Source organism: Nocardioides sp. NPDC054178, from assembly GCF_055585005.1.
Genome location: NZ_JBVJKY010000002.1, coordinates 779085 through 1005688, shown reverse-complemented (window position 1 = coordinate 1005688; position 226604 = coordinate 779085). Strand labels below are relative to the sequence as shown.

203 protein-coding genes and 1 tRNA gene (1 of these 204 only partly in view) are annotated in these 226604 nt (G+C 70.7%); 133 read left to right on the top strand and 71 right to left on the bottom strand.

What is annotated here, in order from left to right; translation table 11 throughout:
• Positions 1 to 18 precede the first annotated feature (18 nt).
• Entirely contained in the window at positions 19 to 2271 is a 2253-nt protein-coding gene (locus tag ACZ6WN_RS11485) for a hypothetical protein (RefSeq protein WP_465864763.1), read from the top strand.
• Between the two features lie 12 nt (positions 2272 to 2283).
• Here the strand turns inward: ACZ6WN_RS11485 and ACZ6WN_RS11480 are convergent, their stop codons facing one another.
• The 4 genes from ACZ6WN_RS11480 to pseB form a co-directional block, all read right to left on the bottom strand.
• Positions 2284 to 3432 carry a hypothetical protein gene (locus ACZ6WN_RS11480; protein ID WP_465864762.1) on the bottom strand — a complete coding sequence of 383 codons (1149 nt, stop codon included), beginning with the start codon at positions 3430 to 3432 and terminating at the stop codon, positions 2284 to 2286.
• Between the two features lie 77 nt (positions 3433 to 3509).
• Entirely contained in the window at positions 3510 to 4232 is a 723-nt protein-coding gene (locus tag ACZ6WN_RS11475) for a cytidylyltransferase domain-containing protein (protein WP_465864761.1), read from the bottom strand.
• Complete coding sequence (gene pseC, locus ACZ6WN_RS11470; RefSeq protein WP_465864760.1) at positions 4229 to 5350, bottom strand: UDP-4-amino-4,6-dideoxy-N-acetyl-beta-L-altrosamine transaminase; 1122 nt, start codon at positions 5348 to 5350, stop codon at positions 4229 to 4231. The genes ACZ6WN_RS11475 and pseC overlap by 4 nt, the downstream gene beginning before the upstream one ends.
• A gap of 2 nt (positions 5351 to 5352) precedes the next feature.
• On the bottom strand, positions 5353 to 6387 hold the full coding sequence (gene pseB, locus ACZ6WN_RS11465) for a UDP-N-acetylglucosamine 4,6-dehydratase (inverting) (protein ID WP_465864759.1): 1035 nt from the start codon (positions 6385 to 6387) through the stop codon (positions 5353 to 5355).
• Between the two features lie 111 nt (positions 6388 to 6498).
• Between pseB and ACZ6WN_RS11460 the strand changes: the two genes are divergently transcribed.
• The gene (locus ACZ6WN_RS11460) at positions 6499 to 7566 is read left to right on the top strand and encodes a PseG/SpsG family protein (protein WP_465864758.1); all 1068 of its coding nucleotides are present in this window, start codon (positions 6499 to 6501) and stop codon (positions 7564 to 7566) included.
• 12 nt (positions 7567 to 7578) lie between these two features.
• On the opposite strand, the gene pseI is transcribed toward ACZ6WN_RS11460, so the two are convergent.
• Together pseI and ACZ6WN_RS11450 are read right to left on the bottom strand one after the other, a co-directional pair.
• Positions 7579 to 8634 (bottom strand): pseudaminic acid synthase, encoded by a 1056-nt coding sequence (gene pseI, locus ACZ6WN_RS11455; RefSeq protein ID WP_465864757.1) that lies wholly within the window; start codon positions 8632 to 8634, stop codon positions 7579 to 7581.
• On the bottom strand, positions 8634 to 9170 hold the full coding sequence (locus tag ACZ6WN_RS11450; protein WP_465864756.1) for a GNAT family N-acetyltransferase: 537 nt from the start codon (positions 9168 to 9170) through the stop codon (positions 8634 to 8636). The genes pseI and ACZ6WN_RS11450 overlap by 1 nt, the downstream gene beginning before the upstream one ends.
• A gap of 52 nt (positions 9171 to 9222) precedes the next feature.
• Between ACZ6WN_RS11450 and ACZ6WN_RS11445 the strand changes: the two genes are divergently transcribed.
• From ACZ6WN_RS11445 to ACZ6WN_RS11425, 5 genes are all read left to right on the top strand, one after another.
• Positions 9223 to 9474, top strand: a complete 252-nt coding sequence (locus tag ACZ6WN_RS11445) for a phosphopantetheine-binding protein (protein WP_465864755.1) — start codon at positions 9223 to 9225, stop codon at positions 9472 to 9474.
• Entirely contained in the window at positions 9471 to 10697 is a 1227-nt protein-coding gene (locus ACZ6WN_RS11440; protein ID WP_465864754.1) for an AMP-binding protein, read from the top strand. The genes ACZ6WN_RS11445 and ACZ6WN_RS11440 overlap by 4 nt, the downstream gene beginning before the upstream one ends.
• On the top strand, positions 10690 to 11436 hold the full coding sequence (locus tag ACZ6WN_RS11435; protein ID WP_465864753.1) for an SDR family NAD(P)-dependent oxidoreductase: 747 nt from the start codon (positions 10690 to 10692) through the stop codon (positions 11434 to 11436). Before ACZ6WN_RS11440 ends, ACZ6WN_RS11435 begins: the two co-directional genes overlap by 8 nt.
• Complete coding sequence (locus ACZ6WN_RS11430; RefSeq protein WP_465864752.1) at positions 11436 to 11855, top strand: hypothetical protein; 420 nt, start codon at positions 11436 to 11438, stop codon at positions 11853 to 11855. The genes ACZ6WN_RS11435 and ACZ6WN_RS11430 overlap by 1 nt, the downstream gene beginning before the upstream one ends.
• Positions 11856 to 11921: 66 nt before the next feature.
• A complete protein-coding gene (locus ACZ6WN_RS11425; protein ID WP_465864751.1) occupies positions 11922 to 15503 on the top strand; it encodes a bifunctional glycosyltransferase/CDP-glycerol:glycerophosphate glycerophosphotransferase in 3582 nt (1193 codons plus the stop codon).
• Between the two features lie 64 nt (positions 15504 to 15567).
• Here ACZ6WN_RS11425 and ACZ6WN_RS11420 read toward each other — a convergent pair whose 3' ends face one another.
• Entirely contained in the window at positions 15568 to 17913 is a 2346-nt protein-coding gene (locus ACZ6WN_RS11420; protein WP_465864750.1) for a glycosyltransferase family protein, read from the bottom strand.
• A 147-nt stretch (positions 17914 to 18060) separates the two neighbouring features.
• Here ACZ6WN_RS11420 and ACZ6WN_RS11415 point away from each other — a divergent pair, with 147 nt between their 5' ends.
• Entirely contained in the window at positions 18061 to 19998 is a 1938-nt protein-coding gene (locus tag ACZ6WN_RS11415) for a glycosyltransferase (RefSeq protein WP_465864749.1), read from the top strand.
• A 16-nt stretch (positions 19999 to 20014) separates the two neighbouring features.
• Here ACZ6WN_RS11415 and ACZ6WN_RS11410 read toward each other — a convergent pair whose 3' ends face one another.
• From ACZ6WN_RS11410 to ACZ6WN_RS11400, 3 genes are read right to left on the bottom strand one after another with little or no spacing between them, the layout of a single operon-like run.
• Positions 20015 to 21532, bottom strand: a complete 1518-nt coding sequence (locus tag ACZ6WN_RS11410) for a class I SAM-dependent methyltransferase (protein ID WP_465864748.1) — start codon at positions 21530 to 21532, stop codon at positions 20015 to 20017.
• 9 nt (positions 21533 to 21541) lie between these two features.
• Complete coding sequence (locus tag ACZ6WN_RS11405; protein ID WP_465864747.1) at positions 21542 to 22672, bottom strand: acyltransferase family protein; 1131 nt, start codon at positions 22670 to 22672, stop codon at positions 21542 to 21544.
• 4 nt (positions 22673 to 22676) lie between these two features.
• On the bottom strand, positions 22677 to 24092 hold the full coding sequence (locus ACZ6WN_RS11400; protein ID WP_465864746.1) for an SDR family NAD(P)-dependent oxidoreductase: 1416 nt from the start codon (positions 24090 to 24092) through the stop codon (positions 22677 to 22679).
• Between the two features lie 312 nt (positions 24093 to 24404).
• On the opposite strand from ACZ6WN_RS11400, the gene ACZ6WN_RS11395 reads away from it, so the two are divergent.
• The 8 genes from ACZ6WN_RS11395 (at position 24405) to ACZ6WN_RS11360 (ending at position 33250) form a co-directional block, all read left to right on the top strand.
• The gene (locus ACZ6WN_RS11395; protein WP_465864745.1) at positions 24405 to 25325 is read left to right on the top strand and encodes a Rossmann-like and DUF2520 domain-containing protein; all 921 of its coding nucleotides are present in this window, start codon (positions 24405 to 24407) and stop codon (positions 25323 to 25325) included.
• Positions 25325 to 26191 carry a pantoate--beta-alanine ligase gene (gene panC, locus ACZ6WN_RS11390; RefSeq protein ID WP_465864744.1) on the top strand — a complete coding sequence of 289 codons (867 nt, stop codon included), beginning with the start codon at positions 25325 to 25327 and terminating at the stop codon, positions 26189 to 26191. Before ACZ6WN_RS11395 ends, panC begins: the two co-directional genes overlap by 1 nt.
• Positions 26188 to 26613 carry an aspartate 1-decarboxylase gene (panD, locus tag ACZ6WN_RS11385; RefSeq protein ID WP_357336226.1) on the top strand — a complete coding sequence of 142 codons (426 nt, stop codon included), beginning with the start codon at positions 26188 to 26190 and terminating at the stop codon, positions 26611 to 26613. The genes panC and panD overlap by 4 nt, the downstream gene beginning before the upstream one ends.
• A 9-nt stretch (positions 26614 to 26622) precedes the next feature.
• A complete protein-coding gene (locus ACZ6WN_RS11380; protein ID WP_465864743.1) occupies positions 26623 to 28278 on the top strand; it encodes an L-aspartate oxidase in 1656 nt (551 codons plus the stop codon).
• On the top strand, positions 28278 to 29207 hold the full coding sequence (nadC, locus tag ACZ6WN_RS11375) for a carboxylating nicotinate-nucleotide diphosphorylase (protein WP_465864742.1): 930 nt from the start codon (positions 28278 to 28280) through the stop codon (positions 29205 to 29207). Before ACZ6WN_RS11380 ends, nadC begins: the two co-directional genes overlap by 1 nt.
• Positions 29208 to 29218: 11 nt before the next feature.
• Positions 29219 to 30001, top strand: a complete 783-nt coding sequence (locus ACZ6WN_RS11370) for a type III pantothenate kinase (RefSeq protein WP_465864741.1) — start codon at positions 29219 to 29221, stop codon at positions 29999 to 30001.
• A gap of 120 nt (positions 30002 to 30121) precedes the next feature.
• A complete protein-coding gene (locus tag ACZ6WN_RS11365; protein ID WP_357336234.1) occupies positions 30122 to 30445 on the top strand; it encodes a histone-like nucleoid-structuring protein Lsr2 in 324 nt (107 codons plus the stop codon).
• Between the two features lie 216 nt (positions 30446 to 30661).
• Positions 30662 to 33250, top strand: a complete 2589-nt coding sequence (locus ACZ6WN_RS11360; protein ID WP_465864740.1) for an ATP-dependent Clp protease ATP-binding subunit — start codon at positions 30662 to 30664, stop codon at positions 33248 to 33250.
• 138 nt (positions 33251 to 33388) lie between these two features.
• Here ACZ6WN_RS11360 and ACZ6WN_RS11355 read toward each other — a convergent pair whose 3' ends face one another.
• Positions 33389 to 34261 (bottom strand): HhH-GPD family protein, encoded by an 873-nt coding sequence (locus ACZ6WN_RS11355; protein ID WP_465864971.1) that lies wholly within the window; start codon positions 34259 to 34261, stop codon positions 33389 to 33391.
• Between the two features lie 74 nt (positions 34262 to 34335).
• Here ACZ6WN_RS11355 and ACZ6WN_RS11350 point away from each other — a divergent pair, with 74 nt between their 5' ends.
• On the top strand, positions 34336 to 35058 hold the full coding sequence (locus tag ACZ6WN_RS11350) for a hypothetical protein (RefSeq protein WP_465864739.1): 723 nt from the start codon (positions 34336 to 34338) through the stop codon (positions 35056 to 35058).
• 288 nt (positions 35059 to 35346) lie between these two features.
• Here ACZ6WN_RS11350 and disA read toward each other — a convergent pair whose 3' ends face one another.
• The gene (gene disA, locus ACZ6WN_RS11345; protein ID WP_357336241.1) at positions 35347 to 36429 is read right to left on the bottom strand and encodes a DNA integrity scanning diadenylate cyclase DisA; all 1083 of its coding nucleotides are present in this window, start codon (positions 36427 to 36429) and stop codon (positions 35347 to 35349) included.
• Between the two features lie 88 nt (positions 36430 to 36517).
• Positions 36518 to 37903 (bottom strand): DNA repair protein RadA, encoded by a 1386-nt coding sequence (gene radA, locus ACZ6WN_RS11340; RefSeq protein ID WP_465864738.1) that lies wholly within the window; start codon positions 37901 to 37903, stop codon positions 36518 to 36520.
• A 122-nt stretch (positions 37904 to 38025) separates the two neighbouring features.
• On the opposite strand from radA, the gene ACZ6WN_RS11335 reads away from it, so the two are divergent.
• Entirely contained in the window at positions 38026 to 39063 is a 1038-nt protein-coding gene (locus ACZ6WN_RS11335; protein WP_465864737.1) for a LacI family DNA-binding transcriptional regulator, read from the top strand.
• Positions 39064 to 39091: 28 nt separating this feature from the next.
• A complete protein-coding gene (locus ACZ6WN_RS11330; protein ID WP_465864736.1) occupies positions 39092 to 40252 on the top strand; it encodes an NAD(P)/FAD-dependent oxidoreductase in 1161 nt (386 codons plus the stop codon).
• Between the two features lie 3 nt (positions 40253 to 40255).
• On the opposite strand, the gene ACZ6WN_RS11325 is transcribed toward ACZ6WN_RS11330, so the two are convergent.
• The 4 genes from ACZ6WN_RS11325 to ACZ6WN_RS11310 form a co-directional block, all read right to left on the bottom strand.
• On the bottom strand, positions 40256 to 44617 hold the full coding sequence (locus tag ACZ6WN_RS11325; RefSeq protein WP_465864735.1) for a S8 family serine peptidase: 4362 nt from the start codon (positions 44615 to 44617) through the stop codon (positions 40256 to 40258).
• A 132-nt stretch (positions 44618 to 44749) separates the two neighbouring features.
• The gene (locus ACZ6WN_RS11320; protein WP_465864734.1) at positions 44750 to 45754 is read right to left on the bottom strand and encodes a LuxR C-terminal-related transcriptional regulator; all 1005 of its coding nucleotides are present in this window, start codon (positions 45752 to 45754) and stop codon (positions 44750 to 44752) included.
• Positions 45755 to 45988: 234 nt separating this feature from the next.
• Positions 45989 to 46744 (bottom strand): D-Ala-D-Ala carboxypeptidase family metallohydrolase, encoded by a 756-nt coding sequence (locus tag ACZ6WN_RS11315; RefSeq protein WP_465864733.1) that lies wholly within the window; start codon positions 46742 to 46744, stop codon positions 45989 to 45991.
• A 102-nt stretch (positions 46745 to 46846) separates the two neighbouring features.
• Positions 46847 to 47578, bottom strand: a complete 732-nt coding sequence (locus tag ACZ6WN_RS11310) for an SDR family oxidoreductase (protein ID WP_465864732.1) — start codon at positions 47576 to 47578, stop codon at positions 46847 to 46849.
• A 100-nt stretch (positions 47579 to 47678) separates the two neighbouring features.
• Here ACZ6WN_RS11310 and ACZ6WN_RS11305 point away from each other — a divergent pair, with 100 nt between their 5' ends.
• Entirely contained in the window at positions 47679 to 48524 is an 846-nt protein-coding gene (locus ACZ6WN_RS11305) for a LysR family transcriptional regulator (RefSeq protein WP_465864731.1), read from the top strand.
• A 9-nt stretch (positions 48525 to 48533) separates the two neighbouring features.
• Here ACZ6WN_RS11305 and ACZ6WN_RS11300 read toward each other — a convergent pair whose 3' ends face one another.
• The 4 genes from ACZ6WN_RS11300 to sigJ form a co-directional block, all read right to left on the bottom strand.
• The gene (locus ACZ6WN_RS11300; protein WP_465864730.1) at positions 48534 to 49124 is read right to left on the bottom strand and encodes a class I SAM-dependent methyltransferase; all 591 of its coding nucleotides are present in this window, start codon (positions 49122 to 49124) and stop codon (positions 48534 to 48536) included.
• A gap of 119 nt (positions 49125 to 49243) precedes the next feature.
• Positions 49244 to 49900 (bottom strand): VOC family protein, encoded by a 657-nt coding sequence (locus ACZ6WN_RS11295; RefSeq protein ID WP_350831034.1) that lies wholly within the window; start codon positions 49898 to 49900, stop codon positions 49244 to 49246.
• A gap of 78 nt (positions 49901 to 49978) precedes the next feature.
• Positions 49979 to 50740 carry a DUF3109 family protein gene (locus ACZ6WN_RS11290; RefSeq protein WP_465864729.1) on the bottom strand — a complete coding sequence of 254 codons (762 nt, stop codon included), beginning with the start codon at positions 50738 to 50740 and terminating at the stop codon, positions 49979 to 49981.
• A 35-nt stretch (positions 50741 to 50775) separates the two neighbouring features.
• A complete protein-coding gene (gene sigJ / locus ACZ6WN_RS11285) occupies positions 50776 to 51669 on the bottom strand; it encodes an RNA polymerase sigma factor SigJ (RefSeq protein WP_465864728.1) in 894 nt (297 codons plus the stop codon).
• A 132-nt stretch (positions 51670 to 51801) separates the two neighbouring features.
• Between sigJ and ACZ6WN_RS11280 the strand changes: the two genes are divergently transcribed.
• From ACZ6WN_RS11280 to ACZ6WN_RS11260, 5 genes are all read left to right on the top strand, one after another.
• On the top strand, positions 51802 to 52392 hold the full coding sequence (locus ACZ6WN_RS11280) for an NADPH-dependent FMN reductase (protein ID WP_465864727.1): 591 nt from the start codon (positions 51802 to 51804) through the stop codon (positions 52390 to 52392).
• On the top strand, positions 52389 to 52820 hold the full coding sequence (locus ACZ6WN_RS11275; protein WP_465864726.1) for a YybH family protein: 432 nt from the start codon (positions 52389 to 52391) through the stop codon (positions 52818 to 52820). Before ACZ6WN_RS11280 ends, ACZ6WN_RS11275 begins: the two co-directional genes overlap by 4 nt.
• A 163-nt stretch (positions 52821 to 52983) precedes the next feature.
• Positions 52984 to 54246, top strand: a complete 1263-nt coding sequence (locus tag ACZ6WN_RS11270) for an MFS transporter (protein WP_465864725.1) — start codon at positions 52984 to 52986, stop codon at positions 54244 to 54246.
• Positions 54247 to 54419: 173 nt separating this feature from the next.
• Positions 54420 to 55376, top strand: coding sequence for a Ppx/GppA family phosphatase (locus tag ACZ6WN_RS11265; RefSeq protein ID WP_465864724.1), 957 nt, complete (start codon positions 54420 to 54422; stop codon positions 55374 to 55376).
• A 10-nt stretch (positions 55377 to 55386) separates the two neighbouring features.
• The gene (locus ACZ6WN_RS11260) at positions 55387 to 56157 is read left to right on the top strand and encodes a sugar phosphate isomerase/epimerase family protein (protein WP_465864723.1); all 771 of its coding nucleotides are present in this window, start codon (positions 55387 to 55389) and stop codon (positions 56155 to 56157) included.
• 19 nt (positions 56158 to 56176) lie between these two features.
• Here ACZ6WN_RS11260 and ACZ6WN_RS11255 read toward each other — a convergent pair whose 3' ends face one another.
• On the bottom strand, positions 56177 to 57391 hold the full coding sequence (locus ACZ6WN_RS11255) for an MFS transporter (RefSeq protein ID WP_465864722.1): 1215 nt from the start codon (positions 57389 to 57391) through the stop codon (positions 56177 to 56179).
• A 74-nt stretch (positions 57392 to 57465) separates the two neighbouring features.
• On the opposite strand from ACZ6WN_RS11255, the gene ACZ6WN_RS11250 reads away from it, so the two are divergent.
• The 10 genes from ACZ6WN_RS11250 to ACZ6WN_RS11205 all read left to right on the top strand — a co-directional run bounded on the left by ACZ6WN_RS11250 (position 57466) and on the right by ACZ6WN_RS11205 (position 69668).
• Positions 57466 to 58656: a heparan-alpha-glucosaminide N-acetyltransferase domain-containing protein gene (locus tag ACZ6WN_RS11250; RefSeq protein WP_465864721.1), complete on the top strand. Its 1191-nt coding sequence runs from the start codon at positions 57466 to 57468 to the stop codon at positions 58654 to 58656.
• A 9-nt stretch (positions 58657 to 58665) separates the two neighbouring features.
• Positions 58666 to 59262, top strand: a complete 597-nt coding sequence (locus ACZ6WN_RS11245; RefSeq protein WP_465864720.1) for a TetR/AcrR family transcriptional regulator — start codon at positions 58666 to 58668, stop codon at positions 59260 to 59262.
• Positions 59263 to 59306: 44 nt separating this feature from the next.
• A complete protein-coding gene (ccmA, locus tag ACZ6WN_RS11240) occupies positions 59307 to 60020 on the top strand; it encodes a heme ABC exporter ATP-binding protein CcmA (RefSeq protein ID WP_465864719.1) in 714 nt (237 codons plus the stop codon).
• Positions 60017 to 60754 carry an ABC transporter permease gene (locus ACZ6WN_RS11235; protein ID WP_465864718.1) on the top strand — a complete coding sequence of 246 codons (738 nt, stop codon included), beginning with the start codon at positions 60017 to 60019 and terminating at the stop codon, positions 60752 to 60754. The genes ccmA and ACZ6WN_RS11235 overlap by 4 nt, the downstream gene beginning before the upstream one ends.
• A gap of 568 nt (positions 60755 to 61322) precedes the next feature.
• Positions 61323 to 63377, top strand: coding sequence for a molybdopterin oxidoreductase family protein (locus tag ACZ6WN_RS11230; RefSeq protein ID WP_465864717.1), 2055 nt, complete (start codon positions 61323 to 61325; stop codon positions 63375 to 63377).
• A complete protein-coding gene (locus tag ACZ6WN_RS11225) occupies positions 63374 to 64798 on the top strand; it encodes an FAD-dependent oxidoreductase (RefSeq protein ID WP_465864716.1) in 1425 nt (474 codons plus the stop codon). Before ACZ6WN_RS11230 ends, ACZ6WN_RS11225 begins: the two co-directional genes overlap by 4 nt.
• The gene (nirB, locus tag ACZ6WN_RS11220; protein WP_465864715.1) at positions 64795 to 67401 is read left to right on the top strand and encodes a nitrite reductase large subunit NirB; all 2607 of its coding nucleotides are present in this window, start codon (positions 64795 to 64797) and stop codon (positions 67399 to 67401) included. Before ACZ6WN_RS11225 ends, nirB begins: the two co-directional genes overlap by 4 nt.
• Positions 67398 to 67742: a nitrite reductase small subunit NirD gene (gene nirD / locus ACZ6WN_RS11215; protein ID WP_465864714.1), complete on the top strand. Its 345-nt coding sequence runs from the start codon at positions 67398 to 67400 to the stop codon at positions 67740 to 67742. Before nirB ends, nirD begins: the two co-directional genes overlap by 4 nt.
• A gap of 32 nt (positions 67743 to 67774) precedes the next feature.
• Positions 67775 to 68890, top strand: a complete 1116-nt coding sequence (locus tag ACZ6WN_RS11210; protein WP_465864713.1) for a uroporphyrinogen-III synthase — start codon at positions 67775 to 67777, stop codon at positions 68888 to 68890.
• Positions 68891 to 68981: 91 nt separating this feature from the next.
• Positions 68982 to 69668 (top strand): sirohydrochlorin chelatase, encoded by a 687-nt coding sequence (locus tag ACZ6WN_RS11205; protein WP_465864712.1) that lies wholly within the window; start codon positions 68982 to 68984, stop codon positions 69666 to 69668.
• Positions 69669 to 69694: 26 nt separating this feature from the next.
• Here the strand turns inward: ACZ6WN_RS11205 and argJ are convergent, their stop codons facing one another.
• Entirely contained in the window at positions 69695 to 70843 is a 1149-nt protein-coding gene (gene argJ, locus ACZ6WN_RS11200) for a bifunctional glutamate N-acetyltransferase/amino-acid acetyltransferase ArgJ (RefSeq protein ID WP_465864711.1), read from the bottom strand.
• Between the two features lie 37 nt (positions 70844 to 70880).
• Positions 70881 to 71342, bottom strand: coding sequence for a hypothetical protein (locus tag ACZ6WN_RS11195; protein ID WP_465864710.1), 462 nt, complete (start codon positions 71340 to 71342; stop codon positions 70881 to 70883).
• Between the two features lie 332 nt (positions 71343 to 71674).
• Between ACZ6WN_RS11195 and ACZ6WN_RS11190 the strand changes: the two genes are divergently transcribed.
• The 3 genes from ACZ6WN_RS11190 (at position 71675) to ACZ6WN_RS11180 (ending at position 74614) form a co-directional block, all read left to right on the top strand.
• Complete coding sequence (locus ACZ6WN_RS11190) at positions 71675 to 73519, top strand: phosphoenolpyruvate carboxykinase (GTP) (RefSeq protein WP_465864709.1); 1845 nt, start codon at positions 71675 to 71677, stop codon at positions 73517 to 73519.
• Positions 73520 to 73685: 166 nt separating this feature from the next.
• A complete protein-coding gene (locus ACZ6WN_RS11185) occupies positions 73686 to 74060 on the top strand; it encodes a DUF805 domain-containing protein (protein ID WP_465864708.1) in 375 nt (124 codons plus the stop codon).
• 56 nt (positions 74061 to 74116) lie between these two features.
• Entirely contained in the window at positions 74117 to 74614 is a 498-nt protein-coding gene (locus ACZ6WN_RS11180) for a PGPGW domain-containing protein (RefSeq protein WP_465864707.1), read from the top strand.
• A gap of 6 nt (positions 74615 to 74620) precedes the next feature.
• Here ACZ6WN_RS11180 and ACZ6WN_RS11175 read toward each other — a convergent pair whose 3' ends face one another.
• The 3 genes from ACZ6WN_RS11175 to ACZ6WN_RS11165 form a co-directional block, all read right to left on the bottom strand.
• Positions 74621 to 76510 carry a DUF5107 domain-containing protein gene (locus tag ACZ6WN_RS11175; RefSeq protein WP_465864706.1) on the bottom strand — a complete coding sequence of 630 codons (1890 nt, stop codon included), beginning with the start codon at positions 76508 to 76510 and terminating at the stop codon, positions 74621 to 74623.
• A gap of 81 nt (positions 76511 to 76591) precedes the next feature.
• Entirely contained in the window at positions 76592 to 77989 is a 1398-nt protein-coding gene (locus ACZ6WN_RS11170) for a hypothetical protein (protein WP_465864705.1), read from the bottom strand.
• Positions 77986 to 78453: a hypothetical protein gene (locus ACZ6WN_RS11165; protein WP_465864704.1), complete on the bottom strand. Its 468-nt coding sequence runs from the start codon at positions 78451 to 78453 to the stop codon at positions 77986 to 77988. The genes ACZ6WN_RS11170 and ACZ6WN_RS11165 overlap by 4 nt, the downstream gene beginning before the upstream one ends.
• Before the next feature lie 251 nt (positions 78454 to 78704).
• Between ACZ6WN_RS11165 and ACZ6WN_RS11160 the strand changes: the two genes are divergently transcribed.
• The 4 genes from ACZ6WN_RS11160 (at position 78705) to recD (ending at position 87661) form a co-directional block, all read left to right on the top strand.
• On the top strand, positions 78705 to 79163 hold the full coding sequence (locus tag ACZ6WN_RS11160) for a hypothetical protein (RefSeq protein ID WP_465864703.1): 459 nt from the start codon (positions 78705 to 78707) through the stop codon (positions 79161 to 79163).
• Between the two features lie 109 nt (positions 79164 to 79272).
• The gene (recC, locus tag ACZ6WN_RS11155) at positions 79273 to 82638 is read left to right on the top strand and encodes an exodeoxyribonuclease V subunit gamma (protein ID WP_465864702.1); all 3366 of its coding nucleotides are present in this window, start codon (positions 79273 to 79275) and stop codon (positions 82636 to 82638) included.
• A complete protein-coding gene (locus ACZ6WN_RS11150) occupies positions 82638 to 85907 on the top strand; it encodes a UvrD-helicase domain-containing protein (protein WP_465864701.1) in 3270 nt (1089 codons plus the stop codon). The genes recC and ACZ6WN_RS11150 overlap by 1 nt, the downstream gene beginning before the upstream one ends.
• Complete coding sequence (gene recD / locus ACZ6WN_RS11145) at positions 85904 to 87661, top strand: exodeoxyribonuclease V subunit alpha (protein WP_465864700.1); 1758 nt, start codon at positions 85904 to 85906, stop codon at positions 87659 to 87661. Before ACZ6WN_RS11150 ends, recD begins: the two co-directional genes overlap by 4 nt.
• A gap of 23 nt (positions 87662 to 87684) precedes the next feature.
• On the opposite strand, the gene ACZ6WN_RS11140 is transcribed toward recD, so the two are convergent.
• From ACZ6WN_RS11140 to ACZ6WN_RS11125, 4 genes are all read right to left on the bottom strand, one after another.
• On the bottom strand, positions 87685 to 88287 hold the full coding sequence (locus ACZ6WN_RS11140; RefSeq protein ID WP_465864970.1) for an ACT domain-containing protein: 603 nt from the start codon (positions 88285 to 88287) through the stop codon (positions 87685 to 87687).
• A gap of 80 nt (positions 88288 to 88367) precedes the next feature.
• Entirely contained in the window at positions 88368 to 88817 is a 450-nt protein-coding gene (locus ACZ6WN_RS11135) for a nitroreductase family deazaflavin-dependent oxidoreductase (protein ID WP_465864699.1), read from the bottom strand.
• Positions 88818 to 88863: 46 nt separating this feature from the next.
• Complete coding sequence (gene trxA, locus ACZ6WN_RS11130; RefSeq protein WP_465864698.1) at positions 88864 to 89199, bottom strand: thioredoxin; 336 nt, start codon at positions 89197 to 89199, stop codon at positions 88864 to 88866.
• On the bottom strand, positions 89196 to 89570 hold the full coding sequence (locus ACZ6WN_RS11125; RefSeq protein ID WP_465864697.1) for a MerR family transcriptional regulator: 375 nt from the start codon (positions 89568 to 89570) through the stop codon (positions 89196 to 89198). The genes trxA and ACZ6WN_RS11125 overlap by 4 nt, the downstream gene beginning before the upstream one ends.
• Before the next feature lie 153 nt (positions 89571 to 89723).
• On the opposite strand from ACZ6WN_RS11125, the gene ACZ6WN_RS11120 reads away from it, so the two are divergent.
• Together ACZ6WN_RS11120 and ACZ6WN_RS11115 are read left to right on the top strand one after the other, a co-directional pair.
• The gene (locus ACZ6WN_RS11120) at positions 89724 to 90671 is read left to right on the top strand and encodes a 1,4-dihydroxy-2-naphthoyl-CoA synthase (protein WP_465864696.1); all 948 of its coding nucleotides are present in this window, start codon (positions 89724 to 89726) and stop codon (positions 90669 to 90671) included.
• An 81-nt stretch (positions 90672 to 90752) separates the two neighbouring features.
• Positions 90753 to 92171 (top strand): DUF2252 domain-containing protein, encoded by a 1419-nt coding sequence (locus ACZ6WN_RS11115; protein ID WP_465864695.1) that lies wholly within the window; start codon positions 90753 to 90755, stop codon positions 92169 to 92171.
• A 37-nt stretch (positions 92172 to 92208) separates the two neighbouring features.
• On the opposite strand, the gene ACZ6WN_RS11110 is transcribed toward ACZ6WN_RS11115, so the two are convergent.
• From ACZ6WN_RS11110 to ACZ6WN_RS11090, 5 genes are all read right to left on the bottom strand, one after another.
• Positions 92209 to 92865, bottom strand: a complete 657-nt coding sequence (locus ACZ6WN_RS11110) for a phosphatase PAP2 family protein (protein WP_465864694.1) — start codon at positions 92863 to 92865, stop codon at positions 92209 to 92211.
• Positions 92866 to 92911: 46 nt separating this feature from the next.
• Positions 92912 to 93130, bottom strand: a complete 219-nt coding sequence (locus tag ACZ6WN_RS11105) for an amphi-Trp domain-containing protein (RefSeq protein WP_465864693.1) — start codon at positions 93128 to 93130, stop codon at positions 92912 to 92914.
• On the bottom strand, positions 93087 to 94430 hold the full coding sequence (locus ACZ6WN_RS11100) for a diacylglycerol/lipid kinase family protein (RefSeq protein WP_465864692.1): 1344 nt from the start codon (positions 94428 to 94430) through the stop codon (positions 93087 to 93089). The genes ACZ6WN_RS11105 and ACZ6WN_RS11100 overlap by 44 nt, the downstream gene beginning before the upstream one ends.
• 252 nt (positions 94431 to 94682) lie before the next feature.
• Positions 94683 to 94904 carry a hypothetical protein gene (locus tag ACZ6WN_RS11095; RefSeq protein WP_465864691.1) on the bottom strand — a complete coding sequence of 74 codons (222 nt, stop codon included), beginning with the start codon at positions 94902 to 94904 and terminating at the stop codon, positions 94683 to 94685.
• Positions 94905 to 94957: 53 nt separating this feature from the next.
• Positions 94958 to 95479 (bottom strand): MarR family winged helix-turn-helix transcriptional regulator, encoded by a 522-nt coding sequence (locus ACZ6WN_RS11090; protein ID WP_465864690.1) that lies wholly within the window; start codon positions 95477 to 95479, stop codon positions 94958 to 94960.
• 165 nt (positions 95480 to 95644) lie between these two features.
• Here ACZ6WN_RS11090 and ACZ6WN_RS11085 point away from each other — a divergent pair, with 165 nt between their 5' ends.
• Positions 95645 to 96403 (top strand): SDR family NAD(P)-dependent oxidoreductase, encoded by a 759-nt coding sequence (locus ACZ6WN_RS11085; protein ID WP_465864689.1) that lies wholly within the window; start codon positions 95645 to 95647, stop codon positions 96401 to 96403.
• 14 nt (positions 96404 to 96417) lie between these two features.
• Here ACZ6WN_RS11085 and ACZ6WN_RS11080 read toward each other — a convergent pair whose 3' ends face one another.
• Positions 96418 to 97143, bottom strand: a complete 726-nt coding sequence (locus tag ACZ6WN_RS11080) for a PaaX family transcriptional regulator C-terminal domain-containing protein (RefSeq protein ID WP_465864688.1) — start codon at positions 97141 to 97143, stop codon at positions 96418 to 96420.
• Positions 97144 to 97206: 63 nt separating this feature from the next.
• On the opposite strand from ACZ6WN_RS11080, the gene ACZ6WN_RS11075 reads away from it, so the two are divergent.
• Positions 97207 to 98850 carry an acyl-CoA dehydrogenase family protein gene (locus tag ACZ6WN_RS11075; protein WP_465864687.1) on the top strand — a complete coding sequence of 548 codons (1644 nt, stop codon included), beginning with the start codon at positions 97207 to 97209 and terminating at the stop codon, positions 98848 to 98850.
• Entirely contained in the window at positions 98847 to 99614 is a 768-nt protein-coding gene (locus ACZ6WN_RS11070; protein WP_465864686.1) for a crotonase/enoyl-CoA hydratase family protein, read from the top strand. The genes ACZ6WN_RS11075 and ACZ6WN_RS11070 overlap by 4 nt, the downstream gene beginning before the upstream one ends.
• Positions 99615 to 99636: 22 nt before the next feature.
• Here the strand turns inward: ACZ6WN_RS11070 and ACZ6WN_RS11065 are convergent, their stop codons facing one another.
• Positions 99637 to 100359, bottom strand: a complete 723-nt coding sequence (locus ACZ6WN_RS11065; RefSeq protein ID WP_465864685.1) for a GntR family transcriptional regulator — start codon at positions 100357 to 100359, stop codon at positions 99637 to 99639.
• 94 nt (positions 100360 to 100453) lie between these two features.
• Positions 100454 to 101833 carry a phosphotransferase family protein gene (locus tag ACZ6WN_RS11060; protein ID WP_465864684.1) on the bottom strand — a complete coding sequence of 460 codons (1380 nt, stop codon included), beginning with the start codon at positions 101831 to 101833 and terminating at the stop codon, positions 100454 to 100456.
• Positions 101834 to 101926: 93 nt separating this feature from the next.
• On the opposite strand from ACZ6WN_RS11060, the gene ACZ6WN_RS11055 reads away from it, so the two are divergent.
• The 13 genes from ACZ6WN_RS11055 to ACZ6WN_RS10995 are packed head-to-tail and all read left to right on the top strand — an operon-like array spanning position 101927 to position 115341.
• Positions 101927 to 103141 (top strand): CaiB/BaiF CoA transferase family protein, encoded by a 1215-nt coding sequence (locus tag ACZ6WN_RS11055; protein WP_465864683.1) that lies wholly within the window; start codon positions 101927 to 101929, stop codon positions 103139 to 103141.
• Positions 103141 to 104331 (top strand): acyl-CoA dehydrogenase family protein, encoded by a 1191-nt coding sequence (locus tag ACZ6WN_RS11050; protein ID WP_465864682.1) that lies wholly within the window; start codon positions 103141 to 103143, stop codon positions 104329 to 104331. The genes ACZ6WN_RS11055 and ACZ6WN_RS11050 overlap by 1 nt, the downstream gene beginning before the upstream one ends.
• On the top strand, positions 104328 to 105248 hold the full coding sequence (locus ACZ6WN_RS11045; RefSeq protein ID WP_465864681.1) for a hydroxymethylglutaryl-CoA lyase: 921 nt from the start codon (positions 104328 to 104330) through the stop codon (positions 105246 to 105248). Before ACZ6WN_RS11050 ends, ACZ6WN_RS11045 begins: the two co-directional genes overlap by 4 nt.
• Before the next feature lie 15 nt (positions 105249 to 105263).
• Positions 105264 to 106811 carry an acyl-CoA synthetase gene (locus tag ACZ6WN_RS11040; RefSeq protein ID WP_465864680.1) on the top strand — a complete coding sequence of 516 codons (1548 nt, stop codon included), beginning with the start codon at positions 105264 to 105266 and terminating at the stop codon, positions 106809 to 106811.
• Entirely contained in the window at positions 106808 to 107911 is a 1104-nt protein-coding gene (locus ACZ6WN_RS11035) for an SMP-30/gluconolactonase/LRE family protein (RefSeq protein WP_465864679.1), read from the top strand. Before ACZ6WN_RS11040 ends, ACZ6WN_RS11035 begins: the two co-directional genes overlap by 4 nt.
• Positions 107908 to 108303, top strand: a complete 396-nt coding sequence (locus ACZ6WN_RS11030) for a nuclear transport factor 2 family protein (RefSeq protein ID WP_465864678.1) — start codon at positions 107908 to 107910, stop codon at positions 108301 to 108303. Before ACZ6WN_RS11035 ends, ACZ6WN_RS11030 begins: the two co-directional genes overlap by 4 nt.
• A gap of 4 nt (positions 108304 to 108307) precedes the next feature.
• Positions 108308 to 109420: a homogentisate 1,2-dioxygenase gene (locus ACZ6WN_RS11025; protein ID WP_465864677.1), complete on the top strand. Its 1113-nt coding sequence runs from the start codon at positions 108308 to 108310 to the stop codon at positions 109418 to 109420.
• Positions 109417 to 110616: an alpha/beta hydrolase family protein gene (locus ACZ6WN_RS11020; protein WP_465864676.1), complete on the top strand. Its 1200-nt coding sequence runs from the start codon at positions 109417 to 109419 to the stop codon at positions 110614 to 110616. The genes ACZ6WN_RS11025 and ACZ6WN_RS11020 overlap by 4 nt, the downstream gene beginning before the upstream one ends.
• 32 nt (positions 110617 to 110648) lie before the next feature.
• Complete coding sequence (locus ACZ6WN_RS11015; RefSeq protein ID WP_465864675.1) at positions 110649 to 111860, top strand: thiolase family protein; 1212 nt, start codon at positions 110649 to 110651, stop codon at positions 111858 to 111860.
• On the top strand, positions 111857 to 112654 hold the full coding sequence (locus ACZ6WN_RS11010; RefSeq protein WP_465864674.1) for an SDR family NAD(P)-dependent oxidoreductase: 798 nt from the start codon (positions 111857 to 111859) through the stop codon (positions 112652 to 112654). The genes ACZ6WN_RS11015 and ACZ6WN_RS11010 overlap by 4 nt, the downstream gene beginning before the upstream one ends.
• Complete coding sequence (locus ACZ6WN_RS11005) at positions 112651 to 113805, top strand: acyl-CoA dehydrogenase family protein (RefSeq protein WP_465864673.1); 1155 nt, start codon at positions 112651 to 112653, stop codon at positions 113803 to 113805. Before ACZ6WN_RS11010 ends, ACZ6WN_RS11005 begins: the two co-directional genes overlap by 4 nt.
• On the top strand, positions 113802 to 114539 hold the full coding sequence (locus ACZ6WN_RS11000; RefSeq protein ID WP_465864672.1) for an enoyl-CoA hydratase/isomerase family protein: 738 nt from the start codon (positions 113802 to 113804) through the stop codon (positions 114537 to 114539). Before ACZ6WN_RS11005 ends, ACZ6WN_RS11000 begins: the two co-directional genes overlap by 4 nt.
• 25 nt (positions 114540 to 114564) lie before the next feature.
• Positions 114565 to 115341 (top strand): SDR family NAD(P)-dependent oxidoreductase, encoded by a 777-nt coding sequence (locus ACZ6WN_RS10995; RefSeq protein ID WP_465864671.1) that lies wholly within the window; start codon positions 114565 to 114567, stop codon positions 115339 to 115341.
• Here ACZ6WN_RS10995 and ACZ6WN_RS10990 read toward each other — a convergent pair whose 3' ends face one another.
• Positions 115342 to 115983 carry a TetR/AcrR family transcriptional regulator gene (locus ACZ6WN_RS10990; protein WP_465864670.1) on the bottom strand — a complete coding sequence of 214 codons (642 nt, stop codon included), beginning with the start codon at positions 115981 to 115983 and terminating at the stop codon, positions 115342 to 115344. It abuts the gene before it with no gap.
• Between the two features lie 139 nt (positions 115984 to 116122).
• Between ACZ6WN_RS10990 and ACZ6WN_RS10985 the strand changes: the two genes are divergently transcribed.
• A complete protein-coding gene (locus ACZ6WN_RS10985; protein WP_465864669.1) occupies positions 116123 to 116563 on the top strand; it encodes a hypothetical protein in 441 nt (146 codons plus the stop codon).
• Positions 116564 to 116572: 9 nt separating this feature from the next.
• On the opposite strand, the gene ACZ6WN_RS10980 is transcribed toward ACZ6WN_RS10985, so the two are convergent.
• Positions 116573 to 117037, bottom strand: a complete 465-nt coding sequence (locus ACZ6WN_RS10980; protein ID WP_465864668.1) for an Lrp/AsnC family transcriptional regulator — start codon at positions 117035 to 117037, stop codon at positions 116573 to 116575.
• A gap of 972 nt (positions 117038 to 118009) precedes the next feature.
• Positions 118010 to 118654, bottom strand: a complete 645-nt coding sequence (gene aztA / locus ACZ6WN_RS10975) for a zinc ABC transporter ATP-binding protein AztA (protein ID WP_465864667.1) — start codon at positions 118652 to 118654, stop codon at positions 118010 to 118012.
• 55 nt (positions 118655 to 118709) lie between these two features.
• Here aztA and aztB point away from each other — a divergent pair, with 55 nt between their 5' ends.
• From aztB to aztD, 4 genes are read left to right on the top strand one after another with little or no spacing between them, the layout of a single operon-like run.
• Positions 118710 to 119597: a zinc ABC transporter permease AztB gene (gene aztB, locus ACZ6WN_RS10970; RefSeq protein ID WP_465864666.1), complete on the top strand. Its 888-nt coding sequence runs from the start codon at positions 118710 to 118712 to the stop codon at positions 119595 to 119597.
• A complete protein-coding gene (locus ACZ6WN_RS10965) occupies positions 119558 to 120766 on the top strand; it encodes an ABC transporter (protein ID WP_465864665.1) in 1209 nt (402 codons plus the stop codon). The genes aztB and ACZ6WN_RS10965 overlap by 40 nt, the downstream gene beginning before the upstream one ends.
• Entirely contained in the window at positions 120763 to 121686 is a 924-nt protein-coding gene (aztC, locus tag ACZ6WN_RS10960) for a zinc ABC transporter substrate-binding protein AztC (protein WP_465864664.1), read from the top strand. The genes ACZ6WN_RS10965 and aztC overlap by 4 nt, the downstream gene beginning before the upstream one ends.
• A gap of 10 nt (positions 121687 to 121696) precedes the next feature.
• Entirely contained in the window at positions 121697 to 122878 is a 1182-nt protein-coding gene (gene aztD, locus ACZ6WN_RS10955) for a zinc metallochaperone AztD (RefSeq protein ID WP_465864663.1), read from the top strand.
• Between the two features lie 198 nt (positions 122879 to 123076).
• On the opposite strand, the gene ACZ6WN_RS10950 is transcribed toward aztD, so the two are convergent.
• Positions 123077 to 123496 (bottom strand): MarR family winged helix-turn-helix transcriptional regulator, encoded by a 420-nt coding sequence (locus ACZ6WN_RS10950; RefSeq protein ID WP_465864662.1) that lies wholly within the window; start codon positions 123494 to 123496, stop codon positions 123077 to 123079.
• Positions 123497 to 123580: 84 nt separating this feature from the next.
• Here ACZ6WN_RS10950 and ACZ6WN_RS10945 point away from each other — a divergent pair, with 84 nt between their 5' ends.
• Genes ACZ6WN_RS10945 through couO form a run of 5 tightly spaced genes read left to right on the top strand, consistent with a single transcriptional unit; the run spans position 123581 to position 129686 of the window.
• Complete coding sequence (locus tag ACZ6WN_RS10945; protein WP_465864661.1) at positions 123581 to 124366, top strand: crotonase/enoyl-CoA hydratase family protein; 786 nt, start codon at positions 123581 to 123583, stop codon at positions 124364 to 124366.
• Positions 124363 to 126342: an acetoacetate--CoA ligase gene (locus ACZ6WN_RS10940; protein ID WP_465864660.1), complete on the top strand. Its 1980-nt coding sequence runs from the start codon at positions 124363 to 124365 to the stop codon at positions 126340 to 126342. The genes ACZ6WN_RS10945 and ACZ6WN_RS10940 overlap by 4 nt, the downstream gene beginning before the upstream one ends.
• Complete coding sequence (locus ACZ6WN_RS10935; protein ID WP_465864659.1) at positions 126339 to 127238, top strand: 3-hydroxyacyl-CoA dehydrogenase NAD-binding domain-containing protein; 900 nt, start codon at positions 126339 to 126341, stop codon at positions 127236 to 127238. The genes ACZ6WN_RS10940 and ACZ6WN_RS10935 overlap by 4 nt, the downstream gene beginning before the upstream one ends.
• A 33-nt stretch (positions 127239 to 127271) precedes the next feature.
• On the top strand, positions 127272 to 128792 hold the full coding sequence (locus tag ACZ6WN_RS10930; protein ID WP_465864658.1) for an acyl-CoA synthetase: 1521 nt from the start codon (positions 127272 to 127274) through the stop codon (positions 128790 to 128792).
• Between the two features lie 3 nt (positions 128793 to 128795).
• The gene (couO, locus tag ACZ6WN_RS10925) at positions 128796 to 129686 is read left to right on the top strand and encodes a 4-hydroxyphenyl-beta-ketoacyl-CoA hydrolase (RefSeq protein ID WP_465864657.1); all 891 of its coding nucleotides are present in this window, start codon (positions 128796 to 128798) and stop codon (positions 129684 to 129686) included.
• A gap of 18 nt (positions 129687 to 129704) precedes the next feature.
• Here couO and ACZ6WN_RS10920 read toward each other — a convergent pair whose 3' ends face one another.
• Genes ACZ6WN_RS10920 through ACZ6WN_RS10900 form a run of 5 tightly spaced genes read right to left on the bottom strand, consistent with a single transcriptional unit; the run spans position 129705 to position 135864 of the window.
• The gene (locus tag ACZ6WN_RS10920; protein WP_465864656.1) at positions 129705 to 131072 is read right to left on the bottom strand and encodes an alpha/beta fold hydrolase; all 1368 of its coding nucleotides are present in this window, start codon (positions 131070 to 131072) and stop codon (positions 129705 to 129707) included.
• Entirely contained in the window at positions 131072 to 132301 is a 1230-nt protein-coding gene (locus tag ACZ6WN_RS10915) for an MFS transporter (RefSeq protein ID WP_465864655.1), read from the bottom strand. Before ACZ6WN_RS10915 ends, ACZ6WN_RS10920 begins: the two co-directional genes overlap by 1 nt.
• Before the next feature lie 4 nt (positions 132302 to 132305).
• Positions 132306 to 133550, bottom strand: coding sequence for a 2-hydroxyacyl-CoA dehydratase (locus ACZ6WN_RS10910; RefSeq protein ID WP_465864654.1), 1245 nt, complete (start codon positions 133548 to 133550; stop codon positions 132306 to 132308).
• A complete protein-coding gene (locus tag ACZ6WN_RS10905) occupies positions 133547 to 134629 on the bottom strand; it encodes a 2-hydroxyacyl-CoA dehydratase family protein (protein ID WP_465864653.1) in 1083 nt (360 codons plus the stop codon). Before ACZ6WN_RS10905 ends, ACZ6WN_RS10910 begins: the two co-directional genes overlap by 4 nt.
• The gene (locus tag ACZ6WN_RS10900; protein WP_465864652.1) at positions 134626 to 135864 is read right to left on the bottom strand and encodes a CaiB/BaiF CoA transferase family protein; all 1239 of its coding nucleotides are present in this window, start codon (positions 135862 to 135864) and stop codon (positions 134626 to 134628) included. Before ACZ6WN_RS10900 ends, ACZ6WN_RS10905 begins: the two co-directional genes overlap by 4 nt.
• 245 nt (positions 135865 to 136109) lie before the next feature.
• Between ACZ6WN_RS10900 and ACZ6WN_RS10895 the strand changes: the two genes are divergently transcribed.
• The 6 genes from ACZ6WN_RS10895 (at position 136110) to ACZ6WN_RS10870 (ending at position 141914) form a co-directional block, all read left to right on the top strand.
• The gene (locus tag ACZ6WN_RS10895) at positions 136110 to 137021 is read left to right on the top strand and encodes a transporter substrate-binding domain-containing protein (protein ID WP_465864651.1); all 912 of its coding nucleotides are present in this window, start codon (positions 136110 to 136112) and stop codon (positions 137019 to 137021) included.
• The gene (locus tag ACZ6WN_RS10890; protein ID WP_465864650.1) at positions 137018 to 137914 is read left to right on the top strand and encodes an amino acid ABC transporter permease; all 897 of its coding nucleotides are present in this window, start codon (positions 137018 to 137020) and stop codon (positions 137912 to 137914) included. Before ACZ6WN_RS10895 ends, ACZ6WN_RS10890 begins: the two co-directional genes overlap by 4 nt.
• A gap of 20 nt (positions 137915 to 137934) precedes the next feature.
• The gene (locus ACZ6WN_RS10885; RefSeq protein WP_465864969.1) at positions 137935 to 138729 is read left to right on the top strand and encodes an amino acid ABC transporter ATP-binding protein; all 795 of its coding nucleotides are present in this window, start codon (positions 137935 to 137937) and stop codon (positions 138727 to 138729) included.
• Positions 138726 to 139850 carry a CapA family protein gene (locus ACZ6WN_RS10880; protein ID WP_465864649.1) on the top strand — a complete coding sequence of 375 codons (1125 nt, stop codon included), beginning with the start codon at positions 138726 to 138728 and terminating at the stop codon, positions 139848 to 139850. The genes ACZ6WN_RS10885 and ACZ6WN_RS10880 overlap by 4 nt, the downstream gene beginning before the upstream one ends.
• Positions 139851 to 139936: 86 nt before the next feature.
• Complete coding sequence (locus ACZ6WN_RS10875) at positions 139937 to 140491, top strand: MarR family winged helix-turn-helix transcriptional regulator (RefSeq protein WP_465864648.1); 555 nt, start codon at positions 139937 to 139939, stop codon at positions 140489 to 140491.
• 121 nt (positions 140492 to 140612) lie between these two features.
• Positions 140613 to 141914 (top strand): MFS transporter, encoded by a 1302-nt coding sequence (locus ACZ6WN_RS10870; RefSeq protein WP_465864647.1) that lies wholly within the window; start codon positions 140613 to 140615, stop codon positions 141912 to 141914.
• A gap of 194 nt (positions 141915 to 142108) precedes the next feature.
• Here the strand turns inward: ACZ6WN_RS10870 and ACZ6WN_RS10865 are convergent, their stop codons facing one another.
• Complete coding sequence (locus ACZ6WN_RS10865; protein WP_465864646.1) at positions 142109 to 142579, bottom strand: winged helix-turn-helix transcriptional regulator; 471 nt, start codon at positions 142577 to 142579, stop codon at positions 142109 to 142111.
• Positions 142580 to 142676: 97 nt separating this feature from the next.
• Here ACZ6WN_RS10865 and ACZ6WN_RS10860 point away from each other — a divergent pair, with 97 nt between their 5' ends.
• From ACZ6WN_RS10860 to ACZ6WN_RS10820, 9 genes are all read left to right on the top strand, one after another.
• On the top strand, positions 142677 to 143141 hold the full coding sequence (locus ACZ6WN_RS10860) for an SRPBCC family protein (RefSeq protein ID WP_465864645.1): 465 nt from the start codon (positions 142677 to 142679) through the stop codon (positions 143139 to 143141).
• Between the two features lie 46 nt (positions 143142 to 143187).
• Positions 143188 to 144384 carry a sensor histidine kinase gene (locus ACZ6WN_RS10855; RefSeq protein WP_465864644.1) on the top strand — a complete coding sequence of 399 codons (1197 nt, stop codon included), beginning with the start codon at positions 143188 to 143190 and terminating at the stop codon, positions 144382 to 144384.
• Complete coding sequence (locus tag ACZ6WN_RS10850) at positions 144381 to 145043, top strand: response regulator (protein ID WP_378816917.1); 663 nt, start codon at positions 144381 to 144383, stop codon at positions 145041 to 145043. Before ACZ6WN_RS10855 ends, ACZ6WN_RS10850 begins: the two co-directional genes overlap by 4 nt.
• Positions 145044 to 145144: 101 nt before the next feature.
• A complete protein-coding gene (locus tag ACZ6WN_RS10845) occupies positions 145145 to 145963 on the top strand; it encodes an alpha/beta hydrolase (RefSeq protein ID WP_465864643.1) in 819 nt (272 codons plus the stop codon).
• Positions 145960 to 146700: an ABC transporter ATP-binding protein gene (locus ACZ6WN_RS10840; RefSeq protein WP_465864642.1), complete on the top strand. Its 741-nt coding sequence runs from the start codon at positions 145960 to 145962 to the stop codon at positions 146698 to 146700. Before ACZ6WN_RS10845 ends, ACZ6WN_RS10840 begins: the two co-directional genes overlap by 4 nt.
• A gap of 25 nt (positions 146701 to 146725) precedes the next feature.
• The gene (locus tag ACZ6WN_RS10835; protein ID WP_465864641.1) at positions 146726 to 147547 is read left to right on the top strand and encodes an ABC transporter permease; all 822 of its coding nucleotides are present in this window, start codon (positions 146726 to 146728) and stop codon (positions 147545 to 147547) included.
• A 5-nt stretch (positions 147548 to 147552) separates the two neighbouring features.
• Entirely contained in the window at positions 147553 to 148614 is a 1062-nt protein-coding gene (locus ACZ6WN_RS10830; protein WP_465864640.1) for a fatty acid desaturase family protein, read from the top strand.
• A gap of 101 nt (positions 148615 to 148715) precedes the next feature.
• Complete coding sequence (locus ACZ6WN_RS10825) at positions 148716 to 149951, top strand: cation:proton antiporter (RefSeq protein ID WP_465864639.1); 1236 nt, start codon at positions 148716 to 148718, stop codon at positions 149949 to 149951.
• A 68-nt stretch (positions 149952 to 150019) separates the two neighbouring features.
• Complete coding sequence (locus ACZ6WN_RS10820) at positions 150020 to 150586, top strand: nuclear transport factor 2 family protein (protein WP_465864638.1); 567 nt, start codon at positions 150020 to 150022, stop codon at positions 150584 to 150586.
• 7 nt (positions 150587 to 150593) lie between these two features.
• On the opposite strand, the gene ACZ6WN_RS10815 is transcribed toward ACZ6WN_RS10820, so the two are convergent.
• From ACZ6WN_RS10815 to ACZ6WN_RS10795, 5 genes are all read right to left on the bottom strand, one after another.
• The gene (locus ACZ6WN_RS10815; protein ID WP_465864637.1) at positions 150594 to 151244 is read right to left on the bottom strand and encodes a response regulator transcription factor; all 651 of its coding nucleotides are present in this window, start codon (positions 151242 to 151244) and stop codon (positions 150594 to 150596) included.
• A gap of 117 nt (positions 151245 to 151361) precedes the next feature.
• A complete protein-coding gene (locus ACZ6WN_RS10810; protein WP_465864636.1) occupies positions 151362 to 152630 on the bottom strand; it encodes an amidase in 1269 nt (422 codons plus the stop codon).
• Entirely contained in the window at positions 152627 to 152917 is a 291-nt protein-coding gene (locus tag ACZ6WN_RS10805; RefSeq protein ID WP_465864635.1) for a hypothetical protein, read from the bottom strand. The genes ACZ6WN_RS10810 and ACZ6WN_RS10805 overlap by 4 nt, the downstream gene beginning before the upstream one ends.
• Positions 152914 to 153441, bottom strand: a complete 528-nt coding sequence (locus ACZ6WN_RS10800) for a flavin reductase (RefSeq protein WP_465864634.1) — start codon at positions 153439 to 153441, stop codon at positions 152914 to 152916. The genes ACZ6WN_RS10805 and ACZ6WN_RS10800 overlap by 4 nt, the downstream gene beginning before the upstream one ends.
• Positions 153442 to 153548: 107 nt before the next feature.
• Positions 153549 to 155066, bottom strand: a complete 1518-nt coding sequence (locus ACZ6WN_RS10795) for a PAS domain-containing sensor histidine kinase (RefSeq protein ID WP_465864633.1) — start codon at positions 155064 to 155066, stop codon at positions 153549 to 153551.
• Positions 155067 to 155252: 186 nt separating this feature from the next.
• Here ACZ6WN_RS10795 and ACZ6WN_RS10790 point away from each other — a divergent pair, with 186 nt between their 5' ends.
• The 7 genes from ACZ6WN_RS10790 (at position 155253) to ACZ6WN_RS10760 (ending at position 161934) form a co-directional block, all read left to right on the top strand.
• Positions 155253 to 156407 carry an acyl-CoA dehydrogenase family protein gene (locus ACZ6WN_RS10790; protein WP_465864632.1) on the top strand — a complete coding sequence of 385 codons (1155 nt, stop codon included), beginning with the start codon at positions 155253 to 155255 and terminating at the stop codon, positions 156405 to 156407.
• A 43-nt stretch (positions 156408 to 156450) separates the two neighbouring features.
• Positions 156451 to 156837, top strand: coding sequence for a hypothetical protein (locus tag ACZ6WN_RS10785; protein ID WP_465864631.1), 387 nt, complete (start codon positions 156451 to 156453; stop codon positions 156835 to 156837).
• Position 156838: 1 nt separating this feature from the next.
• Entirely contained in the window at positions 156839 to 158137 is a 1299-nt protein-coding gene (locus ACZ6WN_RS10780) for an aromatic ring-hydroxylating oxygenase subunit alpha (protein ID WP_465864630.1), read from the top strand.
• Positions 158130 to 158648 (top strand): aromatic-ring-hydroxylating dioxygenase subunit beta, encoded by a 519-nt coding sequence (locus ACZ6WN_RS10775; RefSeq protein WP_465864629.1) that lies wholly within the window; start codon positions 158130 to 158132, stop codon positions 158646 to 158648. The genes ACZ6WN_RS10780 and ACZ6WN_RS10775 overlap by 8 nt, the downstream gene beginning before the upstream one ends.
• A 23-nt stretch (positions 158649 to 158671) precedes the next feature.
• The gene (locus ACZ6WN_RS10770; protein ID WP_465864628.1) at positions 158672 to 159403 is read left to right on the top strand and encodes an SDR family NAD(P)-dependent oxidoreductase; all 732 of its coding nucleotides are present in this window, start codon (positions 158672 to 158674) and stop codon (positions 159401 to 159403) included.
• A gap of 39 nt (positions 159404 to 159442) precedes the next feature.
• On the top strand, positions 159443 to 160396 hold the full coding sequence (locus tag ACZ6WN_RS10765) for a PDR/VanB family oxidoreductase (RefSeq protein WP_465864627.1): 954 nt from the start codon (positions 159443 to 159445) through the stop codon (positions 160394 to 160396).
• 176 nt (positions 160397 to 160572) lie between these two features.
• Positions 160573 to 161934 (top strand): MFS transporter, encoded by a 1362-nt coding sequence (locus ACZ6WN_RS10760; protein ID WP_465864626.1) that lies wholly within the window; start codon positions 160573 to 160575, stop codon positions 161932 to 161934.
• 63 nt (positions 161935 to 161997) lie between these two features.
• On the opposite strand, the gene ACZ6WN_RS10755 is transcribed toward ACZ6WN_RS10760, so the two are convergent.
• The 3 genes from ACZ6WN_RS10755 to ACZ6WN_RS10745 all read right to left on the bottom strand — a co-directional run bounded on the left by ACZ6WN_RS10755 (position 161998) and on the right by ACZ6WN_RS10745 (position 164259).
• Entirely contained in the window at positions 161998 to 162555 is a 558-nt protein-coding gene (locus ACZ6WN_RS10755) for a hypothetical protein (protein ID WP_465864625.1), read from the bottom strand.
• A gap of 45 nt (positions 162556 to 162600) precedes the next feature.
• Positions 162601 to 163011 (bottom strand): hypothetical protein, encoded by a 411-nt coding sequence (locus tag ACZ6WN_RS10750; protein ID WP_465864624.1) that lies wholly within the window; start codon positions 163009 to 163011, stop codon positions 162601 to 162603.
• A gap of 84 nt (positions 163012 to 163095) precedes the next feature.
• The gene (locus tag ACZ6WN_RS10745; RefSeq protein WP_465864623.1) at positions 163096 to 164259 is read right to left on the bottom strand and encodes a beta-1,3-glucanase family protein; all 1164 of its coding nucleotides are present in this window, start codon (positions 164257 to 164259) and stop codon (positions 163096 to 163098) included.
• A 178-nt stretch (positions 164260 to 164437) separates the two neighbouring features.
• On the opposite strand from ACZ6WN_RS10745, the gene ACZ6WN_RS10740 reads away from it, so the two are divergent.
• From ACZ6WN_RS10740 to ACZ6WN_RS10685, 12 genes are all read left to right on the top strand, one after another.
• A complete protein-coding gene (locus tag ACZ6WN_RS10740; RefSeq protein WP_465864622.1) occupies positions 164438 to 165139 on the top strand; it encodes an NAD-dependent deacylase in 702 nt (233 codons plus the stop codon).
• Between the two features lie 31 nt (positions 165140 to 165170).
• Entirely contained in the window at positions 165171 to 165887 is a 717-nt protein-coding gene (locus ACZ6WN_RS10735; RefSeq protein ID WP_465864621.1) for a hypothetical protein, read from the top strand.
• Between the two features lie 118 nt (positions 165888 to 166005).
• Positions 166006 to 167376 (top strand): MDR family MFS transporter, encoded by a 1371-nt coding sequence (locus tag ACZ6WN_RS10730; RefSeq protein WP_465864968.1) that lies wholly within the window; start codon positions 166006 to 166008, stop codon positions 167374 to 167376.
• A 61-nt stretch (positions 167377 to 167437) separates the two neighbouring features.
• Positions 167438 to 168586 carry an acyl-CoA dehydrogenase family protein gene (locus tag ACZ6WN_RS10725; protein WP_008354678.1) on the top strand — a complete coding sequence of 383 codons (1149 nt, stop codon included), beginning with the start codon at positions 167438 to 167440 and terminating at the stop codon, positions 168584 to 168586.
• 169 nt (positions 168587 to 168755) lie between these two features.
• A complete protein-coding gene (locus tag ACZ6WN_RS10720; protein WP_465864620.1) occupies positions 168756 to 169937 on the top strand; it encodes a M24 family metallopeptidase in 1182 nt (393 codons plus the stop codon).
• An 11-nt stretch (positions 169938 to 169948) separates the two neighbouring features.
• Entirely contained in the window at positions 169949 to 171157 is a 1209-nt protein-coding gene (locus ACZ6WN_RS10715; protein ID WP_465864619.1) for an aminotransferase-like domain-containing protein, read from the top strand.
• A complete protein-coding gene (locus tag ACZ6WN_RS10710; protein WP_465864618.1) occupies positions 171154 to 172332 on the top strand; it encodes a M20 family metallopeptidase in 1179 nt (392 codons plus the stop codon). The genes ACZ6WN_RS10715 and ACZ6WN_RS10710 overlap by 4 nt, the downstream gene beginning before the upstream one ends.
• 40 nt (positions 172333 to 172372) lie before the next feature.
• Positions 172373 to 173611 carry an amidohydrolase gene (locus ACZ6WN_RS10705; RefSeq protein ID WP_465864617.1) on the top strand — a complete coding sequence of 413 codons (1239 nt, stop codon included), beginning with the start codon at positions 172373 to 172375 and terminating at the stop codon, positions 173609 to 173611.
• Between the two features lie 26 nt (positions 173612 to 173637).
• Positions 173638 to 174165 (top strand): hypothetical protein, encoded by a 528-nt coding sequence (locus ACZ6WN_RS10700; protein WP_465864616.1) that lies wholly within the window; start codon positions 173638 to 173640, stop codon positions 174163 to 174165.
• Entirely contained in the window at positions 174149 to 174883 is a 735-nt protein-coding gene (locus ACZ6WN_RS10695) for a VIT1/CCC1 transporter family protein (RefSeq protein ID WP_465864615.1), read from the top strand. Before ACZ6WN_RS10700 ends, ACZ6WN_RS10695 begins: the two co-directional genes overlap by 17 nt.
• Positions 174884 to 174916: 33 nt before the next feature.
• Positions 174917 to 175477 (top strand): RNA 2',3'-cyclic phosphodiesterase, encoded by a 561-nt coding sequence (gene thpR / locus ACZ6WN_RS10690; RefSeq protein ID WP_465864614.1) that lies wholly within the window; start codon positions 174917 to 174919, stop codon positions 175475 to 175477.
• 84 nt (positions 175478 to 175561) lie between these two features.
• Complete coding sequence (locus ACZ6WN_RS10685; protein WP_465864613.1) at positions 175562 to 176092, top strand: DoxX family protein; 531 nt, start codon at positions 175562 to 175564, stop codon at positions 176090 to 176092.
• Between the two features lie 142 nt (positions 176093 to 176234).
• On the opposite strand, the gene upp is transcribed toward ACZ6WN_RS10685, so the two are convergent.
• On the bottom strand, positions 176235 to 176876 hold the full coding sequence (upp, locus tag ACZ6WN_RS10680; RefSeq protein ID WP_465864612.1) for a uracil phosphoribosyltransferase: 642 nt from the start codon (positions 176874 to 176876) through the stop codon (positions 176235 to 176237).
• A gap of 81 nt (positions 176877 to 176957) precedes the next feature.
• Here upp and ACZ6WN_RS10675 point away from each other — a divergent pair, with 81 nt between their 5' ends.
• The 3 genes from ACZ6WN_RS10675 (at position 176958) to ACZ6WN_RS10665 (ending at position 178062) form a co-directional block, all read left to right on the top strand.
• On the top strand, positions 176958 to 177470 hold the full coding sequence (locus ACZ6WN_RS10675; RefSeq protein WP_465864611.1) for a tRNA adenosine deaminase-associated protein: 513 nt from the start codon (positions 176958 to 176960) through the stop codon (positions 177468 to 177470).
• A 26-nt stretch (positions 177471 to 177496) separates the two neighbouring features.
• On the top strand, positions 177497 to 177964 hold the full coding sequence (locus ACZ6WN_RS10670; RefSeq protein ID WP_465864967.1) for a nucleoside deaminase: 468 nt from the start codon (positions 177497 to 177499) through the stop codon (positions 177962 to 177964).
• A gap of 10 nt (positions 177965 to 177974) precedes the next feature.
• Positions 177975 to 178062, top strand: a tRNA-Ser gene (locus ACZ6WN_RS10665).
• 43 nt (positions 178063 to 178105) lie between these two features.
• Here the strand turns inward: ACZ6WN_RS10665 and ACZ6WN_RS10660 are convergent.
• The 4 genes from ACZ6WN_RS10660 to ACZ6WN_RS10645 all read right to left on the bottom strand — a co-directional run bounded on the left by ACZ6WN_RS10660 (position 178106) and on the right by ACZ6WN_RS10645 (position 180656).
• Positions 178106 to 178963, bottom strand: a complete 858-nt coding sequence (locus ACZ6WN_RS10660) for a fructosamine kinase family protein (RefSeq protein WP_465864610.1) — start codon at positions 178961 to 178963, stop codon at positions 178106 to 178108.
• Complete coding sequence (locus ACZ6WN_RS10655) at positions 178960 to 179451, bottom strand: low molecular weight protein-tyrosine-phosphatase (protein ID WP_465864609.1); 492 nt, start codon at positions 179449 to 179451, stop codon at positions 178960 to 178962. Before ACZ6WN_RS10655 ends, ACZ6WN_RS10660 begins: the two co-directional genes overlap by 4 nt.
• A 65-nt stretch (positions 179452 to 179516) precedes the next feature.
• Complete coding sequence (locus tag ACZ6WN_RS10650) at positions 179517 to 179909, bottom strand: phage holin family protein (RefSeq protein ID WP_465864608.1); 393 nt, start codon at positions 179907 to 179909, stop codon at positions 179517 to 179519.
• A gap of 75 nt (positions 179910 to 179984) precedes the next feature.
• Entirely contained in the window at positions 179985 to 180656 is a 672-nt protein-coding gene (locus tag ACZ6WN_RS10645; RefSeq protein ID WP_465864607.1) for a GntR family transcriptional regulator, read from the bottom strand.
• Positions 180657 to 180805: 149 nt separating this feature from the next.
• On the opposite strand from ACZ6WN_RS10645, the gene ACZ6WN_RS10640 reads away from it, so the two are divergent.
• The 12 genes from ACZ6WN_RS10640 to ACZ6WN_RS10585 all read left to right on the top strand — a co-directional run bounded on the left by ACZ6WN_RS10640 (position 180806) and on the right by ACZ6WN_RS10585 (position 195812).
• Entirely contained in the window at positions 180806 to 181696 is an 891-nt protein-coding gene (locus tag ACZ6WN_RS10640) for a dimethylarginine dimethylaminohydrolase family protein (RefSeq protein ID WP_465864606.1), read from the top strand.
• An 11-nt stretch (positions 181697 to 181707) separates the two neighbouring features.
• Entirely contained in the window at positions 181708 to 182787 is a 1080-nt protein-coding gene (hisC, locus tag ACZ6WN_RS10635) for a histidinol-phosphate transaminase (RefSeq protein ID WP_465864605.1), read from the top strand.
• Between the two features lie 80 nt (positions 182788 to 182867).
• Positions 182868 to 183596, top strand: a complete 729-nt coding sequence (locus ACZ6WN_RS10630; protein ID WP_465864604.1) for a hypothetical protein — start codon at positions 182868 to 182870, stop codon at positions 183594 to 183596.
• Between the two features lie 598 nt (positions 183597 to 184194).
• Positions 184195 to 187482: a transglutaminase family protein gene (locus ACZ6WN_RS10625; protein ID WP_465864603.1), complete on the top strand. Its 3288-nt coding sequence runs from the start codon at positions 184195 to 184197 to the stop codon at positions 187480 to 187482.
• Entirely contained in the window at positions 187479 to 189947 is a 2469-nt protein-coding gene (locus tag ACZ6WN_RS10620; protein WP_465864602.1) for a circularly permuted type 2 ATP-grasp protein, read from the top strand. Before ACZ6WN_RS10625 ends, ACZ6WN_RS10620 begins: the two co-directional genes overlap by 4 nt.
• 15 nt (positions 189948 to 189962) lie before the next feature.
• A complete protein-coding gene (locus tag ACZ6WN_RS10615; protein WP_465864601.1) occupies positions 189963 to 190646 on the top strand; it encodes a hypothetical protein in 684 nt (227 codons plus the stop codon).
• A 620-nt stretch (positions 190647 to 191266) separates the two neighbouring features.
• Positions 191267 to 192178 (top strand): transglutaminase family protein, encoded by a 912-nt coding sequence (locus ACZ6WN_RS10610; protein ID WP_465864600.1) that lies wholly within the window; start codon positions 191267 to 191269, stop codon positions 192176 to 192178.
• 16 nt (positions 192179 to 192194) lie between these two features.
• Positions 192195 to 192677 (top strand): nuclear transport factor 2 family protein, encoded by a 483-nt coding sequence (locus tag ACZ6WN_RS10605; RefSeq protein WP_465864599.1) that lies wholly within the window; start codon positions 192195 to 192197, stop codon positions 192675 to 192677.
• A 7-nt stretch (positions 192678 to 192684) separates the two neighbouring features.
• Positions 192685 to 193686, top strand: coding sequence for a zinc-binding metallopeptidase family protein (locus ACZ6WN_RS10600; RefSeq protein WP_465864598.1), 1002 nt, complete (start codon positions 192685 to 192687; stop codon positions 193684 to 193686).
• A gap of 53 nt (positions 193687 to 193739) precedes the next feature.
• Positions 193740 to 194351 (top strand): CDP-alcohol phosphatidyltransferase family protein, encoded by a 612-nt coding sequence (locus tag ACZ6WN_RS10595; RefSeq protein WP_465864597.1) that lies wholly within the window; start codon positions 193740 to 193742, stop codon positions 194349 to 194351.
• Positions 194348 to 194809 (top strand): hypothetical protein, encoded by a 462-nt coding sequence (locus ACZ6WN_RS10590; RefSeq protein WP_465864596.1) that lies wholly within the window; start codon positions 194348 to 194350, stop codon positions 194807 to 194809. Before ACZ6WN_RS10595 ends, ACZ6WN_RS10590 begins: the two co-directional genes overlap by 4 nt.
• 37 nt (positions 194810 to 194846) lie before the next feature.
• Positions 194847 to 195812, top strand: coding sequence for a glutathione S-transferase family protein (locus tag ACZ6WN_RS10585; RefSeq protein WP_465864595.1), 966 nt, complete (start codon positions 194847 to 194849; stop codon positions 195810 to 195812).
• Positions 195813 to 195826: 14 nt separating this feature from the next.
• Here the strand turns inward: ACZ6WN_RS10585 and ACZ6WN_RS10580 are convergent, their stop codons facing one another.
• Complete coding sequence (locus ACZ6WN_RS10580) at positions 195827 to 196429, bottom strand: hypothetical protein (RefSeq protein WP_465864594.1); 603 nt, start codon at positions 196427 to 196429, stop codon at positions 195827 to 195829.
• Positions 196430 to 196601: 172 nt separating this feature from the next.
• On the opposite strand from ACZ6WN_RS10580, the gene pdhA reads away from it, so the two are divergent.
• The 4 genes from pdhA (at position 196602) to ACZ6WN_RS10560 (ending at position 201752) form a co-directional block, all read left to right on the top strand.
• Positions 196602 to 197738, top strand: a complete 1137-nt coding sequence (pdhA, locus tag ACZ6WN_RS10575; protein ID WP_465864593.1) for a pyruvate dehydrogenase (acetyl-transferring) E1 component subunit alpha — start codon at positions 196602 to 196604, stop codon at positions 197736 to 197738.
• Positions 197735 to 198709, top strand: a complete 975-nt coding sequence (locus ACZ6WN_RS10570) for an alpha-ketoacid dehydrogenase subunit beta (RefSeq protein WP_465864592.1) — start codon at positions 197735 to 197737, stop codon at positions 198707 to 198709. The genes pdhA and ACZ6WN_RS10570 overlap by 4 nt, the downstream gene beginning before the upstream one ends.
• Positions 198703 to 200037, top strand: a complete 1335-nt coding sequence (locus ACZ6WN_RS10565) for a dihydrolipoamide acetyltransferase family protein (protein WP_465864591.1) — start codon at positions 198703 to 198705, stop codon at positions 200035 to 200037. The genes ACZ6WN_RS10570 and ACZ6WN_RS10565 overlap by 7 nt, the downstream gene beginning before the upstream one ends.
• Positions 200038 to 200150: 113 nt before the next feature.
• The gene (locus ACZ6WN_RS10560) at positions 200151 to 201752 is read left to right on the top strand and encodes a calcium-binding protein (RefSeq protein ID WP_465864590.1); all 1602 of its coding nucleotides are present in this window, start codon (positions 200151 to 200153) and stop codon (positions 201750 to 201752) included.
• Between the two features lie 84 nt (positions 201753 to 201836).
• On the opposite strand, the gene ACZ6WN_RS10555 is transcribed toward ACZ6WN_RS10560, so the two are convergent.
• From ACZ6WN_RS10555 to ACZ6WN_RS10540, 4 genes are all read right to left on the bottom strand, one after another.
• On the bottom strand, positions 201837 to 203495 hold the full coding sequence (locus ACZ6WN_RS10555) for an ABC transporter permease (protein WP_465864589.1): 1659 nt from the start codon (positions 203493 to 203495) through the stop codon (positions 201837 to 201839).
• A complete protein-coding gene (locus ACZ6WN_RS10550) occupies positions 203492 to 204439 on the bottom strand; it encodes an ABC transporter ATP-binding protein (RefSeq protein WP_465864588.1) in 948 nt (315 codons plus the stop codon). The genes ACZ6WN_RS10555 and ACZ6WN_RS10550 overlap by 4 nt, the downstream gene beginning before the upstream one ends.
• Before the next feature lie 55 nt (positions 204440 to 204494).
• On the bottom strand, positions 204495 to 205166 hold the full coding sequence (locus tag ACZ6WN_RS10545) for a TetR/AcrR family transcriptional regulator (protein ID WP_465864587.1): 672 nt from the start codon (positions 205164 to 205166) through the stop codon (positions 204495 to 204497).
• 81 nt (positions 205167 to 205247) lie between these two features.
• On the bottom strand, positions 205248 to 206759 hold the full coding sequence (locus ACZ6WN_RS10540) for a carboxyl transferase domain-containing protein (RefSeq protein ID WP_465864586.1): 1512 nt from the start codon (positions 206757 to 206759) through the stop codon (positions 205248 to 205250).
• Between the two features lie 119 nt (positions 206760 to 206878).
• Here ACZ6WN_RS10540 and ACZ6WN_RS10535 point away from each other — a divergent pair, with 119 nt between their 5' ends.
• The 6 genes from ACZ6WN_RS10535 to nagB all read left to right on the top strand — a co-directional run bounded on the left by ACZ6WN_RS10535 (position 206879) and on the right by nagB (position 213267).
• The gene (locus ACZ6WN_RS10535; RefSeq protein WP_465864585.1) at positions 206879 to 208006 is read left to right on the top strand and encodes an LLM class flavin-dependent oxidoreductase; all 1128 of its coding nucleotides are present in this window, start codon (positions 206879 to 206881) and stop codon (positions 208004 to 208006) included.
• 363 nt (positions 208007 to 208369) lie between these two features.
• Positions 208370 to 208825 (top strand): HNH endonuclease, encoded by a 456-nt coding sequence (locus tag ACZ6WN_RS10530; protein ID WP_357340551.1) that lies wholly within the window; start codon positions 208370 to 208372, stop codon positions 208823 to 208825.
• 153 nt (positions 208826 to 208978) lie between these two features.
• Entirely contained in the window at positions 208979 to 210097 is a 1119-nt protein-coding gene (locus ACZ6WN_RS10525; RefSeq protein ID WP_465864584.1) for an ROK family transcriptional regulator, read from the top strand.
• On the top strand, positions 210097 to 211557 hold the full coding sequence (locus ACZ6WN_RS10520; protein WP_465864583.1) for a glycoside hydrolase family 3 N-terminal domain-containing protein: 1461 nt from the start codon (positions 210097 to 210099) through the stop codon (positions 211555 to 211557). The genes ACZ6WN_RS10525 and ACZ6WN_RS10520 overlap by 1 nt, the downstream gene beginning before the upstream one ends.
• Positions 211554 to 212468 (top strand): ROK family protein, encoded by a 915-nt coding sequence (locus ACZ6WN_RS10515; RefSeq protein WP_465864582.1) that lies wholly within the window; start codon positions 211554 to 211556, stop codon positions 212466 to 212468. Before ACZ6WN_RS10520 ends, ACZ6WN_RS10515 begins: the two co-directional genes overlap by 4 nt.
• Before the next feature lies 1 nt (position 212469).
• Positions 212470 to 213267 (top strand): glucosamine-6-phosphate deaminase, encoded by a 798-nt coding sequence (nagB, locus tag ACZ6WN_RS10510; protein WP_465864581.1) that lies wholly within the window; start codon positions 212470 to 212472, stop codon positions 213265 to 213267.
• On the opposite strand, the gene galT is transcribed toward nagB, so the two are convergent.
• Positions 213264 to 214358, bottom strand: a complete 1095-nt coding sequence (gene galT, locus ACZ6WN_RS10505) for a galactose-1-phosphate uridylyltransferase (protein WP_465864580.1) — start codon at positions 214356 to 214358, stop codon at positions 213264 to 213266. The genes nagB and galT overlap by 4 nt on opposite strands.
• A gap of 96 nt (positions 214359 to 214454) precedes the next feature.
• Between galT and ACZ6WN_RS10500 the strand changes: the two genes are divergently transcribed.
• A complete protein-coding gene (locus tag ACZ6WN_RS10500; protein WP_465864579.1) occupies positions 214455 to 214763 on the top strand; it encodes a hypothetical protein in 309 nt (102 codons plus the stop codon).
• 4 nt (positions 214764 to 214767) lie between these two features.
• Positions 214768 to 215523, top strand: coding sequence for a hypothetical protein (locus ACZ6WN_RS10495; RefSeq protein ID WP_465864578.1), 756 nt, complete (start codon positions 214768 to 214770; stop codon positions 215521 to 215523).
• A 2-nt stretch (positions 215524 to 215525) separates the two neighbouring features.
• Here ACZ6WN_RS10495 and ACZ6WN_RS10490 read toward each other — a convergent pair whose 3' ends face one another.
• Genes ACZ6WN_RS10490 through ACZ6WN_RS10480 form a run of 3 tightly spaced genes read right to left on the bottom strand, consistent with a single transcriptional unit; the run spans position 215526 to position 219212 of the window.
• Positions 215526 to 217079, bottom strand: a complete 1554-nt coding sequence (locus ACZ6WN_RS10490; RefSeq protein ID WP_465864577.1) for a serine/threonine-protein kinase — start codon at positions 217077 to 217079, stop codon at positions 215526 to 215528.
• Positions 217076 to 218413 (bottom strand): FHA domain-containing protein, encoded by a 1338-nt coding sequence (locus ACZ6WN_RS10485; protein WP_465864576.1) that lies wholly within the window; start codon positions 218411 to 218413, stop codon positions 217076 to 217078. Before ACZ6WN_RS10485 ends, ACZ6WN_RS10490 begins: the two co-directional genes overlap by 4 nt.
• A complete protein-coding gene (locus ACZ6WN_RS10480; RefSeq protein WP_465864575.1) occupies positions 218406 to 219212 on the bottom strand; it encodes a PP2C family protein-serine/threonine phosphatase in 807 nt (268 codons plus the stop codon). The genes ACZ6WN_RS10485 and ACZ6WN_RS10480 overlap by 8 nt, the downstream gene beginning before the upstream one ends.
• 231 nt (positions 219213 to 219443) lie before the next feature.
• On the opposite strand from ACZ6WN_RS10480, the gene ACZ6WN_RS10475 reads away from it, so the two are divergent.
• A complete protein-coding gene (locus tag ACZ6WN_RS10475) occupies positions 219444 to 225749 on the top strand; it encodes an Ig-like domain-containing protein (RefSeq protein ID WP_465864574.1) in 6306 nt (2101 codons plus the stop codon).
• A 10-nt stretch (positions 225750 to 225759) separates the two neighbouring features.
• On the top strand, positions 225760 to 226604 hold the 5' portion of the coding sequence (locus ACZ6WN_RS10470; protein ID WP_465864573.1) for an AAA family ATPase. 124 nt of this gene lie beyond the right edge of the window; the window shows 845 of its 969 coding nt (coding positions 1–845); it begins with the start codon at positions 225760 to 225762; the stop codon falls past the right edge of the window.

Sequence of the window (226604 nt, the reverse complement as noted above, 5' to 3'; positions counted from 1 at the left end):
AAGCCCCTCTCGGACCGCATGCTTTCGGGACGATCCTGGTCGGGCCTTCTCCCGGGGGTGCTGGTCGTGGGGATGACGCTCGCGCTCGCGATCCGCGTCGCCGGGGTCGACCTCGTCGACGCACTGCTCTTCACCGGCTACGTCCTGGCGTTCCTCACCTTCCCGGGCACCGTGGTGTGGCGAGCGGTCGCCGGACCTGGGCCGGGTCTCGGCAACGACCTGGTGCTCGGCACGATCCTCGGGCTCGTCCTCGAGGCTCCGGTCTACGTGCTGCTGCGGCTGGTCGACCTCACCCAGCTGATCTACGGCTATCCGGTCGCGGTGCTCGTCGGCGTGATGATCGTCCTGCGGCGCCGGGGCCGGGTCGGTCCTGTCGTGATCGGGCGGGCGCGCCTGTGGTCGTGGGCCGGAGCGGCGGTGGCGGGCGTACAGGTGCTTCTGGTTGCGAAGTACGTGTGGTCGCCGCGACCGATCGACGCGCTGCGCGCGCCCTATGTCGACGAGCCCTTCCACCTCGCGATCGCCGGCGATCTGCTGCACCACTTCCCGGCCCAGATGCCCTGGGTCGACGGCACCCCGCTCTTCTACCACTGGCTGGTCTATGTCCACGTCGCGTCCGCGGCGACGGTCACCCACATCGAGCTCATCGTGCTCCTGCGCAGCCTCTCGATCGCGCTGCTCGTCCTGCTCACGGTCGGCGGAGCGTACGCAGCGGCCACCCGCCTCACCGGAAAGACGTGGCCCGGTTTCGTCGCTGTCCTCGTCCTCGCCACGGGCGTGACCCCGGACTTCTTCGGCTGGACGAGCCTGGTCAGCCCCGCACAGCTCGCCTTCGACTCCGTCACCCGGGCCTTCGACAGCCCGACGCACGCTCTGGTGATGCCGCTCCAGATGGTGCTGATGGTGCTGGTCGTCGAGACGGTCCGGGGCGAGCGGTGGCGCTGGCGGCCGTGGCTGCTGACGGTGCTCGTCATGGTCGCCGTGGCCGGCGCGAAGTCGTCGGCGCTGCCGACGGTCATCGCCGGTCTGCTCCTCGCGCTGGTCCTCGCAGCCCTGCTGCGTCGGATGCAGACGGTCCGCACCCTCGGCATCCTGTTCGGCTCGGCGGTCGCCGTCTTCCTGGTCGCTCAGCAGCTGTTCTACGGCGGTGGCACCCGGGCGACCGGCATCGATCTCAACGGGAGCACCGTTCAGCGCCTGGGCATCCTGATGCTGCCGGAGGGCGAGACCCTCCCCGGCTCCGCACCGGTGTCGATCTGGATCTCCTTCACCGTCGGGTTCGTCCTCGTCGCGGTGCCGGTGATCGTGGGCCTGGTGCGTGGCGGCTGGCGACGGCCCGACCGCATCTTCCTGGCAGGCACCTTCGCTGCCGGTGCCGGCGCGTTCATGGTCCTGAGCCATCCGGCGCTGAGCCAGGCGTACTTCCTCCTGGGCGCCGCCGGGTTCTTCGCCGTGGCGACGGCGGTGTCGCTGTCGGACACCCTCCCGGACGACCTGTCACGGCGCGACGGCCTCCGGATCGTCGGCTGCGCCGCTCTCGGCTGGCTCACGGTCGTGGCCGTGAGACTGGTGACAGGCGGTGACATGCCGGCCAGCGGCTCGGCCTTCACGCCGACGCTGCTGACCCAGCTCGTCATCGGGTTGCTGGTGCTCGCCGTGGCCGTCGCCGCCGTGCTGGTGTACGCCAGGCGCTCGTCGCTCGCGGCCGTCCCGGCCGTCGTGGCGCTGATGCTGGGGGTCATGCTCTCCGGGGCACCGCAGACCGTCGCTCTGGCCACGATCGGGCCGGCGGTCCCCCGGGAGCCCGACACCGACATCATCGGCCCGGGTGGGGTCGCCGCCGCACGGTTCGTCCGCGAGCGCTCGCAGCCGGACGACCTGATCGCGACCAACGCCCACTGCATCGGGCTCCCCGTGCCCGACTGCGACCGCCGGAACTTCTGGATCGCGGCGTACGCCGAGCGCCGGGTCCTGGTGGAGGGGTGGGCCTACATCGACCCGCTCGTGGTCGGGCTGCCGTCCACCGATCTCAACAACTCGGCCTACCTGCCGTTCTGGGACCCGGAGCTGCTCGCGGCCAACGACGCGGCCGTCACGGACCCGTCACCGGCGACGATCACGACGCTGCGCGAGGAGCACGGGGTCGACTGGATCGTCGTCGACCGTCGTTATCGGGCCGACCTCCCGGGGCTGCGCCGCGAGCTCGGCCAGCCGCGGTTCAAGCGCGGGCTCTACTCCGTGTTCGACCTGCATCGGGCCGGCGGCCGCTGACGATCGGGTCTGTCAGCGGCGCAGGACGCTGCGGAGAAGCCTGCGCCGCGGCGGTGGCGCCGCCGCCCTCCTGCGGGCGCGGGCCTCCTCGACCTCCTGCTCGATCTCCTCCGGCATCGTGTGCAGGCCCTGCATGACCAGCTTCACGACCTGCATCACCTCATCGCCCGGGATCTCGGCGTAGTCGCCGATGTTGTAGTCGGGGAAGGTGCTGTTCTCGATCATGTCGGTGAAGGAGAAGCCGCCGAGCTTGCCGATGAGGAGGTTGTCCTCGCGATAGTCGTCGAGAAGCTCCTGGCGGAACTCCGAGGTCATGTAGACCGCGCTGGAGTTGTTCCAGCCGAGCTGGGTCGCCTTGGTGACGAGCTCGCCGCGGAGGATCTGGATCCACTTGAGCCGAGTGGCCTTGTAGGAGTCGACGCCACGGAGCCGGCCCCGCATCGGTGCCGCGGCCACGATCGGAGCCAGGTGTCGCGCGGTCTCGACGGTCCGCCAGCCGGAGCCGACGTTGCTCGAGGCCGCCCCCTCGCCCTGGAGCGGGAGCTCGCACGTGCTGAGGAAGTCCGCGACGGCGTTGCCGTGGCGCAGCTCCTTGCGGATGAAGGGGCGAAGCCGCAGGTCGACGTCGGGGATGGCCGTGGTGATGGTGTCCGCGAACTGCCCGTAGCGCAGGAAGCTCATGTCGAGGGGTGACCACTCGCGGAAGTCCTCGAAGGGGAGATCGACCAGCTCGGCGTGCTCGGGTCGCATCACCATCAGTCGCTCGACGTAGAAGGCGTTGTAGAACGTGGCCTGGTCGCGGACGTAGTGGACCCAGCGGACCTTCGCGCCCGCCTGGCGGGCGTACTCGCCGATCGCGCTGATGTGCTCGGGCTTGAGCAGCGAGAACGCCTCGCAGGAGATCACGGTGGTCTCGGCGGTGCCCGAGGCGATCGACTCGACGAGCTGCTCCCACGTGCCGAGGGAGGGCGTGAAGAGCACCTCGCCGAGGAGCTGGGAGTAGAGGTTCTGGTGCTGGACGCTGTGCGTGCCCCGGCCGATCGTCGGGTAGGAGACCTCGGGAGGGAGGGTCCCCTCGCGGCTCGCACGGGCGAGGAAGGTCTGGATCGCCGTGCTCCCGGTCTTGAACGTGCCGGAATGGACGATCAGAGTCTTCTGCATGCACCTCTCCATAGGTCGCTGCTGGGATGGGGTGCGGCGCGACGTCCCCGCGTGGCACGAATCTTACCCGCCGGGGCTTATCGGCCGAGCTTCTTCTGCTCGATCTGAGCGTTGATCTCGACCAGCTCGGGATGGGCCTCCAGCAGGGCGACGAGGCCACCGGTGTCGAGACGATGGGCGTCGTGGTCCTCGATGAGGATCTGCAGGAGCCGCAGGTCCTCGGGGGTGTCGAGGGTGATCCGGTACGCCGAGGCGTCCCGCTCCCACGGCAGGTTGAGCCGGGGCCGGGCGTCGTCGGTGTAGAGCCACGGGGTGACGTGCTCGCGGTGCGGCGTCTCGGTCGCGAGCCGGTCGGCCTCCAGCAGCGCCTCCGCGGAGAAGACCTCGAAGTCGAGGCCTCGCGGGTAGGTGCGCGCCAGGGCGTTGCTGGCATAGAGGGCGGGATCACCGGCGGCGACCCAGGCGTCGATGCCGCGGCGTACGACCTCGCCGTCGATCAGGGGACAGTCGCTGGTCACCCGGACGACGACGTCGGGCTGGAACTCCCGCACCGCCAGCGCGAAGCGCGACAGCACGTCGTGCTCGCTGCCGCGGACCACCCCGGCGCCGAGCTTGTCGGCCAGGACCGCGACCGGATCGTCGTCGAGGTTCGTGGTCGTCGCGACGATCACCGGCAGCCCGGCCGCGGTGAGCCGGGCGAGGTGGTGCTCGAGCATGGTGACGCCCGCCGCCTCGAGAAGGACCTTGCCCGGGAGGCGGGTGCTGGTCATCCGCGCCTGGGTGATCACCGCGGTCTTCACAGGACCTCGATCAGCGTCTCGACGACCTGGTCGACCTGGTCGTCGGTCAGGTCGGGGTACAGCGGCAGGGAGAGCTCCTCGGCGTAGAACGCCTCCGCGTTCGGGCACATCCCGCGCCGGTAGCCCAGGTCGGCATAGACCGGGTGCCAGTAGACCGGGATGTAGTTGACCTGTACGCCGATGCCGGCCGCCCGCATCTTCTCGAAGACCTCGCGGCGACGGTCCTCGAGGATCCGCACCGGGTAGAGGTGCCACGCCGGGTCGACGCCCTCGCGTTGGACCGGCAGCCGCAGCCCGTCGACGTCGGCGAGCGCGGCGTGGTAGCGGGCGGTGATCTCGGCACGCCGCTGCTTGAACCCGGCCAGGCGTTTCAGCTGGGAGAGGCCGAAGGCGCACTGCAGGTCGGTGAGCCGGTAGTTGAGCCCGAGCTCGTGGACCTCCTGGTGCCACGGCCCCTCGTCCTTGATCCGGAACCGGTCGGCGTCGCGCACCAGCCCCACGAAGTGGAACTCGTGGGCCCGCTGCGCGATGGCGGGATCCTTGGCGACGACGGCGCCACCCTCGGCGGTGGTGAGGTTCTTGGTCGGGAAGAACGAGAGCGTGGTCAGGTCGGCCAGGTCCCCGACCGGGCGTCCACCGGACGAGCCACCGATCGAGTGGGCCGCGTCGGCCAGGGTCAGTGCGCCGACCCGGTCGGCGATCGGCTGCAGCGCGGCGTAGTCGGCCGGGTGGCCCGCGTAGTCGACGGCGGCGATCACCTTGGTGTGGTCGGTGACGAGGGCGTCGACGGCGGCCGGGTCGATCAGCGCCGTGTCCGGATCGACGTCGGCGAAGACGACCTTCGCACCGAGCAGCGAGGCCCCCGACGCGGTCGCGACGAACGTCATCGGCGTGGTGACCACCTCGTCGCCGGCGCCCACCCCGGCGGCGGCGTAGGCGATGTGGAGGGCTGCGGTGCCGGAGGTGCACGAGACCACCCGGTGCCCGCCGACCAGGTCGGAGAGCGCCTGCTCGAACGCGGCGACCGTCGGGCCGGTGGTGAGCCAGTCGCCGCGCAGGATCGCCGTGACTGCCTCGATGTCCTCCTCGGAGACCGACTGGCGGCCGTACGGAAGCATGCTCAGATCCCCGACTCCAGGACCTGACGGAGGTCGTCGGCGTCGTACCAGATGTCGTTCTTGTCCGAGGCGCAGTGGAAGCCGTCGGGGACCGGCACGGCGTCCATGATCGGCTTGTAGCCCCACTGCGGGTTCTCCGGCTCGATCACGTAGTACTTCCCGTCGCGGATGCTGACCGCGCGCCGGCCCTCCTCCGGGCTGATCATCTCCTCGTGGAGCTTCTCGCCGGGGCGCAGGCCGATGTCGACGAAGCTGGCGTCGGGGGCGACCGCCTTCGCCAGGTCGATGACCTTGTGGGAGGGGATGTGCGGGACGAGCAGCTCGCCGCCCTGCATGAGCTCGAAGGTGTCGAGCACCATCTGCACCGCCTGCGGCAGCGTGATCAGGAACCGGGTGCACCGCATGTCGGTGATCCCGAGCGCCTCGCCGCGCTCGGCCATCGCCTTCCACTTCGGGAGGATCGAGCCGCGCGAGCCGGTCACGTTGCCGTAGCGCACCACGGAGAACCGGGTCTCGTAGGAGGAGGCGTAGTTGTTGCCGAGGATGAAGATCTTGTCGGCCGTCAGCTTGGTCGCGCCGTAGAGGTTGATCGGCGAGGAGGCCTTGTCCGTCGAGAGGGCGACCACCTTCTTGACGCCGGCGTCGATGGAGGCCTCGACGACGTTCTGCGAGCCCAGGACGTTGGTCTTGATGAACTCGAAGGGGTTGTACTCCCCGGTGTCGACCTGCTTGAGCGCGGCGGCGTGGACGACGTAGTCGACGCCGTGGAGCGCCCGGTGGAGGCGGTCGCGATCGCGGATGTCGCCGATGAACCAGCGCAGCCGCGGGTCGTTGCCGAACAGCTGGCGGCACTCGTACTGCTTCAGCTCGTCACGCGAGAAGACGATCACGCGCCTCGGGTTGAGGTTGTCCAGGACGTGGCGGATGAACGCCTTCCCGAACGATCCGGTCCCGCCGGTGACCAGGATGCTGGCGCCATCGAGAGGATGGTTGATCGGGGCGTCGGACTCACGAACGTCCGAATTGGGCACGGTCACAGGGATGCTCTCTACTCTGGGCCTCACTGGTGCGCCAACGATACGGCGCGCAAAAGGTGACACATGCCGTGCCGTCCGCCGAAACGGACGAATCCGAGAGGTTGCGCATCCATGTCGGTGAGACCGGTCGAGGCCGAAGGTCGGTGCGTGGCCATGGTGTGTGACGCCGGTCCCGACGTCGGGATCGGGCACGTCATGCGCTGTCTGGCGCTCGGGGAGGAGCTCGTCGCCCGAGGCGTACGCGTCGTGATGGTCGCGGACCTCGACCTCGTGCCGTGGGCGGCGGAGCAGGTGCGACGCCGGGGGATCGAGATCGCCTCGCCGGGACCGGGCGACGTCCGCGACGTCCTCATCCGCCTCGACGCGGCCTCGGTGGTCGTGGACTCCTATCTCCTCTCGGCATCGGTCTACGCCGACCTGAGGAGACGCTGGCCGCTGCTGGCGCTCACCGACGGCGACCCGCGCGGACGCGAGGCCGACCTGTACCTGGACCAGAACCTCGGCGCGGAGGCCTCCGCCTGGGCCGTCCCGGAGGGGTCCAGGCATCTCGGTGGTCTCGACTACGCCCAGCAGCGACGCGACATCGTCCGGCAGCGTCCGAGCGCGCCCAAGACCGCCGCCGACGAGCACACGCCGCTGCGGGTGCTGGCGTTCTTCGGTGGCACCGACGCCTTCGGGGTCGCACCGCGGGTCGTGCGCCTGGTCGCGCAGGCGGGGAACGCCGTGGAGCTGACCGCCGTCGCCGCCACCCCGGAGCTGGCCGAGGAGATCGCCGGCATCGAGCCGGCGCCGGGCCAGGCCGTCCACGTGATCGGGCCGACCGACACCCTGGCCGAGCTCGTCGCCGACGCGGACGTGGTGCTCAGCGCCGCCGGCACCTCGGCCTGGGAGCTCTTCTGCCTCGGCGCGGCGGTCGGGTTCGTCTGCGTCGCCGACAACCAGAAGGACGCGTACGTCCGGATGGACGAGGACGGCCTGGCCGTGGGGGTCGCCACCCTCGACGAGCTCTCCGACGACCCCGCCGGTGCGGTCCTACGACTTCAGCAGCTGCTCACCGATCCGGATCTCCGCGCCCGCCTCCGCGCCCGGGTCTGGTCCAAGGTCGATGGCCTCGGCCCCGCCCGTGTCGCCGACGCCCTGCTGTCCCTGGCCCGAACCCGCCGAGTCGGCGCATCCTGACCGGGGTTTTGGTCAGACCAGGTCCCAGCTCAGGGGGGTGCCGGCGGCGGCGTCCTGGGTGAACGGACGACCGAGGACGATGTCGATGTCGGCCGGCGGGAGACCGTCGGCGGGACGTACGGAACGGACGTTGTCGGGGGAGACCGGCTCGCCGGCCTTCACGTCGCGGGTGACGAAGAGCGAACGACGGAACCGCAAGCCCTCACGCTCGGCGGTCTTCGGGCCGATCCGGGCCTCGCCGAGCGCCTGCCAGGCGATCTTCGTCTCGCTGACCAGCGAGGCGAACTCGTGCGGCTCCAGGGAGAAGTCGGAGTCGACGGCACCGTCCGCGCGCGAGAGCGTGATGTGCTTCTCGATCACGCAGGCGCCGAGGGCGACGGCCGCGACCGAGGCGCCGATGCCGAGCGTGTGGTCGGAGAGGCCGACGGCGACGTCGAGCCCGTCGCGCAGCACCGGGATCCCGCGGAGGTTGGAGGCCTCCGGAGGAGCCGGGTAGGACGCGGTGCAGGCCAGCACGACGAGGTCGTCGTTGCCGGTCGCCCGTGCCGTACGCACCGCCGCGTCGATCTCGGCGAGGGTCGCGGTGCCGGTGGAGATGATCGTCGGCAACCCGGTCTCGGCGATCGCCCGGACCAGCGGCAGGTCGGTGATCTCGGAGGAGGCCGACTTCAGCATCGGGACCCCGAGCTTGACCAGGAAGTCGACCGCGGTCGGGTCGAAGGCGGCGGAGAAGGGGACCATGCCCAGCTCGGAGGCCAGCGCGAAGATCGGCTCGTGCCACTCCCACGGCGTGTGTGCCTCCTCGTAGAGCTCGTGGAGGCGGCGGTCGGGCCACAGCGGGTGGTCGGCCGAGAGCCGGAAGGCCGGGGTGTCGACGTCGAGGGTGATCGTGTCGGCGGTGTAGGTCTGGATCTTGAGCGCGTGCGCGCCCGCCTCGCCCGCGGCGCGCACGATGTCGAGCGCCCGCTCCAGGTCGCCGCCGTGGTTGCCGGACATCTCCGCGATCACGAACGGCTCGTGACCGGGGCCGATCAGCCGGTCGCCGACGGCGATCTCGTGGACGGTCATCACTGCTCCTTGCCGGAACGTCGGGTGGGTCGGTCGTCGCGGTGCAGCCGGACCGGGATCGCGGTCACGGAGGCATCGCCGACGGTCTGCTCGAAAGGCTCGCCCTCGGTGAAACCGAGCCGGCGGTTCATCGCGCGCACGGACTCGTTGTGGGGGAGCACCTCGCCCTCCAGGACGTCGACGTCGAGCCCGTCCGGTCCGGGGGCGAAGGCGTACGCAACGGCCTCACGCATGATCTTGGTCCACGCCAGCAGCGCGGTGCCGTCGGCGGTGGTGCCGTCGTGGTCGAGGTAGAAGCCCCACGAGGCGCTCCTCGCGGCGGGGTCGTGGTCGAAGAAGCTCACCACGCCGAGCGGACGGGCGGCGTACTCGAACATGAGCACCCGCCGGCTCGGGTCCTGAGCGACCCGGGACCACCAGGCGGCGTGCTCCTCGGCGGTGATCAGGTGCTGGTGGATGCTCACCGACCGGTTCGCGTCCTGGTTGCGCCACGCCAGCATGCTCGTCAGGTCGGCGTCGGTCGCCGGTCGTAACATCGGTCTCCTCGGACGTCATGGGATGCGCCCTCACGTTATATGGTCCGAGGCCATGGAGACTCTTGACCGACCGGCGGTCCGCAAGCTGATGGCCGAGGTGTTGGCCGTGCAGGGGAAGACGCTTCCGGAGGACGACGCCGCGAAGCTGGCCGACATCGGTTTCCGCTCCCTCGACTTCTCCGAGCTCGCGCTCCGGGTCGAGGACGAGATCGGGGACGAGCTCAACTTCGAGGCGGCCGGGCTCCGCTCGATCGAGACGATCGGAGACGTGCTCGACCTGCTCGTGGAGATCCAGGGGCAGTGATCGCCGACAACCTCGTCGTCGATGCCGCGAGCGGTCGCCGGACGACGTGGCGCGAGCTCGCGCAGCGGTCGGGCGGGACGCGACCGACACCGACGGCGTACGCGGTCGAGCGCAGCGTCGACGCGCTGCCGGCGGTCGCCGGGCTGAAGGACGGTGGCGAGCTGCTCGTCGTCGCCGCCGGTCGGCTCGACGACTCGCTCGCCGAGGAGCTGCGTGGAGCCGGGTTCGACCTGGCTGCCGGGGGAGAGGTGCAGGCGGCGACCGTCCCGCGTACGGCCGAGGACGGCCGCGTCTGGTTGCTCACCTCCGGCTCGACCGGCCGGCCCAAGCGGGTCGGTCACACCCTGGCGTCGCTCTCGACCGTGACCGGCGAGCTGGCCCCGCGCACCTGGCTGTGCCCCTACTCGCCCGGCACCTACGCCTGGTGGCAGGTGGTCACCCTCGGGCTGGGCGTGCCGGGCCAGGACCTGGTTCTCGTCGACCCGGCCGACCTGGACGACTGGGTGGCGCCCGCGCTCGAGCACGGCGTCACCGCGGTCTCCGGGACCCCGACGTTCTGGCGACGTACGCTGATGCGCCACGGCGCCGAGCTGCAGAAGCTGCCGCTCGAGCAGGTGACGCTGGGCGGCGAGCCGGTCGACCAGGCGGTGCTGACGCAGCTGGGCGAGGCCTTCCCGGACGCGCGCGTGTCCTGGATCTACGCCTCCTCCGAGGTGGGCGCCTCGATCGTCGTCCACGACGGCCGCGCCGGGTTCCCGGTGGAGTGGCTGGACCGCGACGTCCCCGGCCGCCCGCGACTCGCCGTGGTCGAGGGCGAGCTGGTGATCACCTCGCCGCACCACGGCGTCGACGCCACCGGTGCGGAGCTGGCCGGTGCCGTACGCACCGGCGACGCCGCCCGCATCGAGGACGGCCGGGTGCTGGTCACCGGTCGCCTGGACCGCGACGAGATCAACGTCGGCGGCTCCAAGGTGTCGGCCGGTGCCGTCCGTGACCTGTTGCAGTCCCACCCCGCGATCGCCTGGGCGGCCGTACGCGGCCGGAAGGCGCCGCTGGTCGGCACCATGGTCGTCGCCGACGTGGTCGCCGACCAGGACTCCGGCGTGACCGCCGAGGACCTGACCCGTTGGGCCGCCGAGCGGCTGCCCGAGTACGCCGTCCCGCGGCGCATCACGATGCTTGCCGAGATCCCGGCCAAGGAGACGCTGAAGAGCGATGTCTGATTTCCGACCCATCCCGCCCGCCTCCGTGGTGCTGGTCTCCGGCGCCTCGCGCGGCCTCGGCCTCGCCATCGTCGCCGACCTGCTCGAGCGCGGTGTGAAGGTCGCGGCCTTCGCACGCACGGTGACCCCCGAGCTCGAGGCGCTCGCCACGAAGCACCCCGAGGCCACCCACATCGGCTCGGTCGACGTGACCGACGAGAAGGCCGCCCAGGCGTTCGTCAAGGAGGTCGAGGCGACGCTCGGCGTCATCGACGGCCTGGTCAACAACGCCGCGATCGGGCAGGACTCGCTGCACGTGCACACCTCGTCGGACCGGATCGCGCAGATCATCGAGACCAACCTGACCGCGCCCCTGGTGCTCACCCGGTTCGTGCTGCGGCGCCTGATCGGCAAGGGCCTGACCGGCCGGGTCGTCAACGTGACCTCCATCTGTGGTCAGCGTGGTTACCAGGGCCTGGTGGCCTACTCGGCCACCAAGGGAGGTCTCGACGCGGCGACCCGCTCGCTGGCCCGCGAGCTCGGTGGCCGGGTGCTGGTCAACGCGGTCGCTCCCGGCTTCTTCGCCTCGGAGATGTCCGCGGTGCTCGGTGCGAACCAGCTCGAGTCGATCGCGCGGCGCACACCCTCGGGGGCGATGACCACCCCCGAGGACGTCGTGCCGACCGTGCGGATGCTGCTGCTCGAGCAGACCAACATCAACGGCCAGTCGATCGTCATCGACGGCGGCGGCTCGATCTGATGCCCGAGGGCCGGCTCCGCGTCGGCAGCGACGCCGAGCTCGCCGGCTATCGCGCCCGCAGCCACCTCCACGACGGCCGGGTGGTCGCCTGGGTGGGTTCCTACGACGTGCCGGTGGCGGTCGACGCCGAGGTGGAGCGTACGGTCCCGGCGGCGCTCGCGAGGCGGTTCGGCACGGACGGGTTCTGGGCACGATGGACCCGCGCGGAGTGCGTCGCGAAGCTCACCGGCCGCGGGGTCCTCGACCTGGTGGACCTGATGGCCGACGACCCCGGCGCGGGCGACCGGCCCGGCGCCGAGGTCCGCCTGAGCACCGTACGTCTGCCGGGCGGCATCGTGGTCTCGATCGGCACGCTCGAGCGGCCGAGGTTCCCCGAGGGGTATCGGCCGGAGTGCGGGAGACTGTTCGTTCGCCTGTAACCTCTGGGTTCGATCAGATTCGCGGGTGCGTCATCCGGGTCGCAGCCGAACCGAGAGGGATTGTGCATGGGTCAGGGAATCGTCGACGTCCTGCGTCGCGCCGAACGAAGGATGCCTCAGGGCGTCCGTCGACTGGCTCGTGACGCCGGGCATCGTGTTCTCGGCCACGAGCGCGGTCCGCTCGTCTCCGTCGTGGTGACGGTGACCGACCTGGACAAGCAGTACCTCGCCGAGTCGCTCCTCTCCGTGCGCGAGCAGACCCACACCACCCTCGAGATCCTCGTCGCGCCCTATGGCGAGGCCAGCGTGGTGAGCGACCAGATCCTCGCCGACCTCCCCGGCGACTACCGGCTGCGGCTGCTGGACAGCTCTGCGACGCAGGCCGAGGCCCGCGACCGTGGTGGCCGCGCCGCCCGGGGGGCCTACGTCTGCTTCCTGCTCGCTGCCGACCTCCTCACCCCGAACGCGATGCGCACACTGGTCACCTCCCTGGAGGCCAGCGGGTCCGATCTCGCGGTCGGTCGCATCGAGAGCCGCCAGCGGCTCTCCCCGCCGGTGGTGCCGGCCTACGACCTCGTGCACGCGGAGAACCGCTCCGGTCTCACCCTGGCCGAGTTCCCCGAGGCGCTGAGCGACGTCGGCGTGAGCAACCGGCTCTTCCGCACCTCGTTCTGGCGCCGGCAGGGCTTCAGCTTCGGGGGCCGTGGCGGTGCCGACGCGGTGGGGTTCGACGGCTATCTGAAGGCCAACCGCTTCGACGTGGTCACCGCGCCGGTGTGCGTGGACATGGACCGTGCCGACGGCACCCCGGTCGAGCAGCTCCACGACCAGACCCTCGGGATGGCGGAGTGGATCGAGCAGACCCGGTCGACCTGGGTCGCGATCGGCGAGCTGGCCTCCGGCCTGCGCGACCACTGGGCGCTCGGCGGGCTCGCCGGCCGCGCCAACACCATCCTCGGTGACGTCGAGCGGATGAGCGCCGAGCAGTGGACCAGCCTGCGCGACCTCGTCATCGAGATCGAGCGCGACGTCTCCTCGGAGGTGTGGCTCAAGCTGCCCGTCGAGGTGCGGGCCCGGCTCAGCTACCTCATCGCCGACCGGCGCGAGGAGCTGACCGCGTTCGTCGCGTCGCGCTGGTTCGAGCGCGGCAACCTGCGCACCGAGGTCGTCGGTGGCCAGGTGCGCGGGATCTTCCCCGACACGGACCTGCCGGCGGCCGTGACCACGCTCAACGAGCACGAGACGCCGGCGCGGGTGCTGGTGCGCGACGTACGCCCGCTCGACTCCGACCGGGTCGTGGTCGACCTGGTGGCGCGGATCGAGCTCGTCGACCTCGCCGAGGCGACCCCGTTCTTCACCGCGCGGCTGGTGCCGGACCTGGTCGACGCCGAGGACGAGTACGGCGCCGCGAGCGACCCCGACGCAGCGCTCCCCGACCCGATCGACCTGACCGTGACGCCGCGGCGTGACGAGCAGGCCAACATGACCATCGGTCACAAGTACCAGGACTACCGCGCCGGCGGGTGCCGCACCGAGATCGACCTCACCCGGCTCACCGCCGGGCGCTGGCACCTCGAGGTCACCGTCGGCGTCGACGGCGTCGTCCGCACCACCAGCGAGGTCCAGATCGACACGCGCGGCCCGGCGGGCAACCTGGCGACGCGCTACCGGCCGAGGGTCCACACCTCCGCCGGCCTGTCGGTGGCCTGCGACCGTTTCCTGGACCAGCTCAGCTTCCGCGCCGTCCCGACGACGGCCACCTCCTTGGAGCAGGCGCAGGTCGAGGGCCGCAGCGTCTCGCTGACCCTGGCCGGCGAGCTGCCGCAGGCCGTGCGGGCGATCGGTGGCGGCGTACGCGTCGAGGCGCCCGTCAAGGACGGCAAGGTCACGCTCAGCCTGCCCACCCACGGTGCCGTCGAGCCCGGGGTGCCCGCCGCCTGGCGGCTGGAGACGCTCCAGGACGGGACCTCGGGCCGGATCGTCTGGAACGACCCGCTCGGTGAGCCGTGGGTCGGCGAACGCGGTGGCAGCGTGCTGGCCTCGCGAGACGGCCGCGGCTACGCCCAGATCATCGAGGTGGCCGACACCGTCGCCATCGACCGCGTCGAGCTCGGCGAGGGCCGCATCACCGTGCGGGGCCACTGGCTCAGCTCGATCCCGAAGCACGCCCGGCTGACCCTCGCCGGCTCGCGGCACAGCGAGACCGTCAAGATCGACACCGGCCCTGATGGCAGCACCGCCGCGTTCGAGGTCGTCTTCTCGCTGCGCTGGGACGAGTGGGGTCTGGGCGAGTCCGTCCTGCCCAGCGGCGTCTACCAGTTCCAGCTCACCTGCGGTGCCAAGCGCCCGGGCAACGTCCGCCACACCACCGCGTTCCTCGAGCACCAGGCCGAGTTCCAGACCAGTGACGAGGTCCGGCTGCGCCCGGTCAACGGCAACGGTCCGGGAGTCACCCTGCAGCCGCCGATCCCCGTCGAGCACGCCGGCAGCTACGCCCACAACCTCGCCCGCGAGCGCGTCCTGGCGGCCGAGGAGCCGATCGACGAGTCCGCGGTCTACCTCTCCACCTACGCCGGCTCGACCGCCACCGACTCCCAGCTCGCGATCCACGAGCACCTGCGCCGCACCCGGCCCGACCTCACCCTCTACTGGGGCGTCGCCGACCACGCCTCCCGGGTCCCCGAGGGCGGCATCCCGGTCGTGCTGCAGAGCCCGGAGTGGTACCGGGTCATCGGCACCGCCAAGTACCTCGTGCAGAACATCGACTTCGACCGCTGGTGGCGCAAGCGGGAGGGGCAGCGGTTCCTGCAGACCTTCCACGGCTACCCGGCCAAGTCGATGGGCCTGCGGATGTGGCGCGCGAAGATGTTCTCGCCGCTGCGCTGCGAGGCCGAGCTCGACCGTACGACCGCCGGGTGGGACCTGATCCTGACCCCGACGCCGGAGATGGACCGCTACTACCGCGAGGAGTACGCCTACGACGGCCCGATCCACAGCGAGGGCTATCCGCGCGACGACGCGCTGGTCCGCCCCTCGGCGGCGGATGACCGCGAGCGTACGCGCAACCTGCTCGGGATCGGCTCCCACCAGAAGGTGGTCCTCTACGCCCCGACCTGGCGGGACCACCTGGCGCTCAACTACCGCTCGGCGAAGATGGTCGAGCACCTCGACGTGGTCGCGGCCAGCGAGGCGCTCGGCGACGAGTACGTCATCCTGCTGCGCGGTCACCGGTTCAACTCCAAGGGGAGCGAGCGCAGCGAGCGCACCGCCCGGATCATCGACGTCACCGACTACCCGGAGATCAACGACCTGATCCTGGCCTCCGACGCGGCGGTGCTCGACTACTCCAGCCTGCGCTTCGACTTCGCCCTCACCGGGCGGCCGATGGTGTTCCTGGTGCCCGACCTGTCCGACTACACCGGCGGCATCCGCGGCTTCCTCTACGACTACGCCGACACCGCCCCCGGGCCGATGCTCGACACCGCCGAGGAGGTCGTCGCGGCCCTGTCCGACCTCGACCGGCTCGAGGCGGAGCACCGCGACCGGATCGCCGAGTTCAACGCCAAGTACCAGTACACCCAGGACGGCAAGGCGACCGAGCGGGTGGTCGAGGCCTTCTTCGACAAGCCCAGCTTCGACAAGTCCTGATCGGGATCCACCAAGCAACGATGGCGCCGCCCCGTAGGGGCGGCGCCATCGCTTTGTCGCTAGATCAGGGCAGGCGGGCGAGAGCCGGCTTGGCCACCGAGGTCTTCTCGGGGATCGCGTTCCAGCGCTCGGGCAGGACCACGCGGTGCGGGCCGACCTCGAGGAGGAGCGCGGCGCGGTAGGTCATCCCGTAGGTCTCGACATAGGGCGCGAGCGAGCTGAGCAGGTCCCGAGTGCGCCACTGGGCGGCGTCGAGCACGAGCACCTCGATGTCGAAGGCGTCGAAGTCGAAGGCGTGCCGCTGGTGACCGTCCCGGCGCAGCTCGGCCGCTTCGGTGGTGCGCTCGGCCTGCTTGTTGGCGGCGGCGTGGATCTGCTGGAAGCCGCTGACCCCACGCGTGCCGACGACGTCGGTGGCAGCCAGCAGGTTGCCGTCCAGGTCGGTGTCGGCCAGGCCGGCGATGTCCTCGGTCAGCACGGCGGAGACCGGGAGGATCACGAGCTTGTCGACGTCGGGGAGCAGGTCGGCGACCACGAGCCGCTCGAGCTGGCCGATCGGGAGCAGGCTGCCGTCGGGCTGCTTGATGCCGTCGAAACCGGACACGTCCAGCGCGCTCAGCGTGATCCCCGGCCGGGCGAGCTCGTCGAGCCGCAGGTCGGTGCCGCCGGTCTGGACCCACAGGTGGACCGGACGGGACGAGTACGCCGCGATCGACTTGATCAGCCGGCGCAGCTTCGGGCGCTGCTTCGGACGGGCCGAGACGGCGACGTGGATCGCGTCGGCCGGGACCTGCTCCGGGGTGCTGACCGGGTTGCTGCGTACGTCCTCGGCGATCGAGCTGACCAGCTCGCCGACCTTGCGGGCGCCGGCGCGGCGCTCACGGGCGATCTCGACCTCCGCGGCGGTCATCTCGCGCCACAGCGCGTAGACGTCCTCGACGCTGGCACCGGAGAAGATCTTGGTGAGGATCCTCTCGAGCCGGTCGTTCATGCTCTCCCGGATGCCGTCGAACTCGGCGGGGGTGAGCGGGTTGAGCCCGGCGAAGCGCGGGTCGGAGAGGTTCTTCGGGCGGAAGTCGATGTCGATGCCGATGCTGCGACCGGGCAGGTAGCAGTGCAGGCGGCTGGTGACCAGCTTCCGGTGGTCGCGGCGGTAGCCCTCGAGCATCGCGATCGCGTCGTCGATGTTCTGCACGAACGGGCGGAACCGGACCTCGTCGAGGCCGCCCTGCGCGTAGGTCGGGGCACCCTCGGGGATGGAGCCGTCGAAGACGTCGACGTAGCCGACGGGCGCGTCCGGGCCGGGCAGCTCCTCCGCGTCGGGGAAGACCGTCGAGACCGTGGTCGTCAGGCAGCCGGAGAAGAAGGCGGGCACGCCGACGGAGAGCAGGATGTCGACGGTCGTCCAGTCGCGGCAGCCGATCGGGGCGTACTTCTTGAGGTACTCGATCGTCTCGTCGGTCATCATCGCGCGGGTGCTGCAGTGGAACGAGACGAAGATCGGGCGCAGGTTCTTGTGGAACGGCATCCCGTAGCGCATCTCGAAGATCGGGTGCATGTACCACCCGAAGCCGAGCATCCAGGTGTCCTTCGGGACCGGCTGGTACATCGACGCGTCGCGCTGGAGGGTCATCAGCTGGACCTTGGCGGAGAGACCCTCGCGGACGCGCTCGGGGCGGACCCGCTCGCGCAGCCGGTTGGCCAGGTCGTCGAGCTCGGACTCGCCGGTGAACTCCAGGTCCTGGTGGCGCACCACGTGACCGAGGGAGGCGACGGTCTGGACGTGGTCGCCGATGTTGGCGGAGGCGCGCGAGCGGCCGGGGTGGCCGTAGTCGACGACGGCGTAGGAGACGGTGCCCTCCGGCGCGGCCGGGGCGTCGGGCTCGTCGTTGTCGGCGGCGACCCACGGGCGCAGCCAGTCACGGCTCTCGACGACCCACTTGGTGTCGCCGTTGGTGCCGTCGCCGACGGCCTCGTCGAGCCGGGCGTAGAGGCTGCGGGCCAGCTCCTGGTCGCCGAAGCCGAAGACGCGGCTGGTCATCGCGAGCCAGGCGCGCCCCGGGACGTTCGCAGCGCCGGACTCGGCGAGGTCGCGCAGGGTCGCGCGGGTTGCGTCGGGGTCGACGTGGAGGCCGGACATGACGTACTCGTCGGCGGCCTTGACGGCCCACGTCTCCACCGGGATGCCCTGGAAGAGAGCCCAGGCGCGCTCGTAGAAGCCGCCACCGGCGGCGTTCACCGCGCCGTCGAGGTCAGCGGCGACCACGAGGGGCTCGACCTCGATGGAGATCGGCGCCGGCTTCGCGGGCTGCGCGGTGCCTTCCGAGATGGACGGGACCCGGGCGGTCAAGCTCTGACGCAGGCGCTCGGGAAGCAGCTGGCGAGCGAGTCGGCGAGCTGGGCTGGCCATGGGACTCCTTCATTGATGGTTCGACGCAGTGTCGTCGGGCGGAGCCGCGATGTTCGCGGTCCGTTCACACGTTTCCCCCTATGATCCAGGCCGGATATCCTGCCCGAAGAATCGGCATTCCCCAAAGACGACGACTAATCTCTGCGCATGCCGATCCCCAACCCCCACGAGCAGGTCGCGCTCCCCGAGGGCCGCTACCTCACGATGTGCAACGAGATCGCGACCAAGTTCGGCGGACAGACGCGGGCGATGATCATGCGCAACCGCCTGATCACCCAGCACACCGGGATCCCGACCACGCTGCTGACCACCGAGTCGAAGCCCGTCTACGACGAGGTGCGCGCGGTGCTGCGCGAGTCGGGCCAGCTGATCGAGGGCATGGACCTCCTCAACCTCTACGAGTGGTATCGCCACAACACCCCGACCGACGCGCCGGACGAGTCCGTGGCCGCGCTCGGGGGACGCCTGGCCGAGGTGGCCGGCACGACCACCTCGGACGTACTCCACCCCGACGGCACCGTCTACTACACCGCCCACTCGCAGTCGGGGAAGGACCTGGCGCGCGACTACCGTCGCGCCGACGGGTCGATCTACCTGCGGGCGCCGGGTCCGGGTGCCCCGGCCGCGTCCCGGGTGCCCTACATCCTCACCGACGCCGAGGGCCGTCCGATCCGGTCGTGGGAGACCGTCGGCGGCTGGCTGTGGCACTGGCTCGAGATCCTCGCCGGCGACGCCGAGCGGGTCTTCTTCGTGACCGACTCCCGGTTCGCGCTGCGCGACGTCATGCCCCGCCAGGACGACCGCTTCTACTTCCTGCACCTCATGCACAACAACCATGTGGTGAAGGAGCGGCGCTGGAACTCCCAGCTCTCGGGCAAGTACGCGCCGCTGCTCGACAACATCCACGAGTACGACGCGCTGGTCAACCTGACCCATCGCCAGTCCGAGCACATCGCGATGCGCTACGGCTCGACCTCGCACCGGTTCGTCGTGCCCAACCCGGTCGAGCTGCCGGAGCTGCCCGAGACGATGCCCGAGCGGGAGCCGGCGACGTTCGTCACCGTCGCCCGCCTCGAGCCGCAGAAGCGCCTCGAGCACGCCATCAAGGCCTTCGCGAAGGTGATCGAGAAGCGGCCCGAGGCCAAGTTCCAGATCTACGGCGACGGCAAGCTCTACAAGCCGCTCGCCGACCTGATCGAGACCCTCGACGTCGGCAAGAACGTCCAGCTCATGGGCCACGACCCGCGAGCCAAGGAAGCCCTGCTGCACGCCACCGGCTTCATCATGACCAGCGTCAACGAGGGCTACCCCCTCGCGACCCTGGAGTCGCTCTCCTTCGGCTGCCCGGTGATCAGCTACGACATCAACTACGGTCCGCGCGAGCAGATCAGCGACGGTGTCGACGGCTTCATCGTCGAGGCCGAGGACATCGACGCCGTCGCCGATCGCTGCATCCGGATGATCGACGCCCCCGAGATGGTGGCGGAGATGTCTCGCAAGGCGCTGGAGAAGGCGAGCAAGCACACCTGGCGCGCGTTCCTCGAGGACTGGCGCGTCGCCTTCGAGGGCGCGGTCGCGCAGCGGCCGGGCCGGATCGAGAAGGCCCGAGCGCGGCTCGACGTCCATGCCCTCGGCTGGGCGCGCCCGATGCCCGAGGGCGTCGCCACCCGGCTGCCGGGTCCGGCCGGCCGACTGGGGCGCACCCAGGCGAGCTCGGCCGCCTTCCGCGACTCTCGTACGCTCCGCTTCGACGCCACGCTCCACGTGATGGGCGAGTGGCCCAAGGGCGTGATGGCCGATCGCATCGTCACCCTCGACGCCGTCTGCAACGAGACCGGCGAGGTGGCCGGGCTGCCGCTCGAGGTCTCGCCCGAGGGCCGGGGCGCCTTCCGGCTCGCCTCCCGGTTCGACCTCGCGGAGGTCTTCGAGGAGTTCTCCGAGGACGCGCGCAACCTGGACCTGCGGCTCCGGTTCACCGTCCACAACTGGAACTGGCAGACCAGGCTCGGCCGGCCCCGCGAGGCGCGTCCGAACTTCGAGGTGTCGTTCGGCCCGAACGACGTCCTGCACCTGCAGCGACGCTGATCGGTCCGCGCGGACGTCAGTCCGTGCGGACCACGTGCAGCTTCGCCCGCCGCTCCAGCCGGAAGCCGGGGCGGTCCTGGAAGTACTCGTCGACGGCGTCGCGGCACCCGCTGTAGTGGAAGTAGTCGTCCAGGACGATCCGTCCGCCCACGACCAGGTGGGGAGCGATCCGCTCCAGGCAGGTCATCGTCGACTCGTACCAGTCGCCGTCGAGGTGGGCGAAGGCCACCGGCTCGTCGATCTCCAGCGTGTCCTGGAACAGGCCCTGCACCAGCTCGACGTGGTGCTCGGCCGGCTTGATCCCGTGCCGGACGAACGAGTCGCTCACCTCGTCGTAGAGGTTGTCGCGATAGCCGTAGTAGGTCTCGCCACCGATCCCCTTCGACGTGCCGCTGACGATCTTCCGGTAGCGCTCGTGCACGTCCTCGCCGTCGCGCTCGGACGGCTCTGGGATCATCCCGAAGACGTCGTAGACCTTCATCGGCCGCTGGGGGTCCTTCGCCGCCGCCATCACGATCGCGGAGCCGCCGAGCGCCGCCCCGGTCTCGATGATCAGGCCGGGCCGGCCCTGGAGGTCGGCGTCCAGCACCTGGCGGGCGAGCACCTGCAGGTTCTCGGGCTTGAGGTAGGTCAGGTGCTCGGCGCGGACGCCGTCGAGGACGGTGCGGACCTCGGCCGGGATCGCGAGGTCGACCAGCGGGTCGCGTACGGACTCCCGGGTACGTACGGTCTCCGTCCGCAGCCGCTCCACCTCGGCCTGGAGCTCGGCGGTGGTCGGCGCGGTCCTCGTCCGGGCCTCGGGCCGTCTCGATACGGCTGGTGTCTCCACGGCGGGCCTGCGGGCGACCACGACGTAGTTCTTCGGCATGCCGCGCTCGAAGCGGCGACCGGAGACCTCCAGGCGCGCGTAGAGGCGGCTGAGATGGACCGCGACCCGCTGGTTGAGGAGCACGATCGGGGCGATGTAGGCGAGCTTCCAGCGCAGACCGCGACCGCGGAGCTCGCCGACCTTCGCGGGGAGGTTGCGGGCCATCATCTGGTAGTTGTAGGCGACCGTGCCGAAATAGCCCTCGAGCCAGTTCATCCGGGCGATCTCGAAGCCCGCTTCCTCGAACAGCTTCCGCAGCGAGAACTGGGTGTAGCGGAAGAAGTCGTACGGCTTCTGGTGCTCGGCGAAGAAGAGGGGCGCCGAGAGGAAGATCCGGCCACCGGGCTTGAGCACGCGGTAGAGCTCGGCGATGGCCTTCTCCGGCTCGGGCACGTGCTCGAGGACCTGGTTGCAGATCACCCGGTCGAAGTGCCCGTCATCGACCGGGATGTCGGTGATGTCGCAGACGTAGTCCAGGGGCGCGTACGTCGAGTCCAGCTGAGCGAAGTCGGCGGCCTCGTAGTGGGCGTGCTTGAACAGCTTGCGGTAGGGCGAGCGGCCCGCACCGGCGTCGAGGACACGCATGCCACGCTTGGTGCCTCTGGCGAAGCGCGCCATCTCCTGGCGCAGGCGCACACGGGATGGATTGACGTGCCGGGGCCGCATGAAGCGACATTAGCGCTGTTGAAGCGGGGTCTCCCGTAATCCGCGCAGGACGGCGTCGCGAACCGGATCGTGCAGGCGGCGCTCGACGAGGTAGTGGAGCGCGATGGCCAGCACGAGGGCGGTCGAGACGGCAGCGGCCAGGACGACGTACTCGTCGTAGCGGCCGTGGAACGTGTCGATCACCCAGAACGCGAACTGCGCGTGGATCAGGTAGAGCGGGTACGTCAGCGCCCCGAGGGTCGTCAGGAAGCGCGCCTCCACCCGGCCCAGCGGGCCGGCCGAGACCAGCCAGACGAGCGCCGCGAACGCCACGATCGCCCAGCCGGTGACCGTCGGCGAGACGGTGGCGCCGACGAGCTCCGTGGCCCGGTCGGCGTACTCCGTCGCCTGGCGGATGCCCAGGATCACGTTGTAGGCGACCGCGAGCCAGGCGATGAACGAGTTGCCGAACCGGTAGATCAGGAAGAGCGCCATGCCCATCGCGAAGAACGGGGCGTACTCGGCGAAGAGCAGGGAGTTGAGCATGCCGGAGTCGGTCGCGCGGGCGACCTGGGCGAGCAGCGGCCACAGGAAGACGACCGCGATGACACGCTGCTTGGTGATCCCGACGAGCAGGAAGACCCCGATCAGCAGGTAGAACTTGAGCTCGATCCAGAGCGTCCAGAACGCACCCTGGGCGCTGAGCACGTTCCAGGCGTCCTGGGTCATCGTCATGTTGATGAGGCCGCCCACGAAGCCCTGGTCGCGGCCGCCCTTCCAGTACGCCTGGAGGATCAGGGTGATGATCACCGCGACCCAGTAGGCGGGGAAGAGCCGGGCGACGCGGGAGGAGACGAACCGGGGCAGGTCACGTCCCCACGCGGTCATCAGGATCACGAAGCCGCTGATGATGAAGAAGAGCTCCACGCCGAGGTAGCCGTAGCGGGTGACGTGGTTGAGGGTCGGGAAGACCTCACGGGGGTCGATGCCCCAGTAGGGCGTCGCGATCCCGGTCAGGTGATAGCCCACGACGACCGCGGCCGCGATGAACCGGAGCGCGTCGAGCGCGCCGAGCCGGGAGCGGCGTACGGGCTTCTTGGGCTCGGGGGCGGGTTCGGAGGCGGGGGCCGTGTCCGCCTGGACCGTGGGAGCGCTGGTCATCGGGTCAGTTCCCCGCCGCGGCGTCCAGGGCCTCCTGGATCGGGTCGATGCGGCGCAGGTCGATGACATGGCCGGTGCTCGACGCGATCAGGGTGTCCAGCGACGCCCGCGCGACCGCCTTCGACTCGAGCAGCGTGTGGGACGGCTCCTGGCCGAACGCCTTGGTGCGCATCGGGGTGCCGGTGCGCTCGGGGTTGATCGCGTTGACGCGTACGCCCTGGTCGGCCCACTCGTCGGCGAGGGCCTGGGTCAGGTTGACGGTGGCCGCCTTCGCCGAGGAGTAGAGCGCGTAGCCGCGGCGGCCGCGGGTGTAGGAGCTCGAGGTGAAGAAGAGGAGCGAGCCCTTCGCCCGGGCGAGGTAGGGGAAGAACTCCTGCGCGATCAGGACCGGCGCGATGTAGTTGATCTCGGTCGCGCTGTAGATCGTCTCCTCGGAGACGGTGGCGAGCTCGCCGCGCGGCAGCACACCGGCGGTGTTGACCACGAAGTCGATCGAACCGAAGCGCTTGCCGGCGTCGGCCGCGGCGGCGACGATGTCGGCCCGCTTCGAGACGTCGGTGCTGGTCGCCGAGCGGCTGTAGGAGGCAACGTTGGCGCCGTAGGACTCGGCCAGCTCCGCGATGTCGGCGCCGATGCCGTAGCTGCCGCCGAAGACGACCATGTTCTTGCCCTCGAGGGCTGCCCGGTAGTCGGCCTCGGCCTTCTGCGGGAACTGCTGGTGAGCGGTGAGCTGGAAGAGCTTGTCGGCGATGTAGACGTCGATCGGCTCGGTGACCTTCATGTTCTGCTCGTGGCCGTCGACCACCCAGATCTTGGTGTCGGGGAGGTACTTCAGCACGACGCTGCAGTCGTCGGTCGCCTTGAACTGCGGGTCCTGGTCGGCGATCTCGTAGGCGCGCTTCAGGGTCGAGGCGAGGAAGGCCTGCGGGGTCTGGCCGCGGCGCAGCCGCGAGCGGTCCGGGATCTGCGAGATGGTGTTGTCGTCGTTGAGCTCGATGATCGTGTCCGCGGACGGGATCGCCACGTCGACGGCCTGGTAGGTCACCAGCGCCTTGAAGCAGTCGGTGATCACGTCCTCGCTGAGCAGCGGGCGTACGGCGTCGTGGAGGAGCACGTTGCAGTCCTCGCCCTCGGGGAGGGCGGCCAGGGCGCGCTTGGTCGTCTCGTTGCGGGTCTCGGCGCCCTCGAGGATCTTGGTGACCTTCGGGTAGCGGCCGTCGCGGGTCATCGCGTGCACGGCGTCGAGGTGGCCGGGCGCCATCAGGATGATGATCTCGTCGATCTGCGGGTGGCGGTCGAGCACGCCGAGGGTGTGCTCCATGATCGGCATCCCGGCGATCTTGATGAGCTGCTTCGGGATGTCGAGACCCACGCGGGAGCCCACACCGCCGGCAAGCAGCACGGCAACGTTACGGAGCACTGAACACAAACCCTTAGGTAGATGGCGAGGAGGGGTGGATTGTTCCACGCCGCGCACCGGGGACTCCAATGCTGGGGCGAGGTGATACCGAGCCGTTGCCTCGAGGTGGGATCCGCAGTGTGACCAGCTGTGTGATCCGCGGTGTGTGATCGCAGTCACGTCAGCTGGATGTTTCGTAAGGGTGACCGGCGGCGTACCTTTGTTTCGGCTCGGTCACGGTGGCTGAGCAGGCAGGCACAACGTCTGGTACCCATCCCGGCTCCGCTCACAAGGGGGAGTGGTCGGAGGGACTGGAACGAAAGGTCTACAACCATGAACCCACTCAGGGTGGGCGTCGTCGGCGCGGGTCGCGTCGGGGCCGTCCTTGCCGCAGCACTCCGCTCGGCGGGCCACGAGATCGTGGCCGTCGCGGGCGAGTCGGACGCCTCTCGCGGACGCATCGCCGACCTTCTTCCCGGCGTTCCCGTCGCCAAGCCCACCGCTGTGGCCAGAGCGTGCGACCTCCTTCTTCTCACCGTCCCCGACGACATGCTCGGCAACGTCGTCAAGACGATGACGGACGCCGGCGCCATCCGGCCCGGGATGTACGTCGCGCACACCTCCGGCCGGCACGGCCTGGCGATCCTCGAGCCGGCCGCCGCGATCGGCGCCCATGTGATGGCGGTCCACCCGGCGATGACGTTCTCCGGCACCTCGGTCGACCTCGCCCGGCTCTCCGGCTGCGTCTTCGGCCTGACCGCCGCCACGCCCGTCGACCGAGCCTTCGCCGAAGGGCTGGTCCGCGACCTCGGTGGCACGCCGATGTGGGTGCCCGAGGAGATGCGGACGCTCTACCACGCGGGGCTCGCCCACGGTGCGAACCACCTGGTCACCCTGGTCACCGAGGCGATGGAGATCCTCGCCGCCGCCGGTGCCACCGACCCTGCCGGCACCCTGCGGCCGCTGCTGACCGCGGCCCTCGACAACGCCCTGGACCACGGCGACGCGGCGCTGACCGGCCCGATCGTCCGCGGCGACGCGGGCACGGTCGCAGCCCACCTCGACGACATCCGCACCAACGCTCCGCAGACCCTGGCGTCGTACGTCTCCATGGCGCGGGCCACGCTCGACCGGGCCGTCTCCGACGGACGGCTGCTGCCGATCCGGGCGCTCAAGATCAAGAACCTGCTCGACGACGCGGACAGGGCTGCCGTGCAGCCGCTTCCGCGCCCGATCCACCTCTGGAACCAGTGATGACCCTCGTCGCCAGCACTCGCGAGGAGCTCGCGAAGCTCCTCGACCCCGCCCGCCGCGAAGGCGCGAGCGTCGGGTTCGTGCCCACGATGGGCGCGCTGCACGAGGGCCACGCGTCCCTGATGCGGGTCGCCCGGGAGCGGGTCGGCAACGGTCCCGTCGTGGTGTCGATCTTCGTCAACCCGCTGCAGTTCGGCGCCGGCGAGGACCTCGACCGCTACCCGCGTACGCTCGAGGCCGACCTGGAGGTCTGCGAGCGCGAGGGCGTCGACATCGTCTTCGCGCCGTCGGTCGACGAGGTCTACCCGGGCGGGCTGCCGCAGGTGACCGTGGCCCCCGGACCGCTCGCCGACGTGCTCGAGGGCAAGACCCGGCCGGGCCACTTCGGCGGCGTGCTCACCGTCGTCGCGAAGCTGTTCGGGCTGGTGAAGCCCGACGTCGCCGTCTTCGGCGAGAAGGACTACCAGCAGCTCGCGCTCATCCGCCGGATGTCGGCCGACCTGTGCCTCGGCGTCGACGTCGTCGGCGCACCGACGCAGCGCGAGCCCGACGGCCTGGCCCTCTCCTCGCGCAACCGCTACCTCACGCCCGAGCAGCGGGAGGAGGCGACGACGCTGTCGCGGGCGCTCTACGCCGCGCAGCGTGCGGCCACCCACGGCGTCGAGGCCGCTCTCCAGGCGGCCCGCACCGAGCTGCGCCAGGCGAAGGGGGTCGACGTGGACTATCTCGTGGTCACCGACCCCGCGCTCGCGGCGCTGCCCACCGAACCGGAGCCGGCCACCGAAGCCCGGATCCTCATCGCCGCCCGGGTCGGCACGACCCGCCTCATCGACAACATGAGCCTCACGATCGGAGCATCCCGATGACTCGTCTGCGCACCATGATGACCGGCAAGATCCACCGCGCCACGGTCACCCAGGCAGACCTCCACTACGTCGGCTCGGTCACCGTCGACGCCGATCTCCTCGACGCCGCGGACATCCTCCCCGGCGAGCTGGTCTCGATCGTCGACATCACCAACGGCGCCCGGCTGGAGACCTACACGATCGCGGGCGAGCGCGGCAGCGGCGTACTCGGCATCAACGGCGCCGCCGCCCACCTGGTCCACCCCGGCGACCTGGTCATCCTGATCGCGTACGCGCAGATGAGCACCGAGGAGGCCCGCGCCTTCGAGCCGCACGTCGTCCATGTCGACGAGGCCAACCACATCGTCGCGCTCGGCTCCGACCGGAGCGAGCCGGTTCCAGGGACCGACCAGATGCGTGGACCGCTCGTTCTCACGCAGTAGCGTGCCGCTATGAACATCGAGCTGCTCTCCGCCCGCGATCCGGGCTGGACCGAGTGGGCAGACGTGATCGTGGTGGGCTCGGGCATCGCCGGGCTGACCGCGGCGCTGCGGCTGAAGGACCAGGTCGAGCGGGTCGCCGTCGTCACCAAGGACGTGCTCCAGGCCGGCTCGACGCAGTGGGCGCAGGGTGGCATCGCGGCGGCTCTCGGCGAGGGCGACACCCCTGCTCAGCACGAGGTCGACACCCTCGTGGCAGGAGCCGGGGCGTGCGACCTGGAGGCCGTACGCGTCCTGGTCGGTGAGGGCGCCGAGGCGGTCCGTGAGCTGATCGCGTGGGGCGCCGAGTTCGACAAGGACCCGGCCGGCAACCTGTCGCTCACCCGCGAGGGCGGCCACCGCCGCGACCGGATCGCGCACGCCGACGGCGACGCGACCGGCGCCGAGATCCAGCGCGCGCTGATGGAGGCCGTCCGCCGCGCTCCCGAGATCCTGGTCTTCGAGCACGCCATGGTCGTCGACCTGCTGACGGCCGCCGACGGCGGCGTCGCCGGCCTGACCATCCACGTGATGGGCGAGGGCGATGCCGACGGCGTCGGGATCGTGCGTACCCGGGCTGTCGTCCTGGCCTCCGGTGGCCTCGGCCAGGTCTTCTCGCAGACCACCAACCCCGCCGTGGCCACCGCCGACGGGATGGCGATCGCGCTGCGGGCCGGTGCGACCCTGCGCGACCTCGAGTTCGTGCAGTTCCACCCCACGGTGATGTACCTGGGTGAGGACTCCCGCGGCCAGCAGCCGCTGATCTCCGAGGCCGTACGCGGCGAGGGCGCCTTCCTGGTGGACTGGGAGGGGGCTCGGCTCATGGAGGGCGTGCACGAGCTCGGCGATCTCGCGCCACGAGACATCGTCTCCAAGGCGATCATGAAGCGGATGCTCGAGACCGGCCGCCCCAACATGTGGCTCGACGCCCGTCACCTCGGCCGTGGGTTCTGGGAGAAGCGGTTCCCGAACATCCTCGCCTCCTGCGAGCAGCACGGGGTCGACCCGTCGGTCGACCTGATCCCCGTCGCCCCGGCCTGCCACTACGCCTCGGGCGGTGTCCGCACCGACCTGTGGGGCCGCTCGGACGTGCCCGGGCTCTACGCCACCGGCGAGGTCGCCTGCAGCGGCGTGCACGGCGCCAACCGGCTCGCCTCCAACTCGCTGCTCGAGGGGCTGGTCTTCTCGCGCCGGATCGCCGAGGTCCTGCCCGGCGAGCTGCGCCAGCTGGAGGATCCCGCCCCGGGGCCCGGCGCCGAGCGCGCGCTCGTCCCCGGCACCGCGCTCAAGCAGCTGCAGGAGACGATGACGACCAAGGTCGGAGTCCTCCGCAACGCGACCGGTCTCGCCGAGGCGGTCGACGAGCTCGAGCAGCTCGGCGGCACGCCCGCGACCGAGATCGACCCGGCCGCCTGGGAGACGACCAACCTGCTGACCGTCTCGCTCGCGCTGGCGACGTCCGCGCTGCTGCGCGAGGAGACCCGCGGGTCCCACTGGCGCGAGGACTTCGCCGAGCGTGACGACGCCGGGTTCGCCGGCCACTTCGACGTACGGCTCCGGGACGGCGAGACTGTTGCCACGTTCACGCCGGCGCCGGCGACCGACCCCTCAACCCTGGCAGGAGCCTGATGACCATCCGACGCGTGCCCTTCGACGAGATCCCGCAGTCGCTGCGTGACGAGCTGACCAAGGCCGGCCTGGACGCCGGCGAGGTCTACGACGCCGTCGAGCTCGCTCTCGACGAGGACCTGCCCACGTCCGCTCCCGGTGAGATGCCCAGCGAGGACGTCACCTCCGTGGCCACCATCGCCCCCGACTCGACCGGGGTCGGTGTCTTCGCCGCTCGTGAGGACGGCGTCGTGGCCGGCCTCGGCGTGGCCGAGCTCGTCTTCGCGTACGTCATGGGCGACTCGGTCACGGTCACCGACCGTGTCAAGGACGGCTCCAAGGTGAAGCCCGGGGACGTCATCATGCGGATCGCCGGGCCGACCCGCGGGCTGCTGACCGCGGAGCGTACGGCGCTCAACTACGCCTCCCACCTCTCCGGCGTCGCCACCGGCGTCGCGGCCTGGACCGAGGCCCTGGAGGGCACCGGCGCGCAGGTCCTCGACACCCGCAAGACGCTGCCGGGCTTCCGGGCGCTGGAGAAGTACGCCGTGCGTTGTGGTGGCGGCGCCAACCACCGGATGTCGCTCTCCGACATGGCACTGGTCAAGGACAACCACATCGTCGCCGCCGGCGGCGCGGTGCAGGCCTACGAGGCCGTGAAGTTCGCCTACCCCGACGTGCCGATCGAGGTCGAGGTGACCACGCTCGAGGAGCTCAAGGCGCTCCTCGACGCCGGTTGCGGCCGGATCATGCTCGACAACATGTCGACCGCGACGATGAAGGAGGCCGTCGAGATCACCGCCGGCCGTGCGGTGCTGGAAGCGTCCGGCGGGCTGACTCTGGACCGGGCCCGCGAGGTCGCCGAGACCGGTGTCGACTATCTCTCCGTCGGCGCGCTGACCCACTCGGTAAAGGTCTTCGACATCGGCTTCGACCTGTCCGAGGGCTGAGGCGTCTCCCCATGTCCCTGCTCGCTGTCAACATCGGCAACAGCCACACGGCTCTCGGGCTGATCGCCGACGGTGTCGTGTCGGCGGACTGGCGGGTCTCCACGCTCGAGCACCGCACCGCCGACGAGTGGTGGGCGCTGCTGCGGGGCACCATGGGCGACTCGCTGGTGGCGGGGATCTCCGGGGTCGTGGTCTGTGCGACCGTGCCCTCGGTCCTGCACGAGTGGCGCGAGATGATCGCCCGCCACCTGGGCGCGGTCGAGAGCGTGGTGGTCGAGCCCGGCGTACGCTCCGGCATCCCGATCCTCATGGACAACCCGCGCGAGGTCGGCACCGACCGGATCGCCAACGCGGTCGCGGCCGTGGCCCTCCACGGCGGCCCCGCCATCGTGGTCGACTTCCGTGGCACGGCGACGACCTTCGACGTGGTCAACCCTGCGGGACAGTACGTCGGTGGCGCGATCCTGCCGGGGATCGAGCTCTCGCTGGAGGCTCTGGGGCGGCGCGGTGCGCAGCTGCGCAAGGTCGAGCTCGCTCGTCCGCGGTCGGTGATCGCCAAGAACACGGTCGAGGCGCTGCAGTCCGGAATGGTCTTCGGAGTCGCCGCGCAGGTCGAAGGTCTGGTCGCTCGGATCATCGCCGAGCTGGATGTCCCCGCCGACGCGGTGACGGTGATTGCGACCGGCTATCTGGCGGAGTTCGTTCTCGATGAGAGTAAATGCTTCTCGACGTATTCTCCGTGGCTGACGATGCAAGGGCTGGAACTCATATTCCAGCGAAATGCCGTTCGTTAGTATTTTCAGTATGGCGGCCTGTTGATTCATCCGGATCGTATGTAATGCTATGGGCATCTCGCTTAACGGCGATGGCTATATTCGGCCCGTTTCCGGGTGAAGAGCAGTGAAGGTAGGAACATGGCAAAGAAGGTTCAGATCATCCTCGAGGATGACATCGACGGCTCGGAAGCTGCTGAAACGGTGTCTTTTGCCCTGGACGGCACGTCCTACGAGATTGATCTCAGCGATGCCAATGCGGCAAAGCTTCGTGATTCTCTCGCGCTCTTCGTCGGCCACGCCCAGAAGGTGAGCGGCCGTCGCGGCAGCGCCAAGAAGGCGCCCGCCGCCGGTGGCTCGACCCCGAAGGTGATGCGCGAGTGGGGGAAGGCCAACGGTTACACCGTTCCCGACCGTGGTCGCATTCCGGCTGAGGTCCGCGCGGCTTTCGAAGCGGCTCACTGACAAACCGGTCTCACCGCACCGAACGTCCGGCTGTCGCGCCCTCCGGGGCGCGGCAGCCGCCTTTGTGTGAGGTCGGCTGTGACCCGGCGTCTGTCCGGCGTACGGAACGCGTGTTCGCTCTCAGCGCACGGATCGCGTTGTGTTGTCGGGAACGCGTAGGCTGTCTGCGGGGTTGAATCTTGGTGACGCCCCAGAATTCTTAGGAGAGATGCGTACATGTTCGAGCGGTTCACTGACCGAGCCCGCCGGGTGGTCGTGCTGGCCCAGGAAGAGGCCCGCATGCTCTCCCACAACTACATCGGGACCGAGCACATCCTGCTCGGCCTGATCCACGAGGGGGAAGGCGTTGCTGCCAAGGCCCTCGAGTCCCTCGACATCTCGCTCGAGGCGGTGCGCAACCAGGTCGAGGAGATCATCGGCCAGGGTCAGCAGGCGCCGTCCGGGCACATCCCGTTCACGCCGCGTGCCAAGAAGGTGCTCGAGCTGTCCCTGCGCGAGGCGCTGCAGCTCGGCCACTCCTACATCGGCACCGAGCACATCCTGCTCGGCCTGATCCGCGAGGGCGAGGGCGTTGCCGCCCAGGTCCTGCAGAAGCTCGGCGCCGACCTCAACCGGGTCCGCCAGCAGGTCATCCAGCTGCTCTCGGGCTTCCAGGGCAAGGAGGGCCAGGCCGGCACCTCCGGCGCCACTGCCTCGACCGGCACGACCTCGACCGAGGCCCCTTCGTCCAGCCTCGTGCTCGACCAGTTCGGCCGCAACCTGACCCAGGACGCCCGCGAGGGCAAGCTCGACCCGATCATCGGTCGTGAGGGCCAGATCGAGCGCGTCATGCAGGTGCTGTCGCGGCGTACGAAGAACAACCCGGTCCTCATCGGCGAGCCCGGCGTCGGCAAGACGTCGATCGTCGAGGGCCTGGCCCAGGACATCGTCAAGGGCAACGTGCCCGAGACGCTCAAGGACAAGCAGATCTACACGCTCGACCTGGGCGCGCTCGTCGCCGGTTCGCGTTACCGCGGTGACTTCGAGGAGCGCCTCAAGAAGGTGCTCAAGGAGATCAAGACCCGCGGCGACATCGTGCTGTTCATCGACGAGATCCACACGCTCGTCGGTGCCGGTGCGGCCGAGGGCGCGATCGACGCTGCCTCGATCCTCAAGCCGATGCTGGCTCGTGGTGAGCTGCAGACCATCGGTGCGACCACGCTGGACGAATACCGGAAATACCTGGAGAAGGACGCCGCTCTCGAGCGCCGTTTCCAGCCGATCCAGGTGCCGGAGCCGACGATCGCGGTGGCGATCGAGATGCTCAAGGGCATCCGCGACCGCTACGAGGCCCACCACCGGGTGACGATCACCGACGAGGCGCTGGTGGCCGCGGTCACCATGGCCGACCGCTACATCTCCGACCGGTTCCTGCCGGACAAGGCGATCGACCTGATCGACGAGGCCGGCTCGCGCCTGCGCATCCGCCGGATGACTGCCCCGGCCGACCTGCGGGAGTACGACGACAAGATCGCCGACGTGCGCCAGCGCAAGGAGGCCGCGATCGACGGCCAGGACTTCGAGGCCGCTGCGCGTCTGCGCGACGAGGAGAAGCAGCTCATCGCGAAGAAGGCCGAGCGTGAGAAGGCCTGGCGCGCGGGCGACATGGACGAGGTCGCCGAGGTCGACGAGGAGCTCATCGCCGAGGTGCTCGCCGTGGCGACCGGCATCCCGATCGTGCAGGTCAACGAGGAGGAGTCCGCGCGACTGCTGCGCATGGAGGACGAGCTCCACAAGCGCGTCATCGGCCAGGACGAGGCGGTCAAGGCCCTGTCCCGCGCCATCCGACGCACGCGTGCCGGCCTGAAGGACCCGAAGCGCCCCGGCGGTTCGTTCATCTTCGCCGGTCCGTCCGGTGTCGGTAAGACCTGGCTGTCCAAGACGCTCGCCGAGTTCCTCTTCGGCGACGAGGACGCGCTGATCCAGCTCGACATGTCGGAGTTCGGCGAGAAGCACACCGTCTCGCGGCTCTTCGGCTCGCCTCCGGGCTACGTCGGCTACGAGGAGGGTGGCCAGCTCACCGAGAAGGTGCGCCGCAAGCCGTTCTCCGTGGTCCTCTTCGACGAGGTCGAGAAGGCTCACCCGGACATCTTCAACTCGCTGCTGCAGATCCTGGAGGAAGGTCGCCTGACCGACTCCCAGGGCCGTGTGGTCGACTTCAAGAACACCGTGATCATCATGACCACCAACCTCGGCACGAGGGACATCGCGAAGTCGGTCAACCTGGGCTTCTCCCAGGCCAGCGACGCCGCGGGCTCCTACGACCGGATGAAGGCCAAGGTCTCCGACGAGCTCAAGCAGCACTTCCGGCCTGAGTTCCTCAACCGTGTCGACGAGGTCATCGTGTTCCCGCCGCTGTCGCAGGAGCAGATCATCGCGATGGTCGACAACATGATCGCGGCCGTCGAGGTTCGCCTCAAGGACCGCGACATGGGCATCGAGCTCACCACGGCCGCGAAGAAGGTGCTCGCCGAGCGCGGTTTCGACCCGGTCCTGGGTGCTCGACCGCTGCGCCGCACGGTTCAGCGTGAGCTCGAGGACGTGCTCGCCGAGAAGATGCTCTACGGCGACATCGGCCCCGGCGAGATCGTGCTGGTCGACGTCGAGGGTGAGGGTCCTGCCGCGCAGTTCACCTTCACCGGTCAGAAGCGCTCCGTCGTTCCGGACGTACCTCCGCTGGAGGGTGCGACCGTGTCCGATATCGAGCTCCCCGACCAGGATGAGCCGACCAACATCGAGAAGCCAAAGCCCGCCGAAGGCGAGTAGCCCGAGACGTCACTTTCTGACGTCGAGAAGTCAGTTATCGACGCCGAGTGGTCAGAATTTCTGGCCACTCGGCGTCGTTTTCTTCCGGCGCTTCAGAAAGTGACGTTTCGCGGTCAGAAACTGACTTCTCGGCGGGGGTTAGGGGAGGGCGAAGAAGTCTGGTTCCACCTCGGCGGCCAGGTTGTCTTTCAGGAGGCCTTCCAAGGCACGTTGCCGTTGCTTTTCGTCGGACCAGACGACGTCGAGACGGCTGCGGTGGACGGGGGAGTCGGCATCACGGAGAACGGCCAGCAGACGGCCGCGGCACTGGCGGTCGGTGCCGGCCCAGGTCTGGACCTTACGAGGCGGACCGTCGTACGCCGGGTGGCCGGCGGCACGCCACGCGCACTGGTCGGCGACCGGGCAGCGGGTGCAGGACGGGTTGGCCGCGGTGCAGACGAGGGCACCGAGCTCCATCACGGCGACCGACCAGGTGGCGGCGGTCGGCTCGTCCTGGGGGAGTACGTCGGCGGCGAGCGCACGCTCGGCCTTGTTGACCGACTGGGCGGGGAACTCGACACCGCTCAGCGTCCGGGCGAAGACGCGGCGTACGTTCGTGTCGAGGACCACGTGGCGCCGACCGAAGGCGAAGGTCGCGATCGCCGCCGCGGTGTAGTCGCCGACGCCCGGGAGCGCGATCAGCTCGTCGTACTCCGAGGGCACCTCGCCGCCGTGGTGCTCGACGATCGCGGTGGCGGCCGCGTGCAGCCGCAGCGCGCGGCGGGGGTAGCCGAGGCGGCCCCAGGCGCGTACGGCCTCGCCCGTCGGCTCCGCCGCGAGGTCGGCCGGGGTCGGCCAGCGCTCCAACCAGATCTCGTGGATCGGGAGCACGCGGGAGACCGGAGTCTGCTGGAGCATGAACTCGCTGACCATCACCGACCACGGTGTCGCGGTCGCGGAGCGCCACGGGAGGTCACGGGCGTTGGCGTCGTACCAGTCCAGAACGGCGTCGTGAAGAGCGGTCACACCCAGATTGTGCCGTGCGACAGGTATTGCCACGGAGTGGCACCCCGAAACCCGGCCACGGGATCATTACGGTGTCGCCTATGGCCCGTGCGAAAAGGACTGGAGGACGACTGCCGGCCTCGGTCTACTGGCGCCGACGGCTGGCGGTGCTCGGCATCGTCCTACTCCTGATCGTCGGGATCTCGCGGTTCTTCTTCAGCGGTTCCGACGGCACGGACGACACCGCGACCCCCGTTGCCGACGAGCCCACGGCGACCGTGACGGTCACGCCGACGCCCACGGCGAAGCCGTCGAAAGAGGCGGGCAACGCCGGCGGCAACAACAAGCCCGCGAAGCCGAAGAGCAGCGCCCCGCCCGAGCCGACCGGCGAGTGCTCGCCCTCCGACATCGTCGTCGAGCCCGCCGTCACCGACGGCTACTCCTACGACAACGTCACCATCCCGCTGCAGCTGCGCACGGTGAAGGCGTCCGCGTGCACCTGGAAGCTGTCCGCGGACGCGCTCCAGGTGCGGATCTCGCAGAAGGGCGGCGACCTGGTCTGGTCGACGGTCGACTGCCGCAAGGCGGTGCCGACCAAGGAGATCGTCGTACGCCGCGACGTCGTCACCACCCTCCCCCTCACCTGGACCGGCCGCCGTGTCGTCGCCGGCGAGTGCACCGGCCACGGCCCCTGGGTGAAGCCGAACTTCTTCGTGATCGTCGCCGCCGCCCTCGGCGGCGAGCCGTCCTCCGCCACCTTCGGCCTCTACAAGCCCGGCACCGCCTTGTCGCGTACGGAACCCGATTCCCCCGTCAGCCGATAGCCGAGGCGTCACCCCCGTCGGGCGAGGCGTCGCCCGCGTTGCCCGAGGCGTCAGCCCGGTCGGTCGAGGCGTCACCTATGTTGGTCGAGACGTCACTGGCTGCCACCTCGGCCGACGTAACTGACGCCTCGAGCGGCCTAACTGACGCTTCGGGCGACCGGGGTGACGCTTGGGCCGACCTAGCTGACGCTTGGGCCGCCCGGGGTGACGCTTCGGCCGACCGGGCTGACGCTTGGACCGACCGGGGTGACGCCTCGGCCGACCTAGCTGACGCCTCGGCGGGGGTGGTCAGACGTAGCGCTCGAGGATGGTGGACTCGGCGAGTCGGGAGAGGCCTTCGCGTACGGAGCGGGCGCGGAGCTCGCCTACGCCCTCGACGGCCTGGAGGTCGTCGACGCTGGCGGAGAGGAGCTTCTGGAGGGTGCCGAAGTGGTCGACGAGACGGTCGACGACGGCGGGTGGGAGGCGGGGGACCTTGGCGAGGAGGCGGTAGCCGCGCGGGGCCACCGCGCCGTCCAAGGCGTCCGAGGTGGTCAGGCCCAGGACCCGGGCGGTGGCGGCGGGGTCGACCAGCTCGGCGGAGTTGAGCGCCTCGAGCTCGGCGAGCAGCTCCTCGGGCGAACGGGCGCGGCGGCCGCGGGGGAGGTAGTCGCGGATGACCATCTCGCGCTCGGCGTCGACGCCGGTGATGAGCTCCTCCAGCTGGAGGGACAGCAGCCGACCGTCGGTGCCGAGCTCGAGCACGTAGTCCTCGATCTCGCGCGCGATGCGGGTGACCATCTCCAGGCGCTGAGCCACGACGGCGACGTCGCGCACGGTCACGAGGTCTTCGATCTCGAGCGCCGACAGGGTGGAGGCCACCTCGTCGAGGCGCAGCTTGTAGCGCTCCAGGGTCGCCAGCGCCTGGTTGGCGCGGGAGAGGATCTGGCCGGAGTCCTCCAGGACGTGGCGGGTCTCCCCGACGTACGCAGCGATGATCTGCATCGACTGGGACACCGAGATCACCGGGCGACCGGTCTGCTTCGCGACCCGGTCGGCGGTGCGGTGCCGGGTGCCGGTCTCGGTGGAGGGGATGGTGTGGTCGGGCATCAGGTGGACCGCGGCCTGGACGATGCGGCTCAGCGAGTCGTCGACGATGATCGCCCCGTCCATCTTGGCGAGCTCACGCAGGCCGGTGGAGGTGAACGGTACGTCGAGGGTGAAGCCACCGGTCGCGATGCCGTCGACCATCTTGTCGTGGCCGAGCACGATCAGCGCGCCGGTGCGGCCGCGAAGGATGCGCTCGAGCCCGTCACGCAGCGGTGTTCCGGGCGCGATCAGCGCGAGCGTCTCGCGCAGTCGGATGGAGTCCGCGGTGCGGTCGGCGGGCACGAGAATCCTTTCGGAGTGGGATGAGGTGATTCTAACCGTGGATCCAACCGTAATGCCGAGAACGTTCGGCCACGAGTCACCAAGCCGATCACACCAAGCGGAGGAATTCCAGCGCGGCACTGATGCTGTGGACCTCAAAGACACGCATTCCGTCGACATCGCGCTCTTTGGGACGGTTCGGCACGGGCGCCCCCGGTTCGGCCGGGACGACGGCGACGGTGAACCCGAGCCGAGCCGCTTCGGAGAGCCGCTGGTCGAGATCACGCACCCGGCGCAGCTCGCCGGCGAGGCCGATCTCCCCGAGCGCGACCACCCCACGCGGCGTCGGCGTGCCGGTGTGGCTCGACGCGACCGCGAGCGCCATCGCCAGGTCGGCGGCCGGGTCGCTGATCCGGGCCCCGCCGACGGTCGAGGCGAACACGTCACGACCGGAGAGGCCGACTCTCGCGTGGCGCTGCAGCACGGCCAGGATCATCGCGAGCCGGGAACCGTCCAACCCCGAGGTCGTACGCTTCGCCCGCTCCTCCGCGCCCAGCACGGTCAGCGCCTGGATCTCGGCGAGGAGCGGCCGGCGACCCTCCATCGTCACGGTGACGCAGGTGCCGGGGACGGAGACATGATGGGTCTCCACGAAGAGCCCCGACGGGTCGGTGACGGCCACGATGCCTTCGGAGGACAGGTCGAAGCAGCCCACCTCGTCGACGGGACCGAAGCGGTTCTTCATCGCCCGCACCATCCGGAACCGTGAGTCGCGCGCGCCCTCGAAGTGGAGGACCACGTCGACCAGGTGCTCCAGCACCCGCGGCCCGGCGATCGCCCCGTCCTTGGTGACGTGGCCGACGACGACGGTGGTGATGTTGCGCGTCTTGGCGACCCGGATCAGCGCCGCCGCCACCTCGCGCACCTGGGTCACCCCACCGGGAACACCCTCGACCCCGGAGGCGCCGATGGTCTGCACGGAGTCGACCACGATCAGGTCGGGCCGGGTCTCCTCGATGTGGGTCAGCACGGCGCCGAGGTCGGTCTCGGCGGCGAGGTAGAGCTCATCCTGGATCGCGTTGGTCCGGTCGGCGCGCAGACGGACCTGCGAGGCGGACTCCTCACCGGTCACATAGAGCGCCCGGCGTCCGTAGCGGGCCGTCTGCGCCGCCACCTCGAGCAGCAGCGTCGACTTCCCGACGCCCGGCTCGCCGGCGAGCAGGATCGCGGCCCCCGGCACCAGCCCGCCACCGAGGACCCGGTCGAGCTCCGGCACCCCCGACGTACGCCGCTCCGACTCGGTCACCGACACCGTCCCGATCGGCACCGCCGCGGTGGAGACGGGGGCCGCCTGCGTACGTCCGATCGGGGCCGCCGCCTCGGCGACCGACCCCCACGCCTGGCACTCGCCGCAGCGACCGACCCACTTCGCGGTCTCCCAGCCACACTCGGAGCAGCGGTAGGTGGCGCGTTTGGACGAGCGAGCGGTAGCCATGGCCAGCAACCTAGACCACGGCACCGACAGTTCTGGGCCCGAAAGCGCCCCCAGGGGCCGGCCTTCGTTACCATGGCTTGGAACGATCCAGAGTTCCACATCGGCATCAAGGGAGGCAGAGCGTGGCGGTGCCGCGTTCCGGCGGTCATATCTCGGCCGCTCCGCCAACCCTGGCGGACGTCGCCGAGCTGGCCGGTGTGTCCCGGCAGACGGTCTCGAACGCGGTCAACAACCCCGATCTGCTGCGTGCCGACACCCTGGCCCGGGTGCAGGACGCGATCGACAAGCTGGGCTATCAGCCCAACCGAGCCGCGCGCAGTCTCCGCACGCGAGCCAGCCATCTGATCGGACTCAGAATGCCCGCCCTCCAGGAGGGCACGGCCAACGCGATGATGGACCGGTTCGTGCACAGCTTCGTCGAGGCCGCCGCCGAGACCGGCTACCACGTGCTCCTCTTCTACGGCGACCCCGCCGACCCGCTCGACGGCTACGACGAGCTGCTCAGGTCGACCGCGGTCGACGCGTTCGTGGTGACCGACACCCACCTCGGCGGCCAGCAGACGACCTGGCTGCAGTCGCGCCGCGCGCGGTTCGTCTCCTTCGGGCGCCCCTGGACCCAGCCCGACGCCAAGCACCCCTGGGTCGACGTCGACCTCGCCTACGGTGCCGAGATCGCGACCGAGCACCTGATCGAGCGCGGTCACTCCAAGATCGCCTGGATCGGCTGGCACAAGGACTCCCTCCTGGGTGAGGAGAGGCGTAGCGGCTGGATCCACGCGATGCACACCCACGGTCTCCCGACCACCGGCCTGGCCTCGCGCACCGAGGACTCGATCAGCTCGGGCAAGGCCGCCGCCGACGCGATCCTCGACGAGACCGAGCCGACCGCGCTCGTCTGTGCCTCCGACACCCTGGCGATGGGCGTGCTGCACTCCCTCTTCGAAAGAAGACTCCGTCTCGGCGAGGACATCGCGGTCGTCGGCTTCGACGACTCCCAGGTCGCCCAGACGGTGCCACCGGGCATCACCTCCGTACGTCCTCCGCTGGAGGAGGCCGCCCGCGAGCTGGTCAAGGCGCTCGAGGAGCTGCTCGCCACCCCGTCCTACGCGGCGCCCGGGGTGATGCTGAAACCCGCCCTGACCGTTCGAGGGTCTTCATAGACGGACCGATCCGCGCGACGATGGCGTCATGGGAACTGAGGACATCGTCGTCATCGGTGCTGGTCTCGCGGCAGTCAGCGCCATCGAAACCCTTCGTGACGAGGGGTACGCCGGCCGCCTGACCCTGGTCGGGAAGGAGCCGGAGCTGCCCTATGAGCGACCGCAGCTCTCCAAGGACTTCCTCGCCGGCGCCAAGGAGTTCAAGCTCTCCCACGACGAGGCGTGGTTCGCCGAGAAGGACGTCGCCGTCCTCACCGGCACCACCGCGACCGCCCTGGACCTCGACAACGGGAAGGTCGTGCTCGACACCGGCGAGGAGCGGCCGTTCGGCCAGGTCCTCCTGGCCACCGGCGCCGAGCCCAAGACGCCGCCGATCCCCGGCGTCGAGAACGCGACCACCCTCCGCACCGTCGAGGACGCCCGCCGCCTCAAGGCCGCGATCGAGCCCGGCACCAGGGTCGTCACCGTCGGCGGCGGCTGGATCGGTCTCGAGGTCGCGGCGTCGGCGACCGCGCTCGGAGCGAAGGCGATCGTGCTCGAGGCCGCCGCGCAGCCGCTGCTCAACGTCCTCGGCCCGGTGCTCGCCGAGCACGTCGCCGACCTCCACGCCCGCCACGGCGTCGAGATCCACACCGGGACGACCGTCGAGTCGATCGAGCCGGACGGCGTACGCACCAGCACCGGCAGGATCCCCGCCGGCCTCGTCCTCCTCGCCGTCGGTGCGGCACCGGCCACGGCGCTGGCCGCCGACGCCGGCCTCGAGGTCGGCGACGGCATCGTGGTCGACGAGAGGCTGCGTACGTCTGATCCGCGGGTCTTCGCGGCGGGCGACGCCGCGCTCGCGAAGCACACCGTCCTCGGCCCGCTGCGGGTCGAGCACTGGGACAACGCGATCCGGCAGGGCCGGCTGGCGGCCAGGTCGATGCTGGGCAAGGACGGTGCCTACGACTGGCAGCCCTACTTCTTCACCGACCAGTTCGAGTTCTCGATGGAGTACGTCGGCCGCTCCGCGCCCGAGGACGAGGTGCTGCTCCGCGGCAACACCGACGGTGACGAGTTCATCGCCTACTGGCGGCATGGTGCGATCGTCACCGCCGCGATGAACGTCGGGATCTGGGACGTCAACGACAAGCTCCGTGAGCTGGTCGGGACCGATGCCGATCCCGACCAGCTCACCGACATGTCCTGAGGCTCAGCGGATCGCCCTCACCAACGCAGCGGTGGGGGTGCGGATCACACCGCCCCTGCTGGTGCCGGCGTAGAGCCACCTGCCGTCCTGGCTGACCGCGAGATCGCGGATGTCGAGCGCGGTGAGGCCGCTCGAGGCAGGCTGCCATGTCTTGCCCTCGTCGGTGCTGACGAAGGCTCCGGCGCCCGAGGCGAGGACCCCGTCGCGGACGAGATCGGTGCTCCCGGCAACGAGCACACGTACGGCCTTGCCCGGCTTGCTGTGGGAGCCGGCGGAGACCTCGACCGAGGCGACCGCGCCGACCGCCGCGCGCAGGTTCGGGATCACCGACCTGTGGAACTTCCTCCCGCCGTCCGTGCTGACCAGCACGCCGCCGTCCGTGCCCGCGATCACGACGTCCTTCTCGACGGACAGCGACCGGACGGGGCCGTCGCCCACCTTCGTCAGCGTCATACCGAGGTCGTCCGATCGGTACAGGCCCTCGCTCGCCGCGATCCACAGCCGCTCGGGCCGCGATGCATCGAGCTCCACGGCGCGGACCGCGAGGTCGTACGGATGTGTGGTCCAGGTGGTGAACCCGTCGGTCGAGACGAGGACGCCGTGCTCGGGCTCGGCGCCGTACGTCGCCACGACGGTGCCGTCCTTCACCGGTGAGACCGCGACGTCTCCGACCTCGACCTGGGGGCCGACGCGGGTGTCGGTGCCGTCCACCGAGCGGCGGATCAGCTGCGTACGGAGGAAGCCGTCCTGCCGGATCCACCACACGTCCCGCGCGCCGGTCGGCGACTGCTCGACGTCGAGCGCCGTCAGGCCGATCCAGCCCTCATCGCCCGTCAGACCCCAGTCGAGCGCGCGACCGGTCCCGAGATCGTCCTGCCGGCGCTCCTTGAGCCCCTCGGCGTCGCCCGTGCGCAGCACGGGCGCCTTCGCGGCATCGGCGCCGACCGCCAGGCTCCAGGAGTTGCCGCCCGCCAGCGGGTACCTCGTCCAGGTGTCGTCGTCGTCACCCCAGACGCCGGCGTTCGTGGTCACCACGAGCCCGTCCCCGCCCGGCCACGCATCGACATCGCGTACGTCGCGCGTCCCCTCGGGCAGCGCGACCGGCTTCGCGGTCGCGCCGAGGTCGGTGCTGGCGTACAAGCGGTCGAAGAAGCGCAGGTAGGTGGTGTCGCCCGTCACCGACAGGCCGAGCGAGTAGGCGCCGGGAACCGGCTGCGACGACTGCCAGGTGGCCCCGGCGTCAGCAGACCGCAGGACGGTCGCCTCGTCGCTGCCCCGCACGGTCGCGATCACCGTGTCGCCCGCGACCGCCACGTCGGAGAGCGAGCCGATGCTGCTCTCCTGCGCGAGGACCTGCGTGACGGTGCCGCGTGCCTGACCGGTCAGGTCGACCCGCCACACTCCGTCGAACGTCTGGACGTAGGCCCGTCCGTCGGCCACCGCCAGGTGCTCGACCGATCCCGACCAGCCGGTCGGCACGACGTCCCAGGTCTTGCCGTGGTCGTGGCTGAACCGCAGCCCGGTGGCGGTCGCGACGGCGACCGTGGAGCGGTCGGCGCCCACCGCGTCGATCTGCTCGTCGGGCAGCGACTGCACGTCCCAGCTCTTCCCACCGTCCGCGCTGTGCAGCAGGCGGCCCTGGTACGTCGCGTCGAGCACGTCACGCCCGGCCATGCCATTCACGGCGAGCCAGAACCCGCCGGGTACGGCCGGGTCGGCCGCAGGCAGGCCCACACCCGCCGCGACGGGCATCGAGCGCACACGGGTCCAGGTCTCGCCGCCGTCGCTCGTCCAGAACGGGCTGATGCCGTCCTGGACGACATGGATCGCCGTCCCGGCACGACCCGGCGAGGTCACCGTGAGCCCGCCTGTGAAGATCGGGCCCACCTGCTCCCAGTCGCCGCGCCGGTCGGTCCCCAGCGACACGAGCGACCCGGTCCCGCCGAGTCGCCGTCCTTCGGCCGTGGTGCCGGTCGCGTCGATCCGGTGGACGCCGGCCTCCTGCAGCTCGAGGTCGGCGGCGTACCAGCCGGGCCGGCCGTCCCGTGCTGACAGGGTCACGGTCGTGCGCCGGCCCGAGGGGGCCACGACGTCGGCGGACGGACGGTCCAGCGCCCCGGGCGCCCGCACGACGACGCGAGTCGCGCCGTCGGCGACATCCGGCGTCGCTCGAACGACGAGCGGGCGCACCAGCAGGGCGTACGGCACGCGCACGCTCGCGGCGCCCTTGCCGGTGCCGGTGGCGACGAGCTCCCCAGACACCTCGCCGGACCGGGTGCGGTGGTCGGGCGTGAGGGTGATCTTCACCTGGGCCCGGCCGCCCGGCTTCAGCGAGAGGGACCCGGCCGACAGATCGACGCGACCATCGCTGATCTCGGACGCCTCGGCGCGCAGCTTCAGCTTCTGCGTCGTCCTGCCCGAGTTGGTCAGCGTGACCGTGGCAGTGCGCGAGCGGACGTCGCCCACCGTGTCGGCGAGGCCGAGCGAGAGCGCGTCCGGCGACGCGGTGACGTCTTGCGCCACTGCTCGGTCAACCGCGAGCGCTCCGGCGCCCTGCGTGAACGGGCTGACGCCGGCGTCGGCGCTGTCGAGCGCCCGAGCAGAGCCGATCAGCCGAGCGCGGACCTTCAGGGCCGACTCGTCGGGGTGCGCCTGACGTACCAGTGCTGCGGCACCTGCGACGTGCGGTGCGGCCATCGACGTCCCGGACAGCCGGTACGCGTTGCCTTCGATCCCCTGCCAGGCGGGGATGTCCGAGCGGATCTCGACACCGGGCGCCACGATTTCGGGCTTGACGGTCGTACCGGCCGGGCCGCGTGAGCTGAACGACGCGATCAGGTCGGTCGCGTCCTTCCCCGTGATCGTCGCGGTGACCTCGCCGTCGAGGACGGCCCGGCGGATGTTGCCGTAGTCGCCGCCGTGGAGAGACATCATCACGAGCGTCGTCCGGCGCTGGTCCCAGCCGGCCCGGGCCGCGAGATCGCCGCCGCTGGCCTCGGCCTCGAAGCCGCCCATCGGGGTGTCGCTCGGCCCGTCGCCCGCACCGGGCTCGGCGTTGGTGGGCTGGTAGACGAGCGCTCCGACCGCGCCCTGCTGCTCGGCGAGCTCGGAGAGGTACATGTCGTAGCCGGTGACGGCCTCCGCCGTCGGGCTCTGGTACGCGACGATCGCGCCGGTCACATCGCCGACGCGCTCGTAGTCCTCGGGAGTGCCGGAGCCCACGTCGATCACGCGCGCGGTGACGGCCTTCGTGCCGGGATTCGCGGACAGCGGGTAACGGCGCATCGATCCGGCCGGGACCGAGGCGCCCCGGAGAGCGATCGACGGCGTACGGATGCCGGTGGTCGAAGCGCCCACGGCGATCACGGTGGGCGCGATCGCGGGCGAGCCGACGGTCTCCGCGTCCGGACCGGAGTTGCCGGCGGCGGCGACCACCACGGTGCCTGCCTCGACCGCGGCCGTCGCGGCGCGGGCGAGCGGGTCGTTGTCCTCCACCGGCCCACCCAGGCTCATGTTGACGACGTCGGCGGGGTGCGCGCCCGTCGGGTCGACCGCCGCCTCGAAGCCGGCGAGGACGTCCGACATCATGCCCGAACCGTTGGCGTCGAGCACCCGCCACGCGGTGATCGAGGCGTCGGGCGCCACGCCGGTGGTCGTCTCTGCCCCCGTGCCGGCGACGATGCCGGCGACATGGGTGCCGTGGTAGTGCTCGTCCATCGGGTCGCCGTCGCCGGAGACGAAGTCGTAGCCACCGACGACCTTGTGCCCTTCACCGAAACCACCGCCCAGGTCAGCGATCCCGTAGTCGACGCCGGTGTCGATCACGGCCACCGTCATGCCCTCGCCGCGTAGCGCGGTGCCGTCGGCATCCTTCTCCTCCCAGACCGCCGGGGCGCCGGTGGAGGGGACGGAGTCGATGGTCAGCGCCTGCATGCGTACGTCGCGGGTGACGTGGGCGACGCCGTCCGCGGCGGAGAGCCGGCCGAGGCTGCGCTCGGGCACCTCCGCGACGACCGCGTTGACCAGGCCCGTGACGCTCCGGGTCTCGTCGACCGGGATGCCGTCCGCCCGGAGACGGTCGACGGTCGCACGCTGCTGAGCGGCGATGTCGTTCGCGGTCTCCTCGTAGGTGGCTGACAGGGCGTCCTGGATGCCGACGTCGCCGGTCGCGGATCGCGACGCGGCGATCCGCTCGGCGCCGACGCGCTCCACGGCTCCGGGGCTGTCGAACTCGATGATGACGGGGACGGACTCGCCGGGCTCGCCGGGCTCGGCTGCTGCGCTCGGCGGCACGAGGACCGAGCCGGCGAGCACGGCGGGCACCGCCAGGGCGACGGTGAGGCCGCGACAGGATGTGGGGGACATGGTGACCTTCCGGTGAACGTTCTGAGATCCGCGCATGACGGCTCAGCGCTCATGAAAGCGCCCTGGTGTTTCGACCGCACGCATGCCGGAGTCCGGCAGCGGCCACCTGGCCGCAGGCGGCCAACCCGCAGGTCAGACCCAACCGCGTCGGGCTGCCTGCACTCCCGCCTGGAACCGGTTCGAGGCTCCGAGACGCCGCAGCAGCAGCTGGCTACGCCGGCGTACGGTGCGGGTCGAGACGTGCAGCTCGCGGGCGATCACCTCGTCCTTCGCTCCGGAGGCGAAGAAGGCGAGCAGGGCCCGCTCCTCCGCCGTGGGGCCCCGCCGCTCGATCGGAACGGAGCCGCGCTGCGCGGGCTCGTCGCGCGGCACGTCGGCGGCCTGCTCCCAGTGAGCCTCGAACACCTCGCACAACAACGCGACCAGCGGCTGGGAGTCGGTGAGGATCGCCTCGGGCCGCAGGCCGTCCAGGCGCGTCGACACGAGCGCGGCGCGTCGGTCGGCGATCGCGAGCTTGACCGGCAGCTCGCTGGTGAGCCGAGCCTGCTCGCCCGCCTCGACGGCGCGGCGCACCTCGTCCCACGCGCCCGGTCGGTCCAGCGCCGCCGCCGCGTAGACGGCCCGCCAGCGCACGCCGCGCGCGATGACCACGGGCTCGAGCGGGTTGAGCGGCGCGAGCACGTACGGCGGCCGGTCGAACGCCATGAACTCCTCGACGGCCTGATGCTCCAGCCTGTTGTACGCCGCGCCCACCGCGTCGGCGCCCACCAGCACCGCGACGCTCGAGCCCGAGCCCTTCACCGCGCCCCGGTTCTCGTAGACCTCCGCCAGCAGCGGGATGGCGGCACGGAGCCGGGCCAGGCCGTCCTCCGCACGCTCCGCGACCGCGCGCAGCGCGACCCGCGGGTCGACCGCGGCGAACCGGCCATCGCCCGCCGCCCGGTTGACCAGCCCGGCCGCGCGGAGCTCGTCCAGGGTGCGCGCGGCCTCGTCCGTGCTGATCCCGAGGGTGCGCGCGACCTCGTCGCCTCCGATCGCTCCGGCGGCGAGGACCGCGCCGTAGACCGCCTCGGCCTCCGCGTCCAGGCCGGCGACCGCGAGCCCGCCCTGGGTGGTCAGCCCGGGATGCGTGCTCACCGGACCGTCCGGGACGCGGAGCGGGGACGGCGCCCGTGGTCGGGCGCTCCGGGCCGCGGCCCGGGGATGATGGGTTCGAGGTGCACAGCACAACGATGCCATGCGGTGAGATGGTCGGGACCGAGGCAGAACCGGGCCGAGTCGGCCCGTCCTGACCAGGACCTCCGCCGAGTCGGCTCGTCATGACGAGCCGACTCGGCGGGGTTTTCGGTCAGTTCGAGCCGACTCGAGGGGTCAGAAGCACTGCGAGGCGCTGTGGTAGACGCTCGACTGGATGCCGAGGTGGATGTGGTCGCTGTGGTCGGGGTAGCCCGGCCCGAGCACCTGCGGGAACGACTGGCGTGAGGCACGCGCGATGCCGCACATGGTCGTCGCGCTGCTGCCGGGCACCAGGTCCATGGCCCGGCCATAGAGGTGGTTGCTGTTGGAGGCGCCGCCGACGGCGTCGTTGCACGCCTTCGAGCGGTAGGCCGAGGTGACCCGCAGCGGGTTGTCGCCGAGCCGGTGCCGGATCGCCTCGGCGCGCCACATGGCCTGCATCAGGTTGGCCTTGACCTGCGCGACCGTCACTCCGGAGATCGGCGTCGGCCAGCCGCCGTAACAGACGTCGTCGACCTCGCTCCAGTCGAAGTGGATCGGGGTGCAGTCGTCGTCCTGGAGCGCGTAGAGCTTGTTGAACGTGTTCGTCCCCGCGACCCCGTCGGCCGCGAGGCCGTAGGCGGCCTGGAAGTTGCGGACCGCGGTCGTCGTCGCCGGGCCGTAGGACCCGTCGATCGAGAAGATCGTGCCGGAGGCTGCCCATCCGGCGACCCGGATCTGGAGCTGGGTGACCGCGTTGCCCGAGGACCCCTGCTGGAGGGTGCCGCTCCAGGTGTAGCAGGCGTCGGCGTGGGCCGGGGCGGCCGTGGAGGTGATGGCGACCAGGCTGGTCGCCAACGTGACGAGGAGAGAACCGATGACCGTGCCGAGGCGGCGTGGGGTGAGGCGCATCTGTGGAGCTCCTATCTCTTTCCGAGAGGTCCGAGAGGACCCGAGTCGCTCCCTAGAGTGGCCTCCTTTGACGTCATGTACCTGGATTTCGCGTAAATGTAATCACCAGGGAATGACGCCGGCGTCCTCGAAGTAGCCGCCGGTCGGGCCGTCGTCGGGCAGGGTCGCGAGGCTGATCGCGATCCGGGCGCCCTCCTCGGGCGTGCGTACGCCACGGAAGCCGTTCAGGTCGGTGGCCACGAACCCGGGGCAGCCGAGGTTGATCAGGATGTTCGTGTCCCGCAGCTCCTTGGCGTACTGGATCGTGACGGCGTTGAGGTAGGACTTCGTCGGGCTGTAGACCGCCGAGATCGGCCCCACCGCCAGCGGGTCGTCCGTCGCGGTCTGCCGGGTGAGGGAGCCGACGCTGCTGGACATGTTGACGATCCGCGGGGCGGCGGAGCGTCGCAGCAGCGGCAGCATGGCGTTGGTGACCCGGACGACCCCGAAGACGTTGGTCTCGACCGCGACCCGCATCTGGTCGACCGAGATATCGGTCGGGTTCTGCGGCATGCCGCCGGTGATGCCGGCGTTGTTGACGAGCACGTCCAGGCCGCCGTGGTCGTCCTCGATCAGCCGGGCCGCGGCGGCGACGCTGGCGTCGTCGGTGACGTCCAGCGGCACCCCGAAGGCGTCGGCGCCGTTCGCGCGCAGCTTCTCCACCGCCGCCTCCCGGCGGGCGTCGTCGCGGGCGCCCACGCCCACCTTCCAACCGCGCGCGCCGAGGCCCGCGGCGATCTCGTAGCCGATTCCCTTGTTGGCGCCGGTGACCAGCGCGATCGTGTTCTCGCTCATGTCCTCCAGCCTGGCCAGCGGCCGCCGAACACTCCAGTATCACCTCGGTAGCCGCCTATACCGCTCGGGTATGTTCCCAGGTGGGAGTAGGGTTGGCGGCATGGAGACCCGGGAGCTTCGCTACTTCGTCGCGGTCGCCGAGGAGCTTCACTTCAGCCGTGCGGCGGATCGTCTCGGGATCGCCCAGCCGCCGCTGTCACGCGCGATCAGCAGGCTCGAGCGACGCCTGGGCGGCCAGCTGCTCGAGCGCAACAGCAGAGGTGTCACGCTGACCGACGCCGGCCGGGTGCTCCTCGCCGAGGCCCGCGCCGCCCTCGACGCGGTCGACGCGGCCGAGCGCCGCACCCGTCGCGCCACCGGCGACGGTGCCGAGCCGGGCCTGGTCCTGGTCTCCAAGGCCGGAGCCTCGACGGAGCTGCTGACCAAGCTGCTCGACGCCTACGCCGCCGAGCCGGGCGCGGTGAAGGTCGAGGTCGACCTGTGCAGCATCGGGGAGCAGGGGCCGAGACTGCGCGACGGCCGGGCCGACGTCGCGCTGCTGCATCGTCCGTTCGACTCCGTCGACGGGCTCGACTCGGAGGCCCTGCTCACCGAGGGCCAGGTCGCGGTCCTGCCCTCCAGCCACCCGTGGGCGACCCGGTCACAGCTGAGGCTGGCCGACCTCGACGACATCCCGGGCCTCCCGCCGATGCGCTGGCCGTCGGCCGGCGGCGCCTTCCGCGACGGCCCCGGACCGGAGATCCGCGACTCGGCACAGCTCTATCAGCTGGTCGGGCTCGGCCGCGCGTACGCGATGCTGCCGGAGTCGGCGCGTGCCGAGCAGCATCACGGCGTCGTCACCGTCCCGGTCGTGGACGCGCCCGAGGTCACCACGGTCATCGCCTGGCCGCAGCACAGCCGCTCGCTCGCCCTGGCCACGCTGGTCCAGACGGCGACTCGCCTCTAGCGCTGCTGATCAGAAGCGCTTCCACCAGAGGTTGACCGCGTAGTCGACGTACGTCCCCTGGTGCTCCTCGAGGATCGCGGCCGCTGTCGCGGGGTCGAACTCGATGCGGACGACAGCCTCCAGGTCCGCCCGCGAGCCGAAGGACCAGTCCATGTCGACGGGGACGCGCGTCCAGCCGTGCATCGACCAGAACCGCTCCTGCTCCTCGGGCGGTGGAACCTTCGGGTAGCCGCGGCGGAACCAGCCGCCGAAGGTCGAGCGGGAGCCGTCGTTGTCGATCACCATCGCCACGCCGCCGCGACGCATCACCCGGTCGAGCTCGCCGAACCCGGGCTCGGAGCCGGGACCGAAGAAGTAGGCCCAGCGGGCGTGCATGACGTCGACCGATGCCGGCGGGAGCGGCAGCTGCTGCGCGACGCCGTTGTGGACGCTGACGTTCGCGAGCTTCTTCGTACGCCTCCGAGCCAGCGTCACCAGGTCCGGATGCGGCTCGATGCCGGTGACCGTGCGGGCGGTCTCGGCGAACGTCGGCAGGTAGAACCCCGTCCCGCAGCCCAGGTCGAGGACGTCGCGCCCGGCCCACGGCGCGGTCTCGTCCATGGCGGCCCAGAGCCGGCCGTGCGGGTCGAGCGCACGGTTCTCGATCTCGTACGTCGCGGTGTGGTTCCAGATGTTGGGGGACGGGATCGCTCCCGTCGCCCCCGGCAGGTCGAGCCGGGTCAGATCCGGACCTCGCCGCGCGGGGTGACGAACTTGGCGGCCAGCAGGCCGGGGGTGCCGTGCTCGGCGACCCAGTCGATGTGGACGTTCTCGGCGGGCTTGCCGGTCCACGGGTCGACGCGCTCGCGCAGCTCGTCGCCGAGGTAGTCCTTGACCCGCTCGGGGTCGCCCGAGATCTCCAGGTCGGTCAGGGTGATGTCGGAACCGGCGTTGCCGGGGTGGAGCTCGGGCGTCTCCCACTTGATGAAGTAGGGCAGCTGCGGGTCGGCGATCAGGCCGTTGATGCCGATCTGCTGCCAGTGGAGCTCGCGGCCGTCGGGGAGGTGACGGTTGCCGGGAACCGCCTTGCGGCCGAGCCGCTCCTCGATCGGGGTCATGTCGTCGACGCCGATCACGAAGCCGATCCAGCCGCCACCGAGGGCGGAGCGGGCCTTGACGGCCTGCCCGAACGGGGCCTTGTCGCTGGCCGGGTGCTCGAGTGCCTCGACGACCTCGAGGTAGAGACCGCCGCGCATCGGAAGGATGTAGTTGCGGGTGCCGAAGCGGGGGTGGACGCCGCCGTCGACGAACTCCTGGCCGAGCAGCTCACCGAGCTGCTTGGCGGTCTGTACCAAGCCATCGGGTCCTGCAGCGTACGAAACATGGTCCAGGCGCATGTAACGATTCTGAACTCTCGCTGAGAGAGAGACCAATCCAGGGTCACTATCTCTTGATATCGAGATACACCCCGGGGTTCAGCGCGGGCTGGCGGGATGGAGCGCGAGCGCGGACCTCGACCGGACATGCGCCTCGCAGTGACGGACGAGCTCGGCGTACGCCGCCTTGCCCATCAGCTCGGTCAGCTCGGCCTGGTTGGTGAGGTAGACGGGCTCCACGGCGACGTGGGCCTCGGTGTTGCCGGAGCAGTACCAGTCCAGGTCGTGGCCGCCCGGACCCCAGCCGCGCCGGTCGTACTCGGTGATCGTCACCTCGGTGTAGGTCGTCCCGTCGGTCAGCTCGACGTCGCGGAACGTACGCCGGATCGGCAGCTGCCAGCACACGTCCGGCTTCGTCTCGAAGTGCTCCCGGCCTTCCTTCGCGGCCAGGATGTGCAGCGCACAGCCCGATCCGCCGGTGAAGTCCGGCCGGTTGGCCAGGACGCAGGACTCCTGGCCGCGAAACTCCGTTACCCGGGTCTTCCGCTCGCCGTCGTCGTCGAGCTCGACCCAGTCGTCGGTCCCCACGTTGCGTCCCGGGTGCTGCTCCCAGATCTCCGGCGTCAGCTCGGCGACGAACTTCGCCGTCCGGGCCTCGTCCTCCTCGTCGGCGAAGTGTGCCCCCAGCGTGCAGCACCCCACGTCCGGCGAGCTCTTGAACATCCCCGGGCAGCCGTTGCCGAAGATGCAGGAGTACGCCGACGTCAACCAGGTCAGGTCGCAGCGCATCCGCTCGTCCGGGTCGTCGGGGTTGACGAACTCCACCCACGCGCGCGGGAAATCCAGGGGTACCTCAGGCACCGGGCAAGCCTACGTGGTGAGTCGATGGCCGATGTTCACCGAGCGCTCCACGGACGCAGCTTCTCGGGGTTGCGTACGGCCCAGATGCGGGTGATGCGGCCGTCGGCGACGTCGAAGGCGTAGACCGAGACGGTGGCGCCGTCCACCTGGCCGACCAGGCCGGGCTGGCCGTTGACCTCGCACTCCAGCAGCGTCACCGTCGGGGCGCGGGCGGCGATCTCCATCCAGGCGCCGGCGATCTGCTCGGCACCGGCGATCGGCTCGAGGAAGGCCAGGGCGAGGCCGCCGCCGTCGGCGGTGGCGACGGCCTCGGGGTCGAGGAGGCCGACGAGGGCCTCGATGTCGCGGGCCTCCCAGGCCTGTTTGAAGCTGCGGACCAGGTCGGCGCGCTCGTCGCCGGAGTGGGCGCGAGAGGTGTCGATGCGGCGGCGGGCGTGGGAGGCGAGCTGGCGGCAGGCCGCCGGGGTGCGGCCGACGACGTCGGCGATCTCGTTGAAGGTGTAGCGGAAGATGTCGTGCAGGACGAAGGAGACCCGCTCGGCGGGGGTCATCGAGTCCAGCACCACCAGGAAGGCCATGCTGATCGACTCGTCGAGGGTGACCCGGTCGGCGGGGTCGGGGGCCGCCCCGGCGCCACCGAGCCAGTCGGATCCGCCGGGCACCGGCTCCGGGATCCAGTCGCCCACGTAGTGCTCGCGCCGAGCCCGTGCGGAGCCGAGCAGGTCGAGACAGATCCGGCTGGCGACCGTCGTCATCCAGGCGCCGTGGGAGGCGATCGCGTCCCGCTGCTGCTCGGTGAGGGCGTACCAGCGGGTGTAGGTCTCCTGCGCCACGTCCTCGGCCTCGGCGAGCGAGCCGAGCAGGCGGTAGGCGAGGTTGATCAGCTGGCGTCGCTCGCTGATCACCTCGGCGAGGTGCGGGTCGGTCATGGCGGCTCCTTCGGTCTGCATGTCTACAACCGATCCGACGAAACAGCGACCCGATCTGTGAGACCGGCTGACATTCCGTACGCCTGCTTCGTCGGAGGGACAGCAGACCCCAGCGAACGAGGAGTTCGGAACATGACCAGAGTCGGCATCATCATCGGCAGCACCCGCCCCAACCGCAACGGCCCACAGGTCGCCCACTGGGTCCATGAGCAGGCCTCGCGCCGCGCCGACGCGACCTTCGAGGTGGTCGATCTGCGCGACCACCCGCTCCCGCACCTGGACGAGGCCGTACCGCCGATGTTCGGCCCGTCCGCCAACCAGCACACCCGCGACTGGGCGGCGCGGATCGCCCCGTTCGACGGCTTCGTGATCGTGACCCCGGAGTACAACGGCGGCATGCCCGGCGTCCTGAAGAACGCCATCGACCACGCCTGCGCGGAGTGGGCGGACAAGGCGGTCGGGTTCGTCTCGTACGGCGTCAGCGGTGGGGCCCGCGCGGTCGCCCAGCTGCGTACGGTGTGCGGCGCGCTCGGGATGGCCGACGTGAGCCGTCCGGTCGAGCTCTCGCTGTTCACCGACTTCGAGAACCACACCACGTTCGTGCCCGGCGAGCGTCACGCCGCCATGCTGACCACCATGCTGGACCAGGTCGTGGCGTGGAGCACCGCGCTCGCGCCGCTGCGCGTGGGCAGCCTGGTCGGCGCGGAGGGAGGTCGGGCATGAGCACGCACGAGGAGGCCGCGATCCGCGGCCAGATCCAGAAGATCATCGACGGCCTGCGGGCCAAGGACCTCGACACCCTGCGGGAGCCGTACGCCCCCGACGTCATCTCCTTCGACGTCGAGCCGCCGCTCCAGCATGTCGGGATCGAGGCGAAGCTCGCCAACTGGGCGAAGGTGTTCGAGGTCTTCGAGACCGTCGACTACGAGCTCCGGGACCTGACGCTCACCGTCGGTGACGACGTGGCGTACGGGTACGCCTTCGGCCGCCTCAGCGGGACGATGAGGAACGGGGTCGCGTCGCCCGGGATGTGGGTCCGGGTCACCTACGGGCTGCGGAAGGTCGACGGCACCTGGGTGATCGCGCACGACCAGGTCTCGGTGCCGTTCGACATCCTCAGCGGCAACGGGGTGGTCGACCTGGAACCGTGACCGAGACGACTCCTCGACGATTCCGGACGGGCGGGGCGGGCGGCGTATTCTTGTAGGTACGGAGCCACCGCTCCGTATCCATTGTGTGTATCACCTCGCGCTGGCCCCGCCGGCGGACCAAGGCGGCACAGAGCCGCGGTTCGCAGCGGGAGGTTCGAAAGAGATGTCAGAGCAGCGCGAACAGAGTCTGGTGCGCGCCGTCGGTGGGACGTACTTCCCGCTCGCGCTGGTCGCGCGGCTGCCGTATGCGATGGTGGTCGTCGGGGTGCTGACGCTGGTCGTCGCGGGCCGCGACTCGCTGGCGCTCGGCGGCCTCAACTCGGCGATGGTCGGGATCGGGGCGGCGGTGTGCGGTCCGATCCTCGGTGTCGCCGTCGACCGGTTCGGGCAGCGCGGCGTGCTGCTGGTGATCAGCGTCGCCAGCACTGCCGCGCTGGGCGCGATGGCCTGGGTCGTCTACAGCCCGCTGCCCGACGTGGCCGTGCTCGCGGTGGCGTTCCTGGTCGGTGCGACCGCTCCGCAGATCGCACCCCTGTCGCGGTCGCGGCTGGTGGCGATCATCTCCGCGTGCATCGTGCCGGGCCGCCGGGTGCGGGTGCTCAACTCGACGATGGCCTACGAGTCGGCGGCCGACGAGATCGTCTTCATCGTCGGACCCGTCGTCGCGGGCGTCCTCGCCGTCGCCATCGACCCGTGGGCGCCGGTCGTCGCCGCCGCGGTGCTCACCCTGGTCTTCGTCTCCGCCTTCGCCCTCCACCCGAGCGCCGCGACCGCACAGGCCTCGTCCGGCCGTACGCCGGTGGCGGGTTCCGCGCGCGAGCTCGCCCGCCCGCGCGTGGTCGTGATCGTGGTCGGGATCCTCGGCGTCGGGCTCTTCTTCGGCTCGATGCTCACCTCGCTGACCGCGTTCATGGCCGACCACGGCCGTCCCGAGGAGGCCGGTCTGGTCTACGCGGCGATGGGCATCGGGTCGGCCGCGCTGGCGCTGGGCGTCGCCCTCTTCCCGGTCGGCTTCACCTCGGCCGCTCGCTGGCTGGTCTTCGGCGGCGTGATGTTCGTGGGTGCCCTCGCGCTGCCCGGCGTCTCCTCGGTCACGGGGATGGTGCTCGCGCTGCTCGTCATCGGCCTAGGCATCGGGCCGACCCTGGTCACGCAGTACGGCCTCGGCGCCCGCCGCAGCCCGGTCGGCCGGTCGGCCACCGTGATGACCATGCTCGGCTCCGCGGTGATCCTCGGCCAGTCGCTGGCCTCCGCGGTCACCGGCGGCGTCGCCGAGCGCTGGGGCACCGAAGCGGCCCTCGTCCTGCCCGCCGTCGCCGCGCTCGTCGTCGTGATCGCCGGGGCCGTCAACGCCCGGATCGGCGAGCCCGCCGCGCCCGCCGCGACTCCGAGCCCCGAGCGTGCCGTGGTGTCCGCCGACCACTGAGCGGCGTCAATCGATGGGCCGACTCGCCGCTTTCGATCGTGTGGTCGAGCACGCGATCGCGTTCGCTGATCCTCTCGCCGAGGCAGGTGGGCGTGCCACCTGGATCGCTTCCGGCGGTGCCTGGGAGTAACTGGGGTTCCGCGTGGGGGACGGCGAGCCACTAAAGTCGACGTATGCGGTTGGGCGTACTCGACATCGGTTCGAACACGGGACACCTGCTCGTGGTCGACGCCCACGGCGGGGCGGCCCCGTTGCCGGCGTACTCGTTCAAGCAGCCGTTGCGGCTGGCTGAGCACCTCGACGACTCCGGCGACGTGACCGAGGACGGGATCGAGGCGCTGACGGCGTTCACCCGGGACTCGGTGCAGGTCGCGGAGGAGAAGGGCGTCTCGGAGATGCTGGCGTTCGCGACCTCGGCGGTGCGCGATGCCGGCAACTCCCAGCAGGTGCTCGACCGCGTGCATGCCGAGACCGGGGTCGAGATCGAGGTCCTTCCCGGAGACGACGAGGCGCGGCTGACCTTCCTGGCCGTACGCCGCTGGTTCGGCTGGTCCGCCGGGCGGCTCGCCGTCTTCGACATCGGCGGTGGCTCGCTGGAGATCGCGGCCGGGCTCGACGAGCAGCCCTACGTCGCCTGGTCGCTGCCGCTCGGTGCCGGACGGCTCGCGCGCAGCTACTTCGGTGACCGGCCGACGGAGGAGGAGCTGCGGGAGCTGCGCCGTACGATCCGCGCCTCGATCGCCGAGGACGCGGGCAAGATACTGCGCGACGGCCAGCCCGACATGGCGGTGGCGACCTCGAAGACGTTCCGCTCGTTGGCGCGCATCTGCGGTGCCGCCCCGAGCGGTGAGGGGTTGCGCGTGCGCCGTCAGCTGCAGCTGGCGGAGCTGCAGCGCTGGATCCCGAAGCTGTTGGAGATGTCGCTCGAGGAGCTCTCCGAGCTGCCCGGGGTCAGCCCGTCGCGGGCCCACCAGATCGTGCCCGGCGCGCTGGTCGCCGAGGCATGCCTCGACATCTTCGACCTGCCCGCCTTCGAGATCTGCCCGTGGGCGCTGCGTGAGGGGTTGATCCTCGACCGTCTCGACCACCTGTCCTTCATCGGCAGTTCCGATCCTGGACGGTCCGAATAGGAGACCCACGATGATCTCGCTGTCGACGTCCTCGACCTATCCCGAGTCGACCGCCCACGGCTTCGCCTATGCGGCGGAGGTGGGCTACGACGGGGTCGAGGTCATGGTCGGCATCGACGCGCTGTCGCAGCAGACCCATGCGGTCAAGCAGCTCGCCGAGCACCACGGCCTGCCGATCGTCGCGATCCATGCGCCGACGCTGCTGTTCACCCAGCAGGTCTGGGGCTTCGAGCCGTGGGGGAAGCTCGAGCGGTCCGCCGAGATGGCCGCCGAGGTCGGGGCGGAGGTGGTCGTCGTCCATCCACCGTTCCGCTGGCAGCGGGAGTACGCCGCCGGGTTCGTGGACGGGATCGCCACGCTGGAGCGCTCGACCGGGCTGAAGTTCGCCGTGGAGAACATGTACCCGTGGCGGGCGGCCCGGCGCTCGACGCCGATGTATCTGCCCCACTGGGACCCCTCGACCGAGGAGTACGCCAACACCACCATCGACCTCTCCCACGCGGCGATCGCCGGTGACGACGTGATCGAGATGGCCGAGCGGCTCGGCCCGCGGCTGCGCCACATCCACCTCACCGACGGCACCGGCTCGGCCAAGGACGAGCACCTCGTCCCCGGCCGCGGCCACATGGGCGCCGACCGCTTCCTGCGCCACCTGGCTGCCTCGGGCTTCGACGGCGAGATCGTCCTCGAGATCAACACCCGACGGTCCCGGTCCCGCGCCGAGCGCGTCGCCGACCTGCGCGAGTCGCTCGAGTTCGCCCGGAAGCACTTCCAGGCCTGAGCCCGACGGGCGAGCGGGATCAGTCGCGGGCGGCGAACCAGGACCAGGTGAGCGAGGTCAGGGCCAGGGCGAGGACGGCGGTGGCTACGCCCCACCAGCCGACGGCGTACGCATAGCCGAGCAGCCAGCCGAAGAGGCTCGAGCCGCCGTAGTAGAAGAGGTTGTAGAGCGCGCTGGCCTGGGCCTTGCCGACCCGGGCGCGGGCGCCGACCCAGCCGGAGGCGACGCCGTGGGCGCCGAAGAAGCCGGTGGTGAGGACGACGAGGCCGGTCAGGACCATCGCGAGGTTGTCGGGGAAGGTCATCACGACGCCGACGATCGTGATGACGACGCAGGTCAGCATGACCTTTCGCCGTCCGTGGGTGGCGGCCAGGCGGCCCGCGACGGAGGAGGAGACGGTGCCGCCGAGGTAGGCGAAGAAGATCTGGCTCGAGATCGCCACCGGCAGCCCGAAGGGCTCGCGCTCGAGGCGGAACCCCAGATAGTTGTACGTCGCCACGAACCCGCCCATCATCAGCGCGGCCTGCCCGTAGAGGACGAGCATGCCCGGGTCGCGGAGGTTGGCGAGCACCCCCTCGCGTACGGACGTCGTCGGCTTGCCGGTCGGGCGGACCCAGCCCTGGGCGCGCGGGATCAGGGTGATGGCGATGACCGCGGCGATCGCGGAGAGGACGCCGCCGGCGGTGACGCCCAGGCGCCAGCCGCCGAGGTCGGCGAACGGCCCGGTGATGACCCGGCCGAGAAGGCCGCCGACGGTGGTGCCGGAGATGTAGATGGCCGCGGCGAGGCTGACGTGGCGTACGTGGATCTCCTCGGCCAGATAGGCGACCGCGAGGGCGGGTACGCCGCCGAGCGCGAGACCTTCGAGGCTGCGCAGGACGAGGAGCGTGGTGAAGCCAGGCGCGAGCGGGGTGAGCAGGCCGAGGACGAGGGACATCGAGAGCGCGATCTTCATCGCCGGCGCCCGGCCGATGCGGTCGGCGACCCACGACCACCCCAGGACGCTGACCGCGAGACCGAGGGTCGCCATCGAGACGGTGAGCGCAGCGGAGGCCTCGTTGACCTCGAGCGCGTGCGCGACGGTGGGGAGGATGCCCTGGGTGGAGTACATCTGCCCGAACGTGGCGATCCCGGCGGCGAAGAGGCCGATCAGGATCCGCCGGTAGCCGCTGCTGCCCGCATCGTGGCCGACCCAGGGGCGGCTCAGGCGGCTCAGGGAGGTATCGACGGACATCGTTCTCACGGTAAAGCAGGTGTTGCGGGTGGGTGAAGCCGCGGCGTGCGTGAGATATCTCTACTCTGGGGGCGATGTCCGCGCTGTCCGATCGACTCTCGACGCGTCTCGTCGGTGTCGACGTGGCGCGCTGCCTCGCGCTGCTGGGGATGATGGCGACGCACGTGCTCGAACCGGTGGACGCCGCCGGGGAGCTGACCCGCATCCAGGCCGTCGCCGGTGGCCGGTCCGCGGCGCTCTTCGCCGTGCTTGCCGGGGTCAGCCTGGCGCTGATGACCGGGCGCCAGTCGCCGGTCGCGGGCCGCGTGCTCGCGTCACGGTCGCTGGGGCTGGCCGCGCGGGCGGTGCTGATCGCCGCGCTCGGGCTGGTGCTCGGGTCGCTCGGCACCAACATCGCGATCATCCTGACCTACTACGGGGTGCTGTTCCTGCTCGCCATCCCGTTCCTCGGGCTGCGGGCGCGATGGTTGTGGCTGCTCGGCGTGGTCTGGGTCGTCGTGGGCCCGCTGGTGTCGCAGATCGTCCGGCCGATGCTGCCGCCGCGGCAGTTCGCCAGCCCGGAGCCGTCCCAGCTGCTGGAGCCGGGCCGACTGCTCGCCGAGCTGCTCTTCACCGGCTACTACCCGGCCGTCCCGTGGTTGGCGTACCTGCTGATCGGGATGGCCATCGGCCGCATCGACCTGCGCAACCGGCTCGTGGTCTCGATGCTCTGGACCGGCGGCGTCATCATCTCCGTCTCGGCCACCTGGCTCTCGGAGCGGCTGACCCGGATTCCGTCGGTGGCCGAGGTGCTGCTGCGCAGCTATCCGGGGACGGACATCGACGGGGCGCTGACCGCGATGAGCTATGGCCTCTACGGGCAGACGCCGGTCGACGGCGGCTGGCAGTGGCTGCTGGTCGTCGCACCGCACTCGTCCACGCCGTTCGACCTGGCGCAGACGATCGGCAGCTCGATGTTCGTCATCGGCGCCTGCCAGATGATCGCGCTGCGGCTGCCGGAGCGGGGGCGCACCGTGATGGCGGTGCTGTTCGGCGCCGGCACGATGACCCTCACCCTCTACACGCTGCACGTGCTGATGAGGACCGATGCCGTCTGGCCGCCGGAGACGCCCGACACGTACGTCGTCCACGTGCTCGTGGTGATGGCGATCGGCGCGCTCGTCACCGCGTGGGGCCGGCCCGGTCCGCTCGAATGGCTCGTCGGGCGGCCGGCCGCCTGGTTGCGCCGGACCGAGCCGCGCCGTGAGGCGACACCGTCGGGATAGCGTGGCCGCATGAGTACGACGGCACCGCGGCGAGGGCGCCGGCCCGGTTCGCCCGACACGCGGGCGGCGATCCTGGCGGCTGCTCGGCAGCGCTTCGCGCAGCAGGGGTACGCCGCGACCTCCGTCCGCGGGATCGCGACCGCCGCCGGTGTCGACTCGGCGCTGGTGCACCACTACTTCGGCACCAAGGAGGACCTCTTCGTCGCCTCGCTGGAGCTGCGGATCGACCCGCGTGAGATCGCCCCGACGATCACCGCCGGTGGGCGCAAGGGTGCGGGGGAGCGCCTGGTGAGGCTGCTGCTGAGCGTATGGGACGACGAGGAGTCGCGGCTCCCGCTGCTGGCGCTGGTGCGCAGCGTCTTCGAGCCGGAGGGGAAGGCGCTGGTGCCGGAGGCGTTCGGCCGGCTCATCCTCGGGCCGGTCGGCGACGCGCTCGAGCTCGACGAACCGGACCGGCGGATGACCCTGGTCGCCTCGCAGCTCGTGGGGATCGTCGTGCTCCGCTACGTCGCCCGGATCGAGCCGCTCGCCTCTGCGCCCGCGGAGACGCTGGTGGCGACGTACGCGCCGGTGGTCCAGGGATATCTGACCGGACCGTTGCCGTAGGCCTCTTGCGCGGCGGCGGCCGTCGTGCGACATTTCATCGTGTGATGAATAACGTGGTTGAGGTGTCCGGCCTCCGGGTCGTACGCGGGAAGCGCGAGGTCCTCCACGACCTCGACTTCTCCGTGCGGGCCGGCGAGGTGACCGGGCTGCTCGGGCCGTCGGGGTGTGGCAAGACGACGCTGATGCGGGCGCTGGTCGGTGTGCAGGCGAAGGTGACCGGGACGCTGACCGTCCACGGCGAGCCCGCGGGGTCCTCGTCGCTGCGCTCGCGGATCGGCTACGTCACGCAGGCATCCAGCGTCTACGACGACCTGACGGTCACCGAGAACCTCCGCTTCTTCGCGAAGGTGCTCGGCGCGCCCTCGTCGTCGGTGACCGCGGTGATCGAGACGGTGGACCTGGTGTCCCATGCCGACCAGGTCGTACGCGATCTCTCCGGCGGCCAGCGCTCGCGCGTCTCGCTCGCGACCGCGCTGCTCGGATCGCCGTCGCTGCTGGTGCTCGACGAGCCGACGGTCGGGCTCGACCCGGTGCTGCGCGAGCAGCTGTGGGGGACGTTCCGGGCCCTGGCCGAGGCCGGTGCGGCCGTCATCGTGTCCAGCCATGTCATGGACGAGGCCGACCGGTGCGACCGGCTGCTGCTGATGCGCGAGGGCGTGTTCCTCGCCGACGGCAGTACGGCCGAGATCAAGCAGAAGGCAAACGCGGACGACATCGAGCATGCCTTCCTGACGCTGGTGAAGGAGGCGGCACGATGAGTCTGCGACGGACCCTTGCGGTGGCGGGGCGGGTGCTCGCCCAGATCCGGCGTGACCACCGCACCCTGGCGATGCTGGTGGTGCTGCCGACGCTGCTGATGTCGTTGCTGTGGTGGATGTACGCGGACTCGCCCGCGCCGATCTTCGACCAGATCGGTCCGGCCCTGCTGGCGATCTTCCCGTTCATCGTGATGTTCCTGGTCACCTCGGTCACCACGCTGCGCGAACGCTCCTCGGGGACGCTCGAGCGGCTGCTCGCGATGCCGCTGGGCAAGGGCGACTTCCTGCTCGGCTACGCGCTCGCCTTCGGGCTGCTCGCCGCCGTCCAGTCGGGTGTCGCCGTCGGGGTCAGCGTCGGACTGCTCGGGTTGGAGATCAGCGGCTCGGTCGCCCTGCTCGTGGTCGTCGCGATCGTCGACGCCGTCCTCGGCACCGCTCTCGGGCTGCTCGTCTCGGCCTTCGCCACGACCGAGTTCCAGGCGGTCCAGTTCATGCCGGCGATCGTCGTCCCGCAGATCCTGCTGTGCGGCCTCCTCGTGCCGCGCGAGTCGCTGCCGGCCGTACTCGAGACCATCTCCGACCTCCTCCCGCTCTCCTACGCCGTCGACGCGATGACCCACCTCGTCACCTCCACGGACACCGGTGACGTCTGGACCGACCTCGCTGTCGTGTCCGGGTTCGTCGTCGCCGGCCTCGCTCTCGGCTCGGCGACGCTGCGGCGGCGTACTCCCTGATCGTCGAGGCGTCACCCCCGTCGGCCGAGGCGTCACCCCGGTCGGCTGAGGCGTCACCCGCGTCGGTCGAGGGGTCGCTTGCGTCGGTCGAGGCGTCGCTTGCGCTGGCCGAGTGGCGTGCTGCTGACGCTTCGACCGACAGGAGTGACGTTTCGACCGACGGGGCTGACGTTTCGACCGACTGGGCTGACGTCTCGACCGACCGGGCTGACTTCTCGCTCGACGGGGGTGACGTCTCGCCCGGCGGGCTGACGGTTCGGCCGGCGGGGTGACGTCTCGGACGACCGGGCTGACTTCTCGCTCGACGGGGCTGACGCTTCGACCGGCTGGGCGGACCTCTCGACCGACGGGGCTGCCGCTTGGGCCGACGGGGCTGCCGCTTCGCCCGACGCGTCTGACGTCTCGGCCGACGGAGGTGACGCTTCGCCCGACGGGGGTGGCTTCTCGGCGGGATTGTGAGGTGGTGAGCGGAAGTTGACGGAAGGGGTACGGGGAGCGGATCGGTGCGAAACGTTGACGCCGGAATGTAGAGGTCGCCCACCCCCGACCTGAAACGGTGTGAGTACGCGTGACCGACACCCACTGTCCTTACTGCAGTCTGCAGTGCGGGATGACCCTCACTCGCAAGGGTCCCCGGCTGGAGGTCAGTGAGCGAGCCCAGAGGAACCGGCACAGCCCGGTGAGCGAGGGTGCCCTCTGCCGCAAGGGGTGGACGGCGGCCGGGCTGCGCGGCAGCCGCGAGCGGCTGACGACCCCGATGGTGCGCGACCGGGCGACGGGGGAGTGGAGCGCGGTGACCTGGGACGAGGCGCTCGACCTGGTGGCCTCGAAGCTCGCCGAGCTGCGCGATGCCCACGGCGCCGACGCCAACGCCGTGTTCGGTGGTGGCGGACTGACCAACGAGAAGGCGTACCAGCTCGGCAAGTTCGCCCGGGTCGCCCTCGCCACCTCCCAGATCGACTACAACGGCCGCTGGTGCATGAGCTCGGCGGCCTCGGCCGGCAACCAGGCCTTCGGCGTCGACCGCGGCCTGCCGTTCCCGCTGGCCGACATCGAGAAGACCGACGTCTGCGTGCTCGTCGGCTCCAACCTCGCCGAGACGATGCCCCCGGCGGCCCGCCACCTCGACCGGCTCCGCGAGAACGGCGGCAAGGTCGTCGTCATCGACCCGCGGCTGACCCCGACCGTCGAGCGCGCCGACCTCTTCCTCCAGCCCGTCCCCGGCACCGACCTCCCCCTCGCGCTCGGTGTCCTGCACCTGCTCGACGCGGCCGGCGCCGTCGACGAGGACTACGTCGCCGAGCGGACCACAGGCTTCGAGGACGTACGCCGCTCCGTGGCCGCCTGGTGGCCCGAGATGGTCGAGCGGGTCACCGGCGTCGAGGCGAGCCAGGTGCGCGAGCTCGCCGACCTGCTGGCCACCGCGGAGAAGGTGACCGTCCTGACCGCGCGCGGCGCCGAGCAGCACGCCCAGGGCACCGCGACCGTCCTCGCCTGGCTCAACGTCGCACTCGCGCTGGGCATGCCCGGCAAGACGTACGCCGGCTACGGCTGCCTCACCGGACAGGGCAACGGCCAAGGTGGCCGCGAGCACGGCCAGAAGACCGACCAGCTCCCCGGCTACCGGATGATCGACGACCCGGCGGCCCGGGCGCACGTCGCCGCCGTCTGGGGCGTCGACCCCGACACGATCCCCGGCAAGGGCCGCTCCGCCTACGAGCTCCTCGACGCGCTCGGCACCCCCGAGGGCCCCAAGAGCCTGCTCGTCTTCGGCTCCAACATCGTCGTCTCCGCCCCCAACGCCACCCACATCGCGTCGCGCCTGGCCGACCTCGACCTGCTCGTCGTCGCCGACATGGTGATGAGCGAGACCGCCGCCCTGGCCGACGTGGTGCTGCCGGTGACCCAGTGGGCCGAGGAGACCGGCACCATGACCAACCTCGAGGGCCGGGTGATCCTGCGCAACCAGGCGGTCACCGCCCCCGAAGGCGTCAGGAACGACCTCGACATCGTCACCGGCCTCGCCACCCGCCTCGGTGCCGCCTCGACCTGGTCGACCGACCCCGAAGAGATCTTCGAGGAGCTCCGCGCGGCCTCGAAGGGCGGCAAGGCCGACTACAGCGGCATCACCTATGACCGCATCCGCGAGGAGGACGGCGTCTTCTGGCCCTGCCCGGAGGGCACTGAGGGCACCCCACGGCTCTTCGCCGAGGACTTCTTCCACGCCGACGGCCGGGCCCGCTTCGTCGACGTCGCCCACCGCGGCCCGGCGGAGCAGCCGAGCGCCGACTACCCGCTCCACCTGACCACCGGCCGCGTGCTCGCGCAGTACCAGTCCGGTGCCCAGACCCGGCGGATCAAGGACCTCCCCGACGAGGGCGCCTTCGTCGAGCTCCACCCGCTGCTGGCCGACCGCGTCGGCGCCCACGACGGCGACCCGGTCGTCGTCCGCACGCCGCGCGGCGAGATGAAGGCGCCCGCGCGGATCGTGACCACGATCCGCCCGGACACGGTCTTCGTACCCTTCCACTGGGTCGGCGCCAACAAGCTCACCAACGACGCCCTCGACCCCTCCAGCCGGATGCCTGAGTTCAAGGTCTGCGCCGCGGCGGTGAGCGCATGAAGGAGCCGACCGACGAGCAGCGGATCGTCATCATCGGTGGCGGCATGGCCGCGGCACGCCTCGTCGAGGGACTGGTCGCGCGTGGCCTCGGGCCGCGGACGACCGTGCTGGCGGAGGAGCAGCACGCTCCGTACAACCGGATCCTGCTCTCCGCGGTCCTCGAGGGCACCCACCGTCCCGGGGCGCTCGCGCTGCGAGATGAGCAGTGGTACGCCGACCGGGGCGTCGACCTCCGCCTGGACAGCCTCGTCGTGGACATCCACCGGGACACCAGGACGGTCGAGCTGGCCGACCGGACGACCGTCCCCTACGACCAGGTCGTCCTCGCCACCGGAGCCATCCCGACCCTGCCGCCGATCCGTGGTGTGGTGCGGATGGACGGCTCGCTGGACCCGCGGGTGCAGGCGTTCCGCAGCCTCGACGACTGCGCACGACTGCTCAACACTCTCCACGACCACCCGCGCACTGCGGTGATCGTCGGCGGCGGTCTGCTCGGCCTCCAGGTCGCCCGGGCCCTGGCCGTACGCGGCATCGAGACCGAGGTCGTCGAGGGCCGCGACCACCTGCTCAGCAGCCAGGTCGGCGCGTCGGCGGGGAAGGTGCTCAAGCGGTCGATGGCCAAGCTCGGCACCCAGGTCTACCTCGGCGCCCGGGCGACCCGGCTGACCGACGAGGGCCTCAAGCTCGACAACGGCTACACCCTCGAGACCGACCTGGTGGTGCTCACCGCCGGCGGCCGTCCGCGCGCCAACCTCGCCCGCCGCGCCGAGCTCACCGTCAACCGTGGCATCGTCGTCGACGACCAGCTGCGCAGCGTCGACGACCCCGATGTCTACGCGATCGGCGACTGCGCCGAGCACAACGCGACCACCACCGGCTTCGTCAGCCCCGCCTGGGAGCAGGCCGGCGTCCTCGCCGACGTCCTCGCCGGCGGTCCCGCGACCTATGTGGGACACCGCGTCGTCGCCCGGTTGCGCGCCACCGACCTCGACGTCTGCGTCCTCGGCTCCCCGGAGGAGGAGGCGGGCGAGGTCGTCGAGATCGCCAACCCGGTCAAGGGCACCCACCGCAAGCTCGTCGTACGCGACGGCCGCATCGTCGCCGGCGCCCTCGTCGGAGACCTGAGCCGGGTCGGCCTGATCACCCAGGCCTTCGACCGGCAGACGGTCCTCGGCGAGCACGAGGCCGGGCAGCTGCTGCTGCCCGAGCCCTCCACCAGCCCCCGCCCGGAGCTCCCCGACGACGCGGAGGTCTGCGCCTGCGCCGGTGTCAGCGCCGGCCGGATCCGGGCGTGCCGGTCCCTCGAGGACGTACGCGAAACCACCCGCGCCACCACCGGCTGCGGCGGCTGCGCGCCGACCGTACGTCTGCTTCTCGCCTCAAGCCCCCGAAAGCGCTCAGTGGAAGGAATCCCGTCATGAGCCCTCACCTCCGCAAGAAGGTGGTCGTCGTCGGCCACGGCATGGTCGGCCACCGCTTCGTGACCGCCGCGATCGAGCGCGGCCTCACCGAGACCCACGACATCGTGGTGCTCGGGGAGGAGCCGCGACCCGCGTACGACCGGGTCGCCCTCACCAGCTTCTTCGAGGTCGGCGCCGAAGCACTCTCGTTCCTGCCCTCCGGCGTCTACGAGGACCCGCGGGTCACCCTGCGCACCGGCACGAGCGTCGTCGAGATCGACCCGGCGGCTCAGACCGTGATGCTCGCGGACGGCGAGGAGATGGCGTACGACGAGTTGGTGCTCGCCACCGGAGCGGCACCGTTCGTGCCGCCGGTGCCGGGTTCGGAGCTCGGGAACGTCTTCGTCTACCGCACGATCGAGGACCTCGAGGCGATCCGCGAGGCCGCGAAGACCGCTCGCGCGGGTGCGGTGATCGGCGGTGGCCTGCTCGGGCTCGAGGCGGCCAACGCGCTGCACCAGCTCGGTGTCGAGACCCACGTGGTCGAGCTCGCGCCGCGGCTGATGGCGGTGCAGGTCGACGACGCCGGTGGCAACACGCTCAAGCGGCACATCGAGAAGCTCGGCCTCACCGTCCACACCGGCGTGATGACCGAGTCGGCGCTCCCGTCGGCGGTGGACGAGGACGAGAGCGGCGTACGCGACGGCAAGGTCAGCGCGCTGAAGTTCAAGGACGTCGAGGAGCCGCTGCCGGTCGACATGATCGTCTTCTCGGCCGGCATCCGGCCCCGCGACGCGCTCGCCCGCGCCGCGGGCCTGGACCTGGCCGAGCGCGGCGGCGTGCTGGTCGACGAGCAGTGCCGGTCCTCCGACCCGCACGTGTGGGCGGTCGGCGAGTGCGCCGCGCCCGGCGGGAAGATGTACGGCCTGGTGGCCCCCGGCTACGACATGGCCGAGGTCGTCGCCGACGCCCTGCTCGGCGGAGCGGGCACGTTCACCGGCGCCGACATGTCGACGAAGCTCAAGCTGCTCGGTGTCGACGTCGCGAGCTTCGGTGACGCGCACGGCACCACCGACGAGTGCCTCGAGCTCACCTACTCCGACGCCGTCGCCGGTGTCTACAAGAAGCTCGTGATCAGCGAGGACGGCACCCGCCTGCTCGGCGGCGTGCTGGTCGGCGATGCGAGTGCGTACGGCCTGCTCCGGCCGATGGTCGCCTCGGGCATGGTGCTTCCGGAGAACCCGGAGGAGCTGATCCTCCCCCAGTCCAGTGGCGGTGGGGGAGGCATCCAGCTTCCGCCGGAGGCGCAGGTCTGCTCCTGCAACAACGTCACCCGCGGTGACATCGAGGCGGCCGTCGACAACGGCTGCGAGAGTGCCGCGGACGTCACGAAGACCACCAAGGCCGGAAGCACCTGCGGGTCGTGCAAGGTGCAGGTGAAGAAGATCGTCGAGGACTACTTCACGGCCCAGGGCCGCACGGTCGACATGTCTCTCTGCGAGCACTTCGCGATGACCCGCGCCGAGCTCTTCGACGTCGTCCTGATCCACGGCTACACGACCTTCGACCAGATCATCGAGGCCCACGGCAGCGGCCGCGGCTGCGACCTGTGCAAGCCCGCCGTCGCCTCGATCCTGGCCAGTCAGCTCAACGGCCACGTCCTGGCCAAGGAGAACCGCAAGCTCCAGGACACCAACGACGCCTACCTGGCCAATCTCCAGAAGAACGGCTCCTACTCCGTCGTCCCGCGCATCCCCGGCGGCGAGATCACCCCCGAGGGTCTGATCGTGATCGGTGAGGTGGCCAAGGAGTTCGGCCTCTACACCAAGATCACCGGCGGCCAGCGCATCGACATGTTCGGCGCCCGGATGGAGGACCTGCCGGCGATCTGGAAGCGCCTGGTCGACGCCGGGTTCGAGTCCGGCCACGCCTACGGGAAGTCGCTCAGAACCGTGAAGTCCTGCGTCGGCTCGACCTGGTGCCGCTACGGCGTCCAGGACTCCGTCGGCCTCGCGATCATGCTGGAGACCCGCTACCGCGGGCTGCGCTCGCCGCACAAGCTCAAGGGCGGCGTCTCCGGGTGCGCCCGCGAGTGCGCGGAGGCCCGCGGCAAGGACTTCGGCGTCATCGCCACCGAGAAGGGCTGGAACCTGTACGTCGGGGGCAACGGCGGCGCCGTCCCGGCCCACGCGCAGCTGCTCGCCGGCGACCTGACCACCGAGGAGCTGGTCCGCTACCTCGACCGCTTCCTCATGTACTACGTCCGCACCGCCGACCGCCTCCAGCGCACCTCGACCTGGATCGACGCTCTCGAGGGCGGCCTGGACCGGGTCCGCGAGGTCGTGGTCGACGACGTCCTCGGCCTGGGCACGGAGCTCGAGGCCGCGATGGCCACGCACGTCGACGGCTACTTCGACGAGTGGAAGGCGACGATCGAGGACCCGGAGAAGCTGAAGCGGTTCGTCTCTTTCGTCAACGCCCCCGAGATCCCGGACCCCAACATCTCCTTCGGATCCACGCGCGGCCAGATCGTCCCGGAGGTCGCGGACGCCCCGGTCTCGCTCGGCGCCACGATCCCGGTCGGTGCCCCCGCCGACCTGCACACCTTGGAGGAGTCGCGATGACCCAGACACAGACCATGACGTACATCTCCGTCTGTCGCCTCGACGACATCGACCCCGAGACCGGTGTCGCCGCGCTGGTCAGGGGCGAGGCGGTGGCCGTCTTCCGCACCCTCGACGACCGGGTCTTCGCGCTGTCCAACTACGACCCGTACGGTCACGCCTCCGTGCTCGCCCGCGGGATCGTGGGAACGCGTGGCGAGGTGCCGTTCGTGGCCTCGCCGCTGCTCAAGCAGCCGTTCTCCCTCGAGAGCGGTCGGTGCCTCGACGACCCGTCGGTGTCGGTCGCGACCTATGAGGTCGACGTCGTCGACGGTGAGATCCGGGTCGGCGCCCGGCGATGACGTACGCGGTGCAGGGGACCTACGATTCCGATGTGGACAGTGGCGCGCTGAGCGGCTTCCGTGTCGGCGTGACCGCGGCGCGGAAGGCCGAGGAGCAGATCAACCTGCTCGAGAGGCGGGGAGCACACGTGGTGTGGGCGCCCGCGCTCTCCGTCGACCCCAACCGGGTCGACGCCAGCGCGCTGCGCGCGGTGACCGAGCAGATCATCGGCCAGAAGATCGACATGTTCCTGGCCACGACCGGCATCGGCACCCGCGCCTGGTTCGATGCCGCGGAGGAGTGGGGACTGCTCGGCCGGCTCCTGGAGACGCTCGGCGGCGCCGAGATCCTGGCGCGCGGACCGAAGTCGGTCGGAGCGCTGCGGCGCCGAGGTCTGCGGGAGCTGTGGGCGCCGGAGTCGGAGGAGTTCGACGACGTCCTGGAGCACCTGCGCGGCCGCGACCTGACCGGCAAGCGGATCGTGGTGCAGGAGCACGGGCAGTCGCTGTCGATGGTCGCCCACGCGCTGACCCGTCAGGGCGCCGAGGTCATCAACGTGGTCGTCTACCGGGTCGAGTCGGCCGCGGACCCCGAACCCATGTTCCGGCTGGTCGAGACGTTGGCCGACGGCGAGCTGGACGCGGTCACCTTCACCTCCGCCCCCGCCGTGGCCGCGTTCATGCAGGCCGCCGGCTCGGTCGGCCTGCGCGACGAGGTCGTGGCGGCCTTCCAGGCCGACGTGGTCGCTGCCTGCGTCGGCCCGGTGACCGCCGCCGCCTTCGAGATGTGGGGCGTGCCGACGATGGTGCCCGACCGCTCCCGCACGGCGGCCATGGTCAAGATGCTCGAGGCCGAGCTGCCGCTGCGTCGCGAGGGCCTCCTCATCGAGCTCGCCGGCGGCCACCAGTTGCTGCTCCATGACGACGCCGTCATCCTCGACGGCGCCGAGGTGAAGCTCTCCCCGGCCCCCGCGGCGGTGCTGGGCGCGCTCGTCGCCAACCCCGGCAACGTCGTCTCCCGGCAGGCGCTGCTCGCGATGCTCCCCTCCGGCACCGCCGGCTCCGAGCACGCGGTCGAGATGGCGGTCGCGCGCCTCCGCTCGGCCCTGGGCACCAAGACCATCCAGACCGTCGTGAAGCGCGGCTACCGCCTGGCGGTGGCCCCGTGATCTCGTCGGAATCGCGCATGTGCGGGGAAATCGCGGCCGATGCGGCGGCGGTCCCTGCAACATCCGGACATGTGCGGGGAAGTGACGACCGATGACGCGTCTCGTGGTTGTTGCGCACGGCACCCGGCAGCTGCTCGGGAATGCGGTCGCCTCGATCATCGCCAAGCGGGCCGGTCGCGCGCTGGGGATGGAGTCGAAGGCGGCGTACGTCGAGCTCTGTGAGCCGCTCGTCGCCGATGTCCTGGCCGAGACCTCGCAGCCCACAGTCCTGGTGCCGCTGCTGCTGTCCACGGGCTATCACGTACGCGTCGACCTGCCCGCTGCGGTCGCGTCGGCCGCCGTCCCGGTGACCCTGGGGGCGCCGCTCGGCCCGGACCCGTTGCTCGCATCGGCACAGGTGGACCGCCTGCTCGCCGCCGGTGTCTCCCCTGGTCAGTCGGTAGTTCTGGTCGCGGCCGGCTCCAACGACCCGGCAGCTCGCGCCGACATCACAGCGGCCGGGTCGATGCTCGCCGCGGCCTGGGGCGGCCCGGTCCGGGTCGCCACCGTCTCCGGCTCCGGCGCGCCGCCCATCGATGAGGTCGTACGCCCCGGCGACGCCGTCTCGCCCTACCTGCTCGCCCCCGGCTTCTTCTCCGACCTGGTCCGAACCCGCTCCGAGGCCGCAGGTGCGGCGACCGTCGCCGACGTCATCGGCCCGCACCCCGACGTCGTGGAGCTGGTCGTACGCCGCGCCTCGGCGCTCCTCGCCGAGGAGAGCTCCGCGCAGGCCGGCTGACCGCTCCTCGACCAGCGGAGGGGCCGTCAGGTCGTGTAGTCGGCGTTGATGCGGATGTAGCCGTCGGTGAGGTCGCAGCCGTAGACGGTGAACTCGCCCGAGGCGATGCCGAGGTCGACCTCGATCGAGACCTCGTCGCCGGACAGATAAGTCGACAAATCCGCCAATAGATTTGCCGAGACCTGAGCGGGGTAGGTCTCGGTGCCGCCGAACGCGATGCGCACGTGCTCGGGGGAGATGTCGGTCTCCTCGCGGAGCTTCCCGATGGCCATCGCGACCCGGCCCCAGTTGGGGTCGGCGCCGTGGACGGCGGTCTTCACCAGCGGCGAGTTGACGATGGCCTTGCCGACCCGCTTGGCCTGGGCGTCGTCGCGAGCGCCGCTGACCACGACCGTGATCAGCTTGGAGGCCCCCTCGCCGTCGGAGGCGATCTTCTTCACCAGCGCGAGCGCGGCGTCGTAGAGCGCGGCCTCGAACTCGGCCAGATCGACCGGCCCCGCGGTGCCCGAGGCGAAGATCGCGGCGGTGTCGGAGGTGGAGGTGTCGGTGTCGATCGAGACCGCGTTGTAGGTGCGGTCGACGACCCGGCGGAAGGCCGCGTCGAGCTCGGCGGCGGGCACCGCGGCGTCGGTGAAGAAGTAGGTCAGCATCGTGGCCATGTCGGGCTCGAGCATCCCGACGCCCTTGGCGATCCCGGTGATCGTCGCGTCGCCGACGGTCCGGGTCTCGATCTTGGCGACCGTGTCGGTCGTCATGATCGCCGCCGCGGCGGCGTCGAAGTCTGCCTCCCCGGCAGTGCCGGCGAGCTTCTCCAGGGCAGGGGTGAGCACGTCCATCGGGTACTGCACGCCGATCACGCCCGTCGAGGCGACCAGCAGCTCCTCGGGGCGGACGCCGACGACCTCGGCCGCCAGGCGGCGTACCTCCGAGGCGTTGGCCTCGCCCGTCGGCCCGGTCGCGACGTTGGCGTTCTTCGAGATGGTCACCATCCCGCGGAACGCGGAGACGTCCGAGGCCCGGGAGAGCAGCACCGAGGCGCCGGCGAAGCGGGATCGGGTGAAGACCGCGGCGCTCGTGACCGGGCCCGAGGGGGCGGCGACGACGGCGAAGTCGTCAGCGCCCTCCTTGAGGCCGAGGTTGGCGGTGACACCGACGAATCCAGCTGGCTGAGACATGCGGACAGCCTAGAACCAGTCCGGGACGACGAACGCCCTATGTCCGCAACCAGGCGAACGCCGCCGCCTCGAGGATCATCCAGGAGCGCAGGACGCGACCGACGAACGTGATGCCGACGAAGAGCACCAGGTTGGCCTTGAGCGTGCCGTAGACGACGGCGAGGATCGCGAGCGGCGGAAGTCCGCTGAGCGCGGCCGCCGCGAGCAGCCCGCCGGCGTAGGCGGGCCGGCCCTGCGTACGCCGTTCCCACTTCTCCATCCGCTGCTGCCACTTCTCGCACGCCATCTTCTTGCGGACGAAGGGGAGGGCGGTGGTGCCGTGGCCGGCGTAGTACCAGACGACCTTGGAGCTGGTCTGGCCGATTCCCGCCACCAGAGCGAGGACGAGGGCGGAGAAGGTGAGGTTCGAGGCGGCCACCGCGAGGTAGGTCTCGAAGTTGATGATGGGGAAGAGTCCTCCGGCGAAGGAGGCGGCGAAGGTCCCGAGAATGAGGTCCATCAGGCGACCTCTGGACCGCTCAGGAATTGAAACAATTCAACGGATGTGTGTTGGGGGATCACTCGCGAAACCTTAGATGTAATCCGTGTCACCATGCGACATCGGCGTCACATCCACATTACGGACCGCCCGCCGAAATGAGGCGTTTCTCACTTAAACATGGGGGTCACAAGGGTCTCGGCACCGGCTATCGGAACATCGCCTGCAGTTGGATCGATCAATTGTCCAGGCTCGTGATCGATGACCCACTCTGGTGCACGGTACCCCGGTTGGAGGCCTCTTCAACTGGGGTAACGTGCCTGCAATCGGCGAAACTTTTGAAGGGTGTCGGAATGGTTGACGTGGACAAGGTCCTCGATGAGGCGGGGCTGACGAATCCTCATGTGCGGGAGTACGTCTCCTACTGGGCAGGGGTGACCGGAGCCGCGCAGATCGAGGTTGTCAGCGCAGCCGACGACGAGCGGCTCCTCCAGGAGTCCCTGGCGGCGGGCGAGCTTCTCCCGGTCACGGGCGGCCGCTACTACAGCCGTTCCTACCGCAAGGACACCGCGCGCTCCGAGGAGCGCACCGTGGTCGCCACCTCCAACCCGGAGGACAAGGGCGTCTACAACAACTGGAAGCCTGCTGAGGAGACCGTCAAGACGCTCACCGAGCGGATGACCGGCGCCTCCGCGGGCAAGACGATGTACGTCATCCCCTACCTGATGGCTCCGGCCGGCTCGCCCCTGGAGGCGTACGCCGCGGGTGTCGAGCTCACCGACAGCCGCCCGGTCGTGCAGCAGATGATCCGGATGGCGCGCGTCGGCATCGACTACATCAACGACCTCGCGGACCCGAGCTCCTTCGTCCGTGCCGTGCACGTGACCGGCGACCTGCCCAATCTCGGGCAGGGGACCGACCAGGACCAGCGTCTGTTCGCGACGGTCGCCGACCAGCGTACGATCCTCCACTTCGGCTCCTCCTACGGCGGCAACGCGCTGCTCGGCAAGATCGCCCACGGCCTGCGCCAGGCCTGCTACGACGGCCGCGCCTCCGGCAAGTTCCTGGCCGAGCAGTTCCTGCTGCTGGGGATCAAGGACAAGGAGACCGGCGAGGAGTTCCACGTCGTCGGTGGCTTCCCGTCCGCCTCCGGCAAGACCAACCTCTCGATGACGCTCTCGCCCGACGCCCTCGGTGAGCGCTACGAGGTCACCTTCTACGGCGACGACATCGCCTGGATCTGGGTCGGCGAGGACGGCAAGCTCTACGCCTTCAACCCGGAGAACGGCGTCTTCGGTGTCGCCAAGGACACCAACGAGAAGACCAACCCGGGCGCCGTCCAGGCGATCCTGCCCGGCTCGGGTGCGATCTTCACCAACGTCGCCTACAACGAGAAGACCCAGGAGGTCTGGTGGGAGGGGCTCACCAAGCACCACCCGGACGACCTCGACGGCTGGATCGACTGGAAGGGCGAGCGCATCGCCGACCGGATCGACGACGAGCTGGGCGAGCCCTGGGCCCACCCCAACTCCCGCTTCACCACGCCGATCTCGCAGGTGCCCAACGCGGCCCCCGACTTCGACGACGCGGCCGGTGTGCCGGTCGACGCGATCATCTTCGGTGGCCGCACCCGTGACCGCGAGCCGCTGATCCGCGCGATCACCGACGTCGCCGAGGGCGTCTACGACGGTCTCACCCTGGGTGCCGAGGCGACCGCCGCGGCCGACGGCCTCGAGGGCGTGCTGCGCTACGACCCGATGTCGATGCGTCCGTTCCTCGCCTACGAGGAGGGCGACTACGCCCGCCACTGGCTGAAGATCATCGGCGAGGCCACCGACAAGCCGGTCTTCGCCCACGTCAATTGGTTCCAGCGCGACTCCGAGGACGGTCACTTCCTGTGGCCCGGCTACCGCGAGAACGTGCGCGCGCTGCTGTGGCTGCTGCAGTTCAAGAAGGGTGAGGTCAAGGGCCAGCAGAGCCCCGTCGGCGTCATCCCGACCGAGGACGAGCTCGACCTGCGCGGCCTCGAGCTGCCGCAGAAGGACCTCGACCGCATCCTCTCCCTCGACCTGACCCGCTGGAAGCAGGAGATGGGCTTCCGCGAGGAGCACCTCAAGCAGTTCAAGCTGCCGGAGGAGATCTGGGAGGCGCACAGGCGCGTCGCTGCTGCCATCGACGAGGCCGCCGAGCAGGCCTGATCGAGACATACAGCCGGGGGCGGCGTACGGAATTCTTTCCGTACGCCGCCTCCGTTGTTTCCGTCTGCGCCCGTTTCCTACGGGAAGATGAACTTTGTTCATTTCCGGAACAGATGCCCGGCCAGACATTTACGTAGCCGATCTCCGCCACCTAAGGTTCCTGCCCGTGACGATCCCCTTGAGCCAGCCGCTTCGTGCGGCCTCGATCACCGAGGCGTACGCGCGGTTCTGGAAGAAGTACGCGACATTCTCGGGTCGCGCCAGCCGCACCGAGTTGCTCTGGCCGATGCTCGTGAACCTTCTGATGCTCATCGTTCTCGTGCTCGCGCGTAACGAGGTGGTGAGTCTCGTGATCGGTCTCTACGGTCTGGTGGCGTTCGTACCGACCATCGCGCTCGGCGCGCGGCGGCTGCACGACGTCAACCGCTCCGGGTGGTGGCAGCTGATCCTGATCGTGCCGGTGATCGGTGACATCGTCCTCGCGGTGCTCTGGCTGACCTTCCCGAGCCCCGAGGGTGTCAAGTACGACCTGGCCGCATGAGGCGTAAAATTCCCCTAGTTGTTCTCGGGGTTGTCCCCGAATGGCAGGCTATTGGCATGAAGTCCCTCGCAGGAGCCGCAGCGAAGCGGCTCGCCTACGAGACCGTTGGGTGGCTGCTCGTGGTCGCCGGTATCGCCGCGATGGTGTTGCCCGGGCCGGGGCTGCTGATGCTCTTCGGTGGGCTGGTTGTGCTCTCCCGCCAGTACGCGTGGGCCCGTCGCTACGTCGAGCCGGTCCGTCTCCGCGCGATGCGCGGTGTCGCCGAGGGCGTCGAGACCTGGCCGCGCATCGTGGCCTCGACCCTGGGGGCGCTCTCCATCGGTGCCGTCGGCGTCGTCTTCCTGATCAACCCGCCCGCGCCCCACTGGTGGCCCCTCGAGGCGTCCTTCTGGCTCCTCGGCGGCGACTGGACCGGTGTCACGCTGCTGGGGTCGTGCATCATCGCCCTCGCCATCCTGGGCTACTCCTACCACCGCTTCCACGGCCACCCCGATGCTCGTCACCAGCTCGACGAGGACATCGAGCACACCGGCGAGATGAACAAGGTCGCCTGACGTTCGTCAGTCGGCAGTCATCCGGAAGTCGTACGCAGCCGGAACCGGCTCGCCGGGACGGACGGCGAGCCAGAGCGTGTCCAGAGCGGTCTCGCCCTCGCGGAGGTTGTCGACCGTGATGCCCGCGTCGAGAAGCTGACGGACCCGGTCGAGGTCGCCCACGGCGAGCGCCGCCCGCGCGGTGCACAGCCGGATCCGGCCGTGGTCCCGGTCCGCGTCGGTGAGTGTGGCGATCACCTCGAGCGCTTCGGTGGGTCGATCGGCCGAGATCAGCGCCTGGAGCAGCTCGATGGTGAGCTCGCGCAGGTCGGGACGGAGGCGGTGTGCCTCGAGCAGGAGGTCCGCAGCAGGCGGGCCCGCCGGTTCTGCGAGGTGCGCGAGGGCGCGCAGGGCCCAGGGGTTGGGATGGTCGGCGACCGACCGCTCCAGGACTTCGCGTGCTCCGCGGCGGTCGTCGTCGGCCAGCAGGAGCAGGCCGAGGTGGTACCACGCATGCCAGTCGTCGGCCGAGGCCTCCAGCAGCTCGCGCCAGTGCGCACCGAGGACGGGAGCCGCGGGCGGGTCGCTGATCGGCAGCCGGCCGCGCTGCAGTAGATCGAGCCAGGGCTGCTGCTCGTCGCCGCACGCCCCGAACGGACGCAGCGGGTCCGCCGGCACAGCGCCGGCCGCGACCTCGAGCGCGCCCCACCCGGACCCGCGGGCGAGCAGGTCTGCGGGCGGTGCGAAGCGTCCTGCCTCGTCGAGCGCGTCTTCCAGATCGGCCCGCGGGACGAGCATCTCGACCGCCTCGTTCACGGCCGCCCGAGCCGAGTCCCACGAGCCGTGCACCCGCTCGGGGTCGACCTCGAGCAGGCCGAACGCCTCGGCCCACTCCCAGGTCTCGCCGCCGGGCAGCGCGAGGTGCTCGAGCTGCGTACGTGCCAGGCCGGCCTGGATCTCGATATAGGCGGCGTCCGGACCGGACAGCCACTCCTGCCACCGCTGCCCGCCCGCACCGGTGCCCCACTGGAAGAGCTTGCGGCCGACGAGTCGGTCGGTGGATGTCTGGACGAGCCCGCGGCCGTCGCCGTCGAGCGCGGCGATCCAGCGGCGCTCGCCGTCCGGGACGTCCATGAAGAAGTCGGCCGCCTGCGGGAACCTCGCCGGATAGCTCTGGTCGCCGCCCGCCGTCTGCGGAAAGTCGATCAGCCTCAGCTGCTCCGCGTAGTCGAAGTGGAAGGCCCGCTCGGCCGGCGCGATGACACGTACGTCCGGGCCCTGGGGCACCGCGATGTTCGTCCACCAGTAGACGGGCGTCGGCTTCGGCGCCGGATTGTGGAGCGAGACGTGCATCAACAGCACCGGGGATCCGGCCGGCAACCACGCGTCGATCGTGACCACGACCCGACGCATCCGCTCCAGCTCGTACATCCGCAGGACCGGGGTGCCGTCCGGCGCGGTCAGGCTCACGGCGTGCAGCGGGGAGCAGGTGAGTGGCCAGTGCCCCGTGGCCCCGACGTTCCACTCGACCCCGCCGGCCAGCCAGGCGTCACGCAGCGCCAGGTTGGCGGGCTGCAGGATGGGGTTGCGGTGCAGCAGCTCGCGGCCCGACGGCCGGTGCACCAGCGACCACAGCCGCCCACCGTAGCCGGGCAGGAAGGTGGCCGAGAGCAGCTCGTTCTCCAGCACCAGGCTCGGCAGATCACGCATCGTGCGTCGGCGGGTGTAGGAGTCCTGAGCCGTGTACGGCAGCAGCGTGCTCGGCCGGCCGTACTCGAGGTTGGCCGCCATGTCCGGATAGGGCGCGGCGCCGGGCTCTAACCCTGGTCGAGGCACCCCGTGCAGCAGCGGAAGCGGTCCATCGATCGGGTCCTCGGCGCCCTCGATCGCGAGCCGATCCATCCTCAGCGTGGTCATCGCGACCATCCAACCAGCGACCGCCGGTCTCTTCCACGGTTGTCGCCGTGGAAGAGACCGGCGATTCAGCGAGCGCTGTTCCTACGAGGGCTTGCGGCCGTTCTTGTCGGTGTCGTCGCCCTGGGGCTGGTTGGGAGTCCAGCCGCGGGCCGCGTTGGGATCCAGGACGTCGCTCGCCGTCTCGGTCCAGTCGTCGCTGTAGTCGGCCTGCCAGTCCTGGTCCTGGCCGTTCCGCTTGTCGTCCTTCTTGCCGCCGCGGCCGCCGGCCCCGCCGGCCCCGCCGGCTCCACCGCGTCCGCCACGGCTGCCCGCACCCGTCGGCCCGCCTCGGCCGCCACGCCCACCGGCGCCGCGCGCACCTGCGCCCGCGCCGGCACCTCGTGCGCCGGCCCCGCGTGCACCCGCGCCCGCTCCGCTACCGGCCCGGGCACCAGCCGCACCGGCCCTGGCCGCTGCGGACCGCGACGTGGCGCTCGCTGTCGCCGCCTTGGCAGACGCTCCTGACGCGAACTTGTTGGCGAGCGCCTTCGCCACACCAGCACTGAGCAGAGCCCCGCCACCAGCGATCGCCAGCGCGGCCATGCCGCCGCTTCCGCCGGTCATCGGTGCAAGGCCGTCAGCAGTTTCGACCATCGCGTACGACGTCGAGGGCGCCGGCGTTCCGTCGGCGTTGATCCACTGGGTGCCGTTCCACTCAGGCTTGTTCTCCGCCTCGTAGCCCGCGATGTTCGCCTTCTCCTGAGCGATCAGCTCGTGACCCCAGCCGTCGGGGTAGAGCGTGCCGGAGTTGTACTTCTCCATCCGGGCCTTGGATGCTGCGATCTGGCTGTAGGAGCCGGGGGATGAGGGAGCTGAAGGAGCCTTGCTGGGGCCATCAGGATCTGGCGCATCTGTGATCTCTCGGACCGGAGGTTGGGCCGAGTAGTTGTTTTCGTCGATCTGCTGGATGAGTTTTGCTGCGGCCTCTTCGGCTGCGGCGATCTTTGCCTCCTCAGCCGCCCACGCCGCCTGGTCCGATTTCAATTGGTTGGCATTCGACTTGGCGGTCGCGCTGTCTACGCCAGAGCCGGACTGCGCATACTGCGCGGCTGACGCATCCGGCCGGGGTCCGTGATTCGTCGGGAGGTTGCCCTCCAACTGGTCATGGGCACTCTTTGCCGATTTCGTTGCGTCCTGTGCCGTTGTCAGGGCCTTCATTGCGGCGTCTAGCTGGTCGACCTTGGTATTCAACTTGTCGGCTGCCTCGCGGAACGCGCGCGTGGCAGCTTCGGTGGTGAGGGATGTCTCTTCAAAGGCTTTGGGCAATTGGCCGCTGGCCAACTCCAAGTTCCTTGCTACCGTCGCCAGCGCTTCGCGCGCTTGCTTCCAGTCATCGAGCCGTGCCTTGACGTCGTCGGGCTTTGCGGTGGCGACATACTGCTTGAGGATCACCATCATGCCGCCCTTGCTGACCCCGCCACTTGCCGCGAGCGCGTTCACTTGTTCGCCTCCTGATCTTGACCGAGCTCAGCGCGTGACGCCGCCGTCTCTAGCGCCTCCGAGGACGGGAAGAACGGGATCGGGAGGTCTGGCAGGTTGAGCCGACCGTCCTTGCCAAGGTTCTCGAAGAACGGTCTGTTGATCTGGTCGACGGCCGATGTCAACTGCGTGCGGAATGCAGCCTCAGCCTCTTCGTCGGCGTTCTTAACAGCGCGCACGGCATTGTCCAGGCCATCGATGAAGTCGATCAGTGCAGTGTTCGTCTGCGAGAGCGTTGAGTTGATGCGCTCGGTGGCTAGGTTCATGAGCTTTTCGAGCGCTCCAGCAGTCGCGCTGCCGCCGAGGTCCCCTGACCCTGGCTTGTCGACATGGGCTTTGTAGACGTCGTCCTTGGCCTCCATGAGAACCTGCTTGATCTTGTTGACCAGGGTCTCATCGACTCCGGATGAGTTTGAACCCGCCACGTCGGCCTCCCCGAGTATGTGCTTACGGTGAGCAAAGTCTAGGCATGAGACCGTCGCATCGTCACTGTCAATGTGATCGAGAGCGACGCACTATCCTCTCCAGCATGACTGGACCTCGGACTCTCCCGTCCCGACGCTTCGCCGCAACCGCCGTGGCGGCCATTACTTCGTTCGCGCTTTGCTCTTGTGGCGGAGGAAGTGATGAGCCAGCAGGGCCTGAGTCCCCTGCGACCGCGTCAAGCGGGTCCTCGGTGGGCTCAGACTCCCCAAGCGCTCCGGCCGCAGAGGGCGAGACGGCAGAACTCGACGGGGCGCAGTTCACCGCGCCGACCGGTTGGTACGTGAAGCCCGAGGATGGGAGCTACGTCATCGGTGCGCCAGACGATGCAGATGGTTTCTCGCCAGGGTCCGGGATCTTCAACGTCGGGACCACCCTTGCTTCTGACGTCGATGAGCTTGCAGAGGCGGCGCTTTCGCGCGTGGAGACGGCCTACCCCGATGGGAAACGCCTTCCCGACGTGAAGTACGGCGGAAGCACGTTCTTTCACCTCCGCGGCACAAACGACACTGAAAGATTCGATCACTACGGCACTGTGGTCGGCGGGTCGGAGGTTCTGGTTGCTTGGTCGTTCAACCCCAAGTGGGTCACGAGAGGCGAAACTGACGAGCTCATCAACCAGGTGATGCCGTCGTTCAAGTTCGAGGGCTGATCGACTCTCGCCGTCGACGCGCGGGCTCAAGGCGCGCGACTGAACCGCCTCAGTAGGTAGGCCCCAGTCCAAGGATCTGATGTCGGCGGTCACCGATAGGTTGCGGTCTGTGGTCGTACATCTGCACCGCGCGCCGCGGACCGATCTGCTCGCCGACTCGCTCGGTGAGCTGTTGTCGGTGCCGTTGGCAGATCCGTTCGCGACGGAGGTCGTGGTGGTGCCGGCGCGGGGGGTGGAGCGGTGGTTGTCGCAGCGGCTCTCGCATCGGCTGGGGGCGGCGGAGGGGCGGTCCGACGGGATCTGTGCGGGGGTTGATTTTCGGACGCCTTGGTCGCTGTTCGCCGAGGTCGCGGGCACGGGGGATGAGGATCCCTGGGCGCCGGAGTCGCTGACCTGGCCGGTGCTGGCGGCGATCGACGCATCGCTGGACGAGCTGTGGGCGAGGCCGCTCGCGCTGCATCTGGGGCACGGGGACGCGACGGAGGAAGGCGTACGCCGGCGGGGGCGGCGGTTGGCGCTGGCCCGGCGGCTGGCGCGGCTGTTCGCTGCGTACGCGGACCAGCGGCCGACGGTGGTGGCCGACTGGAGCGCGGGGCGGGACACGGACGGGCTGGGCGCGGAGATCGCCGACGACCTCGGTTGGCAACCGCCGTTGTGGCGGGCCGTCGCCGGGCTGGTCGGCGGGCCGACGCCGGTGGAGCGGCAGGCCGCGACGGTCGCAAAGCTGAAGGAGGCGCCGGGGGAGTTCGACCTCCCGGAGCGGGTCTCGTTGTTCGGCCACACCCGGCTCTCGGCGACCGACGTCGAGCTGGTCGCGGCGCTGGGGGAGCACCGGGAGGTGCACCTGTGGTTGCCGCATCCCTCGGCGGCGCTGTGGGAGGCGCTCGCCGGGCTGGACGGGGCGGTTGCGCGTACGGCGGACCGGTCGCACGATGCGGTCGGGCATCCGTTGCTGGCGACGCTGGGGCGCGATACGCGGGAGCTGCAGCGCTCCTTGAACGAGTTCCCGGGGGAGTCGATCGCCGATGGCGCGTTCGCCACCGACGGCAGGCTGCTCGGGTGGTTGCAGGGCGACATCCGGGCCAACGCGCTGGGTGAGGTGGCCGAGCGGGTGCTCGCCCCGGCGGACCGCTCGATCCAGGTGCATGCCTGCCACGGCGAGGCCCGGCAGGTGGAGGTGCTGCGCGAGGTGCTGCTGGGGCTGCTCGAGGACGACCCGACGCTGGAGCCACGCGACGTCCTCGTGATGTGCCCCGACATCGAGACCTTCGCCCCGCTGATCGAGGCCGGGTTCGGGCTGGGGGAGATGACCGGTGCGACCGGGCACCCCGCCCACCGGCTGCGGGTGAAGCTGGCGGACCGGTCGCTGACGCGCACCAACCCGCTGCTGGACGTGGCCACCAGGCTGCTCGACCTGGCCGGCGGCCGGGCGGGCGTGAGCGACGTACTCGATCTTGCGCATCTCGATCCGGTGCGGCGCCGGTTCGGGCTCAACGACGATGCCCTGGAGCAGCTCGAGGACTGGGCCAAGGACGCCGGGATCAGATGGGGCTTCGACGCGGAGCACCGCGAGCCCTTCGGGCTGGAGACGTACGTCGCCAACACCTGGCGCTTCGGGATGGACCGGATCCTCACCGGAGTGGCGATGTCCGAGGACTCGGCGACCTGGCTGGACACGACGCTGCCGTTGGACGACGTGGGCAGTGGCAGCGTCGAGCTGGCGGGGAAGTTCGCCGAGCTCGTCGACCGGCTGGCCGAGGTGACCGACGAGCTCGCCGGGGTGCATCCGCTGGAGCACTGGCTGAAGGTCATCGAGGAGGGTGTCGCCGCGCTGACGTCGGTCTCGACCGATGACGAGTGGCAGTCGGGCCAGGTGACCCGTGAGCTGTCCCGGGTCCGAGACGCTGCCCAGAACCATGAGGTCGACGAGCTGCGCCTGCCGGACGTGCGGGCGCTGTTGGGGGCGCGGCTGGCCGGGCGGGCGACCCGCGCCAACTTCCGCACCGGCACGCTGACCGTGTCGACGCTGGTGCCGATGCGGTCGGTGCCCCATCGCGTGGTCTGTCTGCTCGGCATGGACGACGGGGTGTTCCCGCGGGTCGGGATCACCGACGGCGACGACCTGCTGGCCCGCGACCCGCAGACGGGTGAGCGCGACCTGCGCAGCGAGGACCGGCAGCTGTTCCTCGACGCGCTGCTGGCGGCGACCGAGACGCTGGTGGTGACCTACACGGGCGCCAACGAATACTCCGGCCAGCCGCGCCCGCCCGCGGTGCCGCTGGGGGAGCTGCTGGACGCCTTGGACGCGACCGCCGTCTCCGCCGACGGGAGACCGGTCAAGGAGGTCGTGACGACGCGGCACCCGCTGCAGCCGTTCGACCCGCGCAACCTGACCCCCGGGGCGCTGGTGGCCGGACACTCCTTCTCCTTCGACAAGGCCGCCGAGGCCGGCGCTCTCGCGGCGGTGTCCGACCGCATCGAGCCACCGGAGTTCCTGCCCGCCCCGCTGGCGCCGTCCGCGGCCGGCGACCTGACGCTCGAGGAGCTGCTGGCCTTCTACCGCGCCCCGGTGCGTGCCTTCTTCCGCGACCGGCTGGACCTGGCGCTGCCGCGTGACGACGACCCGCTCTCCGACGGCCTGCCGGTCGACCTCGACGGCCTGGGGCAGTGGTCGGTGGGCGACCGGCTGCTCCACGACCTGCTCGCCGGGATGTCGGAGGAACAGGCGACCCAGCAGGAGTGGCGGCGCGGCGTACTGCCTCCGAAGTGGCTGGGCTGGCGCATCCTCACCGACGTGATCACCAAGGCGAAGCCGATCGCGGCCGAGGCGCTGCGGGTGCGGCAGGCGGGCATCTCCACCGGCCAGGCGCGAGCGGTCGACGTCGAGGTCGACCTCGGCGACGGCCGACGCCTGACCGGCACCGTCCCCCAGGTGTACGGCGACCGGCTCGCGCCGGTGACGTACTCCCGCCTGGGTGCCAAGCAGCGGATCGAGTCGTGGGTGCAGCTGGTCGCGCTGGCCGCCTCCGATGAGGACCGCGCCTGGAGCGCCTGGACGCTGGGCCGCCCGGGCAACTCCCGGTCGCGTACGCCGTTCGGCCTCTCCCAGCTCGGGCCGCTCGACCACACCGCGATCGACGTGCTGCGGGACCTGGTGCGCCTGCGCGACCGGGGGCTCTCCGCGCCGCTGCCGCTGCCGCTGAAGACCTCGCTCGCCTACGCGCGCCAGCGGCGGACCCAGGCCGGCATCGACGACGCGCTCTACAAGGCCGGCTGGGAGTGGAACGACGGACGGTTCGAGGGCGAGGAGTCCGATGTGGAGCAGGTGAGGGCCTGGGGCAAGGGGTCCGGGATCCCCGGTCTGGGTGACCGGCCGGAGGCCGGCGAGGAGTTCGACGGAGAGACCTCCCGCTTCGGCGCGCTCGCGATGCGGGTGTGGTCGCCGCTGCTCACGGCGGAGCAGGGGAGCTGGTGATGGACGGATTCGACCTGACCGGCCCGCTCCCGACCGGCACCACGCTGATCGAGGCCTCGGCCGGCACCGGGAAGACCTTCACCATCGGTGCCCTGGTCACCCGCTACGTCGTCGAGGGGGAGGCCACGCTCGACGAGATCCTGGCGATCACCTTCGGTCGCGCCGCCTCCCAGGAGCTGCGCGACCGGGTGCGCTCCCATCTCGTCGAGGCCGAGCGAGCATTCGCGGCCACGGTCGCCGGACAGCGTCCGACCCCGCTCGACGCCCACCTCGAGCTGCTGCTGGACGTGTCCGAGGATGAGATCCGGCTGCGCCACGAGCGCGTGCGCGACGCGCTCGCCTCCTTCGACGGGGCGACGATCGCGACCACCCACCAGTTCTGCCAGCTCGTGCTGCGGTCGCTGGGCGTGGCCGGTGACACCGATGCCGGCGCCGAGCTGGTCGAGTCGCTCGACGAGCTGGTCGTGGAGGTCGTCGACGACCTCTACCTGAAGTGGTTCGGCGAGGCTCGCGAGCGACCGCCTTTCGACCGCGACGACGCGCTGGGGCTGGCGCGCACCGCCGTCGAGGACCCGCAGTCGGTGCTGGCCCCGGCGCCGGCCGAGGACCCGGTCGCGGGCGCGCGGGTGCGGTTCGCCGAGGCGGTGCGGGACGAGGTCGACCGGCGCAAGCAGATGCGCGGCGTCCTGTCCTACGACGACCTGCTCTCCCGCCTCGCGGTCGCGCTCGAGGACCCGTCGGCGCCGGCCCGCGCGCGGATGCGGCAGCGGTGGCGGATCGTCCTGGTCGACGAGTTCCAGGACACCGACCCGGTGCAGTGGCAGGTGCTCTCCCGGGCGTTCGAGGGCCACGCCACCCTCGTGCTCATCGGTGACCCGAAGCAGGCGATCTACGCCTTCCGCGGCGGTGACGTCTTCACCTATCTGACCGCCGCCCGAGCGGCGGAGACCCAGGCGACGCTCGACACCAACTGGCGCAGCGACGCCCCGCTGGTCGAGCGGCTCCAGGTGGTCCTGCGAGGTGCCGCGCTGGGCTCTCCCGAGATCGTCGTCCACGACGTGAAGGCGCATCACGCCGGGTCCCGGCTGGCCGGTGCCCCACATCCCTCGCCGTTCCGGATCCGCCGGGTGAGCCGTAGCGGCTTCAAGCTGACCCGCGGCAAGATGATCACCGCCGGCGACGCCCGCAACCACATCGCCCGGGACCTCGCCGGGGACATCGCCACGCTGCTCGGCTCGGGGGCAACCTGGTGCGATGCCCCGGTCCAGGCTGGGGACGTCGCGGTCATCGTCGCGGTGCGTTCCCACGGGCTGCTGGTCCAGCGCGTGCTGCAGGAGCACGGAATCCCGGCAGTGATGGCCGGCGGCGGTGACGTCTTCCTGACTCCCGCCGGCGAGGACTGGCTCGCGCTGCTCCAGGCGCTCGACTCACCCCACCGGACGCCGCTGGTGCGGGCGGCCGGGCTGAGCGTGTTCTTCGGTTACACCGCGACCGAGCTCGACGCGGGTGGAGAGGCGCTGACCTCGCGCATCGCCGACACCCTGCGTGGCTGGGCGCTGCTGCTGCGCGGCCGCGGTGTCGCCGCCCTGATCGAGGCGGCGGAGGAGCGCGGGCTCACCGCGCGCGTGCTGCGGCGCACCGACGGGGATCGGCTGCTCACCGACGTACGTCATCTGGGGCAGCTTCTCCACGACATCTCGGTGCGGGACTCGCTCGGGCTGCCGGCGCTGCTGGCCTGGTTCCGTGACGAGCGGCGGCGCTCTGCCGCCGCCGAGCGGCCGCGGCGGCTCGACTCGGACGCCGCGGCGGTGCAGATCGTGACGGTGCACGGGTCCAAGGGCCTGCAGTACCCGATCGTCTATCTGCCCTTCGCCTACGACTTCTTCGTGCGCGACCCCGAGGTCGCCCATTTCCATGACGCCGAGGGGCAGCGGACGATCGACGTCACCCGGACCGGTGCGCAGTGGGCCGAGCACCTGGCCCGGCACCAGGCCGAGGAGCTGGGGGAGGAGCTCCGCGACCTCTACGTCGCCCTGACCCGGGCGCAGTCGCAGGTCGTCGCGTGGTGGGCGCCGACGGCCAACACCGCCACCGGCGGACTGCACCGGCTGCTGTTCGGGCGCGGCCCCGGCCAGGCGACGGTTCCCGACACTGTGGCCGTGCCGAGCGACGAGGACGCGGCAAGCCTGCTGGGCAACGTCGCTCGTCACCACGGTCCGACCGCCGAGGAAGCGGTGCCGGTCACCGCGGCGACGCCGGTGCGTGGGACGCCCCCCGGCGCCTTGGCCGCCCGGCCGTTCACCCGTGAGGTGGACGCGGAGTGGCGGCGTACGTCCTACTCCGGGCTCATCCGGGTCGACGAGGGCGTCGCAGCGACCTCGGAGCCGGAGGTCGAGGGCACGGACGACGAGCCGATCGCCGAGGACGCCGACCTCGTCGTGGCCCCCGTGGAGGAGGAACACCTCTCGCCGATGGCCGAGCTGCCCAAGGGAGCAGGCTTCGGCTCGCTGGTCCACGCGGTCCTGGAGCACACGGACCCGGAAGCCCCCGACCTCGGCGAGGAGCTGCTGACGAAGACCCGTGAGCAGCTGCGCTGGTGGCCGGTGCCGGCCTCCGCCGAGGACCTTGCGACCGCGATCCTGCCGCTCAACCTGACCTCGCTCGGCCCGCTCGCCGACGGGCTGACGCTGGCCCGGATCCCGCTGCGCGACCGGCTGCGCGAGCTCGACTTCGAGATCCCGTTGGCGGGTGGCGACGGTCATGACGGAGCCGATGTCCGGCTGCGCGACCTCGCCCCGTTGCTGCGGGCGCATCTTCCGGCCGACGACCCGATGGTGACGTACGCCGACCGGCTCGAGGCTCCGCCGCTGGGCGAGCAGTCGCTGCGTGGCTACCTGACCGGCTCGGTGGACGTGGTGCTGCGGCTGCCGAGCGGACGGTTCGTGGTGGTCGACTACAAGACCAACTTCCTGGGAGTCGAGGCGATGGACTACACCCAGCCGAAGCTCGCCGAGGCGATGCTCCACTCCCACTACCCGCTGCAGGCGCTGCTCTACTCCGCGGTGGTCCACCGCTTCCTGCGCTGGCGCCTGCCGGGATACGTCCCCGACGAGCATCTCGGCGGCGTGCTCTACCTCTACGTCCGCGGGATGCTCGGACCGGACACCCCTGTCGTCGACGGCATCCCGACCGGCGTCTTCACCTGGCAGCCGCCCGCCTCCCTGGCGGTCGCGCTGTCCGACCTGCTGGACGGAGGCGCGGCCGCATGATCGAGCGCTGGGAGTCCGAGGACCCCTTCGACGCCCGCCTGGCCCGGTCTGCGACCGGTCTGCTGGCGTCGTTCAACCAGGAAGGTGTGCTGACCGCGGCCGACGTCCATGTCGCGACGCGCGCCGCCGCCCTCGCGGGTGAAGAGCGCGACGAGGTGCGACTGGCGGTGGCGCTGGCGGTCCGCGCGGTACGGCACGGATCGGTGTGTGTCGACCTGGCTGCGCTGCGGGAGACCGAGGAGACGCTGCCGTGGCCGGCTGCCGACGGCTGGCTGGAGGCCGTCGCCGACAGCCCCCTCGCCGCGCAGTCCCTGGTGCAGGTCGAGGACGGCCTCCTCTACCTGGACCGCTATCACCGCGAGGAGGGCCAGGTACGCGACGACCTGCTCGCCCGCCTGGCCTCGCCGCGACCCGTGGCCGATGAGGGCCTGCTGGCGGCGAGCGCGGCCCGGCTCTTCCCGGGCGAGGGCTACGCCGAGCAGCGCGACGCCGCGCTCGCCGCCGCCCGCCAGTCCACGACGGTGCTCACCGGCGGTCCCGGCACCGGCAAGACGACGACCGTCGCCGGGCTGCTGGCGCTGCTCACCGAGCAGTCCCCGACGCCGTTGCGGGTCGCGCTGACCGCGCCGACGGGCAAGGCGGCCGCGCGGCTGCAGGAGGCCGTCGAGAGTGCTCAGCTGGCGCCCCAGTTCACCGCGGCCGACCGCGCCCGCCTCAACGGGCTGAGCGCCTCGACGCTCCACCGGCTGCTCGGCTGGCGTCCCGGGTCGTCGACCCGCTTCAAGCACCACCGCACCAACCGGCTGCCGCACGACGTGATCGTCGTCGACGAGACGAGCATGGTCTCGCTGACGATGATGGCCCGGCTGCTCGAGGCGGTGCGTCCTGAGGCGCGGCTGATCCTGGTCGGCGACCCCGACCAGCTCGCAAGCGTCGAGGCCGGGGCGGTGCTCTCCGACCTCGTCGCCGGGCTCGCCGTGCGCGCGCCCGACGCCGTCGCCGCCCTCCGCATCACCCATCGTTTCGGTGGCGCGATCGGCGCCCTCGCCGAGGCGCTGCGGGTCGGCGACGCCGACGCGGCGCTCGATGTGCTCGAGTCGGGCGATCCCGCGGTCGAGCTCGTCGACCCGGCCGACGAGGCTCGGGGGGCCGAGGTGGAGCGCGACCTGGTCGCGCACGCCGCCGCCCTGCACGAGGCTGCGCTCACGGGCGATGCGGAGCGCTGCGTACGGATGCTCGACGAGTCGCGCCTCCTCTGCGCCCACCGCGACGGCCCCTGGGGTGTCGCCCACTGGAACCGGCAGATCGAGCGCGGCCTCGCCGAGACCACCGGTGAGCCGCTCGGCATCGGCTGGGGCCACGAGTGGTACGCGGGCCGCCCGGTCCTCGTCACCGCCAACGACTACGGTCTCGGGCTCTTCAACGGCGACACCGGTGTCACCTACACCGACGCCGCCGGTGACCTCCGCGTCGCCATCGCCGGAGGTGCGACCTACGCCCCCTCGAGGCTCGGCGACATCGAGACCCTGCACGCGATGACCGTCCACAAGTCGCAGGGCAGCCAGGCCAGGTCCGTCACCGTCCTGCTCCCGCCCGACGACTCACCTCTGCTCACCCGCGAGCTCTTCTACACCGGGGTGACCCGGGCACAGGAGCGCGTACGCATCGTCGGCACCCCCGACGCCGTGACCGCCGCGATCACCCACCGCGCCCAGCGCGCCTCCGGCCTCCGTCAGCGGCTCGGCCACGACTGACCTGGGTGACGCCTCGGCGGGGGTCAGGAGCGGGCGATGGAGGTGGCCAGGGAGGCGAGGTGGCCGAGGCGGGCCAGCTCGGAGTCGAGGAAGTCGGGGCCGCCGCGGCGGCCGATGATGACGATCTCGTTGCCGTCGATGCGGGCACCGGCGAACATGTTCTCGTCCTCGCCCTCGACCTCGATCCGCTCGGGACGGTCGAGCTCGATGAACGGGACGTGCTCGGGGGAACCGTCGGTGGAGCGGGCGATGCCCTTGACGCGGTGGACGCGGATGGCCCAGTCGGCACGGAAGGTCAGGGGCAGTACGTCCACGAGCCGGTCGAGCGCCTCGTGGGCGTTCTCGGTGAGGTCCTCGACCGCCTCGAGGTCCAGGAACAGGTTGCCGCCGGCGGCGTAGCGGGAGATCCAGACGACGTGCACGCCGTCGAGCTCGTTGCACGCCGACACGATGGAGTCCGGCATCGTTCCCGGTTGGGTCTCGAGCAGCACATCGTCGACAGCTCTCCCGTCGACCTTGTTCTTCTCGACGATCTCGATCGCCTCGATGTCGCCACCGGCTTCACCGATGGCGGAGGCGAGGCGACCGAGTGAACCCGGGACATCGGGCAGCTCGACGCGTAGCAGGAACGGCATGGCCATAGACCCTAGCGTCGAGAACCGACAGCCGTGGCACTGTCCCGGTTACACACCGGTCAATTGGTGACCTATTTGTCGGCCGGCTCCAGCAGGAAGAGCGGGAAGATCCGCGACGTGTTGGGCTGGTAGTCGCCGTACGTCGGCCAGGTCTTCACGGCATAGTCCCACCACTCGTCCCGCTCGGCCCCGGAGAGCTCGCGGGCGACGTACGCCTTCTTGGTGCCGCCGTCCTGGAGCACCATGTCGGGGTACGCGCGGAAGTTGGCCACCCAGGCGGGGTTCTTGTCGCTGCCGCCCATCGAGGCGACCGCGAGGTACTTTCCGTCGCGCTCGACCCGCATCAAGGGCGTCTTGCGGATCGCGCCGGTCTTCGCGCCGCGGTTGGTGATCAGGATGATCGGCTTGCCGTCGCGCTCGAGGACGTTGGCCTCGGCGCCGTTGGAGGCCTCGAACGCGGCAACCTGCTCGCGCACCCAGTCGGCCGTGCTCGGGACGTATTCACCTTGCAGTTCGGTCATGCCCACTACAACGCCCCGAGGCGGCGCCTATTCCGAGAGGCCCGGATCAGCCGAGGGCCTTGTCGATCTCACGGTCGAGATGCGCCTTCGGCCGCGCGCCGACCATCTGCAGCACAGGCTTCCCGCCTCGGAAGAGGAGCATCGTCGGCACCGCCATCACCCGGTAGTCGGCGGAGGTGGCCGGGTTCTCGTCCTGGTTGAGCTTCACCACCCGCAGGCTGCCGACCCGCTCGGCGGCGATCTTCTCGAGGATCGGTGCGAGCTGACGGCAGGGCGGGCACCACTCGGCCCAGATCTCCACGAGCACGGGCGTGTCGGACATGAGTACGTCCTCGACGAACCGGGCATCGGTGATGTCCTCGATCGCGGCGGTCTGACTCATTGCTTCTCTCCTTCAGGGTGATAGGACTCGGCCTCGTGCAGCAGGCCGGCGAGCTCGCCACGCAGGGCGGTCAGCTCTGCGACCCGCCGGTCGATCTCGGCGATGCGCTGTCGATAGGCCTCGAGCGAGGCCGGGCACACGTCGGCTCGGTCGTTGCCGGCGCGCAGGCAGTCGACGAAGGGCAGCGTCTCCTCGGCGGTGAGGCCGAGCGAGAGCAGGGCGCGGATCTCCCGCACCACCTGCACGTCCACTTCGGCGTAGTCGCGATACCCGTTGCCCGCCCGCCGTGGCGTGAGCAGCCCGCGTGACTCGTAGTAGCGCACGGCTTTCACCGTCACGCCGGCCTGGTTCGCGAGCTCCTTGATGTGCACGCCTACGACCGTAGACCTTGCCCCTGGGGGCAAGGTCAACCCCGCGAGCGAGCGGCCGGATAACCTCAGGGCCATGAGTGAGCGCCAGCGAACGACCATGAACCTCATGCGGCCGAGGCCGTACGCTTCTCGTCCTTCAACGGACTCGGCCGCATGAGCGCCATCGAGGGAGTCTCCGACACGTTCGACCCGAGCCGCTGGGACGAGGTGCCGGGCTTCGAGGATCTGACCGACCTGACCTATCACCGGGCCAAGGAGCACGGCACCGTACGCATCGCCTTCGACCGCCCCGACGTACTCAACGCCTTCCGCCCGCACACCGTCGACGAGCTCCTCCGCGTGCTGGAGCACGCCCGGACGTCCGCCGATGTCGGCTGCGTGCTCCTGACCGGCAACGGCCCTTCGGAGAAGAACGGCAAGTTCTCCTTCTGCACCGGCGGCGACCAGCGCATCCGCGGCAAGGCCGGCTACCAGTACGAGGAGACCGACGCGTACGCCGCCGGCCGGACCGGCGCGGAGGAGCCCACCCCGATCGACAAGGCCAAGCTCGCCCGGCTGCACATCCTCGAGTGCCAGCGACTGATCCGCTTCATGCCGAAGGTCGTCGTCTGCGTCGTCCCCGGCTGGACCGCCGGCGGCGGCCACTCCCTCCACGTCGTCTGCGACCTCACCCTGGCTTCGGCGGAGAACGCGCGCTTCAAACAGACCGACGCCGACGTCGGGAGCTTCGACGGCGGCTATGGCTCCGCCTACCTGGCCCGCCAGGTCGGCCAGAAGTTCGCCCGCGAGATCTTCTTCCTCGCCGAGGAGTACTCCGCCGAGGACGGCGTCCGCATGGGCACCGTCAACCGCGCCGTCCCGCACGCCGAGCTCGAGGACGTCGCGCTCGAGTGGGGCCGCAAGATCAACGGCAAGTCGCCCACCGCCCAGCGGATGCTGAAGTACGCCTTCAACCTCCTCGACGACGGCCTGGTCGGCCAGCAGATGTTCGCCGGCGAGACCACCCGTCTGGCGTACATGACCGACGAGGCCCAGGAGGGCCGCGACCAGTTCCTGGAGAAGCGCGAGCCCGACTGGTCGCCCTACCCCTGGTACTACTGAGGCGCTCCCAGCCGTCGGGCACCCGACGCGTCACACAGGCTGCGTGATGCCGATGACCGATGGGTGAGGTCGCATGGACTGATGACCTCCATCGAGACGCAGACTCGCAGACCCCGCCACCTCACCCTGGCGGAGCGAGCGTCGGTGGGCCGAGCAGCGCGGGCGGAGGTCCCGCGTTCGGTGCACGGCGAGTGGCAACCGGCGCCCGACCGCGGCGATCCTGTCGCCCTCCTCGAGGAGCAGGCGGCCAGTCGGGTGCCGGAGCTCGTGCCGCTCCGCTACGGCAGGATGCTGGTGTCGCCGTTCACGTTCTACCGTGGTTCGGCCTATCTGATGGCGGCCGATCTGGCGAGCATGCCTCGCACGGACCTGACCGTCCAGCTGTGCGGCGACGCGCACCTGTCGAACTTCGGGTCGTACGCAGCACCGGACCGGCGTCTGGTCTTCAGCCTCAACGACTTCGACGAGTCCTTGCCCGGCCCCTTCGAGTGGGACGTCAAGCGGATGGTGGCGAGCTTCGCGGTCGCGGGCCGTGACCGCGAGTTCGACGATGCCGTGCGCGGGGCCATCAACCTGGCTGCCGCATCGTCGTACCGAGAGGCGATGCAGGATCTGGCGGGGATGCGCAAGCTCGACGTGTGGTACGCCCGCCTGGACGTCGACGAGCTGGAGGCCGTGGTCAGCTCGCTGGTCGACGGCAAGCAGCTCAAGCGCTTCCGCAAGAACGTGGCCAAGGCCCAGGCGAAGAACAGCCTGAAGGCCTTCTCCAAGCTCGTGGAGATCGTGGACGGACGTCCGCGCCTGATCAGCGATCCTCCGGTGATCACGAGGATCGAGGACCTGATGCCCGACGACGAGTCCCGTGACGTCGAGGAGACGATCCATGCCCTCCTGAACACCTACCGTCAGACCTTGCGAGGAGACCATCGGCACCTCCTCGAGGGGTTTCGCTTCACCGACGCCGCCCGCAAGGTCGTCGGGGTGGGCAGCGTCGGCACCCGCGCCTGGGTCATCCTGCTGCTCGGCAACGACGACCAGGACCCGCTGTTCCTCCAGGCCAAGGAGGCCCAGGCATCGGTCCTGGAACCCTTCCTCGGCAAGAGCGAGTACGCCAACCACGGGCAACGGGTCGTCGAGGGGCAGCGACTGATGCAGTCGGCGAGCGATGTGCTGCTCGGCTGGGTGCGCGCGAGCGGGTTCGACGGCGTCGAGCGGGACTTCTTCGTCCGGCAGCTGTGGGACGGCAAGGGCTCGGCGGTCGTCGAGGCGATGGATCCCGCTGCCCTGACCGAGTACGCCAGGCTGTGCGGGTGGACGCTCGCCAGGGCCCACGCCCGCTCCGGTGACCCGGTCGCCATCGCGAGCTACCTCGGCTCCGGTGATCGGTTCGACCGGGCCATCTCGACGTTCGCCGAGGCCTACGCCGACCAGAACGAGCGGGACTACGCAGCGCTCCGTCGTGCGGTCGACGACGGACGGCTCGTGACGCGGGCAGGCTGAGGGGCCAGGCTGAGGGGCCAGGCTGAGGGCCCAGGCATCACCGCTGGTCCGCGTCGAGCACACCCAGCCGGCGCACCGTACGAGACGCCGACCGTCCGAGCAGGGCACCCACCGCCGCGCCGACGAGCACGTCGCTCGGGTAGTGCACGCCCGTGTACACCCGCGAGAACGCCACGAGCGAGGCCGCGGCCCGCAACGGTCTCCGATACGCCGGCAGCAGGTCACCGACCGCGACGGCGAAAGCGGCCGCGGACGCGGAGTGGCCCGACGGGAACGACGTCGAGGACGGCATCCGCGTCCGCCGCTGCTGCGGGACCCGGAGAGCATCCCGGTCGGGACGAGCGCGCGCGCCGGCCGCCTTCAGGGGCTGGTTCACCACCAGTGACGCAGCGCCGAGGGCCGCGAGCCCGGTGAGCGCGCCCCGCCGCTCCTGTTGACCGCCGAGGATCGCGAGGAGGCCGGCGACGAGGAACCACGGCTTGGAGTGGTTCGCGACGTCGGACACCCACCGCAGCGGCGCGTCCAGCAGCGGCGTCGAGAGCCCCGCCACGGACACGTATCCGGCACGGTCGTAGTGACCGAGACGGCGCAGGACGCAGACCATCAGCGTCGTAGCGCCCGCCTCGGGCACATGCGTCGTGAGCCGGTCGGCCAGCCGTTCCTCGACCGGCTCCGCTGTCGGTGGGACGCTCATCTCGCTCGTGGCGCTGGAGCTCAGTCGGGCGACCCACCTGCTGCTGTCACCACTTCAGCTCGATCTCGACCTCGCGCTCGTCGTCCCCGATCTCGATCTCCAGCTTGAAGTCGACCTCGTCGGGTACGTGCACCTTGAAGCGCAGCCCTTCTCTCTCGAACTCGACCTCGTTGTTGCTGGCGAGCGCGTCGGCGAGGGCATGCAGACGCGTCGCGACGTCCTCACGACGCAGCTTCGCCCGTTCGGTGACTTCCATCAGATCCATGCTGTCCTCCTTGTTGTGACGTTGCAGAGTGATCATCTCGGCCGAGCGCGATCCGTGCCAGCTCGACAGCCCCTGCCCGGATACCGTCGGGGAGCCTCGCCGAGGGGGATGCGCCCGGGTGCTTGCGGGCCACGCGCACGCGCAGTACGCCCGGCCGGATGCGGAAGTCCAGGGGCGGTTCCAGGACGAGCGCCTCGCCGTCGATGCCGGCGGCGACCGGCCGCTCCGCATCGACCCGGAACGTCGGTGCAGACCACTCGCGCCACGGCCGCTGCAGCGCGCGGCCCTCGTCGTCACGCCACGAGACGGCACCCACGACGGTGATCCCGAGCAGGCCGTCATCGATACGCGGACGGGTGCCTGAGCCGACCGCGCGGCCGAGCCGGTAGCGGTTGTTCGAGACCAGCACCGCGGCGCCACCGCGGTGCTCGTGGCCTCCCGGCCCGCGCCATCGCATGGTGAGCTCGTCACCGCTCGGGCCGAGAACGTCCGGCACGGTGTCGAGCAGGGTGCGGATCTTGGCATCCCGGTAGCCCTCGCGCTGAACCGCCTCGGCGTACAACCCGAGCGAGACGTTGTTGACGAACGTGCGGCCGTTGACGTCCCCGACGTCCACCCGCCGCTCACCGGCGTCGACGAACGCGTCGAGCGCGCCGACGACATCGTCGCGGTCGACGCCGAGGTCGAGGGCGAAGTGGTTCCGGGTGCCGGCCGGCACGCAGGCGTACGGCAGCCCGAACTCTGCGGCGACCGCGGCAACGGTGGCCTGCGAGCCGTCCCCGCCCGCCATCGCGAGCCCGTCCGCGCCGCGCGCGACCGCTTCCCGGACGAGCGCTTCGAGGTCGTCGCCAGCTCTCAGCTCGATCGGCTCGATGCCCCGTGCGCGCGCCTCCTCGGCGAGCTCGAAACGCTCCGCCTTCCCACCGCCGGACCGACGGTTGAAGAACAGCACCGGGTGGCGTGGCGCCGGGGCGCCCGGCAGATCGACATGCACAGCCAGCGTGCCGCGCGCCGCCGCCAAGGTCACCAAGACCCCCGCCACCACCAGCAGGTCGACCAGCGGAGCCCCGCCCACCACGATGATGCCCATCGCGGCCGCGATGGCGAGGGCGGCGACGGCCAGCCCCGCCACCCGCGCAGAACGACGCCGGAGAATGCCGTACCAGGCGCTCACGCCGGCGATCAGCACGCAGCCGAGCACGACGACGCCGCGCGGGAACTCGGCAACCGCGACCACGACGGCGAGCACGAAGGTGGCCGTCCCCGCCACCAGCGTGGTCGCCGCCAGGAGTCGTCTCACCGGACCGGTCCTCTCCGAGCACGAATGCCGTGGACGAACCGCGGCGCCGACGGAGACGGCGACGGAGCGCTCGAGGATGCGCGCCCGGTCACGATCCACCCTCCGAGCACTGCAGCGTTCGCACCCTCGCAACCTACCCACCGGCCATGGCGCCCGGCGTCATACAGAACGCGTGAACCCCGGTCGCCCTGCCCGGCGCCAACGAGCTCGCGCGATCGCGCAGGTCAGAAGGGTCTAGAGGCCAAGGATGCCTCACCCGTCCGTGGCGTACCTCGCGAGCATCGTGCGCACCGCGTCCTCGACCACCTCGGTCGTACGTGCCTGGCTCACCGTGGTCTGGGAGACCCCGGCACTCTCGGCGACCCACGCGGGGGAGGCGCGGTCATAGCCGAGCTCGAGGAACAGCGTGGTCCTCCCGCGCACGATCAACGCGCGCTTCTCCTCGGCCACGCGCTGGCTCGACAGCCGGCTCATCCGCATCGAGTTCGACGCCTCTGCGTGATCCCGGGTCGGGAGCGCCGGAGAGATCAGTCGGAGCCCTCGGGGCGTGATGTCGGTGCCCAGCCGTCCTCGTCACGGATGGCGCGGATGATCCGGTGGCTGATCTCGCGCAGCTGCCGGGCCTGGGGCTTCGTCAGGCGGTCGAGGACGAGCCGGTGGACGACCTGCACATGACCGGGGGTCGCCTCCAGGACTTTCTCGTGCCCGGTCTCGGTGAGGATGGCCAGCGTGTAGCGCCCGTCGGCGGGGTCGGGGGTGCGGCGCAACCATCCCCTGGACTCCATCCGCACCGCCGCGCGCGAGAGTCGCGAGAGCGTGCTGTTCGCGTAGCCGGCCAGCACGCTCATCCGGAGCGTGCGTTCGGGGGCCTTGGCCAGGGCGTACAGGATGCCGTACTCGAAGTGGGTCAGCTGGGCGTCGCGCTGGAGCTGGCCGTCGAGAGCCGGCGGCAGCCACTCCAGCACCGTCGCCAGGGCGGCCCATGTCTCGAGGTCGTCGCCGGTGAGCTCCGGGTGGGTGGCGGTGGTGGGTGTGCTGGCATCGGGCATGCCCGCAGCGTACGTGAGCCGGGCGCCTCCGCGCTGGTCTATTGACTTGCTCAGGAAAGTCATCCCACCTACCTTTGACTTGCTTGAGCAAGTGAACTGAACGCCGGAAGCGGCAACGGAGAGGTAGGGATCATGGACCTGGGTCTGACCGGCAGGAGGGCCTTCGTGAGCGGGTCGACGCAAGGCATCGGCTATGCGATCGCGCGAGAGCTGGCCGAGGAGGGGGCGGCTGTCGTCGTCAACGGGCGCACCGCGAAGCGCGTCGACGCGGCGGTCGAACGACTCCGTGCCGACGTACCAGAAGCGGACGTCAGCGGGATCCCGGCCGACTTCGCGGACCCCGGCGAGGTGCGCGCGCTCCTGGGGTCGCTCGGCCGGGTCGACATCCTGGTGAACAACGTCGGCGTCTTCGAGGTCAGTGCCTTCGAGGAGATCTCCGACGAGGACTGGCAGCGTTACCTCGAGGTCAACCTGATGAGCGGTGTCCGCCTCTCGCGGCACGCGCTGCCCGCGATGCTGGCCGGCGGATGGGGCCGGATCATCTTCGTCAGCAGCGAGTCCGGCGTGAACGTCCCGGCCGACATGACCCACTACGGGGTGACCAAGGCCGGCATGCTCGCCCTGGGCAACGGTCTGGCCAAGCTCACCCGCGGGACCGGCGTCACCGTGAACACGATCCTGGGTGGACCGACGTACTCCGACGGCGTCGCCGAGGCCGTCGCGCAGATCTCCCATGCGCAGGGGATGCCCGCCGACCAGCTGAAGAGTGCCATCGCGGCGGGCAGCACGACCTCGTTGCTGGAGCGCTTCATCGAGCCCGACGAGATCGCCCACCTCGCCACCTACCTGGCCAGCCCGCTCTCCTCGGCCACCAACGGTGCCGCGCTGCGCGCCGATGGAGGAGTGCTGACCGGCATGCTCTGAAGCCGGGCGCCCGGTCAGCCGGGCAGCGCGGCGAGCTCGCTCAGCTCGCGCTGGTAGGCGCTGTAGGTCTCGCGAAGGGCCGCAGCGGGCCAGTCGGACGGGCGGAGCTCGACGGGGAGGAGCGGGTCGTCGCTGAGGTGGCGCACGACGGCGGCGGCGGTGGCGAGCCGGAGCGCGGGCTCGGGTGTCGAGGCCAGGCGCTCGAGCAGGTGCCCGGCCTCGCGCGTCCATCCGGCCAGGTCCCACAGCGACGCGGCGAGGTCGGCCGGGTCCTCGTCCGGCGTCGCGGTGAAGGTTCGCAGCACCGGATCCGTGAAGCGCGGCCGCCGGAGGTTGGCGGGCCGGGTCCAGACTCCCTCGCGCAGCTCGGCGAGCCGGTGCGCCTTGAGCGCATCGCGCAGGACGGCGCGCTCGGGGCCGGGACGGCCGCCGGCGACGACCACCGCCATCTCCCAGGAGCCGTCCCACGGTCTGTCGGCCGCGTGCACCGCCTCGTCCTGGTGCGCCTGTCGCTGGACCAGGCGCTCGCCGAGCCGGTAGCCGGCCTCGCTCCGGACCAGATCCCCGTCACTGACCGCACGTGTGGCCGCGACCCGCACGGTCGCCGGGGCGATGCCGAAGAACTGGCCGGCGCGGGCGAGGTCGGCAGGGGGCAGCGGGTTCGGGTGTGCGCCGAGCATCAGGCTCAGGATGGTGGAGCGGGCGGAGAGCGGAGCCAGTTCGTCGCGCGCGGTAACCACCGGGGCATCCTCTCATGCAACATTCATGGACACGGTTGTGGAGAATTATGTAACATCAGGATCATGACCAGCACGCCCGAGGCCCACTCCACCCACGTGGTCACCAACCAGGTCCCGCCGTTGGTGGGGCACAACACCGCCGGTGACCCGGTCCTGCGCGAAGGCCTCGAGCGCGAGGGCGCCGCGTGGGCGCTACCGGAGATCGACGAGCTGGGCCGCCTCGCCGGCACCGCCGAGGCGCAGGAGTGGGGCCGGCTCGCCGAGCGGGTGCCGCCGCGCCTGCACACCCATGACCGCTACGGCCACCGGGTCGACGAGGTCGAGTACGTCCCGGCGTACCACCAGCTGATGGGGACCGCGGTGGAGCACGGTCTGCACGCCGCCCCCTGGGCTGACGACCGCCCCGGCGCCCACGTCGCCCGGGCCGCGAAGTTCTACGCCTGGAACGTCGATGCCGGCCACGGCTGCCCGATCTCGATGACCTACGCGGTCGTCCCCGCGCTGCGCGCCAACCCCGAGCTCGCCGCGAGGTTCGAGCCGCTGCTGACGAACCGGGAGTACGACTTCGGCCTGCGCGACCCCGAGACCAAGCGCGGTCTGATCGCCGGGATGTCGATGACGGAGAAGCAGGGTGGCTCCGACGTACGTGCCAACACGACCACGGCGACCGAGCAGGCCGACGGCACCTATGTCCTGCGCGGGCACAAGTGGTTCACCAGCGCACCGATGAGCGACCTGTTCCTCACCCTGGCCCAGACGCCCGCCGGCGTCTCCTGCTTCCTCGTGCCGCGCGTCCTGCCGGGCGGCGAGCGCAACGCGATGCGCTTCATACGCCTCAAGGACAAGCTCGGCAACAAGTCCAACGCCTCCTCCGAGATCGAGTACGACGCGGCCGTCGGCTGGCTCGTCGGCGAGGAGGGCCGCGGGGTGCGCACCATCGTCGAGATGGTCAACATGACCCGCCTCGACTGCGTGATCGGCTCCTCGGCCGGCATGCGCACCGCGCTGACGATGGCCGCGCACCACGCCAGCCACCGCTCGGCGTTCGGCAAGCTCCTGATCGACCAGCCGGCGATGCGCAACGTCCTGGCCGACCTGCAGGTCGAGTCCGAGGCGGCGACGACCGCGATGCTGCGGCTGGCGGGCGCCAACGACCGGGCGATCCGCGGGGACGAGGGCGAGGCGGCACTGCGCCGGATCGCGCTGGCCGTGACGAAGTACTACGTCTGCAAGCGAGCGCCGTTCATGGTCAACGAGGCCCTGGAGTGCCTGGGCGGCAACGGCTACATCGAGGACTTCGACGTCGCCCGCATCTATCGCGAGATGCCGCTCCTCTCGATCTGGGAGGGGTCGGGCAACGTGGCGGCGCTCGACGCCCTGCAGGCGCTGGCGAAGGAGCCGCACACCCTGGACGCGTTCCTGGCCGAGGCGGAGCTCGCCGCCGGCGCCGACGCCCGCTACGACGCCGCCCTGGACCGGCTGAAGAAGGAGTTCACCTCCTTCGACGACCTCGAGCTCCGGGCCCGGCGGATCGTCGAGCAGCTGGCCCTGGTCTTCCAAGGCTCCCAGCTCCTCCGGCACGCGCCGGCCGCCGTCGCCGACGCGTTCTGCTCCTCGCGCCTCGGCCGGGACTGGGGAGGCGCGTTCGGCACGCTGTCCCCGCGCGGCGACCTGGACGCGATCCTCGAGCGGGCGCTCCCGGCATGACCGTCGACGTCACCAAGGACGGCCCGGTCACGACGATCGGGATCAACCGTCCCGACGTACGCAACGCCGTCGATCGGGCGACGGCGGAGGCCCTGGTGGCCGCGTTCGAGGAGTTCGACGCCGATCCCGACGCCGCCGTCGCGGTGCTGCACGGTGAGGGCGGCACCTTCTGCGCCGGGGCCGACCTGAAGGCGGTCGCGGGCGGTGACCCCAACCGGTTCGAGCCGGACGGGCCCGGCCCGATGGGTCCGACCCGGATGCGGCTGGGCAAGCCCGTCATCGCCGCCGTCGCCGGTCACGCCGTCGCCGGAGGCCTGGAGCTGGCGATCTGGGCCGACCTTCGAGTCATGGAGGAGGACGCCGTCTTCGGTGTCTTCTGCCGCCGCTGGGGCGTACCGCTGATCGACGGCGGCACCGTCCGCCTGCCGCGGCTGATCGGCACGAGCAACGCCCTGGACCTGATCCTCACCGGCCGTCCCGTCGGTGCCGAGGAGGCTCAGCGGATGGGCCTGGCCAACCGCGTCGTCCCACCGGGGCAGGCCCTCGCGGCGGCGCAGGACCTGGCCCGGCAGCTCGCCGCCTTCCCGCAGACCTGCCTGCGGCACGACCGGCTCTCGGTGCTCGAGCAGGAGGGTCTCGGCGAGGAGGACGCCCTGATCGCGGAGTACCACCACGGCGTCGTCTCGGTCACCACGGACACCGTGGCCGGCGCGACCCGGTTCGCCGACGGGGCCGGACGTCACGGCTCCTTCGGGGCCGACTGACCGCTGACAGCGTCTCCTCAGGTCAGTCGGGTTCCGACGTACGGAAGAAGTCGACGCTGCCGTCTTCTCGGGTCTCGAGGCTCTCGAGCAGCACGTCGCGGCCCTGAAGGATGTGCTCGGTCATCAGGTTCGCGGCCCGGTCGGCGTCGTGCCCGGCGATGGCGTTGCGGATCATCCGGTGGAACAGGTCCGAACGCGCGGCCTGGTCGTGGTCGAACCTCCGGAACGACTGGAAGATCAGGGGTACGTCGACGGTGCGGGCCAGCAGGGTTCCGAGCCGCCGATGCCGGGTGCTCGCCACGATCGCCGCGTGGATCTGCTCGTTGGCGTCGTGGACCTCGCGGACCGAGGCGAGCTCATCGGTGCGCAGGGCGGCGATGGCCGTGCCGAAGCGCTCGATCCCGGCGTCGATCCTCTCGATGTCGGAGTCCTGGGCGCGCTGGGCTGCGAGGCCGGCGCCGTAGGACTCGAGCTGGGCGCGCAGGCCGTAGATGTCGTGGATCTCGTCGACGGTGACCGAGCGCACCATCGCGCCGCGGTTGGGCTCGCTGCGGACCAGGCCCTCGGCCTCGAGCCGTCGCATGGCTTCCCGGACCGGCGTACGCGACAGTCCCAGCTCGACGGCGATCCGCTGTTCGATCAGCCGCTGAGCGGGCTGGTACTCGCCCTCCATGATCTTGCGGCGGATGCCCTCGTAGGCGAGCAGCGCGTTGACCTTGCCGGGGGCCTCTCCTGCCACGCTCATCCGGCGAGTGTATGCCGACGGCGACCCCGCACCGCGGAGCGGTCGGCCTGGGTCGCGCAGCGCGCGGGGCTCTGAGGGCACATCTCCGGTCCCTTCAGTCCCGCGCGACATTGCCGGACGACAGGCGTCGTGGATCGCTGACCCGCAGCTTGTCGGCGACGAGCTCGACGACGAGGTCCAGCGCGGTGTCGTAGTCCAGCTCGCCGGCGCGGATGGCCCGGGCGAGGGCCGCATCGTCGACGCTGCCGACGGCGGCGAGACGGTCGCGATGGCGGCCGGCGAGCAGGTCGCCGAGCCGGTGCTCGCGCTCCGCGATGCCGAGGGCGCGCAGCGAGACGCGGGTGAGGTAGCCGGTGCGGCCGCTGAGCTCGGGAAGGACGGCCTCGGCCAGGTGCTCGCGAACGGCGTCGAGCAGGCCGATCGCATCGGGGGCGTCGTGCGGTCCGGCGATGCCGTCCGGAGCCGCCTCGATCGGCGCGGCATCGGCCGCGCCGATCAGGTCCAGGAGATCCCGCTCGACCGAGGCGGTCCGGCGTCCCAGCACCGCCAGCTCCACCGAGCGCTCGGACCCGTTGCGGTGGGCGGCCGCCTGCATGATGCAGATGACGGCCCACTTGAAAGTGCCGAAGACCTCCCACCAGCGGACCCTCTCCGCGGTCACCTCGGATCGGCCGCCCGCGGCGCGGTAGGACGCGAGGACGTCGGCCAGCGAGGCGACCCCGCCCGCGCGGCCCGGCCCGCCGAAACGCCAGGACGGCACGCAGAGCCAGCCGAGATCCTCCGCCGGGTCGCCGACGTGCGTGATCTCCCAGTCGAGTACGCCGCAGAGCCCGGTCTCGTCGTACATCAGGTTGCCGACCCGGAAGTCGCCGTGCACGAGCACGGGCGTCGCCACCGGGGCGGGTCGGTGCGCGACCAGCCACGCGAGCGCCACCTCCAGCGCGGGGTGCGGCTCACCGAGCTCGTCCAGCAGGTCGCGGTAGAACTCGAGGGGGTCGGTCGAAGGAACCTCCGAGAGGTGCTCCGCCCCGATGGTGTGCAACCCGGCCAGCAGCTCGCCGACCTGCGCCGCGAACCGCTCACGCGCGTCGGCGAAGCGATCCTCGGTGAGCAGCGGTGCCGGGTCCGACCGGCCGGGGAGCCCCTCGACCAGGACGAACTCGCCGAGTCCCGCCGGCGCGTCGTCGTCGATGCTGCTGGCGACCACGACCGGCGCCGCGACCCCGGCTGCCCGTGCCGCGCGGATGGCGGCGATCTCCGCCACCTGCCCGGACTGGCCCGGGACACCGCCGGGGCGCTCCTGCTGGAGGAACAGCGTCGGTCGGGAACCCGCGCCCGGCAGCAGCCACGTCGTACGCGACGCTCCGCTGCTCAGCCGGACGGGCATCAGGTCGTCGAGCGCGCCGTAGCGCTTCCCGAGGACCGCGTGCAGGCCCGGGAGCAGGTCCTCGGCGGGGGATGTCGTGGTGGTCATGAGCTACCTCGCTTTCGGTTCAATAGTATGCAATCTGAGCAAAAAGTTCGATAGATCTGGCTTTTGCGAGGGTGATTGTGCACAATCGTCGTCATGACAAGTGACGAACGCCACGATGTCGGGCCCCTGGCCGGGGTCCGGGTCCTCGAGCTCGGCAGCTTCATCGCCGGCCCTTTCGCCGGCCAGCTCCTCGGCGACTACGGCGCCGAGGTGGTGAAGGTCGAGTCGCCCGTCAGTGGCGACCCGATGCGCACCTGGGGCGTCGTGCACGAGGGTGAGAGCCTGTGGTGGCCGAGCCTGGCGCGGAACAAGGCGTCCGTCGCGATCGACCTGCGAACCGACGAGGGTCGCGCCCTGGTCCGCAGGATCGCTGCCGAGGTCGACGTCGTGCTGGAGAACTTCCGGCCCGGCACGCTTGCTCGCTGGGGCCTCGACTACGAGAGCCTGGCCGAGATCAACCCCGGACTGGTCGTGGTCCACGTCTCCGGCTTCGGCCAGACCGGCCCGCGCGCGGCCGACGCGGGTTTCGGCAGCATCGGCGAGGCGATGGGCGGCATCCGCCACACGACGGGCGAGCCCGACCGCGCGCCCTCGCGCGCCGGGATCAGCCTCGGTGACTCGCTGGCCGCGATGTTCGCCGTGATCGGCACCATGGGCGCCCTGGTCGAGCGGGCCCGCAGCGGCCGTGGCCAGGAGGTCGATGTGGCCATCTACGAGGCGGTGGCGGCGCTGATGGAGTCGACGATGGCCGACCACGAGGTCGGCGGTCGCACCCGAGGACGTACCGGATCGGTCCTTCCGGGGGTCGCGCCGTCCAACGCCTATCCGACCCGCGACGGCAGCGAGGTGCTCATCGCCGCCAACGCCGACACCGTGTTCGGCCGGCTGTGCAAGGCGATGGACAGGGTCGAGCTGGCGACCGACGAGCGCTACGCCACCCACGCCGCGCGCGGCGCGAACATGGTCGAGCTCGACGACCTGATCGGCGCCTGGACCGAAGGACTCGACGCCGAGGCACTGCTCGCGCTGCTGGAGGAGCACGGCGTCCCCGCCGGCCGGGTCTACACGGCTCCCGACATGCTGGCCGACCCGCACTACCGAGCCCGCGACATGGTCCTCCGGCTCTCGACGGCGGCCGGGGGAGAGGTGCCCGCGGCCGGGGTGGTCCCCAAGTTCTCCCGCACCCCGGGCGGCGTACGCGCCTCCGGTCCGCGCATCGGCGAGCACAGCCGGCAGCTGCTGGCCGAGCTGGCGGGCGTCGACGACGCCGAGTGGTCGCAGCTGGCGGACGCGGGAGTGGTGCGCTGATGAGCTTCGAGGTTCCCGACCACGTGCGACCGGTCCGCGACCGGGTCCGCCGGTTCATCACCGAGCGGGTCGAGCCGGTGGAGCCGCAGCTCTACGCCGGTGGTCCCGACGCCGCGGCCCTGATGGCCGGCCTCCAGGCGGAGGCGAAGAGCCAGGGCCTGTGGGCGCTGGGCCACCCCACCTCGATCGGTGGCGGCGGGATGCCGTTCCTCGACTACGTGTTCGTCAACGAGGTGCAGGGCCGCAGCGAGTTCGGCCAGGTCGCTCTCGGCACCCTGACCCTGCAGGACTCGATCATGCTGGACCGCCACGCCGACCCATCGCTGCGCGAGACCTACCTGCTTCCCCTGGTCAGGGGCGAGATCAACCCCAGCTTCGGGATGACCGAGCCCGAGGTCGCCAGCTCGGACCCGACCCAGCTGCAGACCACCGCCGTGCTCGACGGCGACGAGTGGGTCGTCTCCGGCCGCAAGTGGTTCACCACCGGCGCCGCCCAGGCCGCCTACACGACCGTCATGTGCCGCACCGAGCCGGAGGCCGCCCCTCACCAGGCCTTCAGCATGATCATCGTCCCGACCGACACCCCCGGCTACCGCCTCGTGCGGGAGACCCCGGTGCTGGGGATGGAGGCGGGGCACTACGAGGTGGCGTACGACGACGTCCGGGTCCCCGCCGGGAACCTCCTGGGCGAGCGGGGCACGGGGTTCGTGATCGCCCAGGAGCGGCTCGGCCCGGGGCGGATCTTCCACGTGATGCGCTGGCTCGGCCAGGCGCAGCGCGCCTTCGACCTGATGTGCGAGCGCCTCAACGGCCGGGTCGCGTTCGGCGAGCCGCTGGCCCGCAAGCAGCTGATGCAGGAGCACGTCTTCGAGTCCTTCGCCGAGATCCAGGCGACCCGGCTGCTGACCCTGCGTGCCGCCGAGAAGATCGACCGCGACGAGCAGGCCCGCGAGGAGATCGGGGCCATCAAGGTCGTCGGCGCCCGGATGCTGCACAACGTGGTCGACCGGGCGCTCCAGGTGCACGGCGCGCTCGGGCTGACCGACGACACCCCGATCAGCCGGATGTACCGCAACGCCCGTCTCGGCCGGATCTACGACGGCCCCGACGAGGTCCACGTCCACACCGTCTCCCGACGGATCCTCGGACGCTACGACCGTGGCGAGAACTGGGAGTTCGGCCTGTCATGACGAAGACCAGCGAGAAGATCGAGATCGTCGAGGTCAGCCCGCGCGACGGCCTGCAGAACGAGGCCGTCACCCTCGACACGCGCCACAAGATCGCCCTCGTCGAGCAGACGGTTGCCGCCGGTGCGCGGCGCGTCGAGGTCACCAGCTTCGTACGCCCCGACCGGGTGCCGCAGATGGCTGACGCCGAGGCCGTGCTGGCCGGGATCACCCGGGTGCCGGGCGTCAGCTACGCCGGGCTGGTGCTGAACCGCCGCGGCACCGAGCGCGCGGTCGATGCCGGCGTCGACGAGCTCAACTACGTCGTCCCGGCCACCGATGTCTTCGGCGGACGCAACCAGGGCGTGACCGTCGCCGAGGCGGTCCGCGCGCTCGAGGGCGTCGCGGCGGTCGCGGACGCAGCCCGGTTGCCCCTCACCGTCACGGTCGCGGTCGCCTTCGGGTGCCCCTACCAGGGCGAGGTGAGCACCGAGGAGGTGGCCGCCGTGGTCCGCGACGTGCTGCGGGTCGGCCCGCTGGCCGAGGTCGCGCTCGCCGACACGATCGGCGCCGGCGTACCCAGCGAGGTGCACGACCGCTTCGCCGCCGTCCGTGCCCTCACCGACCTTCCCCTGCGGGCGCACTTCCACGACACCCGCAAGACCGGGCTCGCGAACGCGCTCGCCGCGGTCGCGGAGGGCGTACGCACCCTCGACTCGAGCGCGGCCGGCCTCGGCGGCTGCCCGTTCGCCCCAGGCGCCGCCGGGAACGTCGCCACCGAAGACCTGGCCTGGCTGCTCGAGCGGAGCGGTCTCACCGCCGGCCTGGACATCGCTGCCATCGCCGCCGCCGGCGCCGAGGTCTGCGGTCATCTCGGGACCCGAGTCCGCTCCGGTGTCGGCTCCGCCGGCCCGTTCCCCGTCCCATCTGACCAACCCTGATCCGAGGAGGCAACGATGCTCATCCACGACCTGCTGAGGCGCACGGCCCGTGATCATCCAGATCGCACCGCCCTGCTGCTGACCACCGGTGGCGACTCCCGCACCTACGCCGAGCTGCTCGAGCGGACCCACCGGCTGGCCAACGCGATCGGCGATCTCGCCGAGCCCGGCGACCGGGTCGCGATCCTCTCCGACAACAGCATCCCGTACGTCGAGGCCTACTACGGCGTCCCGGCCGCGGGCGCCGCGCTGACGACCCTCAACACCCGGCTCCATCCGAAGGAGTGGGCGTGGATCCTCGACAACGCCGAGGCGAGCGTGCTGCTGGTCCAGGAGCAGTACCTGCCGGCGATCCACGAGCACCTCGCCGGGCTGAAGGACCTGCGCCACGTGGTCGTCATCGGTGAGCGGGTCGAGGACCTGCCGACGTACGAGGACCTGCTGGCCGCATCCTCACCGGAGCCGTCGACGCGGGCGGTGTCGGAGGACGACGTCGCCTGGGTGATGTACACCAGCGGCACGACGGGCTTCCCGAAGGGCGCCCAGCTCAGCCACCGCAACCTGGTGACCTCGATCCTGCAGTCGGTGCTGGAGTACGAGCCCGGCCCGGAGACCCGCTTCCTCAACGCGATGCCGCTGTGCCACGTCGCGGGCTACCTGACCCCGGTCAACCTCTTCCACGGCGGCACCGTGCTGATGATGCCCGGCTGGGAACCCGAGGCGTGGATGCAGGTGGTCCAGGAGCACCGGATCACCAGCGGCGGCTTCGCGCCGACGATGATGGCGATCCTGCTGGCCCACCCGCGCATCGACGACTACGACCTGTCCAGCCTCGAGTGGATGGGCTACGGCGCCTCGAAGATCCCCGCCGAGCTGCTCCGTCGCACCCTCGACCGCTTCGGGCCGATCGTGTACGCCGGCATGGGGATGACCGAGCTGGCCGGCAACATCCTCACCCTGGACCGTGAGGCCCACCGGCGCGCGGCAGCGGGGGAGGAGCACCTCCTCGACGCCGTCGGCAGGCCGATGCAGCTGGTCGACCTGCGCATCGTCGACGCCGAGGGCAACGACTGCCCGGTCGGCGAGATCGGCGAGATCTGGGTGCGTGGCGACCAGGTGACCGTCGGCTACCTCGGCGACCCGGAGGCGACCGCCGCCTCCTTCACCGGCGACTGGTTCCACACCGGCGACCTCGCCCGCCGCGACGAGGAGGGCTTCCTCTCGATCGTCGACCGGGCCAAGGACATGATCATCTCGGGCGGCGAGAACGTCTACTCCGCCGAGGTCGAGAACGTCCTCTACGAGCACCCCGACGTCGCCGAGGCCGCCGTGATCGGTCTCCCGCACGCGGTCTGGGGTGAGCAGGTCGTCGCCGTCCTCGTCCGCCGCCCGGGGGCCGAGGTCACCGACGACGAGGTCATCGCCCGGGTCGGGGACCGGTTGGCCGCGTACAAGCGGCCCAAGCAGGTCGTCTTCCTCGACGAGCTCCCGCGCACGGCGACCGGGAAGGTCCGCAAGCACGACCTGCGTACCGCCCTCGGTGCGGAGGTGACGGCGCGATGACGAACCGCCCGACCCCGCGCGAGACCTCCCGATTCACCGCCCGCCGCCGATCGCTCCTCGGCGCCGCCGGCGCCGCGGTCCTCGGCGCTCTCGGCACCACCGCCGTCGCCCACCCGGCCGACGCCCACCCCGTCCCACGAAAGCGCAGGAAGAAGATGAAGTTCTCCGTCGTCGCGACCGGACTGCAGTTCCCCGAGGGCCCGGTCGCCCTCCCCAACGGCGACGTCCTCGTCGTCGAGGTCATCGCAGGCACCCTCACCCGGATCAGCCCGGACGGGACGAAGACCGTCGTCGCCGACGTCGGCGGCGGCCCCAACGGAGCCGCGATCGGCCCCGACGGGCGCGTCTACATCGCCAACAACGGAGGTCTGCTGGCCTTCCCCGTCGGCGGCTACGTCTTCGCCGGCGGCATCCCCGCCGACTACGCCGGCGGCAGCATCCAGGCCGTCGACCTCGAGACGGGCGCGGTCGAGACGATCTACACCGAGTGCGACGGCCAGCAGCTGCGCGGCCCCAACGACCTGGTCTTCGACGAGCACGGCGGCCTCTACTTCACCGACTACGGCAAGAGCGACGGCGTCACCGCCGACCGTGGCCGGCTCTACTACGCCCTGCCCGACGGCTCCTCGATCACCCAGATCGCCGGCGGCATGGAGGGACCGAACGGCATCGGCCTCTCGCCCGACGGCAGCCGCCTCTACGTCTCGGAGACCTACACGGCGCGTGTCTGGTGGTGGGACGTGACCGGCCCCGGCCAGATCAAGGGCGGCCGGTCGCTCGGTGGCTCCGGCAACGGCAACTTCCTCTACACCGCCTCCGACTACACCAACTTCGACTCCCTCGGCATCGACGCGGCCGGCAACGTGTGCGTGGCCTCGCTCGTCACCCACGGCATCTCGGTGGTCAGCCCCGACGGCGACCTGGTCGAGTTCCTCGACATCGACACCGACGGCGACCCCGGGATCACCAACATCTGCTGGGGAGGCCCCGGCCAGCGCACCGCGTACGTCACGGCCTCCAGCACCGGCAAGCTGCTCAAGCTGGACTGGCCGCGCCGCGGCCTCCGGCTGCCGTTCGCCGACCGGGTGAGCGGCAGGTGAGCGTCGAGGCCGTCGTCGACCGGTTCTTCGCCGCCGTCGAGGCGGGCGACACCACCTCGCTCATCGAGATCTACAGCCCCGACGCGGGGGTGTGGCACAACTACGACGACGTGACGCAGACCCGCGAGGAGAGCCTGCGGACGCTCGGCTACCTCCACCACGTCGCGGGCCCGATGCGCTACACCGAGGTCCGCCGCGAGCTGCTGCCGGACGGCGTCGTGCAGCAGCACGTCGTCGAGCTCTCCGGCCGCGCTGCCGGGCTGCGCATGCCCGCCATGCTCCGCATCGTCGTCGCCGGCGACCACGTCGTGCGCATCGAGGAGTACGTCGACCCCGCGCCGCTCAACGCGCGGCTCACCGAGACCAGTACCGACAAGAACGGGAGCAACTGAACCGATGGAGTCCTTCATCCAGCTCCGCAAGGGGACCACGCCGCGGCGGATGCATGCCGACCTGGAGGGTCTCAAGGACGACGAGCTCGGCCGGGCCGGGTTCGTGGGGCGTACCGCTCATCTCTACCACCGCCACGACCCGACCGACTTCCGCGCGGAGGGCAGGCTCGGCGGCGTCGACCTGATGACGACCGGCCTCGAGCCGACCGACCTCACCGACCCCGCCGGCACCCCGGTGCTGATGTTCAGCAACCAGGACTGCCGGATCTCGCTGAGCCGCCGGGCCGAGGCGCACCCGTTCTACGTCCGCAACATCGACTCCGACGAGCTGCACTTCGTCCACGAGGGCACCGGCCGGTTCGTGACCGAGTTCGGTCCGCTGGCCTACCGGCCGGGCGACTACGTCTACCTCCCCAAGGCCACGACCTACCGGATCGAGCCGGACGGCGGCGAGCCGGGATGTCGCCTGGTCATCGAGGCCACCGAGGAGCTCCGGGTGCCCGAGGCCGGTGTGCTCGGCCGGCACTTCCCGTTCGACCCGGCCCTGATCACGGTCCCGGAACCGGAACCCGTCGAGGACGACAGCCGCGAGGAGTACGAGGTCCGCCTCTACCACTCGGGCGAGACCACCTCCCTCTTCTACCCGCACGACCCGTGCGACGTGGAGGGCTGGCGGGGCGACAACTTCCCCTTCACCTTCAACATCGAGGACCACGACGTGCTCAGCTCGGAGAGCATGCACCTGCCGCCGACGGTCCACCTGTTCCTGCAGGCCACCGGCGTCTACGTGATGCACTTCCTGCCCCGCCGGGCGGAGACGCGGCCCGGCACGGAGCGGTTCCCCTGGTATCACCGCAACGTCGACTTCGACGAGATCGCCTTCTACCACGGCGGCAACGTCTTCGGTCAGAAGATGCCCCCGGGGCTGATCTCGCACGCGCCGCAGGGTGTCCACCACGGCGCTCCCGAGAAGGCACGCGAACGCGCCCGGCGCCGGTTCGACGAGTTCGACCGCGTCGAGTGGAAGATCATCGCCGTCGACACCCGGCGCCGGCTCACGCCGAGCCCCGAGGTGCTGGCGGCCGCCATCCAGCCCAACCCGGAGGTAGCCCTGTGAGCACCACGACCAGCACCGACTTCGCGACCCACACCTACGACCGGGTGCCCTACCTGGTCGTCTTCGAGGACACCTCCGCCTACCGCGACACCTACGGTGGCGAGGGAGACATCGTGGCGCTGGAGAGCTACAACCTGCGTCCCCACGGCGTCGAGGCCGACACCGTCATCATGTTCATGCACCCGATCGGGGGCGGCGCCTACCTGCCGATGATGAACGCGCTGGCCAAGGCCGGACACCACGTCATCTACTGCGGCAGCCGCTACCGCGGGGTCGACTCGGCGCTGCTGATGGAGAAGGTCGTCCAGGACCTCGGCGCCGCGATCCGCGACGCCAAGGAGCGGCTCGGCTACACCAAGGTGGTCCTGGCGGGCTGGAGCGGCGGCGGCTCGCTCTCGCTCTACTACCAGCAGCAGGCGCAGAAGCCGACGGTCACCTCCAGCCCCTCGGGCGACGGGCCCGACCTGACCCGGCTGGACCTGATCCCCGCGGACGCGCTGATGCTGCTCGCCGCCCACGTCAGCCGCCACGGCACCATGACGGAGTGGCTGGACGCCTCCGTCCTCGACGAGACCAACCCGGAGATCCGCGACCCCGAGCTCGACCTCTACAACCCCGACAACCCCAACCAGCCGCCCTACACCGAGGAGTTCCTCGCCCGCTACCGCGAGGCGCAGATCGCCCGCAACCGGCGGATCACCGCATGGGTCAAGGCGCAGCTGGCGCACCTGCGGGCGACCGGGCGCGAGCGTGAGGAGCGGGCCTTCGTCGTCCACGGCACGATGGCGGACCCGCGCTGGCTCGACCCGGCGGTCGATCCCAACGACCGCAAGCCCGGGGTCTGCTATCTCGGCGACCCCGAGGTCGTGAACAACAGCCCCGTCGGCCTCGCCCGGTTCACCACCCTGCGCAGCTGGCTCTCGCAGTGGAGCTATGACGACGCCCACGGCGACGGCGTCGAGTGCGCTGCCGACCTGCAGATCCCCACGCTCGTGATCGGCAACAGTGCCGACGACGCCTGCACGCCCAGCCACACCCAGCGGCTCTACGACGCGGTCGGGCACGCCGACAAGACGATGCACGTCGTCCAAGGCGCCACCCACTACTACGGCGGCAAGGACCAGCGCGGACCGCTGGGCGAGGCGGTCACGACCATCACCGCCTGGCTGGCCGAGCGCGGCTTCGCGACCCGCTGACCGACGTACCCGAAGACACAAGGAGAAACCCCATGACCGAGGCCGTCATCGTCGAGGCCGTACGCACCCCGATCGGCAAGCGGTTCGGCTCGCTGTCGGGCTGGCACCCGGCCGAGCTGGCCGCCGAGACGCTCAAGGCGCTCCAGCAGCGCACCGGCATCGACCCGATCGTCGTCGACGACGTGATGTTCGGGTGCGTCACCCAGGTCGGGCCGCAGAGCACCAACGTCGCCCGCACCGCGGTGCTCGCGGCGGGCTGGCCCGACAGCGTGCCCGCCACCACGATGGACCGCCAGTGCGGGTCCTCGCAGCAGGCCATCAGCTTCGCCGCCCAGTCGATCATGGCGGGTGTCAACGACGTCGTGGTCGCCGGTGGCATCGAGTGCATGTCGACGGTGCCGATGTTCTCCAACGCGCCTGGCGGCGACATCACCGAGGTCTACGGCGACGTCGCCCAACAGCGCTACGCCGACCGCTCGGCCTTCGGGTACTCCGGGCTGGTGCCCCAGGGGATCTCGGTCGAGATGATCGTCGAGCGGTGGGGCCTGACCCGTGAGGAGCTCGACGCGTACGCCCTGCGCAGCCACCGTCGCGCCGCCGCGGCTCGTGACGAGGGTCGTTTCGAGCGGGAGATCGCCGCTGTCCGGGTGAAGCGTCGCGACAAGGAGACCGGCGCGGTCACCGTCGAGGACGGCAGCGTCGCGGTCGACGAGCCGATCCGCGACGCCACCTCGGCCGAGTCCCTGGCCGGCCTGAAGCCGTCGTTCATCCCCGACGGCCGGGTCACCGCCGGCAACGCGTCGCAGATCGTCGACGGTGCCGCGGCCGTGCTGCTGATGAGCCGGGAGCGGGCCGAGGAGCTGGGCCTGCGCCCGCGCGCCGTGGTCCGGCACATGTCGGTGGTCGGCGACGACCCCGTGCAGATGCTCACCGCGCCGATCCCGGCGACCCAGGCCGTCCTGAAGCGGGCCGGGCTCACCGTCGACGACATCGACCTGTTCGAGTGCAACGAGGCCTTCGCCCCGGTCGTCCTGGCCTGGCAGCGGGAGACCGGCGCCGATCCGGAGCGGGTCAACGTCAACGGCGGCGGCATCTCCCTGGGCCACCCGCTCGGTGCCTCCGGCGCCCGGCTGATGGTCACCCTGCTGCACGAGCTCGAGCGTTCGGGTGGCCGCTACGGCCTGCAGACGATGTGCGAGGGCGGCGGCATGGCCAACGCGACCATCATCGAGCGGGTCTCGTGACCGCGACGACCGAAGAGACGACCGGGGAGCTGCGGGCGCCGTCGGCGGACCTCGCCGACCTCACCGGCCAGGTCGCCGTCGTCACCGGAGCGTCCAGCGGCCTGGGCCGGCGCTTCGCCGAGGTCCTCGCCGCCCGGGGTGCGACCGTCGTCGCGGCCGCCCGCCGGCTGGACCTCCTCGAGAAGCTCGCCGTCGAGCAGGAGCGGGTGGTCCCGTTCCGCTGCGACGTCACCGACGAGGCCGACCGGGCGGCGCTGGTCGCCCGCGCCGAGGAGCTCGGCGGAGTCGACGTGCTGGTCAACAACGCCGGCTGGGCCGAGGCCCTGCCCGCCACCGAGCAACCCCTCGACTCCTTCCGGCGCACGCTCGAGATCGACCTGACGGCGCTGTTCGCGCTCAGCGTGGAGGCGTACGCCTCGATGCGCGTCCGCGGCGGCGGCTCGATCATCAACATCGCGTCCGTGCTCGGCCTGGTCGGTTCCGCACCGGTCACCCAGTCGGCGTACGGCGCGGCGAAAGGCGGGGTGGTGACCCTCACCCGCCACCTCGCCTGCGAGTGGGCCCGGGACGGGGTCCGCGTCAACGCGATCGCGCCGGGCTTCTTCCCCAGCGAGCTGACCGAGGACATGTTCGCCGACGCCTCCGCGGGGCGGTGGCTGCGGCGCAACACCCCGATGGGCCGCACCGGGCGCGGCGACGAGCTCGACGGCGTACTCCTGCTCCTGGCCGGTCCGGGCAGCAGCTACGTCACCGGCCAGGTGCTGGCTGTCGACGGCGGGTGGACCGCGCGATGAGCCGCCGATTGTTCGACGAGACCCACGACGACTTCCGGCAGAGCTTCCGGGCGTTCGTGCGTGCCGAGATCGTGCCGCACCACGACCGCTGGGAGGAGGCCGGCCGGGTCGACAAGGGGATGTTCCGCGCCGCCGGTGACCAGGGGTTCCTGGGGATGGCGGTGCCGGAGGCGTACGGCGGTCTCGGTGCCGACGACTTCCGCTTCCACGTCGTGATCATCGAGGAGCTGCAGCGCGCCAACGTGATCGGCTCCGGCATGTGCATCACGCTCCACAACGATGTCGTGCTGCCCTACCTGCTCGGTGCTGCCGACGAGGAGCAGAAGCGCCGCTGGCTGCCGGGGTTCGTCTCCGGCGAGACCATGGGTGCGATCGCGATGACCGAGCCCGGCGCGGGCTCGGACCTGGCCGCGGTCCGGACCTCGGCGGTCCGTGACGGCGACGACTACGTCGTCAACGGGGCCAAGACGTTCATCACCAACGGCCTCAACAGCGACCTCGTGCTGACCGTCGTCCGCACCGACCCCACCGAGCCGCACCGAGGCCTGAGCCTCCTCGCGGTCGAGGACGGCACGCCCGGCTTCGAGCGTGGCCGCCACCTCGACAAGATCGGCCTGCGCAGCCAGGACACCGCCGAGCTGTCGTTCAGCGACGCCCGCGTTCCGGCCGCCAACCTGCTGGGCGCTCCCGGGTCCGGGTTCGGCACGCTGATGGCCAACCTCGCCCAGGAGCGGCTCTCGCTGGCGGTCTCGGGCGTCGCGGCGGCACGCGTCGCCCTCGACTGGACCCTCGACTACTGCCGTGAGCGCGAGGCGTTCGGGCAGCCGCTGACCGGGTTCCAGAACACCAAGTTCGTGCTCGCCGAGCTCAGCACGGCCGTCGACGTCACCCAGGTGTACGTCGACGACCTGGTCGAGCGCCACCTGCGCGGTGAGATCGACGGCGTCGACGCCGCGAAGGGCAAGTGGTGGGCCACCGAGCTGCAGAAACGGGTCGTCGACCAGTGCCTGCAGCTGCACGGCGGCTACGGGTTCATGCGCGAGTACCCGATCGCCCGGGCCTACCTCGACACCCGGATCCAGACGATCTACGGCGGCACCACCGAGATCATGAAGGAGATCATCGGACGCACCCTGGGGGCCGCGTCGTGAGCGTGCGCCACGACCTGACCGACGGCGTCCTGACCATCACCCTCGACCGTCCCGACAAGCTCAACGCGATGACCGACCCGATGTGGTCGGCCCTGCGCGACCTGCTCGACACCGCTCGTGGGGGAGAGGTGCGGGTCGTGGTGCTCACCGGCGCCGGCGGGGCGTTCTGTGCCGGGTCCGACGTCGGTGGCCTGCTCGGCCGTCCCGAGCTGCTCCCCGAGCGGATGCGGATGTCGAACGCCTGCATCCTCGCCCTGCGCGAGCTCGAGGTCCCCACGGTCGCGTCGGTCGACGGCGTCGCCGCCGGCGCGGGCGCCAACCTGGCCCTGGCCTGCGACTTCGTCCTCGCCTCCGACCGCAGCCGGTTCCTGCAGCTCTTCATCCGGCGCGGGCTCTCGCTCGACAGCGGTGCCAGCTGGCTGCTCCCCCGGCTGGTCGGGCACCGCCGAGCCCTCGAGCTCGCCCTCCTCGGCGACGAGGTGGCTGCCGCCGAGGCGCAGGCCTGGGGCCTGATCAACCGGGTCGTCCCGACCGCGGAGCTCGACGAGGCGACGGCCGCCCTGGCCGTACGTCTGGCGAGCGCCTCTCCGGTGGCGCTGGCCGGCACGAAGCGTCTGCTCGAGGACGCCTGGCAGCAGACGCTGGCCGAGGCGCTCGAGGCGGAGATCACCAACCAGGTCGCGGTCATCGCCTCGCCCGAGGCGGACGGCGCGATCCGGGCCTTCACCCAGTAGGACCAACGAACAAGTAGGAGTGAACGTGGAACTGACCAACAGCTCGGCGATCGTGACCGGCGGTGGCTCCGGCCTCGGCGAGGCCGTGGCGCGCAAGCTCGCCACCGAAGGGCTGGCGGTGACGGTGCTCGATCTCGACGCCGACCGCGGGGAGCGGGTCGCCGCCGAGATCGGCGGTGTCTTCCGTCGAGCCGATGTCGCCGACGCCGACCAGGTGATCGACGCCGTCGAAGCCGCGCTGGTGCACGGTCCGCTGCGGGTGGCGGTCAACTGTGCCGGGATCCCCAGCCTCTCCCGCACCGTCGGCAAGGACGGGAAGTACGAGTCCGCCCACGATCTCGGCGCCTTCCGCAAGGTCGTCGAGGTCAACCTGATCGGCACCTTCAACGTGGTGCGGCTCGCGGCCACGGCGATGTCGCGCAACGAGCCCGACGCGGACGGGGCCAAGGGCGTCATCGTCAACACCACCTCGGTCGCCGCGTTCGACGGTCAGATCGGCCAGGTGGCGTACAGCGCCTCCAAGGGTGGCGTGGTCGGGCTGACCCTGCCGCTGGCGCGGGACCTGGCCGCCGTCGGGGTTCGGGTCAACACGATCGCCCCCGGCCTGATCGAGACCCCCATCTACGAGACGGTCCCGGACCCGGCGGCGTTCAAGGCCAAGCTGGCCGAGGGCGTCGTCTTCCCGCGCCGGCTCGGGCTCCCCGAGGAGTTCGCCTCGCTCGCCTGGGAGCTGATCCACAACCCGTACCTCAACGGCGAGGTCATCCGGCTCGACGGCGCGATCCGGCTGCCTCCGCGCTGATCAGGTGACGTACTGGCCCATCAGCACCTGGATCAGCCGGCGGCCGACCGACATGGCGTGGGTGCGGTCGGAGCCGGCGAGCCCGAGGAGCGGGTCCAGGCCGCGTACGTGAGGGCCGAGGGCGATGTGCGGAAGCAGCATGATGATGGCGGCGACGAGGGCGTCGCGGTCGGTGTCCTCGCGCAGGGCGCCGATCGCGAGGCCGAGGTCGATCATGCCGCCGATGACCTCGAGGTAGTCGACGTAGACCGCCTCACGGACGGCCGCGAGCGCCTTCGGGTTGTGCTCGAGGTTGGCCGAGACCAGCATCTGCCGGTGGCGCGGGTGATCGTAGAAGTAGTCGATCCACGCGTCCATGAGCATCTTGACCGAGCCGAGGTAGTCGGTCATCCACGGGAAGTCGGCGCTCGCCACCTCCATCGCCGCGCGGATGTCATGGCTGGCCCGGGCGATCAGATGGACGAAGAGGTCGGACTTGTCGGGGAAGTACTGGAACAGGCTGCCCTTGGAGATCCCGGCCTCGCGGCAGATCGTGTTGAGGCTGGCGGCGTTGTAGCCCCGGACCCCGAACTCCTCCTCGGCCGCCCGGCGCACGGCATCGCGTTTGGCCTCCGGGAGACGCTCCCAGGTCGGCGTAGGCAAGGGCGCCACCCGTCCTCTCTCATGGCTGGACGCTCGCATCGTAGCGTGCTGCCGCCGTGTTCCTTGACCGTGCCGCGGCGGCGCCCCTAGTCTATGACCGGTGGTCATGTGACCACCGGTCATGGTGGGTGGAGGCGCGATGTCGAGCTTTGGGTACCGAACGTCGGGAGTCGATGAGACGTTCGGGAACGAGGTCCTGAAGCGCCGATCCCAGGCCGTCGCCGAGGCCGTGGCGGCCCGCTTCGCGCCGACCACCTACACGCAGGTGGACCGGATGGGCGGCACCGTGGTCCGGCTGGCCCTCTCGCCCTATCTCGTCGAGCTCGAGCTGGACTGGGTGGACGACGTGGTCGAGGTCTTCGTCGGGCCCCTGCAGCCGAACCAGGTCGTCGGGCACGAGAGCCGGCGACGGCTGGTCGGGATGCTCACCGCCTACGACCGGGCGCTGTTCGAGAGCGAGACCAGGCGAGCGGTCGGGCGCGGTGGTCTGCGTGGCATCGCCGCCCAGATCGATGCCGCCGCCCGTGCGTTCGAGCGCTTCTACGACGACACCCCGGTCAGCCGGCAGGCCGGTTTCTGAGGCCAGAGGTCAGCCGAGGGGGAGCGGGGAGCTCTCCTTGGTGTTGCCGAAGGCGAAGGTGGTCTCGATCGAGGCGAGCGCCGGCATCGTCCGGAGGTTGTCGCGCAGGAACTTCTCGTACGTCTCGAACGAGGGAGTGACGACCTTCAGCAGGTAGTCGTGGTCGCCGGCGAGGACGTACGCCTCGGTGACCTCGGGGATGTCGCGAAGGTGCTTCTCGACGGTCTCGACCGCGTCGGTCGTGTGGGTGGCCATCTTGATGCGCACGAACGCGGTGATGTTCATGCCGACGGCGTGCGGGTCGACGACGGCGCGGTAGCCGCTGATCACGCCGGCCTCCTCCAGGGCGCGGACGCGGCGCAGGCACGGCGAGGGGGAGAGGCCGACGCGGTCGGCCAGCTCCTGGTTGGTCAGGCGGCCGTTCTGCTGCAGCTCCCAGAGGATCTGCTTGTCGGTCTCGTCGATCGTGCGCATGGTGGCAGATTCTGCCACTCATCGGCGTGGACATGGCAGATCCGGCAATCATCTGCGCCCCGGTTTTGCCTATCGTGGCGCGCCATGGGGACACGACGGGGTGGCGGGAATCGGGCGGCGGGATGGTCCGCGCTGGGGGCGACGGTGGTGCTGTGGTCCTCCTTCGCGCTGAGCACACGCGGCATCGGCGGGTCGAGCCTGACCGTCGCCGATGCGGCGTTCCTCCGGTTCGCGACGCCGGTGGTCCTGCTGGCCCCGCTGCTGCCGAGCACGATCAGGGCCGTACGCCGCGAGCGGCCCGACGTCCTCGCGCTGCTGCTCGTGGGCGGGCTCCCGCACTTCCTCGTGTTCGCGTTCGGGGCCCGGCTGACCAGCGCCGCGCTCACCGGGATGCTGGTTCCGGGCACCGTGCCGCTCTTCGTCACGCTGCTCGCCCTGGCCCGTGGCCGGGCCCTGATTCCGCCGCGGCGCGTGGTCGCGCTGGGGCTGATCACGGCGGGTGTCGGGGTGAGCGGGCTCCTGGTCGGCAGCGGGGCGTCTTTGGGCGGGGTGGGCCTGCTCCTCGTCGGAGGGTTCGCCTGGGCGGTGTTCACGACGGGCCTGCAGCGGACGAGCCTGACGCTCCTGCAGATGGTGCTGGCCGTCTGCGCCGTCTCGAGCGTGGCCGCGCTCGTCCTGGCGGCGTCCGGTGCGATGCCGTCGCACCTGCTCGCGGGCACCGCCGAGCTCGGCGACGTGGTGCTCCTCACCACGCTCCAGGGCGTCGGGACCGGCCTGATGTCGACGCTCTGCTACGCCTTCGCCGTCAAGGCCCTCGGCGGTGGGCCGGCCTCGGTCGGGGGCGCGGTGAGCCCGGTGCTGACCGCCGTCGTCGCGGTCCCGGTCTTCGGCGAGCCGATCGGCCTCGGCCTCGCTGTCGCGCTCGCGCTCATCGTGGCCGGCGTGGCCACGTTCAACAGGGCCGCGACCGGCTCAGCCGAGGATGCGACCGGCCTCGAACCGGAGGACGTGGTCGGCGGCGGTGATGCTCTCCTCGTCGTGGGTGACGCAGGCGACCGTGGCGCCGCGGGCGGCTTCCTCGGCGAGGATCTCGCGGGTGCGCTGCCGGCTGGCGGCGTCCAGCCCCGCGGCGGGCTCGTCCAGGAGCAGGATCGCCGCGCGCTGGACGATGCCCTGAGCCAGTAGCGCGCGCTGGCGCTGCCCGCCGGAGAGCTCGCCGAACGTACGTTGCTCGAGGCCGGTCATGCCGACCCGGTCGATCGCCTCCGCGATCGCGTTCCGCCGGTCGGCCCGCCGGGCCCACCCGGTCCGGCGGCCCCAGGTTCCGATCGCGACGACGTCATGGACGGTCACCGGCAGGGCGTCCGGGGTCGAGGGTCGCTGCACGACCAGGGCGAGGCGCCCGTGGCGGGTGACCGCGCCGCGCCGCGGGCTCCGCACCCCGGCGAGCAGCTCGACGAAGGTCGACTTTCCCGACCCGTTCGGCCCGGCGACGGCGGTGACCGTCCCGGCCCGGAAAGCGGCACTGACCTGGTGGATCACGTCCTGGCTGTCGTAGCCGAAGCAGAGGTCGCGGGCGGAGAGGGAGGGTGGTTCGGTCTGGTCGAGGGGGAGCACGCGCCTCACTATAGCAATTGGTAACCATTCTCATTAAGCGCTAGAGTCCCGCCCCGTGCCATCGATCATCGAGCCCTTCCGGACCGACTTCATGCTGCAGGCCCTGGCCGGCGGGGTGCTGGTGGCGGCCATCTGCGGGGTCGTCGGCACCTGGGTCGTGATCCGCGGGATGGCGTTCCTCGGCGAGGCGATCGGGCACGGGATGCTCCCCGGCGTCGCCCTCGCGACGGTCCTCGGCGGCCCCGTCATGCTCGGTGGCGCGGTGAGCGCGATCGTCATGAGCGCGACGATCGGAGCGCTCCAGCGCCGTGGCCGGCTGACCTACGACACCAGCATCGGGCTGCTGTTCGTGGCGATGCTCTCGCTCGGCGTCATCATCATCTCCCACTCGCGCAGCTTCGCCACGGACGCGACGGCGATGCTGTTCGGCGACGTGCTCGCCCTCGGGTCCGACGACATCACCCTGCTCGCGGTCGCTCTGGCGGTCACCCTGGCCGTCGCCGTGGGCTTCCACCGGGCGTTCGTCGCCTCGGCCTTCGACCCCCGGATCGCCCGTACGTTGGGCCTGCACCCGCAGCTGGCGCAGGTGCTGCTCGTCGGTCTGGTGACCCTCGCCGTCGTCGCGTCCTACCAGGCGGTCGGCTCGCTGCTCGTGATCGCGCTGCTCCTCGCGCCGGCGGTGGCCGCCGGGCAGTGGACCACGCGGATCCCGACCACCATGGCCTGCGCCGCCGTGATCGGTGCCGCCGCGGTCCTCATCGGCCTGACCGCGTCCTGGTACGCGGGCACCGCAGCCGGGGCGTCGATCGCCTGCGCGGCCATCCTCACCGCCGTCACCTCGGGGCTGCTCCGCAGCGCCCTCGGTCTGCTTCGACGTCCGTCCCCCACCTCCGAAAGGACCTCATGCACCGCAGGACAATCGCCGGCATCGTCACCGGGCTGACGCTGGCTGCCACCACCGGATGTGGCGGCGCCGACGCCGGCGCCGACGCCGGCGCCGACCCGGGCCCGGGCAAGGACCACGGCGCCGTCGAGGGCGCCCAGGAGGTCGCCGAGCCACAGCTGCACCTGACCACGATCGACGCCGACGGCGCGGTCGCCCAGCTCGACCTCCTCCAGGGGAGCTCGGCGGAGGTCGGAGAGATCGGTGCCCCCAGCTCGGTCGAGACCGACGGCCGCTACCTGTTCGCGACCACCGCGGACGGCGTGGAGATCGTCGACAGCGGGATGTGGACCTGGGACCACGGCGACCACTTCCACTACTACCGGGGCGAGCCGAGGCTGCTCGGCGACCTCCGCGGGGAGGGCCCGGCGAGGGTCGCCACCGGGCCGCTGTCGACGGCCGGCTCGACCGGAGTCTTCTTCGCGGGCAGCGGCGAGGCGGTCCTCCTCGACAACGGGGCCCTCGCCGACGGCGAGGTGCGCGAGCTGTTCCGCATCGACGCCGGGTCGCGCGACGGCATCGTCGCCCCGATCGGCGACGGTGCCCTGGTGACGGTCGCCGACGGCGGCGCGATCACCGGGATCCGCTATCACGACGCCGACGGCAACGCGGCCGGGGAGCAGACCCCCTGTGCTCGAGCGAGCGGAACCATCACGACCAAGGTCGGCGTGGTCGTCGGCTGTGCCGACGGCGCGGTGCTCGCCACCGAGACCGACGGCCGGATCGGGTACGAACGGATCCCCTACCCGAGCGATGCACCCCGTGCGACCCGGTTCGACGGGCGCAAGAACCGCCCGACGGTCGCGGCGCTCTCCGGGAAGAGCGGGATCTGGCTCCTCGACACCCGCGAGCGGAGCTGGACCCACCTCGACGCCGGCACCTCGCTGCGTCAGGTGGTCGCCGTCGACGACGAGGAGGGGCACGTCCTCGCCCTCGACACCACCGGACGTGTCCGGGTGTTCGCGGCCGAGGACGGCAAGCAGCTCGCGGTGACCGACCCGCTGGGCACGAGCGAGTCCGCGGAGATCCAGCTGGACCAGGACCGCGCCTACCTCAACGATCCGGCGAAGGGGGTCGTCCACGAGATCGCGTACGCCGACGAGGCCCGGATCGCGCGGACGCTCGAGACGCCTACCGTGCCGGAGTTCTTCGCGGAGACCGGCCGATGAGGCGCCTGCTCGGGGCCACCGTCGCGGCCCTCGCGATGTCGCTCACCGGCTGCGCCGGAGCAGCCGGCGGCGACGATCGCCCCCACATCGTGGTGACCACCAACATCCTCGGCGACGTCGTCGCCGCCACGGTCGGTGACGCCGCCCAGGTGACCACGCTGATGCGGCCGAACGCGGACCCGCACTCCTTCGAGATCTCGGCCCGCGAAGCCGCGATGATGCGCGATGCCGACCTGATCGTCTCCAACGGGCTCGGCCTCGAGGAGGGCCTCCAGCGCCACCTCGACCAGGCGGCCGAGGCCGGCGTCGAGACGTACGTCGCCGGCGAGCACATCGCCGTCCTCGACTACGCCGACGGGGAGTCCGCCGGCACCCCGGACCCGCACTTCTGGACCGACCCGGCGCGGATGCGTGACGTCGTCGACGGCCTCGAAACGGCGGCCGAGGACATCGACGGCATCGACGAGCAGGTCGTGGACCGAGCGGCCGACGCGTACCGGACCGAGCTCGACGACCTCGACCGGGAGATGACCGAGTCCTTCGCGAGCCTCCCGGAGCAGCGGCGCAGCCTGGTCACCAACCACCACGTGTTCGGCTACCTGGCCGACCGGTTCGGCTTCCGGGTCGTCGGGGCGGTCATCCCGGGCGGGACGACGCTGGCCGCGCCCAGCGCCGCGGACCTGCGCGACCTGACCGAGGCGATCGAGCGGGCCGGCGTACCGACGATCTTCGCCGAGTCCTCCCAGCCGGACCGCCTCATCCAGGTGCTCGCCGACGAGGCGGGCGTCGACGTCGAGGTCAGCGAGCTGTTCACGGAGTCCCTGACCGAGAAGGGCCAGGGCGCCGACACCTATCTCACCATGATGCGCGCCAACACCGAGCGCATCACCAACGGGCTCTCACCAGGGCCCACCGATTGAAAGGCACACCATGCACACCCCACAGAACCGTGCCCTCCGAGCCGTCACGGTGGTGGCCGGCGTATCGCTGGCGCTCTCGGCGTGCGGCTCCACCGCCGAAGGCGAGGAGTCGACGACCTCCGCAGCCGAGAAGGGCAGCCGCCTCGCGATCTCCTACGCCAACGGGATCGCCCTCCTCGACGCCGAGTCACTCGAGGTCGTCGAGGAGTTCGAGACCGAGGAGTTCGTACGCCTCAACCCGATCGGCGACGGCCGCAACCTCGCGGTCACCACCAGCAAGGGCTTCCAGGTGCTCGACACGCAGACGCCCGAGCTGACCGACCTCGTCTTCCCGGCCGACACCGGTGGCCACGTCGTCCACCACGGCGACAAGACGGTCCTCTACGCCGACGGCAGCGGCGAGACGACCATCTTCGACACGGCCGCGTTGGGTGATGCCGGCAAGCTCCCGGAGACCACGACCTGGACCGCTCCCGAGGCCCACCACGGCGTCTCGATCGTGCTCGAGGACGGCACCCTGCTGACCACGGTGGGCACCGAGGAGAGCCGCTCGGGCGCGATCGCCCTCGAGCCGACGGGCGACGGTTTCGAGCAGATCGCCGCCAACGACGCCTGCCCCGGCATCCACGGCGAGGGCACCGCCGCCGACGAGGCCGTCGTCTTCGGCTGCGAGGACGGCGCCCTGCTCTACCGCGACGGTGCGTTCGAGAAGCTCCAGGCGCCCGACGAGTTCGGCCGGATGGGCAACGCGTACGTCTCCGAGACCAGCCCGATCATCGTCGGCGACTACAACACCGACCCCGACGCCGAGGGCTACCTGCTCGACACGGTCACGCTCATCGACACCGAGAAGAGCACCCTGAAGCCGGTCGCGCTCCCCGACGGCGTCGAGTACACCTTCCGCGACGTCGCGCGTGGCCCGGAGGACCTGGCCTACATCCTCGCCACCGACGGCTCGATCCACGTCCTGGACCCGGCGACCGGCAAGATCACCGACGAGTACCCGGTCGTGAAGCCCTGGGAGGGCCCGGCGGAGTGGCAGGACCCGCACCCGGCGATCAAGGTGAACGGTGACCTCGCCTACGTCACCGAGCCGGCCGCCAACACGGTCCACGCCGTCGACCTGACGTCGGGCGAGGTCACCGCCTCGGTCGAGCTCGACGAGCAGCCGAACGAGATCGCCGTGAGCTGAAGTCCCCGCCGACTCGGCGCGTCTGTCCCACACCAGAACGTCGAGTCGGCGCATCTGTCCCAGATCTGAGCGCCGAGTCGGCGCAACTGCCTCGAGCCCCGAAAGGGGCGGGACAGATGCGCCGACTCGGCTCGTTGTGCCAGGGCAGTTGTGCCGGGTCGGCGGGTTGTGCTGGGACAGTTGCGCCGGGTGGGCGGGTCAGGAGAGGGCGCGGCGGGCGGTGTCGAGGAACGTACGGAACGCCTCGCGGTCCTCGGGTCCGAGGTCGGCCAGCATCTGCTCCTCGAGCTCCTCGACGCGCGGGTCGTAGGTGTCGAGGAAGGCGCGGCCCTCGGTGGTGAGGCTGATCAGCATGCGGCGCCGGTTGTCGGGGTCGGTGCGGCGCTCGATGAGGCCGCGGCGCTCGAGGGCGCCGATGAGGTCGGCGGCGGACTGGGCGCGTACGAACGAGGCGCGGGCCAGGTCGGCCGCGCTCATCGTGGGGCGGCGCTCGAGCACCGAGAGGGCGGTGTACTGCAGGGCGGTGACCCCTGATTCCTTCAGGACGGCGTCGAGGCGGGCTCGGGTCGCGAGCTCGAGCTGCTTGACGACGTAGAGCAGCAGGGGTGCGTCGGTCATGCGGTCATTCAAGCATCGCCGCGCTTGCGGGAGGAGCCTACTTCTGAGATTATCAGGATTCCTGTCAATCATGAGGAGTTCATCATGCTCGGAACCCCCCTGCCCGATGCCCTGCGGGCGGAGCGCATCGACGACATCGCGGTGCTGACGCTCGCCCGGCCCGCGAAGCGGAACGCGCTCAGCGACGAGGCGGTGCTCGGGATCGAGCGGTTCTTCGATGCCCTCGAGCCGGACGTACGCGCCGTCGTCATCGACGCGGACGGCGACCACTTCTGCGCCGGGCTCGACCTTTCCGAGATGACCGAGCGTGACACCCTCGCCGGCGTCAGCCACTCGCGGATGTGGCACCGCGTCTTCGAGAAGATCGAGTTCGGGCCGGTCCCGGTCGTGGCGGCGCTGAAGGGTGCCGTGGTCGGGGGCGGGCTGGAGCTCGCCGCCGCCGCGCACGTCCGGGTCGCGGAGGAGTCCACCTTCTACGCGCTGCCCGAGGGACAGCGCGGGCTCTTCGTCGGCGGCGGCGCCTCGGTGCGCGTCCCGCGGCTCATCGGGGTCGCCCGGATGGCCGACATGATGCTGACCGGACGTCGCTACGACGCGCAGGAGGGGCTGGGCCTGGGCCTGAGCCAGTACGCCGTGGCCGACGGCCTGGGCCGAAAGACCGCCCTGGAGCTGGCCGGCCGGATCGCCCGGAACGCGCCGCAGACCAACTTCGCCGTCGTGCAGGCGCTGCCGCGCATCGCCGAGGCCAACCCCCGAGACGGCTTCCTGATGGAGTCGCTGATGGCCGCGATCGCGCAGGGGACCGACGACGCCAAGGGCCGGATGCGGGACTTCCTCGCCGGCCGCGCCGGGAAGGTGACGGACCAGTGAGCATCAGGCAGGGCGACGTCGTCTGGTCCCCGCCCGCGGACGTCCTCGAGACCTCCCGCGTCGGCGAGTTCCTGGCCTGGCTCGCGCGCGAGCGCGGTGTGGAGATGACGACTCACGAGGAGCTGTGGCGCTGGTCGGTGACCGACCTCGACGGCTTCTGGTCGGCGGTGTGGGACTTCTTCGGCGTGCGGGCGCACGCTCCGTACGACAGCGTCCTGGCCTCCCGCGAGATGCCCGGCGCGCGCTGGTTCCCGGGTGCCACCCTCAACTATGCCGAGCACACGCTCGGCACCGACGAGGATCGCGACCGGATCGCCGTGCTCGGCCGCTCGCAGACCCGTGCCGACGTCGAGCTGACCTTCGGCGACCTGCGCGACCAGGTGGCCCGGGCGCGGGCGGCGCTGGCCAGGCTGGGCGTACGCCGCGGCGACCGCGTCGCCGGCTACCTCCCCAACATCCCCGAGGCCCTGGTCGCCTACCTCGCCACCGCCAGCCTCGGCGCGACCTGGGCATCGTGTGCCAGCGAGTTCGGCCCACGCAGCGTGATCGACCGCTTCGCCCAGATCGAGCCGGTGGTGCTGCTGGTCGCAGGCGGCTATCGCTACGGCGCCAAGGACGTCGACCGACGCTCCCAGGTCACCGAGATCCGGGCCGAGCTGCCGTCGGTGCGGCAGGTGATCGATGTGGAGTATGGGGAACACCGGGTCGATGAAACGCTCTCCTGGACCTCGCTGCTCGGCGCCGAGGACGGGGCCGACCTCGCGTTCGAGCCGGTGCCCTTCGACCACCCGCTGGTGGTCCTCTTCTCCTCCGGCACGACCGGGCGGCCGAAGGCGATCGTCCACGGCCACGGCGGCATCCTGCTGGAGCACCTCAAGAACCACGCGCTGTCGTGGGACATGGGGCCGCAGGACCGGATGCTCTGGTTCTCCACGACCGCCTGGATGATGTGGAACGCCCTGGTCTCCTCGCTCCTGGTGCGCTCATCGATCGTCATGGTCGACGGCAACCCGATGCACCCCGACCTGACCTGGCAGTGGCGGCTCGCGGCCTCGACGGGGGCGACGGTCATGGGCGCCAGCCCCGGCTTCGTGATGGCCTGCCGCAAGGCGGGAGTCGAGCTGAAGGACCTCGGTGACCTGCGGGTTCGCGTCCTCGGCTCGGCCGGGGCGCCGCTGCCGCCGGAGGGCTACGCCTGGCTCGCCGACCAGCTTCCCGGCGCCCAGATCAACGTCGGCAGCGGCGGCACCGACGTCTGCTCCGGCATCGTGCAGAACAACCCGCTGCTCCCGGTCCATGCCGGGGAGATCTCGGGCCGCTGCCTCGGCGTCGACGCCCACGCCTACGACGAGTCCGGCCGCCCCGTCACCGGCGAGCTCGGCGAGCTGGTCATCACCTCGCCGATGCCCTCGATGCCGGTCGGCTTCTGGGGCGACTCCGAGGGTTCTCGTTACCGAGAGGCCTACTTCGACCACTATCCCGGCGTCTGGCGCCACGGCGACTGGATCCTCTTCCACGACAACGGCAGCTGCCACGTCGCCGGCCGTTCCGACGCGACCCTCAACCGCGGCGGCGTACGCCTCGGCACCGCCGAGTTCTACCGCGTCGCCGAGGAGGTGGACGGTGTCGCCGACTCGCTGGTCGTCCATCTCGAGGACCCCGACGGCGGCAACGGCGAGCTGCTGCTCTTCGTGGTCACCGAGGAGGGAACCCGTCTCGACGACCTGCTCCGGACCCGACTGGTCCGCGCGCTGCGCTCGGCGCTCTCCCCGCGGCACATCCCCGACCAGGTGATCGAGGTGCCCGCGGTGCCGCGCAACCTCACCGGCAAGAAGCTCGAGCTGCCCGCCAAGCGCATCCTGCAGGGCGTACGTCCTGAGGACGTGGCCAGCCGCGACGCCCTCGCGAACCCTGCCTCCCTCGACCCGTTCGTCGCGCTGGCGGCCTCGGGCGCGCTGAGCAGGAGGACCGCATGAGGAGCGGTGAGAACGTTCGTACGCTCGGGGTCGTCGGCACCGGCGCGATCGGGGTCAGCTGGGTGGTGCTCGGGCTCGAGCACGGGCTCGACGTGGTCGCCTGGGACCCGGCCGAGGGCGCGGAGGAGCGGCTGCGGGCGCAGGTCCCGGAGGGTGGGCTGCGGTTCGCGGGCGATCTTGCCGAGGTCGGCGCGGACGCCGACCTGGTGCTCGAGAGCGGACCGGAGCGGCTGGAGGTCAAGCGCGAGATCTTCGCGACGCTCGATGCGGCCGCGCCACCCGAGGTGCTGCTGACCAGCAGCTCCTCGGGCCTGATGCCCAGCTCGTTCCAGGACGCCTGCACGCACCACCCCGAGCGGGTGCTGGTGGCCCACCCGTTCAACCCGCCGCACCTGGTGCCGCTGGTCGAGGTCGTCGGCGGGCGAGCGACGTCGCCGGAGGCCACCCAGGCCGCCCTGGAGACCCTGCGCCACCTGGGCAAACGTCCCATCCACATCCGCCGCGAGGTCCCCGGGCACGTGGCCAACCGGCTCCAGGCGGCGCTGTGGCGCGAGGCCTACCACCTCGTCGACCAGGGCATCGTCTCGGTCGCCGACATCGACACGGCGATCGCCGACGGTCCGGGGCTGCGCTGGTCGCTCCTCGGACCCTTCGCGACCCAGCACCTCTCCGGCGGTCCCGGCGGGCTGGGTCATGTGCTCGAGCACCTCGGCCCGCCCATGGTCGACTGGTGGGACGACCTGGGCCACCCCGAGCTCACCGCCGGGCTGATCGAGAAGCTGGTCGACGGGGTCGACGAGGAGCTCGACGGGACCTCCGCCGAGGACCTGGTCGCGCGCCGCGACCAGGCGCTGCGGCGACTGCTGGAGATCAAGACCGACCTCGGGCTCGGCTGAGACGCCGAGCCCACGAGACGAACGAGGATCGACATGTTGGACAGCGGCATCGGATCGTGGCCCGCCCGCCGGGCCCGGATGACCCCTGGTGCGCGGGCGTTCGTGCAGGACGACGCGGTGGTGACGTACGCCGAGGTCGACCGCCTCGTCGAGGCGGTCGCCCATGGGCTGCGCGCCCGCGGCGTCGCGGCCGGCGACCGGGTCGCCTTCCTGGGCCTGAACTCGATCGAGCTCGCGGTCACGCTTTTCGCCACCGCCCGGCTCGGCGCCGTCTTCCTGCCGCTCAACACCCGGCTGGCACCACCCGAGCTGGCCTGGATCCTCGCCGGCGCCGAGCCGGCGCTGCTGATCCACGCCGACGATTTCGACGAGTCGGTCTCCTCCGAGGCGGTCGCGGCGACGGGCCTGCCGAGCCATCGGTTCACCGCTGCCGGCGGCCACGGCCTCGACACGCTCGCGGTGGCGTCGACGGAGCGGATCGACGTCGAGGTCGGGCTGGACGACGTCTTCATGATCCAGTACACCTCCGGCACCAGCGGCCGCCCCAAGGGCGTGATGTTGACGCACGGCAACATCGCCTGGAACGCCTTCAACCTGCTCGTCGACGTCGACATCCGCTCCGACGAGATCGCCCTGGTCACCGCCCCGCTGTTCCACACCGCCGCGCTCAACCAGGTGCTGCTCCCGACCTTCCTCAAGGGAGGGACGTCCCTGATCGCAGCGCGCTTCGACCCGGCCGCCGCGATCGCGACCATCGAGCGCGAGCGGGTCACGCTGCTCTTCGGGGTCACCTCGATGTACCAGGCGCTCGCCCAGGAGCCGACCTGGGCGAGCGCCGACCTCGACAGTCTCCGCTCGGCCCTGAGCGGCGGAGCGCCGATCCCGCGCACGCTCCTCGACACCTGGCAGAGCCGGGGCCTGCACATCATCCAGGGCTACGGCCTCACCGAGGCGTCCCCCGGGACGACCATGCTGCGCGCCGGCGACGGGCTCGACAAGCTCGGCTCGGCCGGCACCCCCTGCTTCTTCACCGACGTACGCGTGATGGCGCCCGGCGACGTGGAGGCGGCACCCGGCCAGGCCGGGGAGGTGCACGTCAGCGGTCCGAACGTGACTCCCGGCTACTGGCACAACGAAGCAGCGACAGAGGCTGCGTTCGACGGTCCCTGGCTGCGTACGGGGGATGTCGCGGTGCTCGACGACGACGGCTTCCTCTACGTGGTCGACCGGGTGAAGGACATGTTCATCAGCGGCGGCGAGAACGTCTATCCGGCCGAGGTCGAGCAGGCGCTCTACACCCATCCCGACGTCGCCGAGGCCGCCGTCATCGGCGTCCCCGACGAGCGCTGGGGCGAAGTGGGAAGAGCCGTCGTCGTCCGCCGCCCCGACTCCGCCCTCACCCAGGACGACCTGCTGAAACACCTCGACGGACAGCTCGCCCGCTACAAGATCCCCCGGGCGGTCGTCTTCGTCGACGAGATCCCGCACAACGCCTCGGGGAAGCTGCTGAAGTCCCGGGTGCGCGAGCTGTACGGCACCCCGAAAGGAGCATGACGCATGCCCACCCCCTACGAGCCCCGCATCGACACCGGGTCGATCCGAGCCCTCGACATGCACACCCATGTCGAGGCCGACCACCACGGCCACCTCTCGCTCGACCAGGAGCTGATGGACGCCTCGGCGGCCTACTTCCGTGGCGACCACCCGCGCACCCCGACCGTCGACGACCTCGCCGCCTACTACCGCGAGCGGGACATGGCCGCGGTGATCTTCACCGTCGACGCCTCGACCGGCCTCGACCACCCGCCGCTGTCCAGCGAGGAGATCGCCGAGCGCGCGACCGAGCACGCCGACGTGCTGATCCCGTTCGGCTCGGTGGACCCTCGCCGGGGTGAGGCCGCCGTGAAGCAGGCCAGAAGACTGGTCGAGGACCACGGCGTACGCGGCTTCAAGTTCCATCCCGGTCTGCAGGCCTTCTCGCCGAACGACCCGGAGCACGCCGCGCTGTGGGCGACCCTGCAGGAGCTCGGCGTGGTCGCCCTCTTCCACACCGGCCAGACCGGGATCGGGGCCGGCCTGCCCGGCGGCCGCGGCATCAAGCTGCGCTACTCCGACCCGCTGCTCCTCGACGACGTGGCCGCCGACTTCCCCGACCTGCAGATCGTGATGGCACACCCAGCCGTCCCCTGGGTCGACGTGCAGATCTCGATCGCCACCCACAAGGCCAACGTGCACATCGACCTGTCCGGCTGGTCGCCGAAGTACTTCCCGCCGCAGCTGGTCAAGCAGCTCAACGGCCCGCTGCGCCACAAGGTGCTCTTCGGCTCCGACTTCCCGGTCATCACACCCGACCGCTGGTTCGCCGACCTGGAAAGGCTCGAGATCAAGGACGAGGTCCGCCCCCTGCTGGTGAAGGACAACGCCCTGCGCCTGCTCGGGCTCGCCTGAGCAGGCGCAGGGCGGGGCTCACGACCAGTCGGGGGAGTACGGCCGGTTGAACGCGTCCGGCCGGAAGGGGATGAACCGGGCCGGTCCGAGGTCGAAGGACTCCGCGACCCGGTTCATCCGGGCCGGAGTCTCCCGGCCGTGCCACGCGCCGGTGTCGAGCCGGTGCAGCAGCAGGTCCGCTGCCGCGACGCGCTCGGCGTCGGTGAACCCGCAGTGGGTCGGCGCCTCGACGTACGTCTGGCGCAGGAGGTGCGCGTTGCCTGCCCGGGTGACCTCGTCCTGATACTCGCTCTGCTGGGCGACCGTCGAGATCTGGTCGCCGATGTTGCTCATCGTCACGACCGGCACGCTGATCCGGCCGTCGAACTCGGTCCCGAGCGCGAAGCGCTCCACGGCGGCGGGATCGGCGCTGATCCGGTCGGCGTCGTCGACCGTCGAGACGTCGGCCGCGAGCGACAGCCCGGCCTGCCGGTAGAGCCGGGAGACCACTCGGCGTGCCTCCGGCGAGGCGCCGGCGAGCTGCTCGGCGTAGTCGACGCCGGTGTTCCACGACGGGTTGCCGCCGACCAGGGCCTCGAAGGTCCGTCGGCTGCTCATCGCCTGGCCGATGTAGGGGAGCGAGTCGGCGGCCAGGGCGCCGTACCAACCCCGCTGGTACGCCTCGGTGTCCCGGGGTTCGGGCCGCGGCTCCGACTCGGACCATGCCGGCAGCTGGCCGATGGTGGCGGCCAGCGCGATCCGGGCGCGCCCGGCGGGAGTCCGCTGAGCCTCGGCGAGGCGCTGCTGCCAGGCCGCGATCGACCCCTTGACGTCCTCCGGGATCCCGATGACCGGCAGGGTGCCGGCGGGATCGAGCAGCGTCGAGAGGACGAAGACGGTGTCCAGCTTCTGGTTCCACTGCGAGACGGTGCCGGACAGCCCGCCGCACATCGAGACGACACCGTCGATCGCGTCCGGGTAGTGCTGGGCGACGCCTGCGGCGACGAACCCGCCCATCGAGCTGCCCATCGTGATCCGCCGGTCGGCCTCGCCGGCGGCGTCCTCGAACCGGTCCAGCGCCTCCACCTGGTTGGCGAGGGCGCCGGGAATGTTCCATCCCGTCACGGTGCGGGTCGTGCCGCCGTACGCCGCGCCCTGCTCGACCAGACGCTCGGCCGTCGGGGAGGCGGTGGCCGAGCCGGCGAAGTCGAGGTCGACGAAGACGGTGCCGTTCCAGTCGTCCGGGACGAGGAAGCGGTAGGGCGTCGAGTCGTCGAGATGTCCGCTGATCACGGTGGTCTCCTTCGCTGCCATGGCGGGGGTGCCGACGGCCAGCAGCGCCGGCGCCGCCACGACCGCAGCGACCGCTGCGGCGATCGTGGTTCTCGGTCTTGCGTGCAGGTTCATCACAGCTCACTTTCCTGGTGGGGGCGTACGTCGAGGCGGCTCTCGCCACGACGAAGGGCATGGAGGGCGACGGCGAACGCGCAGGTCAGAGCCACCGCGGCCCCCGTCAGCAGCGACACCCGTCCGGAGGTGCGGTCGATGACCCAGCCGCTGATCAGGCCACCGAACGGGGCCATCCCGACGTTGCCCAGCATCATCAGGGCCATCACGCGGCCGACCGCCCGTGCCGGTGCCGCGGCCTGGGCGACCGCGTTGATGACCGCGGTGTAGAAGCCGAAGCCGAGGCCGAGCACGGGGGCGAGCGCGAGGAAGACCGCGAGCGTGCCGGGCAGCGCGCTGGTGAAAAGGGTGGCGCCGAGCAGTGCGCAGCCCGCGGCGAGCGTCGCCGTCGACACCCTGGGCAGCGCGGTCGCGACCAGGCCTCCGGCCACGGCGCCGACGGCGTTGAGGGCGTGGTTGAGGCCGACGCTCGTCGCCGATCCGTCGAAGGTCAGCGTCACCACGGAGGTGAGGACGATGTTCAGGTTGAGCGCCAGCAGCGCGATCACGGCGTTGACGACCAGGAGAAGCCGTAGCGACGGATCCGCCAGGAGCCCTCCGACCCGGCCGGTCCCGAGGTCGAGGTGCCGCACCGGAGGGTCCTCGTGAGGACGTACGAAGAGCAGCAGGACCCACACGAGCACGAAGGAGGCGGCGTTCGCCAGCAGGCACACGACCGGGCCGGCCGCCTGGAACAGCAGCCCGGCCAGGCCGGGCCCGATCGAGCGCCCGGCCGCCACCGCGATCGTGCTCAGCGACACCGCCCGGCCGAGCCGGTCCGCGCTCACCAGCGACCGGATGATCGCCTGGGCGGCGACGCGCTCGAAGGCGTTCACCGCTCCGAGGCACGCGACCAGGCCGTAGATCACGAGCAGGCTCGGAGCATCTGCCGAGACCGCGACGGCGAGCAGCGAGACCACGACGGCCGACAGCGCTGCCCCGATCAGCAGGACGGCTCGCGAGCTGACCCGGTCGACGATCCGGCCCGCATGGATGCTGAGCAGCAGGATCGGCAGGAACTGCGCGAAGGTCACGCCGCCGAGGGCCTGGGCGCTGCCGGTCGCATCGAGCACCACCAGCGACAGAGCGAGATTCTGGAACCAGGTGCCGACGTTCGTGACCACCTGCCCGACGAAGTATCGGCGGAAGTCCGGCTGGGCGAGCGGAGACAGGATCCCGGCGTACGTCATCAGGTCAGTCCCTCGCGGGCACCCGATCGCGCAGGAAGTCGGCGATCCGTTCCGGGATCCGGGCCGCGCCGCTCGAGCGTGAGTCGGCGTTGTTGGCGCGGATCTCCAGCACGGGGATGCCCTCGGCCTCCAGGGCCTCGGAGATGAACCGGCCGCCCGGGGTGTCGTCGGCGACGAGGTGCACGACGCCGTCGACGCCGTGGGCCAGGGCCTCCTTGACGTACCACTGCGCCGACCACGGCGGCACGTAGAGCAGGTCGGTCAGACCGACGAACCGGGCCGCGAGCGCCCGCAGCGGGTCGGGGCCGTAGCGGACGTAGCCGTCCGCCGCGATGGCCAGGTACATCGACCACACGAACACCGCGCCGAACTCCTCGTGGAACCGCTGGTAGAGGTCGAGGTCGGACCAGAGGCCACGACCGATCCACATCAGCCGCCGCCGCTCCCCGGGACAGACGACGACACCGTCGTCGACCCGCCGGGCCACCTCGTCGTGCAGCCGGCGAGCCGCATCGACGGCCCACTGCGTGCCGCGGTGCCACTGCGGGACCATCACCGCCGGCATCGTGTCGTTGACCAGGACCGGTGCCGGCCGGGCGGTGGCGAGCAGGTCGCGCGTGCGCCGGTTCCACTCGGCCTGCTCGTTGGCCAGCCGCATGATCTCCGCGAAGCGGTCCTCGTCGAAGGCGCGTCCGGTGCGCTCCTCCAGCCAGCCGATCAGATCCTCGATCTCGCTCTGCAGGAGATCGAGGCGGTCGGTGCCGAACGCCGCGTCCCACTCGTACGGCACCAGGTCCCACCATCGCGGCGGCACCGGGTCGGCCGCGGTGCGCGAGAGCAGGTACGTCTCGGTCCCGGGTCGGCGGCCCCACTGCTCGAAGATCTTGTGGGTCACGTCGCCATGGCTGTCCGCGATCGCGAACGCCGGGTCGGGCAGCCCGCCCCACGGCTGCTGCTCGATCGGCAGCATCTGGGCGCCGAGCGGCATGGCGTCGTACTGCTGGCTGTGGTCCGGCAGGCCGGTGTCGGCCAGCAGGCGCATGCTCGCAGGCCCGAGGCGCTTGGCGGAGATGATCGAGGCCCACCACTGGTTGACCACGTACGGCACGTCGAACGCGCGCAGCACCTCGTGCGGCGCATCCGCGTTGACGAGCGCGATCGGGTCGCCCGCGCGGGCGCGTCGCGCCGTCTCGGTGAACCACTGCTTCTGGTGCTGCGTCGCGGCGCGGGCCGCTTCGAGCCGGCTCATGCGTGGATCCCTCCTGCTGTGGATGCGAGCCCGGCCCGGATCTCGGCAAGACCCTCCTGGGCCGCGGTGACCGGGTCCTCGGCGGACCGGATGCGGGTGCGAGCCACGAGCGGGACCCCGCGGCGACCGAGCGCCAGCCGCTGGTCGGGCAGATCCCAGGCCGGGGCGTCGTCGTGCTCGCGCACCAGCGCCAGCACCGCTCGTGCCCGGGTCCGCTCGGCGCAGGTGGCGGTGTACGCCGCTCGTGCGGCGGCCAGGCCACGCGTGGCCGCGGCCGGGCGGGCGAGGTGCGCGGCCGCCAACCCGTCGATCACCTCGTCGACGGTGGGTGCCTCGACCGCGGCACCGAGCCAGGCCAGGTCGCCGGTGTCGTGGTCCTCGCCGACCACGACGACGTCCCCGGTGCGCTCCAGGGCGTCGTAGACGCCGGGGTCGGGATGGTTGCTCCCGGTCACGAAGACGGGTGTCGCGCCCGGTGCGGTCGGAGCCTGGGCCTCGGTCACCACGGCGACCGCCTCCTCGGGCGGCATGGTGGCCGCGGCGCGGTAGATCCGCAGAGCCGCCGAGCCCGCGCAGCCGCCGGACCGGCGACGTTCGCGCATCGTCTCGAGCGCACGTCCCAGAGCCAGCTCCCGCTCGGCCGCGCGGTGGAGCGACCCGAGGTCGGCGCGCCGGCCTGTGACCTGTTCGCAGAACTCGAGCAGACGGGCGTACTGCCTGCCCACGAACCGCCGGGCCGCCGGGCTGTCCAGGCGGGGAGCGTCGACGAGGTGGACCGGGAAGGGCAGGCGCCCGCGCCGGGCGAGCATGCGCAGGACGTAGAAGATGCGGAGGTGGGTCTGCGAGTCATGGCAGACCAGCAGCCCGGCGAGATCGTCGTGCCGGCCGGACAACAGGTCGTCCAGGACCCGCCCGGTGGCGGCGTCGACGGTGCCCAGCAGCTCGGCGGTCTCGGCGGAGACGGGTTCGTGCCAGGACCCGAGCAGACGCTGCGGCACGGCGCCCGCGGCGAGCACGAGCTGGCGGGGGACGTCGTCGCCGACGATGCCGATCCGGGGCTCCGCGCCGGAACCGGTCACAGGACACCGGCTTCGCGAAGCTTCTCGACCCGGTCGGCGTCGTAGCCGAGCAGGTCGCCGAGCACGCTCTCGGTGTGCTCGCCCAGGCCCGGAGCCGGAGCGGTGATGTCGACCTGGCTGCGGGAGAAGACCATCGGGATCCCGCTGCCGTAGAGGCCCTCGTGGTGCCCGAACTTCGGGTGCACGAGCGGCGTGACCTCGCCGCGCCCCGTCACGAGCTCGTCGCGGACCGCCTGAGCCGTGTCGCGCACCGGAGCGACCGGCACCGAGCTGGCCTCGAGCGCGGCGAGAGCCGACTCCAGAGTGCGTCCGGCCGCCCAGTCGCCGATCATCCGATGCAGGAGGTCGGCGTTGGCGACGCGGGCGTCCCGGGTGCCGAACAGCTCCGAGTCGGCCAGGTCCGCCTGACCGATCGCGGCGAGGACGCCGCTCGCGAAGGCATCGGTCGGGGCACAGATGGCGAACCAGCCGTCCTGTGCGCGGAAGGTGCCGAAGGGAGCGAGCCGGGGCACGAGCGAACCCGTACGCAGCGGGAAGCCGACCGACTCCAGGGCATCGAACGGCTCGCAGGCGACCAGCGAGGTGAGGCTGCCGAGCATGGAGACGTCGACGTGCTGCCCTTCGCCCGTACGCTCGGCGTGGAGGACGGCGGCGAGGGTGCCGATGACCGCGAACAGCGGGGCGACCAGGTCACCGATCGGCAGCCCGAACCGCACGGGCGGGTCACCGGGCTCGCCCGCGGTCATCATCACACCGCTGAGCGCCTGGATGATCGTGTCCATCGCCTTGCCGTCGCCCGCCACGCCCTGGGCGCCGAAGCCGCTGATCGAGGTGTAGACGACGCGGTCGTTGACCGCCCGGACGGCCGCGTAGTCGATGCCGAGCCGTTCGGTCACCCCAGCGCTGTAGTTCTCGACGACGATGTCGGCGTTGCGGACGAGGTCGAGGAAGACCTGCCTGCTCTCCGGCTGCTTCAGGTTGAGCGTGATGCTCTCCTTGCCGCGGCCACGCGACAGCATCGACACCGACATGTCGTCCGGCGAGGAGCGCCGCAACCGCAGCCCGTCGGCGGTCAGGTAGGGCGAGTTGTTGCGGGAGGAGTCGCCGCCCCTCGTGGGGTTCTCCACCTTGATCACCCGCGCGCCGAGGCCGGCGAGCAGCAGTGTCGCGTACGGGCCGGCGAGCGCTGTCGTCAGATCGATGACGGTCTTTCCGGCCAAAGGTCCCGAACTCATGTCACACCTCGGCTTCTCAGGGTTCCTGGCATTCAATATCAAGCAACTTGATATCACGGAGATTCGTGAGTCCACAAGACAATGGCCCTCGAAAGTCTTTATCGCCGTGCAGGAGCGTCTTTCGACAAATTTGTGCGCAGGTATTGACAGGATCCCTGACTGATGCTGATATCAAGTCACATGAGAAGTGCTGTACGTCACATGACCGGCGGCACGACTGGATCACGACCGAACTGGAGTGCACCATGCAGGTAAGGACGACTGCCTCACTCGTCTCGATCGCCCTCGCCGGAGTCCTTCTCGCGGGCTGCGCCGAGAGCGCCGCCGAGGAGTCGGGCGCGGCGTCGGGGAAGGTGGACACCGACGCCCCGCTCTACGACGCGCTGCCGAAGGGCGTCCAGGACGCCGGGGAGCTGGTGGTCGTGGGCGATGCGCACCCGCCCTATCGCACCGTCGAGAAGGACGGCGAGATCACCGGCATCGACCCCGACATGTGGAAGGTCCTGGGCGAGCAGCTCGGCGTACCCGTCCGGATGGAGGTCGCCCAGTCCATGCCCAGCATCCTGACCGGGATGCAGTCCGGTCGGTGGTCGGCCTGGAACGGGCCGGTGCAGGCGAACCCGGAACGCGAGGCTGCCTTCGACGCCATCACCTGGCTGCAGACCCGCACGACGTACGTCTTCCCGAAGGAGAACGCCGATGGGCTCGCCGGCGACGAGGCGCCGTGCGGCCAGACCATCGCGATCGTGGGCGGCAGCATCACCGAGAGCGAGGTCGACAAGCTCAACACCTGGTGCGCCGAGCAGGGCGAGCCCGCCAACGAGCGCGCCGACTACGCGGACACCAACGCCACGCTCCTGGCGGTGAAGAGCGGCCGGGCGGACTTCGCCGGGATGACCGAGACGGCCGCGCTCGACGTGACGGCCGCGGACGAGACCTACGACTACGTCACCCAGACCGACGAGCAGGGCTCGGGCGTGAGCCTGCTGGCGCTGCTGACGCCGAAGGGCAGCGGCCTGGGAGAGACGCTGTACGAGGCGTTCCAGAACATCTTCGACAACGGCGACTACCAGCAGGTGCTGGAGAAGTGGGGACTGGAGCCGGTCGCCGTCGAGAAGCCGCTGATCAACCCGACCACGAAGCGTGAGCCCTCATGACGGTGGCTGACACGCTCATCGCGCAGCCCGGTTCGGCGCGACCCGACGCGGCGACCGCTCGGCCGAGGTTCCGGCCGGGGCGGCTGGCGTCCGTGGTGGCGCTCGCGGTCGCCGCCGTTCTGGTCCTGCTGTGGGCGGCGACCAATCCCCGGTTCGAGTGGGCCGTCGTCGCCAACCTCATGTTCGACCCGTCGGTGATGTCCGGGCTGGCGATGACCCTCCTCCTCACCGTCGTCTGCATGGCGCTCGGCACGGCCATCGGCACCGCGGCGGCCGCCGGTCAGCTGAGCGACTTCGGCCCCATCAGGTGGACCTGCCAGCTCTACGTCGGTCTGCTGCGGGGCGTACCTCCGCTCGTGCAGCTGATCTTCTGGTTCAACCTCGCCTACCTCGTGCCGCGGCTCTCGGTCGGGTTCGCGTCCTGGTCCGTCAACGACCTCATCACGCCGCTGACCGCCGCGATCATCGGCCTCAGCCTGCACGAGAGCGCCTACATGGCCGAGATCATCCGGGCGGGGATCATGTCGGTCGACGACGGACAGCGCGACGCGGCCCGGGCGATGGGCTACTCGGGGCGTCAGACGTTCTGGAAGGTGGTCTTCCCGCAGGCCCTGCGGGTGATCGTGCCGCCGTCGGGGAGCCAGTTCATCGCGCTGCTCAAGGGCACCTCCCTGGTCAGCGTGATCACCCTGACCGACCTCCTCTACTCCGTCCAGATCATCTACGGCCGGACCTACCAGGTCGTGCCGCTGCTCATCGTGGCCGTGATCTGGTACCTCGTCGTCGTCACGCTGCTGACCCTCGTGCAGCGCCGTATCGAGAGGCGGCTCGGCCGCGGCTACGACCGGTCCACGTCCGCCCGCGCCCGCTCCCTGGAAGGGGATCCCGCATGACACAGGCACCGACGGAACCCGTGATCCGGGTCCAGGGTCTCCGCAAGCACTACGGCGACAAGGTGGCGCTCGACGGCGTCGATCTCGAGGTGAACGAGCAGGAGGTCGTCGCCGTGCTGGGGCCGTCGGGCTCGGGCAAGTCGACCCTGGTGCGATGCATCCATCAGCTCGAGACCATCGAGGGCGGTGCCATGTTCCTCGACGGCGAGCTGCTCGGCTACGAGGCGCACCGCGGCGGTCACCGCACGCTGAGCGAGAGCCGGGTGTGCGTGCAGCGCCGGCGGATGGGCATGGTCTTCCAGCAGTTCAACCTGTTCCCGCACTGGACCGTGCTCAAGAACATCACCGAGCCGGCCGTCTCCGTCCATGGTCAGACCCGACGGCAGGCCGAGGAGCGCGCCCGCCACCTCCTCGAGCGGGTCGGGCTCTCCGACAAGGCCGACGCCCACCCGCGCCACCTCTCCGGTGGTCAGCAGCAGCGGGTGGCCATCGCCCGGGCGGTCGCCACCCGGCCTCGAGTGGTGCTGTTCGACGAGCCGACCAGCGCCCTCGACCCGGAGCTGGTCGGGGAGGTGCTCCAGGTCATGAAGGACCTCGCCGAGACCGGGATGACGATGGTCGTGGTCACGCACGAGATGGAGTTCGCCCGCGACGTCGCCGACCGCTGCGTCTTCATGGCCGAGGGCAAGGTCGTCGAAGAGGGGCCCTCGGACCGGTTCTTCTCCGATCCCCGCAGCGAGCGGCTGCGCGCGTTCCTGTCCCGCTACTCCGGCGAGCGCCGCCCGCCGGTCGACCTCGAGAAGGTGTCGTCATGACCGTACGCATCGCCGCAGTCGGCGACATCGTGCTGCAGCAGCCCGAGACCGAGAAGCTCTTCGGCCCCAGCTCGGCGCTCCTGCGCGCCGCCGACGTAGCCATCGGCCAGATCGAGGTGCCGCACACGACCTCGACCGAGACGACCGGCATCACCGTCCCGTCGCCCCCGGCCGAGCCGGAGGCGCTCCGCGCGATGGCGCAGGCCGGCTTCACCATCGGCACGACCGCGGGCAACCACGCCTTCGACCTCGGTACGAAGGGCGTCATCGACACGATCGAGTCGGCCGCCGCGTACGGGATCGCGACGACGGGCACCGGTGCGAACCTCGGCGCCGCGGCCACCCCGGTGGTGACGTCCGTCCGGGGCCGCACGGTCGGTGTGCTCAGCTACAACTGCGTGGGCCCGCGGGAGTCGTGGGCGACGAGCCTCAAGGCCGGTGCGGCGTACGTCAAGGTGATCACCCACTACGAGCTCGACGACGCCAACCCGGGCAATCCGCCGACCGTCTACACGTTCTGCGACAAGACGTCCCTGCGGGCGATGACCGACCAGATCGCCGCGCTGGCCGACCGCGTCGACGTCGTCGTGGTGGCCCTCCACAAGGGGATCGGCCACACGCCGGCGGTCATCGCCGACTACGAGTTCGAGGTCGCCAGGGCGGCCGTCGACGCAGGCGCCGACCTGGTGGTCGGCCACCACGCGCACATCATGCGCGGCATCGAGATCTATCGGGGCGCTGCGATCTTCCACGGGCTCGGCAACTTCGTCACCGTCACCGACGCGTTGACCCCGGACGCCGACAACGACTCCGAGGAGCTGCGCGCCTGGGCGAAGCGGCGCCGGGAGCTGTACGGCTTCGAGCCCGACCCCACCATGCCGGCGTACCCGTTCCATCCGGAGAGCCGCAACACGGCGATCGCGGTGATCGACGTCGACGAGGACGGTCGTGTGCGGCCCTCCTTCGTCCCGTGCTGGATCGACGAGGAGGCGCGGCCGACCCCGCTGGCGCAGGGCGAGGGCGACGCCGTGGTCGCCTACATCGAGGGCATCTCCCGGACGGCCGGGCTGACGACCGGGTTCCGCTGGGCGGACGACGGGAAGGTGGTGGTCGTGTCCTGATCTCCGCCGCCCGGAAATCGCCTCGTGGGAGACTCGGATCCCGATCGTGCTCCCGCACTCGCCCTGATGTGAAAGTGGTTCACCCGATGTCTGAAGAGCCAGCGGCCACGCCGCGCCCCGCGGCGCCCGTCGGACCGGAGCGGCTTCCCACGGCGGCGTTCTCGCGGATCGAGTACGTCTCCCAGCGGCTCGCGCGCGCACTCCAGCGGGCGACCGAGCTGATCGCGGCGAGGCAGTCGATCTCGGTCTCGGAATACCGCATGCTCCTGATCCTGAGCGACCACGTACCGAGGTCGAACGCCGATCTCGCGCGGCTGATGTTCGTCTCCTCCCAGGCCGCCCACCTCGTGCTGTCCGACCTGGTCTCGCGCGGCCTCGTCGAGCGGACCCCGCACCCCGACAACCGGCGGATCAGGCTGGCGCGCCTCACCGAGGAGGGGCTCGCGAAGCTCAACGCCTGTCTGGCCGAGATGATCGTCGTCGAGGACCGCATCTATGCGGGGATGCCGGCTGCCGAGCGGGGGCTCCTGCTCTCCTCGCTCCACCACGCGGCCGAGGTGCTGGCCGGTGGCTACTTCGGTGACGAGGAGACCGAGCGAGAAGCGGTTCGGCTGCGCGCCGGGCAGCGCGGGGATCGCTGAGGCCACCTGGATCGGGCTGGTCGAGGGGGCTCGCTTCGAGGAGCGGGTTGACGGGCGTGATGCGCGTCACTCACAATTGCCAGGAATCCTGATAAACAGGAATCCTGAATGGAGCCCCCACATGACCCTCACCTCCGGCGGCAGCACGACCGGTCCACGCACGCAGATGGGCCGGATCGTCGCCAGCAGCTTCACGGGCAGCTTGATCGAGTACTACGACTTCCTGCTCTACTCCACCGCCTCGGCCGTGGTGTTCAACGAGGTCTTCTTCTCCAACCTCGACCCGGTGACCGGCACGATCGCGTCCTTCGGCACCTTCGCCGCCGGCTATCTGGCGCGCCCTCTCGGCGGCGTGGTCTTCGGCCACTTCGGGGACCGCCTCGGCCGCAAGAAGATGCTGGTCCTGACCATGCTGATCATGGGTGTGGTCAGCTTCCTGATCGGCTGCCTGCCGACGTACGGCCAGATCGGTGCGGCCGCGCCGGTCCTCCTGGTCCTGCTCCGGGTCGTCCAGGGTGTCGCGATCGGTGGCGAGTGGGGTGGCGCGGTGCTGATCACGGCCGAGCACGCCACGTCCCGGCGTGGGCTGTGGGCCTCGTTCACCAACGCCGGCGCTCCGGCGGGCATGGTCCTCTCGACCGCGGTGATGGCGGTGATGGCCTCGGTCACCACGCCCGAGCAGTTCACCGCCTGGGGCTGGCGGGTGCCGTTCCTGCTCAGCATCGTGCTGCTCGCGGTCGGCCTGTGGATCCGCCTCAGCGTGACCGAGTCGCCTGCCTTCGAGGCCATGAAGGAGAAGAAGGCCGAGGTGCGTACGCCGCTGCTCGACGTCCTCCGCAACCACCCGCGTACGCTCCTGCTGGCCGTCGGTGTCGGGCTCGGTGCCTTCGTCGTGCAGGGCACGTTGACCACCTTCTTGATCTCGTACGCCCTCGGCGCCGGCTTCGAGCGCCCCACGGTGCTCAACGCGCTGACGGTCTCCTCGGCCGGTGCGGTCATCGGCATCATCGGCTGGTCCGCGCTCACCGACCGGGTCGGGCGACGACCTGTGGTGCTCACCGCCGCCGTGGCCACCGCGGCCTTCGCCTACCTCCTCTTCCCGATGCTCGACAGCGGGTCGGTCGCGCTGCTGGTGCTCGCGGTGGTCCTCGGCCAGTCGGTCATCCACGCCGCGTTCTACGGCCCGCTGGCCGCGCTGATGAGCGAGGTCTTCAAGACCTCCTCGCGCTACACCGGTGCCTCGCTGGGCTACCAGCTCGCCGGCATGGGCGCGGGGCTCTCCCCGCTGCTCTTCGCCTCGTTGCAGAAGGCCGGCGCGAGCACCGTCATGCTCTCCACGGTCATCGCAGCCTTCTGCCTGCTGAGCGTGTTCTCCCTGGTCCGCCTGGGAGAGACCAGCACCCGGGAGCTAGCCGACGCCTGACCCCAGCCCCGCCGAGAGGTCAGTTTCTGATGGCGAGGGGTCAACTTTTGGGCTCGACGAGTCGGTTCTTGACCGCCAGAGGTCAGAAATCGGCTTGTGGTGGTCAAGAACTGACCTTTGAGGGCCAGGAACTGACCTCTCGGCGCCAATAACTGACCTCTCGCGGTCAGAAATCGACTCCTCGGCGGGATGGATCAGCCGGTTCGGGCCGGCCGCCGGGCGGCGAGGTAGGCCGCGGGCATGCCCGGGCCGGGTCGCACCGCGACCTGATCCGGCGGGATCTGCCCGTGCTGCTCGCACCGGGCCTCGACGTGGACCGGCTCGCCGCAGTCGGCGTGCAGGTAGTCGATGGGCCGCCCGTCGGGGGCGAACCAGGTGTCGCCCCACTCGGTGAGGGCGATCAGCGCCGGCCGCAGGCCCTGGGCCATCGCGGTGGGCCGGTAGTCGCCGGCGTCGTCGCGCGTCATCAGGCCGGCCTCGACGAGCGTGGCCAGGCGCGTCTTCAGGATGTTGGTCGCGATGCCGAGGTTGTGCTGGAAGTCTCCGTAGCGCGTCACGCCGGCGAAGATCGCGTCCCGCAGGATCAGCAGGGTCCAGCGCTCTCCCACGATCTCCAGGGATCGGGCGATGGAGCAGATCTGGCCGTCGTACGTCTTTCCGAGCACGAGGACGACTCTAACAAACCGCTTGCATGATGAAAGTGGGGGTGTCTACGGTAAGGCTTGCATGATGCAAGTCACTTCCGATTCGTAGGAGACAGCCATGAGCGACCTGACCGCGACCTTCACCGTCGACGCCACACCTCAGCAGGCGTACGAGGCCATCAACGACGTACGTTCCTGGTGGGGGCACCACATCGCCGGGCCCACCGACCAGGTCGGTGCCGAGTGGTTCTACCTGGTGCCGGACATCCACTACTCCAAGCAGCTCGTCTCGGAGCTGGTTCCCGGCGAACGCGTCGTGTGGGAGTTCACCGACGGCTACCTCGACTTCATCGCCGACAAGAAGGAGTGGGTCGGCACGACCGGCCGCTTCGACATCGCCCGCGATGGCGGTCAGACCCGCGTGACCTTCACCCACGAGGGACTCGGGCGCGGGGACGAGTGCTTCGACGTCTGCTACGACGCCTGGACCCACTACATCACCGTCAGCCTCAAGGGCCGGATCGAGTCCGGCGAGGGCACCATCCGGACCCAGGACGAGGACAAGGCCGCCGTGGGCCGCTAGGTCGTTGTCCGGCAGGTGCCACGCGTCGGCCTGGTATTACTGAAACATGCTGAAGACCTGGCTCGGCCGCGGTCGGCTGGCGTTGTACGTCGCCGCGACCGTGCTCGGGATCGTGGAGGCAGCGGTCCTGGCCACCGACCCCTACGAGGTCGCGGGCGGGGTCGCGCTGCTACTCGGGGCCACGCATGCTGCCGCGATCCCGTTGGCGCTCCGGCGTCCGGTGGAGGCGGCCGGGCTCTCGCTGGTCGCGGTCACCGTGGCTGCGCTGGCGGTGGCGCGGCAGAGCCCGGAAGGCTGGCCGTGGATGGTGCCGCCGCCGACGCTGACCCAGCTGCTGGTGCTGGTGGTGCTGACCCTGGTCGCCGGGTGGCGGCTGGCCGCGATCACCCTGGGCATCCAGGTCGCTGTCGGAGTCGTCCTGGCGGTGGTCGGGCTGGCCTGGAACGACCTCGTCCCCTCGCTGATCGAGGTGGCCAACTTCGCGTCGCTCGCGCTGCTGCTGGGCGCTCTCGCCACGGTCGCCAGGCGGCTCTCCGAGTCGCGCAGCGCACTGCGCGAGGAGCACGAGCGCCGCTCGGTCGTCGAGGAGAAGGCGCGCATCGCCCGCGAGCTGCACGACGTGATCGCCCACAACATGTCGCTGATCACCGTGCAGGCCAGGTCGGCTCCGCACCGGGTCGACGACGTCAGCCCGGCGGCGGAGGCGGAGTTCGCCGAGATCGCCGACCTGGCGGCCTCGGCGTTGCGGCAGATGCGCGGGGTGCTCGACGTGCTGCGTACGGAGGAGGGGCAGTCGGGCCGGGTCCCGGTGCCGGGCATCGACGGGCTCGGTGACCTCTTCGAGTCCGCTCGTGGGACCGGGCAGCGGGTCGAGGTGAGCGGTGACCTTCCCGAGCCGACCGACGTGGCCCCGGAGGTCGGCACCGCGGCGTACCGGATCGTGCAGGAGGCGCTCAGCAACGCCCGCCGCCATGCGCCGGCCGAGCCGGTCAGTGTCGATCTGGCCGTGGGGGAGCAGGGCCTCGAGATCCGGGTCACCAACACCCTCGACGGCGCCGCTCCGGCCACCGCCACCGAGTCCGCCGGGGGTCACGGGCTGATCGGGATGCGCGAGCGTGCGAGCGCCGTCGGCGGCAGTGTGACCGCCGGAGCCCGCGACGGCGACGAGTTCGTCGTCGAGGCACGGCTCCCGGCCGAAACGGCCGTGCGCACCGCCCCCGAACCCGGTAGGAAGAACCCGTGACGGTGAAGATCGTGGTCGTCGACGACCAGGAGATGGTGCGCTCGGGCTTCGTGGCGCTGCTCAGCACGCAGCCCGACATCGAGGTCGTCGGCACCGCCGCGGACGGCTCCGAGGCGTTGCAGGTGGTGCGGCGTACGCATCCCGACGTGGTGCTGATGGACGTCCGGATGCCGGTGATGGACGGGATCGAGGCGCTCCGCCAGCTCTCCGAGAACCCGGCCACCGCGCAGACCAAGGTGGTCATGCTGACCACGTTCGACGCCGACGAGTACGTCCACGAGTCGCTGCGCCTCGGCGCCAGCGGGTTCCTCCTCAAGGACGCCTCGCCCGACGAGCTCGCCTCCGCGATCCGCGTGGTCCATGCGGGTGAGGCGCTGCTGTCGCCGTCGGTGACCCGGCAGGTGATCGCCCAGTTCGCCCGCGCCCCGCGCCGCCGGAAGGCCGACCCGCGCCTCAAGCAGCTCACCGAGCGCGAGCGCGAGGTGCTCGAGAACATCGCCCGCGGCAGCTCCAACAGCGAGATCGCCGCCGAGCTCTTCCTCGCCGAGCAGACCGTGAAGACCCACGTCAGCCGCATCCTCGGCAAGCTGGGCCTGCGCGACCGCGCCCAGGCCGTCGTCTTCGCCTACGAGAGCGGCCTGGTCGCTCCGCACGTCTAGCCTGCTCGAGCCTCAGGGGCATCCCGGACTACCCCGGTAGGGGGTCGAATGGCTCCCGGGAGTGACGCGCGGGCCGACACCTGATTCCTACCGTCACGGCCATGACAGTTGTGACGCCGCTCAGGTACGGCCTCAACGAGGCCGACGGAACCATCGGACCCCGCCTCCTCGCCTGCGACCCGCCCGGAGGGGCGCGGGTCGTGGAGGTCTTCGGGGACGCCGCCACCGCCGACCACATCGCCGTCGTCGTGCCCGGCAACGGGCACCACCTCGGCAACTACTTCACCAGCACCGAGGCCCACTCTCCGCGCTCCCGGGGGCAGCTGCTGCTGCGTACGATGCACCGGATCGCGCCCGAGAGCCGGTCGGCCGTCGTGGTCTGGCTGGGCTACCACTCGCCGCCGGAGTGGTACCACGCGATCACCAACGTCCCCGCCTACGCCGGGGCGCAAGACCTGGCGAACCTGACCCACTACCTGCCGCGCGCCGCGCACCTCACCCTCGTCGGGCACAGCTACGGCTCGACCGTCGCCGGCCTCGCTCTCGCCAGCGCCCGCGCCGAGGACTACGTGGCGCTGGGCAGCGCCGGGATGGGTGTGGTGCGGCGCTCCGAGCTGGGCACCGCCACCCGGCTCTGGGCCGCGTACGGCGAGACCGACCGGATCCGGCTGGTCCCGCGGGTGCGGGTCGGGCGTCTCGGTCTCGGTCGCGGCCCGCTCGAGCTCGGCGCGACCAGGTTCGGGACCGGCGACATCCCCGGCCACTGCGGCTACTACGCCGAGGGCAGCGAGTCGCTGCTCAACATCGCTCGGATCGCCCTGGGCCGCTACGACGAGGTGACGAACGCGTTGGCCTCGACACGCAGTCGTTCGTCCCTCACGACGTCGGCTCGACCGACAGAACTGGAGACAGCAGCATGATCACCGACGAACCCGCCATCTGGACCCAGGGGCTCCGCAAGAGCTACCCCGGCCGCGGTGCCGCCCTGGACGGCATCGACCTGGCCGTCCCGGCCGGCACGGTCCACGGCCTGCTCGGCCCGAACGGAGCCGGCAAGACCACGACCGTACGCATCCTGGCCACCCTCGCCAGCTTCGACTCGGGCCAGGCCTGGGTCGCCGGCCGCAACGTCGCCCGCGACCGCGCCGGCGTGCGCGCACGGATCGGCATCGCCGGTCAGTACGCCGCCGTCGACGGCGTCCTGAGCGGGCGCCAGAACCTGGAGATGTTCGCCCGGCTCTACCGGATGCGGGCCCGGGAAGCCCGTGCCCGAAGCGATGAGCTGCTGGAGCGGTTCGACCTCGTCGAGGCCGCCGACCGCCCGGTGCGCGGCTACTCCGGTGGCATGCGCCGGCGGCTCGACCTGGCCGTCAGCCTGATCCGCAGCCCTCGGGTGCTGTTCCTCGACGAGCCGACCACCGGGCTGGACCCGCGCAGCCGGATCGAGGTCTGGGACGCCGTCCGCGAGCTGGCCGACTCCGGCACGACCGTGCTGCTCACCACGCAATATCTGGAGGAGGCCGACCGGCTGTGCTCACGCATCACGATGGTCGACCGCGGCCGGGTCGTCGCCGAGGGGACGCCCGCCGAGCTCAAGTCGAGCGTCGGCGGCCGCGACCTCGACGAGGCGTTCCTGCTGATCACCGAGGGGGCCTGAGATGACTGTGTCCATTTCTGGGGCCATGACCGAAACCACCGTCCACGGATCACGCATCACGTGGGCGGCGGTCGACACCTGGGTCGTGGCCAAGCGCCACCTCCTCCATCTCGTACGCCGCCCCGACGAGCTCCTCGGCACCCTGATGATCCCGGTGATGGCGGTGGCCATGTTCGGCTTCGTCTTCGGCGAGGCCTTCGGGGTCGCGATGGACGTGCCGGGGGCGGAGTACCGCGAGTTCCTGCTTCCCGGCCTCTTTGCGCTCACCATGGCCTTCGGCATCGGCAACACCACGATCTCGGTCGCCGAGGACGTACGCGGCGGGGTGCTGGACCGGATGCGATCCCTCCCGATGTCGCCGGTCGCGGTGCTGGCCGGGCGCGCCCTGGCCGACGTGATCCTGGCCGTGGTCGAGCTCAGCATCCTGCTGGCGCTCGGCACCCTGTTCGGCTGGCAGGCCCACCTCGGGCTCGGCGCGGTGATCGCCGCGCTCGGGCTCCTGGTCCTGCTCAGGATGGCCTTCTCCTGGGTCGGCATCCTGCTCGGCCTGCTGGTCAGCGGCCCGGAGGCGGCGATGAAGTACTTCGCGCTCGTCTTCCCGCTCGCCATGGTCGCCGACACGATCGTGCCGACCGACCTGATGCCGGGCTGGCTCGCCCTCCCCGCCGAGTGGAACCCGCTCTCCTCGACCGTCATCGCCACCCGCGAGCTCTTCGGCAACACCGCCGGCCCGGCCACCACCTGGGTCGGCGAGCACGCCCTCACCATGGCCGTCCTCTGGCCGGTCGCCATCATCGGCATCTGCCTCCCGCTGGCGATGGCCCGGCTGCGCCGGCTGGGGCGGTGACGAGGATGACCACGCTCCCGAGCCAGGCGCACCGTCAGGTCAACGCCTACACCGAGCTGATGAGCCGCGTCCGGCAGGAGGGACTCCTGGCGCGGTCGCCGAGGACGTACGCCCGGCGGGCGGCCCTCCTCGGCGCCGGCTTCGCGCTCGCGCTGATCGCCCTGCTCGCCCTCGGACAGACCTGGTGGCAGCTGCTGGTCGCGGTGGCCTTCGGGGTCCTGTTCACCCAGACGGCGTTCCTGTCCCACGACGGCGCCCACCGCCAGATCTTCGCCTCGGGCCCGAAGAACGAGTGGGCCTCCCGCATCCTGGGCAACCTGGTCGTCGGGCTGAGCTACGGCTGGTGGATGCGCAAGCACACGCGCCACCACGCCAACCCGAACAAGGTCGACGCCGACGAGGACATCCGCCCCTCGGTCCTGCTGTTCACCCCCGAGGACGTCGAGCGACGCACAGGTCTGAAGCGGTGGCTGACCGCCCGTCAGGGATGGCTGTTCTTCCCGCTGCTGACCCTCGAAGGCGTCAACCTCCACCTCGGTGCCGTCCGCACCGTGATCACGGACCGAGACCTCAAGCATCGGCGTACAGAAGCAGCGCTCCTGGCAGCGCGGCTGATCGGCTGGCCGGTGCTGGTCTGCTCGGTGCTGGGCCTCGGCCTCGGCGTGGCGTTCCTGGCCGTGCAGCTCGCCGTCTTCGGTGTCTACATGGGCGCCAGCTTCGCCCCCAACCACAAGGGCATGCCGCTGGTCCCGCGCGACACCAGGATCGACTTCCTCTCCCGCCAGGTCCTGACCTCGCGCAACATCCGCGGCGGGCGCTGGGTCGACTGGCTCATGGGTGGCCTGAACCTGCAGATCGAGCACCACCTCTTCCCGAGCATGCCGAGCAGCAGCCTCCGCCGCGCCCAGCCCCTGGTCCGCGCCTACTGCGCCGAGCAGGGCGTCCCCTACACCGAGGCCGGTCTCCTGGAGTCGTACGCCATCGTCGTCCGCCACCTCAACCGCGTCGGTCTCGGCGACCGCGACCCCTTCGCCTGCCCGTTCGTCGTGGTCAACCGGACGGGCTGACCGTGCGGTCGGACATCGCCCATCGTGGGTGAGGGGGCGATCCCGGCGTCCAGCTACCGTGCTGACGGAGTCCAGGGCCGAGTCCCGGGGAGAGGAACCGCATGCCGTCCGTTGCCGAGTCACTGCTCTGGATCTCGATCGTCGCCGTCGTCGCTCCCATCACCGCTGGCTTGATCCCACGCCGCCTGGTCCCGGAGGTCGTCCTTCTCCTCGGACTCGGAATGCTGATCGGGCCGTTCGGGCTCGCCTTGGCCGTCGAAGGCCCACCCATCGAGCTGCTGAGCGAGCTCGGTCTGGGCATGCTGTTCCTTCTGGCCGGCTTCGAGATCAAACCTGCAGAGCTGATCGGGCGGGCCGGGCGACGCGCGGGTCTGACCTGGGTGATCTGTCTCGGCCTGGCGTTCGCCCTCACCGCCTTGCTGGCCGCGGCGGGGGTGGTTGACGGAGAAGTGGCCCTGGCCATCGCCCTGACGTCGACCGCCCTGGGAACCCTGCTGCCGATCCTCAAGGACTCCGGCATGACCACAGGACGTGTGGGCGAGTCGGTCCTGCGCCACGGTGCGTACGGTGAGCTCGGGCCTGTCGTGGCCATGGCACTGCTTCTGGGCAGCCGCGGCGCGACGTCATCGCTCCTGATCCTGCTGCTCTTCGCCGCGGTGGCTCTCCTGCTGACGATCCCGTCGCTTCGGCTGCGCGGTGGCAGCTCGTGGTTGCTCGTGCACATTCGTCACGGGGCGGAGTCGACCAGTCAAACCCCCCTTCGGCTGACACTCCTGCTGCTGGTCACCCTCAGCTTCGTCGCGCACGAACTCGACCTGGACATCGTGCTCGCTGCGTTCGCAGCCGGCTTCATCCTTCGGCTGGCCCTCCCCGACGGCGACGAGAGGTTCGAGGCGCGGCTCGAGGGCATCGCCTTCGGACTGCTGGTGCCCGTGTTCTTCGTGACCTCGGGAATGGCGATCGACCCACGAGCCATCGGGCGCAACCCCGGAGCCTTCGTGGCCGTGCTTGCGCTCATCCTGCTCGCCCGCGCCCTTCCCGTGTTCATCTCCAGCCGGTTTCTCGGGCCACCGCAGGACCGCTTCGACACCCGCGACGGCGCCGCGGTGGCGCTCTTCGCCGCCACCGGGCTGCCCATCATCGTCGCGGTGACCTCGGTCTCGGTGTCATCGGGTGAGATGTCGACCGAGAGCGCCTCGGTGCTCGTAGGCGCCGGCGCCACCACCGTGCTCCTGCTGCCCATGCTCGCGACTGCGCTGTTGCGCAGCTCCCAGCCACGCGATCGTCGTCCGGCACCTCAACGGCCTGGGCCTCGGCGACCGGGCGACGACGGGTAGGGGATTCCTTCATCGAGCTGCGGCCATTGCCACTGGAGCCGGGTGCCCGGGCTTCCTACCGTGAGGGCATGACGAGCACTCTCGAAGCAGACACGATCGCCGCCCTCCTCCGCCGGGTGGATGCCCTGGAGTCGGAGGCGGCGATCCGTCGGCTGGAGGCGCGCTACATGTTCCTGTGCGACACCCCCTGCCCCGAGTTCGGCGTCGACGACGATGCTCGCCGGATCGACCTGATCATGGACCTCTACGCCGAGGACGCGGTCTGGGAGGGCGTCGGGGAGTACTACGACGGCCAGTTCGGCAAGGCCGAGGGAAAGGCCGCGATCCGTGCGCACTTCGAGAGGTTCTGGGGAGAGAAGCAGGACCCGGCCCTGCTGCTCAACGCGCATTACCTGACTTCCGAGCAGATCCATGTCGACGGTGACGAGGCCGAGGGGCAGTGGATCCACATGCAGCCGTGGCTCTTCTCCGACGGCCGGGCGATGCTCCGCTCGAGCCGGCTGAACAACGCCTTCCGCCGCGTCGACGGCACCTGGCTGATCACCCGGACCCGCACCGAGAACGTCTTCATCGCCCCGCTCGCGCCGGGCTGGGCCGAGTCCTACCCGTCGACGTCGGTGCTGATGAAGCCCTGAGGTTCGCTCAGACGTCCACCTGGTGCAGGAGCACGTCGCGCACCAGCGTGCCGAGGCTGTCGGACTCCGTCTTCGCCTTGATCCGGGCCCGGTGGACGTCGACCGTCTTGACGCTGGTGCCCAGCGCCCGGGCGATGTGCTGGCTGGGCAGGCCGTCGATGACCAGGCGCAGGACCTCGAGCTCGCGAGGCGTGAGCTGGTCGACCCGGGCCTGCACATCGCGGCGTACGGCATCGGCGGCGAACCGCTTGCTCGCCTCGAGCAGCTGCTCCTGGACGACGTCGAGCATCTGCTGGGAGTCGTACGGCTTCTCGAGGAAGTCGACGGCGCCGTGCTGCATCGCCCGCACGGACATGGGGACGTCGCCGTGCGCCGAGCAGAAGATGACCGGTGCGGGGTAGTGCTGCTGGCGGAGCCTCTCCTGCAGCTGGAAGCCGCTGACACCGGGCATCCTGACATCGACGATGAGGACCGCCGGCTCGGTCGGGTCGTACTCCTCCAGGAACGTCGTGGCGTCGGGATACGTCAGCGCCTCGATGCCGACGGTCTCCAGCAGGAAGACCAGCGACTGACGCAGGTCGTGGTCGTCATCGACGATGTGGACCACGGGATGACGCGTGACGGTGATGTCCGGCCGGGGGAGTTCGCTGACGCTCATCGGTGCCGCCTTGCTGGTGGGGATGGTCGCCGACGATACGTCGTCGCTGTTTCCCGTCGGTTTCGTCATCGTGTTCCACCCGTCCTCGCGGTGTGACCCGGGCCATGTGCCCAAGGATCAGGACACCAGGCTTTGCTCGACAGTGCACGCCCCGGCGAGAAGCGACCCCTCGCCGCGGCTGCTGCCGACCACCTGGATGCCCAGCGGCAGGCCTGCGCGGTCTCGGAGCCCGGGCACGGTCACGACGGGCAGGCCGAGCGCCTGCCACGGCCGGCTCAGGACCGGGTCGCCGGTCGCGCCGAGCCCGCGGGGAGCAGGACCGGGCGCCGCGGCGCCGACGATGACGTCGTAGGACCTGAGGAGCTCGGCGATCCGCTCGCGCCCCCGCGCGACGAGGCCGAGGGCCGCCTCGTAGTCGCTCCGACCCGTCTCGGCACCCGTACGCAGCAGGCCGGCCAGGGGCGCGGACAGGCGGTCCGCGGCGGCCAGCTCGGTGGCCCGCTCCCGGGCGGCCTCGTACGCCATCACGACCGGATGTGCCAGGGCGAGGTCGGCGACGAGCTGCTCCTCGGGGAAGTCGTCGACGCGGGCGCCGCCCGCCTCCAGCCCGGCTCGGGTGGTGTCGAGCGCGTCCCGCATCGCCGGGTCGAGGACGCCGAGCGGCGCCGCCGACCAGAGCAGCACCCGCAGCGGCTCGCCGCGATCCCGGGCACCCGGGTGGGCGACGTCGGGTTCGCCACTCAGCGCGGACCAGGCCAGGGCGAGGTCGCCGACGGTCGCGGCGTACACCCCGTGGCTGTCGAGGCTCTCGCTCAGCCCGGTGACGCCGTCGACGGGGAAGCGGCCGTGGCTCATCACCAACGCCGCGACCCCGCAGTACGCCGCCGGGCGGGTCACCGAGCCTGCGGTCTGGGAGCCCAGGGCGAGCGGCACCTGACCGGCGCCGACGGCCGCCGCGGAGCCGCTGGAGGAGCCGCCCGGGGTGTGGTCGGTGGCGACCGGGTTGGCCGTGGGGCCGGGGGAGAAGAAGGCGAACTCGGTGGTCACGGTCTTGCCGACCGGCACTGCGCCGGCCCGGCGCCAGGCGGAGACGATCGCCGCGTCCTTCTCGGCGGGTGCGGCGTTCGCGCGCAGCCCGGAGCCGCATCTGGTCGGCAGGCCGGCGACGTCGATGATGTCCTTGACGCCCAGGGGAACGCCGGTCAGCGGCGCGGCCCCGGTGCCCGGGCCCTGCTCCGCTCGGACGACCCAGGCGTTGAGCTCGGGCTCGGTCGCCGCGATCCGGTCGGCGGAGCGCGCCATCGCCTCCGCCGGCGTGGTGGTGCCGCTGCTGAGCTCGTCGACGAGCTCGCGCAGCGACCAGGGCTGCCACAGCGACGTACTCATGCCTCACCCCAGCTGGCGTCGGCGGTCCAGTAGTCCATCCCGCTCGCGGAGACGTCGTGGCGCCACTCGGAGGTGCGCCGCAGGGTCGGCTCGACCTCGGCGGTGATCTCGTCGGCGACCTCGGGCCCGTCGCCGGGGACCTGCCAGTGCACCCAGTTGAGCTCGTGGCCGGAGGCGTCGTGGACGAAGAGGTCCACGTGCTGCCAGCCGTACCCGTGCGTATCGGTGTAGCACATCAGCGTCATGCGCGCGCCCGGCACGGACATCAGCGCTCTCGAGGTGCTCATGCGGACAGCTCGGTGGGGTGCAGCGTGTGGAAGCGACGCTGGAAGTAGACCAGGCCTCCGGTGTCCGCACGGCTCTCGACGGCGTCGACCTCGACGAAGAGCACGGTGTGGGAGCCGTGGGAACGGTGGTCCGCGACCCGGCCGATGACAGCGGCGACGGCTTCGCGCAGCACGGGGACGCCGTGAGCGGCGTGCTCCCACTCCGGCGCCGAGAGCCGGTCGCTCATCGAGAGGTCGCTGGCACCGGCGAACTGCATCGCGATCGGCTCGTGCTCGGCGGCGAGCACGTTGATGGCGACGCGCTTGTTCTCCACGAAGAAGTCGTGGGTGTAGCTGGACCGGTTGACGCAGACCAGCATCGTCGGCGGGCTGTCGGTGACCGAGCACGCCGCACTGACGGTGATGCCGGCCGGTCCGCGCGGGCCGTCGGTGGTGACGATGTTGACCGCTGCCGAAAGATTCGACATCGCGGCTCGGAAGGCGCGCTGCGTCGGGGTCAGCTCGGGACGGGTCGGGGTGGACAACCTGGGCCTCCTACCGGGTCGGGTACCTCGACCGTAGGCAGTCTCGCGCCGCCGGGGAATCGAGAGTTCCTCGACGAACGATGAGGATTTCCCCTACGCCGGTGCGGCTACGCGCGCGGTAGCGTGAAGGCGAATCGGGTGCCACCGCCCTCGCGTGGCTCCGCCCAGATCATGCCGTGCTGGCGCGTGATGATGCGGTAGCTCAGGGCCAGCCCGATCCCGCTGCCGCGCTCCTTGGAGGTGAACGACTCCGCGAACGGGTCCTGGGTCAGGCCGCGCCCACGGTCCTCCACGGTCACCATCCCCGAGGTCTTCCCGTCGTACGTCGCGGTGCCGGTGCTGATCCGGAGCACTCGGCCGCCGGGGGCGCACTGGCTCAGCTCGTCGACGGCGTTGAAGCAGAGGTTGAGCACCACCTGTCCCGTCAGGACCCGCTCGCAGCGTACGGGAACCGGGTCGGGGGAGAGGTCGACCTCGACCTCGATCCTGGCCGAGTCCGCCCGCAGAGCGACGAAGTAGAGGCACTCCTCGATCACGTCGTTGAGGTCCACGCGGCCCGAGACCTGCTCCAGATGGCCGACATAGGAGCGTACGGAGCTGACGATGGTCGCCGCCCGCTCGATCTGGCGTTCGGCGCCGTCCAGCCCGAAGTCGAGCATCTCGGCGGCCCCGGCGACCTCGGCACAGCCCTCGAGCGTCCGCGCCCGGGCGCGGACGCCGGCCAGGAAGTTGTTGGCCGCGGCCAGGGGCTGACCCAGCTCGTGGGCTATCGCCATCGCCATGTCGCCCATCGCGTTGTAGCGGGCCAGGTAGTTCTCCTGGTCATAGGCCTGTTCGGCCCGCACCCGCTCGGAGATGTCGTAGACGGTGAGGACGAACTCGGCGACCCCGGGCTGGTGCATGCGTTCCAGGGTTCCGCCCAGCCAGGCGGAACGGGACGGGCCGGCTCCGGCGCGGTGCCGCAACCGCAGCCGCACGGTCGCGATCGGGTCGGCGGCGCCGACCGCTGCCGGCCAGCCGGTGCGCTCGCGGTCGCCCCGCCGGTCGATCTGGACGGTGGCGACACCGTCCAGACGGTGTCCGGCCATGTCGGCGCGGGAGACCCCGAACTGGGCGAGCGCCTGGTCGGTCACGTGCTGGACGACGCCGTCCGGGCTCAGCACGACGACCCCGGCGGCCGTGTGACGGCTCAGCGTCTCGACGTACGCCGTGGTCTGCCGCAGCTCCCGCTCGACCGCCTGCTCGCGCTCGATGTCGCGGAACTGCACCATCACGGCCGGGCCCTGGGCGAGCTCGACACGGGTGGCGACGGCCTCGGACGGGATCACCCGGCCGGTGCTCGAGCGGTAGTGCCACTCGATCTTGCTCTGGCCGTTCTCGACCGCCTCGTGCAGCCACGCCCTGCCGACCACCCGGTCGTACTCCTGGGCGGGGCTGCTCATGTGGTCCGCCTTGAGGGGGCGCAGCTCGGTGACGCTCCAGCCGAGCAGCTCGCACGCGGCGGGGTTGGCCCAGATGATGTCCTTCGTCGCCGCGTCGTGGACCAGCACGCACAGCGAGGTGGCGTCCATCATCGCGATGAAGTCGGTGTGGACCAGCTCCGGCACCTGCGGATCGACCTGCATCTGGTCAGGATAGGTCGCCGCCTGGGACGCGGGCGCTGAAGAAATCCCCTACGCGGGGCAGTGACGCCCCCTCATCCGGGCCCGGGCATTCCCAATTCCCGCCACGCGGAGAGCCTCATAGCGTCGGCTCCGACGGCCGGCTTCCGGCCGGTCCGACACCTCCCGACCCGACCCAGAGGAGCCGACATGGCCCAGACCCAGGAGATCCAGCCGGAGACGGCCCTCGCGCCGCCCACCCTGGAGGACGTCCTGTCGGAGCTGGCTGCCCGCCGGGTCGAGTTCCATGAGCAGAGCTACGTCCCCCGCGACTTCGTCGAGCGGCTCAAGCAGGTCGGGATCTACCGGAGCTCGACCCCGCGGGTGTTCGGGGGCGAGCCGATGGCCCCGGCCGACTTCCTCGAGGTGGTCGAACGGATCTCGGCCGTCGACGGCTCGACCGGATGGGTCGCGGCCTTCGGGTCCGCCCTGACCTACCTGGCGGCGCTTCCGCTGGAGACCCAGGCCGAGCTGTACGCCGACGGCCCCGACGTCGTCTTCGCCGGCGGCCTCTTCCCGGTCCAGCCCGTCACCCCCACCGAGCGTGGCTTCGTCGTCGACGGACGCTGGAAGTTCGCCAGCGGCTGCATGGGCGCCGACGTGCTCGGTGTCGGCATCCCCGGCGACGACACGTCCGGGGGCAAGCCCAGAAGCGCCCTGCTGCGACCGGATCAGGTCGAGATCGTGCAGGACTGGGACGTCGCCGGGATGCGCGCGTCGGGCTCGTTCGACCTGGTGGTCAAGGAGGTCGAGGTCGCTCGCGAGTGGACCTTCATCCGCGGCGGCGAGCCGACCGTCGACGAGCCGCTCTACCGCTACCCCACGATCGGCTACCAGGCCCAGGTCCATGCCGCGGTCGGCCTGGGCGTCGCGCAGGCGGCGCTCGCCTTCGCCCAGGAGGCCGGTTCACGCACGGGCGTGACGGGTGCGCCGCCGCTGGCCGCCCGCGCCTACTACCGCACGGCGTACGCCGAGAGCTATGCCGCGCTGCGTTCGGCGCGCGCCTTCTTCCACGAGGTGGCCGAGGAGGTCTGGAGCACCGTCGTCGCCGGTGACGAGGTCGCGCTCGAGCAGCATGCGCGGATCCGGCTGTCCGCGACCCACGCGGCCTCCACCGCCGCTCGCATCGTCGGGGATCTCTGCACCATCTCGGGCACCGGGACGATCGCGAACGGGCACCCCCTGCAGCGACTGCGCCGCGACGCCGAGGTCCCCCAGGTGCACGCCTTCCTCGGCCCGTCGATGTACGACGCGGCCGGCGCGGTGCTGCTCGGCCAGGAGCCGACCGTCCCCGGATTCAAGTGACCGGATCCACCAGCCGTCCGTCCCACCACCCCAAGGAGACCCGATGAGTGATCCCACACCACTCCGCGTCCTGTTCTGCATCGGCATCAACCAGAACTTCTTCGACCTGCCCAGCGCCGGCGTCACCGTCGACGACGTATGGAGGGCCTTCGTCGAGATGATGGACGGCATCAAGGCGCTGCCGGGGGTCGACTTCATCGGGGACATCGACGACGACGCGCACCTGGTCGGCCCGTCCGACTCCTGGCCGTGGACCTGCTACCTGCTGGCCGATGTCGACACCCAAGAGACCGTCAGGGCCGCCTGCAACCTGTTCCGCACCATCTCGGTGGGTGAGGGCGGCTTCAAGCTCTGGCGCTACGCCAAGGTCGAGGCGCGGATGGGCAGAGCCCTGACCCCGCGCTCCTACGAGCCCGTGGAGGCGAACTGAGATGACCACCGAGATCACCGCATCGAACGTGTACGACCTCGCCCCGGCCGACCTGGTCCAGGGTGACCGGGTCGCCGGCCGGATGTACACCGACCCCGAGATCTTCGAGCAGGAGATGACCCGCATCTTCGAGCACACCTGGATCTGGGTCGCGCACGAGAGCGAGCTGCCCAAGCCCGGCAGCTTCAAGTCGACCTACGTCGGCCGGCAACCGGTCATCGTCTCGCGCGACCGCAAGGGCGCGATCCACACCCTCGTCAACCGCTGCCGGCACCGCGGAGCGAGCCTGTGCGAGAAGCGGACCGGCGAGGCCAACGGCTTCACCTGCCCCTACCACGCCTGGTCCTACAGCCTCGACGGCAAGCTGCGCGGGATCCCCTACCCCGAGGGCTACGAGGGGGTCATCGACAAGAGCGAGCTGTCCCTCAAGCGGCTGCGCACCGAGTCGTACGGCGGCATGGTCTTCGCGACCCTCGACGAGGACATCGAGCCGCTCGAGGAGTTCCTCGGCGACGTGAAGCTGTGGATCGACCGCTTCATGAAGCAGGGTGGCGGCTACCCGATCAAGGTGCTCGGCACCCACCAGTTCACCTTCGGTGGCAACTGGAAGATCCAGCTGGAGAACACCACCGACGGCTACCACTTCCCGATCGTGCACCGCTCCTGGATGGCGTCGGTCGACGCCGAGACCGCCGACATGATGTCGTTCATGACCGACCCCGAGGCGACCACCCACGACCTCGGCAACGGCCACAGCGTCGCCCAGATGGTGCCCGAGCACTCCGACCTGGACGCCGACGACGGCACCGAGAAGCTCCAGGAACGGTTCGACGAGCTGATCGCCGACCTGCGTGCGGCCAACCTGTCCGACTCGGCGATCCGCAAGGTCGTCCTGGCCATGCACGGCACCGGGTTCAACCTCAACCTCTTCCCGAACGTCTCCATGTCCGCGGCGTTCTTCCGGGTCCTGCGGCCGATCTCGGTCGACAAGACCGTCATCGAGCACGTCGCGATCGGGCCCGACGGTCCCGACGACGTCGTCGGCCCGGTGAACCGCGCCCGGCTGCGGGTGCACGAGCACTTCCAGGGACCGTTCGGCTTCGGCACCCCCGACGACGCCGAGGGCTGGGACCGGGTCCAGCGAGGCGCCCAGGGAGCGCCCGAGATGCCGATCCTGGTCAACCGCGGTGCGGCCCGGGAGAAGCCGAGCCCCGAGGGCTGGCCGACCTCACATGTCACCGACGAGACCGGGATGCGCGCTGCGTACGCCCAGTGGAAGCAGATGATGAGCGATGACTGAGACCCTCGCCCCCACCGCCGCCCCGTTCCTGGCAGACCTTCGCGTGCTGCGCGGGATCGAGCTGGCCTGGCGGGAGGCCGACCTGCTCGACCGCAAGGAGTACGACGCGTGGAACGCGCTCTACGCCGAGGACGGGCACTACGTCATCCCGATCGACCCGGCCACGACCGACTTCGACAACACGCTCAACATGGTCTACGACGACGCCCGGATGCGCCGGATGCGCGTCACCCGGATGACCGAGGGGTACGCCATCGCCGCCGTCGACTCGGCGACGACCACCCGCACGGTCTCCCGGTTCGTACCCGTCGAGGTCTCCGACGCCGAGGTCGTGCTGCGCGCCTCGCAGGTGCTGGTCGCGTTCAAGCGTGGCCGGCACGACCTGTGGGCCGGCGACGTGGAGTACCGGATCCGGCTGGGCTCGACCCCGGCCGAGGACCTCATCGCGCTCAAGGTCGTACGTCTGGTCGACAGCGAGGCGGCCGTTCCGGCTGCCGGGTTCCTGCTGTGACACCCAGACCCGAGGATCGGCCGGTGGCGGTCGTGACCGGCGCCGGCAACGGCCTCGGGGCGGTGATCGCCGCCCACCTGCACGGGATCGGGCACCGCGTCGCCGTCGTGGACATCGACGGGGCCGCCGCCGCGGCGGTTGCCGGCCGGCTCGATGCCACCGGTGAGACCGCTCGTGCGTACGGCCTCGACGTCACCGACCGGGACGCGATCGACGACCTGCTGGCCGCGCTGCTGGAGAGCTGGGCCGGCGTCCACGTCCTGGTGAACAACGCGGCCCGCACCCAGGCGACCCCGCTGCTGGAGATCTCGTCCGAGGAGCTCGCCTCGGTGCTGGCGGTCAACATCGGTGGCACGTTCGCCGCCTGCCAGGTCTTCGGGCGGCACATGGCTGCGGCCGGCTACGGCCGGATCGTGAACCTCGGCTCCCTCGCGGGTCAGAACGGCGGCACCGCCACCGGCGGTCACTACGCCTCCTCCAAGGGTGCGGTGCTGGCGGCCACGAAGGTGTTCGCCCGCGAGCTCGCGAGTGCCGGCGTGACCGTCAACGCCGTCTCTCCGGGACCGCTCGACCTCCCCGTCGTACGCCGCATCGTGGGCGAGGACAACGTCGACCGGTTCGCGGAGACCATCCCCGTGGGCAGGCTCGGCAGCCCCGAGTTCATCGCCGAGATGGTTGCGCTGCTGGCCTCGCCGAGTGCCGCCTCCGTGACCGGAGCGTGCTGGGACGCCAACGGCGGCCTCTACGTGCGCTGAGCGCCATCGGACCGAAGAGCCGACGACAGGAGTAATCCCATGACTGACATCAAGGTGAGGGTCGCCGAGATCGGGGTCGAGACCCCCGACATCCGCACGCTGCGACTCGTCCGTGAGGACGGCCTTCCGTTCGGGCCGTACGTGGCAGGTGCGCACGTCGACGTCCTCGGTCCGACCGGCGTGCTGCGGCAGTACTCGCTGTGCAGCCCGCCGTCCGAGAGCGGGTCACAGCTGATCGCGGTCAAGCTCGAGGCCGACTCGCGCGGCGGCAGTGCCTCGTTGCACCAGGTGGACGAGGGCGACGTCCTCGCTGTCGGCGAACCGCGCAATCTCGTCTCCGTCGTCGAGGGCGCCGACCGTCACCTGCTCGTCGCCGGGGGCATCGGGATCACCCCGATGCTGAGTCTGGCCTACGAGCTGCACGCGCGTGGTCAGGAGTTCCGGCTGGTCTACTTCGCCAGGTCCCGCGAGAGCGCCGCGTTCCTGGACCTGCTCGGTCGCTCCGACTTCGCCGACCGCGTCGACCTCCACCTGGGCGTGCCTCGCGGCGAGCAGGTCTCGCTGCTGCGCGACGCACTCGAGACGTCGACGACGAACAGCCACGTCTACACCTGCGGTCCCACCGGGTTCATGGAGCAGGTGACCGCGGTCGCCACCCCCGTGGTCGGCGAGCGCAACGTACACGTCGAGCACTTCGAGGCTGCCGAGATCGACACCTCCGAGGACGGCGCGTTCACGGTCGAGCTCGACACCGGGGAGTCCTTCGAGATCCCCGCCGACCGCTCGATCCTGTCCGTGCTGACCGACAACGGCATCGACGTGTTCAAGTCGTGCGAGGAGGGCATCTGCGGATCGTGCGTCTCGGGGGTCCTCGACGGCGTCCCCGACCACCGCGACAACTGCCTCTCCGCGGCCGACAAGGACGCCGGCGACCAGATGGCGCTCTGCGTCTCCCGGGCGAAGAGCCCGAAGCTCGTCATCGAGCTCTACTGACGCCGGCGCCGGTAGGGGAAACCCTCAACGGGCTGCGGTCAATGCCAATGGAGCCCTGGCGCCATCGTTCCTAGCGTGGAACCACCCCCCGCGAGGGTCGGAGAAGATCCGCCGATCGCACGATGCCGTGCGATCGGGGAAGAATCTGCCTCTCGCGCCTTACCGACAGGACAGTCATGACCACGACATCCCACGTCGACACCGACAAATCGGATCTGACCTCGACCCGCGGCGGCGTCGCCCGCCTCGCCTTCGCCAGCGGCGTCGGAACCTCCCTCGAGTTCTACGACTTCGCCATCTACGGCACCGCGACCGCACTCGTCTTCACCGACACCTTCTTCCGGACCAGCAACCCCTGGTTCAGCACCTTCATGGGCCTGGCGACCTTCGCCATCGGCTTCCTGATGGCCCCGGTGGGTGCGGTGCTCTTCGGGTGGGTCGGCGACCGGTACGGCCGCAAGTCCGCGCTGCTGATGACGTTCGTCGGCATGGGTGTGGCCACGATGGTGATGGGCATGCTGCCCACCTACGCCCAGATCGGCATCGCCGCCCCGATCCTGCTGGTCCTGCTCCGGATGGTGCACGGCCTGTGCCGCGGAGGTGAGACCGGCGGCGCGGCGGTGCTCGCGATCGAGCACGCCCCCGAGGACAAGCGCGCCCGCTACGGCGTCTTCGTCGCGCTCGGGTCACCGGTCGGGTCGATCCTGGCCAATCTCGCCTTCGCGGCGGTGCTGCTCCTCCCGGCTGCCAGCGTCGAGAGCTGGGGCTGGCGGATCCCGTTCCTCATCGGCGGCGTCGTGCTGTTCCTCGGCATCTGGATCCGTCACGGTGTCTCCGAGAGCCCGGTCTTCCAGCAGATGATGCGCGAGGAGGGGGAGACGCTGAAGAACCAGCTCCCGGTCTTCGCGGTGCTCAAGACCAACTGGCGCCGCGTCGTGCTCGCCGCCGGCGTCAACATCGGCCTGAACGCGAGCACCTTCGCACTCGCCACCTTCATGCTCTCCTACGCCACCGCCGCCGCTCCGGAGGGCCTCGGCCTGCCGCGGCAGCCTGTCGTGAACGCGAGCATCGCCGCCCTGGTGATGCACGCGGTCGCCAACGTCTTCTCCGCCTGGGCCGCCGACCGGCTCGGTCGCCGACCGGTGATGATGGCCGGTGCGGTCGGCTCGATCGCGTCCGCCCTGGTGATCTTCCACCTCGCCGAGGCGGGCAACGTCGGCGGTGTCGCCGCCGCGATGATCATCGGGTTCACCACCACCGGGATCCTGTTCGGACCGATGTACACCTTCTTCACCGAGCTCTTCCCCCGCGACCAGCGCCAGTCGGGGATGGGCGTCTCGTTCCACGTCGGCGCGGTGCTGGGCGGTGGCATCTCGCCGCTGATCGCGAACCGGATCATCGCGGGGACCGGCGAGGCGACGTACGTCGGTTACTACCTGGCCGCCACCTGCGCGCTCTCGCTGATCTGCCTGTGTCTCCTTCCCGAGACCGCGCCGCGCGCCCTGGCCCGGGCGAAGCTCCGGACCGAGTTCAGCTGAGCCTGCCGCGATGCACCGGGCTGCCACGACACCATCGCGTCGTGGCAGCCGGGTGCGGTGCGTCTACGGGGCCGGTGCCGTGAGCACCTCGCCGCGGATCCGTCCGTACGTGGAGTAGCCCGGCTCGATCTCGACCGTGCCGGAGCCGCCCAGCTCGGCCTCCCAGGTGGCCCCGAGCGTCTCGGCCTCGCCCTCCTCGCGGGCCCGCCGGTCGAAGGTGACCCGGGTGACGTACCCGTCGTCGGACCAGACCAGCACCCCGTCGACCTCGGCCTCGAAGCGGTCGCCGTCGGGCAGCACCAGGTCGACCCGGTCGCTGTCGTAGTCCCGCATCCCCGGGTAGTCCTCGTTGTCCTCGGGCAGGCTGGAGAGCGGGACCGGCTCGCGCAGGTCGAGCTCGATGGTGTCGGGGTCGCGGGTGAGCTGGGCCCACACGACGAGCGTGGCGATGAAGAGCACCGGGATCGCGAGCACGCCCACGCCGGTCCAGGCCAGCGGCTTCGGGTTCTTCCCCGACATCCGCACCACGCCGGCGGCGACGAGCAGGGCGACCGCGAGCAGGACGAAGCCGAGCAGCACCGCCCCGACGACGATGATCAGAACCGCGCCACCCGCACCCATGGGGTCAGTATCCCGGCCGCACGGCGCTGCGCACGGCCGAACCCGCTAGGAGACGGTCTCGACGATGCAGAGGGCGAGCGTGGAGAAGTAGACGACCCCGGCGAACACGGCGTGGAAGCTGACCCGGAAGGGAAGCCGGCCCTTGAACATCGAACGGAGGGCGAGCTTGTACGTGTTGACCGTCGAGAGGTGGCTGCCGCCCATCCGTCGCGTACGCCACAGCAGCATGTTGTCGCCGAAGCCGTTGCCGACGGTGATGAGCGCGAAGGCCGCCCACGCCCACAGGACCTGCTCGGCCAGGACGTACGCCGTCCAGCACGCGAGCCCCGCGACGGAGAGGCTGACGTGGGTGAGCACCACCGGCGAACGGACGCGACCGTGCCGGAACCAGCCCGTCAGCAGGAGGACTCCGACGCTGGCCTGGACGAGCCACGCCACGAGGACGACGTACGACATGGTGCGACCGTACGGGCCCTCGTGGCGCGGTGGACGAGCCGAGCGGGCGATCCCCCATAGAGGGGACGAAGCCGGATCGGGACGTCAGAACGGGGTGAGCGTCACCGTCATCTCGGAGGCGTTGTCCTCGACGTAGGAGGCGAAGCCGCCGACGTCGTCGAAGGCGAACCCGTAGGCCTTCCCGTCGACCGTGTTGTCGTGCATCGCCTTGCTGTACGCATGGACCGGCGAGCCCTGGTAGAAGCCGCCCGGGTCGCCGGTGGGCTGGTCGGTGGAGGCGAGCAGCGTGGTCCGGTTGAAGCCGGCGCCGAGCACGGCGGCGACCGGACCGGTGATGCCGTCGTTGGGCGCGGCCAGCGCGCCGTCGCAGAAGAGCACGTCCCGGGTCGAGGGCCGGGCGAACGCCTTGACCCCTCCGTCGAAGACGAACTGGTCGCCGCTGACCCTGCCGGTGAAGGTGGTGTTGTTCGCCTTCACGACGAGCGACTCGCCGGCGTACTTCGACCACACCTGGTCGATGTAGGAGTCGAAGAACGTCGAGGAGAACCTCCCGGCGTCCAGGCCGTGCCCCGGCGCGAGGATGCGGCGGTCGTCGACGACGAGGGAGCCGAAGTCGGAGGAGGCCGAGACGGCGGAGAAGATCTTCTCGCGGCCGCCCTCCACGAGGGTGCCGGTGGTCGGCGACTGCTCACCGGTCAGCGCGATCGAGAGCGGCACGCTGAACATGTCGACCATGGTGGTGTTGCAGTAGATCCGGCCGCTCTTGTAGGTGAACTCGACGCAGTCGTGCAGCACGCCGTAGCTGGGGTCGGACTCGACCCATGCCGCCGGATAGGCGAGCGCGTTGCCCTCGTTGACCTTGAACTTCAGCTTGTCACCGAGCGAGAAGTAGATCCGGCCGGACATGTCGGCGGGGATCCGGGAGAGCGTGTCGCCGCTGCCCGCGAATGGGATCGCGTAGTCCGCATAGCCGTCGGCGCCGTTGTCGGCGAGGGAGACGGGCACGAGCGTGCCCTCGGGCGTGACCCGGGACTGCGCGCCCGTCGTCAGGTCGGTGCCGACGATGTAGAAGTGGATCGAGGAGCTGTCGTACGCCCCGGTCCGGTTGACGAAGCGGAGCTGGAGGGTGGCCTGGGCTCCGAGGCGTTGCGGGCGCATGGCTTGTGCGGCGTGCCATCCGGTCCCGCCGAGGAGCGGCACGGCGACGGCGGCAGAGGTGGCGGCGAGTACAGATCTTCTGGTCAGCATGGGACCTCCCGAGTGGGGAACTGTAGGAACCCGAATTACAGTAAGGGTCCTTTACAGTAAAAGTCCATACCCTTGGGTGGCGGCGTCGGGACGGCGTCGGTTCGATCACAAAATGCCGATCGCGTGCCAAAACCGCCGTCCGGGGGCAGCGGATGTTTCGTCAACCTCGCTAGCCTGAATGCTTGTGAAAGTTGTCGTGCTCACCGGAGCCGGGATCTCCGCCGAGAGCGGTCTCGCGACGTTCCGCGACGCCGATGGGCTCTGGCAGGGTCACCACGTCGACACCGTGGCGACGCCCGAGGCGTTCCATCGCGATCCCGCGACGGTCCATCGGTTCTACGACGACCGCCGCCGGGAGCTGCGCGCGGTGGTGCCCAACCCGGCCCATATCGCGCTCGCCAGGCTCGAGCAGGTCCTCGGCGACGAGCTGCTGGTGGTCACGCAGAACGTCGACGACCTGCATGAACGCGCCGGCTCCCGCCGGGTGGTGCACATGCACGGCGAGCTGCTCTCGGCCCTCTGCGACTCCTGCCAGGGCCGGTTCGCCTGGGACGACGACCTCGCCGACGCCCCGGCCTGCCCGGGCTGCGGCAACGACACGCTGAGGCCCGACGTCGTGTGGTTCGGCGAGATGCCCTACGACCTCGACCTGATCGAGCGGGCGCTCGCCCAGGCCGACCTCTTCGTCGCGATCGGCACCAGCGGCGCGGTCTACCCGGCCGCCGGTTTCGTACGCATGGCAGCCCGTGCCGGGGCCAAGACGCTCGAGCTCAACCTGGACTCGTCCGAGACCTCCCACCTCTTCGACGACGCCCGTCAGGGGCCGGCCGGCAAGCTGGTGCCCGAGTGGGTTGCCGACGTACAGACCCTCGCGCGTTGACCCCTTCGTAAATTCTGTCACGATAGGCCGCGTGTTTCGCCAAGCCGTGCTCACGACCGCCCTCATCGTCGCGCTGACCAGCGCTCTCGCCGGCTGTGGCGACACGGAGGGAACACTGTCCCAGGCACGCGAGTACGCCAAGGAGCCCGGCAACCAGATCGCCGAGGACGCCCGCACCGCGATGCACGACATCAAGACCGTGCACGTCGAGGGTGACGTGCTCGACTCGCAGGGCACCAAGATCACCGTCGACCTCGACGTCTCGGCCGACGACGCCTGCGTCGGCAAGGTCAGCATCGGCGACGGCGAGATCTCGCTGCGCTCCATCGACGGCTCGGCCTGGTACCAGGGCGACGAGGAGTTCTGGAAGTCCATCGCGCCGGCCAAGGGCGAGGGCGAGCGCATCGCCGAACGGGTCGGAAAGAAGTGGGTCGAGCTCGAGGGCGAGCTGGCCAGCCTGCGTGCCTTCTGCAGCATCGACAGCCTCACCGCCCAGATGGTCCCGCCCGAGGCCGAGGCCCAGGCGATCGGCCCGGCGATGGCCGCCGACGGCCCCGCCGTCCGTCTCGACGTCACCCACGGCGAGACCGAGAGCCGGACGTACGTCCTGGCCTCGGAGCCGCACCGGATCGTGAAGTGGACCCAGGGCAGCTCCGGCGAGCTCACCTTCTCCGACTTCGACAAGGAGTTCCAGGTCGAGGAGCCACCCGCCGACGAGGTCTTCGACCTCGCCGAGCTGGAGGAATGACTCCCTAGGAATGAATGGGTGGTCGTGAGGATTGCTAAGTAATGTGCCTACCTCGACCAGACCCACGCGCAGCTCCATAGGACTTCGTAGCGAACGCGGGCCGATCCTGCTCGCGGTGATGGTGTCGCTGAGCCTGGTCGCGATCGACATGACGATCCTGGCCACCGCGGTGCCGAGCGTCGTGAAGGACCTCGGCGGTTTCGAGCAGTTCCCGTGGCTCTTCTCGATCTACGTGCTGGCCACCGCGGTGACCACGCCGCTCTACGCCAAGGTCGCCGACCGGCTCGGCCGCAAGCCGGTGATGATCGCCGGGGTCGTCGCGTTCCTGGTCGGGTCGCTGCTGTGCGGGCTGGCGTGGTCGCTGACCGCGCTGATCGTCTTCCGGGCGATCCAGGGGATCGGCGCCGGGGCGATCCAGCCGATGGCGATGACGATCGTCTCCGACATCTACACGCTGGAGGAGCGGGCGGTCGCGACCTCGTACGTCGCCTCGGTCTGGGCCACCGCCGCCATCGTCGGTCCGACGCTCGGCGGGGTCTTCGCCGACTACCTCGACTGGCGGCTGATCTTCCTGATCAACCTGCCGCTCGGGGCGGTCGCGCTGTGGCTGCTACGGCACTTCCACGAGGACCGCCGGCCGGCCGCCGATGCTCAGGCCATCGACTGGGCCGGTGCGGGACTGCTGACCGTCGGCGGGATCGCGCTGCTGCTCGGGCTGCTCGAGGGCGGGCACGCCTGGGCGTGGGCCTCGCCGGTCTCGTTGGCGATCTTCGCTCTCGGGCTCGGGGCGCTGGTCGCCTTCGCGTTCGTGGAGCGGCGCGCCGCCGACCCGGTGCTGCCGCCCTGGGTCCTCGGGCACCGCGTCCTCGCGCCGGCCAACGCCGCCAGCCTGATCGTCGGTGTGGTGATGCTCGGGCTGACGACGTACGTCCCGCTCTATGCCCAGAGCGTGCTGGGCCACTCGGCGCTGGTGGCCGGGTTCGCGCTCGCCGGGATGAGCATCGGCTGGCCGATCGCCGCCGCCACGGCCGGCCGGATCTACCTGTCCCGAGGGTTCCGGACCGCCGTCGGGCTCGGTGCGCTGCTGGTCATCGTCGGCGGACTCGTGCTGATCACGGTCGGTGAGAGCTCGTCGATCTGGCACCTGGCGATCCCGTGCTTCGTGCTCGGCCTCGGGTTCGGCTGGTCGGTCAACCCGGGGGTCGTCGCCGCCGGGTCGGCGGTCGACTGGGAGGTGCGCGGGGTGGCGACCGGGTCCAACATGTTCGCCCGCTCGGTCGGCTCGGCGCTGGGCGTCGCGCTCTTCGGTGCGGTCGCCAACGGCCTGGTCCGGCGCGAGTACGCCGGGGGAGAGGTGCCGCCTCTCGAAGCCCTGCCGGCCGATGTCCTCGCGCCGGCGCTGCACGTCGTCTTCGTCGTCGGGCTGGTCGTCTCGCTTCCCCTGCTGGTGGTGGCCTGGCGTACGCCGGTCCGGATCCGGCAGGACTGATCTCAGATTGCATCCTGGAAGGGTTACCACTGAGTAACCACTGCGTCGTAGACTCCGATGCATGCTGAAGCGCGACCACTATGAGGAAGACCACGAGGACTTCCGAGCCTCCGTCCAGCAGTGGCTGGAGCGTTCGGTCAAGCCCCACACCGACAAGCACATCGCCGACAAGGCGCTGCCCCGCGAGTTCTGGCTGGAGGCTGGCGAGAACGGCTTCCTCGGTCTCGCGATCCCGGAGGAGTACGGCGGCGCCGGCGCCGACGACTTCCGCTTCAACGCGGTCCTCGCCGAGGAGCTCGCCAAGATCGGCGCGGCCTACCCGACCTGCGTCGGCATCCACTCCGACATCACCGCGCCCTACCTGGTCCGCCTCGGCACCGAGGAGCAGAAGCAGCGCTGGCTCCCGGGCGTGGCCTCCGGTGAGATCCTGCTCGCCATCGGCATGACCGAGCCGTCCGGCGGCTCCGACCTGGCCGCGCTCAAGACGACCGCGGTCCGCGACGGCGACGAGTGGGTCATCAACGGCTCCAAGACGTTCATCACCAACGGCTACTCCTGCGACCTGGTCATCACCGCGGTCCGCACCGACCCGGAGAAGGGCGCCAAGGGCATCACCCTCTTCGCGATCGAGGCGACCAAGGAGGGCTTCTCCCGCGGCCGCAAGCTCGACAAGGTCGGCATGGAGGAGTCCGACACGGCCGAGCTCTTCTTCGAGAACGTCCGCGTCACCGACGCCGAGATCATCGGCGAGCTCAACCGCGGCTTCATCCACATGATGGAGGAGCTCCCGCAGGAGCGCGTCTCGTGCGCGGTCGCCAACATCGCGCAGGCCAAGCAGATCCTGCTAGAGACGGTGCAGTACGCCAAGGACCGCAAGGCCTTCGGTCAGTCCATCGGTGCCTTCCAGCACAACAAGTTCCTGCTCGCCGAGCTGGTCACCCAGATCGAGGTCGCCGAGGCGTACGTCGACAAGTGCGTCGCCGCCCACGCCCGCGGTGAGCTCACCCCGGTCGAGGCGTCCAAGGCGAAGTGGTGGTCCTCGCAGGCGCAGTCCGAGGTGCTCGACCACTGCGTCCAGATCCACGGCGGCTACGGCTTCATGAACGAGTACCGCGTCGCTCGCGCCTGGCGCGACGCTCGCGTCACCAAGATCTGGGCCGGTTCCAACGAGATCATGAAGGAGCTCATCGGCCGCGACCTCGGCTTCTGAGTTCTCGCTTCGTACGTCCAGGGCGGGCGTCCACCTCCGGGTGGGCGCCCGCTGGCGTATTTCGGGGTGTTTCAGCGCTGCGACGGCCCGTTGAAATCTGGCGTTGTCTATTGTCAACAATCAGCGGACTCAGTCACGATGATCGGGTGGCGGGAACGGTGTTGGTGTGGTGAGCGTCTTCGGCCCCGAGGAGTTCGCGGAGCGGCTGGGGAAGGTGCAGCAGCGGATGGCGGAGCGGGGCTGGTCGGCACTGGTGGTCGCGGACCCGGCGAACCTCTACTACCTGACCGGCTACAACGCCTGGTCGTTCTACGTGCCGCAGTGTGCGGTGGTGCCCGCTCGCGGCGAGCCGCACCTGTTCCTGCGGGCGATGGACGCGCGCGGCGCGACGCACACGGCGGTGCTGCCCGCCGAGCGGATCCACGCCTACCCGGAGGAGCTGGTCCACCGGCCCGACGCCCATCCCTACGACCACATCGCCGCGACGGCGCGGGAGCTAAATCTATTTGTCGACAGTCCCGACGCGGTCGTCGCGATGGAGCTAGACGCCCACTATCTGCCGGTGCGCGGCTTCCTGGCCGTGCAGCGGGCTCTCCCGCACACGCGGATCGTCGACAGCGAGGAGCTCGTCAACTGGGTGCGCCTGGTGAAGTCGCCGGCCGAGCAGGACGAGCTGCGGGCCGCGGGCGAGGTCGCCCAACGGTCGATGACCGCGGCCCTCGCCGGGGTGGGATCGGGACGGCGGGAGTGCGACGTCGTCGCCGACATCCAGGCGGCCCAGACGGTCAGCGTCGGCGGGGTCGGCGGCGACTACCCGGCGCTGGTGCCGCTGCTGCCGACCGGCGACAGCGCCGACACACCCCATCTGACCTGGACCGACAGGGTGCTGCGGCGCGGTGAGGCGACGACGATCGAGCTCGCCGGCGTACGCAACCGCTACCACGCCCCGCTCGCCCGCACCGTCTGCCTCGGCCCGCCCTCGGCCAAGCTCCTCGACTGCGCCGCCGCGACCGCCGAGGGCATGGAGGCGGCCCTCGGCTCGATGAAGCCGGGGGCGGCCGGTGCCGACGTCCATGCCGCCTTCACACAAGTGATCGCTGCCCACGGGCTCAGCAAGGAGTCCCGCATCGGCTACTCCATCGGGGTCGGCTTCCCGCCCGACTGGGGTGAGCGGACGGTGAGCCTCCGGGCCGGTGAGGAGACGGTGCTCGAGCCCGGGATGGCCTTCCACGTGATCCTCGGGATGTGGATGGACGGCTGGGCCTACGAGCTCTCCGAGTCGGTCCTGGTCACCGAGCACCTGCCCGAGCCGCTGACCTCGATGCCGCGTCAGCTGGTCATCAACGATTGAGGAGCGTCATCTTGTCTACAATCCGCGCGGACGCCCGGCTGCCCCTGGCAGCACGCAGCGAGCACCTGGTCGGTTCGGTGATCGACTCCAGTACGTCGCTGCTGGCCGGGCAGACCCACGACATCGTCCGCCTCGCGATGGGCAGCCCGGCCCAGGACTCGATCCCGGCCGCTGCGCTGGCCGAGGTGCCGCTCGAGCCGCACGCCTTCGACTACGCCGCCACCGAGGGCGACCCGGTGCTCCGCGAGGCGCTGCTGGCCCAGCTGGCCGGCACCAGCGACGAGACCACCGCCGCCCGGCTGACCATCACCTCCGGCGGGATGCAGGGCCTCGACCTCGTCCACAAGCTCTTCACCGATCCCGGCGACCTGGTCGTCGTCGAGGCACCGACCTACACCAACGGCAGCGCGACCGCGCTCTCCTACTCCGCAGAGCTCCTCGAGATCCCCGTCGACGAGGAGGGCCTCGACGTGGACAGGCTGGAGGCAGAGGTACGCCGCACCGGCCGCCGCCCCACGTCGATCTACGCCATCCCCACCTTCCAGAACCCGTCCGGGGCGACCCTGTCGCTGGAGCGCCGGATCCGGCTCGTCGAGCTCGCCCGCCAGTGGGGCTCGATCCTCATCGACGACGACCCCTACGGTCTGCTGCGGTTCTCCGGCGACCCGCTGCCGACGCTGCACGAGCTCGCCGAGGGAGACCCGCTGGTCTTCTCGGTGCGCACCTTCTCCAAGACCGTCGCGCCCGGGCTGCGGGTCGGTTGGGTCGACGCCGACCCGTCGCTGGGGCAGCTCCTGATCAACGCCAAGCAGGCGATGGACACGTGCACCAACCTGCCGGCGCAGCGGCAGCTCGCCGGGTTCCTCGACTCGGGCGGGTTCGACGCCCACGTGGCAGTTCAGCGGATTGTCTACAAGGTGCGCAAGCAGGCGATGCGCACGGCGCTGACCGAGCACTTCGAGGGCCGCGCGACGTGGACAGACCCCGACGGCGGCTTCTTCCTCTGGGTCACCTTCGACCCGCCGGTCGACACCGCCGCGCTCTTCGAGGTCGCGCTCGCCGAGGGGGTCGCGCTGATCCCGGGCAACGCGTTCTCACCCGGAGGCCTCTTCCCGCACTCGATGCGCCTCTGCTTCGCCTCCACCCCGCCCGCCCGGATCGCCGAGGGCATCGCCCGGCTCCGGCGGGCAGTCGATCGCCTCCTCCAGGAGGCGCGTTGACGACCGCCTCGATCGACCCCGAGGAGGTGGTCGCGCTCGCCCAGCGGCTGGTGCGCGCCCGGGGTCAGAACCCGCCGGGGGAGGAGGCCGCGACGGTCGCGGTGCTCGCCGAGGAGTGCCGTCGGCGCGGCCTCGAGGTGACCCTCGACGAGGTCGCGCCCGGCCGCGCCAACCTGATCGCGCGGGTCGGGAGCGGCGCCGGGCCGGGCCTCCTGGTCGTGAGCCACTCCGACGTGGTCCCACCCGGCGACGGCTGGAGCGGCGACCCCTTCTCCGGTGACGTACGCGACGGGCGGCTGCACGGACGCGGCAGCGCCGACACCAAGGGCGGCCTGGCGGCGGCGACCGTCGCATTGTCGACAGTCGACAACATCGCCACCCGGCCCCCGATCACCCTCGCCGTCCTCGTCGACGAGGAGGAGCTCGGCCTCGGCATCCGCCGCTTCGTCCGCCGCGATTTATCGACAAATAGCCACACGGCCTGCGTGGTCGTCGAGCCGACCAGTCTCCAGCCCGTGATCGCGGCCCGTGGCGACGCCTATCTGGAGATCACCCTCACCGGCCTGGCCGCCCACTCCGGGAACCCGTCCGACGGCCGCAACGCGATCCACGGCATGGCCCAGGTGATCGCCGAGATCGAGCGCTGGCACGACGAGCTGGCGGCGAGCCCGCACCCGCTGTGCGGTCCGGCCACCTGGAGCGTCGGCACCGTCGAGGGTGGCCAGGCGACCTCCACGGTCGCCGCACACTGCCGGATCACCGCCGACCGCCGCCTGCTCCCGGATGAGCGCGCGGGGGACGTACGGAAGGAGGTCGAGAGCGGCCTGGCGGCCCTCGGCCTCGCTGCCCGCGGCCTCACCCTCGACGTCCGGATGACGATGGACATGCCCGGCTTCGAGACTCCGGTCGAGGACTCGATCGTCCACGAGGTCGCCGCAGCGCTGACCGCGGCCGGAGCGCCGCCCGCCGAGCCCACTGGCTGGACAGCAGCCTGCGACGGCGGCTTCGTCGCGAGCGAGGGTATCCCGGTCGTCGTGCTCGGTCCCGGCTCCGTCGCCGAGCAGGCCCATCGGCCCGACGAGAGCGTCGAGATCACCGAGCTGACCACCGCCGCACGCGTCTATGCGGCTCTCTTCCAGCACCACGGTCGACGGACGGCGCCGCGCTCACGGTAAAGACATCGACAGGCGGGCCGAGCCCGGCATGATGACCGCCATGACTCAGCGTTCCTCCGTCGCCATCACCCATGCGTACGTCGTCCCGGTCTCGGGCGAGCCGATCGAGAACGGCACGGTCGTGATCGAGGACGGGGTGATCACGGCGGTCGGTACAGACGTCGCCGTTCCCGAGGGCATCGACACCATCGACGCGGAGGGGCGGTGGCTGCTCCCGGGGTTCGTCGAGGGCCACGGCCACATCGGCACCCACGAGGAGGGCGAGGGCTGGGCCGGTGACGACACCAACGAGATGACCGACCCCGACGGCGCGGGCCTGCGGGCGATCGACGCGATCAACATCGAGGACGAGGGCTTCCGCGACGCCCTCGCCGGCGGGGTGACCACGGCAGTGATCAAGCCCGGATCGGGCAACCCGATCGGCGGCCAGACGGTCGCGATCAAGACCTGGGGCGGGCGGACGATCGACGAGCAGGTCGTCTCCGACGCGGTCTCGGTCAAGAGCGCCCTCGGCGAGAACCCCAAGCGCGTCTACGGCGAGCAGAAGAAGACCCCGTCGACCCGTCTCGGCGTCGCGAACATCATCCGGAGGGCCTTCGTCGAGGCCCAGAACTACGCCGCCCGAGCGGCCGCCGCCGAGGAGAAGGGCGAGCCCTTCGACCGGGATCTCGGCAAGGAGACCCTGGCCCGTGTGCTCGCCGGCGAGCTCGCCTGGGACCAGCACACCCACCGCGCCGACGACATCGCCACCGCCATCCGGCTGAGCGAGGAGTTCGGCTACCGCCTCGTGATCAACCACGGCACCGAAGGTCACCTGCTCGCCGACGTGCTCGCGGAGAAGGACATCCCGGTCATCTACGGCCCGATGTTCGTGTCCCGCTCGAAGGTCGAGGTGCGCAACCGCGCCAACCGCAACATCGCCGCCATGGCCGCTGCCGGCGTCCGGGTGGCGATCACCACCGACCACCCGGTCATCCCGATCAACTTCCTGGTCCACCAGGCCTCCTTCGCCGTACGCGACGGCCTGCCGCGCGAGACCGCGCTGGCCGCGATCACCACGAACCCGGCGAGCTTCCTCGGCCTCGACGACCGGGTCGGCGCGATCGCGCCGGGCCTCGACGGCGACGTGGTCATCTGGTCCGGCGACCCCCTCGACACCGACCAGCGCGCGGAGCGCGTCTTCATCACCGGGACCGAGGTCTACGCCTGGGACGGCGAGGCCGATGGGGGGCGCGGCGGCGGGAGAACGCGCGAGCGGGTCGCGCGGTTCGGGATCTGACGATGCGGTGTGTGAGAGTGCCGCGCATGAGTCTCGGACGCAACGAACCTCGGACCGTGGACGTACCCAAGGTCATGACCCCCACCGACGACAGCACCACCATCGGCACCGCCGCCGACAGGCGCAGGATCCGCCGCGCGGCGTACCTGTTTCCCGTTCTGGCGCTGACTCTGGCACCGACGTTGGCCGGATGTGGCTCCGAGGCGACCGACCCAGGCGCTAACGTGTCTGATGTGCCCACATCGTCCAGTCCGACGCCCGCCGAGGACCCGAAGGTCGCAGCCGCGATCGCCGACCTGGCCAAGCGTCAGGGGGTGAAGAGCGAGGAGATCACCGTGGTCTCCCACGACCAGGTGACCTGGCGCGACGGCAGCCTCGGCTGCCCCGAGCCCGGGAAGATGTACACGATGGTCCTGACCGACGGCGTCCGCGTGGTTCTCGAGGCCGCGGGGAAGACCTACGAGTATCACGGCGGCAAGAGCGGCCCGGTCCGTTTCTGCGAGAACCCGCAGGAGCCCGTCCCCGGCGAGGCGAGCAGTGACGCTCCACAGTGAGGGTGCCCACGCGGGGCACGGCGACGCCGAGGAGCGGGCCGAGGGCCTGAACAACCGGCTCAACTGGCTGCGCGCGGGCGTGCTCGGAGCCAACGACGGCATCGTCTCCACCGCCGGTGTGGTGATGGGTGTCGCGGGCGCGACCACCGATGACAGCACGATCCTCATCGCCGGCGTCGCGGCCCTGGTGGCCGGCGCGATCAGCATGGCGGCGGGGGAGTACGTCTCCGTCTCGACCCAGCGCGACACCGAGGAGTCGCTGATCGCCAAGGAGCGCCGCGAGCTGCGGGAGATGCCCGAGGAGGAGCTCCGTGAGCTCGAGGGCTTCCTGCGTGACCGCGGTCTCGAGTCCGACACCGCGGTCGACGTCGCCCGCCAGCTCACCGAGCGGGACGCGCTGCGCGCCCATGCGGCCCTGGAGCTCGGGATCGACGTCGACGACCTCACCTCGCCCTGGGCGGCGGCCGGGGCGTCGATGATCTCGTTCACGCTCGGGGCGCTGCTGCCGCTCCTCGCTATCACGCTCCTCCCCGACAGCGCCCGCATCTGGGCGACGATCCTCACGGTCACCGTCGCGCTCGCGGTCACCGGCTGGACCAGCGCGCGCCTCGGCTACGCGCCACCCGTCCGGGCGGCGCTGCGCAACGTCGCCGGCGGCCTGCTCGCGATGCTGGTGACCTACGTCGTCGGCGACCTCCTCGGCACACAACTCGGGTGACCCGGCCCCCACCGCCGGGCACAATGGACAGCGATGAATCGAATGTTCGTGGCGGTGATCCCGCCGGAGTCGGTGATCGATGATCTCGACGAGTTCCTGTCCGTACGCCGCGACGCGGCCGCCTTTCGCTGGTCGGCGCCCGACCAGCTCCATCTGACGCTCGCCTTCGCCGAGCACGTCCCCGACAGGTCCCTCGATGATGCGATCGAGCGGCTGGAGACGGCCGCGGGGCGGCGTACGCCCTTCGACCTGACCGTCACCGGCGGCGGCGCCTTCCCCCACGTGGCCGAGGGCAAGGTCCTCTACGCCGGTGTCGAGACCGACGCCGCCGAGGAGCTCGACCGGGTCGCCGCCGGGACCAGGAACGCGCTGGTCAAGGCCGGGGTCGAGGTCGACGGCGGACGGTTCCGGCCCCACCTGACAATTGCTCGCACCGGCACGCCGGTCGAGCTCAGCAACTGGGTGCGCCTGCTCGATGCCTACCGTGGCCCGACCTGGACCGTCTCGTCGTTCGTGCTGGTGCACTCACGGCTCGGCGAGGGGCCGAGGAGGCATCCGGTCCACGAGGTCATAGCAGAGTTCCCCTTCGGGTGAGAGAAGCCCCGGGCGGTACCGGTCGGAGCCCCGCATCGCTACCGTGTGCGGCCAGTTTCTGACCTGACCAGAGGAGAACCGGACATGAGTCGTCGAGTGGGGCGCAACGCCTACACCGGACTTTTCAACGACGTCGTACTGCTTGCCGCCCGCGTGGTGGTCGGCGGGATCTTCGTCGCGCACGGCTGGCAGAAGTACGACCAGGGCTTCGCCGGCACCGAGCAGTTCCTGGGCGGGCTGGGAGTGCCGGAGCCCGCGATCGCGGCCCAGGTCGCGACCTACGTCGAGCTCGTCGGCGGCGCCCTGCTGGCCCTCGGCCTCTTCGCCCCGATCGCCGGGGTGCTGCTGGCCGCTCAGATGGCCGGCGCGATCTGGTACGCCCACCGCACCACCGAGGTCTTCGTCGACCAGGGCGGCTGGGAGCTCCCCGCCGCGCTCGGTGCCGCCGCCCTCGTGCTCGGTCTGGTCGCCCCCGGCCGGCTCACCCTCGACCAGTTCCTCACCTGGCCCTTCAAGGCCCGCGCCGCCAAGCGCAAGGCCCGCGCCGAGGCAGCCGAGGCCGAGACGGCCGAGGCCGAGCCGTACGTCGAGGAGAAGGTGACCATCAAGTCCTGAGCCACCGCTGGCTGGGGCCGCCGCTCGTGTAACACGTCGTTCGTAGGACTACTCGCCCTATTAGAACGACCGGATAGTCCTACGAACGACGTGTTACACGCGGCCGAGCCCCGCGAACAGCGGGTTGCCGGCCAGCGGCGCGTCAGCCGGCGACGCCGTAGAGCCGGTCGCCGGCGTCACCGAGGCCGGGGACGATGTAGCCCTTCTCGTTGAGCTTCTCGTCCATCGCCGCGGTGACGACCCGGACCGGGGCGTCGATGCCCTCGAGCTCCTTCTCCAGGGCGGCGACGCCCTCCGGTGCGGCGAGGAGCACGACGGCGGTGATGTCGTCGGCGCCGCGCTTGACCAGGAAGTCGATCGCCGCGGCGAGGGTGCCGCCGGTGGCGAGCATCGGGTCGACCACGTAGCACTGGCGGCCGGAGAGGTCGGCGGGGAGACGCTCGGCGTAGGTCGTCGCCTCCAGGGTCTCCTCGTTGCGGACCATGCCGAGGAAGCCGACCTCCGCGGTGGGCAGCAGCCGGATCATCCCGTCGAGCATCCCGAGACCGGCCCGGAGGATGGGGACGATCAGCGGCTGCGGGTCGGTGAGGCGTACGCCCTGGGTCGGCGCGACCGGAGTGACGATGTCGACCGGGGCGACCCTCACGCCGCGGGTCGCCTCGTAGGCGAGCAGCGTGACGAGCTCGTCGGCGAGACGACGGAAGGTCGACGAGTCGGTGTCTTTGTTGCGCAGGGTGGTGAGCTTGTGGGCGACGAGCGGGTGGTCCACAACGAGGGTCTCCATGGGCTGAACCCTACGATCGGTTCAGTCTCAGGTCATCAATTCCCCCTAGACCAGAGGCGGTTTCGGTGTCACTCTGGTCGTGTGTCTGATCAGCTGGAGCAGATCGAGGGTGTTGACTTCGCCGTCGCGATGTATCGCGAGGACGGCGCCTGGGTCGTGCGCGAACTCGCTCACGACCTGCTGACCGATGTCGAGACTCTGACGCACGCGCTCCACCGCTTCCCGGGTGATGGCGGTGCGATCGCGATGGCGGCGATCGACGAGGACTTCTTCGTCATCGTCCGGGTCTTCGGGGCGGCGACCAAGGTGCTGCTCTCCGACGTGACCGCGGCCGACGAGTGGGAGCTGGCGGCGTCGGCCCTCGACGTGCTCGGGCTGCCGCTGCCGGAGGAGGTCGAGGACGAGGAGGAGCCCGATCCCGCCGGCGACCTCGGCATCCTGGCCGACTTCGGGATGAGCGCGGTCGAGATGGGCATGCTGCTCGACGACATGTTCGAGGACGACCTCTACCCCGACGAGACGCTCTCCGAGATCGCCCGGGCGATCGGCTGCGGCGAGGCCTTCGACGACGCCGTCGGCCTCATGCCGGCGTGACCCCAGCCGATCGCTGGGAGGCCCCGATGCGGGCCGCTCTCGAGGAGGGTCGTGCTGCCCTGGCGACCGGTGACGTGCCGATCGGCGCGGTCGTCGTCGACCCGTCCGGCGCGGTGATCGGGAGGGGCCGCAACGTACGGGAGGCCGAGGCCGACCCGACCGGGCATGCCGAGGTGGTCGCGCTGCGTGAGGCCGCCAAGGCGCGCGGTGAGTGGCGCCTGGAGGGCTGCACGCTCGTGGTGACGCTGGAGCCGTGCACGATGTGCGCAGGCGCCGCGGTCCTGGCCCGAGTGGAGCGGATCGTCTTCGGCGCCTTCGACGACAAGGCCGGTGCGGTGGGCTCGCTGTGGGACGTCGTACGCGACCGTCGGCTCAACCACCGGCCCGAGGTCGTGGCCGGACTGATGGCCGAGGAGCAGCGCGCGCTGCTGGAGGACTTCTTCGGATCCCAGCGAGGCGCCCCCGATTTCGGCGAAGACCACCCGAGGTTGTAACTTATTTGGCGGTGACGTGTCCGAGCGGCCGATGGTGCAACACTCGAAATGTTGTGTAGGGAGACCTACCGTGGGTTCAAATCCCACCGTCACCGCCACACAGAAAACCCCTGGGTGACCAGGGGTTTTCTGCTTTCGGCCTCAGAGGTAGCGAGCGGCCACGGTGGCGGCGCGGGCGCCGTAGCCGCCGCCGAACATGGTCGCGTGGACGAGCAGCGGGAAGAGCTGGTGGAGGCCTTGGCGGTCCTCCCAGCCCTCGGCAAGGGGCGTCGCGTCCTCGTAGGCGGACATCATCCGCTCCAGATGGGGCAGGCCGAAGAGCGCGAGCATGGCGAGGTCGACCTCACGGTGACCGGCGTACGCCGCCGGGTCGATGAGCCAGGCCTCGCTGCTCCGGTCCCACAGGACGTTGCCGTTCCAGAGGTCGCCGTGGAGCAGGGCCGGCGGCTCCTCCGGGATCAGCGAGGGCAGCTTCCCGACGACCTGCTCGACGCTCTCGGCGCCGGCGGCGTCGATGGCGCCGCGGTCGCGGGCGGCCCTGAGGTAGGGGAGCAGGCGGCGTACGGCATAGAACTCGGCCCAGGTGTCGGCGGGCTTGTTGGGCATCGGCAGCCGGCCGATGAACCCGTCCCGGTCGGCACCGAAGCCCGAGACCGGAGCGCTGTGGAGACGCGCGAGCGCGCGGCCGAGCTCCTCGGCGCTCTCGGCGTTGGGCCGTCCGGGATCGATCCAGCGCAGGATCAGGCAGTCGGGCTCGGCGGCGAGGACCTCGGGGACCTTCACGGCCCCCGACTCCTCCAGCCAGCGGAGCCCGCGGGCCTCGGCGGCGACGAAGTCGTCGCGCGGCGGGGAGAGAGCCTTCATCAGCACCAGCGAGCCGTCACTGAGCCGGATCTTGGTGGCTGTCGAGATGTCACCGCCCGCGACCGGAGATGTGCTCACCACCGCCGCCCCGAGCAGCTGCTCGGCGCGACGGGCGACCGCGGGCTGACGGGTCACGAACTGGGCCTCGCCGAGGCCACGGATGCAACGATCGCATCACTCGTCCGCTCCACCATCGCCAGCACCTCCCGAAATCCCTCAGCACCACCGTAATAGGGATCGGGCACGTCCCCGGGGCCTTCGGGATCGAAATCACGGAACATCCGCAGGCTTGCCTCCGGTGCCTGACCAGCCAGATCGGCCAGATTGTCGGCATCCATCGCGAGCACGAGGTCGTAGCTGTCGGGGTCTCCGACCGGCCACTGCCGGGCCCGGTGGCGCTCGGGGTCGTAGCCCGCCTCGAGCAGCGTCGCAGCCGCCCGGCGGTCCATCTTCTCGCCCGCGTGCCAGCCGCCGGTGCCGGCCGAGACCAGCTCCACGTCGTCGAGACCGGCGTCTCCGAAGCGGAGCCCGAGGCCCTTCGCGGCGTCGAGACGATCCCTCAGCACCACCTCCGCCATCGGAGAACGGCAGATGTTGCCCAGGCAGACGACCGCGATCTTCATGGCCCGAGTTTTACATTTCGGCCAAGAACCCGTGGCAGATGTGGAATCTCGACCTCACCCGTCGCTCACCCGTCGCTCTCCGGCCACACCCGGTCGACGCCCCAGCCGACGATCGAGATGATGATGCCGCCGAGCACCGCCGCCCAGAACCCGTCGACGTGGAAACCGATCCCGGTCGGGCCGAGGATCCACGCGGTCAGGCCGAGCATCGCCGCGTTGATCACCAGCAGGAGCAGGCCCAGGGTGAGCAGGATGAACGGGAACGCGAAGAAGGTCACGATCGGCTTGACGAAGGACGAGACCAGGCCGAGCACGAGGGCGACGATCAGCAGCGGGAGCAGCTTCTGCTTGATCTCCTCCATGCCGCTGGTCGGGCCGTCGAAGTAGATCCCGCCGACGAGCCAGGTAGCCACGGCCAGAGCGATGGCGTTGGTGATGAGCCAGGTCACGATGCGCATGCTCGTGAGTGTGGCAGGCTCCGCGGGACGTACATAAGGGGCGCGCGCGAGGTGTGGCGACTGTGTTACCTCGAGTCACTGTTCGAGGCGGAGCGCCTTGCAGATGTCGTGGGCGGCGTCGGAGAGATGCTTCTGCAGGAACTGCTCGGCGTCATGGATGCGGTCGGCGTCGAGGAGGCGGACGAGGGCCGCGTGGTCCTCGGCCTGGTCGTGGGCGTTGCGGCGGATGCGATCGACCTGGGCGAGCGAGAGCTTGAGCTCGAGGACCAGGTGCTCCTGCATCGCGACCAGCCGCGGTGACCCGGTGAGGGCCACCAGCGAGAGGTGGAAGGCGAGGTGGCGCTCGTTGAGCTCGCGGTAGGTCGAGCGGTCCGAGTGAACCGCCGTGATGTACGCATCGAGCGACTCGTGCACGGCCCGGCGAGCCTCCTCGGAGGCGCCCCGCCAGTTGCGGACCCCGGCTCCCTCGAGCACCCAGCGGGCGGCGCAGACGTCGCGGACCGAGGCGGCCTCGGGGGTGGCGACGGCGACCCCCTTGTTGGGGGCGCGGGTCGCCAGGCCCTCGGCGACCAGGATGGTCAGCGCCTCGCGGACGGTGGAGCGGCCGACGCCCAGCGACTCGGCGAGCCCGTGCTCGCGCAGCGGGGTGCCCGACTCCAGCTCTCCCTCGAACACCGCCCGGCGGAGCTCGTCGGCGACGCGGTCGACCGTCGAAGCGGGTTCGTCCAGGGTGAGCGACTCGAACATGGGCCCATTGTCCTACCTGCGTCGGCTTCCGGTGATGACCGTTCGTGCTCTAACCTATCGGCACAGGATTGTCTGACAATCAGTCAATCAGGCAATCCGACGATCTGGCTGGGATCAGCCGCACAGCAATCAGACCGAGAGGGGTACGCGTGAGCACATCGCTGACCTGGGGCCGTCACTACCTGATGACCGAGCCGACGCACTACCGCATCGACTACGCCATCAACCCGTTCATGGACACCGAGATCCAGCCGGATCCGGTCCGCGCTCGCGCGCAGTGGGAGACCCTGAAGGCGACCATCGAGGAGCTCGGTGGCCGCGTCGACGTCATCGCGCCGCGCGAGGACAGCCCCGACATGGTCTACGCGATGAACCTCGGCTTCGCGGCCACGATCCCCGACGGCCGCCGGCACGTGCTCCTCTCCCACATGCGCTTCCCCGAGCGCCGCAACGAGACCCGCTCGGCGGTCGAGTGGTTCGCCGCGAACGGGTGGGGGACGGCGTACGTCGGCAAGGACGGGGTCGGACCGACCTTCGAGGCGGGTGACGTCTTCCCGTTCGCGGGTTACCTGGTCGCCGGCACCGGGCCGCGCACCGACGAGATGGCGCTGAAGACCCTGGCGACCGAGATGGGCGTGCGCGTCCTGGGCGTACGGACGACCCACTCGGGGATGTACCACCTCGACCTGGCCTTCTGCCCGCTCGACGAGCGCCGCGCGATCATCTGCCCGGACGCGCTGGCTCCCGAGTCGGCGCAGGCGCTGGTCGACCTGGTCCCTGAGCCGCTCTTCATCACCGAGGAGGAGGCGCTCAGCACGTTCGCCGCCAACTCGATCGTGATCGGCCGCACCATCGTGATGCCGGCCTGCCCGGACCGCATCCGGCCGATCCTCGAGGACTGGGGCTTCACGATCCGGATCGTCGAGATGAGCGAGCTCCACCTCGGTGGCGGGTCGGTCCGCTGCGTCACCAACCCGCTCGACATCGTGGTCGGCAGGGACGTTCCTGTGGTTTACGGCGGCGAGGTCATCCCGACCTAGGATCTCACGATATGAGCACCCCACAGCCCCGTCCCAGTGTCGCCGCTATGCCCGCGTACGTCGCGGGCAAGCCGCCGGTCGAGCGGCCCGGACTGGTGACCTACAAGCTCTCCTCCAACGAGAACCCCTACCCGCCGCTGGACGGTGTGGTGGAGGTCGCGGCTGCGGCAGCCGGGCGGGTCAACCGTTACCCCGACGCGGGCAACACCGAGCTCTACGAGGCGCTCGCGACGGCCTACAAGGTGCCGGCCGAGGAGCTCGCCCTCTCGACCGGCGCCGTGGCGCTGATCTTCCAGCTGGTCTCGGCCTACTGCGGTCCCGAGGACGAGGTCGTCTTCGCCTGGCGCAGCTTCGAGGCCTACCCGATCGCCGTGCTCGCGGCCGGTGCGACCGCGGTGAAGGTGCCGGTCACCGACGACGGCCACCACGACCTCGACGCGATGGCGGCGGCCGTGACGGAGCGTACGAAGGTCGTCTTCGTCTGCACCCCCAACAACCCCACCGGCACCTCGGTGACCCAGGCCGAGCTCGACGCGTTCCTCGCGAAGGTGCCCGAGCATGTGCTGGTCGTGGTCGACGAGGCCTACGCCGAGTTCGTACGCATGGACGACGCCGTCGACGGCGTCGCGACCTATCGTGCGCGGCCCAACGTGGTCGTGCTCAGGACGTTCTCCAAGGCCTACGGGCTGGCCGGCTTCCGGGTCGGCTACGCCTTCGCACCCGCGCCGATCGCCGCCACCCTGCGGGCGATGGCGCTGCCCTTCGGCGTCAACGTGGTCGCTCAGGCCGCCGGCGTCGCCTCGCTCGAGCGGCAGGCCGAGCTGCTGGTGCGCGTCGACGACGTGGTCACCGAGCGGACCCGGGTGGTCGAGGGCGTACGCGCCGCCGGCTGGGATGTCCCCGACGCCCAGGGCAACTTCGTCTGGTTCGCCTTCGGCTCCGCCGAGCGCTGTGCCGAGTTCGCCGCGGCCGCCGACGAGGTCGGCCTGATGGTCCGTCCCTACCCGCCCGAGGGCGTACGCGTCTCGATCGGCGAGGCCGAGGCCAACACCCGTCTCATCGAGCTCGCGGGGTCGTTCCCGAAGGGGTGAGAGTCGGCCCTGATCGGCCGAAATAGCAGAGGTCCAACAGCATCGATGCTGCTGGACCTCTGCTCGTTGGGTGGCGGTGAATGCCTCTACGGAAGCGGGATCGGAAGCTTCCCGAGGATCGTGCTGAGGAGGTCGGTCAGGATCGGACCGACGACCGGCAGGCTGTTGATGATGCCCAGCAGGCTGTCCGTGACGCCCGGGATCTCAGGCAGGCCCGGGATCGGGACATCCGGGATCGGCACGTCCGGGATCGGGACATCGGGAATCGGGACATCCGGGACGGGTACGTCCGGGACCGGTACATCCGGGACAGGATTGTCCGCGGCAGGAGTGTCCGCAGAGCTGTCCGGGGCGGGACCGTCCGGAAGATCAGGGATCCCGGGACCCTCGGGGACGTCCGGGACCGGAGTCTCGGGAACGTCGGGAACGTCAGGGACGTCGGGAACGTCCGGGGTTTCCGGAACGTCGGGTGTGCCAGGAACGTCGGGTGTGCCCGGAACGTCGGGCGTGTCAGGAACGTCCGGAGTGTCCGGAACGTCCGGAGTGTCCGGGGTGCCAGGAACGTCCGGGGTGCCAGGAACGTCCGGCGTGTCGGGAACGTCCGGTGTGTCGGGCGTGCCGGGAACATCCGGGGTGTCCGGGGTGCCGGGAACGTCCGGGGTGTCCGGAACGTCCGGGGTGTCGGGAACGTCGGGGGTGCCCGGGTCGTCCGGGATCGGCGTGCCCGGGGTGCCCGGGACCGGTGGGTCAGGAATAGGAGGCGGGACAGGGCTGGCCATGACCGGTGCGGCGACCGTGGCGAGCGCTAGCCCAGCGACGACAGCGGCGATTCGAGTCCGAGAATTCACGAAATCTCCTTTGTTTGCTCTGAAGTCGTGACGAATGAATCCTGAAGCGATTTGAAGCATTTAGTCAAGAACTTTCTGGAACTTATTGATTCCTATTCCTTCGGCGCATTTCGTGCCGTAAACTCCTTTGATCGCATTTAAGACGCGGCGAAGGCCGGATTTATTGGCAAACGGATCCAATCGCCATCTCAGGCGAGGAAAAGGCCTCGCCGCTGTGACGGGTGAGGTCTATGTGACGCCTTGCGGCGCTGACGATGGCGATAAACCATCGCGATATCGGTTCTCAACGCCATCAGGGCACCCGCTATTCGCGACACCCCATGGGGTAATAGGCGGCGTCCCCGGAAAGGGCAAGTGGCGTTTAGTCGAGATGAAATGCGCTTACCAATTAATGAGTTCTAAGGCCGTTGAGTCCTTGTCGTGGTAGACCGCTTCAGTTCCCCTAGGGCCTGAATCCGTCTGGTGACCGAGCCGGATCAACCCGCTCGGATCCGGGACCGCCGCCACCAACCCGGCGGTTCGTTACCCCTGTGCAACCTGCATCGGTCAGGCTTGGCCCATGTCGATCAAGGTTGCGCTCGAGCATCGGACCACCTACGAGTTCGCGCAGCCGGTCAACGTCGGCCCGCACGTCGTACGCCTCCGCCCGGCGCCGCACACCCGCACCCCGATCGAGGCCTACTCGCTGTCGGTGACGCCGGCGGCGCACTTCGTCAACTGGCAGCAGGACCCGTTCGGCAACTGGCTCGCGCGGCTGGTCTTCCCGGAGCGGACCGACAAGCTCGAGATCACCGTCGGGCTGGTCGCCGACATGGTGGTGATCAACCCGTTCGACTTCTTCATCGAGGAGTACGCCGAAACCTTCCCCTTCGACTACGAACCGCAGCTGAAGGCCGATCTGGCGCCCTACCTCCGCGAGGTCGAGGCCGCGACGGAGGCCGACGCCTGGCGGCAGCGGCTGCCGGCGCCGCCCGCGGACGGCATCCGCACCGTCGACTTCCTGGCGAGCCTCAACCAGGCGGTCAATGCGGACGTCGCCTACTCGGTGCGGATGGAGCCCGGCGTACAGACTCCCGACGAGACCCTGCGCCTCGGCATCGGCTCGTGCCGCGACTCGGCGTGGCTGCTGGTGTCCCTGCTGCGGCAGTACGGCCTCGCGGCGCGGTTCGTCTCCGGCTATCTGGTGCAGCTGGCCGCCGACCAGGAGTCGCTGGACGGCCCGTCGGGCCCGACCGAGGACTTCACCGACCTGCACGCCTGGTGCGAGGTCTTCGTCCCGGGCGCCGGCTGGATCGGGCTCGACCCGACGTCGTCGCTGTTCGCGGGGGAGGGCCACATCCCGCTCTCGGCGACCCCGCACCCGTCCTCAGCAGCCCCGATCGAAGGTGCCACCGACCCGGTCGAGGTCACCTTCTCCTTCGCCAACGAGGTCACCCGGATCCACGAGGACCCGCGGGTGACGCTGCCCTACACCGACCAGGAGTGGGCGCGTATCGATGCGCTGGGCGAGGCGGTCGACCAGCGTCTCCAGGCGGCCGGCGTCGAGCTGACCATGGGCGGCGAGCCCACCTTCGTCTCTCTCGACGACCAGACCTCCGCGCAGTGGAGCACCGACGCCGACGGCCCGCACAAGCGCGAGCTCGCCGCCGACCTGGCCGAACGCCTGCGCCAGGTCTACGGCCGAGGCGGCATCGTCCACCGAGGCCAGGGCAAGTGGTATCCCGGCGAGCCCCTCCCACGCTGGAACATCGACCTCCAGTGGCGCACCGACGGACACCCCCTCTGGACCGACCCCACCCTCTTCGCCGACCCCTGGTCCCCCGCCGAGACGTCACCCCCGTCGGCCGACCGGGGTGACGCCTCGGCAGTGGGATTCGGCATCGCCAGGATCCTCGGGCTCCCCGAGGAGCAGGTGCTCGCGGCGTACGAGGATCCGCTGGCGAAGATCGCGCAGGAGGTGCGGCGGCCTGAGGGGCCGAAGCCGGAGGACGCTGTCGACAGGGGTGATCTGAACGTCACCGAGCTCGACAAGGAGGTCACCGAGCCGGTGGGGTGGGTGATCCCGATCAACACCGACGACGGGGTGTGGACGAGCCCGCGGTGGCGGTTCCGGCGCGGGCGGCTGGTGCTGGCGCCGGGGACCTCGACGATCGGGCTGCGGCTGCCGCTCGACTCGATCTCCTGGCACGACCCGGAGTTCCCGGGGGAGCCGTCCTACCTGACCGCGGGCGAGCCGCTGGACCCGCAGATCCCGCAGGTGACCGTCACCGATCCCGACGAGGCACCGACGACCGCGCTGGCGATCCAGGAGCGCGACGGACTGGTCCACGTGTTCCTCCCGCCGACCGACCGCCTCGACGACTACGCCGCCCTGCTCCGGGTGATCGAGCAGGCCGTCGCGGCCGCCGGCACCAGGGTGGTGCTCGAGGGGTACGGCCCTCCGCCCGACTCCCGGCTGGCGCGGCTGACGGTCACCCCGGACCCGGGCGTGATCGAGGTCAACATCCAGCCGACGGCCACCTGGGCGGAGCAGAGGGAGCTGATCACGACGCTCTACGAGCAGGCCCGTCAGGTTCGGCTGTCGACCGAGAAGTTCGATCTCGACGGGCTCCACACCGGCACCGGCGGCGGCAACCACCTCACCCTCGGCGGCCGCAGCCCCGAACGCAGCCCGCTGCTGCGGCGCCCCGACCTGCTGGCCAGCCTGATCCGCTACTGGCAGCGCCATCCATCCCTCTCCTACCTCTTCTCCGGCCGCTTCATCGGCCCGACCAGCCAGGCGCCGAGGTTCGACGAGGGTCGCCCGGAAGCGGTCTACGAGATGGAGATCGCGCTCCAGGAGGTCGCCCGGATCACCCGCGAGCACCCCGAACCCCGCCCGTGGATGATCGACCGCGCGCTGCGCCACCTGCTCACCGACCTGACCGGCAACACCCACCGCGCCGAGTTCTGCATCGACAAGCTCTACTCCCCGGACTCCTCCCGCGGGCGGCTCGGCCTCCTCGAGCTCCGCGGCTTCGAGATGCCGCCCCACCCGCAGATGGCCCTCCTCCAGTCGCTCCTGGTCAGGAGCCTGGTCGCCTGGTTCTGGGAGCAGCCGTACGAGGCGCCCCTGGTCCGTCACGGAAGCGCCCTCCACGAGGACTTCCTGCTCCCGCAGGGCTGCCTGCGTGACATCGAGGAGGTCGTCGCCGACCTGCGTCGCCACGGCATCCCGTTCGAGTCGCAGTGGCTGGCGGCGTACGCCGAGTTCCGGTTCCCGCGGATCGGCGTCGCGCGGGTGGGGGAGATCGAGCTCGAGCTGCGCCAGGCGATCGAGCCGTGGAACGTGCTCGGCGAGGAGGCCACCGGGTCGGGGACGGCACGCTACGTCGACTCCTCGGTCGAGCGGGTGCAGATCTCGGCGAGAGGGATCGACCTCGACCGGCACCTGGTGACGTGTCAGGGTGTTCCGGTGCCGCTCACCCCCGCCTCGACCAGCTCCATTGCCTCGGGCTCCGCTTCGGCAGACGCCCACTACGCGGGCGTCCGGTTCAAGGCCTGGAGCCCATGGTCGAGCCTGCACCCGAGCATCGACGTCCAGGCACCGCTCCACTTCGACGTCGTCGACATCGCCTCCGAGACCAGCCTCGGCGGCGCCACCTACCACGTCACCCATCCCGGCGGCCGCAGCTACGACCACCCGCCGGTGAACGCCAACGAGGCCGAGGCGCGCCGGGCGAGCAGGTTCGAGGCGCGCGGCCACAGCTCGGGCCGGCTGGACGTCGCGGAGATGCGTGAGCGTGCGGCTCGCGCCACCACGCCCGACAACCCCCACACCCTGGATCTGCGACGGGCGGTGCGGTGACCGTCCTTCGCGAGTACGCCGATGCCCTCGGCCTCCTCGACGCCACCGACCAGCCCTACGACGAGGTCGTCGGGCCCGACGGCACCCTGCGTCCCGCCTGGAAGCCGATGGCCGAGACGGCCGTCTCGATCACCCCGGCCACGCTGAGCCGGATCGGCCACGACGTCGAGCGGTTCCTCGCCGACGACGGGGTCACCTACCTGCGTCCCGGCGCCAAGCCCGAGCCCTGGCGGCTCGACCCGGTGCCGCTCGTCATCGACCCGGCACAGTGGCGCGTCCTCGAGGTCGGCCTGGCCCAGCGCGCCGAGCTGCTCAACGCGATCCTCGTCGACCTCTACGGTCCGCAGCGTCTCCTGGCTGACGGGATCGTCCCGGCCGCGGTGATCTTCGGCCACCACGGCTTCCATCGCGTCGCCGCCCGCCCCAGCAACCACGACCCGCGCCCGCTCGTCCTGGCCGCCACCGATCTCGGCCGCACCCCGGACGGCGAGTGGCGGGTGCTCGCCGACCGCACCCAGGCCCCCTCCGGGATCGGCTACGCGATGGAGAACCGCCGGGTGATCAGCCGGGTGCTCCCCGAGCTCCACCGCGACGCCGGACTGCACCGGATGGAGCCCTACTTCGCGGCCCTCCGCAGCGCCCTCCTCGAGTCCGCGCCCGGCGACCAGGCCGACCCTAGGGTCGTCGTCCTGTCCCCGGGCACCCACTCCGAGACCGCCTACGACCAGGCCTTTCTCGCCTCGACCCTGGGTTTCCCACTGGTCCAGGGCGCCGACCTGACCGTCCGCAACGGCGAGGTCCTCATGCGTGGCCACGGCGACCGGCTGGAGCGTGTCGACGTGATCCTGCGCCGGGTCGACGCGACCTGGTCCGACCCGCTCGAGCTCCGCGGCGACAGCCAGCTCGGCGTCGCCGGCCTGATCGAGGCCGTACGCCGCGGCAACGTGCGCGTGGTCAACGGGTTCGGGGCCGGCGTACTCGAGAACCCGGGGCTCGCTCCGTACCTCCCCGCCGCCTGCGAGGCGTTGCTCGGGGAGCCGCTGCGGCTCGCGTCGCTCGGCACCTGGTGGTGCGGTGACCCGGCTCAGCGGGCCGAGGTCGAGCGGCGCCTGGACACCGGTGACCTCGTCGTGCGCACGCTGGAAGGCACCATCGTCACCGGGACCCCCGAGGAGCTGCGCGCCAGGATCGCCGCCGACCCCTACCGCCACGTCGGCCAGGAGCAGATCACCCTGTCCCAGGCCCCGACCTGGGCCGAGGGGCGCGGCGCGGTCGGGCGGCCGCTGACGCTGCGCACCTTCTCCCTGAGATACGGCTCCGCCTACCGCCCTCTGGTCGGTGGCCTGGCCTCCATCCGGGCCGACGAGACCGGGCTGCCGCCGTGCAGCAAGGACGTCTGGGTGCTCAAGGAGTCGCCGCAGGACGCCGACCAGGGCCTGGCCGACGTGCTCCCGATGACCCACACCCGCTCGGTCACGGTGCTCGTCCCGCGGGCGCTCGAGGACATGTACTGGTCGGGTCGCTACGCCGAGCGCGCCGAGGACCTCATCCGGCTCATCCTGGCCACGCACGTGCTGGCCGAGGACTTCAGGACCAGGCCGCGTACGTCCGGAGGCATCAGCCTCGAGGTCATGCTCAGCGCGCTCGACCGGCTGGCCGGGCACGGCCGGGCCGATGCCGACATCGACGCCGAGTTCCGCTCGATGCTGCTCGACGCCGACCGGCCGGGGTCGGCGGCGCAGTCGCTGGCCGGGATGCGGCAGGCCTTCAGCGGCGTACGCGACCAGCTCAGCCCCGACATGTGGCGGATCTTCTCTGCGACCGACCGCGCGGCCGAGGAGCTCCGGGTCAACCCGCACTCGCACCAGATCGCGGAGTCGGGAGCCGAGATGTTGCACGGCATCCTCGCCATGCAGGGGATCGTGGCGAGCATGATCCGCGACGAGGGCTACCACTCGATCCGGCTGGGCCGGTTCCTGGAGCGCGCGATGCAGATCTGCCAGCTCCTGCGCGCGACCACGACCGTCCGCCGCGGCCTCGAGGTCGACCGCGCGGTGCTCAACGCGGTGCTCGCCTCGGCCGAGTCCGCGGTCACCCACCGCCGCCGCTACCGGGGCTACGTACGCACCGGGGGAGTGCTCGACCTGCTGATCATGGACCGCGACAACCCGCGCTCCCTGGCCTTCTGCCTCGACGAGCTGCGGCTCCACCTCACCAGGCTCCCCGGCTCGACCGGCTCGTCCCGTCCCGAGCGGCTCCTCGACGACATCACCGACATGCTCGACCGCACCGAGGTCGCCGGCCTCGTCGCCATCGGCGGCGTCGGCCGCCCCAACCTGGAGTCGTTCCTCGACCAGGTCCACGCCCAGCTCGTCCGCCTCGCCGAGGCCATCACCGACGTCCACTTCGCCACCGGCCCCGCCCCGCAGCCCCTCAACGCCCTCCCGGCGCAATCGCTCACTTGAGCATAGGTTGGTGGCATGGACAGTACGTCTGATCGCGAGCACGAGAAGGTTTCCCGCTATCCCCCGCGCGGTCGCCGGGTCGTCTGGGTGGGGAAACGTCCTCCCGTCGAAGGTGGTCCGCTGGCGCTGCCAGGGGTTGTCGTGGATGACTTGCCCGACGGCTGGACGCTCGTGTCGTGGCTCGACAAGGACGGCTGGTACTGCCCTGACGCGGTCTATGAGGTGAAAGACCTACGAATGGTCTCCGATGCGGAGTTCGAGGACCTGGTGCGGATCGCCCACGATAGCCATGGCGGGAACGGGATTCCGCACGATGACGTCGGTGAGCCGGAACCTTCGCCGTTTCACGTCGGTGACCTGGTCCAGTGGGTTGGTCCGGTGCTCGAGGATGACGACTGGGACCCTTACTACGGTCCCTGGCGCCAGGGGCAGGTCGTTCCCTGGCAACAGGGGCAGGCGGCGTACAACTATGCGTCTGGACTGACCCGTCACCATCCGGGGCGGATCGTCGAGCTCCGCGGTCTTTTCGGTGCGCCGCGAGTGCGGTGGATCGACAAGGACGGCGAGTTCGACGGGCGGGGCTCCGTCAACCACAGCGACCTTGAAGCGATCGACGAGAAAGAGGCCCAGCGCCTCGCAACGCGACTCCGCCAGTCGGACTGGCCAGGATTCGTAGTGCTGCACGAAGAATCGCTCTGAGCGCGGCGTGGGCGGGCGAAGGCTCTAAGCGGCGCAGTAGGCGTACGCATCGCTCCGGTGCCCGCGGACCAGGCAAGCGGAACATGACGAGACGACCTGCGACCAGCCCCGGGGGACATGTGCGGCCGCCCCGCTCTTCAACGCTCCGCCGCGGGTCCGTTCGTGAGCCGGCCCGAACCAGTGCTGCGCTGCTCCGAGATCAACGGGAGATTCGTTCACCACAGCACGGCGAGGCGTCGTAGATTGATGGCATGGACAGCACCTCTGACCGTCTGAGTCAGGAGTCGTTCCCGAGTCTGCCACACGGTCGCCGCGTGGTTTGGTCGGGGAGGCTTGGCGGCGAGCAGCGCTCGGCAGTGCATCGGGACTGACGCGTCGGCATCCTGGCCGGGTCGTCGAGATCAAGCACAACGCTGCGCTGCGAGTGCGATGGATCGACAAGAACGGTGAGTACGAGGGTCGGGACTTCATACATCCCGACTTTGTGCGTGCGGCAGACGGGGCGGAAGCCCAGCGTTTGACGACGCAGCTTCGCGAGTCGGTCCGGCCTGGTCTCGACCGCACGTAGGCCCCGTGAGAACCACACGAGTGGGCGACGGACGCGGGATACGATGCCGCGGGTGAGATACCGGGTCAGCCACACGACGACCTACTCCTATGACGAGGACGTGACGAACTCGTTCGGGATCGCGAACGTGACCCCCCGGGAGCTGCCGCACCAGCATGTCGAGAAGGCCGAGGTTCAGATCACTCCGGTCCCGGCGGACCAGTCGAGCGACATCGACTTCTACGGCAACACGGTGACGTACTTCCAGGTGCTCGAGCCGCATCAGCTGCTCGAGATCACGGCGGCCTCCGAGGTCGAGGTCACCGCCCCGGTCTATGACGAGACGAGCTTCGACCAGCCGTGGGAGCGGGCGCGGCCGCTGGTCGACCCGAGCCTTCCGGGCGCCTGGCGGGCCGCGGATCTGGCGGTGGCCTCGCCGCTGGTGGAGCACACCCGGGAGGCGTACGACTTCGGTGCCGTCTCCCTGACGGAGCAGCGCCCGATCGTGGAGGCCGCGGAGGATCTGATGCACCGGATCCATGCTGGGTTCGACTACGACGACACGGCCACGACGGTCACCTCGACGATCCCGGAGATCTTCGAGGCGCAGGGTGGTGTCTGCCAGGATTTCGCTCACCTGATGTTGGCCTGTTTTCGAGCGCACGGGCTCGCGGCCCGCTATGTTTCCGGCTACCTCGCCACCACCCCTCCGCCGGGGAAGCCGCGGCTCGTCGGAGCCGATGCCTCCCATGCCTGGGTGGAGGTGTGGCTGCCCCACCTCGGGGCAGACCTCAGCGGAGCGGGGACGGGCCAGTGGCTCGCCCTCGACCCGACGAACGACACCAGGGCCGACGATCGCTATGTGAGCGTCGCCTGGGGACGTGACTATGCCGATGTGCCTCCTGTGAAGGGGGTCATCTACACCGAAGCCACCACCTCGACCTTGACCGTCTCCGTCGATGTGGCCCCCGACCAGCAGGAGTGAAGTTACGGTGTTGCTCGTGGGACAGCCTCCGCGGCGGGCGAGCATCGTGACCCGCGGCAGCCGCTGGCGTCTGGGGGTACGCATCTCCGGAGTGCTGGTGGTGGCCGCGGCCCTCATCGCGCTCACGCTGTGGCTGCTGGCGCGCGGCTCGACCCCGGCCGAGGTCACCCGCGAGTTCATGGAGACCACCTCGGTCGCCACCCTCTACGAGCTTGCCTCCGACGACGGCGACGAGCTCCTCGACGGCGGCGGCGCCCGTGCGATGATCGATGCCGCCGAGGGGAAGCGGACCTACGCCGACCCCAACCCGCGCGCGGTGAAGCGGACGATGGTCTTCGGTGAGCCCGAGCTGTCCGGCGAGGGCGCCCAGGTCACCGTCAGGGTCTCGTACACCGCCGAGGACGGCCCCGTCCCCGACGAGTCGATGGTCGTGGTCCTCGTCCGCGAGGACGGCGAGTGGCGCGTCGGGAGCTGGGGGACGGCCGGCGACGGCCGATGATGGAGATATGGAAGCGTTCACCTGTCGGGAGTGCGGCAACCGTCTCTACTTCGAGAACTCGGCATGCGTCTCGTGCGGCACCCGGCTCGCCTACTCCCGCGAGGAGCGCGAGATCGTCCCGGTCTCGCCCGAGGGCAGGTACGTCGACAGCGACGGCTACATCTGGTGGGTCTGCGCCAACACGCTCGAGACGGGATGCACCTGGCTGGCCCGCCTCGAGGGCGGGATCTGCTTCGCCTGCGAGCTGACCCGGACCCGACCGAACGACGCCGCCCCCGAGTTCGTCCAGCAGCAGTACTCCCTCGCCGAGCAGGCGAAACGACACCTCGTCGTCGAGCTCGACAACCTCGGCCTGGAGATCCGCACCAAGGCCGAGGACCCCGTCGAGGGGCTCACCTTCGACCTGCTGGCCAGCGACGGCGTCGCGTCGACCCCGGACGTGGTCATCGGTCACGACGGCGGCGTGATCACGATCGACCTGGCCGAGTCCGACGACGCCTACCGTGAGCATGTCCGGGCCACCCTCGACGAGCCCTACCGCACCCTGCTGGGCCACTTCCGCCACGAGGTCGGCCACTACTACGAGTGGCAGCTGGTCCGGGGGCCCGAGCTGATGGAGCGGTGCACCGAGGTCTTCGGCGACGAGTCGGTCTCCTACGAGGAGTCGCTGCAGCGCCACTACTCCGAAGGGCCGCCGGCGGACTGGACCGAGAACTACATCTCCACCTACGCCACCATGCACCCCTTCGAGGACTTCGCCGAGACCTGGGCCCACTACCTGCACATCCGCGACACGCTCGGGTCGGCCGCGGCGTACGGGCTCGCCGACCCGGTGCCCGCCGAGATGCCGTTCCGGCAGGTCGTCACCGACATCTGGGTGCCGCTCTCGGCCGCGCTGAACGTGATCAACCGGTCCATGGGCCACGACGACCTCTACCCCTTCGTGATCCCGCCGGCGGTCCTGGACAAGCTCGACTTCGTGGCCTCGTTGGTGCGCGACGCGGGCTGAGCCGCGGGCCGATTCCGGCGGACGATGCGTATCGGCACTCTATGCTCCGGAGCATGACCGAAACCGCCGTCGTCCCCGACGCCAAGGAGCGCGCCCTCCCCGAGTCGGAACGACTGTGGACGTCAGCGACCGTGATCACGTTCGTCCGCACCATCGCGGCGGTGGTGCTGGCGGCGAGCGCCGCGTATCAGGAGAGCCTGAAGCTCCTGGTCATCGCGCTGGTCGTCTACTGGGTCGGGGACAGCCTCGACGGGGCGGTCGCCCGATGGCGCGATGAGGAGACGCGGATCGGTGGGGTGCTCGACATCTTCTCCGACCGTCTCTGTGCGGCGGCGTTCTACGTCGGGCTGGCGTTCCTGCAGCCGGACCTGTCGCCGGCGATCTTCGTCTACCTGGTGGAGTTCATGGTGATCGACTGCTTCCTCTCGATCTCCTACCTGGCGTGGCCGATCAAGAGCCCGAACTACTTCTACGTCATCGACCGGACGCTGTGGCGGTGGAACTGGTCCCATCCGGGCAAGGCGGTCAACTCGGGGCTCTTCGCGATCCTGCTGCTGGTCACCGGCTGGATGTGGGTGGGGCTGGCGATCGCCACGGCGCTGCTGGTCATGAAGTGCGTCTCGCTGGGACGGCTGCTCAGGATCGGCCTGCCCGTGCCTCGATGAGACTTCTGATCGGCACGCTCCTCTTCTGTCTCGGCTCGGCGCTCATCCCGGTGATGAACGCCGAGGCGTACCTGTCCGTCGTCGCCCAGAAGTCCGACTGGTGGCCGGCGCTGCTCGGGCTCGTCGCCGGACTCGGCCAGACCGGTGGCAAGGTGGTCTGGTACTACGCCGGCCGTGGGTCGACCAACATCCCCTGGATCAGGAAGAAGCTCGAGTCGCCCAAGTGGCAGGACTCCTACGACCGTTGGTACGCCCGGACCTCAGGGCGCCCTGCTCTGGCCACCGCACTCCTGGCCGCCTCGGGCCTCTCCGGCTTTCCGCCGCTCGCGGTGATGGCGGTGCTGTTCGGCGCCCTGCGGTTCAACCTGCCGATCTTCACGCTCACGGTGCTCATCTCCCGCGCGCTGCGGTTCTGGGTGATCCTGGAGGCCGCGGGCCTCGCCTGGAGATTCCTCTGATCCGCTTCAGGATTCAACCACCACGTAGGGTGAGCCCATGCAGGAGAAGGCGACGTACGTCCAGCCAGGCAACGAGTTCAACCGGGACATGAACTACATCCCGGACCGGATCACGCGAGACGCACGGACACCCGAGTTCGGTCCGACCGACGTGCCGTTGTGGCCGGTCGAGCCGGGCCGCTACCGGCTGATCGCGGCCGCCGCCTGCCCGTGGGCCAACCGGGCGATCATCGTCCGCAACCTGCTCGGCCTCCAGGACGTCATCTCCCTCGGCCTCGCCGGACCGACGCACGACGCCCGGTCGTGGACCTTCGACCTCGACCCCGGCGGCGTCGACCCGGTGCTCGGCATCGAGCGGCTGCAGCAGGCCTACTTCAAGCGCTACCCCGACTACCCGCGCGGCATCACGGTGCCGGCGATCGTCGAGGAGGCCTCCGGCGAGGTCGTCACCAACGACTTCCCGTGGATCACCCACGACTTCTTCCACGAGTGGACCGACTTCTTCGCCGACGACGCGCCCGACCTGTGGCCGCGGGCGCTCCGCGAGGAGATGGACGAGGTCAACCAGCGGGTCTTCACCGAGGTCAACAACGGGGTCTACCGGTGTGGCTTCGCCGGCTCCCAGGAGGCGTACGACGCGGCGTACTCACGTCTCTTCGCCGCCCTCGACTGGCTCGAGGAGCGGCTCTCGGGACAGCGCTACCTGGTCGGCAACCAGCTCACCGAGTCCGACATCCGGCTCTTCACGACACTGGCCCGCTTCGACGCGGTCTACCACGGCCACTTCAAGTGCAACCGGCAGAAGCTCGTCGAGCTCCCCGCTCTGTGGGCCTACGCGCGCGACCTCTACCAGACCCCCGGGATCGGCGAGACGCTCGACTTCGAGCAGATCAAGCAGCACTACTACATCGTGCACACCGACCTGAACCCCACGCAGATCGTCCCCGCGGGCCCCGACCTCTCGGGCTGGGACGAGGCGCACGGGCGCGAGTCGCTCGGCTGAAAGAAACTTTTCTTTCAGCCGACGTAGTTGGTGCGCTGACGCTGTCTCGCGGCGCCGACCGCGCTGAAGTACGCCGAGGACGGCCGCAGCCACAGCAGCACCAGGATCGCGACCACCAGGAGCGGGTCGAGGACAGTGAGCACGACGTTGCCGGCCGACGTCGGCATGGTGGCGCCGCCGAGCGCGGCGTTGCCGGCGACGTTGGCCAAGCTCGACATGCTCCCGGCGAGCGAGAGCGCGCCGAGAATGGTGGCGACGATGCGTGCCCAGTGACGGCCCTTCCCGTTCATGACCGCCATCCAGATCCACAGGCCGAGGGTGATCAGTGCCAGGACCGCGCCGCCGATCTGGATGATCGGGACGAACACGTCCGCCATCTCCCTCGCGTCGAGGACGGACGGGTCGTACGTCGGCTGCTTCTCCATCTCCGTCACCAGCAGCGACTTCATCTCGGTGGTGTCCATGGTGAGCAGGAAGACCGCCGAGACGATGCTCAGCAGGCCGCCGATCCACATGCCGATGACGGCGTACGTCAGTGTCTTCGGCCGCTCGGTGGGAGCCGCGGGTGGGGCGGCGGGGGCCGGATAAGGCTGCTGGTAGCCGTAGGGATCGGACATCTGCGCCTCCGTGGCCGGGTGTGGGGCTGTGACTCTAGCCACGGGCCGTCGCACCGACCACCACAATTCCTCGCGGCCGAGTACCTTGGTGAGTGCCACGTGTCGCGGGTCACAAGTCCGTGCGCGGGCGTGTGCCAGCGGTGGCAACCCCACCCCGTGTGAAGGAAGCGTGATGACTGAATTTCTGGATCCGAGTCCCAGCCACACCGACATGGTGCAGCTGTTGAACCCTGAGGGAGAACGGGTCTCGCACCCGGACTTCGAGTTCTCACCCGACCGACCCGAGGACGAGGCCGTGCGCGGCTTCTACCGCGACATGGTGCTGACCCGCCGCCTCGACGTCGAGGCCACCGCGCTGCAGCGCCACGGGGAGCTGGGCCTATGGGCGCAGCTGCTGGGCCAGGAGGCGGCGCAGATCGGCGCGGCTCGTGCGCTCGCACCCCAGGACTTCGTCTTCCCGACCTACCGCGAGCACGGCGTGGCCTGGTGCCGCGACGTCGACCCGATGCAGCTGCTCGGGCTCTTCCGGGGCACCGACCAGGGTGGCTGGGACCCGAACGAGCACAACTTCGGGCTCTACACGATCGTCATCGGCGCCCAGACGCTGCACGCGACCGGCTATGCGATGGGCGTGCAGATGGACGGCCTCGTCGGCACCGGCGACCCGACCCGCGACACGGCGGTCGTGGCCCACTTCGGCGACGGCGCCTCCTCCCAGGGCGACGTCAACGAGGCGATGGTCTTCGCCGCCTCCTACAACGCCCCGGTGGTCTTCTTCTGCCAGAACAACCAGTGGGCCATCTCCGAGCCGGTCGAGCAGATGGTCAAGGTGCCGCTCTACAAGCGCGCCCAGGGCTTCGGCTTCCCCGGCATCCGCGTGGACGGCAACGACGTGCTGGCGACGTACGAGGTGATGAAGTCGGCGCTCAAGCGGGCCCGTGAGGGCGGTGGGCCGACGATGATCGAGGCCTACACCTACCGGATGGGTGCCCACACGACCACCGACGACCCGACCCGCTACCGGGTCTCCGACGAGGTCGAGGCGTGGAAGCTCAAGGACCCGATCGCCCGCGTCGAGGCCTACCTGCGCCGCGGCGGCGGCGCCTCGACCTCCTTCTTCGCCAAGGTGGAGGCCGAGGCCGAGGAGTTCGGCGAGCGCCTGCGCGCCGGGATCCACGCCCTGCCCGAGCCCGATCCCGTACGCCTCTTCGACAACGTCTACACCGAGCTGCCGCCGGAGCTGCGCGAGCAGCGTGACGGCTATGCGGCGTACCTCTCCTCCTTCGACCTCGAGGGGGCCTCGCGATGAAGATGACGCTGGCCAAAGCGCTCAATGCCGGGCTCCGGCGGGCGATGGAGGACGACGACAAGGTCGTCCTGATGGGGGAGGACATCGGCCGGCTCGGCGGTGTCTTCCGGATCACCGACGGGCTGCAGAAGGACTTCGGCGAGGCGCGGGTCGTCGACACCCCGCTGGCGGAGTCGGGGATCGTGGGCACGGCGGTCGGGCTCGCGCTGCGGGGCTACCGGCCGGTGGTGGAGATCCAGTTCGACGGGTTCGTCTACCCGGCCTACGACCAGATCGTGTCGCAGGTGGCGAAGTTCCACTATCGAAGTGGTGGCCGGGTCGCGATGCCGATGGTCATCCGGATCCCGTTCGGCGGCGGCATCGGGGCGGTGGAGCACCACAGCGAGTCGCCAGAGTCGCAGTTCGCGCACACCCCCGGCCTCAAGGTGGTGGCCTGCGCGGACCCGGTCGACGCCTACTGGATGATCCAGCAGGCGATCGCGCATCCGGACCCGGTGATCTTCCTGGAGCCGAAGCGGCTCTACCACTCGACCAAGGCCGATGTCGACGTCGACGGGTCGCCCGGCCCGCTATTCGCCTCGCAGGTCGTGCGGACCGGCACGGACCTGACCATGCTCGCCTACGGACCCACCGTGAAGACCGCGCTGACCGCCGCCGAGGCGGCCGCGGGGGAGGGCAAGTCGGTCGAGGTGATCGACCTGCGGACGCTCTCGCCGCTCGACATGGCTCCGGTCTACGAGTCGGTGCGGCGTACGGGGCGTGCGGTCGTCGTCCACGAGGCCCACGTCAACCTCGGCCTCGGCGCCGAGCTCGCCGCCCGGATCACCGAACACTGCTTCCACTCCCTGGAGGCACCGGTCCTGCGCGTCGGCGGCTTCGACACGCCCTACCCGCCGGCGCGGGCCGAGGAGTACTACCTCCCCGACCTCGACCGGGTCCTCGATGCCGTCGACAGGAGCCTCGCATGGTGAACGAGTTCAAGCTTCCCGACGTCGGCGAAGGCCTCACCGAGGCCGAGATCGTCGAGTGGCACGTCGCCGTCGGCGACGTCATCAAGGTCAACGACCCCGTCTGCGACATCGAGACCGCCAAGTCGGTCGTCGAGCTCCCGTCGCCTTACGCGGGGGTCGTCCAGGAGCTTCTCGTCGAGGTCGGCACCGAGGTCCAGGTCGGCACCCCGATCATCCGTATCGGCGACTCCGTCGAGGCGTCAGCCCCGTCGCCCGAGCCCGCCGAACCTTCGTCGGTCGAGCCCGCCCAGCCCCCGTCGGTCGAGCCCGCGAGCGCAGCGAGCGGTGTCGAGACCAACACGGTCGCTCCCGACGACGACAAGCCCCTCAACCTGGTCGGCTACGGCGCCCGGGAAGAGACCGCGGTACGCCGCTCCCGCTCGATGTCCGCACCGGTTGCCGCTGCGGCAAATGGTGTCCTTGCCAAGCCGACCGCTCGAAAGGCTGCCCGGGACCGCGGGATAGATCTGTCCAGCGTCACGCCCGCTCGGGCAGACGGCGTGATCACCACTGCGGACCTCGACTCCGTCGGTTCCGACACGCGCTCCTTCGCACCTCAGGAGCCAGGCTCCACCAGCGGTGGTGAGCGTCGCGAGCCGATCAAGGGCCTGCGCAAGCAGATGGGCCAGGCGATGGTCGACTCGGCGTTCACGCTGCCGCATGTGACCATCTGGACGACGATCGACGTGACCCGTACCTCCGAGCTGGTCGCCGGTCTCAAGGCCAACCGCGACTTCGCCGAGGTCCGCGTCAGCCCTCTGCTGGTCGTGGCCAAGGCGACGCTGCTGGCGATGCGGCGTACGCCGATCATCAACTCCTGGTGGGACGACGCCGCTCAGGAGATCGTCTTCAAGGAGTACGTCAACCTCGGCATCGCGGCGGCCACCCCCAGGGGCCTCCAGGTGCCGAACGTGAAGGGCGCCGACCGGATGTCTCTGGTCGAGCTCGGCGCCGCGATCAACGAGCTCACCGATGTCGCCCGCACGGGAAAGACGCCGCCGGCCGACCAGGCCGGCGGGACGTTCACGATCACCAACATCGGTCCGTTCGGCATCGACGGCGGCGCCCCGATCATCAACCCGGGCGAGTCCGCGATCCTCTCCGTCGGTGCGATCAAGCGACAGCCCTGGGTGGTCGGCGAAGGTGACGACGAGCGCATCGAGCCCCGCGACGTCTGCACCCTCGCGCTCAGCTTCGACCACCGCCACATCGACGGCGAGGCCGGCTCCCGCTTCCTCGCCGACGTGGCCAGGATCGTCGGAGACCCGAGCACGGCCCTGTTGTTCTGACCCGTTCGACAATCGCCCCACAGAACGCCAATTCGCTACCTCGAGGGGTATCGGATCTGGCACCATCCTCAGGCCCGCGCTGACGCGGGCCTGAGGATCTTCTGGAGGCAGGAATGGTGCTCCTGACGGGGCGCACGCTGCTTGCCGGGATCGTCGCGATGGCCGCCTCGGCGACCGTTCTCGTGGCGAGTCCCGCGAGCGCGGCGACAACATCCACCGGCGTACGCTGCACGATCGTCGGTACGTCCGGAGGTGATGTCCTGAAGGGAACCTCCCGGCGCGACGTCATCTGCGGCCGGGGTGGCGGCGACATCATCTACGGCAAGGGCGGCGACGATCTGATCGATGCCGGGTCGGGCGGAGATCACATCTACGCCAGCTACGGCGCCGATCGCGTCCTCGCCGGGAGCGGCGAGGACTGGATCCACGGTGGTGGCGGCCCGGACAGCCTCAACGGCGGCACCGGGCAGGACAACATCTGGGGCGAGGACGGCGGTGACGTCATCTCGGGTGGCGATCACTTCGACGTGATCTCCGGCGGAGCCGGCGCGGACCGCATCTACGGCGGCGGTGCCGGAGACAGCATCAGCGGCGGGACGAGCGGAGACACCATCTCCGGAGGTGCCGGAGCCGACTCCGTCAGCGGCGGCGACGGCAACGACTCGATCTCCGGTGGAGACGGCAACGACCGGCTCGCCGGCAACAACGGCGACGACCAGCTCCATGGGAACAACCACTTGGACACCATCAGTGGAGGCCCGGGTCAGGACCGGCTCTGGGGCGACGGTGGAGCTGACACTCTCAACGGTGGAGATGGCAACGACAGACTGGTGGGTGGTGCCGGGTTGGACGAGGTCCACGGCAACGCCGGCACCAACACCTGCTACTACGACATCTACGACATCTTGAGCGGCTGTGGCTACGACAAGGCTCCGCCGAGCATCGTGTCCGTCTCGGCCACTCCGTCGACCGTCGACACCACCTCTGCGGACGCGAAGGTCAGGGTGCGGGTGCACGCGAAGGACGACCTCAGCGGCGTCAAACGGATCCAGGGCCATTTCGTGGCCTCGTCCGTCAATGGCTCCATCTACATGGCCACCATGTCACTCGTGTCTGGCGGCACCCGAGACGGATGGTGGGAGTACATCCTCACCGTTCCCCGATTTACGCCTGCCGGGCCCATGGAACTGCAGTTGTGGGTCATGGATCGCCACGGGCGTGAGGTCGGGCTCACTCGCGACATCCTGACCATCACGAACACCGACCCTGACTCCGATGTGCCCACGGTGAGCATCTCAGCGCTCACGCCGCCGAGCATCGATGTCAGGACGGCATCGAAGACGGTCAAGGTGTCGGCCCGGGTCCGTGATGCCAAGTCCGGAGTGGATAGTGTCAGTATCTGCCTTAAACGACCGGGAACTTCCGCGCCATCGGATCCTTTTTACATCAGCGTTGCCTGTGAAGAGTCGGTCACGCGTACGTCGGGGACGGTTCGAGACGGAGTCTGGACCACGTACCTCACGATTCCGAAGGGATCGGTCGGCGGTGTCTACAACCTCGATGTCTACGTCGAGGACCGCATTGGCAACGTTGCCGATTGGATGGGCCCGGAGGCGTACACGCAGTTCGTGAACAGCGGCGGGAGCTGGCCCGTCGAGGTGTACGAGCTCAACGCTGCGATGAGCCGACTCCAGGTGCAGGGCACCGCCGGGTAGTTCGGACCTGCCGAGACGTCAGCAACGCCGGTCGAGTGTGCACCTTGGTGCCCACTCGACCGGCGTACGTGACTTCTCGGCAGGTCAGCCGTGGATGTCGCGGCGGCGGAAGCCGACCATGGACACCAGGAGCAGCGCGGCCGCGACGGCGCAGAGGCCGAGGGTGTGGCTGAGGGGCTGCGGCTCGAGCATGGTGTTCTCGATCCACCAGAACGGGGACAGGCCGCGTACCCAGTCGGGGAGATCGAGCACGTCGGCCAGGATGAGCACCAGGAACATCCAGCCGAAGACGGCCCAGCAGACCGCGCCGGCCGCCTGCGGCACCCAGGCGTAGAGGGCCAGCGCGAGCGTGACGATCACCAGGACCGCGGGGACGTAGGCCAGGGCGAGCACGGTGAAGTCACCGAAACCGACCTCGTCGACGCCGGTGGCAGCAGCACCCAGTCCCATCGCCCAGATCCCGGAGACCAGCACGACCAGTGATCCGAGTGCGGCGATGAGAGTGTTCGACAGCAGCCAGCGAAGCCTGCCGAGGGGCTTGGCCAGCACCAGGGCAGTCCGGGTGGCGTCCTCCTCCGCCTTGACCCGCAGGGTCATGATGATCGCGTACGCGGCGGCGCCGAAGGCGGAGTAGGCGGCGATGAACGCGGCGAAGGTCTTGATCATGTCCTCCGCGCCGCCCTTGACGAGTTCGGCGTAGATCGGGTTGTCGCCGACGGCCTCCAGCATGTTCGGGACCTCGCTCAGGATCGAGCCGGTCGCGAACCACATCAGCCCGAGTCCTACGGCGGTCCAGAACAGGCCGGTACGCTGCCGCACCCAGGCCAGGGCAACCGGCCCGCTGAGCAGCGGCGAGGCGTCGGCCCGCCCGCGGCGTACCTTCACCATGCCGGCGCCGAAGTCACGGTGGGAGCCGAGGAAGGCGGCGACCGCGAGCAGCGCCAGCGCGACGGCCGCGGCGATCCCCAGGGGCCAGACCCGGGTGTCCACGAACACCCTCGTCTGGTGCACCCAGGCGATGGGGGAGAGCCAGGACAGCGGGCTGCCCAGGGGCTCCTGGATGTCGCCGACGACCCGCGCGACGTAGGTGGCGCCGAGGACGGCGAAGGCCATGCCCATCGCGCCGCCGCTGCTCTCGGAGAGCTGGGAGGTCACCAGCGCGACGGCTCCGTAGACCAGCGCCGCCAGGGCGATCCCGAAGGACATCACCGCCGAGTCGACCGGGTCCAGGCCCATCGCGACCAGCGCCAGCAGGCCGACGGTGGCGATGACCAGGTTGGTCAGCGCGACCTCGACGATGACCGCGAGGGAGGGGGCGTGGCGGCCGAGCACGCCGGCGCGCATCAGCTCCGATCGGCCCGACTCCTCCTCGGAGCGGGTGTGGCGGACGACCTGCAGGATCGTCATGACGGCGAGAGCGACGACCATCCACAGGATGAGCTCGTTGGCGACCGCAGCGCCCATCGTGTAGTCGTCGAGGCCGTAGCCGGGGCCGGCCATCGCGATCATCGCGGGGCTGCTCAGGGTCACCGCGCGCGCGGCCCGCGCCTCGGGGTCGTCGTTCAGCACCGCGTACTCGCCGCCGGGCGCCAACGAGACCAGGTAGAGGATCGCGACGATCAGGGTCCACACCGCGATCCGCACCCGGTCGCGTCGGAGCATGAAGCCGATCAGGTGCCCGGTGCCGGTGAAGGAGTCCAGGAGTCCCGCCTTCGGGACTGTGGCCGTGGCTGCCGCGCTCACTTCGCGTCCTCGGTCTCGGTCTCGGCGATCACGTCGCCGTAGTGGCGCATGAACAGCTCCTCCAGCGAGGGAGGCGTGATGGTCAGACCGTGCACGTCGAGCGTGGTGAGCGTCTTGAGCACCTCGCCGACGGAGGCGTTGTCGACGTCGAAGGCCACCCGGGTCCCGGCGCCGTTGGGGTTGATGACCAGGTCGTTGACCGCCGAGATCGTACGCAGCCTCGATGCGTCCCCGCCGACGGTGGCGACGACGGAGGAGCGGGTCAGGTGGCGCAGCTCCTCGAGCGTGCCGGACTCGACGGCGACCCCGGCACGGATGATCGTGACGGTGTCACAGACCTTCTCGACCTCGCTGAGGATGTGGCTGGAGAGCAGCACCGACGATCCCGCGGCCTTGGCCTCGCGGGCGTACTCGGTGAAGACGGCCTCCATCAGCGGGTCGAGGCCGGAGGTGGGCTCGTCGAAGATGTAGAGGTCGGACTCGTCGAGGAACGCGGCGACCAGGGCGACCTTCTGCCGGTTGCCCTTGGAGTAGGTGCGCGCCTTCTTGGTCGGGTCGAGGTCGAACCGCTCCAGCAGCTCGGCCTTCCGCGCCTTGCGCTTGGCCTTGTCGCCGCCCGGCTTGAGCCGGGTGAGGTAGTCGATGCACTCGCCGCCCGACAGGTTCGGCCACAGGTTGACGTCGCCGGGGACGTACGAGATCCGCTTGTGCAGCTCGACCGCGTCCCGCCAGACGTCGCCGCCGAAGAGGCGGGCGGTGCCGGCGTCGGCGCGCAGGAGCCCGAGCAGGACCTTGATGGTGGTGGACTTGCCGGCGCCGTTGGGGCCGAGGAAGCCGGCCACCTGGCCGTGCTCGACGGTCAGGTCGAGGCCGTCGAGGGCCTTGAAGGAACCGAAGGACTTGTGCAGGCCCGCGATCTCGACCGCGGGGATGGTGTCGGACATGGGAACTCGCTTCCGCGTTGGGAGGGTAGGAGGACGTACGCCGACCGGCCTGGCGTCATGCGGACGGGGGCTCGGTCGCGGCGTCCTGCGGCGGGTCCGGGACGTAGAGCAGGTATTCGTCGAGCATGCGGCGGGTGGTGAAGAAGCCCTCGGTGTAGAGCTCGATCATCGGCAGGTAGGTGGTCGCCAGGAAGCTGCGCACCAGACCGCTGATGTCGCTCGGGTCCTCGGGCGGGTCGAGGGTGATCTCGAGCATGAGCGTGCCGAGGGCGGACAGGACGAGATAGCGGGCACGGGCCGCCTCGTCCCGGCTGGGCTTGACCAGGCCCGCCTCGACGCCGTGCTTGGTGTAGCCGACGGCGTCCTCGACCATCTGCTCGATGAACGTGCGCCCGACCGGCCCGCCGTCCTGCAGCGAGCGGAGTACGTAGCCGAGCATCGGTGCGTACTCGTCCGCGGCGGCGAACCGGTGCAGGATGCTCTGACCCGAGGCGAGCTCGTCGATCGTGGCGTTCTTCGACGAGCGGATCTCGGCGAGCACCGTCTCGTCGCACTCGGCGTGCAGCTCGTCCTTGGAGCCGAAGTGGTGGATCACCAGGGCCGGGCTGACTCCGGCATCGGTCGCGATCGAGCGGACCGAGGCGCCGAAACCGTCCCGCGCGAACCGCAGCACCGCCGCATCGCGGATCCGCTCACGGGTCGTCTGGTCGGCAGGGGCTGAACGCATGTTTAATGCTAAACACGTGTTCAGTCGGAGCGCAAGGGTAAATGCCGAAGCCGGCGCGCGGCGGCGTGTCGGTCGCGCCGATCAGCCTGCGTAGCGAGCGGCGCGGGCGGTCGGTTCGCCCGGGCCGGAGGCGAGCAATGCGAGCAGCTCGTCCTCCAGGATCGCTCCGACGCGGCGACAGAATGCCTCCGGCTCGTCGGCGGCATCGGGGGACTCCGCGACGATCCGGTCGACCACGCCGATCTGCCGGAGGTTCACGGCGAGGACCCGCTGCGCCTCGGCCATCTCGGCGGCGTGGTCGGAGTCGCCGTGCACGATCGCGCTCGCGCCCTCGGGCGGAAGCGGGGAGAGCCAGGCGTGCTGGGCCGCGACCACCCGGTCGGCGGGGAGGAAGGCGAGGGCACCGCCGCCGTTGCCCTCGCCCAGCATCAGGCTGAGCGTCGGGGTCTCGACGTTGACGAGAGTCCCCAACGTACGCGCGATCTCGCCGGCGATGCCGCCGTTCTCCGCCTCGGGGGAGAGGGCGGCCCCGGGGGTGTCGATGACCGTGACGACGGGGAGCCCGAGCCCGGCGGCGAGCTTCATCCCGCGCTGTGCCTCGCGCAGCCCCTCCGGCCCGAGCGGCTGATGAGCCTGCTCGCGCCGATCCTGGGCCAGCACCAGGCACGGCGCCGACCCGAACCGCGCCAGCGCGATGATCAGGCCAGGATCGCGCTCGCCCTGCCCGGTGCCGTTGAGGGGTACGACGTCCGAGGCTGCGATCCGGAGCAGCGCCCGTGCCCCTGGCCGGTCGGTACGCCGGGACCGGGTGATCGCGTCCCAGGTGTCGACCGCCGAGAAGTCACCCCCGTCGGTCGAGGCGTCATCCGCTGACGTCTCGGCCGACGTACGTGACGCCTCGGCCTGCGTCGCTGACTTCTCGGGGCGCAGGGCCAGGATGCCCAGGACTCGGTCGACGAGCCCGGCGAGCTCGTCGGGAGGTACGACGCCGTCGACGAGCCCGTGGGCGAAGAGGTTCTCCGCGACCTGGACGCCGGAGGGGAAGGGGCGGCCGTTGAGGACCTCGTAGACCTTCGGGCCGAGGAAGCCGAGGAGCGCTCCGGGCTCGGCGACGGTGACGTGGCCGAGCGATCCCCACGAGGCCATCACGCCGCCGGTGGTGGGATGGCGCAGGTAGACGAGGTAGGGGAGGCCGGTGGCCTTGTGGCGGGTGACCGCCTCGGCGATGCGCACCATCTGCACGAACGCCGGTGTGCCTTCCTGCATCCGGGTCCCGCCCGAGGCCGGGCCGGCCAGCAGCGGCAGACCTTCGCGCGTCGCCCGCTCCACGGCCGCGATCAGTCGATCGGCCGACGTGCGCCCGATCGACCCGGCCAGGAACCGGAACTCCGAGAGCACCACGGCCACCCGGCGCCCGGCGATCCGGGCCTCCCCGGTGACCACCGACTCGTCCGTCCCGGCTCGCTCCCGGGCTTTCGCCAGGTCGGCCGCGTACGCCTCGGGGAGATCGCCGTACGTCGGCGGGGTGTCCCAGGACGTCCAGGTCCCGGCGTCGAGGACGAGATCGATCAGCTCGGCAGAGGTCAGGCCCATGCCGGGACCATACCCCGAGTTGGCTCATTGGCTGAGCCTCTGTCCGCCGATGGACACCGCCCGGCATAGTCCATAAAGACCATTAACATTCATGGGAACGCCTGATGAAGGAGTCCGGAATGACCGACCCCCACGCCCCCGAGTTCCTCTGGTACCTCCCCAACTTCGTCGAGGCCGGCCACCGCGGCGACACCGCATCGCCGGAGGACGGCTACGGCACCCTCGACTACCAGGTCGGCCTCGCCGAGGCGGTCGAGGACGCCGGCTGGACCGGTGCCCTGCTCGGCACCAGCTGGGGGAGGCCCGACACCTTCACCGTCGCGACCGCCCTGGCCGCGCGGACCACGACCTTCGAGCCGCTCATCGCGATCCGCCCGGGCTACTGGCGCCCGGCCAACTTCGCCACCGCGGCCGCGACGCTGGACCAGCTCAGCCAGGGTCGGGTGCGGGTCAACATCGTCTCCGGTCAGGACGACCTGGCCGCCTACGGCGACCGCGAGGACTCGCGCGCGGCTCGCTACGCGCGGACCAAGGAGTTCATGCGCCTGGTGCGGCGGCTGTGGACCGAGGAGGGCGTCACCTTCGACGGCGACCACTTCCAGGTCACCGGATCGACCATCACCCCGCGCCCCTACGCGACGGCCGGCCGCCCGCACCCCCGGCTCTACTTCGGCGGCGCCTCCCCGGAGGCCGAGGCGGTGGCCGCGACCGAGGCCGACGTCCAGCTCTTCTGGGGTGAGCCGCTGGACGGCATCGCCGAGCGGGTCGAGCGCCTGCGCGGCCTGGAGCAGTCACTCGACCGCGACCTCGAGCCGCTCGAGTTCGGGCTGAGGATCACCACGCTGATCCGCGAGACCCGCGAGGAGGCCTGGCGCGACGCGGAGGAGAAGGTGCGCCGGATGGCCGACAACGTCGGCGACCGCGAGTTCCGGCGCAGCGGCCGGGCAGCGGTGGGGCAGAGCCGCCTCCTCGACCTCGCCGACCGTGGCGACGTGCTCGACGACTGCCTCTACACCGCCCCGGGACGCTATGGCGGAGGTGGCGCCGGAACCACTTGGCTGGTCGGCTCCGCGGACGACGTCGCCGCCGCGCTGAGTCGCTACCAGGAGCTCGGCGTGACCCACTTCGTCCTCTCGGACACGCCCTACCGGACCGAGGTCGCCAGGGTCGGCGAGGCGCTGATCCCGAGGCTCCGAGACACGGCCCCGGTCGCGCTAACGGGTCCAAACGGCGTACGTCGGGCGTAGTTAACCGGAAAGACACGCTCCTGACCTGGGAAAACCGTTGGTAGGTGGAGGGTGTTCGCACTATTCTGGTAGCACCCGGCCCCACCGCCGGGCAAATTCACCTGACCTCTTTGAAGGGCCGACGCATGAGCACGCAGCACAGGACCACCGCCCCGGCGGCCTGGTCGCTGACCGCTGCGCACGAGCGCGACCCTCATGCCCGCGGGAGCCGACAGTGACCTGGGTGCATAGCTGCACCGGATCACTCCGGGCCGCTCCTGCGAGACATGTCTGTCTCGTCGGGGCGGCCCTTTTTGTTCAGTCCGGTGTTCCCGTCCGATCTGCACGCGATCTCTATCCGACTCTCCTGGGAGGTAACCGAGTATGACCACGACCATGGGCGCCGTGACCCTGTATAACGCCTCCTTCGAGCCGCTCGGAAGGGTCTCGTTCAAGCACGCCGTGCGGATGCTGTTCCGTGAGGTGGCGGTGGTTCACGAGCAACAGGGCGACAAGATGATCGGGCCACATCCATGGCCCAAGGCGGTGCGGCTGGTCCGCTACATCGCCATGCATTGGATGTACCGGCCGGCCGGCTACTCCCGCGAGGGAGTGCTCAAGCGCGACCAGCATCGTTGTGCCTACTGCGGCGGCCAGGCCCGCACCATCGACCACCTGCTGCCACAGTCGCGCGGCGGCAGATGGACGTGGATGAACACGGTGGCGGCATGCGGCAGGTGCAACGGCCGCAAGGGCAACCGCACCCCTGAGGAGGCCCACATGGTCCTCCGCATCGAGCCGTACGTCCCGACCCGTGCTCAGCTTGCTGCCATCATCTGACCCGCCGAGAGGTCAGTTTTCGGTGCCGAACGCTCCGGAAACTGACCTCTCGATGGCAGAAATTGACCCTTCGGCGTCAGAATGTGACTTCTCGGCGAGGAAAACGTCGTGTCGACTTGACGCATCATTAATAAGTACGATGGACTAACAAACATGTCCAAGGCGAGACGGCGTACGTTGCGGCCGATCGGGAAGCTGCTGCAGGAGGATGCGCGGCGGCATCACCGATCCCTGGTGCTCCAGCACCTCTTCGCGGTGGGTCCGGCGAGCCGCGCCGACCTGGCTCGAGCCTCCGGTCTGACCCGCGCGACGGTCTCCGATCTGGTGGGCAGCCTGCTCGAGGACGGGCTCGTCGAGGAGCTCGGTGCCCCGGTGGAGAGCCGGGTCGGGAAGCCGCCGATGCTGGTCGGGCTCGCCGCCGACGCCACCCACATCGTGGCCATCGACGTCTCCGGCGACGACCAGGTCGCCGGTGCCGTGCTCAACCTGACCGGCGACGTCATCCACCGCACCACCAGGTGCCGGGAGGGCCGCACCGGGAGCGAGGCCGTACGTCTGGTGAAGCAGCTGGTCACCGATCTGATCGCGAGCACCGACCGGCCGATCCTCGGCATCGGGATCGGCAGCCCCGGTGTCGTCGCGGCCGACGGCACCGTGGTCGCCGCACCCAACCTCGGCTGGACCGACGTCGCCCTGGCCGAGCAGGTGCGCCGCGAGACCGGCCGACCGACGTACGTCGCCAACGACGCCAACACCGCGGTGCTGGGGGAGTACACCTTCGGCCAGTCCGGCGACGGCGGCCTGATGCTCGTGCGGGTCGGCACCGGTGTGGGTGCGGGCCTGGTGCTCGAGGGGGCGCTGCTGCACGGGTTCGTCGACGCCGCCGGTGAGGTCGGGCACGTGACCGTCGACCCCGAGGGGCCGCTGTGCGCGTGCGGCCGCCAGGGCTGCCTGGAGACCTTCCTCGCGGTGCCGCGCCTGCGGGAGCGCCTCGAGACAGCCCACGACGACGCGCTCGTGGAAGCCGGCGGACATCTTGGAAAGGCATTGGCCCCTGTGGTCGGAACCCTCAATCTTCACGAGCTGGTCCTCTCCGGGCCGGCCGACCTCCTGGACGGACCGCTGCGCGAGACCGCCGACCGGATCATCCGCGAGCGGACGATGCCGGTCAGCGGCGAGCCGCTGGAGTTCCGTACGTCGACGCTCGGCGAGGACGTCGTCATCGTCGGCGCCGCGGTGCTCGTCCTCGCCGGCGAGCTGGGAGTGTCGTGATGACCTCCCCGACCGCAGTCGAGACCCTGGCGCTGCGCGTGCAGGTCTCCGCCTTCGCCGGCCCCACCCTGCCCGTCGGCTACGCCGAGCTGCTCCGCGAGGGCCTGGGCGGCATCTGTCTGTTCGGGACCAACACAGCCGGCCCCGACACCGACCCCGGTGAGGATTCCGTACGCCGCCTGGCGGCCGAGATCAGGTCCGCCTCCGCTGAGGGCGGCTGGGCGCCGGTGATCACCATCGACGAGGAGGGTGGGGACGTCACCCGGCTCGAGGCGCTCACCGGCTCCTCGGTGCTCGGCGCCGCCGCCCTCGGGGCGGCCGACGACCTGGCGCTGACCGAGGAGACCGGCCGGGCGATCGGGGTGCGGCTGGCGCGCGCCGGCATCAACCTCGACCTGGCTCCCGTCGCCGACGTGAACTCCAACCCCGACAACCCGGTGATCGCGACCCGGTCGTTCTCCCACGACGCCGGCGTGGCCGCCAAGCACGTGGCCGCCTGGGTGCGGGGCCTGGAGTCGACCGGCGTCGCCGCCTGCGTCAAGCACTTCCCGGGCCACGGTGACACCGGCCAGGACAGCCACGTCTCCCTCCCCGTCCTCGACGCCTCGCTGGACACGCTCCGCGAGCGTGAGCTGGTCCCGTTCCAGGCGGCCGCCGAGGCAGGAGCGGCGTCGGTGATGACCTCCCACATCCTGGTGCCCGCGTTGGACGATGAGCTGCCCGGCACGCTCTCGGCGCCGGTGCTGGGGCTGCTGCGCGAGCTGGGCTACGACGGGCCGATCGTCTCCGACGCCCTCGACATGGCCGGTGCGTCGGCGAGCCGGGGGATCCCGGCCGCCGCGGTGCTCTCGCTCGCGGCAGGTGCCGACCTGCTCATCCTCGGCCCCGAGAAGCCGCCTTCGCTGGTCCGCGACACGACCGCCGCGATCGTGGCCGCGGTCGAGTCCGGTGAGCTGCCGCTGGAGCGGCTCCAGGACGCGGTCGCCCGCGTCGACAGGCTGCTCGCCGACCTCGCCGGTGCGCACCGACCCGGCGCCGCGCTCGACCCCCGGTTCGAGGAGCGCTCGATCGAGGGCGCTCGCCGGGCGCTCGCGGTGGCCAGCGACCTCACCGAGATCCCGGACCTCGCCGGTGCCCGGGTCGTGACCGTCGACACCGAGGCCAACATCGCCGTGGGCGACGTGCCCTGGGGGCTGCCGCCGGACATCGTCATCCGCCCCGGCGACCCGCTCCCGGAGCTCCCCGACGCACCGCTCATCGTGCAGGTGCGCGACGCGCACCGCCGTCCCGAGGTCGGCCGGACCGTCGCCGAGCTGCCGGGAGCCGCGGTGCTGGTGGAGTGGGGGTGGCCCGGGGCGTACGACGGACCGGGGTTGCCACGACTGTGCCCCCAGGGGTTCTCCCTGCCGGGCGTGGCTGCCGTGACCGAGGTGCTGCGACGATCGGGCTGGAGCCGGTGAACGGCGTACGGGTCGGCCTCGACATCGGCGGCACCAAGATCCACGGCATCGCGATCGGTGCGGACGGGGCGGTGCTGGCCGAGGACCGTGCCGCCACCACCCCCGGCGGCGAGGGCGTTGTGAAGAGCGCGGCCGCGGTGGTCGCGAGCCTGCGTGACGCGCTCGACGGCGGCGAGATCTGCTCGATCGGGGTCGGCATCCCCGGCATCGTCGACACCCGCGCCGGCACCGTGAAGCATGCGGTCAACCTGGGCCTGGACGGCGACGCCTTCCCGCTCGCGGAGCTGCTCGGCGCACGTACGGGAGCGGTCGTCACCCTCGAGAACGACACCAACGCGGCCACCCTCGGCGCGCACGCCGTCGAGGACGTCGACGACCTGGTCTACCTCTCGCTCGGCACCGGTCTGGCCGCCGGTCTCTATCTCAGCGGGGCGCTCCGCCGAGGCTTCCACGGCGCCGCCGGAGAGGTCGGGCACCTCCCGGTCGACCCGGAGGGCCCGGTGTGCGGGTGCGGCCAGCGCGGCTGCCTCGAGCTGGTCGCCTCCGGTGCCGCGCTCGCGGCCGCCTGGCCGACGTCCACCGGCCACCCCGCCGCGGCGCTCTTCGCCGCCGCGGCCTCCGGCGACCCGGCGGCCGTCATCGTGCGGGACCGCTTCGCCGACGGCGTCGCTGCCGCCGTACGCGCCCTCGCTCTTGCCGTCGATCCCGAACGCGTCGTCATCGGCGGGGGCGTCGCGGCGGTCGGGGAGCCGCTGCGGGAGGCGATCGCGGTCGCGCTCGCCCGGCAGACCGAGACCTCGCCGTTCCTCGCCTCCCTCGAGCTCGCCTCGCGCCTGCGGGTGGTCTCCGCCGCCCCGGTCGCCGCCATCGGCGCCGCCCTGATCACTCCGATCACCCCGACGAAGGACTGACATGGAAGTAGTTGTCCTCGAGACCCCCGCCGCGGTGGCCGCCCTCGCCGCGGACACGATCGAAGAGGTCGTACGCAGCCGGGCGGCCGCCGGCACCCCGGCCGTGCTGGGGCTCGCCACCGGCTCGACACCGCTGGCGACGTACGAGGAGCTCATCCGGCGCGCCCGGGACGGTCGCGGGCCGTCCTACGACGGCGTGGAGACGTTCAACCTGGACGAGTACGTCGGCCTTCCCGACGGCCACGAGCAGTCCTACCTGGCGACCATCCGGCGCGAGTTCACCGACGCGATCGGCATCCCGCCCGAGCGGGTCCACGGACCCGACCCGACCGAGGAGACCCTGCCGACGGCCGGGGAGCGCTACGAGGCCGCGATCGTGGCCGCGGGCGGCATCGAGGTGCAGATCCTCGGCATCGGCTCCGACGGACACCTGGCCTTCAACGAGCCCGGCTCGTCCCTGGCCTCGCTGACCCGGATCAAGACGCTCACCGCGAGGACGCGCAAGGACAACGCCCGCTTCTTCGGCTCACCAGACGCGGTGCCGCGCCACGTGCTCACCCAGGGCCTCGGCACCATCACCCGAGCCGGCCACCTGCTGCTCCTCGCCACGGGGGAGGGCAAGGCCGAAGCGGTCGCCGCCGCGGTCGAGGGCCCGGTCTCGGCGACCTGTCCGGCCTCGGTCCTGCAGCTCCACGGCCACGTCTCGGTCCTGCTGGACGAGGCCGCGGCCTCCCGGCTCGTACGCCGCGACTACTACCGCGAGGTCTACACCGGGAAGCCCGACTGGCAGGGTCTCTAGAGGGCCTCGCGGAGCCGCTCGGCGGCGGTCTCCGGCGGGATGTCGTTGACCCAGAGCGCGACGCCGGACTCGATGCCGGCGAGGTACTTCAGCCGCCCGGGCGCCCGCCGGATGGTGAAGATCTCGGTGGCCAGGTGCCAGGTGTCCTCGCGGCCGGTGGGGGCCTGCTGCCAGCCGGCGATGTAGGGCACCGGGCCGGCGTCGTCGAGCCCGTCCATCCGTCGCAGGCACTCCTGGTAGAGCGCGGCGAGGTCGTCCATCTCGCCGGCGGTCAGTCCCGGCAGCGAGCCCACGTGGCGCCGCGGCACGACCCGGATCTCGTAGGGCCAGCGGCCGGCATAGGGCACGTACGCCACGAACGACGCGTTCTCCGCCACCACCCGCGACCCGTCGGCGATCTCGTCGGCCAGCACCGCGCACTGCAGGCACTCGCCGGTCGCCTCACGGTGGGCGTCGGCGGCGTTCGCGAGGGACTCGATCCGCGGCGGCAGCACCGGCATGGCGTAGATCTGCCCGTGCGGGTGCTGCAGCGTCACCCCGATCTCCTCGCCGCGGTTCTCGAAGCAGAAGACGTACGCCACCTCCGGCATCGCCGTCAGCTGCTCGGTGCGGTGCGCGAGCGCGGCGAGCACCGTCCGCACCCGCTCGGGAGGAAGGTCGACGAAGCTCTGCTCGTGGTCGCTGGTGAAGCACACGACCTCGCACCGACCACGCCCCGGCTGGGAGACGAACGGCTCCCCGGTCGCCTCGCCGACCGCGACCGTCGACAGCGCCGGGAACCGGTTCTCGAAGGCCACCACGTCGTAGCTCTCGGCCGGGATCTCGGTGAGCCTCCCATCGACCGACGGGCACAGCGGGCACTCGTCCGACGGCGGCTTGAACGTACGCGTCTGGCGGTGTCCCGCCACCGCCGTCCAGGTCGCGGTCAGCCGGTCCCAGCGCAGCTGCGACCCGCCCGCCCGCGGCTCCAGCGGCCGCTCGTCGTGCACCGACCGCAGCATCGGCTGCTCGTCGAAGAACCAGATCTCGCGCCCGTCCGCCAGCTTCGCTGACGTGGCCACAGGGGTGTTCGGCGCAGGGGTGCTCGGCATGCGCCCAGTATCGCCTGCGAGACCTCGGCCGCGACGACCGGATGCGGCCAGTGCCGTTCGTTGCAACACTACATAGATCTATGTAGTGTTGCGGACATGAAGGAGACTCGTGTGCCGATGACGGCCGCCTCCCGGATGGGAGTGTCAGCCCTGGCCGCGAAGAGCGCCGAAGGGCGAGTCATCCTGACGAGCCACGGTCGTGCGGTGGCCGTGATCGGCTCTGCGGAGCATCTCGACGCGGACCTCCGGGCGCTGCGAGAGGCCACGGCTCGGGTGCTCGATGCGGCGGCCGACATCGTCTCCTCACGTGGCGAGCTGTTGTCTCTGGAGGAGACCTGCGAGCGGCTCGGTGTCGATGTGGACCGGGTCCGTGAGCGGGCCGCTGCACATCGCGACGTCGCCTAGACCCGTGCGAGCAGGCGAAACGTTTCCGGACGACCAGGCGTACCTCGAGTTCAACGATGCGTTCGTCGAGTCGCTCGAACCGCTGACGATCGCGCAGCGCGAGTCTCTTCTGGCTGACGTCGTCGCGCTCTGTCGAAACCCGGCCGGTGCCCATCCGCTCAGCAACCGGGGCGGGCAGAAGCTCGCGGGATGGAACACTCTCGACGTGCTCCAGAAGGAGTACCGGGTCGTCTTCGCCAGTCGCGTCGACGTGGTCAACGGGGTGTCGGTCGGAATGATCGAGGTGCTGGTCGCGGGGCCGCGTCGGGCAGAAGCGGCGTACGACATGGCGGCCGCACTCGTTCGCTCGGGGCGCATCGACCCAGACCTGATGACCGAGGTCTGGGAGGTGCTCGCCCTGGTCGAGGTGGTTGCCGAGGACGTCGGGCTCGACGGCTGGGACTACCGTCCCGAGCCGGCGCCCCCGGGCATGGTCAAGGCTGCCGTCGTGGCCGGGATCCTCGATGAGACGACGGCGACGAACCTGTCGAAGGACGAGCTCGAAGCCGCGATGACGCACGGTTGGGACGCAGTCGGCAACCCGGACCCGGTCGCAGCCCTCGGGGCGGCGATGCGACGTGCCCGCGCAGGCGTCGAGCCGCTCGACCTGACCCGAGTCATGTCCGGGCGTCGCGAACCACGCTGCGGAGCCATCCTCAAGCGCGCGAAACGCCCCTGCATCCGACGTGAGGGACATCCCGGACCCCACCGGTCCAGCTAGTCCTACGTGGACACACAGGCCTGGGCGGCGCCCTGGGAGACGTTGCCGTTCTCGCCGAGGGAGCGGACCTGGATGCAGACCTTGGTGGCTCCCTCGAGGCGTACGACCGCCTTGGGGCGGTCCACGCTGCCGCTGGTGGAGTTGTCGCCGACCCACTTGTAGCCGGTCGCGCCGGGGACACCGGACCAGGTGAAGACGGCCCGGTCGCCCTTGAGCGTGCCCTTGACCTTGCCGGGCGCGGCGGGGCCGGTGACGCCGGGGAGGTCGGTCTCGACGGGCGGGGGCGGGACCTCGTCGGGCTTCTCCTCCTTGCCGCTGCGGGAGAGCATGATGCCGATGACGGCGGCGACGAGGAAGAGGACGACGACGCCGATGATCGCCGGGGTCTTGCTGCGGGACTCGGCCGGGCGCGCCCCGGTGAGGACGGACGGGCCCTCCTCGGTGCGCGGGTAGCTGAACCGGGTGCGGTCGGCCGAGGCCGAGGCGGCGTCCGGGAAGTGCGCTGCCTGGACGGGCGGCGGAGGCTGGGCGATGACCTGCGAGGGTGGCTTGACCTCGGTGACCAGCTCGGCCTCGGGGTCGGAGGGCGGAGCCGGCAGATGCCTGCGGCCCGAGCCGGTCGTCGGGCCCTCGCCGCGAGAAGCCGGCACCGTCGGGACCACCGGGATGGAGCCGGAGCCGCCGGCGTCGCGGTCGAGGACCTGCACCTCGGTGCGTCCGAGCCGGAGCTCCTGCTCGATCCGCTGGAAGTGGCGGGCCAGGTCGAGGGCAGTCCGCGGCCGGTAGGTCGGGTCCTTCGCCATCGCCTGCTGCAGCACGCGGTCGAGCGAGGGCGGCACATCCGGGCGTCCGGTCGCCGGGGGAGCCGTGTGCAGGATGCGGGAGAAGACGGCGCGGTCGGAGTTGTTGCCCCGCTCCGCGAACGGCGAGCGGCCCACGAGCAGGTGCCACACGGTCGCGGCCAGCGAGTAGACGTCGGAGGCGACCGAGCCGTTGGACGCCGAGGTGAGGACCTCGGGCGGCGACCACGGCAGCGAGACCCCGATGTCGCCCTCGTCGTCGCGCGGGCGGCCGGCGATGCCGAAGTCGGCCAGGCCGGGCACGTCGTAGCGGGAGAGCAGGATGTTGGACGGCTTGATGTCGCGGTGGATGATCCCGGCGCGGTGGGCGGTCTCGACCGCCGACGCCATCTGGATCCCGAAGCGCAGCGCGTCCTGCACCTTCATCGGGTTGTTGCGCACGCGAGCACCGAGGTCGGCGTTGGGGTAGTAGCCCATCACCAGGTAGGGGCGGCCGTCCGGCGTCTCACCGGCGCTGTGCACCGGCACGATGAACGGGTGCTCGGCCAGCTCCGCCATCACGGCCGCCTCCGCGGCGAACTGCGCCCGCTGCGCCTCGGCGAGGTCGGAGGACCGCATCAGCTTCACCGCGACCCGGACCTTCGGGTGGTGGCGCTCGTAGAGGTAGACGTCGGCGAAGCCGCCCGAGCCGAGCCGGCCCAGGCAGGTCATCCCCGGGAGCTCGGGGCCGAGCTCGGGGTGTGGCGTCTGTGTCACCCGAGAACCTCATAGGTCAGGTTGATCGAACCGGCGAGGCTCACCACGGCACCGGGCTCCAGGGCGTACTCCTCCATCGGGCGCATCTGCTGCGGCCGCCCACCGGGCAGGGTCAGGTAGGATCCGTTGGCGGAGCCGAGGTCGCGGACGAGCACCTGCCACTCCTCCAGTCGCACCTCGGTGTGCAGCCGGCTGATGTCGGGCAGCATCACCTTCACCAGGTGCGGAGGTACGCCACCAGCCCCCGTGTTGCCGCTGGCATCCGCGCGCGGCGACCGCCCGAAGACGGCACCTCGGTCGAGGATGACGACCCGGCCGTCGCCGAGCTTGAGCTGGCCCAGCGCGGGGCGCGGGACCGAGACCGGCTGCTGGTGCGGCGGCAGCGCCAGCCGGCAGATGCGGCAGGTCGGGGAGTAGGGCGGCGAGGCGTGGCCCTGCGGGCAGTAGACCGCCCACACCGTCGGCCCGCCGACGGGCGGCACCGGGGTCGGCGTCGGCACGTCGCGGACCCGGGTCGCCATGTCGTTGCGCGGGCTGGGCGCAGGCGCGGGCATCGGGGGCGGAGGCACGGCTGGCGGCGAAGCGGGCGGCGTCGCCGGTGGGGGCGAAGGCTGCCGGTCCGGCGGACCCCAGGCGTTCGGGTCGGGCTTCTTGGCGCCCTTCTTGCGCCACGGAAGCCCGTCGATGATGCCCTTCTTGGACTCCTGCGCGGGCTGGGACGGGGCCACCGGAGGCGGCGGCACCGCGGTCGGCGGCGGGCTCTGGAACGACGGCACGTTCGGCATCGCCGCAGGGGGTGCGGCGGGCGGCGGCGAGGCAGCGAGGTCCGAGCGCCGGATGGTGTGGTCCAGCGGCGGTGCCATGGTCGAGTCGGTCTGTACCTGAACGTAGAAGTTGGGGTCGAAGACGACGTCCAGCGAGCGCGCGTGGGCGGTGTCGATCAGCGGCTGGTCCTCCTCCATCCCGCCCCAGGCCCCGTTGGCCAGCTCGGCCCGTTCGGGGACGGCCGCGAAGTGGCCGTCGGCCCACCTGCCGGAGACGTCGATGCCGTCGATGAAGACCGGCACCTCGTTGACGACGGCGGTCACCTTGGCGGGCGAGCGCACGGCGTACCGCACCCTCGGGCCCTCGCGTCCGACCAGTGCGAAGCCGGGGGCCCGCGGCCCGTCGGCCGAGAGCAGTCCGGCGATCGCGTCGACCGGATGGGGGTCTCTCAGTGCGGCCTGGACGCCGCCGACCCGCGGGTCACCCGGGCCGAGCTGCACCAGCGCCCAGCACCGGTCGCCCTGCAACGCGAGCCAGTGCCCCACACAGTAGGTAGCGGTATCACTCATGGGACGACGAGACGTCCCCGGTAGATCGAGCAGAGTCCGTCGGGGCGGTGAAGAGCGAGGGCGGGGGCGTCACGAGTACCACAGTGACATTGTCGCGCCCGCCCGATGCAACCGCAGCGTCCACCAGCCTCTGGGCCAGGTTGTCGATGCTTCCGCCCACGCCGAGCGTCCTGGAGACGATCTCGTGGATCTCGTGGTCCTCGAGCTCTCCGGTGAGGCCGTCGGAGCAGAGCAGGAAGAGGTCGTCGGGCGAGACGGCGATCAGCCAGGTGTCCGCCTCGGGGGACGGGTAGGTGCCGAGCGACCGGGTGATCACGTTGCGCAGCGGGTGGACTCGAGCCTCCGCGGCGGTGATCATCCCCGCCTCGACCATGACGGCGACCTCCGAATGGTCGATCGTCACCTGGATCACGCCGGCCGGTGAGAGCCGGTAGACGCGCGAGTCGCCGACGTTGAACACCAGCCAGTGGGGCGCACCCTCCGCCTCGACGAGCGCCACGCCGGTCAGGGTCGTGCCCATGCCCTGCTTCTCGGAGTTGCGCGCCGCCTCCGAGGTGATCGCGGAGTTGGCGGCGTGGACGGCGTCCTGGATGTCCTCGGGGACCGGGCAGATGGTCGCGAAGCGGCTCTGGAAGGTCTCCACCGCGAGGGCACTGGCGACGTCGCCGCTGGCATGACCGCCCATCCCGTCGGCGACGACGGCCACCGCGGGCAGCATGACGAACGAGTCCTCGTTCACTTCGCGGACCCGGCCGACATCAGTCGCCCCCGCGGCACGCAGGGCTGGGTAAGCGGTCATGCTGTTCCTTTGCGGTGCCGATTATCGAGAACATCCCAGGCAGGATGCGAAATAGTGGTGCTGGAAGCGGACACTTTAGAACATCCCGTACGGTATCGGTGAGCGTGTTCACTGAGCCGTGTGCCACGTTTGGCTCATTCGTGTGGCTTCAATCTCGAGGCGCGCCTAGAGTAAGCCAGGCTTTTCGCGTCGGCTGGCCATTTGGCATGGAAGGACTTGGGGAGAGTCTTGGTGGCACGTTTCGGGATGGCGCCCGGCTGGATGCGACGTCATCGGACCTCCCTCGCGTCCTGGACCGCTCTCGCCGTCGTCGCAGGCGGCCTGACCGTCTACGCGATCCAGTCGACCGGTTACCCCGTGCACAAGGCCGATCTCGACGACGGCGGCATCTGGGTGACCAACCAGTCCTGGGGCACCCTGGGCCGGCAGAACCGCCCCGTCGCCCAGCTCGACGGCGTCGTCTGGGCGGGCAACGAGGCCGGCTCCAGGTCCGAGCGCGCCGGCCTCGACGTGGTGCAGAACGGCATCGCGGTGGCCTCGATCGACCGCGACGCCCGCACGATCACACCGGTCAACACCAAGCTCGCCGAGGGCATCGACGACGACGCGGTGACCGTGAAGGACAGCCGCGTCGTCATGGGTGGCAACACCATCGGCGTCGCCGAGCAGAAGACCGGCAAGGTCTGGCTCACCTCCGTCGACCCGACCACCGGCGTCGGCGACCTCTCCGACCTCTCCGGCTCCACCAAGCCCACCGAGACGGTCGGCGCCGACGCGGTCCTCACCATCGGCACCGACGGGACCGCGTACGCCGTCTCCGCCGCCAAGCGGACCCTGACCGCCTTCGCCCCCGACGGGGAGCGGTTCGCCGGGCCCGAGGAGACCAAGCTCCCGAAGGCTCCGGAGTATGCCGAGACGCCGACCTCGGCGACCGTCGTCGGCAGCGACGTCGTCACCCTCGACCAGGCCGGCTGGCTGCTCGGCGCCGCCAAGGGCTCCGACGTCGCCGTGGACTTCGGCGACACCGCGGAGAGCGCGGTCCTCCAGCAGCCCTCGGTCAAGGCCAAGGAGGTGCTCGTCGGCGACGCGACGGGCCTCAAGGCCGTCGCCCTGAGCAACGGCGAGATCCGCCACGTCGCCGAGTCTGCCGGCGACCCGGCGGCCCCCGTACGCCTCGGCGACTGCGTCTTCGGTGCCTGGGCCAACGGCTCGACCGGCTCGGTGGTCACCCAGTGCGGCGAGGGTGAGCCCGTCCTGGGCGAGATCCCGACGCTCGGTCCGGCCGCCGAGCTGGAGTTCCGGGTCAACCGTGGCCAGCTGGTGCTCAACGACCTGCGCAACGGTGATGTCTGGGAGATCGACGGCGCCGACATCAAGAAGATCTCCAACTGGGAGGCGTTCCAGCCGCAGACCCAGAAGCAGAACCAGAAGAAGGACAAGCAGCAGCAGCAGACCCAGGCCGCCCAGGCGCCGAAGGCCAAGGACGACCAGCTCGGTGCCCGGGCCGGACGCACCACCGTCCTGCACGTCCTCGACAACGACTCCTCGGCCAAGGAGTCGATCCTGAGCGTGGTCTCGGTCGGCGAGGCCTCCGTCAAGGGCGTCGAGGCCACCATCGCTCCCGACCGGCAGTCGATCCTGGTGACCACCCCCGAGTCGGCCGAGGGGAAGAAGACCAGCTTCAAATACACCGTCGACGACGGGCTCAAGGGCAAGGCCGGCCAGGACGACGCCAGCGTCGAGCTGTCCATCGAGGGCTCGGGCGGCACCGGCAAGCCGACGCTGCGTGAGCACTACACCCCGACCGACTACACCGTCGCGGCCGGCGGCACCGTGGAGATCCCGGTGGTCGGCGACTGGCGCGACGAGCGCTACGGCGACCCGGTCACCGCTCAGTCCCCGACCGCCTCCAAGGGCAAGGCGAGCGTGACCCCGGACGGGCTGCTGCGCTACACCGCCGCCACGGACGCCTCGGGGAGCGAGAACCTCGGCTATCAGGTCAGCACCGGCGGCAAGACGTCGAAGGACAAGGTGCGGATCAACGTCGTCGCCGGCGCCACCACCGCCTCTCCGGAGCCGAAGGACGACGTCGCCGAGGGCACCCAGGGCTCCTGGGTGACGATCCGTCCGCTCGACAACGACATCCCCGGCGCCGACCCCTCCAACCTCGACGCGACCCTCACCCTCGCCGGCGACGTACCGCCCAAGGGCGGCCTCGAGGTGAGCACCGACCGGGAGACCGGCGTGGTGCGGGCCAGGGGCACCTCGCCGGGCACCTACCAGCTCAGCTACAACGCCGGGTTCGGCGCGGCGAAGCCCGCCGCGGCGAAGATCCGGGTCGACGTCAAGCCCGCCTCCCAGGCAGCCGACGAGCCGATCGCCACCCCGGACACGACCGCCGTCCTCGGCACTTCGACCCGCACCCTCGACGTCCTCGCCAACGACTACGACTCCCGGGGCCGGCTCCTCGCCGTGACCCACGCCGAGCCGGTCGGCGACAGCGACCTGACGGTCGCGGTGCTCGACGGGCGCTGGCTACGGATCCAGGCGTCGAAGCCCGACATGGACCCGTCCACCCAGGCGATCCGCTACACGATCAGCAACGGTGCGGCCGAGGCCGAGGGGTCGGTGACGGTGAGCCAGCGCCCGGCGCTGCGCGGCGCCGAGAACGCCCCGGAGGCGGTCGACGACGAGGCCACGGTCAGGGCCGCCGACTCCGTCTCGATCCCGGTCCTCGACAACGACTCGACGCCCTCGGGTGACCCGGTCGGCCTGGTCGTCGACCAGACCATCGAGACCAAGGGCCAGCTGCAGGTGTTGGGCCAGCCGACGGTCGGCGAGGCCTACATCGACGGCAACCGGGTCCGCTACGTCGCCCCCGACGACGTGAAGGGGCCGGTCGACGTCGACGTCCGCTACGTCGTGCAGAACACCGGCGACCCGTCCGCGGAGCACTCCTCGGGCAACATCCGTATCCACGTCAAGCCGCTGCCGCGGAGGAAGGCCGACAACTCCGCGCCCGCGCCGAAGGCCCTGGAGTCGCGGGTGGTCCAGGGTGACGAGGTCACGCTGCGGCTGCCCACCGTCGGCACCGACCCCGACGGCGACTCGGTCTCGGTGACCAGGATCAACAGCGCGCCCTCCTACGGCCGCGTCCTGGCCCACGGCGCCAACACGATCACCTACCAGGCCTTCCCCAACGCCGCGGGCACCGACGAGTTCACCTACGAGGTCAGCGACCCCTTCGGTGCCGTCGCGACCGGCACCGTGCGGATCGCGGTGGTCGCGCCCGGTGCACCCCAGCGCCCGGTCGCCGTCGACGACCTGGTCACGCTCGACCCCGCCAAGAAGCTGACCTACGACGTGCTCGCCAACGACCTGCGTACGCCGGGGACCGAGCTGCACCTGGCCTCGACCGATGCGGCCGAGGGCTCCAACGTGAAGCAGCGCTCCGACGGCATCGTCACGGTCGAGGGTGGCTCCGGCGAACCGTTCCAGCACATCCCCTACCGCGCCACCACCGGCCTCCACGAGGACACCGGCGAGCTCGCGATCCGCTATCAGGAGGGCTACGACAACCCGCCGATGGCGGGGATCGTGGTCGCCCGACCCGAAGGCGACTCGTCGACCACCACCGTCGATGTGATGACCAAGGTGACCGACATCGACGACGCGCTCGAGGACCTCGCCGTCGACGCGGTCAAGGGCCCCTCGGTGGGCGAGGACGAGGCGAAGCCGAAGATCGACGACGGCAAGGTCACCCTGCCGGTCGGCGACACCACCCGGGTGTGGACCTACCGGGTCACCGACCCCGACGGCGCCCAGGCGGTCGGCTCGATCTACGTCCCCGCCCGTCCCAAGGACGCGCCCTATCTCAAGCCGGGCTCCGAGCTGCAGCTCAACCCGGGTGAGACGAAGAACATCGACATCACCGACTATGTCGAGGACCCCGAGGGCGACCCGGTCGTGCTGACCACGACCGACAAGATCGTGGCCGCCCCCGAGGGCATGCTCAACACCGGTGACACCACCGCGACGACCGTGAAGGTCACCGCCGGTGAGACCAAGGGCCCCGCGACGCTGACCTTCGAGGTCGCCGACCGCGAGAAGATCACCTCCGCGGACGCCCACCTCTCGGTGATCTCCCTGCCGGTCCAGATCGGCAAGGAAGAGCCGGAGATCAACTGTCCGAGCACCCCGGTCGAGGTGCCGGAGAGCGGCAACGGCGCGCTGGTCGACATCGCCGCGATCTGCCATGTGTGGACCGCCGACCCGGGTGACGCCGACGACCTCGACTTCACCGCCGAGGTCGGCGACGGGCTCGACGGGGTCGAGGTCGAGCCCGAGGACGGCGGCCTGCGACTCACCGCCGAGCACGCCGACGCCGGTGCCCAGGGCGCCCTGGAGATCGGGGTCGAGGGCACGGACGCGACCGGCCAGCTCCTGGTCACCGTCATCGCGCTGCCCGCCCCGTCGCTCTCGCCGATCAAGCCGCTGCAGACCGAGGCCGGCAAGACGGTCGCCATCGACATCGCCGACTATCTGCAGACACCGGTGCCCTCGGAGTCGCAGGAGATCGTGATCACCAAGCTCGACCCGGTCGACGGCGACTCGCCCGACATGGGCAAGGCCAGCGGCTCGAAGATCACCTTCAACACGCCCGAGGAGGGTCACGGCCACTACCGCTACGCGATCGAGGTCAGCGACTCCGGCAAGGACTCCAAACGGGTCAAGGCCACCGGCGTCATCGAGGTCGACGTCATCGACGTCCCCGGCGCGCCGACGGGGCTGCGTACGACCTCCGACTTCCTCTCCAACGTGGTCGCGCTGTCGTGGAACGCGCCGAAGGACAACGGCGACGACCCGATCCAGCGCTACGAGGTGGAGGCCAACGGCGACCACGTCCAGGACTGTCCCTCGACCTCGTGCCGGATCACCGGGCTGAAGAACGGCGTCGTCTACGACTTCCGGGTGCGCGCGGTGAACTCGGTCGGGCCGAGCCGCGAGTGGAGCAACTCGGCCGAGGGCGAGCCCGACGCCTACACCGGCCCGGTGCAGAACCTCCGGGTCACCCGCCAGCGCGACCACAAGGTCGAGCTGAGCTGGGCCCCGCCGGCCGCGTGCGACTGCTCGGACGTGCAGAAATACCGGATCAGCTGGCCGGGCGGCGGCATCAAGGACATCTCCGCAGGTCAGACGACCTATGCGGCGGCGGTCAGCTCCAACGGCGACCCGGTGCAGTTCACCGTCGTGCCGCTCAACGACAAGGGCGTCAAGACCAACAAGGGCCCGACGGCGACGGTCGAGGGGATGGGCGCGGGCAAGCCGGACACCCCGGCGACGCCGACCTTCGAGTGGGCCAACACGGCCAACAACTCCGGCAAGGCAGTCACGGTCTCGTGGAGCCCGGTCGCGGCCAACGGCCCCGCACCGGTCACCTACGAGGTACGCCGCACCGGCGGCACCGGCGAGAAGATCGTCTGCTCCTGGGTGGCCGAGACGAGCTGTCGTGACGACGTCGCCAACGACGGCACGATCTACACCTACGCGGTCCGGGCCCGCAACGCGGAGGCGACCTCGCCTCGCGAGACCGGCTCCGGCGGTTCGCCGGAGGCCCACATCTCCAGCTACTCCGCCGGCGGCAAGGTCGAGGCCGCGGCGACTCCTGAGGCCGTCTCGTTCGCGAGCGCGACCCCGACCGGCGCCAACGGCACCGCGGAGATCGTCTTCACGCCACAGGCCTCGCACGGCAAGACCAACCGGGTGGAGTGTCTGCGCAGCGGCTCCTCCTGCGGGAGCTGGACCTACTCGCCCGAGGGCGCCGGTCAGCAGACCAAGACGATCACCGGGTTCACCAACGGCACCTCGACGGCCGTCCAGCTGCGTGCCTGCAACGACTCCTCCGGCGGCACCGGTGCGGGGGCGTCCTGCGGTGCGTGGTCCTCGAAGAACGTGACCACCTACGGTCCGCTGGGCACGCCGTCGATCTCGGCGAGCGTGGATGGCAACAAGGTCAACTGGAACGTCAGCTACAACCCCAACGGCAAGGCCGCCACCGTCACCGTCAAGCGCGGCGGCACCGAGGTCGCCCAGTTCGGCACCGGCACCGGCGCGGGCTCCCGGTCGGGCACGGACACCGCGCCCAACTGGGACACCTCCTACACCTACACGGTGACGATCAGCGACTCGGGCCGGGCCAGCAAGTCCGACTCGGTCACGGTGCGGACCGACCCGCCGCCGGACCCGGTCCTCGAGGTGAACAAGGCCGGCGAGTGCACGGGCGCCTCCTGCCCGGAGCCGGACGTCGCTTGCGGCGGAACCTGCTGGTACGTCGGCTCCACCATCACCGACCTCGCCTTCCCCGGCAAGACGTGGGAGTGCAGCACCAACTCCACCACCTCGCGTTGGAATGTGACCATCGGGAACAACGGCAAGGGCACGGGCAGCGGCCGCGGCTGGGTCGGCGCCAACACCCCGTTCCGAGTGACCTGCACGACCTCCGGGCGACCCACCCTTTCGAAGAACGTCACGTGGTAGGAGAGAAGAAATGACCGTCACGCACGAGCAGGCCCGCTGGTTCCACGAGACCTTCGAGAAGCTTGCCGACAACGTCGAGAAGGCGGTGCTGGGCAAGCGCAACGTGATCCGCCTGGTGTTGACCGCGCTGCTCTCCGAGGGCCACCTGCTCCTCGAGGACTACCCGGGCACGGGCAAGACGCAGCTCGCCCGCGCGCTGGCCAACACCGTCCAGGGGTCGCACGCGCGCATCCAGTTCACGCCCGACCTGCTGCCCTCCGACGTGACTGGTGTGACCGTCTACGACCAGGGCAAGGCCGCCTTCGAGTTCCACCCCGGCCCGATCTTCCACTCGATCGTGCTCGCCGACGAGATCAACCGGGCCTCCCCGAAGACCCAGTCGGCGCTGCTGGAGGTCATGGAGGAGGGCCGGGTCACCGTCGACGGCTCCACCCGCGAGGTCGGCCGGCCGTTCATGGTGATCGCGACCCAGAACCCGATCGAGCAGGCCGGGACGTACCGGCTGCCCGAGGCGCAGCTGGACCGCTTCCTGATGAAGACCTCGGTCGGCTACCCCGACCAGAACGCCACCGTCGAGCTGCTGATGAACTCCTCGGTCCGCGACCGGGCCACGCTGGTCACCCCGATCATCACCGCCCCGACGGTCACCCAGATGGCCGAGATGGCCGACCAGGTCTACATCGACCCCGCGATCGTCGCCTACGTCTCCGCACTGGTCGACGAGTCGCGCCGCCACAAGCACGTACGCCTCGGTGCCTCCATGCGTGGCTGCCTCGCCCTGGTGCGCACCGCCAAGGTGTGGGCGCTCGCCGAGGGTCGCTCCCAGGTGCTGCCCGACGACGTCAAGTCGCTCGC

Bases quoted from the DNA above. Each gene is read 5' to 3' on its own strand.
- ACZ6WN_RS11485 (WP_465864763.1), top strand. From the start codon at position 19: ATGCTTTCGGGACGATCCTGGTCGGGCCTTCTCCCGGGGGTGCTGGTC.
- ACZ6WN_RS11480 (WP_465864762.1), bottom strand. From the start codon at position 3,432: ATGCAGAAGACTCTGATCGTCCATTCCGGCACGTTCAAGACCGGGAGC.
- pseC (WP_465864760.1), bottom strand. From the start codon at position 5,350: ATGCTTCCGTACGGCCGCCAGTCGGTCTCCGAGGAGGACATCGAGGCA.
- ACZ6WN_RS11460 (WP_465864758.1), top strand. From the start codon at position 6,499: ATGTCGGTGAGACCGGTCGAGGCCGAAGGTCGGTGCGTGGCCATGGTG.
- pseI (WP_465864757.1), bottom strand. From the start codon at position 8,634: ATGACCGTCCACGAGATCGCCGTCGGCGACCGGCTGATCGGCCCCGGT.
- ACZ6WN_RS11450 (WP_465864756.1), bottom strand. From the start codon at position 9,170: ATGTTACGACCGGCGACCGACGCCGACCTGACGAGCATGCTGGCGTGG.
- ACZ6WN_RS11445 (WP_465864755.1), top strand. From the start codon at position 9,223: ATGGAGACTCTTGACCGACCGGCGGTCCGCAAGCTGATGGCCGAGGTG.
- ACZ6WN_RS11435 (WP_465864753.1), top strand. From the start codon at position 10,690: ATGTCTGATTTCCGACCCATCCCGCCCGCCTCCGTGGTGCTGGTCTCC.
- ACZ6WN_RS11430 (WP_465864752.1), top strand. From the start codon at position 11,436: ATGCCCGAGGGCCGGCTCCGCGTCGGCAGCGACGCCGAGCTCGCCGGC.
- ACZ6WN_RS11425 (WP_465864751.1), top strand. From the start codon at position 11,922: ATGGGTCAGGGAATCGTCGACGTCCTGCGTCGCGCCGAACGAAGGATG.
- ACZ6WN_RS11420 (WP_465864750.1), bottom strand. From the start codon at position 17,913: ATGGCCAGCCCAGCTCGCCGACTCGCTCGCCAGCTGCTTCCCGAGCGC.
- ACZ6WN_RS11415 (WP_465864749.1), top strand. From the start codon at position 18,061: ATGCCGATCCCCAACCCCCACGAGCAGGTCGCGCTCCCCGAGGGCCGC.
- ACZ6WN_RS11410 (WP_465864748.1), bottom strand. From the start codon at position 21,532: ATGCGGCCCCGGCACGTCAATCCATCCCGTGTGCGCCTGCGCCAGGAG.
- ACZ6WN_RS11405 (WP_465864747.1), bottom strand. From the start codon at position 22,672: ATGACCAGCGCTCCCACGGTCCAGGCGGACACGGCCCCCGCCTCCGAA.
- ACZ6WN_RS11395 (WP_465864745.1), top strand. From the start codon at position 24,405: ATGAACCCACTCAGGGTGGGCGTCGTCGGCGCGGGTCGCGTCGGGGCC.
- panC (WP_465864744.1), top strand. From the start codon at position 25,325: ATGACCCTCGTCGCCAGCACTCGCGAGGAGCTCGCGAAGCTCCTCGAC.
- panD (WP_357336226.1), top strand. From the start codon at position 26,188: ATGACTCGTCTGCGCACCATGATGACCGGCAAGATCCACCGCGCCACG.
- ACZ6WN_RS11380 (WP_465864743.1), top strand. From the start codon at position 26,623: ATGAACATCGAGCTGCTCTCCGCCCGCGATCCGGGCTGGACCGAGTGG.
- nadC (WP_465864742.1), top strand. From the start codon at position 28,278: ATGACCATCCGACGCGTGCCCTTCGACGAGATCCCGCAGTCGCTGCGT.
- ACZ6WN_RS11370 (WP_465864741.1), top strand. From the start codon at position 29,219: ATGTCCCTGCTCGCTGTCAACATCGGCAACAGCCACACGGCTCTCGGG.
- ACZ6WN_RS11365 (WP_357336234.1), top strand. From the start codon at position 30,122: ATGGCAAAGAAGGTTCAGATCATCCTCGAGGATGACATCGACGGCTCG.
- ACZ6WN_RS11360 (WP_465864740.1), top strand. From the start codon at position 30,662: ATGTTCGAGCGGTTCACTGACCGAGCCCGCCGGGTGGTCGTGCTGGCC.
- ACZ6WN_RS11350 (WP_465864739.1), top strand. From the start codon at position 34,336: ATGGCCCGTGCGAAAAGGACTGGAGGACGACTGCCGGCCTCGGTCTAC.
- radA (WP_465864738.1), bottom strand. From the start codon at position 37,903: ATGGCTACCGCTCGCTCGTCCAAACGCGCCACCTACCGCTGCTCCGAG.
- ACZ6WN_RS11330 (WP_465864736.1), top strand. From the start codon at position 39,092: ATGGGAACTGAGGACATCGTCGTCATCGGTGCTGGTCTCGCGGCAGTC.
- ACZ6WN_RS11325 (WP_465864735.1), bottom strand. From the start codon at position 44,617: ATGTCCCCCACATCCTGTCGCGGCCTCACCGTCGCCCTGGCGGTGCCC.
- ACZ6WN_RS11315 (WP_465864733.1), bottom strand. From the start codon at position 46,744: ATGCGCCTCACCCCACGCCGCCTCGGCACGGTCATCGGTTCTCTCCTC.
- ACZ6WN_RS11310 (WP_465864732.1), bottom strand. From the start codon at position 47,578: ATGAGCGAGAACACGATCGCGCTGGTCACCGGCGCCAACAAGGGAATC.
- ACZ6WN_RS11305 (WP_465864731.1), top strand. From the start codon at position 47,679: ATGGAGACCCGGGAGCTTCGCTACTTCGTCGCGGTCGCCGAGGAGCTT.
- ACZ6WN_RS11300 (WP_465864730.1), bottom strand. From the start codon at position 49,124: ATGGACGAGACCGCGCCGTGGGCCGGGCGCGACGTCCTCGACCTGGGC.
- ACZ6WN_RS11295 (WP_350831034.1), bottom strand. From the start codon at position 49,900: ATGCGCCTGGACCATGTTTCGTACGCTGCAGGACCCGATGGCTTGGTA.
- sigJ (WP_465864728.1), bottom strand. From the start codon at position 51,669: ATGACCGACCCGCACCTCGCCGAGGTGATCAGCGAGCGACGCCAGCTG.
- ACZ6WN_RS11280 (WP_465864727.1), top strand. From the start codon at position 51,802: ATGACCAGAGTCGGCATCATCATCGGCAGCACCCGCCCCAACCGCAAC.
- ACZ6WN_RS11275 (WP_465864726.1), top strand. From the start codon at position 52,389: ATGAGCACGCACGAGGAGGCCGCGATCCGCGGCCAGATCCAGAAGATC.
- ACZ6WN_RS11270 (WP_465864725.1), top strand. From the start codon at position 52,984: ATGTCAGAGCAGCGCGAACAGAGTCTGGTGCGCGCCGTCGGTGGGACG.
- ACZ6WN_RS11265 (WP_465864724.1), top strand. From the start codon at position 54,420: ATGCGGTTGGGCGTACTCGACATCGGTTCGAACACGGGACACCTGCTC.
- ACZ6WN_RS11260 (WP_465864723.1), top strand. From the start codon at position 55,387: ATGATCTCGCTGTCGACGTCCTCGACCTATCCCGAGTCGACCGCCCAC.
- ACZ6WN_RS11255 (WP_465864722.1), bottom strand. From the start codon at position 57,391: ATGTCCGTCGATACCTCCCTGAGCCGCCTGAGCCGCCCCTGGGTCGGC.
- ACZ6WN_RS11250 (WP_465864721.1), top strand. From the start codon at position 57,466: ATGTCCGCGCTGTCCGATCGACTCTCGACGCGTCTCGTCGGTGTCGAC.
- ACZ6WN_RS11245 (WP_465864720.1), top strand. From the start codon at position 58,666: ATGAGTACGACGGCACCGCGGCGAGGGCGCCGGCCCGGTTCGCCCGAC.
- ccmA (WP_465864719.1), top strand. From the start codon at position 59,307: ATGAATAACGTGGTTGAGGTGTCCGGCCTCCGGGTCGTACGCGGGAAG.
- ACZ6WN_RS11235 (WP_465864718.1), top strand. From the start codon at position 60,017: ATGAGTCTGCGACGGACCCTTGCGGTGGCGGGGCGGGTGCTCGCCCAG.
- ACZ6WN_RS11225 (WP_465864716.1), top strand. From the start codon at position 63,374: ATGAAGGAGCCGACCGACGAGCAGCGGATCGTCATCATCGGTGGCGGC.
- nirB (WP_465864715.1), top strand. From the start codon at position 64,795: ATGAGCCCTCACCTCCGCAAGAAGGTGGTCGTCGTCGGCCACGGCATG.
- nirD (WP_465864714.1), top strand. From the start codon at position 67,398: ATGACCCAGACACAGACCATGACGTACATCTCCGTCTGTCGCCTCGAC.
- ACZ6WN_RS11205 (WP_465864712.1), top strand. From the start codon at position 68,982: ATGACGCGTCTCGTGGTTGTTGCGCACGGCACCCGGCAGCTGCTCGGG.
- argJ (WP_465864711.1), bottom strand. From the start codon at position 70,843: ATGTCTCAGCCAGCTGGATTCGTCGGTGTCACCGCCAACCTCGGCCTC.
- ACZ6WN_RS11195 (WP_465864710.1), bottom strand. From the start codon at position 71,342: ATGGACCTCATTCTCGGGACCTTCGCCGCCTCCTTCGCCGGAGGACTC.
- ACZ6WN_RS11190 (WP_465864709.1), top strand. From the start codon at position 71,675: ATGGTTGACGTGGACAAGGTCCTCGATGAGGCGGGGCTGACGAATCCT.
- ACZ6WN_RS11180 (WP_465864707.1), top strand. From the start codon at position 74,117: ATGAAGTCCCTCGCAGGAGCCGCAGCGAAGCGGCTCGCCTACGAGACC.
- ACZ6WN_RS11175 (WP_465864706.1), bottom strand. From the start codon at position 76,510: ATGACCACGCTGAGGATGGATCGGCTCGCGATCGAGGGCGCCGAGGAC.
- ACZ6WN_RS11150 (WP_465864701.1), top strand. From the start codon at position 82,638: ATGGACGGATTCGACCTGACCGGCCCGCTCCCGACCGGCACCACGCTG.
- recD (WP_465864700.1), top strand. From the start codon at position 85,904: ATGATCGAGCGCTGGGAGTCCGAGGACCCCTTCGACGCCCGCCTGGCC.
- ACZ6WN_RS11135 (WP_465864699.1), bottom strand. From the start codon at position 88,817: ATGACCGAACTGCAAGGTGAATACGTCCCGAGCACGGCCGACTGGGTG.
- trxA (WP_465864698.1), bottom strand. From the start codon at position 89,199: ATGAGTCAGACCGCCGCGATCGAGGACATCACCGATGCCCGGTTCGTC.
- ACZ6WN_RS11120 (WP_465864696.1), top strand. From the start codon at position 89,724: ATGAGCGCCATCGAGGGAGTCTCCGACACGTTCGACCCGAGCCGCTGG.
- ACZ6WN_RS11115 (WP_465864695.1), top strand. From the start codon at position 90,753: ATGACCTCCATCGAGACGCAGACTCGCAGACCCCGCCACCTCACCCTG.
- ACZ6WN_RS11110 (WP_465864694.1), bottom strand. From the start codon at position 92,865: ATGAGCGTCCCACCGACAGCGGAGCCGGTCGAGGAACGGCTGGCCGAC.
- ACZ6WN_RS11105 (WP_465864693.1), bottom strand. From the start codon at position 93,130: ATGGATCTGATGGAAGTCACCGAACGGGCGAAGCTGCGTCGTGAGGAC.
- ACZ6WN_RS11095 (WP_465864691.1), bottom strand. From the start codon at position 94,904: ATGAGCCGGCTGTCGAGCCAGCGCGTGGCCGAGGAGAAGCGCGCGTTG.
- ACZ6WN_RS11090 (WP_465864690.1), bottom strand. From the start codon at position 95,479: ATGCCCGATGCCAGCACACCCACCACCGCCACCCACCCGGAGCTCACC.
- ACZ6WN_RS11075 (WP_465864687.1), top strand. From the start codon at position 97,207: ATGACCAGCACGCCCGAGGCCCACTCCACCCACGTGGTCACCAACCAG.
- ACZ6WN_RS11070 (WP_465864686.1), top strand. From the start codon at position 98,847: ATGACCGTCGACGTCACCAAGGACGGCCCGGTCACGACGATCGGGATC.
- ACZ6WN_RS11065 (WP_465864685.1), bottom strand. From the start codon at position 100,359: ATGAGCGTGGCAGGAGAGGCCCCCGGCAAGGTCAACGCGCTGCTCGCC.
- ACZ6WN_RS11060 (WP_465864684.1), bottom strand. From the start codon at position 101,833: ATGACCACCACGACATCCCCCGCCGAGGACCTGCTCCCGGGCCTGCAC.
- ACZ6WN_RS11055 (WP_465864683.1), top strand. From the start codon at position 101,927: ATGACAAGTGACGAACGCCACGATGTCGGGCCCCTGGCCGGGGTCCGG.
- ACZ6WN_RS11050 (WP_465864682.1), top strand. From the start codon at position 103,141: ATGAGCTTCGAGGTTCCCGACCACGTGCGACCGGTCCGCGACCGGGTC.
- ACZ6WN_RS11045 (WP_465864681.1), top strand. From the start codon at position 104,328: ATGACGAAGACCAGCGAGAAGATCGAGATCGTCGAGGTCAGCCCGCGC.
- ACZ6WN_RS11040 (WP_465864680.1), top strand. From the start codon at position 105,264: ATGCTCATCCACGACCTGCTGAGGCGCACGGCCCGTGATCATCCAGAT.
- ACZ6WN_RS11035 (WP_465864679.1), top strand. From the start codon at position 106,808: ATGACGAACCGCCCGACCCCGCGCGAGACCTCCCGATTCACCGCCCGC.
- ACZ6WN_RS11025 (WP_465864677.1), top strand. From the start codon at position 108,308: ATGGAGTCCTTCATCCAGCTCCGCAAGGGGACCACGCCGCGGCGGATG.
- ACZ6WN_RS11015 (WP_465864675.1), top strand. From the start codon at position 110,649: ATGACCGAGGCCGTCATCGTCGAGGCCGTACGCACCCCGATCGGCAAG.
- ACZ6WN_RS11005 (WP_465864673.1), top strand. From the start codon at position 112,651: ATGAGCCGCCGATTGTTCGACGAGACCCACGACGACTTCCGGCAGAGC.
- ACZ6WN_RS10985 (WP_465864669.1), top strand. From the start codon at position 116,123: ATGTCGAGCTTTGGGTACCGAACGTCGGGAGTCGATGAGACGTTCGGG.
- ACZ6WN_RS10980 (WP_465864668.1), bottom strand. From the start codon at position 117,037: ATGCGCACGATCGACGAGACCGACAAGCAGATCCTCTGGGAGCTGCAG.
- ACZ6WN_RS10965 (WP_465864665.1), top strand. From the start codon at position 119,558: ATGCACCGCAGGACAATCGCCGGCATCGTCACCGGGCTGACGCTGGCT.
- aztC (WP_465864664.1), top strand. From the start codon at position 120,763: ATGAGGCGCCTGCTCGGGGCCACCGTCGCGGCCCTCGCGATGTCGCTC.
- aztD (WP_465864663.1), top strand. From the start codon at position 121,697: ATGCACACCCCACAGAACCGTGCCCTCCGAGCCGTCACGGTGGTGGCC.
- ACZ6WN_RS10950 (WP_465864662.1), bottom strand. From the start codon at position 123,496: ATGACCGACGCACCCCTGCTGCTCTACGTCGTCAAGCAGCTCGAGCTC.
- ACZ6WN_RS10945 (WP_465864661.1), top strand. From the start codon at position 123,581: ATGCTCGGAACCCCCCTGCCCGATGCCCTGCGGGCGGAGCGCATCGAC.
- ACZ6WN_RS10935 (WP_465864659.1), top strand. From the start codon at position 126,339: ATGAGGAGCGGTGAGAACGTTCGTACGCTCGGGGTCGTCGGCACCGGC.
- ACZ6WN_RS10930 (WP_465864658.1), top strand. From the start codon at position 127,272: ATGTTGGACAGCGGCATCGGATCGTGGCCCGCCCGCCGGGCCCGGATG.
- couO (WP_465864657.1), top strand. From the start codon at position 128,796: ATGCCCACCCCCTACGAGCCCCGCATCGACACCGGGTCGATCCGAGCC.
- ACZ6WN_RS10920 (WP_465864656.1), bottom strand. From the start codon at position 131,072: ATGAACCTGCACGCAAGACCGAGAACCACGATCGCCGCAGCGGTCGCT.
- ACZ6WN_RS10915 (WP_465864655.1), bottom strand. From the start codon at position 132,301: ATGACGTACGCCGGGATCCTGTCTCCGCTCGCCCAGCCGGACTTCCGC.
- ACZ6WN_RS10910 (WP_465864654.1), bottom strand. From the start codon at position 133,550: ATGAGCCGGCTCGAAGCGGCCCGCGCCGCGACGCAGCACCAGAAGCAG.
- ACZ6WN_RS10900 (WP_465864652.1), bottom strand. From the start codon at position 135,864: ATGAGTTCGGGACCTTTGGCCGGAAAGACCGTCATCGATCTGACGACA.
- ACZ6WN_RS10895 (WP_465864651.1), top strand. From the start codon at position 136,110: ATGCAGGTAAGGACGACTGCCTCACTCGTCTCGATCGCCCTCGCCGGA.
- ACZ6WN_RS10890 (WP_465864650.1), top strand. From the start codon at position 137,018: ATGACGGTGGCTGACACGCTCATCGCGCAGCCCGGTTCGGCGCGACCC.
- ACZ6WN_RS10880 (WP_465864649.1), top strand. From the start codon at position 138,726: ATGACCGTACGCATCGCCGCAGTCGGCGACATCGTGCTGCAGCAGCCC.
- ACZ6WN_RS10875 (WP_465864648.1), top strand. From the start codon at position 139,937: ATGTCTGAAGAGCCAGCGGCCACGCCGCGCCCCGCGGCGCCCGTCGGA.
- ACZ6WN_RS10870 (WP_465864647.1), top strand. From the start codon at position 140,613: ATGACCCTCACCTCCGGCGGCAGCACGACCGGTCCACGCACGCAGATG.
- ACZ6WN_RS10860 (WP_465864645.1), top strand. From the start codon at position 142,677: ATGAGCGACCTGACCGCGACCTTCACCGTCGACGCCACACCTCAGCAG.
- ACZ6WN_RS10855 (WP_465864644.1), top strand. From the start codon at position 143,188: ATGCTGAAGACCTGGCTCGGCCGCGGTCGGCTGGCGTTGTACGTCGCC.
- ACZ6WN_RS10845 (WP_465864643.1), top strand. From the start codon at position 145,145: ATGACAGTTGTGACGCCGCTCAGGTACGGCCTCAACGAGGCCGACGGA.
- ACZ6WN_RS10840 (WP_465864642.1), top strand. From the start codon at position 145,960: ATGATCACCGACGAACCCGCCATCTGGACCCAGGGGCTCCGCAAGAGC.
- ACZ6WN_RS10835 (WP_465864641.1), top strand. From the start codon at position 146,726: ATGACCGAAACCACCGTCCACGGATCACGCATCACGTGGGCGGCGGTC.
- ACZ6WN_RS10830 (WP_465864640.1), top strand. From the start codon at position 147,553: ATGACCACGCTCCCGAGCCAGGCGCACCGTCAGGTCAACGCCTACACC.
- ACZ6WN_RS10825 (WP_465864639.1), top strand. From the start codon at position 148,716: ATGCCGTCCGTTGCCGAGTCACTGCTCTGGATCTCGATCGTCGCCGTC.
- ACZ6WN_RS10820 (WP_465864638.1), top strand. From the start codon at position 150,020: ATGACGAGCACTCTCGAAGCAGACACGATCGCCGCCCTCCTCCGCCGG.
- ACZ6WN_RS10815 (WP_465864637.1), bottom strand. From the start codon at position 151,244: ATGAGCGTCAGCGAACTCCCCCGGCCGGACATCACCGTCACGCGTCAT.
- ACZ6WN_RS10810 (WP_465864636.1), bottom strand. From the start codon at position 152,630: ATGAGTACGTCGCTGTGGCAGCCCTGGTCGCTGCGCGAGCTCGTCGAC.
- ACZ6WN_RS10805 (WP_465864635.1), bottom strand. From the start codon at position 152,917: ATGAGCACCTCGAGAGCGCTGATGTCCGTGCCGGGCGCGCGCATGACG.
- ACZ6WN_RS10795 (WP_465864633.1), bottom strand. From the start codon at position 155,066: ATGCAGGTCGATCCGCAGGTGCCGGAGCTGGTCCACACCGACTTCATC.
- ACZ6WN_RS10790 (WP_465864632.1), top strand. From the start codon at position 155,253: ATGGCCCAGACCCAGGAGATCCAGCCGGAGACGGCCCTCGCGCCGCCC.
- ACZ6WN_RS10785 (WP_465864631.1), top strand. From the start codon at position 156,451: ATGAGTGATCCCACACCACTCCGCGTCCTGTTCTGCATCGGCATCAAC.
- ACZ6WN_RS10780 (WP_465864630.1), top strand. From the start codon at position 156,839: ATGACCACCGAGATCACCGCATCGAACGTGTACGACCTCGCCCCGGCC.
- ACZ6WN_RS10775 (WP_465864629.1), top strand. From the start codon at position 158,130: ATGACTGAGACCCTCGCCCCCACCGCCGCCCCGTTCCTGGCAGACCTT.
- ACZ6WN_RS10765 (WP_465864627.1), top strand. From the start codon at position 159,443: ATGACTGACATCAAGGTGAGGGTCGCCGAGATCGGGGTCGAGACCCCC.
- ACZ6WN_RS10760 (WP_465864626.1), top strand. From the start codon at position 160,573: ATGACCACGACATCCCACGTCGACACCGACAAATCGGATCTGACCTCG.
- ACZ6WN_RS10755 (WP_465864625.1), bottom strand. From the start codon at position 162,555: ATGGGTGCGGGTGGCGCGGTTCTGATCATCGTCGTCGGGGCGGTGCTG.
- ACZ6WN_RS10750 (WP_465864624.1), bottom strand. From the start codon at position 163,011: ATGTCGTACGTCGTCCTCGTGGCGTGGCTCGTCCAGGCCAGCGTCGGA.
- ACZ6WN_RS10745 (WP_465864623.1), bottom strand. From the start codon at position 164,259: ATGCTGACCAGAAGATCTGTACTCGCCGCCACCTCTGCCGCCGTCGCC.
- ACZ6WN_RS10740 (WP_465864622.1), top strand. From the start codon at position 164,438: ATGCTTGTGAAAGTTGTCGTGCTCACCGGAGCCGGGATCTCCGCCGAG.
- ACZ6WN_RS10730 (WP_465864968.1), top strand. From the start codon at position 166,006: ATGGTGTCGCTGAGCCTGGTCGCGATCGACATGACGATCCTGGCCACC.
- ACZ6WN_RS10725 (WP_008354678.1), top strand. From the start codon at position 167,438: ATGCTGAAGCGCGACCACTATGAGGAAGACCACGAGGACTTCCGAGCC.
- ACZ6WN_RS10705 (WP_465864617.1), top strand. From the start codon at position 172,373: ATGACTCAGCGTTCCTCCGTCGCCATCACCCATGCGTACGTCGTCCCG.
- ACZ6WN_RS10700 (WP_465864616.1), top strand. From the start codon at position 173,638: ATGAGTCTCGGACGCAACGAACCTCGGACCGTGGACGTACCCAAGGTC.
- thpR (WP_465864614.1), top strand. From the start codon at position 174,917: ATGAATCGAATGTTCGTGGCGGTGATCCCGCCGGAGTCGGTGATCGAT.
- ACZ6WN_RS10685 (WP_465864613.1), top strand. From the start codon at position 175,562: ATGAGTCGTCGAGTGGGGCGCAACGCCTACACCGGACTTTTCAACGAC.
- upp (WP_465864612.1), bottom strand. From the start codon at position 176,876: ATGGAGACCCTCGTTGTGGACCACCCGCTCGTCGCCCACAAGCTCACC.
- ACZ6WN_RS10670 (WP_465864967.1), top strand. From the start codon at position 177,497: ATGCGGGCCGCTCTCGAGGAGGGTCGTGCTGCCCTGGCGACCGGTGAC.
- ACZ6WN_RS10655 (WP_465864609.1), bottom strand. From the start codon at position 179,451: ATGAAGATCGCGGTCGTCTGCCTGGGCAACATCTGCCGTTCTCCGATG.
- ACZ6WN_RS10650 (WP_465864608.1), bottom strand. From the start codon at position 179,909: ATGCGCATCGTGACCTGGCTCATCACCAACGCCATCGCTCTGGCCGTG.
- ACZ6WN_RS10645 (WP_465864607.1), bottom strand. From the start codon at position 180,656: ATGTTCGAGTCGCTCACCCTGGACGAACCCGCTTCGACGGTCGACCGC.
- hisC (WP_465864605.1), top strand. From the start codon at position 181,708: ATGAGCACCCCACAGCCCCGTCCCAGTGTCGCCGCTATGCCCGCGTAC.
- ACZ6WN_RS10630 (WP_465864604.1), top strand. From the start codon at position 182,868: ATGCCTCTACGGAAGCGGGATCGGAAGCTTCCCGAGGATCGTGCTGAG.
- ACZ6WN_RS10625 (WP_465864603.1), top strand. From the start codon at position 184,195: ATGTCGATCAAGGTTGCGCTCGAGCATCGGACCACCTACGAGTTCGCG.
- ACZ6WN_RS10615 (WP_465864601.1), top strand. From the start codon at position 189,963: ATGGACAGTACGTCTGATCGCGAGCACGAGAAGGTTTCCCGCTATCCC.
- ACZ6WN_RS10600 (WP_465864598.1), top strand. From the start codon at position 192,685: ATGGAAGCGTTCACCTGTCGGGAGTGCGGCAACCGTCTCTACTTCGAG.
- ACZ6WN_RS10595 (WP_465864597.1), top strand. From the start codon at position 193,740: ATGACCGAAACCGCCGTCGTCCCCGACGCCAAGGAGCGCGCCCTCCCC.
- ACZ6WN_RS10590 (WP_465864596.1), top strand. From the start codon at position 194,348: ATGAGACTTCTGATCGGCACGCTCCTCTTCTGTCTCGGCTCGGCGCTC.
- ACZ6WN_RS10585 (WP_465864595.1), top strand. From the start codon at position 194,847: ATGCAGGAGAAGGCGACGTACGTCCAGCCAGGCAACGAGTTCAACCGG.
- ACZ6WN_RS10580 (WP_465864594.1), bottom strand. From the start codon at position 196,429: ATGTCCGATCCCTACGGCTACCAGCAGCCTTATCCGGCCCCCGCCGCC.
- pdhA (WP_465864593.1), top strand. From the start codon at position 196,602: ATGACTGAATTTCTGGATCCGAGTCCCAGCCACACCGACATGGTGCAG.
- ACZ6WN_RS10570 (WP_465864592.1), top strand. From the start codon at position 197,735: ATGAAGATGACGCTGGCCAAAGCGCTCAATGCCGGGCTCCGGCGGGCG.
- ACZ6WN_RS10565 (WP_465864591.1), top strand. From the start codon at position 198,703: ATGGTGAACGAGTTCAAGCTTCCCGACGTCGGCGAAGGCCTCACCGAG.
- ACZ6WN_RS10560 (WP_465864590.1), top strand. From the start codon at position 200,151: ATGGTGCTCCTGACGGGGCGCACGCTGCTTGCCGGGATCGTCGCGATG.
- ACZ6WN_RS10550 (WP_465864588.1), bottom strand. From the start codon at position 204,439: ATGTCCGACACCATCCCCGCGGTCGAGATCGCGGGCCTGCACAAGTCC.
- ACZ6WN_RS10545 (WP_465864587.1), bottom strand. From the start codon at position 205,166: ATGCGTTCAGCCCCTGCCGACCAGACGACCCGTGAGCGGATCCGCGAT.
- ACZ6WN_RS10540 (WP_465864586.1), bottom strand. From the start codon at position 206,759: ATGGGCCTGACCTCTGCCGAGCTGATCGATCTCGTCCTCGACGCCGGG.
- ACZ6WN_RS10535 (WP_465864585.1), top strand. From the start codon at position 206,879: ATGACCGACCCCCACGCCCCCGAGTTCCTCTGGTACCTCCCCAACTTC.
- ACZ6WN_RS10530 (WP_357340551.1), top strand. From the start codon at position 208,370: ATGACCACGACCATGGGCGCCGTGACCCTGTATAACGCCTCCTTCGAG.
- ACZ6WN_RS10525 (WP_465864584.1), top strand. From the start codon at position 208,979: ATGTCCAAGGCGAGACGGCGTACGTTGCGGCCGATCGGGAAGCTGCTG.
- ACZ6WN_RS10520 (WP_465864583.1), top strand. From the start codon at position 210,097: ATGACCTCCCCGACCGCAGTCGAGACCCTGGCGCTGCGCGTGCAGGTC.
- nagB (WP_465864581.1), top strand. From the start codon at position 212,470: ATGGAAGTAGTTGTCCTCGAGACCCCCGCCGCGGTGGCCGCCCTCGCC.
- galT (WP_465864580.1), bottom strand. From the start codon at position 214,358: ATGCCGAGCACCCCTGCGCCGAACACCCCTGTGGCCACGTCAGCGAAG.
- ACZ6WN_RS10500 (WP_465864579.1), top strand. From the start codon at position 214,455: ATGAAGGAGACTCGTGTGCCGATGACGGCCGCCTCCCGGATGGGAGTG.
- ACZ6WN_RS10485 (WP_465864576.1), bottom strand. From the start codon at position 218,413: ATGAGTGATACCGCTACCTACTGTGTGGGGCACTGGCTCGCGTTGCAG.
- ACZ6WN_RS10480 (WP_465864575.1), bottom strand. From the start codon at position 219,212: ATGACCGCTTACCCAGCCCTGCGTGCCGCGGGGGCGACTGATGTCGGC.